Source organism: Clostridium sp. Marseille-P299 (assembly GCF_900078195.1).
Taxonomy (GTDB): Bacteria; Bacillota; Clostridia; order Lachnospirales; family Lachnospiraceae; genus Lachnoclostridium.
In genome coordinates this window covers 2191513-2422198 of the sequence record NZ_FJVE01000007.1, presented here as the reverse complement: position 1 = coordinate 2422198, position 230686 = coordinate 2191513, and the positions used below count along the sequence as shown (strand labels likewise).

Sequence of the window (230686 nt, the reverse complement as noted above, 5' to 3'; positions counted from 1 at the left end):
AGGAGTTTTATACATTTCCAACACCAGAAGCATTAAAGAATGTGTCAGAGGATGAGTTAAGAGAATGTAATTTAGGCTATCGAAGTAAATACATTCTAAAAACTGCAACTGCAATTGCAGATGATGAGACGTATCTAAATGGATTAGTGCAGCTAGATTATGAAGCCGCGAAAAAAGAGTTGATGAAATTGTATGGAGTGGGAATTAAAGTAGCTGAATGCATTTGTTTATATGCTTTACATCATATGGATGCATTTCCAGTGGATACACATATTCAGAACGTTTTAGCAAAATATTATCCAAAGGGATTTCCATTTGAAAAGTATAAAGGATATGCAGGGCCTTTGCAGCAGTATGCATTTTATTATGATTTATTTAATGAGTAACAGGGTGTGTTAGCCTCCCGTGAGGGAGGTGGTGCCGATGCAATATGTTACTTATAGTGTATTATTTACTTTTGTAATTTTGATCATTGCGCTGCTTACCTATTTAAACAATAGGGATAATAAGCAAAAAAATAACTGCCCCTGACTTAGCCGGTCTTGCGGGCAGTTTATATGCAAATAGGAGGCTAATCACTTTGAGAGTGATTACTCCTTTTATATATTTAGCTAACTATATAATGAAACACGATATAATGAAATTGTAAAGTTAAGATAGAATAATATTCTCTTTAATTAGGATTCTCTTTATCGTATAGCAAATATCATTCGGATTATTCAACATCAAGGAATATAAACATTTCCAATAAAATCGTTGAGGAATTCGAATTTATTAACTTTAATATATTCAGAAAGATCGTTGAATTTAATTGTTACATTACCCACGGCATCATAGGCTACAATGGTTATCTCTGATATACCTTGTGGTATAGTTATTACATTACTTTCACCATTTTTCAGTTCATAAACAGTACCATCAGGTAAAATTAATAATGTTTTTAAGCTAGTATCTGCTGCAGTAGTAGTATAATCAATATCAATAGAACTTTCTTCAGAAGCAGTAATTGATAACCAATAACATATACCTTCTAATTTTTGAAAGCTTTTAGAAAAACCATCATTAACTAAGCTGTCATTCTCATTCCAAACAGATTTCCCAAAATATCTATTAATTATCATATCATTGGTAAAATCAGATAAACTTTCAATTGGACCATCTGGCGTTATAAATTTTTCTCCATTAAAATAATATCCATTGGCATTTCCTTGCGATTTTATTCCGTCAAGCAATTTAGACAGCTCTTTATTTGAAGGGTCAGAAGTAAAAAACTTTTCGTACATATTTGGAGTTTCATCAGAATTGGTATTTTCATCCATCCTAGGAGTTTCATCAGAATTAGCATTTTCATCTATCCTTGAAGATTCATCTACATTAGAATTTTCATCTTCTAGTAAAAGCGTATTTAAGTTATCATTACTTGATTTTCTATAAGATTCTTGACTTGGTGCAGTGGTAAATGTGATTATAATTATAGTACTTAATATAACAAAGATACTTACAAATGTAGCTGTCATCATTTTAGGTTTCTTAAGAATTCGTGTTATTCTTTCTTTCATTCCAGACCGGTTTTCTAACATTCCAGTTGCAACATTAAATATATGGCCAAAATGATTTTGAGTTGTAACTAACTCCAAAATAGTCCTTCCATACGCTATACGTTCTGTTTCACCTAAGATATTAAGAGCGGCAACATCACATGATAGTTCGCAATCTCTTTTGGATAATATTGCAGCAAGCCATACAAACGGGTTAAACCAGTAAATAACTAATAAAGTACAACGAATGAATGACCATAGATAATCGAGATGTTTATAATGACATAGCTCATGAGTCAATGCATGTTTTCGTATTACTTCGTTTTCTTCACATGCAGGAGTTACATAGATACCGAACTTACCATGAACCATTAAGAGTAGAGGGGTATCAATTTTGCTAGAAACATAGACAGGTAACTTACATTCCACATCATTGAGCAATCTTCGGTCTTTTTTTATGGTCCTTTGAAAGCGAATGTTAACATAAGTAAACCATAAAGCGCTAAGGATCATACCAATATACCAAATTACTGTTGCTATATTTTTCAAATGTATTATATTTAATTTAGTATTTGCTAATAACGAGGTATTTTGCTTTAGTGATTCTTCATCACTTATAGATGTGCTATCTGTATTTGTGGAATTTGTATTCAAATTAGGATCAATCTCAGTATTTTGACTTGGGAGTATATTAGATAAGTGCTCAAATGAATTCATAATGCTTATAGGACTTTCTACGCTAGGAATATCTGCTTCAATAAAAAGACCTAATGGAAATAATCGAATTACTACAAGCAACCATAAAGCATATTGAAAGTGTAAATTAATTTTTCCTTTCCATAAAACTCTTATACCACATATAACAAGGATTAAAACAGTAGAGCTAATTAGTATTTCCAGCATCGTTTTTCGCCTCAGCTTCCTTTAAAATATCGTATAACTCTTCTAGTTCTTTTTTGCTTACAGATTGGCTTTTAACCATAGTGTTAACCAATAAACTGATGCTTCCGTTATATACCTTATCTAAAAATCCCTTTGTTTCTTCTATGGTAACTTCAGACTCTTTAACATTAGGATAGAATAGCTTGGCCTTTCCTCCGTCCTCATATTTAATAGCGCCTTTTTTTTCTAATCTACCAAGCATAGTTATAACCGTGTGTTTACTCCAATTCGTTTCATCTTTAAGTAAGGCTACGAGTTTGGTAATAGTAGAAGGCGTATTTTCCCATAACTGTTTCATTAGTTTCCATTCTCCATCCGATAAGAAAATATTATTCATGAGTTGACCTCCTTGTATTTGTTTTACATATATTACCACTTAGGTATACAAGTGTCAACCTAAATTTACAAAAATTGAAAAATAGTCAAGGGTATAGTTTTAGACATTAGTTTTACAATACAGACGCTTTTTAGTAAAGGGAGTATAATTGATGAAAGACAATCATTTTATGTTATTAAAAAATGAAGGTTAAAAATAAAGAATAATAAAAGTTTAAGTGAGAAAATAAGCGATTTGTGAGAAAGAATGAATATTGAGAAAAAATGAATATGAGAGAAAATGAATATTGAGAGAAAATGAATGTTGAAAAAAATGAATATTGAGAAGAAATTAATAGTAGATGTGAGAATTAATATAGTTTCCTTTAAATGTTCATGAAGATAAGTTGTCGTTTGAACTCTTAAACATAGTATTTAATATCTTAATTTCTATAATTATTATAGCATAAATTCACTGGATTTACAAGACTTGTAAATCGGCGAGTGCGGAAGTATAATGAGCTACTACATTTCAAAGGAGTGGTTCTATGGAAGATAATATTTTTGAATTATTACAACTAAAAAAGCATCAAAACGAGTTGGCTACATTGATTCTTAGTAATGAAAAAACAGAGAAATATGGTTTAAGTCTAACAGAAGAAGATGCAAAAGAGCTTATTGTATGTAGAGATGAAAGTCTTAAAAAGTATCAAAGAGTAGAATTAGGAACTAGTATTCTTGATAAGTTAATATATACATTTTGTGATTCATCTTATATCACTCAAGATAATTATATTGAGTCGTTAGAGCGATTACAAGAAATATTTTATGAATACAAAAATGAATCGGAAGATAATTTAACCGATGAGGAATTATTATCCTATATGAGGGAACAGTTTGATGGTGTATGTACGGGAGATACTGAATATCTTGAAGGAACTTGTTTGGAAATATTCTCAAAGGCAATACGAGCTGGATATGAGGGATATAAAGAAACTGGTGGGTATGGAGAATATGGTCAATTTGATGAAGTGCCAAGATGGGATAAGGAAGTGTACCTTGATGTATTAAGTGAATTATTTTGGTAAAACGTTTAGAAGAAGGGAGACACTATGCAATACGAAATTGAAGATTTATTACCTTTAGTTGAAAAGCTTGCAGTGAAATATACTTCGGGTGATAGTAGTTCGGTGTCTTATGAAACTGCACGAATGCTGATGGAAGCAGTAATTTATTGTATTGATGAAAGTGTTAATCAAGAGAAGTTTGATCAGGAGACCAATGTCGTATTGGATTTGGAGAATAAACGAAATGCAGCAGATGCCTATAAAAAAGGATACGAAATTGTACTTAATAAGGTGCTGAGAGCAAAGAAAATATATGAGAGGCTGATTGAAAATTTCGATGATTATGGCTGTAGACATTATAAAGATACGATAATTAAAGGAATGCCGGAGTTTTTTATTTGGTATGATGCAAAATTTAAACCTCAAGACCACTTGCTTACATTAGATTATCCTACAATGTTAGGTAATTCAAATAAAAGTGGGGTAGACTTGATACTTGAATATCTAACTGAGATTGAAGCAGAGAAGAAGCTTCTAGATTTTTTTGACAGACAGCATGTGATAAAGTTACTTGAACGTGTTCAGATAGATTACCAATTATTATATTTAGATAACATATGTTATCTTGTTCTGTTAAATGTAGTTGGCTGTGTAATAGCAGATCAACCAGTCCATAAATTAGAATTAAATACAAGTGATTGCAAAGAAATTGAATTTTATTTTAAAGATGATGATATGGAACAAGCTCAAATTAAGGTTAAGAGTATTCTTACTATGGTTTGTCGTAAGCTAAACCTTGAAGTTTCTCAGTTTTTCTTAGAAAGTGTTAGTAATGAGTTTGCAGCGAGAATCTGGTATGGAATACAAAATAAAGCTTTAGAGGGAGTATTTCATATCAATTCACCTTCAGTTATATAATTGATAATCAGAATATACGGAGCTATTTAGTAGAGTATGCAATCTAGTGTTTCAATGAAATTTAAATCATATGAAACACTAGATTTTTTTTAAAATGATATGAAATAAAAGCATAAAAGCTTTGTCCTATTATTTAAAAATCGCTCCGCTTAGGATGCCCACTCGCTTGAAATGAATTCCATTACTTAGATTAAACTGCTGCAAACTTGTGAGAGATTCACCGATTCAAATTTACAAGTTTGACAATTTTATACAATGAATATACAATGATAATGTTAAATATTAACAATCAAGCTAGGGATTTTACAACTAGTTAAAAAATAAAGCGAGGTGATATTAATACGTTACATAGTACTAATAATTGAACTTGTCTGTATCATGATTTTATCAATTTTCATACCTGAAATCGCTTGGATGTTTGCTATAACAGTTTTTATTGCATTTGTTGTTATTCTGATTGTTTTTTATATTAAAGGCAGAGTACAAAGTAACATGTTAAACATTAAGTGTGATCCAGAAAAGTATCTAGAATTAATTGATAAGCAAGAAAAACGATATCAAAAAAACAAAAGTGGTATGAATTATTTAGCTATAAACCGCTCTGTTGGGCACCTGTTACTAGGAGATATTTTTACAGCAAAAGAGTATTTAATGGAGGTAGATACTTCATGTTTATCGGAGAGAAATATGTCCTACTTGATATATACAATCGATCTTATTCTATGTCATTATATGCTTGGAGAAATTGAACAAGCTGAAAGGTTGTATGAAACTAATATGGTACGCTTATCACCTTTGGGCAAAAGGTATAGAATCATAGTTGATCTTTTAATTGGAGAAAGATATTATTTTTTAGGCAAATACAGCTTAAGTTATGAATACTTAAGTAAAATACCAAAATACGATTTAAACAAAAGACAATACTTAAGTGTGCTTTATACATTAGCAAAAATAGATGTTATGAATGGTGATATTGAGCAGGCAGTAATAAAATTACAAAAGGTTGTAAAACATGGTAATAAGCTGTATATAGTAAATGAATCTCAGGAAATGTTAGAAAACTTAATAACAGAATAAAGTCAATAGCAGAATATTAATATCACTCTTACATTGTAAGAATTCATAGTAGGTTTAATTAGTTTTAAGATAAATATTATTATAATAGATTAATATAAAAGCAAGCGTTTGGTTTCTGATTGAAATAGATACCAAACGCTTATTTTAATTTACAAATTTTAGTAGACATTTAACTGTATCACCAGTATAATACAATTAAAGTGTATTATACTGGTGATACAGTTAGGAAAAAGAGTAATTTGATTAGGGAGGTTATACAAATTTGATTGTCGATTTTTCGAGTCTAAAATTGAATGATTTGACACCGATATATACACAGATCATTCGATTTGTAAAAATGGGTATTGTATCAAAACAAGTAAGTACAGGGGATGTATTACCATCAAGAAGGTTACTCTCATCGATGCTAAATGTGAATCCAAATACAATCCAAAAAGCGTATCGAGAAATGGAAGAAGAAGGACTAATTATCTCTTACCCAGGATCAAAAAGTTTATTGACGTTTGATGATAAAAAAGCGAAATCTATAAAAGAGGAGTTAATAAACTTAGAAACGACACATTATATTGAAGCCGTAAAGGGGATGGGAATAGAGCTTTTAGAAGCGATAAAGCTTTTAGAAGGATTATGGTAGTTATGAGGAATGAATAAAGGAGAAGATTGCATGACATATCGAAGGTACGTATCAATTCTACATTTACAATGGAAGTATACATGGAAAGCATTTGCTGGAATCATTTTATTATTATGCGCAGGCGAAGGATATTTTTTTTATCAACGGCTGATTCATACAGATTATCAAATAGAAGCTAATGAAAGTATAAATAATTGGGATGCTACATTAAAACCATGGGCTCCAAGATTTGAAGAGTTTTTGGCACAAAGTCATTTTAAGGCTTTGTTTTTGACTGCAATACTACTTACATTGATTCTTTTAATTAGTATACCAATAAGACAAAATATGTCGACTAAAACTGACTATATGTATTTACGTCTACCAATTCCTAGAATCGTAAGACCTATAACATCAGGAGTACATACCTTAAGTCATCTTGTCATTTTGTTAGGAGTACAATTCGGTATGATTCTCATTGGATATCAAATGTACCTTGAATTTGTTCCAAAAGAAGCTCAAATGACCCAAGCATTATTCTTGGCTTTTTTTCGGTGGGACTTTTTAAGAACAGTGTTTCCAATTTCTAATGTAATGCGATTCATATACAATCTATTTGTTTTAATAAGCATAGTAATCAGTGTTGTTTATGTACAAATATGCATTGAAACGAAACATAAAAATATTATCCCAATTGTTGTGAATGGTTATATTTATACAAAATTTTATGAGCTTTTATATCTGTCTACAATGATTAAATATTTAATTGTTTTAACAATATCAATACTTGTGATGATTTATTACGCCAAGGATTATTTAGAAGAAGAGAATGAGCGGAGGTGAATATGGTGAAGTCATCAATAAAACGTTGGTGGTTACCAATTACTATAAAGCCCTCTAAAATTTTTTCAATAAGTTTTAAGATTATTGTAAGTGTGACCTTGCTTGAGTTTATTGTTTTTGGTTTTCAATTAAGTGAAATGATACAAAGCTTATATAAGCTAGATCAAAAAACTGGGGAGAAAATATTAACTAACACAATGGCAACACCCTATCAGGATATTATATTATCTCATTTTTATCTCTATTTAATAGGTATTATGATAATTGGTTTAACGCTACTACCTTTAGGATTTTTCTATCAACATTACTTTGGTAGTAAAAGTATTTATACGATGCTTAGAATTAAGGAAAAGAAGATACGCATAAGTTTTTACCTTGAAAATGTTGCAGTTTCAGCTATTGGTATGTTCGTTATATATCTTTGGTAACTTTTACTTTTTATAGCTGGCTATCCAATGTATGAAACATTGGTTCCTAAAAATAATCAACCGTTGCAAGGATTTAAACTAATGTGGAATGACGATTTGATACAGAAAATCTATCCAATCAATGATCTATTATGTGTTATCCTGCCGATTTGTATCTTAATCTTATTGCCTACAATGGCTTTACTAGCAGGTTTTGCGGAACGAAGTAAAAGAAGTGGTGTCCTTGGAGGATTAGGGGCTATCTTTGGAGTATTTGCTATTTACTCATTTTTTGCAAATGTTCCTGGATATATGTTGATATTACCATTAGCTACTATTGTTGTTGTGCTTCTTGGTATTTTCTATGTTAATAAGATTCAAATTGTGTGACTAGTTTTAGTAAAGTAAATAAAACGTTAAATTATATTAGTTTTAAGGTAAAGATTGATAAACTAGTCATTTTATGAATTAATAAAAAAGGGGGAACGTATGTAGAACCTTGCATACCAAAAAATAATGTTAGAATTAAAGGAACTCTATAAAGTTTATTATACAAAAGTAGCATTAAATCGGGTATCATTAACATTTCAGCCGGGTGAAATTGTTGGGTTATTAGGAGAGAATGGTGCTGGAAAATCTACGTTAATGAAGTCAGTATTTAATTTTACTTCGCTAAACTATGGGCAGGTGCTTTTAGATGGCGAAAAAATAACACCGAAGAATATAGAACGTTTATCATTTGCAACTTGTGAACATTCTTTTTTTGGAGGTCTTACGGCAAAGGAACATAAGGAATTTTATCAGATGCAATTTCCAAGATTTCGTGAGAAACGATTTAATTCATTGATGGAATTCTTTCAATTACCAACGAAAGAGAAAATTCGTACTTTCTCAACGGGCCAAAAGAATCAATTTGAAGTGTGTCTTGCGCTATCGCAAGGAGCAGATTATATCTTTATGGATGAGCCGTTTGCTGGGAATGATATATTTAATCGAGAAGATTTTTATAAAGTTTTGTTGGGTATTTTAGAACCGGAAGAATGTTTGGTATTATCTACACATTTACTTGAAGAAATTAAACATTTTATTGGAAGAGCAATCCTTTTAAAAAAAGGAGATTGTATTGGAGATGTATTAATTAGTGATTTAGAAGAAGAGGGAATTGATTTAATTGATTATGTAAAACAACAGTATAGTTATCAGGCGAGTCGTGTTGCGGATACACTGTTTAAGAACTTAGAGTGAAGGGAGGAGTGAGATGAAACGCAAATTTTCTATTGGGTTAATTCTTAGTATTTGCTTTATCATCCTTATAATTATAGGTGGAATGTATGTTCATGAACAAGGAGATGACGTAAAGTTTGAAGAAATCACTTACTTGGGGGATATCAGTGCTTGTAATGGAGTTTCAATCGATATTACTAGTAAAGACCAGTATTTCAAAAATGAAATTCGAATAAGTTTTAATGAGGGATTAAACTATCAGGCGAAATATGAAAGCTTGTTCCATGAGGTTGACGTTAGTAACCCGTTTTTTTTTTTTAGGTTAAATTTCTCGTTATATAGAATTCAGGAAGAACATTCTAGATTTGAGAATAAAGAGGAGACATTTCATTATCCTGTATCTGATTATTATGATTATTTCCCAATTAGCTTTGAGCTGTGGAATTCAGAGCACTACTTAACAACTGAAAGTGAAATAAATAAATTACTACAAGTATCTGTACCGGAAGATGCAGAAGTAGTATATGAAAATGATAAAAATACTAGCTCAACTAATAATAAAAATATTCCTAGTATTGCAAATGATCTTCCTAAAGTAAAGATAGGAGATTATTATTATTTTACGATACCAAATTTAGAACTTGCAGATACAAAATACCGTGGTATTTCAGGAATTCTGGCATTTGATGTGAAACAAGATAGCTTATATGATAATAAGATTGATAAAACAATCAAGGTCCTTTATCCAATTGAGATTAGTAGTGATAAAAAAGTGCAAGTTTTAAATATTGCTAAAGTTACAAATGCTAATTATATCGCATTGGCTGTTTTAGAAGATAATAACCTATATCTATATTTGTATGATTTAGAGAAGCAGGAGTTAATTACGAAGAAAAAAGTTGGTGAAACACCTGAAAATGCAACTATTAAGAGCTTTGAATTTATTGAGCAAGGCGATATTTTACTTGCCAATTACTTATATAATATGAACCGTTTGAAGGAAGAAAGTACATTATTTGGCGTTGTTGCAGTATATGAATTTACAAAAGAAAATGAGATTAAAGTGCATATGGAAAGTGAATATTTAAGGAAACTTCCTAAGGAACTAAAAGACAGGTTCATATATTATAACAACGAATTCTTCTATCATGAGAATAAGGTGTTTTTATTATCTAGGAACTATGATTATGAAATAAATAATGGATTTAAATTAATTGCTTTCAATGATAAAGAAATTTTGTATGCAGGAATGATAAACGGCTCAATGAATGAAGAGTATACCATTGGTCAGCAAAATACGAAACATCAACATGTTCTCACAGATTACTCTAATCGAACTATGACGAGGATTGGGTTTGTAAAATAAGTAGCAGTTAAATTAATATGATTTATTTTATGGATAAGCATTTATAATATAAAAAGTAATCAAAAAATATTCTATTTGTAATTGACAGATAAAAAAAAGAAGAGTATATTTTTTTGTAATTGGTACTACCAATTTTATATTGGTAAAACGAAATAACAAAAGAGAATATTTTATCATAAGGAATTTAGGTTAAAAAAAGGTAAGACTTAATTCATGATGGAATAGAAGTGGAGGCATTCATGAAGTATATTCGACAATTTGGTATTATTCTGGCAGTTACGTTTATTGGTGAGATTTTAAAATATCTAATCCCACTACCGATACCTGCAAGTATTTATGGACTCGTTATAATGCTAGCACTTCTTATGACAAAGAGCATAAAGGTAAGTGCAGTAAAAGAGGCGAGTAGTTTTCTTATAGAGATTATGTCTCTTATGTTTATCCCTGCTGGGGTTGGGCTCATTGTATCTTGGAATGCAATAAAGGATATATGGGTTCAGCTTGTTATAATTATTATCATAACAACGATTGCAGTAATGGCTGTAACTGGTAGGATTACGCAAAGAGTCATTTATTATGATATAAGAAAAAACGAAAGAAAAAATAATACTTACATAAAGGAGTCTGAGAATAAATGAATGAGTTTTTTGGAAATTCCCTCTTTTTTGGTGTCGGAATTAGTTTATTAGGTTATGAAATTGGAATGTTATTAAAGAAGAAGTTAAAATTAGCAATATTTAACCCTCTTTTAATATCCATACTCTTTGTAATGTTGGTATTATCGGTTTTAAAAATTGACTATAGTTCTTACAATGAAGGTGCAAAATACCTTAGCTATTTGTTAACACCAGCTACGGTCTGTCTTGCAATACCTCTTTATGAGCAAATGGAACTTTTAAAACATAACATAAAAGCGATTCTTATTGGAATAGCATCTGGAGTTTTAACAAGCCTTGTAAGTGTATTGCTTTTATGTACCTTATTTAATTTTACCCATGAGCAATACGTGACGTTACTACCAAAGTCGATTACAACAGCGATAGGAATGGGTGTTTCAGAAGAACTTGGTGGAATCGTAACCATAACAGTTGCAGTTATCATCATAACTGGTGTGTTTGGAAACATGATGGCTGAGGCAATTTGTAAAATATTTCGCATCACACATCCAATCGCGAAAGGTCTTTCCATTGGTACTTCATCACATGCAGTAGGAACTGCCAAAGCATTAGAGATGGGTGAAATTGAAGGAGCTATGAGTAGTTTATCCATTGCTGTAGCTGGTTTATTAACCGTAATTGGAGCCTCTTTGTTTATGAATTTCATTTAATAAATGATTCGGGATATTAACCCACAATCATGAAATTAGCATAGCAAGTATGAATTGAAAGGTTATTATCGATGAAAGATGAAAAAACATATAGCAATGTGATACAATATATCAAAGACTTAGTGGAATCTGGTAAGTTAAAAGAAGGGGACAAGCTTCCAACGGAACGTGAAATGTCTCTTGATTTAAACTTAAGTAGAAATTCCATCCGTGAAGCATTACGAACCATGGAAACCCTTGGAATCATAGAGAGTAAACAAGGTTCTGGAAATTATCTTGTTGGCAATGTTGGTAAGACATTTAAGGAAACATTAATCATGATGTTACTGATGAGTAAAATCAATTACCAAGATATTAATCAAGTGCGTCGTGCAATTGAGTTGCAAGCATTTCAGATCGCATTAAATAATATTAATGATGAGCAATTGCAAACGATGAATGATAGATTAGTATCTCTTGAACATGCCAAGGATGATGAAATGATTAAAAGAGATAGAGAATTTCATCATGAACTAGTTGCAATTACCAAGAACTCGGTTATGATTGCTATTATGGAAGCGATGGCAGATGTTTTTGAAGATGGTATTTCACATAACTTGCAAGGAATGAGTGAAAAAGAACGACAAAAAGAAATGCTTTATCATAAAGAAATTGCAGAAAGCTTACAAAAGCAAGATCTGAAAGCAGGATTACGTGCTTTAACAAAACATTATGATTTAATCGACAAAAATTTAAATAAGTTATATGATAACAAGTAAAGTTATTATATAGTTGTAAAATAGAAAGGGAATTATTATGAAATTAGTTATAATAGAACCAATTGGAGTTCAAAAGGAAACATTATTAGAAATGGCAGAGAAGGCCCTAGGAAATCAGGTGGAAATCGTTGCTTATGATACAAAAACAACAGATACGCAAGAATTAATTAATCGAGGTAAAGATGCAGATATTATAGTAGTTTCTAATTTACCATTGAATAGAGAAGTAATTCTTGGATGTGAAAATTTAAAACTATTATCGGTTGCATTTACAGGTATTGATCATATAGCAATGGATGCCTGCAGAGAAAAAGGTGTAATGGTATGTAATTGTGCAGGATATTCCACAGTTGCTGTAGCGGATTTAGTATTTGGTATGTTAATTTCTCTTTACCGTAATATCATTCCTTGCGATAAGGTATGCAGAGAAGAAGGCACCAAAGATGGATTAATCGGTTTTGAATTAGAAGGTAAAAAATTTGGTATTGTAGGTTTTGGAGCGATCGGTTCTCGTGTTGCTAAAATAGCGATGGCATTTGGTTGCGAAGTTTATGCATATAGTAGAACAAAGAAAGAAATTCCAGGTGTTACATTTACTGATTTAGATACTTTATTAGAGAACTGTGACATTGTATCGTTACATACACCTTTAAACGAAAGTACAAAAGGTCTCATTAACAAAGATAGAATTGCTAAAATGAAATCAAATGCAATTTTAATTAACACAGCAAGAGGTCCAGTGGTAGATTCTAACGCCTTAGCGGATGCGTTAAAAGAAGGGAAAATTGCTGGAGCAGGTATCGATGTATTTGAAATTGAACCACCAATTAAGTCAGATCATCCATTATTTCACGCACCAAATACAATAGTAACTCCTCACATTGCATTTGCATCAAAAGAAGCGTTGGTAAAAAGAGCAGTAATTGTTTTTGAAAATGTTAGGAAATGGTTGGAAAATGAACCACAAAATGTAATGTAAACAAGTAAAAGGCTAGCCGATTGGCTAGTCTTTTTTTATTTTCTTTATATTTTTAAAGAGTTTTCAATACCAAAGTATAGTTATTATAAAAATACATACTATATTTGGGTAACTGTGGAACAAGAAAAAGGTGATGTCTAATGAATACGTTCGAATTGAAAACAAAAGTTGTATTTGGCCAGGAAGCTTTAAAATTTTTAGAGACGCTGGCGAATAAGAAAATTTTTATCGTAACTGATCCATTTATGGTAAAGTCTGGGATGATTGATTCGATCACAAAATATTTAACGAAAGGATCCTATCAGGTTTTTAGTGATATCGTTCCAGACCCGCCAATGGAATTAGTGGTAAAAGGAGTTGGCGAAGTTGTAGCATATAAGCCAGATGCAGTAGTAGCACTTGGTGGAGGTTCTGCAATTGATGCAGCAAAGGCGATAATGCATTTTTCTAGAGAAATTGGAAATTTAAATGATATGCATTTTATTGCAATTCCAACTACCAGTGGAACTGGTTCTGAGGTAACTTCCTTTGCGGTAATCACTGATACAGAAAAAGGAATAAAATACCCACTTGTATCGGATGCATTGATACCAGATATTGCAATCCTAGAACCAAATCTAGTGAAATCTGTACCACCGCCAATCGTTGCGGATACTGGTATGGATGTCTTAACCCATGCGCTTGAAGCGTATGTTTCTACAAAAGCAACAGATTTCTCAGATGCATTTGCTGAAAAAGCAATTGCACTTGTATTCCAGTATCTTTTACGATCCTTTGAAAGTAGTGAAGATATGGAAGCAAAAGAAAAGATGCATAATGCGTCTTTAATTGCAGGAATCTCGTTTAATCTTGCCTCACTTGGAATTAATCATGCCATTGCCCACAACATTGGAGGAAAACTTCATATTCCTCATGGTAGAACGAATGCAATATTACTTCCTCATGTCATTGAATTTAACAGTAATATTACTGGATTTACTCCAAAAGATTATACCAAGACCGCTGAGAAATATGCAAAGATTGCTAAGTTGATCGGGGTTTCTGGCACAACGGTACGGCTTAGTGTAAAAAATCTTATTAATGAGATTACAAAATTAATGAGTCGTATGAACATGCCAACGAAATTAACGCAATGTAAGGTATCTAGCGACGATATTCAAAAGGAAAAGAAAGCAATTGCAGAAGGTGCACTAAAAGATGCTTGTATTTTAACGAATCCAAGACAAGCTACAACATCAGATATTTTAGAACTCATTCATAAAATTTCGTAATGCATTAGAAACGGCGGTGAAGAGGTATCATACAAATTGATGAAAAACAAAGAATCATACAGGAATTTGTACCTGGAAAGCAAATCACACTTGCTCATATCATAGCAAATCCAACCGAGGAAATTTACCAAAAACTTGGGTTAATCACTGAAAATATTAATGCCATTGGTATCATGACAATTACCCCAAGTGAAGGTGCCATTATTGCAGCAGATGTTGCAACGAAAGCGTCTGATGTTCGACTTGGGTTTATTGACAGATTCAGTGGCGCATTAGTAGTTACTGGAGACGTAAGTTCGGTAGAGGCTGCAATAAAAGACGTTGTATCGGTACTCTCGAATCAGCTTAGATTCACACCTGCTGCGATTACCAGGACGTAATGGGAGGTAGTGATGGGTGCAGGTAAAATTATTTTTATGGGTAGGACTGGTAGTGGAAAGACTACACTCTGCCAAAAGCTAGATGAATTAGAGATAAAATATAAGAAAACACAAGCGGTTGAGTTATATGACCATGCCATTGATACACCAGGCGAATATATGGAGAATCGTAATTTTTATCGAGCACTTATTATGTCTGCAGTGGATGCAAAATTAATTGCAATCCTAGCGGATCCAACAGTAAAAGATAATTATATTCCACCTGCATTTGCTGGGACATTTGCAAAGGAGATTATCGGAATTGTTACGAAGGTAGCTTTGGCAGAATCAGAAGAGGAAATTGCGCGAGTTGAGAGAGAATTACGAGAAGCGGGAGCACAAAAGATATTTCATGTGGATACTATTAGCAACATAGGAATTGACGAATTATTTCATTATATCCACGAGCGAATCGACGAAAAATAATGAATTTTATAGAGACGAAAATAATAGAATCAAAAGAATTAGAAGCGAAAAAACAAGAATAAATGGCTTGACGGAGAACTAAGAACAATGTAACAAAAGACAACCATTCTTTTAGTATCATAAATTCGCTGTTAAGTTAAGAAAAATATAAGAAGTGTTAAAAACACAGATGGGAGGAATATGAGAGAAGAACTGCTTAGTGTAGGTATCGATATTGGAACTAGCACAACACAGCTAGTTTTCTCAAAATTAATCATAGAAAATATCGCCTCCAACTTTTCTGTTCCAAAAGTAGTAATCGTTGATAAAGAAATTATATATCGAAGTGAAATCTATTTTACACCACTTCGTTCTCCAACAGAAATTGATGGAATAAAAGTTCGAGAAATCATCGAGGGAGAGTATAAAAAAGCAGGAATAGATAAATCCAATATTGATACCGGAGCGGTTATCATAACCGGTGAAACTGCAAGAAAAGAAAATGCAAAAGAAGTACTTGATACTTTAAGTGGATTTGCAGGAGATTTTGTAGTTGCAACAGCTGGACCAGATCTTGAGAGCATTATCTCTGGAAAAGGTGCGGGTGCTCATATTTACTCCAAGGAAAGACGCACTGGCGTTGTAAATATTGATATTGGTGGTGGCACAAGTAATCTAGCGGTGTTTAAACATGGCGAGGTAGTAGATACAGGATGTTTGGATGTTGGAGGTCGTTTAATTAAAATTGATCAAACTACCAAACAAATTACCTATCTCTCTGAAAAAATGAAGGAGCTCATTGCACGAAGACATTTATCCATACAAATTGGAACGGTTGCTACGAGAGTAAATTTACAGCCCATATTAGATGCTATGGTTATGGCATTGATGCAAAGTGTGGGGCTTCGTAAGCTAGATGAGGATTTTTCCTTGTTTATCACCCATAAAGAAGGTGAAGATACTGCAAGATTTACTTGCCACGAAACCATAGAAAAAAAGTGTCCTATTAGTTGTATCTCATTTTCAGGAGGGGTTGCAGATTATATATATCGTGAGGAAAGCATTTCAGATGATTTTGCTTATGGGGATATAGGTATTTTATTAGGACAGGCAATCAAAAATTCACCATTATGCAAGGAACTTACGGTATTAAAAAGTGTAGAAACGATTCGTGCGACAGTAGTGGGTGCTGGAACACATACCATGGAGGTTAGTGGCAGTACTATCACTTACACTAAAGATACATTTCCAATCAAGAATTTACCAATTTTAAGACTTACAAAAGAAGAAGAGCAGTCAGCAACATCCATGGAAGAAGCAATTAAAACGAAACTGAATTGGTTTAAATTAGAAGGTGATTTACAGCGTGTAGCAATTGCCTTTGAAGGAGAAAAATCACCGTCATTTACAATGGTTTCTGACTATGCAAAAGGTTTACTTGGTGGGATGAGGGAACTTATTGACCGTGAGTTACCACTAATAATTTTAGTGGAACATGATATGGCAAAGGTTCTAGGACAAACTATGTATCGGCAGTTGGAATATAAAAAGGATGTCATCTGCATTGATAGTGTACATGTTGAAAATGGAGATTATATCGATATTGGTAAACCCGTTGCAGAAGGGAGCGTTTTACCAGTCGTAGTAAAAACTTTGGTTTTTAATAAATAGAATAGTACATTTTGGATACTATAAATGCAAGTACACATACAAAAGTAAAGTTAATATTGTGAACACGTTAAGAACACAATTAAAAACACGTAGATAGGATGAAAAGTAAAAGGATGAAACTTTTACTCTTATGAAAAATCACTTTTTCTCTAAAAAGAACCGCAATGTGGCTTCTTTCTTTAAAATTTGTGCCGCCGTGGGCGGAGGAATGAGAGGTAATTATGATTTTAAAGACACTATTGTTTGGACATACCTATGAGTTTAAATCTCTCATGGATGTTATGGCAAAAGCAAATGAGGAAAAATCGGGAGATACCCTAGCTGGGCTTGCAGCAGAATCGGCGGAAGAACGAGTAGCTGCTAAGGTTGTTCTAGCTAATATAACATTAGAACAGCTAAGAAATAATCCAGCAGTACCTTACGAAATTGACGAAGTAACTAGAATTATTCAAGATGATGTGAATGAGAAAATCTACAATGAGATTAAAAATTGGACCGTCGCAGAATTTCGTGAATGGATTCTCGATGAAAATACAACAGGCGCTGACATCCGTAGAATTAGCAGAGGAATTACCTCTGAAATGGTAGCCGCTGTTGCTAAGTTAATGTCAAATATGGACTTGATCTATGGTGCAAGTAAGATTCGTGTCACTGCTCATTGTAATACTACTATTGGTGAACCTGGTACTTTAAGTTGCCGTCTTCAACCAAACCATCCAACGGATGATCCTGACGGTATTATGGCATCTTTATTAGAAGGCTTAACCTTTGGTGCAGGCGATGCATTACTTGGTCTAAACCCAGTAGATGATTCAACAGAAAGTGTTGTTCGTGTCTTAAAACGTTTTGAAGACATAAAACAAAAATTTAAAATACCAACACAGACCTGTGTTCTTGCCCACGTAACGACTCAGATGGATGCAATTAGAAAAGGCGCTCCTTCTGATTTGATTTTCCAATCCATAGCTGGTTCACAAAAAGGAAATGAGGCCTTTGGTTTTAATGCAGCTATTATTGAAGAAGCAAGGCAACTTGCGTTATCGGAAGGTACTGCCGAGGGACCAAATGTTATGTATTTTGAAACAGGTCAAGGTTCTGAGTTATCTTCAGAAGCACATCATGGTTGTGATCAAGTAACGATGGAAGCACGTTGCTATGGATTTGCAAAACATTATAATCCATTCATTGTTAATACCGTTGTAGGATTTATTGGTCCAGAGTATTTATACGATGGTCGTCAGGTAAATCGTGCAGGGTTAGAAGATCATTTTATGGGTAAATTAACTGGAATCTCCATGGGATGCGATGCATGTTATACCAACCATATGAAAGCGGACCAAAATACAATCGAGGATCTTTCCGTACTCCTTACAACTGCTGGTTGTAATTATTTTATGGGTATTCCACATGGCGATGACGTAATGCTTAATTACCAGACCACTGGTTATCATGAAACAGCAGCACTTCGTGAAATGTTTGGATTAACCGCCATTAAACCATTCCATGAATGGATGCTTAAAATGGGATTTATTGACGAAAAAGGCAAGCTGACAAAATTAGCCGGTGACGCTTCCGTCTTATTCTAGTAAGTAGGAAAGTTGAAAGTATTATATTCTTTCAACTAGAGATTTGTGCTACACACAAAGTCTCAAGATTGTGAAAGGAGCTTGGTATATGGATGAACAAAATTTGAGAAAAATGGTAGAGCAAATGGTAGAGCAGATGGTAGGGCAGGCAGTAAGCAGTAATCATTCAACCAATACTGTCAATAAACCAACAACTACTTCATCAAATGCAAGTACAGTGGTATCTGGAGAATGCTTACCAGATATTACAAAGATTGATTTAAAATCATGGTTTTTACTAGACCATGCTAAGAATAAAGAAGAATACCTTCACATGAAGAGTAAAACACCAGCAAGACTTGGTGTTGGTAGAGCAGGTGCTCGATATAAAACAATGAGTATGTTACGTGTTAGAGCTGACCATGCCGCAGCACAAGATGCTGTTTTCTCGGATGTTTCAGAAGATTTTGTTAAGAAAAACAATTTTGTTTTTGTTAAAACACTTTGTAAAGATAAAGATGAATATTTAACAAGACCAGACCTTGGAAGAAGATTTGGCAAAGAAGAGCTAGAGGTAATTAAAAAGACTTGTGGTCAAAATCCAAAAGTATTAATTATCGTTGGTGATGGTTTATCCTCTTCTGCAATTGAAGCCAATGTAGAAGATATGATACCAGCTTTAAAACAAGGACTTAGCATGTATCAGATTAATGTACCTCCAATTCTTTTTATTAAATATGCCAGAGTTGGTGCAATGGATGATATTGGTCAAGCAACGGATGCAGATGTAATTTGTATGCTTGTTGGTGAACGTCCTGGTCTAGTTACCGCAGAATCAATGTCTGCTTATATTTGCTATAAACCAAAACATGGGGTTCCAGAATCTAAGAGAACTGTTATTTCCAATATTCATCGTGGAGGTACAACTCCGGTAGAAGCAGGAGCACATGCCGCAGAATTAATTAAAAAGATGCTAGATAAAAAGGCATCTGGTATCGAACTGAAATAAAAGTTTGATATAAGAAAAATATTTGATGCAAGGAGGTTTTTATGAAGAATGATAAATTACACCCTAATATTTTAGCAGTTCGAATTATTTCAAATGTTAGTCCAGATTTAGCAGCGAAACTTGAACTAGGTGAACGTCACAAAAGTCTTGGTATCATTACTGCTGACAGTGATGATGTAACCTACACAGGACTGGATGAAGCAACAAAAGCAGCAGATGTTGAAGTAGTTTATGCTAGATCATTTTATGGTGGTGCAGCAAATGCAAATACAAAACTTGCAGGTGAAGTGATTGGTATCTTAGCTGGTCCAAGTCCTGCAGAAGTTCGTAGTGGATTAAATGCTTGTATCACATTTATGGAAAATGATGCGTATTTCATTAGTGCAAATGATGATGATTCCATCGTTTATTATGCTCATACAGTTTCTAGAACAGGTTCCTATTTATCGAAAATAGCAGGAATCAACGAAGGGGAAGCAATTGCTTATGTAATAGCGCCTCCACTAGAAGCAATCTATGCGTTAGACGCAGCCATGAAAGCTGCGGATGTTAAGCTTTGTGAGTTTTATGGTCCACCAAGTGAAACAAACTTTGGCGGTGGTTTACTCACTGGTTCCCAGTCTGCGTGCTATGCTGCCTGCAATGCATTTGCAGAAGCGGTTCGAAGTGTAGCGGATCGACCAAAGGAATATCAATAAAATGCTAGCTTTAGGGTTAATCGAGGTTATTGGATTACCACCTGCGATGGAAGCAGCAGATGCGGCACTAAAGGCAGCCAATGTGAAATTGCTTGCCATTGCGAAAGCAGATGCTGGGATTTTAACCGTTGAGATTACAGGTGATGTCGGTGCAGTAACTGCAGCGGTAGACGCAGGCGCTGCTGCAGCTAGTCGAGTGGGAACACTAAGGGCAAAGCACATTATACCTCGTGTAGATGATAGTCTAGTTGGAAAAGTTATTATGCAGGGTACGAAATTATTTCAGCCGAAAGGTAAAGCTACAGGAAAAACAATCGGTTCTAATAAGGACATAGATTCTGCTAATGCTTATGCTGGAAGTGAATATACAATAGATAAAAACAGTGAAGTTGAGGGTAGCAAAAGGGATGATTCCAAAAGTTATGAAGATCGAACGAACGATGGGGTAATCACTGATCATCAAGAGGATACTGACCAAAGTAAAGTTACAGTAACAGGTAGTAATACAGAAAACACCCAAACAACGGATACTACAAAGGTCATTAACCAAACAGCAAACAACCAGATAAATAACGATCTAACAACGAATACCCAAACAACTAACAATCAATCAGAAGAAGATCAAAAAACTGATACCATAGAATATACAGAAGCTGAACTAAAAAGATTAAATAATGATGCATTAAGAGACATCTTACAAACGAAAGGTGTCAAATTAACCAATAAGCATATGAATGCAAAGAAACAAGATTTAATAGAGCTTATATTAACCATGCAAAATAACCGATAAGAAGGAGAGGTTGGATGGAACTAGTAGATAAAGACCTAAAATCAATACAGGAAGTCCGTTTGCTTTTAAAAACAGCAAAGGAAGCCCAAAAGATACTTTCAACATTTAGTCAAGAAAAAATTGATAGTATCGTAAAAGCAATGGCAGAAGCAGGAATGCGCCATGCAGAAAAACTTGCAAAGATGGCAAATGAAGAAACTGGATTTGGTATCTGGCAGGACAAAGTGATTAAAAATATTTTTGGTTCCATGGGTATTTATGATGAAATAAAGAATCAAAAAACAATTGGTATTTTAAAAGAAGATAAAGAAAATAAAATAATTGAAGTTGGTGTTCCAGTGGGTGTAGTTGCAGGTATTATTCCTTCAACAAACCCTACATCGACAGTTATGTATAAAGCTATCATTTCCATCAAGGCAGGAAACAGCATTGTATTTTCACCACATCCAGGAGCAAAAAGTTGTATCTTAGAGACCGTGAAGATTATAAGTGAAGCAGCAGAAGCCGCTGGTTGTCCAAAGGGAGCTATTTCTACGATTACAATACCAACATTACAAGCAACCAACGAATTAATGAAGAGTGATAACACCAACTTAATTCTTGCAACTGGTGGATATGCGATGGTAAAAGCAGCGTATTCATCAGGAACTCCAGCCATCGGTGTTGGTGCTGGTAATGGTCCAGCCTTTATTGATAAAACAGCAGATGTAAAAATGGCAGTAAAGCGAATTATGGATTCAAAAACTTTTGATAATGGTACGATTTGCGCATCGGAACAGTCTGTCATAGTAGAACGTTGCATGGAACAAGTAGTTGTAGAAGAATTTAAAGCACAGGGAGCTCATTTCTTAAATGGGGATGAGTCAGAAAAACTAGCGAAATTCATACTTCGTGCAAATGGAACAATGAATCCAGCAATCGTTGGTAAGTCAGTTGCTCATATTAGTAAATTAGCTGGATTATCGGTACCATCTAGTGCAAGAGTAATTATTGCTAGAGAAAATAGAGTTGGTGATGATGCACCATATTCAAGAGAAAAATTATGCCCAATCCTTGCTTTTTACGTTGAAAATTCAGTAGATGAAATTATGGATAAGGTAAGAGAAATCTTGTTTCACGAAGGAATGGGACATACGTTTACAATGCATAGTGCAAATGAAGAATTAGTAAAACGTTTCGCACTCCATGTTCCAGCATCTAGAATTCTTATTAACACCCCAGGTTCTTTAGGTGGTGTTGGTGCTACTACAAATCTTTTCCCTGCGCTAACCCTTGGTTGTGGTGCAGTCGGTGGAAGTTCCTCATCAAATAACATTGGCCCTATGGATTTACTTAATGTGAAAAGAGTAGCCTATGGAGTGAAAGAATTAGATGATATAAGAAAAGTTGCACAGAATCAAATTGGAGCAAATGGTAATTGTTGTTCTAGTGGAACAAGCTCAGATTTAGTAGATGAAATTGTAAAAAGAATTATGAAACAACTAATATAAACAAAAAAAAGTAGAATAATAGTTATTGAGCACGTAACTGTTCTATGAGTAATAGGAGGAAATGAATATGTCTAATACAAATGCACTTGGAATGATTGAAACAAAAGGATTAGTTGGTGCTATCGAAGCAGCAGATGCTATGGTAAAGGCAGCCAATGTAGCTTTAATAGGTAAGGAACAAGTTGGTGGCGGTTTGGTAACTGTAATGGTACGCGGTGATGTTGGTGCAGTAAAAGCTGCAACTGATGCAGGTGCAGCAGCAGCGGAGCGTGTCGGTGAATTAATTTCTGTGCATGTTATACCAAGACCACATTCTGAGGTGGATGTTATTTTACCTCATTCACATTCACAAGCATAACTATTATCTTAGAATACAAAAGTTTTAAGTTAAACTTTTTGGTAAAGTGCCGCAAGGATGGGTTGTTGTAAAATAGATTTTATGACACCCTTCCCTTTAACGGTAATAAAACTCCAAATAAAAAGGCGCATAAAGGAGTGGCTGAGGTAAGCATTCGGCTAAGAAACGGCTATAAGCATGCGTTAGAATGGAGGATAAATGGCATTAATCACAGAACAAGATATACGAAAGATGATGAATGATGGGCTCTTAAAAGAAAAAGGTGAATTCCATATGGGAAAAGATACAATCTTAACACCTTCTGCAAGAGCGTATCTGCTAGAAAAGAATATTTCACTAATTGGAAAGAATGCACATGGTCAGGATGCAGTTTCAAAAAATAAGACGACACATGCAAAAGAAGTGGGTGAAGCATTGAAAGATAAAGATTCGAACAATGAAGAGTATAAAACTTTATTTGGAGTAGAACTTGATCATAAACCAGAGCATATGACTCATTTAAGAGGGAATCTCTTAGTTTTTAAAGATCATAAACGAATCATTCTTCGTGGCGCGATTGATACACTAGAGTCAGAGATTATATTAGCTCAAATTGTTTCGGAACGACTAAATAAACCTAAGCTAACAGCAGAATTAGAAGAAGTTATCCGTTTTATTCGTAAATTGTTACGTTGTGAATTGACGGAAGAAGCTGTTGGAGAATTTACGCTAGGTGGTCTAAATGAACACGAGATTCATGAACAATCGTATCACCCAAGTCAATATTTTGGAATAAGACATTTTCTTCCAACCTATAAACATGGTGAGATGACCGCATATTTAAATAAATTAAGAACATTAGCTAGAAAAACAGAAATTATAGCCTTTAAGGCATTTAAGGCGGAAGATGGAACCGTAACAAGAGAAGATATCATTCGAGCATTTAACCGTCTATCTTCTATGTTTTGGGTAATGATGTTTAAATATCTTACAGGAAAATATGATGAATAGCGGTGGGAAAGAGGCAGTATGTTAACACAGTCAAACATTAATATAGATACAATCGTAAATGCTGTTTTAAAAGAACTTAAAGAAAAATTATTTATTACAATGGAAGCTTCCGGTCGTCATATTCACCTTTGTAGAGAAGATATCAATAAACTATTTGGCTATGGATATCAGCTAACACCAGTGAAAGAATTATCCCAGCCAGGACAATATGCCTGCGAAGAACGACTTACCATTACTGGACCAAAAAACTCAATTAAAAATGTTGTTGTTCTAGGGCCAGAACGAGGAAGAACTCAGGTAGAAATCTCATTGACCGACGGTTTAACACTAGGAGTTAAAGCTCCAGTTCGTTTAAGTGGTGATATTGATGGAACACCTGGAATTGTTATTTCAAATCCGAAAACAGGAGCTTCCATTGAAATCAAAGAAGGGCTTATTGTTGCAAAGCGGCATATTCACATTACACCTGAGGATGCAGCAAAATTTAATGTTAGCAATGGTGAAATCGTTAAGGTAAAAGTATTTGGAGAACGTCCTGTAATATTAGAAGATGTGGATGTTCGAGTAAATAAAAATTTTAGTACTGCAATGCATATTGATTATGATGAAGCAAATGCATGCGGATTTAATAAAAATACAAAAGGTTTGATACTGAAAGAAATTGTGTAATGTTTAGCAAATGAATCGCTAATGACTGGAAAGAGATGAGATTATGCATGAACAATTAATCGATGAAATTATGACTGAAGTTCTACGGCGCTTAAAGAATGAAAATCAGCTTTCCTTTGTTAAGAAAAAAAACCTTTTGGTATTATCGGAAAGTTCCTATCCTTTATCAGAAAAGATTGTAAATGAGTACAATGTTACTCAAAAAGATCTTACAAGTATTAAGGATGATGTAGAACTTAAGCCATTATTATCATACTCTGATTTAATTTTAGTAACCTCTCTTGATGTAGAACAGTTAGTGGATATTGCAATTGGTAACGGAGAGGGACAACTTGTAAAAGCAATTCGATATGCCTTACTGCTTGGAAAACCTATTTTTATTTTAGAGGATGGTTTGATATATCGGTTTTATAAAGCAACGGCTAGTAAAACCTTTTATCGTAGATTACTAGAATATGAAGAGTGTATTAAGGGATACGGAATACAATTTACGACGGAGGAGATGTTACTGCTATCAGAGAAAAGGGAAATAAATTCTGATAAGGACACGAAAGTTCTTGATAATGTGAAATCCATGGATATACAATACAAAGATACGGTAACGCTTAATAAGAAATTGATTCTAGAAAAGGATTTAATGGAACTTAATATTAAAATGCATACAGTAATCCACATTGGTAAAAATAGTATTGTAACTCCGAGTGCTCAAGATTATGCCAGAGCTCATCGGATCAGTTTTATAAAAGATTGACGGAGGCGCAAATAATTGGAGCTTGGTAAGGTAATCGGGAGCGTATGGGCTACCAAAAAGGATGAAAAATTAAATGGTCAAAAGCTATTGGTAGTACAACTTATTGATGCTTACGAAAAGCCAAGAAAAGAACTGGTTGTAGCAGTTGATATGGTAGGGGCTGGTTCAGGAGATCAGGTACTTATCGTACGAGGTGGACCTGCACGTTACTCATTATCACAACCAAGTGCACCAGTAGATGCAGCTATCGTTGGAATTGTAGATTCGGTGGTGGTGGAAAGAGATGAATAAAAGTATTGGAGCATTAGAATTTACCAGCATCAGTCGTGGAATGTATGTGGCAGATGCCATTGTTAAAAAAGCAGATGTGGAAATTATTTATTTTAAAACCATCTGTCCTGGAAAGTTTCTTATTATTGTTGCTGGAGATGAGGGAGAAATAGATACCGCTATTGATCATGGCGTAAATCTATCTGGAAAGACATTGTTTGACAGTTTTAAAGTACATGCAGTTTCTCCTTCAATCATTCAAGGAATACGAGCAAAGTATGATACCGTTGAAAGGTTGGATGCTGTTGGGATTGTAGAAACAAGAAAAGTTTGTACAGGAATAAAAGCATTAGATATCGTACTAAAATCCGCAGCGGTAACATTGATACGTGTCTACCTTGCATTTACCATTGGAGGTAAACTTGTATTTGTCGTTACTGGATCTGTTAGCAGTATAGAATATGGGATTTCAGAGGCTAAAAAAGTCTTAAGCGAAGGAGAAATTGAAAACCTAGCAATTATACCTTCTCCCAATAAAGATATTCTAGAGAATCTCTTAAAACGATAAGGAGGTGTTTTATGAGTTTAAATGAAATTATTGTATATATCATGGTTGTATTTGCAGTACTTGGTGCAATTGACCGAATTATAGGTAATAAATTTGGTCTCGGTGAAAAATTTGAAGAAGGTATTCTTGCTATTGGTTCTTTAGCAATTTCCATGGTTGGTATTATTGCTCTTGCGCCTGTTTTAGCAGATATTTTAAAACCTGTAATTGTACCACTCTTTGGTATTCTTGGTGCTGACCCTGCAATGTTTGCAGGAACAATACTTGCAAATGATATGGGTGGTGCACCACTTGCACAAGCTCTTGCACAAACAGAAGAGGCAGGTCTTTTTGGAGGTCTTATTGTTGGAGCGATGATGGGGCCTACCATTGTATTTACAATTCCAGTAGGTCTTGGAATTATTCGTGAGGAAGACAGAAAATACTTAGCAACTGGTGTTTTAGCAGGTGTTATCACGGTCCCTATTGGAGCATTTGTAGGTGGTTTGGTAGCAGGTTTTCCGATAATGATGGTACTAAGAAACTTAATACCAATTATTATCATCGCTATTTTAATTGCACTTGGATTAAAGTTTTTCCCAAATGGAATGATCAAGGGATTTACAATCTTTGGTAAAATAGTTGTGGCGGTTATCACAATTGGTTTAGCAGCTGGTATTGTGGAACAATTAACAGGAATTGTATTAATTCCGGGTATGGCTCCACTTCATGAAGGATTTCAAATCGTTGCAGATATAAGTATTGTATTAGCGGGAGCCTTTCCACTTGTTTACGTCATCACGAAGGTGTTTCGCAAACCATTACTTGGTCTTGGAAAAGTACTTGGAATGAATGATGTGGCAGCAGCAGGTATGGTTGCTTCTTTAGCAAACAGTATCCCAATGTTTGATATGATGAAGGATATGGACAATCGAGGTAAGATTTTAAACGTTGCTTTTGCTGTTTCCGCAGCCTTTGTATTTGGTGATCACCTTGGATTTACTGCTGGTTTTAATTCTACAATGATTGTTCCGATGATCATCGGTAAATTAGTTGGTGGTATAACAGCTTTATTTGTAGCAATATTTATTGCAAATAGAACATTAAGTCGAGCAGATGATTAGGATAAGAAATATAGTTGCGAAACTCTTATGCAAAATATGATGTCAGTTAAACATGAGTTAACTTAGGAGTTACTAGTTCTAAAAAAAGAGTTTCGCTGATTCAATACAAAAACTATACTTCAAATTGCGTATGAAAGGAACTATAAAATGGAAGTGAATCGTTCTACAATAGAGTCAATGATTCGTGAAATTCTTATGGAAAAACTAAGTAGCTGCGATAGCACAGATTTTAGTAGAAACAAACTAAAAGAAGGTGTAATCTCAGTCAAAGTTCCAACCATTCGAGTAACGGATAAAGATTTAATGAACACTGGAAAAGCTGGTGACATTGTTTATACAAAAGACTTATTTACGTTAGAAGAAAGCCCAAGACTTGGCTGCGGTATTATGGAAATGAAGGAGACAACCTTTGATTGGACACTTAATTATGATGAAATTGATTATGTAATTGAAGGAACCTTAAGCATTGTGATTAATGGTAAAAGTGTAACAGCCAATGCAGGTGAGTTAATTCTTATTCCAAAAGGTTCGTCAATTAAATTTTCGGTACCTAATTACGCTAGATTTATTTATGTTACTTATCCAGCGGATTGGGCGAATCAAGGGTAGTGTATTAAAGCTTATGTATCGTTTTTACATGGTATACAATTAGAGCCATCGTTTTTCTAAAGCGATGGCTCTAATTGTAGACAAACTTCTTTTTCATTTTTATCAGTTATGTTATGTTAAATAACAGTGTTAATAATATACCAATTTTTAAGGGAAGCCAAAATAGCCTCGCGTTATTCACATTTTATGATTATATTTTTTCTCAATTCAGATATTAAAAGAAATATTGATAAAAGACATAATACTCCCCATATAATCCAAACAAATGAAATTATATTATGTAGTTCTATATAGAATTGATTAAATAATTCATTTTGTTCAATCCATATTTCCATTCTCTTATACCTATACATTAAATTAGATATTTGAAATATGATAATCCCAAATATAGCATTGATAAATACATTAATTATTATAATTATTTTTATTTTACTTCCCATTTAGCATTCTCCTAACTTCGTAATTTATAACAATATCGAACCATTCAAATTTAAAATCCAATTTAACAAATCATAACATAAACTGGTATAAAAATACAGTAAGAATATTTTACTTAGCGATTCATTACAAATTCATAAGTTGTCCATTTATTTTACGAAAAACATTACGATGAAATTGTCAAATTCCAATCTTACTGGTATCATATAAATAGGAGAATCTACATGCAGGATAAACTGGCTGTGGTTTTTAAGAACAGACAAAAAGGAATTGATATAGATGATGAGAAATTTAGTGATTGGTATATTAGCACATGTAGATGCAGGTAAGACGACATTGTCAGAAAGCTTACTGTATTTAAGTGGTAAGATTGGAAAACTGGGAAGGGTAGATAAAAGGGATGCTTATTTAGATACCTATGAGTTAGAAAGAGAAAGAGGAATTACCATATTCTCTAAGCAAGCCATATTTGAATATAACGATACTAGGATTACCTTACTGGATACTCCCGGGCATGTGGATTTTTCTGCGGAAATGGAAAGAACACTGCAGGTACTTGATTACGCTATCTTAGTAATAAGTGGCGCAGATGGAGTGCAAGGACATACAAAAACACTATGGAGATTGCTTCATAAATATAATATACCTGTATTTCTATTTGTAAACAAAATGGATCAGTTTGGGACAGATAAAGAGAAATTAATGAATGAGCTGAAAAAGCAATTAGAGGATGCTTGTATTGACTTTGGACAGGATGCTACTGATGGATTTTATGATGAAATCGCCATGTGTGATGAAGAATTGATGGAAGTCTATCTTGAAAATGGACAAATTGATACGGAACAGATAAAGAATGCCATTAAAGGGCGTAAAGTATTTCCTTGCTATTTTGGTTCAGCTCTAAAATTAGAAGGCGTTGAACAATTCATGCAGGGAATTATTAATTATTCAATTACACCTACTTACCCAGGAGAATTTGGAGCTAAAATCTTTAAGATATCAAGGGATGAACAAGGAAATCGTCTCACGCACATGAAACTTACTGGTGGAAGTATTAAGGTGAGGGATACACTTACGAATGGGAATTGGGAAGAAAAAATAACTCAAATTCGTATCTACTCCGGTCAGAAATTCGAGGCAGTAAATGAGGTGAGCGCAGGATTTGTATGCGCAGTAACAGGACTTAGTAGTGCAAAACCAGGAGAAGGACTAGGAGTTGAGGAAGCTTCAGATACGCCAGTACTAGAACCAGTTTTATCCTATCAAGTAATTCTTCCGGATGGTTGTGACCCTAAAATGATGATTCCAAAACTGCGACAAATCGAAGAAGAGGAGCCAGAACTCCATATCGTATGGAATGAGGAATTACAAGAAATTCAAGCACAGATCATGGGAGAAGTTCAGATTGAGATATTGCAAAATCTGATTCAAACTCGTTTTGGTGTAGAAGTTACGTTTGATGCTGGTAAAATTGTTTATAAAGAAACCATTGGAAATGTAGTAGAAGGTGTAGGACACTTTGAACCACTGCGTCATTATGCAGAAGTACATTTATTATTAGAACCGGGAGAGCCTGGAAGTGGTCTTGAGTTCCGGGTAGATTGTAGTGAAGATGTCTTGGGGAAAAGCTGGCAAAGGCTTATTTTAACCCATCTAGAAGAGAAGGTTCATAAAGGAGTTCTAACCGGTGCACCGATTACAGATATGATTATAACATTGGTTTCAGGTAGAGCACATAATAAGCACACAGAGGGTGGAGACTTTCGAGAAGCAACCTACCGTGCAGTGCGCCAAGGATTGAAAGAAGCGAAGTCCATTTTATTGGAACCATATTATGCTTTTACGCTAGAACTTCCAGAGACTATGGTTGGAAGGGCTATGATTGATGTTGAAAAAATGTGTGGTACCTGTGAAATATCCCAAACCGATGGGAATACCGCAATCCTTGTTGGAAGTGCCCCTGTAATTACCATGAGAAATTATCAAAAAGAAGTTATTGCTTACACCAAAGGACTTGGAAGGCTATTTTGTAGCCTAAAAGGGTATGAGCCATGTCACAATGAAGAGGAAGTTGTAAGTAGTATTGGTTATGATTCTGAACGAGACATTGCAAATCCAACAGGCTCTGTATTTTGTTCCCATGGTGCAGGGTTTTTAGTAAACTGGGATGAAGTGAAGAACTACATGCATGTGGAAGGGTATTTTCAAACGAGAAGTGAAGAGTTTACGGATACAGGTCAGGTACGTAAGACTTATTCTGAAGAAAAATTCATTAGTGTAGATGAAATCGATCAAATCATCAATAGCACCTATTATTCGAATCAAGGGAAAAAGTCCGTATGGAAAAGAAGTAAATCAGCTCGTGAAAGCTACTATGAGACAACAACCTATGTAAGTAGTCCAAGGGAAAAGAAAGAAGAATATCTTTTAGTGGATGGTTATAATATTATCTTTGCATGGCCTGAACTAAAAGAGCTTGCCGATGAGAACATGGATGGTGCAAAATACAAATTGCTTGATATTCTTAGCAATTATAAAGGGATTAAAAATACGAAAGTTATCGTAGTGTTTGATGCTTATCGTGTGGTTGGGCATCCAGAAGAAATAATGGAGTATCATAACATTCATGTGGTGTATACAAGAGAAGCGCAAACCGCCGATCAGTACATTGAACGATTTGCCCATGACAATCAGAAAAAATATAATATAACCGTTGTAACTTCCGATGGTCTACAGCAGATAATTATTCGAGGAGCAGGATGTTCGTTGTTGTCTGCTAGAGATTTAAAAGATGAGATTGAAAGAGCCAATGAAATGATTAAGCAGACATATGAAGCAAAACAGGGTAGAGACCGTAATTATTTATTGGATGCGTTACCGCTAGAGACAAAACTGCAGATGGAAAACATTCTAAGTGAACAGGATGAAAATTACTAAGTCTAACTTGTGTATTATAGCTTTAGTAATCAAACCTTTTACCTATATATAATTAATCCTGAATTATTCATGCTGACCTTGTTAGCATGATACAATACCTTTTTAATACTGAGTTTCATACATTTATTACTTTCACCTAAAAAGTGAAATCTAGATATAGAAAAAAGGCCTCTTCTTTGTTAAAATTTAAGTGCGACCCAAAATCAAACAAAGGAGAAACCTTATATGTCTAGTTTACAGGATTTACACTTAGAATGCAATAACCGTATTAAAATAAATTTTAATGGAGGAGAACTTTCCTCCGATTCTGGATTACTTTTACTCTATGAATATATAAATAAACTAAAGATCCCCTCTATCATTGCTGAGAATTTTAGTACTGATACAAAACAGCGTATTCATTCTGATTCATCCATACTCATGCAACGTATCTTTCAAAACATCGCTGGGTACTTTCAAGATGATGATGCGGATGAATTGGCTTTTGATCCTATATTTACTCAAATTCTTTCGAAAGAAAGATTGGCATCTCAACCTACAATAAGCCGTTTTATGAATCGTCTTGATGACATCTGTATTGTGCAGATGGATGTTCTTCATCAACTATTACGTGAGAAGATTTATTCTTATGAACAACCACAACAGATCATTCTTGATGTCGACTCTACTTCATTTACTACGTATGGTTCGCAAGAAGGTAGTAGCTATAATACTCATTATCAAAACGTTGGATATCATCCATTATTAGTATTTGATGGGTTAACTAAGGATTTATTAAAGGCTGAGTTAAGACCAGGAAATACTTACACTTCAAAGGACGCACATAATTTTTTGTATCCTCTCCTATTGGAATATATGGATAATTATCCAGATACTCAACTATTCTTAAGAGGTGATAGTGGTTTCGCAGACGTTATGCTTTATGAAAAGTTAGAGACCAATGGTGTGAGTTTTGCTATTCGTATGAAGGAATCAGCACGCTTACGTAAGATGGTTGAAGGTGATGTTTATGATTTTATGGAATCATTAAACAATAATCTTGTTGATTACGCTTGCACTTATACTGAATTCATGTATGCTGCTGATAGCTGGGCATATCCTCGTAGAATTGTTTGCAAGATTGAAAAACCATATGGAGTAATGGTAGCTAATTATACATTCATCGTTACAAATATGGAGATTCCTGCCCAGGATATTTTACGTTTTTATTGTAATCGAGGGACTATGGAAAACATGATTAAAGAAGCAAAACTAGGCTTTCATATGAATGCTATGCCAAATCATGATTTCATAACTAATCAAAATCGACTCCAAATCAATATGTTAACATATAACATATTCAATTGGTTTCGTCGAATGGTTTTACCAAAGAAGATGAGACATCTTCAAGTTGATACAATTCGTTTAAAACTTATAAAAATAGCAGCAAGGCTAACGAAGAAATCACGCTATCTAATCTTTAAGTTATGCAGTAGTTGCCCTTATAAAAATGAATTTAATGAGGTTTTATCAAAAATACATTCACTAAGACCACTACAAAGGTTATTAGAGTAGATAGTGAGTTGCACATTGGCAGTTAAAAAAAGAGAGTAATAATACCTTAGTTAAATTCCTTTCTTTTTGACTGTTAAAAAAAGTAAAATCATAAAATCAAAGTAAAAAACAACGGGCTGATATAAAGATCAGTAAATTAACTTTGTTATTTACTTACATGAATAATTCAGGTTAATGTAGAATTGTATTGACAAATAATTCAAGTCTGATAAACTTAGCTTATTAATTGTAAAAAAAATACAATTGATAGGCTATTTATTTATATTGATACGAAACTAAAGGAAGGAGGGGAAATGAGATAGTATTATATTGTATTAATAAATAAAGACAATTAATTGTCTAAATTAAATGGAGGATTTATTAAGAAATTAAAGGTTACAATACTAAGTATGCTTATGATAACTTGTCTTTTTGGTATAACTGCGCTTGCTGCAGAAAAAAAAGAGCAGTCACAAATGAATATAGAAGAAAAAGAAGTTTATGATGGTGTTAAAAATTATGTATATGAAGTATACCCTAATCTTAATTTAGAGGAAAAGCTTATATTGATTGATGAACTTTATGAAGAAAAAAGTCCTTCAAGCACTTATAATAAAAGAAATGAAAAATTAGATACTAATGATGAAGTAGATGTAAATGAAGAAGTTGATGAAGCATATGCAAGAATGATGGAAGAAGAGATTTATATAGTAAATCTTATTAATGATTCAGGGCAAGAGGCTAGTATAGTAAGCTGGGAAGAAAATTTAAATTATTTAAAAAGTAATTATGAAAAAATAATGAACATCGATAATGTTAATATAAGAAATGTTGACTCTTATATTGAGGCATATGAATGGGTATTAAAATTAAAAGATATGCCAGAGGAGAAGATTAGCAATAAAAAGACTATTCAACCACGAGCAACATATGATTATGCAAGTGCAGTTAGTTATGCACAAAAATATTACAGCAGTTATAATTCTAATTATCCAGATTGGTCTTATTATGGAGATTGTGCGAATTTTATATCACAGTGTTTATATGCTGGAGGAAAAACTATGAAAGGTACACCAGGAACCCAAACTGCAGCAGAAAACTGGGCAAATTGGTTTTCTAAAGGTACTTCGTTAGACACTAAGAATGTATCATCTACATGGAGAGGGGCTGATGCATTTAGGGGATTTTGGCAGGAAAATGCTACTTCATATAAGAAATTTACTGCTGTGGATAGCACTTCATATTCATATGGATATAGGGGGGATGCAGTTTCATTGTTAAATAGTAATGGAAGAGCTTATCATACTCTTATAATTGTGGAGTATTCATATCCAGACTTCACTATAGGGGCACATACTGGAAATACTATAACTGCTAAATTGAGTTCAAAGGTAGATTCTAATGGTTTCTATATTTATAATATGAGATAATCAACAATTTAATAGGTTAGGTATATTTTAAAGACAAATAATAGGAGATTATATGAAGAGATTCTATTCAATTATTATTTCATGTGTAATTATAATAGCTTTATATGGATGCAATAATAAAAATGATTCAAAATCATTTGATTTACATGACAAAGTTAGTGATGTTTATAAAATAACACAAGCACCTAATACATCACAAGCACCGAATATAACACAAGAGGCAGATAAAGAGTTTCAGTTTTCAAAAGAAGAAATTGAAAATGCAGAAGCTGTTGCTAAAGAATATTATGAAAATACTTCATTTAAAGTTCAATCGATTCACTATGATTTAACAGTTAGTTTATATAATGAATATGTAGATGAATATGATAAACAAAATTTAATAACTTTTTTAGTTGAGATAATTGATTCTGATAATCCACCTAGAAATATTGTATTAGCAAGAAAGGATTTAGAAAGCGTCTGGGAGGTAATAGATGAAGGATATTAAAGTTTCAACATTAAAGTAATTAATTTGCTTAATAAGGATTGTACCATCCAAAATAGATATACGAAAAATGCAAAATGAAAATATTAAAGAGATATAGCAATTTAATATATTAATAAATTAAGGAAAAGGCTATGTACTATTTTTAATCTAGTATATAGCCTTTTTTATTAAGATTTAAATGTAATTATATGAAGGTTCTATTATCTAAATGGACAGTTTAATCTTTCAAAACTCTAATTGAAACCACAATCAGATACAACGTGGAGAATTTATGGCAGCATCTCCTCTAACGTATGCCACCCAAGAACCGCACATTTTACCCTAGCAGGCATATGCGCTATATCTTGCAAGGAAGTTGCATCTTCTAGTAATTCAAGATCATCCTCTTCCGTTAATTCATTTCGAATCATACGTTGGAACAAATCAATGAGCTTTTTCGCTTCATCGACTTTTTTTCCTAATATAACATCGATCATCATATCTGCAGATGCTTGTGAGATAGCACAGCCATAGCCAGTAAACGCAGCATCTACAATGGTATCATCTTTCATTTTTAGTTCCACGGTTATTTCATCACCACAACTTGGATTCACGCCATCCTTTGTATCCGTTGGATTCTCGAGGTGATGTTTATGGTAGCTATTGTTGTTATGTTCGTTAATGATCTGCGTATAGATTTGTCTAAGATCCATTGTGAAGCCACCTCCTTACCTGTTTTAATTTATTGATAAAATAATCTACTTCTTCTTTTGTATTATAAAATGATATACTAGCTCTACAAGTTGCGTGTACACCAAGGTATTGCATCAATGGATGCGCACAGTGATGACCAGCTCGAATTGCAATGCCATCTTCATTTAAAATAGTGGCAACATCGTGTGGATGTACATCTTTTATTTGGAATGATACTACTCCATGATGCTGTTTCGCATCTTTTGGTCCGAAAACAGTTACTTCTGGAATATCCTTTAATCCATCCATAAGATACTTCATTAATTCTTCTTCGGTCTTAATTATTTGTTCAAAGCCGATTTCGGATAAGTAAGAGAGTGCACTTGCTAAGCCAATGGCACCTGCAGCATTTTGTGTACCTGCTTCAAAACGTTCTGGAACGTCTGCAAAAGTTGCGCTTTGCTCTTGAACCGTCTCAATCATTTCACCACCAGTAAGAAATGGCGGCATATCTTTTAAAATCTCGTATTTACCATAGAGAACACCAATTCCCATAGGTCCATAAATTTTATGTCCAGAAAATACAGCAAAGTCCATATCCATTTCTTTTACATCAATCGGAGTATGAGCAATACTTTGTGCACAATCAAGAACAACAATTGCACCTACTTCATGAGCTTTAGCTATGATTTTTTTAGCAGGTGGCATTACACCTAGTACATTTGATACGTGTGTAAATGCAACTATTTTAGTTTTATCTGTAATTTTTTCCTCTATTTCTTCCTCAGAAATAATACCTTCTTTATCCGAATATAGATACTTAAGAGTTGCGCCAGTCATTTTTGCAGCTTGTTGCCAAGGAATTTGATTGCTATGATGTTCTAAGATAGAAATCACAATTTCATCACCAGGCTTTAGCACATTTAGTGCGTAACTATACATAATTAAATTTATTGATTCGGTTGTATTTCTAGTGAATACAATTTCCTTGTCCTTTGCATTGATGAAAGAAGCAACAGTATGTCTAGCATCTTCATAAGCTTTCGTGGCTTCAATTCCAAGGTTATAAAAACCTCGCAAAGGATTAGCGTTTTGTGTTTTATAATAATCTTCCTCAGCTTTTAACACTTGCAAAGGTTTTTGAGTAGTGGCCGCATTATCGAAATAAATAAGTGGCTTACCATTCACCTGATACGAGGTTAAAAGCGGGAAGTCATTTCGGTCAATCGTTTTCATAATAAGCTCCTTTTTAATTACCTTGGTATTCTATGTTCATCAAAGTCCATAGATACCGGAGGCTTATTGAGGGTGTTATAAGATAAAGTAACAATATCAACTTAATAATTTATAACACCCTCATTTCTTTTTGTTTTATATTATAAAATGTAATCCAAATCTTTACTTTGTACCAAGGATGATTTCAACTTCTCAGAAATATAAGATTCTATCTCAGCCTTTAAGCTATCATTTGGTACACGTTCATAAATACTTTGTAATCTTGAACGAATTAAAAGTTGTTTCGCTTCTTCCGCAGTTAAACCACGAGACATAAGGTAAAATAATTGACTATCTTTTAAATTACCAATGTTTGCAGCATGCACACCAGAAACATCCTCTTCTTCGCATAAAATCAATGGTACGGATTGGTTTTTAATGTTCGGGCTTAATAAAAGTGTTTCCTCAAGTTCTTCGCCAGTGGAAGCATTACAACCACGTTTAAAATCTATGGTTGCTCGGAATATTTTTTTGCTTTGATCATCCAAACAGCCCTTAGCAATCATTTTACTCTTACTATGTTTTCCGTAGTGTTTAGCAAGATAATTCATATCAATCGTCTGTTTCTCTGTTCCAAGATAAATCGTCTGATTCTCATAAGAAGCAGCGTCACTCGCTAAGATAACTTCACTACCAACAAAGTTTTTACTTGCGCCCAGTTCAATTTGGGTTACATTAATACTTGCACTATCTTCCACATATCCAAGAATCTGATCAAAATGAAGACTCTCATCATTAAGAAGCTGCACTTGTATTAAATTAATTTTCGAATTCTTTTTTGCATAAAGTTTTGTAATACCACCATGTACAAAAGAGCCTTCTGCTTTTGATTTATAATCAAGTAAGATAGTAATTTCACTACCTTCCTCAGCGATAATTATATTTTCATCCAAGAGATAACGATTTTTATCATCCAAGAGATAGCTAGCTGTAATTGGATTTTGAATCACTTCATTTTGTTTAGCATGAAGATACAACGTAGCATTTTTGGATTGATTCATAAACTCCTGAAGTTCTATTTCATTTTTATTAAAATGTTTCTCACTAATTTCTTTAAATTCCTGCAATTCCTTATCCTCTAAATGTAAGCTTTCTGGAAGCTTGAATAAATTAGAAGGCTGGAATGGTAGGAGAGTATTTGGCACATCAATTTCAAGAGTGCCTTGATTTACTTTTAAATGATTCCAGGTATTTACTGGAAGCTGATTTATATAATTCATAGTCTACCTCCATGCTGCCTATCGGCAGCTTATATCGTAGGTTGAAATGTCCTTTTTCAACCTTTCTAGCCGATGGTTCCTTCCATTTCAAGAGAAATAAGATTGTTCATTTCAACGGCATATTCTAATGGGAGTTCTTTCGCAATTGGATTTGCAAATCCATTAACAATTAACGCCCTTGCATCTGATTCTTTTAATCCACGGCTCATAAGATAAAAGATTGCTTGATCACTAATACGTCCAATTTTTGCTTCATGACCGATGTCAACATTATCGGTTTGAACATCAATCACAGGAATTGTATCAGAACGTGATTGATCATCTAACATAAGCGATTCACAAGAAACGGAGGATTTACAACCATTTGCATTAGGAGCTACTCGTACGGAACTACGGAATGTACTTGCACCACCGCTTTTTGAAATAGATTTCGAACTAATATTGGAATAGGTATTCGGTGCCTTGTGAAGTACTTTAACACCAGTGTCTAGGGATTGGCCTTCCCCAGCAAATGTAATACCAGTAAATTCACAACTTGCTTTTTCACCCGCTAAAATACTCATAGGATATAAGCAGGAGACATGGGAACCAAAGGAACCAGAAACCCATTCAATGTGACCACCACGTTTTACATGGGCACGTTTTGTATTTAAGTTATACATATTTTTTGACCAATTCTCAATGGTTGAGTAACGAAGTTTTGCATCTTCTTCAACAAATAATTCAACCGCACCAGCATGTAAATTCGCCACGTTATATTTTGGTGCAGAACACCCTTCAATGAAATGTAAGTCTGCGCCCTTATCAACAATAATTAATGTATGTTCAAACTGACCTGCGCCAGCTGCATTTAAACGGAAATACGATTGTAACGGAATCTCTACCTTAACTCCAGGTGGCACATATACGAAAGATCCACCAGACCATACAGCCCCATGAAGTGCGGCAAATTTATGATCTCTAGGTGTAATAAGTTTCATAAAATGATCTTTAATCATTTCACTATATGGACCATGTAGGGCACTTTCAATATCGGTATAGATAACACCTTGTGCTGCCACTTCTTCACGAACATTATGGTAAACTACTTCTGAGTCATATTGTGCTCCAACACCAGCAAGAGAAGTACGTTCTGCTTGTGGAATACCAAGCCGTTCAAATGTATTTTTAATTCCTTCCGGTACTTCCTCCCAAGAAGAATTCATCTTAGTTTTTGGTTTTACATAAGTTACAATGTCTTCAATATTAAGACCTTCAAGGGAAGGACCCCAGTTTGGAACTGCAATTTTATGATAAAGTTCAAGTGATTTTAAACGATGCTCTAGCATCCATTCAGGATCGTTTTTTTCCTTAGAAATCTGTGTTACGATTTCAGGAGTGAGACCTGCATTTACCATTAAATCTGGAGCTAGGTTTACAATCTCGTCATAGATACCACGGCTCACATCCTCGACATATGTTTTTTGTTTCATGACTACACCTCCTCAAAGGAACGGAAGCCTTCTGTATTAATCTTTTTAATTAACTCAGGGCCGCCTGTAGCAACAAGCTTACCTGCTACTAAGATATGAACATAATCAACAGGTAGTTCTTCTAAAATTTTAGTATTATGTGTAATAATAAGAAGGGAATTATCGTCACTTAAATAATTTTTAACCCCTTTGGAAACAGTTTTTACTGCATCAACATCTAATCCAGAATCTGTTTCATCTAAAATAGCTAGCTTAGGTTTTAACATAAGCATTTGTAAAATCTCTGATTTCTTTTTCTCACCACCAGAAAATCCAACATTTAACTCACGATTTGAATAAGCAGAGTCCATATTAAGAAGTTCCATATTCTCTTGCAATCTCTTTTGAAATGGAAGATAACGCTCAGGCTTTTCATTCACAGCATTTGTACTAGTACGTATAAAGCTTGTTAATTCAACACCTGGAACTTCCTCTGGTGCCTGAAATGATAAAAAGATACCTTTTCTTGCACGTGCATCTGGACTTAAGGAAACGATGTCCTCGTCTTCAAAAAGAACAGATCCTCCAGTTACTTCGTATTGAGGATTACCCATAATTGTATAACCAAGTGTGGATTTTCCAGCACCGTTAGGTCCTAATAAAACATGAACCTCTCCTTTATTAATAGTTAGATTTATATTGTGAAGTATTTCTTTTTCATCTATTGAAACTGTAATACCATTCATATTTAATAAATTGTTAGTCATAGTATTGACCTCCTATATTTGTAAAGTTAATTCCTATAGAACTACTATGAATTGATTATAAGCCCTAATCTAAAAAAAATCAATAGATTTATGATAATAATAATTAATATCAGGATGGAATATTATGGTATGCATTTTAGATTTTCTTTAAGTTTTTATTTCAAAGTATGTACATAAAAATGATGAGTGAAAAGAAGATTTCAGTTTTTATTTCAAAGGTATGTATATAAAAATGATGAGTAAAAGAAGATAAAAAGTATCTAAAATTATTATTTCAACTAAAAATATCAATTGACGGAATGATAAAAATGGATTACTATATTATCAAAGCTGTGACGAAAAGGAGTATATGTTTTCAAGAAGCAAAGAGAGGGAATGGCTGGTGTAAATTCTCGTGATGAAATCATAGAAGCAGTTTCTGAGCTATGGACCGAAATGCATAACGCATGTGTAGGCTTCATCGGTGATTCAACCGTTATCTTGAATACAGTATAAGTGTAGACTTTCATAAGATATACATAAGTACTGAGTGAGTGCAGAGAAATCTCTGAATTTAGGTGGTAACACGGATATTGTATATTCGCCCTAAACTAGCATTATTGATATGTTAGTTTAGGGCTTTTTTATTTTTAATTAAAGTATTTAAAAAAGTATATAAAAGTAATATAGGATTGACTGGAGGAGCATATGGATAAGTTTGAAAAATCATCAAAATTGGATCATGTATGTTATGACGTGAGAGGAGCTGTCGTTGATGAAGCTGACAGAATGTTAAGACAAGGAATCGATATTTTAAAGTTAAATATCGGAAACCCAGCACCATTTGGTTTTGACGCACCAAATGAAATTATTAAAGATTTGATTATGAACCTAAGAAATGCAGAAGGGTATTCTGATTCAAAAGGAATCTTTTCAGCAAGAAAAGCAATTATGCAGTATTGTCAGCAAAAAAAGATTCCAAACGTTTCAGTAGATGATATCTATACTGGAAACGGAGTTAGTGAATTAATTGTAATGGCAATGCAGGGACTTTTAAATGACGGTGATGAAATTTTAATCCCTTCACCAGATTATCCACTTTGGACAGCCGCAGCAACTTTAGCAGGTGGTAAAGTTGTGCACTATATCTGCGATGAGCAAGCAGATTGGAATCCGGACATTGATGATATTAAGAAGAAGATCACACCACGCACAAAAGGAATCGTAGTAATCAATCCAAATAACCCAACTGGAGCACTTTATCCAAAAGCTGTTTTAGAAGAAATTGTAGAGATTGCAAGACAAAATGGACTTATAATTTTTGCAGATGAAATTTATGATAGATTAGTTATGGATGGCGAGGAACATGTTGCCATTGGTTCCCTTGCTGAGGATTTGATGGTTGTTAACTTAAATGGCTTATCAAAATCTCATCGCATTGCAGGTTTTCGTGTTGGTTGGATGTGTTTAAGTGGAGATAAATCAAGAGCAAAAGGATATATTGAAGGTTTAAACATGCTTTCATCCATGCGCTTATGTTCCAATGTACCTGCGCAACATATTATTCAAACAGCATTAGGTGGATATCAAAGTGCAGATGAACTTCTTGTTCCAGGTGGAAGAATTTATGAGCAAAGAGAATATATAACAAATCGTTTAAATAATATTCCGGGTGTTACAGCAGTTAAGCCAAAAGCAGCCTTTTATATATTCCCTAAATTAGATGTTAAAAAGTTTAACATAACAAATGATGAGCAATTTGCACTGGATTTCTTGAAACAGCAACATGTACTAATTGTTCATGGTAGTGGATTCAACTGGAAGCAACCAGATCATTTCCGTATTGTGTACTTACCTAATTTAGACGAGCTAAAAATTGCGATGGATAAATTAGAAATGTTTTTAAGTACTTATCGCCAATAAGCCTTTATTTAACATTGCGAGAAACTCACGTTTTTATTTTTAATTAGCTATTAATTAATATTGGAAATGGCCGATATAATGAATAGTATTGTTCTGTTGAATAGATTATTAATAAATTAATTTAAGTACAAAGCGATGTTCATATAAAAATGCATCGTGTAGTATGTTACTTAAATAACACTTACGATAGAAAGAGGAATCCATATTGAAAGTAAATTCCATTTTAAATGAAGAGAAAATAAGTACAAGCAATGTTAAGAAAAATACAAATTCGAATAATAATGTGAAATTTTCATCTTATTTAGGAGAAACAAAAAGTTTGGATAGTATATTTCAAGAAGCTTCCGAAAAATTTAACGTTCCTGTAAATTTATTAAAAGCCATTGGGAAAGCAGAATCAAATTTTGATCCCAATGTAGTTTCTAGCGCAGGTGCATGCGGAGTTATGCAATTAATGCCTGGTACAGCAAAATATCTAGGAGTCACTGATTCGTTTGATCCAGAGCAAAACATTATGGGTGGAGCAAAGTATATATCTGAAATGCTGAATAAATACGACGGAGATGTTAAATTGGCTTTAGCTGCATACAATGCTGGAAGTGGTAATGTCGCAAAATATGGAGGGATACCTCCCTTTGAAGAGACACAAAATTATGTAGTTAAAGTTACAAAATATATGAATGAAGGCGTAAGCACTGGCAATTTAAAGGTGACGGTTCCTTCAACTAGTAATGCAGCAAGCTCTATAACAAATAATAAGAATATTGAATATACGATAAATACGAATACATCAAATTCTGAATTATTTGCCTCGAAAGCGGATTTGGACGACTTAGATGGAATATTTTCAAAAAATGATTACCTAGAATTTTTAGAAAAATATCTGTTAGATGATAGCGGAGAGAAAAAAGAAAAAGAAAAGGAAGAGAATCCGAACTATTTCGCATCAAAAAGCATTAATTACAGTGTTGCTGTAATGAATTTGTTGAAAAGTTAGGTTTAAAAATAATAAAAACGTAATTGAAAAAATAATCAGAAAAATATTCAGAAAGATAATTTCAATGATTATCTCAAAAATAACTAGTAAACTAAGTATTACAATTAATATAATAATGCATTTAGTCAGAGACTCGTTCCATAATGGAACGAGTTTTTTTACATTGGGATAGTATAAATTTTAAAATAATGCTAATAATGAAAATAATAATCATTTTCACTATTGCAATATCTGGAAGAGTGTGTTATGCTATAGAAAAGTTAGTTATGGCTAACCTAGAAACAAAAAGAACATATATTTAAAACCATAGCTGATGAACAAATTATTAATAACATAAATATAAGAAAGTTAACGAATAAATGATATTTTATTAAGGAGGAAATTATTATGAGAAATCAAAATTACCCATTTCAACTTGAGGCATTACCATATGCATATGACGCATTAGAACCTTACGTAGACGCACTTACTGTACAAATTCACCATGGCAAGCATGTTCAAACTTATGTAGATAATTTAAACAAAGCATTGGAAGGAAGCAAAGTACATCAATCTTGGTTATTGACTGATTTACTTAGCCGATTAGATGAATTGCCAGAGAACATAAGAACAGCTGTAAGAAACAATGGTGGTGGTGTATATAACCACGGTTTATACTTTGAAGGAATGAGCAGTAATGGTGGTGGAGAACCTGTTGGTGATCTTAAAGCTGCAATTGATAAGAAGTTTGGATCCTTAGATGAATTTAAAAAGAACTTTAAAGCAGCTGGTCTTGGACGATTTGGTTCAGGCTGGGCATGGCTGGCTCTAGATAAGAATAAGGATTTAGTGATCGTGTCTACTCCAAATCAAGATAGTGTCTTAGGAGATGACTTAAAACCAATTCTAGCGATGGATGTTTGGGAGCATGCTTACTACCTAAAATATCAAAATAGAAGAGCAGATTACATTGATAACTGGTTTGCAGTGGTTGATTGGAATCATGCGAATAATCTTTATAAAGAGGCACATGCTTAAATACGATTGCCTTATAAACTGAATAATTAAAACATGTCACCATTTGTATTTTGTATAATATATATTAAAAACAAATGGTGATTTTAATTCTTCTGGGCAACATGGTGCTTTAAGTTGAACCTAATACAGTATACTGTAAATATTTATCATAATATCAACATTTTATTGTAAATAAAACCAAATTCTGTATAATACATATATAGACATAAAGTAAACAAAAATACAGTAGAACGGAAAAGGTAGGAACGATGCTGGTTGATTATTTTAAAAGGGTTGGAAGTAGACGCTTTATAATCATGTTAATTGGGAATGTTTTTTTAGGTATTGGAGTAAGTATTTTTAAGCTATCCGGGTGGGGGAATGATCCTTTTAGTGGAATGATCATGGCATTATCAGATCAATTTGGCATTAGTTATGGTGATTTTTTGATTATGTTTAATATACCTTTGTTCATGATAGAGTTTATTTTCGGTAAGATGTTTATTGGGATTGGTACAATTGTAAATATGTTCTTTGTTGGATACTTGGCTACCTTTTTTTATAATATTTGGATGAATATGATTGGAAGCCCAGAAGTTACGTGGCAGAAACTAGTAGTTGTTTGTTTAGGTGTTATTGTATGTAGTTTTGGTGTTTCTCTTTATCAGACTCCAAACGTTGGAGTCGCTCCTTATGACAGTATTTCATTGATTTTGAAAAAGCGTTTTCCTAAGATTCCTTACTTTTGGCTAAGAATGTCTAATGATGGATTCTGTGCAGTAGTTTGCTATCTAACTGGTGGAATTATAGGGTTAGGAACGCTAATATCGGCGTTCGGTTTAGGACCGATTATTCATTTATTTAATGTTAATTTTACGGAAAAATTATTGAGAAAAACTAACGATACTAAAGTGAAATCGTAATCGTTGGAATTATAAAAGTAAATAAATACATACATACGCTAGAATCCATATGACCTATTTGGTTGTTAGGATTCTTTTTTCTGTGTCAAAGAAGCATAGTAAATAATTAAGTAATCCAATCGTGAAAGGTAGTTGTAGAAAATTATTTTCCATACTCATCTGTGCTAATTCTTATGCTTGAACTAATAAAAAGCGAAAATAATGTGAATACTGGAGAAAAGAGAAATATATCTTAAGTTGCTGGTACACCATGGATTGTATTGTTTATTTAAGGAGAAGTATGAATAAACCGAACCATATCTGTAAAAACCCTAATTGTAATTCAGAATATTATGCATGCGATGCTTGTGATAAATCAATGGGTTTAAATTGGCATACAGTTGCTTGTTCTGTTTCCTGTTTTAAAGAATATATGAAATTTTTAGAAAAAGAACAAGAGAGTGAAGACTGTTTAAAAGGTAATCTATAGGAATATTAAGAGTGTTCATTATTATACTAAAAGATTAGGTGGTGAATTGCCTTTTCACTACCTAATCTTTTTAAATAAAAGTTTTAAATAAAAGTTATTATAAAAGCTTATATTATGGTAAATAAAGCTGTTTATAATTAAACAAATTTTAAGTACATTTGGTTACATATTTAAGTGACATTATAGTGAATGTTCGAATTAAATAGTTTGTTTCACAACAATTGGTGTCACTTCAAGAACTCTTTTTAGAAATGGAAAGTTTTCTTTCATCATATCAAAATCTTTTCCCTCATCTAGGAAAGTCGCAGTACCTTCAATAAAGAATCCAGCACCCATACCAATGGTTCCCATAACTTCTTTTGATCCCATTGTAAGCTTTACTCTGTTGTTTACAGCAACATCGGCTTGTGTACTTGTCATACCAGCAGCAGGTATTAAAAGGGTTCCCCTATCTGAAATTCTTACATAGCTATTCCAAGTATTTGTAACATTTGCATTATTATTTGACCAAGAAGTGATAGATAGAGCACCCTCGTGATTAAGTACTTCTTTGAATTTTTCATTTAACATAATTTTATTCCTCCGTTTTATTTACATCTATTATAGATAACTGTTATCTGTAATAGATATTATCATGTATAAAATGTTACGTCAACATATTTTTTAATAAATATATTTGTAAAATATACCAGCATTTTTCTTTATTGATGGAAATAAATATAAGCCCTTGACGCATTACTATCCGTGAATTAAGATATTAAATATAAATATTATCTATAATTATGAAAGGAAAATATGTAATTGATAAAGTCATTTACATAGGTTAGATATATGCAATTTAGTGTTGGTGTAGAGTATGCATTGCATTCCCTCTTTTATATATTAGATTTACCAAATGGAAAAGTAATTGGAATAAAGGAGCTTTCATTATTACATCAGGTTTCTGAAACATACTTATCAAAAGTGTTCACGAAACTACGTAAGCAAGGAATTGTGCGTTCTGTTACAGGAGTGAATGGTGGATATGAATTAGCAAGAAAACCAGAAGATATCACTTTTTGGGATGTAGTAGAAGCAGTAGAAGGACCATCCTATCTCTTTCAGTGTGGCGAGATAAGACAAAAAAATCGATTATTTGAAAATGATAATGAAGAAAATACAGGAACCGAATGCCCTTGCCTAATTAAAGTTGTAATGTGGGAAGCAGAAGAGCAAATGAGAAATTATTTAAGAGATAAAAATTTACGTTGGCTACAAAAAGAAGTTTATAAAGATTTTTCTGAGGAGAAAAAAGAGAAGATAAAACAGTGGTTAGAGGACCCTTCCAATTCTATAAATTAAAAGAACTAGCCACAAACTTATTAGATTAAGTTTGTGACTAGTTCTTTTTATATATTAATAATTCATTTTCAAGTTCTTCATAAGGTAAAGAAAAGTGACCAAAAAATATTAACGGAATAAAATATTGTTTACGATAGATTCAAGAACTTCTTGACGACCGCTTTCCATTACTGGCTCTTTGTTTGTTAATACATATTGTTCAAGAGCTTCAAGGGAAGTAGTACCATCAACGATTTGTTTACCAATACCAGTCTTATAACTTGCATAACGATCAGCAACAAATTTATCAATTCTACCATCTTCAATGATTTCAGCAGCTTTGATTAAACCAAGTGCGAATGTATCCATACCTGCGATATAACCGTAAGCGATATCATCGAATTCGAAAGATCCACGTCTTACTTTTGCATCGAAGTTAAGTCCGCCGTTAGTAAAACCACCAGCTCTTAAAACTTCAAGCATAGCAAGTGTAGCGCTGTGTACATCTGTAGGGAATTGGTCTGTATCCCATCCAAGATTTGGATCACCCTGGTTAGCGTCTACGGAACCAAATACTCCATTTACTCTAGCCATAGCAAGTTCATGTTCAAAAGTATGACCAGCAAGAGTAGCATGATTTGCTTCGATGTTCATTTTGAAATCTTTTTCTAAGCCATATTTACGAAGAAATCCAAGTACAGTAGCAGTATCAAAATCATACTGATGTTTTGTTGGTTCCTTTGGCTTTGGCTCGATATAGAAGTCACCATCAAAGCCATTTGCACGGCCATATTCAACAGCCATCTTCATAAGTCTAGCCATATTATCAAGTTCTAAGCCTAAGTCTGTATTAAGAAGTGTTTCATATCCTTCACGTCCACCCCAGAATACATAACCTTTTCCGCCTAATTTAATAGTTGCATCAAGTGCATTTTTAATCTTTGCAGCTGCGTAAGCAAATACATCTGCATTACAAGATGTTCCAGCACCATGCATAAATCTTGGATGACCAAAGTTATTAGCAGTACCCCATAATAACTTAATTCCTGTTTCATCCATTTTTTCTTTAATATAATCTACAACTTCAAAAAGATTTTTCTTTGTTTCTTCATATGTATCACCCTCTGGAGCGATATCTGCATCATGGAAACAGAAGTATTCAATACCAAGTTTTGTCATTAATTCAAAACCAGCATCAACTTTAGCTTTTGCAAGTTCCATAGGATCTGTAATATTACCATATGTTCTATCCATAGTTGGAACACCAAATGGATCTGCTCCGCCAGCACATAAAGTGTGCCACCAAGATAGAGCAAAACGTAAGTGTTCTTTCATTGTTTTACCCGCAACAACCTTGTCTGCATCATAATATTTATACGCAAAAGGATTTGTTGAATTTGGGCCTTCGTATTTTACAACAGGGACATTAGAAAAGTAATTTGTCATACGATTACCTCTTTCACTAATATATTTGTTTATTAACTGAACTAATTACAATTACATGTTAACACTAGTTGGTAAAATAGTCAAGCAAGCATTTATTAAATTTATGAAATTTACTTCCTTGATAGTTTATTTCCAAGCAACTAAACAGTAAGCTGAGTCCTTTTTTAACTCAATTAACTCTACTTTCGAAAAGCCCATTTTCTTAATTTCGTTTAGAAGTTCATTTTGGGAGTATTTCGTAAAATCATATTTGGTGTAGGAGAGCTTATCAAGCCATGCCTTTGTATAGAAAACATTTGCGAATGCGCCACCTGCCTTTAATGTTCGGTAAACTTCTGAATAACCTTTTTTTAAATCTGACCAGAAATATACAGTGTTAACGGTATAAATAAAATCAAACATGGAATCTTTAAATTCCATATTAACAATATCTGAAAGGTTTAGAAACATCTTTTTATTCTTAATCATTTCAAGATTTCTTTTCGTTGCGGCCTCAAGCATTGATTCTGACATATCAATGCCGTAAAAAATAGAATTATTTTTTTTAGATAGCTCCTTTAGAAGATAGCCATTTCCAAAACCAACATCTAATACATACTCTGGTTTTAATTCTCGAAACAATTTCATAACACTTTTGTACTGCTTTTTATTTAATTGATTCATAAAATAACTTGAGATCTTACCCCAAAATCCTCTTGGGTTTGAGAATTGTGATCCAATAAATTTTACAAAGTTCATATAATAATACTCCTTATTATTTCGGATTTTCTCCATTATAACATTACTGTAAAATATATCAAATAAATTACAAGTTAATGTATAGGTAAAATCTCATAAAATACAAGTTTATTTTTCTACAAAAAAAATATGGAAAAAAACACAAAATAAGTTTGACAAATAATGGTTTATCAAGTAATATATTTCTAATCATTTAAAACATATCAAAACAGTAGGAATACAATGAATTAAATTTAAGAGGTGAAATTCCTAAAAGTTTGCTTCAGAATTATTACTCGTTTGGAACATGGAGGGCTAGAATTGACACATATTAAGTGGGTTGTTTTGCATAGTTATAGTGGTCGATGTCGCTGAGATACAAAAATTAAGAGTGGGTGGAAGTTAGAAAATTTGTATCATAAGAAAGGCGGATCGAGGATAAGATGAAAAATAAAAAATATATCATAATCACTTTAGTATTTGTATTAATAACAGCTATGTCTATAGGTTGCGGTAAGAAAGAAAATAAGCAAGTCGAATTAATTAATGTTTCGTATGACCCAACGAGAGAATTGTATGAGGCGTTTAACCAGGAGTTTATAAGTTATTGGAAAGAAGAAAAAGGTCAAGATATTAGCATTGTACAGTCACATGGTGGTTCTGGTTCACAAGCTCGTTCCGTAATTGAGGGAAATGAAGCGGACGTTGTTACATTAGCTCTTGCATATGACATTACGGCAATTGAAGAAGCAGGACTTATTAAAGAGGGATGGCAATCTGAATTTGAATCCAATAGTGCACCTTATACTTCAACGATTGTATTTTTAGTTCGTAAAGGAAATCCAAAGGGGATAAAGGATTGGGATGACTTAATAAAAGATGGAATTGGTATTATTACACCAAATCCGAAAACCTCAGGTGGTGCCAGATGGAATTATCTTGCAGCATGGACATATGCGAATAATCTTTATAATGGAGATGAGGAACAAGTAAAAGAATTTGTAAAAAAACTATATCAGAATGTTTTAGTACTTGATTCTGGCGCAAGAGGTGCAACAACTACATTTGTTGAGAATGCTCAAGGAGATGTTTTACTTGCATGGGAAAATGAAGCCTATTTATCTCTAAAAGAGCACCCAGGAGAATATGAGATTATTAGTCCTAGTATTAGTATGTTAGCAGAACCGCCAGTAGCTATTGTAGATGAGGTAGCTGACAAAAAAGATACTCAAGAAATCGCAAAAGCATATTTAGAGTATTTATATACTGATGTAGGTCAAAAAATTGCAGCTGACAATTATTATAGACCGATTAATGAAGATATTTTAAATCAGTACGCTAATGTTTTTGATTTAAATATGCATTTGATTTCGATTGATGATCCTATATTTGAAGGATGGAGTAAAGCTCAAAGTAAGCATTTTTCAGACGGTGGTATTTTTGATCAAATATATGAGGAATAAGTAGTGAGGGGTGTGGCACTAGTATGATTATATTAATAGCCACACCCCCTACATACACGTATGGTTCAAGATAATAAAATTATTGATGACTTGTTCTAAGAAAACAGTCATATAAATATACTATTAAACTTTAATGATACACAGCGTTAAATTGAATTAAAATATTAAGAAACTAATAGAATGAAAAGGAAGAAGAATTAAAGGGAAGAAGAAATAAAACGATGTAAAAAGTATTAAAACGAAGCAATGAGGGAGAGGTCAGATGAATATTGTAAGGAAAAAGCGAGTAATACCTGGTTTTGGATTATCTTTAGGGGTAACCTTAACGTTTTTAAGTTTAATTGTAATAATACCTATGGCATCCGTCGTACTATCTGCTTCAAAGTTAGGGGTAAGAGAGTTCTTTGAAGTGGTTACTAGTAAGCGCGTACTCGCTGGATATCAAGTTAGTTTTACTTGCGCATTAATTGCAACATTAATCAATAGTGTATTTGGAGTTATTTTGGCATGGGTAATTGTTCGTTATGACTTTCCCTTTAAGCGTATTTTAGATGGATTAATAGAGCTTCCTTTTGCACTTCCTACTGCAGTAGCGGGAATTACACTTACCAATCTTTACTCCACAAAAGGGTGGTTTGGTAGTTTTTTTAATAAGTTCGGAATTCAAATCTCTTATACGAAAATTGGTATCACAATTGCGATGATTTTTATAGGAATACCATTCATTGTACGAACGATTCAACCAGTCCTTGAATCTTTAGATGGTACTTATGAGGAGGCCGCAACAATACTAGGTGCCAGCAGGTGTAGGATTTTCTTTCAAGTAATTTTTCCTGAAATTCGACCTGCATTATTGACAGGGTTTGGTTTAGCATTTGCAAGAGCTTTGGGTGAGTATGGGAGTGTTGTATTTATTGCAGGAAATTCTCCCTATGAAACGGAAATTGTTCCGCTTTTAATCCTTAGTAAATTACAGCAATTTGATTATGAAGGTGCAACAGCTATTGCATTAGTAATGTTGATTGTAGCCTTTGTTCTGTTATTTATTATAAATGCAATCCAAGTACATGCGAACAAGTTCTCAAAAGAGTAGTTTATAAACGTGGTATGTTTGAAATTACTCTTATATACGTGTTATTGCTAAACAAAAAGCAGTGAATGGTAACAGGGAGGTTATTATGAAAGAAAAAAGAAGTGAGGGGAATTCCTTTGTTCGTATATTACTAATTTTAATCAGTGTATTTTTTATATTTTCCATGTTAATAATGCCATTAATTGTTGTAATTCGTGAAGCGCTAAAAAGTGGATGGCTTATATATAAGGATGCAATTACGGATTTTTATACACAAAGAGCGTTAATGCTTACCATACTTGCAACAATAAGTGCGGTTATTATAAACACAATTTTTGGATTATTTGCTGCATGGCTTTTGACAAAGTTCTCATTTAGAGGGAAAAAATTACTTACTACAATGATTGACATACCATTTGCAGTTTCACCGATTATTGCAGGACTTATCTTTGTTCTTACATTTGGTAGAGTTAGTTTTGCGAAACCTCTAATTGATGCAATTAACCTAAAAATTGTATTTGCTGTGCCAGGAATTATTTTAGCAACGATATTTGTAACCTTTCCATTTATCTCTAGGGAGATTATTCCTGTACTAAATGCAACTGGAAATGAAGAAGAAGAGGCGGCGACACTTATGGGAGCAGGGGGCTTTTACATATTTAGAAGAATTACCCTCCCACGTATAAAATGGGCACTTCTTTATGGAATTATTTTATGTACCGCCAGAGCAATGGGAGAGTTTGGTGCAGTTTCGGTATTATCTGGTCATCTTAGAGGAATCACAAATACACTGCCGTTACATGTAGAAATTTTATATAACGAATTTAAATATACACAGGCATTTGCAGTATCTTCAATTCTAGTTATATTGGCAGTCATTATATTAATTTTAAGAAACATAGTGGAATATATGGGAAAGAAGGGAAGATAGTCATGTATGTGGAATTAAAAAATATCAACAAAAACTTCGGAGATTTTCTAGCATCCGATGAGGTTAGCTTTGGCATTGAGAAAGGGAAACTCATTGGATTACTGGGTCCAAGTGGAAGTGGTAAAACAACAATCCTTCGTATGATTGCAGGACTTGAAACCCCTGATTCAGGAGATATTTTTATTGATGGAAAAAGAGTCAATGACATAGCGCCAAGCAAACGTGGCATTGGATTTGTATTTCAAAGTTATGCGTTGTTTCGTTATATGACGGTTTATGAAAATATCGCATTTGGATTAAAGATAAGAAAGGTTTCTAAAAAGGAAATCAAAGAAAGAGTATTAGATTTATTACAGTTAGTCGGTCTTAAGGGACTGGAAGACCGTTATCCACATCAACTGTCTGGAGGGCAAAGACAAAGGGTAGCATTTGTCAGAGCAATAGCTCCCAATCCTTCTCTTTTATTACTGGATGAACCATTTGCTGCAATCGATGCCAAAGTAAGACAAGAGCTTCGCATCTGGCTTAAGGAAATGATTGAAAAGCTTGGGATCACAAGTATCTTCGTAACACATGATCAAGATGAAGCCATTGAAGTTGCAGATGAAATTATCATTGTAAATGGAGGGCGTATTGAACAAAAGGGTTCCCCATTTAATATCTATAAAAATCCATCCACAGCTTTTGTGGCACAGTTTATTGGTCAATCAACGGTGCTAGAAGAGGTTGGACGTTTCCAAGGGTTTTCCACGCATCGGAATGCAAATAAAGCAATTATACGTCCTGAATTTATTAAAATAGCAAAAGTAAATGAAGTATATGAAAATATGAGCGCTTACGAAGAGGGAGTTGTGGAAGAAATTATTTTTAAAGGAAGTTACATAGAGATTAAAGTTAGAGTAAAGGATAGTTTACTAACTGGAAAACGCCAAAATACCGATGATATTGTAACAATTGGTGAGAATGTACGAGTACTGATTTACCGAATGCATGGATTTCATGAAAAGGAAACGTATCTATTAACCAATACCTTGTTAACGGATACAAATTCAGTATTTATCTAACAATGAATGATTTAATAAAAGGGGGTATTTCCAGTGCAGGTCGTAAAAGAGTACTGTGATATTTTAATCCTTGGAGGAGGAACTGCTGGGTGCTATGCGGCACTTACAATAGCAAAACAATCTAATGTAAAGACTATAGTTGTAGAAAAGGCAAATATCAAAAGAAGTGGTTGCCTAGCAGCCGGTGTAAATGCCATCAATGCCTATATTGTAAAAGGAAGAACGCCAGAAGATTACGTTGACTATGCAAAACAAGATGCCCATGGAATTGTAAGAGAAGATTTACTTCTAACCATGGCAAGAGGGGTAAATGATGCGACGAAGGAACTTGAAAAGCTTGGACTTGTTATATTAAAAGATTCGGATGGAGAGTATGTCTCTAGGGGGAATCGTAATATTAAAATTAATGGCGAAAATATAAAGCCTATTTTAGCAAAAGCGGTAAATCAGTGTAAAAATGTTACCGTATTTAATCATGTAACAATTATTGATTATATCGTTGTGAAAAATGAAATAAAAGGAGCAATTGGTTTTTCCATTGATGAAGAAATCATGTATGTATTTGAATCGAGTGCAGTTATTTGTGCCACAGGTGGTGCAGCTGGACTTTATCGTCCGAACAACCCAGGAGGTTCTAGACATAAAATGTGGTACCCACCATTTAACACAGGAGCAGGATACGCTATGGGAATTAAAGCAGGTGCAGAAATGACCTCCTTTGAAATGCGTTTTATCGCTCTTCGTTTAAAAGATACCATTGCACCGACAGGGACAATTGCACAGGGAGTATTTGCAAAACAAATCAATTCTTGCGGGGAAGAATATGAAAGAATATATGGGAATACAACGAGTGATCGTGTGTATGCAACAGTAAAAGAAACGATGGAGGGCAGAGGACCTAGTTATCTAAAGACGAAAGGTATAACGAAGGAGCAAGAACAGGAATTACTAAAAGCATACTTAAATATGGCTCCAAGTCAAACCTTGGCATGGTTAGAAAGCGGCAGAGTGCCAAGTGAATATAATGCTGAAATTGAAGGAACTGAACCATACATTGTTGGTGGGCATACGGCGAGTGGTTATTGGGTGGACACGAATCGAGCTACAACAATTAAAGGCCTATATGCTGCAGGTGATGTAGCAGGCGGTTGTCCTCAAAAATACGTTACAGGTGCACTTGTGGAAGGAAAAATTGCTGCAATCGCTTCCTTAGAATACATAATGAATATGATAGGTAACAATTCAAATGAGAAGAATGAGACTTTTAATAATGAGAGCTTAAATAATGAAAACTTAGATAATGGGATCTTAAATAACGAAACCACAAATAATGAACCCACAAATAATAAACACACAAATAATGAGATCATAAATAGCGAGAACTTAAATAATGTGAGCTCAAGTGATAAGAACTTAAATAATGAATATTATGAAAAAAGAGATTTAAATAAAGAGTCTATGGATGCTTTTATATTACAAAAAAAGAATGAACTAGAGTCCCATTTAAATTCGAAAAAAAACACAACTACATTTTCCTATGAAGAGCTTGAAGAAGCGATGCAAAAGATTATGGATACCTATGCAGGGGGAATCGGTGCCAATTATCAATATAACGAAAGTACATTAACAATTGCGGAAGACAGAATCAATCAAGTACTAGAATTAAGCAGAACTTTACATGCAAATGATATGCAAGAACTCATGTATATTTATGAACTAAAGGAAAGATTAATCGTTTCACTAAGCGTAATTGCTCATCTAAAATCAAGGAAGGAAACAAGGTGGCATTCCTTTGCAGAGCACATGGATTATCCAGAAAAAGATGATAATCATTGGTTAAAATATGTGAACTCAAAAGTAATCGACGGAGAACTTAAAGTAATATATAGAGACTTAGTTGAGCGAGGAGAATTCTATGAGCATAGTAATTAATAAAGAAAATTGCATCCGTTGTGGCAAATGTCTTGAAGTATGCCCAGGTAGCTTAATTAAAAAAGATGAAAATGGTTTTGCTTTTATAAAATATAAAAATGATTGTTGGGGCTGCGCTTCGTGCGTAAAGGAATGTCATAAGGGTGCAATTCATTTTTATCTTGGGGCAGATATTGGGGGAATGGGTAGCTATATGTACACAAAATGTGAAGGGGATATCACACAGTGGATTATAAATAAACCAGACGGAACAAAAATGAGTATTTCTATAAATAAAAAAGAATCAAATAACTATTAGGAAACTTTATTATTAGGCATCAATAAATATCAAATCAATAAATATCAGGAATCAATAATTATTAGGAATTCACAATTATTAGGATTCAATAACTATCAGAATTGAATATCTGATATTAATTAAAAACTTATAAAAATTAATAATGATTAGGAATCAATTAACTATTAAAGAAGAATCAAATAAAGAAATTAAAATAGGTTGCAAGAAAGGTATGGTGTTCTCCATGAATCATTTAGACGAATTAGAAGCGCAAAGTATTTATATTATTAGAGAAGCCTATAAAAAATTAGGGAAATTAGGAATGTTATGGTCCATTGGAAAGGATTCTACGGTATTGTTATGGCTAGCGAAGAAGGCATTTTTTGGACACTGTCCATTTCCTTTTATTCATGTGGATACGACATTTAAAATACCTGAAATGATCGCATATAGGGATCAAGTAGCAAAGGAATTAAATTTAGATCTTATTGTGCATACAAATAAAGAAGCAATTGAAGCGGGAATGGGTCCAGATAAAGGTAGATTAGTTTGTTGTAAGGCATTAAAGACAGAGGGATTACAGCAAGTAACTAAATTATATGAGTTTGAAGGGCTAATCGTTGGTGTAAGAAGAGATGAAGAGGGCTCAAGATCAAAAGAAAGAGTATTTTCAGAACGAAATAAGCAAGATGAATGGGACTACTCCAATCAACCTCCAGAATTATGGAATCAATTTAAAACGGATTTTCCAAAAGGAAATCACATTCGTGTTCATCCTTTGCTTGCATGGAATGAACTTGACATATGGGAATATATAAAAAGAGAAGAAATTAAGGTCATTGATTTATACTTCTCAAAGAATGGTGAAAGATATCGTAGTTTAGGATGTGCTCCATGTACGAATAAAGTGAAGTCAGAGGCTAAGACCGTAGATGATATTATCGAAGAATTAAAACACACAACTGTTTCTGAAAGAGCAGGTCGTGCCCAAGATCAAGAAGACTCCTACGCAATGCAAAAACTAAGAAAAGACGGGTATATGTAGTTGATGTTGATGAATCAAAACTATAGGTAAGATTTTGAAAGAATAATGGGAGAAAAATATTCATTCGGACATTAGATTCCGAAATCAAGTATATCTAAGTCAAATGGAAAGTGTATATCATAAGCCCGTGACCGATGGCAATTCGCCATCCTGGCTCAGTGCCATCTTGATTCGCCGTCCATGGCGAATCATCACTCCATATTAACATTTGACTAAGATATACTAAGATTTCTCCATATAATTTCTCATGAATATTTCTCCCCCATTATTCTTAGGCACAGTTAACGATGTTGTTTTGACAATGATTGCTGTAGGTATTATTAAAGAAGAAATCTAATAAATTTAAGATATTTAGAAATTTAAGAAATTTAAGAGACTTAAGAGACTTAAGAGATTTATGAAATCTAAGATAGAAGAGTAAGATTAAAATATCATTTATTTTGTAGAAAGAGTAAGGTGATAAAAAAGAATGGAAAATATTAATCGTGAAATTTTAAAAATAGTAGTAGTCGGACACGTTGACCATGGTAAATCAACAGTCATTGGAAGATTACTTTATGATACAAATTCTCTTCCGGAAGGAACTGTGAATAAGGTTAAAAAGATTGCGAAAGAAACAGGAAAACCTTTTGAATATGCTTATCTTTTAGATGCATTTGAGGAAGAACAAAAGCAAGGGATTACAATTGATACTACCCAGATTCAATTCGCAACTGAATTACGTGATTATGTAATTATAGATGCACCGGGACATAAAGAATTTTTGAAAAATATGATTTCTGGGGCTGCGAATGCAGAGGCAGCATTACTTATAATAGATGCAAAAGAAGGAGTAAAAGAGCAGTCAAAACGTCATGCTTACATGTTATCTTTGCTTGGTATACAAAAGGTTTACATAGTATTAAATAAAATGGATTTAGTAAACTACTCAGAGGAAGTTTATGAAAACATAAAAGAAGAAATGACGGAGTTTTTAGAAACACTTCAGGTTTATCCACTGGATTTTATCCCAGTTTCAGCATATTATGGTGAAAATATTTTAGAAAAATCAGAGAAACTTCCTTGGTTTCATGGGGAGTCTATCATTGGAGCAATTGATAGTATTGAAAAAGAAAAAGGATTGGAAGAAAAAGCACTCAGATTCCCAATACAAGACGTTTATAAATTTGATGATCGAAGAATTATCGCTGGTAAAATAGAAAGTGGTAGCTTACAAGTTGGCGATAAAGTCACAATTTATCCAGAAGGTAAACAAACAATTGTAAAAACAATTGAATATTGGGCTGAACGAGATAAAAAGAGCATAGTATCTGCGGGAGAATCGGTAGGAATTACATTTGAAGATGAGTTTTTTAATAAAAGAGGTGAACTTATTGCGTTTGAAAAAGATGCACCTTATATTTCAAATTCTTTCCGTGCAAATGTTTTTTGGATGGGAAAACAACCATTACTAATTGGTAAGAAATATAAGATTAAGCTTGCTACTAGCGAATTTGAGGGAGAAATAGTTAAAATTCTTAAAGTAATTGATGCATCTACTTTAGATAGTAGTGATAAAGAATTAACTGCCGTTGCATTAAATGATGTAGCAGAAGTGATTGTTAAAACGAAAGATATTGTAGCCTTTGATCGCTTTTTTGACTGCAATGCAACTGGAAGATTCGTTCTTGTAGATGGCTATGATGTTGCAGGTGGTGGAATTATTGTAAATCGTGAAGAAGTAATAAAAGAGGAACCTAATGCAACGTTTGCCTATGGTGATTTAAAGGCAAGAGGAGATATCTTCGAAGAGTTTTATTATAATACAGAGCAACTTAGTATTAATAAGATTCAAGCCAAAGGTATTACCTATACGGTAGGAGATGAACTTCCACTGGTTGGAGATAGCTATCAGTATCCAAACTATTTTGATATTTTAGTTCTTAGAGATTTGGTTGCAGTTAAAGTAAGAGATGGATCTGTGGAAGAAATTATACCATTGTCAGAATATCAATATGGAGGTCTACCCCTTACAAATAGTAGAGGGTTTGAAATTATAGTAAATTCTAGAGCGGAGTATAAGAAGTTTATAGAAGATTATGAAAATAAAAAAGATAAGGAAGAACATGATTTCTTAAATCAGTGGATGAGATTTGAGACGTTTCGTAAGGTAAGCTTCCAAAACTACGATTGGGTTATTTAAAATAATATTAAAAATATATTGGAGTTGTTAAACACTGCGTTTCCTAAGGATTCTTCGAAATGCGCTTTAACAACTCTTTATTTTTATTAGAGAAAGCTTAAGATTAACTTAAAATAAGAAAATTTCTACAAATAAAGTAAAAAATGTAGTATAATGGATATTGTAAACGGGCGTATACATAAATGTTAGGCGCAACATGTTAGAAAAACAGATGGAGGTTTCATATGGATAGAGTTTATACGATATGTGTTGCAATTGGCTTTGGAATACCACTTCTATCTTTAGTACTTGGCAAGGTTTTTGATTTTTTGGATGGTATATTTGATGGTATTTTTGATTTGCTAAATTTTGATTTTAGCTTTGATATTGGGGATACTAGTGTTTGTTTCTTGCCTTTTTCAATACAAAGCATTTGTGGTGGATTATTGATATACGGAACCGTTGGTAAATTATTTTACAATGGACATAATGCAGTTATTGTAAATATCATTGCTGTGGGCTTAGGATATCTAATTGCAGTAATTTTGCAGACAATGATTCATAAATTAAAGAAAGTGGAGAACACAACGATTTCAATGGAGCAACTACTATTATATGATGCAAAAGTAATCAATACCATCGTTGCCAATGGATATGGATCCATCAGTGTAACTACTCTTGATGGTATTACAAGTTCTTATCCTGCAAAGGCAGAAGAAAAAGATGTAAGCATTAAACAAGATTCCATTGTTTCTATCGTTCGCTTTGAAAAAAATATAGCCATTGTAAGGGAAAAAGATTTAATAAAGAAATATGAATAATATTAGATTGAAGTTTAATTTTTAAAGGTCTTGGTAAACCCATTTCGTTCATTAAATGTATGAAATTGAAAACACCTTATCTTTATAACGATTCATTTTTTAGGTACGGAATTGATTATATCCTTGTTATTTTCTCATTTTATATAACAAAAAGAGAATTAATAAGTAGATATAATTATATAGTAGATATAGGTCTTTTCATTCTCATAAATAGATTCGATTCAAAGAAAACCTTACAGTTATTTTTCGATGAATTTATCGAATCGATATTCTAAAAATAAAAGGTATAGGAGGAGTAAAATGCCAGATTCAAATTCAACAATGTACATTGTAATAGCAATCATTGGACTAATTGTTATCGTTAGTGTATTACTATCTATGTGGAAAAAGGTACCGCAGGATAAGGCAGCTGTAGTGACAGGTACCAAAAAGAAAATTATCACCGGTGGTGGTGGACTTGTTATTCCAATCTTACAACGTGTCGATTACATATCACTTGGAAATATTCAAATCGATGTTTCAACAGATGAGAGTATGTCCTCACAAGGTGTACCAATTGCGGTAGTAGGTACTGCAGTTATTAAAGTAAAGAATGAAACAAATTCAATCTTTAACGCAATTGAGCAGTTTACTGGTAGAAATGAAATGCAAATCGAGCAATCCATTCGTAGTACCGCAACCAACGTGTTGGAAGGTAAACTTCGAGAAATTGTATCAACAATGACGGTAGAAGATATTTACCGCGATAGAGAAACATTTTCCTCTAAAGTTCAAGAAGTAGTTGGAACAGAACTTGGTGAAATGGGTCTTGAAGTTAAGGTATTTACAATTAAAGATATCAACGATAGTAATGGATACATACAAGCACTTGGTGTAAAACAAATTGCTGAGAAGAAAAAAGATGCTGAAATTGCAAAAGCAGAAGCAAATCGTGAAACTCAGATTGAAACTTCAAAAGCAAAACGTTCTGGTGAGCAAGCAAGATTGCTAGCAGAAACAGAAATTGCAGAAGCAACGAAGTTAAAAGAAGTACAGGAAGCTGCTTATATGCAAGAGCAACAAGCCGCAAAAGCTAAGGCAGATGCTGCTTATGAGATTCAAAAGAATATTACCTTTAAAGAAGTAGTAACTGCACAATTAGATGCAGAATTATTAAAACAAGAGCGTCAAAAGGATATCGAGGCAGCACAAGTTCAAATTCAAATTATAAAAGAGCAGAAGAATATTGAACTTGCTCAAAAGCAAGCAGAACGTATTAAAGAAAGCTTACGTGCTGAAGTAGTTGAACCTGCAAGAGCGGATAGAGAAAAGCAACAAAATATTGCAGATGCTGAAAAATATCGTAAAATTGCAGAAGCGGAAGCACAAGCAGAAGCGCAGAAAAAATTTGCAGAGGCAGAAGCAGAAGCAAAGCGTTTACGTGCAATTGCTGAATCAGAGGCAATTCGAAAAACAGGTCAAGCGGAAGCAGATGTTATTAGCCAAAAAGGTAAAGCAGAAGCAGATGCGATTCGAGCAAAGGGTATTGCAGAAGCAGAGGCAATGGAGAAAAAGGCAGAAGCTTATCAAAAATACTCCAGTGCAGCAGTTGCTGAAATGCTTATTCAAGTTTTACCAGATGTTGCTGGAAAGATTGCTCAACCATTATCACAAATTGATAAGATTGTTATTATGGATGGCGGGAATGGAAGTAACGGTGTATCCAATGTTGCAGGGAATGTAACAGGGGTTATGACACAAGTATTTGAATCCTTAAAAGAAGTAACTGGTATTGATTTAGGTGACATTGTGAAAGCAAAAGGATATGATGCACAAGTAACAAAGAATATTAATATAAATGCAAATCCTGAATTAGTGGAAGCAATTGATAAAATAGTTCCAGTACAGAATAATAATGTAGAGGATACAACATTATAATAAGGAAGAACTAAAATAGATTTGTATAATCTTGTCCTGAAATGTATGTTTGTACCGATGTTTTAATAGCACCAGGGAAAACACCAATATATTATAAGTAAGTCTAGTTATATGCTTCATGATAGCAAACAATTTCTAAAATCTTGTTTGCTATCATGAAGCTTTTCTTCTATATTAATATTGTTTTTGATTTAGGGTTGTTTTAGATTAAAAGCATACAAGTATTATTGTATTATTTGATGATGAATCAATGAAAACTTACTTTACAAAACAGAATAACTTGTATATGATAATAATATATGTGTAAAGTCATGTTATTTAATTCAAGATGCATTATCTTGCAAATTAAAGTAGAAATTGTACACAAGATATGATACAATCGTTTGGGATGTATTTTCGTAATATATAAATCAAACGAAAGTACCAAAAGATAGGCTGAAAAAACTAAATTTTCAACCTAAACATATATGCCATATTCAATTTATCAACGACATAAATTTGAATTGACGCATGGAGGTTTATTATGAAAAAGTATAACAGAGTATTACTTAAGTTAAGTGGTGAGGCACTTGCAGGTGACAAAAAAACAGGATTTGATGAACAAACTTGTATCGGTGTTGCAAAACAAGTAAAAGAATTAGTTGATGATGGTGTTGAAGTAGCGATTGTCATTGGCGGAGGAAATTTCTGGCGTGGTAGAAGTAGCGAGACCATTGACCGAACAAAAGCAGATCAGATTGGTATGCTAGCTACAGTAATGAATTGTATTTATGTATCCGAAATCTTTCGCTATGTAGGTATGGATACAGCGATACTTACACCATTTTATTGTGGTAGCATGACTGAATTATTTTCAAAGGATAAAGCAAATGAATATCTAGGAGAAAAAAAGGTTATATTCTTAGCCGGAGGCACAGGACACCCTTATTTTTCAACAGATACAGCAACTGCTTTACGTGCAATCGAGCTTGAAACGGATGTTATTTTAATGGCACGCGCTGTTGACGGTGTGTATGACAGTGATCCAAAACAAAATCCAAATGCAAAGAAATACGAGACAGTAAGCTTTGAAGAGTTATTAGAAAAGAAATTGGCAATAATGGATTTAACAGCAACTGTTATGTGTATGGAAAATAACATGAGCATTTTAGTATTTTCTTTAAATGAAGAAAATAGTATTGTGAACAATGTAAAGAAAGCGTGTACAGGTACTGTAGTAACAAATTAGGAGGATAGAAACATGAATGAAAGAATTAAACCATTTGAAAGTAAAATGCAGAAATCATTAGATTCATTAAGAGAAGAGTATGTAGGAATCAGAGCAGGAAGAGCTAATCCACATGTTTTAGATAAGATTCGTGTAGATTACTACGGACAACCTTCTAACTTGCAATCTGTTGCTAACGTTTCCGTTCCAGAAGCAAGAGTGATTCAGATTCAACCTTGGGAAGCAAAGTTAATCAAAGATATTGAAAAAGCAATTTTAGCATCTGATATCGGTTTAACACCAAGCAATGATGGTAAAGTAATTCGTTTAGTATTCCCTGAACTTACAGAGGAAAGAAGAAAAGATTTAGTAAAAGACGTTAAGAAAAAAGCTGAAAATGCAAAGGTTGCAATCCGTAATATCCGTAGAGATGCAAATGATGCAATCAAAAAAGCAAGCAAAGCAAATGAAATTTCTGAAGATGAGCAAAAGCAAATCGAAGATGAAATTCAAAAAGTTACAGACAAATATATTGCTGAAATTGATAAGGCAATGGAAGATAAGTCTAAAGAAGTACTTACTGTATAATAATAGCATAATTATTATAGGATAAGTATACATTTAGATAGTATATCAATATAATATACGAATAAAGTATATATTAATATAGTACTAATTCATCCATAATGAAGTATACTATTGATAAATTTCGAAAGGAGCTGTTGCAAAATATATTTTCATTGTTATGAATATTTTGCAACGGCCCCTTTTATTGTAGAGAGGTTTATGTTATGGCGAAAGAACTAGATAAAGAATTAAATATCCCAACTCATGTTGGCATTATCATGGATGGGAACGGAAGATGGGCAAAAAAACGTTTGATGCCAAGAAATTATGGACATTCTCAAGGTAGTAAGATATTAGAAAAAATTTGTAAAGATGCTTGGGAACTTGGTATAAAATATGTTACTGTATACGCGTTTTCTACAGAAAATTGGTCAAGACCTGATTCAGAAGTGGAAGCATTAATGAAAATACTTCGTGACTTTTTAGATCAGAGTCTTGAAAAGTGTAAAAAGAATAATATGCGCGTTCGTATCATTGGAGATATTAAGCGTTTGGCACCTGACATGCAGGAAAAGATACGCATACTTGAGGAAGGTTCAAAGCATTATACAGGCCTTAATTTTCAAGTTGCATTAAACTATGGTGGTCGAGATGAAATTCTTCGTGCAACCAAAGCAATTGCAAAAGCATATAAGGATGGAGAATTGGATATTGATACTTTAACAGAAAGTGATTTTTCCAATGCTTTAGATACGAAAGATATTCCTGATCCTGACTTATTAATACGTACAAGTGGAGAGCAACGTTTATCTAATTTTATGTTGTGGCAATTAGCATATGCAGAATTTTATTTTCCAGATGTACTTTGGCCAGATTTCAATAAAAAGGAGCTTATTAAAGCGATTGAGTATTATAACGGTCGTGAGAGAAGATTTGGAGGATTGTAATGTCACAAAAGGATAATTCATTTTGGATTCGTTTTCGTAGTTCCTGTATATTAATGATCATCGCTGTGACTGCCTTGGTCTTAGGCGGTTACGTTTTATATGGTATCACTTTAGTGATTTCATTAATTGGATTGATGGAATTATATCGAATTTTAGATATGCATAAGAAACCGATTGCTTATGTAGGGTATATAAGTTGCATCATTTATTATTTGTTATTATTATTTAGTAGGGAAGATCTTATTTTTCCTATGGTAATTGGAAGCTTACTTTGCATTATGATTGTATATGTATTTAGCTTCCCAAAATATGAGTCATACCAAGTTACTTTAACTTTCTTTGGCTTATTTTATGTTGCAATTATGTTATCATTTATTTACCGCGTTAGAATTCTTGAAGGTGGACAATATCTTGTTTGGATGACCTTTATTGGTGCATGGGGTTCTGATACTTGTGCTTACCTTGTAGGTAGAAAGATTGGAAAACGTAAATTAGCACCTGTGTTAAGTCCACATAAATCAATAGAAGGTAGCATCGGCGGTATCCTTGGTGCTGCATTTCTTGGATTTTTATTTGCAACGGTATTTAAGAATAACATAAGCGGTGTTACATATCCGCAACTTGCGTTTGCTATCATTGGCGGATGTTCCTCTATTATATCTCAAATCGGAGATTTGGCAGCATCTGCTATTAAGAGAAACAATGATATTAAGGACTATGGAAAATTAATCCCTGGTCATGGCGGTATTTTAGATCGATTTGACAGTATTATATTTACAGCTCCGATTGTATTTTATTTAGCACAAATTTTATAAGAAATGATTTATTTTAATAAGGGTTAATACACATATTGTTGTCCTAGGATTTTGTGTATTGGCCCTTTTTACATACTGATTTAAGAGAAAATGAACTGTTTTTACATTTGACGATGTATTTTAGTATAACGAATGGGGGCTTAATGGAGGACTTAATGAATAATTATGAAGAGATACTTATTAAAGTAGACAAAGATTATGAAAAAATAAATCATCAGCTAAATGTAATATCAAATCTTAGATTATTGGTAAGTGTCATAGGAATTATCGGATTTGTAATTAGTGTCGTTGATAAAAAAAGCATATATTTTGTAGTCTTTTTATTATGTTGTATCTGCTTTATAGGCATGCTTTCTTGGTATGAAAAACTAAGTGAAAATAGGGATTATTTGAAAGCCAAACAAAAGGTATTAACTAGGCAGATAGCTCGCAATACCAATAATTGGTCCGTGTTTAAAGATACTGGAAAGGATTTTTTAGATGCTAATACTGAAATAGAACAGGACATTGATATTTTTGGTGAAAATTCTTTGTATCAGTATTTAAGTGTTTGTAATACCGAGGAAGGTAGGAAACGCTTATCCATATATTTAAAAGAAGGTCATAATAATGCACAGGATATAATTAAAAAACAACAAGCAGTTAAGGAATTCATGGAGAATGAAGAACTTGCTCTTGAGCTTGAAGCATTAAGTATGATGATCGGATTAAAGAATGGAGAGGATTCTAAAACGTGGTATGAAAGCTTTCTAGAATTTCTTCATATGGATAGAAAGTTATTATCCACAATTGTTAAAAAGTGCGCAATTATATTGCCGATTTCTGCTTTAGTAAGTTTACTACTGGTGTTAATGAAGATTGTTCATATTAATGTCTTATTCGTGCTTATTATACTTCAGCTAATTATTTCATATTATATTAGCTTTAAAAATAGTTATGTGACTAAAAAGGTTTATCAATTTTGTGATAAAATAAGTAGTTACTGCAAAATAATAAAATACATTGATATGGCAAAGTTTAATTCGAAATATTTAAAAGAATTACAAGGCAGATTGCAGGGAGATACTTCGTTAACAATAGGACTTGAAAAATTAAACCATTTAAACGAAGCTTTCTTATTGCAGAGAAATCCGTATATTCATATACCCTTACAAATGCTCACAATGTATGATTTGCATTGCATGAATCAACTTGATAAGTGGAAAAGTATTTATGGTAAGAGTATTACAGAACTCTTTTTTGTGGTTGGTGAAATAGAGGCTCTTTTAAGTTTATCAGTGTTAGCAAGAGATAAACTGGTTGTATTTCCGAAGATTGAAGATAGAAAAAGTGTATTATTTGAGGGTCAAGATATGGCACACCCACTTATTTCAAGTGACTTCGTTGTGAAAAATTCAATCTTGATGGAATGTGGAATAGATATAATTACAGGTTCAAATATGTCTGGTAAAACAACATTTTTAAGAACAATAGGAGTGAATGTTGTTTTAGCCTATGCTGGTGCTCCAGTTTGTGCGAAAAGTATGAGATTATCATGTATGAAGTTGTTTACTTCAATGCGAGTGCAAGATGATGTGTCAAAAGGTATTTCAAGCTTTTATGCTGAGGTACTTCGAATAAGAGAGATGGTAGAATATTCAAAGAGACAAAAGCCAATGTTAGTTTTAATTGATGAAATATTTAAAGGTACGAATTCTGCAGATCGAATCACTGGTGCGAAAGAAATTCTTAAAGGTTTGAATAAAGACTATATCATTGCGGTAGTATCGACACATGACTTTGAGTTGTGTAGCCTTGTTGAGGATAAAGAGATTAAAGGTAAAAATCATCATTTTGAAGAATATTATGAGAAAGATAATATTTTATAAAATAAAGGATGGTAGATGTCGTACAACGAATGCTAGACACATACTTAGGATGGCGGGATTGATTGAGTAGCTCTTAAAAGGGTATTTATGCTTGTTGAATGATCTTTTTATTTAGATCCTGTGGCAACATAAATAAAAAGATTATATAAAGGCTTGGATGTATAAACAACATTACAGATTTACATTTTTCAAAATGTTATGTATAATTGAGTAACGAAGTTATACAACATCTGTTAACGTAATTATATTCTTTAATTTATAGGTTACTAGTATTTACATTATAGAATGGAATAAATGTATTCATGCTTTGTAAGAAAAATAGAAATAATGAGATGATTTAATTTGACCAATACTTAAAACTTAAGTAAATTTTTTTTTATACATGTAAGTAAATTATACAACATTAATAATTATAATCTACAATAGAAAGGCAATTAATGATGAAAACAATTTCACTTTTGGGTTCTACTGGATCAATAGGAACTCAAACATTAGAAGTTATCCGATACAATAAAGACATTAAGGTATCTGCCTTAGCAGCAGGTAATAATATAGAACTTCTTGAAAAACAAATAAGAGAATTTAATCCAAAAATTGTGTGTGTATTTAATGAAGAAAAAGCAGTAGAATTAAAGAAAAACGTCTCAGATATCGATGTTGAAGTAGTTACAGGTATGGATGGATTAATCGCTTGTGCAACAGAAACGGATGCATCTATGGTAGTAACGGCTGTCGTAGGAATGATTGGTATCCTTCCTACAATTGAGGCAATTAAAGCTGGAAAAGATATTGCACTTGCCAATAAAGAGACTTTAGTTACTGCTGGACATATTATTATGCCTCTTGTCAAAGAATATGGTGTGAAATTACTACCTGTGGATAGTGAGCATTCTGCGATTTTCCAATCTTTACAAGGTTGTAATGATAAAAAAGAGGTATCTAAAATAATTTTAACCGCTTCTGGAGGTCCATTTCGTGGTCGTAAAAGAGAAGACCTTAAAAATATTCAGGTAGAAGATGCTCTAAAGCATCCAAATTGGGCAATGGGGCGTAAGATAACAATTGACTCATCTACCATGGTAAATAAAGGACTTGAGGTAATGGAAGCAAAATGGCTCTTTGATGTTTCACTTGATCAGATCGAAGTAGTGATTCAGCCACAAAGCGTGATTCATTCTGCCGTTGAATATAAAGATGGTGGTATCATAGCGCAGCTTGGAACACCAGATATGAAATTACCAATTCAATATGCACTTTATTATCCAGAGCGTAAATACTTACCTGGTGAGCGACTTGATTTATTTTCTCTTGCAAAACTTGATTTTTACAAGCCAGATTATGAAAACTTTCCAGGACTTGCGTTAGCATTTGAGGCAATGCGAATTGGTGATAGTATGCCTACAGTTTATAATGCAGCAAATGAACTTGCTGTCGCAAAGTTTTTAAATCGAGAGATTTCCTATTTAGCAATTACGGAAGTTATTGAAAAAGCAATGCAAAATCATAAAGTGATAAAAAATCCAGATGTTTCTCAAATTCTTTTTATAGAGCAAGAGACATATGATTTTATAGAGAGAGACCTAAAGAACTTGGCTCTTTAATTTGAAAGTGAGGTAGGTAAATGAAGATAATTATAGCTTTTTTAATATTTGGCTTAGTTATAACTTTTCATGAGTTAGGACACTTTTTATTAGCCAAAAGAGCAGGAATTACAGTAACAGAATTTTCCCTAGGCATGGGACCTAGACTTTTAAGTTTTGTAAGAGGTGGAACGAGATATTCCTTAAAATTACTGCCTATTGGTGGTTCTTGTATGATGCTAGGAGAAGATGAGCTTAGTGATGATCAAGGAGCATTTAATAATAAGAATGTATGGGCAAGAATTTCCACAATATTTGCAGGACCATTCTTTAATTTTATATTAGCATTTTTAATGGCCTTAATTATGATTTCAATTATTGGTTATGATCCTGCAAGAGTAACAAGTGTTGAAGAAAACAGTCCAGCTGCAGAAGCTGGGTTAATGCCTGGTGATATTATAACAAAATTCAATGGGGCAAACATAACACTTTCAAGGGATTTGTGGTCAAAAAATTATTTTGATCCAATTACAACAACTGAACCAATAGCAGTTCAGTATGAACGTGATGGAAAGAAAATTGAAACGACTATAACACCTGAATTAACTAAGAGTTATCTGCTTGGTTTTTATTACAATGCGGATACAACCAAAGCGGAAATCACACAAATATCAGAGGATTTTCCTCTTTATTTAGCTGGCCTTCAGGTTGGTGATATCATTACAGAGATTAATGGTGTTAAAATTAATTCAGGATTGGAATTAAATGAGTATATTGAAAATAATCCATTAACAGAAGAAAAAATATCATTAACATATGAACGAAATGGTGAGAATATAACAGTTGAAGTTACACCAAAAGCGCAAGAAAGCACTAAGCTTGGATTCGCGTATAACCAAGGGTATGAAAAAACAAGTGTACTAGGTGTATTTCGTTATAGCTTCTCTGAAGTACGTTATTGGATTACTTCTACTGTAAAGAGTCTTGGACAATTGTTTACTGGTAAGGTTGGAGCAGATGACCTTGGCGGACCAGTACGTATTGTAAGTGAAATTGGTAATGCAGTTGAAACATCAAAACAATATGGATTTGAAATGGTAGTTGTAAATCTGTTAAACTGGGCAATTTTATTAAGTGCAAACCTTGGTGTAATGAACTTATTACCAATTCCAGCACTGGATGGTGGTAGATTATTGTTCTTGATTATAGAGGCGTTTCGAGGTAAACCAATCAATCGTGACAAAGAAGGTTTTGTTCATATGATAGGTTTTGTCTTATTAATGATGCTAATGGTATTCGTGTTCTTTAATGATATTCGAAACATACTTTAGGTATATTAGCAGGGAAAAGACTTTAATCAAGGAAAAGACTCTAATCAAGGAAAAGACTCTAATCAAGGAAAAGACTCTAATCAAGGAAAAAACTCTAATCAAAGAAAAGAGTTTTATCGAGAAATGATAAATTTTTTGTCTACTTAATAAAGACTTAAACATATGGATACGAAGTAAAAAGCACAATTAGTGCTTTTTACTCATGTTTTGAGCTGCTAAAAGGCAGTGTGGAGGTTATTATGCATAGAATGCAAACAAAAGTAATAACGATTGGAAATAAAAAAATAGGTGGAGGAAATCCAGTATTAATCCAATCTATGACAAATACAAAAACTGAAGATGTTAATGCAACTGTTGCTCAAATTTTAGCATTAGAAGAAGTTGGTTGTGACATTATTCGCTGTGCTGTTCCAACAATGGAAGCTGCGCAGGCGTTATCAGAGATAAAAAAGCAGATTCATATTCCACTTGTAGCAGATATTCATTTTGACTATCGTTTGGCAATTGCTGCGATGGAACATGGAGCGGATAAAATTCGTATTAATCCTGGTAATATTGGTGATTTAGAACGAGTTCGTGCCGTTGTAAATGTTGCAAAAGAACGTAATATTCCAATTCGAGTTGGAGTTAATAGTGGTTCTTTAGAAAAGCATCTTATTGAAAAATATGGTCATGTAACCGCAGAAGGTATTGTTGAAAGTGCTCTTGATAAAGTTAAGATTATCGAAGACCTTGGATATGATAATTTAGTTATTAGTATAAAATCCTCCGATGTAATGATGTGTGTAAAAGCCCATGAATTAATAGCGAAACAAACGAACTATCCATTACATGTTGGTATTACAGAATCAGGATCAATTGTAGCCGGAAATATCAAATCGGCAATTGGTTTAGGTTTAATTTTAAATCAAGGAATCGGCGATACAATTCGAGTATCTTTAACGGATCAACCAATTGAAGAAATCCGTTCTGCCAAAATAATCTTAAAAACACTTGGTTTAAGAAAAGGTGGAGTTGAGGTTGTATCTTGTCCAACATGTGGACGTACAAGAATTGACTTAATTGGTCTTGCAAAACAAGTAGAAGACATGGTACAAGGATACGATTTAGATATTAAAGTAGCAGTTATGGGCTGTGCTGTAAATGGACCTGGAGAAGCAAAAGAAGCAGATTTAGGAATTGCAGGCGGTAATGGAGTCGGCTTAATCATAAAAAAGGGTGAAGTCGTTCGAACTGTAAAAGAAGAAGACTTATTACAGGAGTTAAAAAAGGAACTTGATTCATTTACCTGCTAAAATAGGAGTTGAAAGACATGCGTTTTTTTGAGGTATTTGAAAACTTAATAGTGGAGCAAGCATTAGTAGAAATGTTTGAAGAAGTGGTCGTTCTAAGGGTTGCAGCCTCTAGAACGACCAATCGTATCTTAGTCTACATAAGTAGTAAAAGATTAATTAGTCGTAAAAATATAAAGAAAATGGAGGCTTTATTGCAAAAGCAATTGTTTTCTAAAACGATGAATTATGTAGAACTATTTGATACGTATGAATTGTCTGCACAGTATACCCCTTCGAATTTATGGGATATTTATCTGGATAGCTTTTATGAAGAAATTCAAGAGAAAAGTGTACTAGATTATAACATACTACGAAGTGGAGAAATACTATTTGATGATTTAAATATTAATATTCGTTTGGAAGATAGCTTCTTAAATCAAAAGAAGTCAGCAGATATCGGAAGCTATCTTGAAACGGTTTATTTAGAGCGCTTTTCTTTTCCTGTTAAGGTTAGGTTTGAATATTTAGTTCGCCAGGAAGAGGAAGAGAAGGAGCAAGAGGCGTATGAGTTTGTTAAAGTGGATGTTGTAAGAGCAAATGCCACCCAAGCAATGGAAAGTAATTGGGGAACAAAAAGTTCTTATGGCTCTGACGAATCTACAAGTGTAGATAGTGAGGGAACAAGCAGTGCAGCTAGAGGTGAAGTCAAAGCAACTGATTCGACTAATGTAGTAAAAGCGAATAAAATGCAAACCCAAAAGGCTTCAAGTAATGATGGTGAGAATAAGTTTGGACAAGGAAAAGGCACAAACGACTCTAGTTCAAATGAGAAAGGAAGATATGTCAAAAAGAAACTTCCTGATGATCCAGACATTATTTATGGTAGACCATTTGATGGAGAGACCATTCAAATTAGTGAAATTCAAGATGAAATTGGAGAAGTTGTAATCCGTGGTAAAATCATTTCTTATGAAGATAGAGAGCTTCGAAACGAAAAATTCTTAGTTATTTTTTCAGTAACCGATTTTACAGATACGATTGGAATTAAAATATTTGTGCGTGCAGAACAAATCGATGAGGTTCGTGCAAATATTAAAAAAGGTAAGTTTGTAAGACTAAAAGGTATGGCTCTTCTTGATAAGTATGACCGTGAAATTTCAATTTCATCTATTGTTGGTATTAAAAAGATTCCTGATTTTACAACAAAGCGAATGGACCATGCGGATGTAAAGCGAGTGGAACTACATGCTCATACAATGATGAGTGATATGGATGCAGTTATTGATCCAAAAGTATTAGTTAAAACAGCATTTGAATGGGGCCATAAAGCAGTTGCAATTACCGACCATGGTGTTGTTCAAGCATTCCCGGAAGCTTCTCATGCAATTAATCCAAAAGATTATAAAGATGATGAAGAAAAGATGCAACGTGCAAAAGATTTTAAAATTATCTATGGTATGGAGGCATACATTGTAGATGATTTAAAAGAAATTGTAGTTGGCGCGAAAAATCAAAGTCTTGATGTGCCAACTGTAGTTTTTGATATAGAGACAACAGGTTTTGGGCCAGTGAAAGATAAAATTATTGAAATTGGTGCAGTAAAAGTTGTCGGTGGTAAAATAACCGATAAATATTCTACATTCATCAATCCAGAAGTACCAATTCCATTTCATATTGAAAAGCTTACTGGAATTCGTGATGATATGGTAATGGATTACCCAACAATTGAAGTGATTTTACCAGAGTTTTTGGAGTTTTGTAAGGATTGTGTTTTAGTTGCACATAATGCTTCTTTTGATGTTGGATTTATAACAAAGAAAGCTGAATTTTTAGGGATTGAAACTGATTTTACCGTTGTAGATACGGTAGGTTTAGCGAGAGTACTTCTACCAGATCTTCATAATTTCAAACTTGATACCGTAGCAAAGGCACTTTCAATTTCCTTGGAAAATCATCATAGAGCAGTTGATGATGCAGGGTGTACCGCTGAAATTTATGTTAAATTCCTTGAAATGTTAAAAGAGCAAAATGTTAGCCAATTATCCGAAATTAATGCCATGGGTGAGATTTCAGCAGATGTTATTAAGAAGATGCCAACTTATCACTGCATAATTTTGTGTCAAAATGATATTGGCCGAGTAAATTTGTATCGTATGGTAAGTTATTCGCACATTGACTACTACGCAAGAAGACCTAGAATTCCTAAGAGTGTATTAACGCAGTATAGAGAGGGATTGTTGATTGGTTCCGCTTGTGAGGCGGGAGAGCTATATCAAGCATATTTACGAAATCAACCACAGGAAGAAATTACGAGACTTGCTAATTTTTATGACTATTATGAAATTCAACCTCTTGGCAATAATCAATTTATGATAGAGAGCGATAAATTTGATATTAGTTCCAATGATGACTTAATTGAGATTAATAAAAAGATTGTTGCTCTTGGGGAGGAATTTAACAAGCCTGTTGTTGCAACTTGTGACGTCCATTTCTTAAATCCAGAGGATGAGGTGTATCGTAGAATTATAATGTCAGCAAAAGGATTTTCAGATGCAGACAATCAAGCACCTTTATTTATGCGTACCACAGATGAAATGCTAGAAGAATTTATGTACCTTGGAAAAGAAAAAGCGGAAGAAGTAGTTATTACAAATCCTAATAAAATTGCGGACATGATTGAAAAAATTTCACCAGTTCGTCCAGATAAGTGCCCTCCAGTAATTGAAGATTCTGATAAAACCTTACGTCAGATTTGTTATGATAAAGCTCATTCCATGTATGGACCTAATTTGCCAAAGCAGGTAGAAGAAAGACTAGAGCATGAGCTTCATTCCATTATAACCAATGGGTTTGCCGTTATGTATATTATCGCACAAAAGCTTGTGTGGAAATCAAATGAAGATGGATACTTGGTTGGTTCCCGTGGATCAGTAGGATCCTCCTTTGTTGCGACAATGTCAGGTATTACAGAAGTTAATCCACTTCCTGCTCATTATTATTGTCCAAATTGCTTTTATTCAGATTTTGACTCGGAAGAAGTTCAATCATATTCTCAGATGTCTGGATGCGATATGCCAGATAAGGATTGTCCTGTTTGTGGAAAGCCATTATCTAAAGATGGTCACAATATACCATTTGAAACTTTCCTTGGTTTTAATGGTGATAAGGAACCGGATATCGACTTAAACTTCTCGGGAGAATATCAGAGTAAAGCACATGATTATACCGAAGTTATTTTTGGACAAGGTCATACATTCCGAGCTGGAACCATTGGTACACTTGCAGATAAGACAGCATATGGTTTTGTGAAAAAGTACAATGAGGAACATGGAATTCATAAAAGGCAAGCAGAAATCAACCGAATTGTTGAAGGCTGTGTAGGTGTTAGACGAACGACTGGACAGCATCCAGGTGGAATTATTGTTCTACCTCATGGGGAAGAGATTTATTCCTTTACACCGGTGCAACGACCAGCCAATGATATGTCAACGAAAACTGTTACAACTCACTTTGACTATCACTCCATCGATCATAACTTACTAAAACTTGATATTCTTGGACACGACGATCCGACGATGATTCGTATGCTAGAAGATTTGACAGGAATTGATGCAAAACAGATTCGAATGGATGATAAAAAAGTGATATCATTATTTGAGTCTACCGAAGCACTTGGTATTAAGCCAGAAGATATCGGCGGTTGTGATCTTGGCTCCCTTGGACTTCCTGAGCTTGGTACAGATTTCGTTATGCAGATGTTAAGAGATACAAAGCCGAAAAGTTTCTCGGACATGATTCGTATTTCAGGTCTTTCCCATGGTACCGACGTTTGGTTAAATAATACTCAAACATTGATTGCAGAAGGAAAGTGTACACTTGGTACTGCGATTTGTACCCGTGATGATATTATGGTTTACTTAATTCATCGTGGTCTTGAGAATGGTCTTGCGTTTAAAATCATGGAAAGTGTACGTAAGGGTAAAGGATTAACCCCTGAAATGGAAGAGGCAATGATTGAGAAGGGAATTCCAGATTGGTATATTTGGTCCTGTAAACGTATTAAATATATGTTCCCGAAGGCGCATGCCTGTGCTTATGTTATGATGGCATTTCGAATTGCTTATTTTAAAGTATATTATCCGCTAGCTTACTACTGTGCGTATTTTAGTATACGTGCAACTGCGTTTAACTATGAGTTGATGTGTCTTGGTAAAGAACGATTGGAATATCATATGAATGAGTATAAGAGAAGAGCAGCCTCGAATGACCCTGCTCAGAAACTCACGAAAAAAGAGGAAGACACATTAAAGGATATGAAGATTGTGCAAGAAATGTACGCAAGAGGTTTTGACTTTGTGCCAATTGATATTTACACTGCGAAAGCACATCATTTTCAAATCGTTGGAGATAAGTTGATGCCTTCCTTTAGTACAATTGATGGTTTGGGGGATAAAGCGGCTGATCAGGTGGTAGAAGCTGTGAAAGATGGTAAGTTCTTATCAAGAGATGATTTTAAATCCAGATGTAAGGTAAGTAGTACTGTGGTTGATTTGATGGCAGACTTAGGCCTTCTTGGCGATTTACCAATTTCAAATCAGATATCTTTGATGGATTTTTTGATGTAAACTAGAAGAAGCGCATCTTTAAATACGATAATTTACTATTTAGGTGGCAAAATGGAGAACCATAAGTTAATTGAGGTAGGGAAATATGAAAAGGAGTTCAATGAGATCATGGGGTTGAATTTACCCATTGTTAAAATATATCAATCAAATGGACTTCCTTCTCATATGAAGAAACACGGACATGCTCACTGCATTAAATATCTGGATAAAATCCCTGAGATATTGAAGAAACCTGATTATATTGGGAAAAATCCAAAAGAAGAAAACAGTGTTGAATTTATAAAAAAATATGATGGAAATATATTAGTTGCTATAAAACTTGATAAAACAGGAGATTATTTATATGTTGCTTCGATGTATGAATTAAAAGAATCAAAGCTAATGCGTAGGTTAAACAGTGGTCGTATGCACATATATGAGAAAACTTGACAAGTTCGATATTTTATAGTAATATAATTATAACAAAATGCATAAGGTAATATATAAGATTGTTGAGGTTCGGAAATGGTTCCCGACGCACTTTAATTGATTTAGAGTACCTGAGATGATGGATACACCGCCCATCCGATAATCTAATATCAGATATTTAAAGCACCTATTATTATAGGTGCTTTATTTTTTTGCTCTGTGTTAAGTTTTTGGGTCGGGGTTTTTTAGAATCCTATTCTTTACTGGATTCAGATCTAATTTTATGGAAAATATATTAACTATTAGGGTTCGGGTGTGTTATACTCGTAATAATATTGATTTTAGAGCCTTTTTTATATAAGTGAGAATATAATTACAAAAAATACAGTTATATGTGGTGTTACACTATGTTACATGAGTCAGTGTGAATACTTTGACTTAAAATCATAAATCATATGATTGAAAATATTCTGATATAGAAGCTTGATAATTGGTAAAATTTGTTGTAATTTATAATTGGAGATTGTATTTCTGGAGATGATATATAAGAAATTTCATGGAGGAAAGAAATGAAGGGGATAACAAATAGGCAATACAAAATACTTGCAGATCACATGGATATCTATCAATTTATGTTAGATATTTATGAGAAAGAAATGCTGAGAGTGGATATCACTTACTACAAGCACCTCATGCAACGCAAGAATACTCAGTCGCAATTCAAAATGAAGCAGGAGAGTATGTCTGCTGGGCAGGTATGTGGTGGACTCCACAAAATTATTTAGCATATATGGAGCCACTGTGCACGGTACCTGAATATCGTAAAAAGGGCTTGGCAGCTTCTGCGCTTTCAGAGCTTTATCGCAGTATGAAGCCCCTGGGTGCTACTCATATGACAGGTGGCACAAATAAGTTTTATTCTAAAATAGGATATGAGCCAAATGTAATGTGGACATTTTGGGAGAGGTAGAATTATATACAATGAACGTGGACATTTTGGGAAAGGTAGATCTATATATAATGAAACGATTAAGGAAATTCATGATTACATATGCACCTCAAAAAACTTATTTTTATAATCTTTGTTGTTTTATCTTTTTTATATCATTTATACAGAAAATAGGACCTACTTTTTGGAATTTAAATCATTACACTTATGAGTATGGTTTTGTTAATCCTTGGGTTATTATACATAATAATGAATCACTTGGAATGAAGAGGTTCATATATATGTTAATAAACTCAAATATGGGGGTTGAATGGAGTCCGCAATACATTTTTATTGATGCTACCTTGGTATACTTAGTTATGGTTATGCTCAACTTTATAAAAAGTAGGCTGTTGAAAGTGTAGGAGAACATTTTAATTTTGTTGTGAGAGAACAGATAAAATATTATGTTTTAGGCAATGAAAATCGCAATATTGGAGGAAGTATATGTCTAGTATATTTATGAGATTTCCAGAAGGAAAGAAAAAAGCAGTAACATTAAGTTATGATGATGGAGTTGAGCAAGACATTCGATTAATCTCTATTATGAAACAATATGGGCTAAAAGGTACCTTTAATTTAAATAGTGGGTCCTATGCAAAAGAAGGAACCGTTTATCCCCAAGGAACCATTCATCGCCGTTTGACGCAAAATCAAGCAATAGAGCTTTATGAGAATAGTGGAATGGAAATTGCAGTTCATGGATTAACTCATCCATTTTTAGAACAATTACCTTCGAACTTGTGCATTAGGGAAATTGTAGCAGATAGAGAGAATCTTGAGAAGCAGTTTCATAGGATAGTTAGAGGAATGGCATATCCGTTTGGTACTTATAATGATAAAGTAATTGAATGCCTGAAACAAGCAGATATTGTTTATGCTAGAACGGTAAATTCAACAGGTGATTTTAGGATTCCAGAAGACTGGCTTTTATTAGACCCTACTTGCCATCATGGCGATGAAAGATTAGAGGAGCTTACGCATATATTTGTTGAAGAATCACCAGATAGAACTCCTTGGCTTTTCTATTTATGGGGACATAGTTACGAATTTGAAACCGATGATAATTGGGATGTAATAGAGAAATTTGCAGAATATGCAGGTAACAGAAGTGATATCTGGTATGGGACCAATATTGAAATCTATGAATATGTGAATGCCTATAAAAAATTGATATTTAGTATGGATGGTTCCATCGTACATAATCCCACAGCAATTCCTCTTTATTTTGAAATAAATAAGACACTTTTTAGTATTGAACCTGGCAAGACGAAAGATTTAAATAATTAATTGTAGGTAATAAACCAAAGGAAGTCAAACGGACTTCCTTTGGTTTATTTAGCTTTATTTTGGGATAATTATTTTAATATAAGGTGATACCCATAATTCGGTGTATTGCATATTTTGATTCGGATGGAGTTGACTTGCGAAACAAGCGAGACATGAGACTACTACCAAGATTCCCAGAGCTAGGTGAGATTCACAAGAATGTAAAAGATAAGTGTATCTTAGATGGTGAATTATTTGTACTTAAGAATGGTATTACAGACTTCTATGCGGTCCAACGTAGAACAATGATGACGGATCAATTTAAGATACGTTTAGCAGCAAGTAAAAATCCAGCCAGTTTTGTTGCATATGACATTATTTATTACAAGAATAAGTTAGTAACTGATTTACCGCTTATAGAGCGAAAAGAATTGTTACAAAATGTAGTAGAAGAGAATGAACGGATTGCTGTATCTCGCTATATAGAGAATGATGGTGTACAGCTCTTCGAACTTGCGAAGGCACAGAAGTTAGAGGGAGTAGTTGCAAAGAAAAAGACAAGTAAATACTGGTTCGACAAGAGGTCGAAGGACTGGATCAAGTTCAAGGTATTGGATTCAGAAGACTTTGTTCTTTGTGGTTATATCTTAAAACCAAATAATAGGACTAGCTTTATTATAGGCCAATATGACGGTGATAAATTAATTTACAAAGGCCATGTGACATTAGGGGTTTATTTAAGGGTATTGAATCAACACAGGTATGTTATCCGTAACAGTTCGCCATTTGGCTATTATGCATAATAGAATCAATGCCAAATGACCGTGAAAATATGAGACAAGCAGTATTCAAGGGAATCAGAACAGATAAGTTACCTAAATTATGTCATGTCAAGGAGTAGAAATACTCCTACTCCTTGCAATTAGTTGAAAAGTAGGAATTAATTACTAATTATGTAAAAATAAGTTGGATTTTAAGATATTTTATATTAATATATAATTAATAAATAGTTTATTTCAGTATAGTTGACATGTTCATAATAATATTTTATTGAATGCAATTGAGATTAGGGTACTAAAATATAGGGATAATTAAATACTATAAAACTGTTTTTAAGTTTAAATTGTTTTTTAGTATAAAAAAAGTAAGGTAAAGGAGGGGATGCTTATGATATCGTAAGGAAATGTAGGATAATATAAATACTTTAAAATTAAAAGGAGATTGAGGTGGAAAGAATAATTAAAAAGGTGTTAGCAGCTTTATTAGCTATTAGTTTGTTAATTTCAACACAAGGAGTAGCGGTAAAAGCAAGTGAGAATTATGAAACATTGATTACTAAATATTATGATTTGATAAATGAAGGAAATCAAAATGAAGTTATCAACTTATATGGAGATTCATTAAAAAATTATGTAAATGATTTTTTTAATAATGAGAAAAATAAGGAATCTCATCAAGGAATATACAATGTTATAAATACAGAAGTTCTTTATGCCAATTATATAAGCCAAATGGATACATATGTATATGATGATTATACTTACTCTAATGTGCAATCTTATTTTGTTAAATGTAATATGAATGTATATACTTCGGATAAGTATTATACAGAAGGTGTTAATTACTTTATTTTTTACATTGGTGAGGATCTAACTGGGGATATAAGAATTATTAATATTGAGATTCCATATAATAGAACTATTACAGATAATGATTCTGACTCTGAAGATGTTAAACTATACGTTACAAAAAGAAATGCATATTTATATGGTGGTATATCAGAATACGTGACAGATGTCCCTGCATATATTGATGCTGTTAAAAACCCAAGTAAGATTCGAGTATTGTATAATGGTAGTGTAGTGGAAAGACCTTTTGCTGAATACCTAAAAGTAGTAGCATCTAATGAAATGAACACTATTTCTAATACTAATGGTGCACGTGCATGTGCAATGGCAATAAAAATGTTTGCTATGCACTTTGTAAATACAGCAGCGTCAGGAAGTAATTATGATATAAATGACAGTACGCAGGTATATAAAGAAGGAGTTACGATTTCAACTTCAGCCAAAAGCGCTGTTGAGTTTGTCACAAGTTATTTCTTATTGGATTCCTACGGGGCAAATTTTAAAACGTTTTACAGAACAAGAGAATCAAATAATGAATACTGCAAAAAAAATGGTGGTATACTAGCACAAATAGAATCAAACACCATGGGAACGGCAGGAACCTCTTGGCAAGATATATTACGTCATTATTATACAAGAAATGCAAGCGTATCTTATTATAATTCTCATATGAATTATGGAACGCTGATTATTGCTTCAGCGCATACTCACGATTGGGGGTCAGGAACTACATGAACAAATTGCGGAGCTATCGCAAAGTAATAACTATTCTTTGTATACCATTAGTTCTAACCTCGTGCTCATCAAAGACTACGGCAGAGGAAAGCAACTATAATACAAGGAGAAAAACTCCAATTGTAAATGAGATTTTAATGGATCAGATGAATTACTACAACCCAGAATCGGATATAGATGTGCTTCCGATTGGTATTTTAGAAACAATAAAAGATGAAGTTGAATCATTAAACATATTTTATTATGACAAAGATGATATTAATTTAATGTTTTATGTAAAAGATTCGCTTAACCCTGGTTCTATTTGGATTCAAGGAAAAGAATATCCATTTTCTTTTGGAGAATATTATTATCCCCAGTCAAGTGAAGCGCCAGAAGTCTGTTTTTATGACATTAACCAAGATGGCATATTGGATATTATGTTGCGAGGAGAAGCCTATAGAACTCTAATAAGACAAGAGGTGTATTTGTCAAATAAAGAGGGAAGTTACAGGGAAATGGGCGATATAACTTGGAAAAGTGATTCTCAAAATTCATTTTCATTTACAGCAACATATGAAGACAATTATCAAGTTCATGTAACAGCTCTAGAGTATGGTATTGATGAATGGATTGATATAGGAACTTCATTTCTTCCGATTGCAAAAGAACTTGGAATGTATGATCAAAACGGAAAGGTTAAGGAAAAAACAACAGTAGAAGATTTACAAAGTCAAGCGGTCCGTTATATATTACAAGACGATGGCTCTGTTATATTAAGATATGAAGCTCAAATATGGACAGGTTATAGTGAATATTGTTTAGGGCACTGCTTTGTGTTTGAGTATAAAATTACAAATGAAGGATACCAGCTATTGGGTGTTAGTTTGGATAAGTTTGATTATTGATATTCTTAGTTAACTTAAGACTGTCTAAACTATAGTAGCTATAAAGTCTCTGTTTTCTAATTTAGAAACTGAGACTTTATTTTAATCTATTTTATTATATTAACTTAATATAATTTAATTATATAACGGTCATAACAACTCACATTTAGCACCCAACTCAACACAGTTCAAACCTTGTGAATAATGCAATTCATGGCACTTTATCGCACTAAATATGACAGTCAAATCGCAGTCAAGTTAACAGTCAAAACAATAGGAAGATCAAGTATAGCAGTCAACCAACACATTCCAAATCCTTGATTTCACTGTATTACCATCCCATTCTAAATTATTTCATAGCAGTCAGATGACACCCTGAAGCAACACTAATAAAAGGAAAATCCATCATATAGTAATAAATTCAGGATTAAGAAAAACTTTGGATAAGAGAATAAGTTTCCTTTAGTTACTTTAAGACTTAGAGAAAATTAAGTCAAACGGAATGTATTAGTTATATAATAAAGTTTAATAATTAAGAAGTTGCATCTAGGAAACTAGGTGCCTTTTTTATGCGGAAAAAGATAAATATATTAACTCATACTAAAACTCTGTAAAATATTTTTATACTAAAACGAGTATTTTCTAAACACTAGGGATATATCTTAAATAGGAGGTTATAAATATGAAAAACAATATTAGGAACGAAATTAAATCATATATAGCTAAGAGTAGGATGGCATTAACAGAAATTGCAACAGAGTATAGTAAGACACATGAACCAACAAGTGTGCAAAATATATCTAATAAGCTTTCAAGAGGTACTATAAAATATAGTGAATGTTTAGAGATTGCAAGAATCGCAGGGTATGAGATCACGTGGCAGATATCGAACAAAGAGTAATTTCTATTACGAATGAGAGTGGGGTGGTGAATTGAGTGGCTAAAGAAGCTGTGATTTTAAGTATTCCTAAGTGGGCAGACGAAGCTCTAGGGCGTCAAAATGCAGAAATATTCAGTATAATTTATAATGCGACTAATGGAGGAAGAAAGTATTTTGATGGATCCATAAATTATATGATTCAGCAAACCGGAAAGAGTAAAAGTACCATTTTAAGACGATTGAAAGAACTTGAAGAAATTGGGGTTATAAAACGAGTCGGTTATAATCGATATAAGAATGTAAAGTATGTCTCTGCTGTAAATAAAGACACGATAGCAAAGTGTCAAAATGACACCATTAAAAGTACCAAAGTATCAAAGTGTCAAAGTGTCAAAATGAAACCTTGTCGGTATCAAAATGAAACTTTGCAAAGTGTCAAAATGAAACCACATAAGAATATTATAAATAATATAGACTTAAATAAGACAAATAAAGACTATATATTATCTAACGATAATATGTCGAGCACACTCGACGAGATGAGTAAATTGGAGGATAGAAAAATGATTTATAAAACACAAGAAGAGGATACGTATAACAAGACCATAAATGGATGGTGGAAACATTACACTTTCTTTACCGATGATGAGGAGTTAAATGACCTATTTATAAAGCTACTTGATAAGACAGCACCGGAAGAGAATGACTATATAGATGGATGCAGTACCGCATATGATATTGTTTCCTTAGCTAGGACGAAGATGAAATATTCAGATTCTGAAATTGATAACATGACGGATGAAGAATTCAACGCTATTCCACAAGAGGATTTACAACCTATAGATAAAACAAGTGAATTGAAAGACGTACTTAGAGACTTTGTATATAATGCAAATAAAGAAAGATTAAACGAATATCTTGGTCTAACTGAATAGAGAACATATGGAGCTGATTTAATTATCGGCTCTTTTTTATTGTAAAGCTTTTAAATGCCCTAGAATCTATTTTACTTCCCTAGCCTATAAAGATTACGTATTTCAATTTATAACTTAAATTTGACATGAAATTGAAAGCTACAGACATACATAAGAAGTAGATAAATACAACATATTGTATATTGGGTATATATAAATACTATATTTAGTACCTACTACTATTACAAATCTAAGTGTTAGAGTGTTTTTAAATTATTTAGATTGGATGTGAGATAGTGGCTAAAGATACGCAAGGTAAGAAACGTATACAACCTATAGATACAAATGAACCAGATGATTTTACTACATTTGCAGTAGAAGAAGTTAAGAAAGGACATGTACGGAATAGTAGACCTCTCAACATGTCACTGGATGAACCTAACAATGAACGTGCAAAAAAGAAAGCAGAGCTATTCAACCGTTTGTATAAATTGCAAAGTAGAAGAGGAGTAGCTAAGTTTAATAGTGTTGATGAAATGCAACTTCTTGTTGATGATTACTTTAGTGATTGTGCTGAACTAGGTCTTAGACCAACCATAAGAGGATTAGCATCTGCTTTAGGAACAGGATGGAACACATTAAATGACTGGGAAAATGGCAGTAGAGACGCACAGCTCGGCTCTGGCTGTTCGTTACTGGTTAAAAAAGCTAAGCAATTTATTGCGGAATATGATGAGTTAATGGCGTTAGAAGGACTCGATAATCCAGTGTTGTTTATGTTCAGATCTAAAAATTACTATGGACTTTCTGATAAGCAAGAAATCACAGTTACACCAAATCAGCAGCTACAGAGCAACTATACTCCGGATGAGATGCTTGAATCTATTGAGCAGGATATCCCTTTAGATAGTGACTAAATATACAAAATACAGTGTATATGAGTGAATATTATGTATATCTATGCATTGCGCTATATACAAACAACAATTTCGTGATATAAGAAAACGCTGAAAGTATTGATTTTACTGGATTTGATGGCAATTGTCGCTCGATACAAGGATTGCGTTAAATGTATTATTTAGCGCAAAACTAAATTTCACAGTGATAAAGTGTTTAAAATTGCAAATTATATAGGTAAGTTATGAACAACACCCCCTGGGGGTATTTTTGAACATGCCCCCGCCGGCTCTCTCAGCCCCTTCAGCAAATAAAAAATAAAAAAGGTCTCATTTTAAAAAATTTTAAAAAATAAAAAGGAGAAACAATGCTCGCCGTTATAAAAATCATAATCGGGGTAATTAATTTCGTTTTGTTTTTAATATTTTCAATTTCACTAAGAAAACAAAAAGAAGATTTAATTCAAAGTACTAAAGTAGTTAGTATATGGTGTTTAATTAATGGTTTGCTGCTTGTAATGTGATTAAGAAAGGGAAGAAAAATGGAACTGTTTATTATCATATTGCTAATCGTGAGTTCAATAGCGTTAGCAGGAATTCAAATTGTAGCAACTAAGATAAGTGCGAAGTCGCAAAGGATGCATACAGTTGCAGTATATAAGCTTTACAAAGAATTGAAACGATTTAATGATGAATCAGATGCTATGTTTAAAGATTATAGTCAAGAAATGGAGAATTAACCATATGAGAGAATTAAGCACAATTCAGAAAAGGGAAAACTTAAACAATGTTTATGCTGCTGATGAAAAGAGTAGCGGTGGGGCAAATCACGAATATGTAATAGATGGAGTTGACCCAAACGGTGCCTATGTTTCTTATCAAAGAATACACTTTCAAAAGGGTCCTAGAAAAGAAGAGGATGCGATACATGGTGTTTTAGATTCTGACTTATTAGAAATCGTAAGAGATAGGTTGAAAAGTTTTCAAGCAGGACCATTCGCAAGCAGAGAAAATGCATGTGCATTAACACATATCGAGGAAGCGCTTATGTGGATGAATCGCAGAGTCGAAGATAGAATCGAAAGAAATGTTTTAGGAACATATCAAAAATAAATATCTCTACTCATTATTGGTGTGGCTGGCTCAACTAAAATAGCAGATGCGTAGTGACGGAATAGGTAGACGCTTTAACAGGCATAAGGACAGATACTGGGTTAATAAACACTTTCAGTTTGAGTTGTAAAGCTGTCCATGCAAGGTGCAAATCCTTGCCTACGCATTACTTATAAAACATAAAGCAAAGGAGGATACATGGATTTCAAAGAAAAGATTATAGAACTACGACATAATGGACTCTCTTGGAATGAAATAGCAAACTCTCTAGCAGATGAATATCCAGAGTTAACATATCAGCAACGATACGATAAAGCACGTAATGCTTGGAGAAGTGGTAAAAGAGGTAAATCTGATATTGAGACAGATAAGACAGAAAGAGTGCAGCGTAAAGGTTTTGAATGTAAGGCTGACGGTAGCAGAATATTCGAAGATATCCTAACCATTATGGAACATGAGGAAGATATCAATCCAGAAGAAATTATTGAAGCACATAAACTTGATCCAAAACATTGGGATGTACTTAGTTATAAAACAAACTTCTGGCAAGCACAAGAAAAAGGCGGAAAGAAAATGCTGCTTTATCAAAGTAAACTTACTGTTAAGCCAAAGGAAAAGCCAGAGATTACTCTAGATGATATTGATAGATATTTTGAGAATAAAGATTATTCCAAAGATAAGCTGCCTATAGAATGTTTGAATTACGATCCGAATGGTGAAATATTGGAGATTGACCTAGCGGATCCACATATTGGTTTATTGTCATGGAGAAAAGAAACAGGTGACGATTACGATTTAAAAATTGTAAAGCAAAAATTCTTCATGTGCATCAATGACATAGTTGAACGGTGCAAGTACAAAAAACTAAAGAAAGTTGTTTTAGTTGGACTTGGAGATGTTTTGCACGTCGATAACAATAATCAAACAACAACGAATGGAACATTTCAGCAAACAGATGGCCGACTTGAAAAGATAACGGAATGTGCAGAGGACATGCTCATTGATGGTATAACTATCCTCGGAAAATTGGCGCCGGTTGAGTTTGTTCATCTTTGCGGAAATCATGATCGATTAACAGGATACATGCTAGCAAGAAGTGTTCGAAATGCGTTTAAGAATGATAAGAACGTAACGTTTGATATTGCACCGGATCCAATTAAACATAAAGTTTTTGGAGTAGCATTAGTAGTCCTTCATCACGGGGATTTGCCAAAGAAAAACACGAGCGACTTGCCTATTAATTTTGCAAGACATGCTATATCTGATACTAAGTTTACAGAAGTACATTGTGGTCATTACCATACCGAAGAAACAAAAGTAGTAGGCGGTGTTAGAGTTAGATATCTTCCTACGATTGCAGCATCATCCTACTGGGAACACCAGCAGGGATACAAATCAGATAAAGCAATTGTATGTTATCTGTGGAACGAAAAAACTGGATTACGTGATACATGGTACACAATGATTTAAGGGGGACTAATATATCAGAGATTAATCAAACAACAAAATCTATTTTATTAACTAGTGAAAACACATTAGATTTAATGAATATTTGCGAACATGAACCTAACAACATAAATCCAAATCATTACAAAAAGGGCAAAATTGAATGTATTCATGCAATAGAGAGTGCGACAGTTGGTAAGACAGGAATTGAAGCAGTATGCGTTGCAAATGTAATCAAGTATCTTTGGAGATACGAAGAAAAGAACGGACTTGAAGATGTGAAAAAGGCGCAATGGTATTTGAACAAGCTAATTGAAACATTGGAGGAAGAGCAATGTTAATCTATATTTCTCACCCATATGGTGGAATGGAAAGCAATAGAATAAGCGTTGAAAACATTATTACTGAGTTATCGGAAAAGCACCCTGAAAACACATATATTTCACCTATACATTGTTTTGGATTTATGTATGATACGGTTTCATATGAAAATGGCTTAGAAATGTGCTTAAACTTACTGGAAAGATGTGATAAGATGCTAGTTTTCGGTGATTGGAAGAAAAGCAGAGGATGCACCGCCGAAGTTTTATATGCTGAAAATTTGATGCTACCGTATGAGGTAGTTGGTAATTTCTAATTTTAATATAATTTTAGGAGGAAAAATGCTTGATTGCAATATTTGTATCAATATTAACTTAAAGGAAGAAGAACAAGTTAATAAGACAAACCCTCATATCTGTAAGCATTATGGAAAACGACTTTATCATAGAACTTCTAAAAAAGTTCATTCTAGTTATTTATACCCTTGTGTAGAGTGTGAAACAGAAGGATATATAAACTATAGAGAAGAATGTTAGAATAAATGTATTTTTTAGAGCGCCATAGAGCGCCATTCGCAAAGGAGAGTGGCGCAAGTGGTATCAGAAAAGAACCAAAAACTTATTAAGCTGTTGCATAAAAATGATGTATGGGATTATCAAAATCTTGATTATCTCATAAATACTGCAATTAATATAATAAATTGTAATGAAGATATAGATGTTGCAATAGAAGAAGCAAAGTTTGTACGAGATAAGGCAAGTAGACTTTCAAGAAAAGATTTTCGTGCAAAGGATTTATACTACAGAGCATTATTACTGTTAGCTCCATATGATTTTGAATCTTATTTAATCTACATGGAGAAAGATAGAGCACCGGAGAAAAGATTCTATCTGCCAAGAAGATATACATTAAAGGTTGTTGTGCAAGACTTGCAGGACCTTGAAGATGGGAAACTTGATTTTTATGGATTGTCTATGCCTCCACGAGTTGGTAAAAGTACGATATGTATTTTCTTTATATCTTGGATTATGGGGAAAAGACCAAATTGTCATAATGCAATGAGTGGTCACAGTGGTATTCTTGCAGATGGGTTTTATAGTGAGTGTTTAACCATTATAAATTCACAGGAATATCATTTTGCAGATATTTTTCCAGGGGTTAAACTTGAATCAAAATCCGCAGAAAAAAAAGAAATTAATCTTGATAAACCAGATAGATTCTCAACATTAACTTGTCGCGGTATTGATGGAACATGGACAGGTGCAGTTGATATAAGCAATGATGGGTATTTGTATGTCGATGACTTGGTAAGAGACAGAACTGAATCACTAAATCCTACAAGGCTAGAAGGAAGATATCAAGATTATCTAAACGTATTGGTTGACCGTAAGAATGATGGTTCAAGGGAATTGATGGTAGGTACAAGATGGAACGTATTGGATCCATTGGGTAAGGTTGAGAATCAATACAAAGATAATCCAAGATACAGATTTAGAAAAATTCCTGCACTTAATGAAAATGGAGAATCAAATTTTGATTATCTTTATGGCAAAGGATTCTCAACAGAGTATTTCTTAAACCTAAAGGAGCGTCTTGATAAGAATGAGTGGGAAGCAAAGTATCAACAAAAACCATTTGTTCGTGAAGGGTTATTATTCCCAGAGAGTGAACTTAATACTTATAATGGCATTCTTCCAGAATACGGGCTTGTCAGGATAATTGCTGTGGGTGACGTTGCTTGGGGTGGTGGAGATAGTTTCTCAATGCCTTTCGGTTATGTGTATAATGACGGTAAAGTTTTTATACACGATTGGATGTTCAATAAGGGTGACAAAGATATTACTTATCCAATTGTAGTTGGAAAGACACTCCATCATAAGCCACATCAAGAACACTTTGAGGCTAACAATGGTGGTGATGTGTACGCTGATGAAGTTGACAGAAGATTACGTGAGGCAGGATTTAAAACAAACATAACTAGCAAGAAAGCTGATAATCAAGTTAGCAAACTTGCAAAGATAATTCAGTATGCTCCAGACATAAAAAAGAATTTTTATTTCTTAGATGAGAAGCATAGGGATCAAGAATATCAAGATGCAATGGACGAACTTACTATGTTTGTGCAAATAGGTAAAAACGAACACGATGATGCCCCTGATAGCTTAGCACAATTACAAAAGTTTATAGATGGTGGTGTCATTGCTAAAATAGAGGTCATGAAAAGACCATGTTAGAAAAACTGGAGGGGATAAAATGATAACAAAAGAATACCTAGCAAATTATACGTATTTAAAAGAAATAATTGAACGTGATAAAAAGAAGCTAGAGAAACTAAAGACTAATCCACCAGTTAACGAGGTGGGCAAAGTGTATGGTTCGTCAAAAAGTTTTCCTTATTTGCCTAGAGGATTTTATGTTTCAGAACCAAATATAAGAGATAATAAAGAATGGAAAGCGAAGGTACGTGTACTAGAGGTACAGCTTCAATCTGAAATACAATTGCTTGAACAAATGAAATGTGAGATTGATATGCTTATTGCAAACATTACGAATCCAAGAGATAAACTTGTATTTGAATACTTATATCATGATGGCATGACTCAGCAACAAGTGGCAAAGAAAATGTACATGGATAGAAGTAATGTATCAAAAATAATAAATAAATATCCTGAATTATTCACCTAAGTGAATAGCAAAGTTAATTTACTAATTTTTATATCAGCCCATTGTATTTGCATTTGTTTTTATGAATTTACTTTTTTTAACAGTAAAAAAGAAAGGAATTTAACTAAGGTATTAATAATCTCTTTTTTTAACTGTCAATGTACAACTCACTATCTACTCTAATAACCTTTGTAATGGTCTTAGTGAATGGATTTTTGATAAAACTTCATTAAACTCATTTTTATAAGGGCAACTACTGCATAACTTAAAGATTAGATAACGTGATTTCTTCGTTAGCCTTGCTGCTATTTTTATAAGTTTTAAACGAATTGTATCAACTTGAAGATGTCTCATCTTCTTTGGTAAAACCATTCGACGAAACCAATTGAATATGTTATATGTTAACATATTGATTTGGAGTCGATTTTGATTAATTATGAAATCATGATTTGGCATAGCATTCATATGAAAGCCTAGTTTTGCTTCTTTAATCATGTTTTCCATAGTCCCTCGATTACAATAAAAACGTAAAATATCCTGGGCAGGAAGCTCCATATTTGTAACGATAAATGTATAATTAGCTACCATTACTCCATATGGTTTTTCAATCTTGCAAACAATTCTACGAGGATATGCCCAGCTATCAGCGGCATACATGAATTCAGTATAAGTGCAAGCGTAATCAACAAGATTATTGTTTAATGATTCCATAAAATCATAAACATCACCTTCCATCTTACGTAAGCGTGCTGATTCCTTCATACGAATAGCAAAACTCACACCATTGGTCTCTAACTTTTCATAAAGCATAACGTCTGCGAAACCACTATCACCTCTTAAGAATAGTTGAGTATCTGGATAATTATCCATATATTCCAATAGGAGAGGATACAAAAAATTATGTGCGTCCTTTGAAGTGTAAGTATTTCCTGGTCTTAACTCAGCCTTTAATAAATCCTTAGTTAACCCATCAAATACTAATAATGGATGATATCCAACGTTTTGATAATGAGTATTATAGCTACTACCTTCTTGCGAACCATAAGTAGTAAATGAAGTAGAGTCGACATCAAGAATGATCTGTTGTGGTTGTTCATAAGAATAAATTTTCTCACGTAATAGTTGATGAAGAACATCCATCTGCATAATACATGTGTCATCAAGACGATTCATAAATCGGCTTATTGTAGGTTGAGACGCCAATCTTTCTTTAGAAAGAATTTGAGTAAATATAGGATCAAAAGCTAATTCATCTGCATCATCATCTTGAAAATACCCAGCGATGTTTTGAAAGATACGTTGCATGAGGATGGATGAATCAGAATGAACACGCAGTTTTGTATCAGTACTAAAATTTTCAGCAATGATAGAAGGAATATTTAGTTTATTTATATACTCATAGAGTAAAAGTAATCCAGAATCGGAGGAAAGTTCTCCTCCATTAAAATTTATTTTAATACGGTTATTGCAATCTAAGTGTAAATCCTGTAAACTAGACATATGAGGTTTCTCCTTTGTTTGAGTTTTGGGTCGCACTTAAATTTTAACAAAGAAGAGACCTTTTTTCTATATCTAGGTTTCACTTTTTAAGTGAAAGTAATAAATGTATGAAACTCAGTAATTATAAGGTATTGCATCATGCTGACAAGGTCAGCATGAATAATTCAGGAATATATATCATCATAATCTAGGATATAGAAAAATAATAATAGAGGAACCCTATATTTAAAAACTAAGGTTCCTCTATTCATTAGTTATCTATTATATCTAAACTCTTAAAATAATATTTTTTTGATAACGGGAATACTGTATACTCAATGTTAATATAATCATCAGATACGTTAACTAAATCAAATGTCAGTTTATCACAATATAATCGAATATAATCCGGACTATTTCGTTCTTGAAAAATTATATAATAATTTTTATCGAATTTTTTATCAACTAGTTTAGCTGCAGGAATGCTACTAGTCTTAGTTAGCAATAAACAGATTAACAATGCGATAGCTACTGATGAATAAATGAATACTTTTTTTCTCGATTGTTTTTTGGAGTCATAAATAATTTTCAAAAAGTAGATTATAACAATAAATACAATTATGTACAATATGGCTATTAAATTGCTACTAAGAGTAACGTAACATTTTAATAGTAAAAGTTGGATTGTAATTAATAAGAAATATATTATATTATAAAAGTTTCTATTCATATTTATTCTTAACCCTAACTTTTTTAATTATTTAGTATAATATATAATTGTTGATGATTTAGTTGTTTTAGAAGAAATAAAGCTATCGTTAATAGAAATTGATACTGTTCCAACGTTAAAAGCTGTACCAAAAGGTAAATTACTGTATGCATACTCTGTATTAATTGTTGTTGCGTTTTGAGTATATGTACTGTTAACCTTTTTAGAATATATATTTGAAGTTCTTGGTAAAAGTTCATAAATAGCATGTCCATCTTCTAAGTAATGAAATTCTGGTCTTTTTGCCTTCCATCCCAAACCACCTTGAACTGATTCCGTTGGTGTTGAAATTTGTGAATTATTACTAGTAGTACCATTAGAATGCTTATAAGTATTCCAAGAAGTGAATGAGCCACTGTTATACGTAAAAACACTACTATCCCAGTTTGTAGCAACCAAATCAGTGTAGAGTGAAGAATGTGTGCCATTGTACCCTTCATTATGATAGTTTACATTTACATAGCACTTCGTAATTAATGAATTTGACGTACTAACTGTTTCTAAATAGGTTGCCTGAGTTAAATAGATAGTATCAGGTGTAATTACGCCATAAGAATCTGTTCCATCATCATTTATAACACTTCCATCATTTAAAACTATCATTGAGCCTGAGTAAACAATATTATTGTTTTTGGTATATAACCTATCATACAACATTCTAAGTGGTTCTATGTTTTCATAAGAATCGAGAATATAAGATGGTGTTCCTATATCACGTAAATACGCTTTCATTTCTTCCATTGACTTATTATTTGTATTAGCTTTTGCTACAAATGTACCTGGTATAAGCATTGTTACACATAATGCTAAAGTTACTATTGATTTTATTAGTTTTTTAAACTTCATAATTATCAAATCACCCTTTCATTAGTTTGCAACGTTGCAATTATATTATATCTTAAAGGGAAAAATATACAATAGGACATAATTACCATAAAGTTACAAAAAAGAACATTAAAATACAACACTTATAAATTAAAATTAAATATTTTTAAATATGAACTTTCACATGATTCACAAATATGTATGTTATAATTGTATCATAGGAAATAGTGTATAAACACTAGTATTAAAAAAGGCAGTTCGGAAGCTCGCCAGTTTCATAAACTGGAGGTCGCAGGTTCAAATCCTGTCCACGCAATGACTTTTCCCCCTTAAAAATAATATTGTAAGAAAGCATCGATAATTATTGTCGGTGCTTTTTTCGTGCAGAAAAAGGTGATTATATGGATTTTGAAAAAAATAGAATATCGTTTATAGATGTTTGCAGAGGAAACTTTGGTCGAAAAATTATCTATAGTTCTGCCGAGCAAATTAATGCTGACAATATAGTCGAAGAACTGGGGAAAGCACTGGCTATACATTGGCAGAATCGAAGAGAAATAAATTACTTGGACCGATATTACAGAGGTGATCAACCGATTCTGTATCGACAAAAAGTTGTAAGACCTGAGATTAACAACCGTACTGTGGAGAATCATGCTCTAGAAATAGTAAGATTCATGACAGCACAGAATTTCGGTGAGCCGGTGCAATATGTGAGCCGCAAAGACGATGAGAATATAACAAAGATGGTAGATGATTTAAATGATTTAATGTCGACCATTGATAAATCCGCATACGACATTGAATTAGGTGAGTGGCAATCTATTTGCGGTACCGCTTACCGATTTGTTTGGGTGGAAGGTGTGGATGATACTCCATTTGAAATTAACACACTAAATCCAAAGGATGTTTTCATTGTTTATTCTAGTCGCAATGGAAATAAACCTTTGATGTCAGTACAACAGATTCGAACAACTGAAGGTAGAAATCGATATATTTGTTACACAGATAAATGGTATTATGAAATTGAAAATTCTAAAATCGATATTACAAAAACAAAGGTAAATGGTTTCTTTAAAATTCCAGTAATTGAATATCCAAATAATTCGAGACGATTAAGTGATATTGAAATAGTGATTAGTATGCTAGATACACTCAATAAAATACAAGCTAATAGAATCGATGGTATAGAACAATTTGTTCAAGCATTTATGAAGTTTGTTAACTGTGATATTGATGAAAATAAGTTCTTGGAAATGTGCCAGCTAGGTGCTATTAAAGTCAAAGCTCAACAGGGAGTACAAGCTGATGTGAGTATGATAACTAGTGAACTTAAACAAGATCAAACGCAGATAGCCAAAGATGACGTGTATAAAAACATACTGATTATTGAGGGGATGCCAAATCGAGAGCAAAACACTGGTGGAGATACTGGTCAAGCCGTATATCTTCGTAATGGATGGGATTTTGCAGAGCAGAGGGCAAAATTGGATGAACCTATTTTTGTTCGTTCGGAAAAGCAATTCCTTCGTATTGCATTATATACATTAAACACGTTGGGAAGCTCATCCATTAAGCTTAAACTTCAAGATATTGATGTGAAAGTAACTCGAAACAAAACTGATAACATGCTAGTAAAAGCACAAGCGTTGATTTATCTACTTGAAAAAGGAATTCATCCAAAGATTGCTATTAAAACTTGTGACTTATGGGGCGATCCAGAAAAAGTATACGTACAGTCTAAGGAATATTTAGATGCAAAATATAAAACGGATGCAGAACTTAAAGCTGAAAGCGAAGAGCAATTCAATAGAGAACTACAAATGAGTAAAACAAATTCTACAACGGAAGGTGGTGGAAATATTGATTGACTTTCGTTGCAAAAAATGCGATAGAAAATTAGCTGAGACAGATGGTAATACATCAATCAAATGTCCAAGATGTGGAAACATAAACGTGCTAAACATTAAGACTAAAGAGATTAAAACAACACCATGTAAGAAAATTGAGCCAGAGCGAAAAACTAGTAGCGGAAAACGTTTTTATTGACGCTCTTTTATTATGCAGTCATGCGGTAAATGGCAAGCCAATGTTGAGCGAACAACGTAAAAAAGTGTGGGTAGAAAGGATATATTATGACACGTGAACAAGCCAAGAAAAATTTAATTGCTTTCGGAATAGAGGCACCTACAGAAGAACAAATCACAAACTATTTAAATCAGGTAAAAACTGAAGTGGATCCGTTTCGTGATAAAGCGAATAAAACAGATGAATTACAAACTGAACTTGACAAGTTAAATCAGCAAGGTATGACGGAGCTAGAGAAGGCGAATAAAGCTATCGAAGATTCAAATAAAATTATTGCAGAGTTAACAAAGCAGGTTAATAAATCAGAGGTAAAAGCTATTTTCGGTGGAGCAGGGCTTACCGAAGATGATTACAAGGATCTAATTGACGGAATTGTAAGTGACGATTTAGAAACATCAAAATCATTAGCTTCTAATTTTGTAACTATCCTCAATAAGCAGAAGGAAGTTACAGAATCAAAAGTTAAAGAAGGTTTATTAAAGGAAACTCCAGGTGGTAGCGGAAAAAGTGATGATGGAAACAGCGATTTAAAGACCGAAGCAGAAAAAATTGCTGAAACATTAGGAAAATCTATGGCTAACGCAGACGTACAAAAAGGAATTGAAAATTATCTATAGGAGGTATGAAAATGAAATATAAAAGTACAGCATATGATTCTCAACCTGAGATTTTAAAAAGAAGACTAGGTGGTGAACTATTTACACCAATCACTCTAGATGATACAGCATTTACAAATAATATCTGTAAAGCAGGCAACCCAATTACTGCAACCGGAACCATTGATAATGCAGGGGCTACAGCTATCGGGATTTTATTAAGTGATGTCACAAAGGACAACCCAAATGGAACACTCATCAGAGCATTTGCTTGTGTAAATACAGCTAATTGTAATAAAAATGCTGGAATTACGATTGCAGAAGAAGTAAAAGCAGCATTGCCACTCATTGTATTTGATTAATTATTTGGAAAGAGAGGTAATACAGAATGAATATTAGAGATGCGTATAGCGCAAAAGCAATTGCTATTAATCATAAAGAAGTTGCAAGTAATAAAATCCCTTACTTGGGAGCAACCCTTTTCCCAGCTAAAAAGAAAAATGGTTTGGATTTAAAATGGATTAAGACAAGTAAAGGGTTACCAGTATCGTTAGCTCCTTCTAATTTCGATGCAGTGTCTACAATTAGGAGTCGTTCTGGATTCAAGATGGAAGAAACAGAGATGGCATTCTTTCGTGAATCTATGATTGTAAAAGAAGCCGATGAGCAGGAAATTATGAGAGTACAAGACACATCTGATCCATACGCAACTGAAGTGTTGTCAAGAATTTACGATGATGCAAACACCTTAATTGAAGCAGCAGATGTTGTACCAGAGCGTATGAGAATGCAGTTACTTGCACCATTAGATGGGAGTCCTAAGATTTCTATTCAGGCAGATGGAGTAACGTATGCTTATAATTATGATCCAGATGGAATTTATAAGGCTAGCAACTTTTTAGAAATTTCAACGTCAGCCGATAAGTGGGATGCAGTAACTACATCTGATCCAATGAGAGACGTTTCAAGTGCTATTGATTCTGTAGAGGAATTAACAGGAACTCGCCCAGCATATATGCTTGTGTCAAAAAAGACAATGGGGTATTTAAAGCAAAATACTAAAATTAGAAATTATATTCTAGCTCAAAACACAACCGCAACAGTGATTGTGACAGATGCAAGGGTTAAAGAAATATTCCAATCTGAACTTGGAATCAGTATTATTGTTTACGCGAAACAATATAAGGATGAATCAGGAATTGCACAGAGATTTTACCCAGATGGATTTGCAACATTGCTTCCAGATGGTGCATTAGGAAATACATGGTATGGAACAACACCAGAAGAAAGAACTCTTGCAGGAAATGGAGAGGCAGACGTATCCATTGTTAATACTGGCGTAGCCATTGCTGTTACAACAACTAACGACCCTGTTCACACTAAGACTACAGCGTCTGAAATCACTTTGCCATCATATGAAAGAATGGATGAAACATTTGTAATTAAGTGTTATTAGGAGGTGTACCTTTATGAAATATGATCATGCTATTAAATACAATGGTGTTATCTATCCCACTGGTGCAGAGGTGCCGGTGGAAGAGATAAAAGAAGTTAATAATCAGGAAGAAGATCACCAAGTTGAAAAAACTGAATCTTCAGAGGGTGAAAAAGTAAAAGAACCTAAAAAGAAATAAGGTGATGGCGATGGCAGACAATGAAAAGCTAAGATTGTTAGTAGGTATGAAAGCAGACGATTCTAGTCAAGATAGTCTGCTTTCGCTATTTTGGAGTCAGGCTGAGCGAAAAGTGATTAAAGCAAGATATCCTTACGGGCACGATGAACAACAAAGAGAAAAAGCATTATCGCAGTATGCTGATAACATAGAGCAAATATACATTTATCTATTTAACAAGCAAGGAGCAGAGGGAGAAACATCTCATAACGAGAATGGAGTAAGCCGAACATATGAAAATGCAGGTATCCCGTCAAGCTATTTGGCGGATATTGTTCCGTGTGTAGGTGTGTTATAGAAAAGATGGAAACGTGACCTTGTGTCGCAAGGGTAATGTCATGAGAAAAACGTCAAGGGGTGGGGTGACATCATGAGAGATTTAAAGAGAAATCAAAAAAAAATTTACTATACATTATATCGAGAGTCCGTTCCTGGTTATGAGGTAGATGAAAACGGAGACATCATCTATGTAGAAATTGATGGAGTAAAGGTCCCTGTTGAAACAGGAGAAACGACATCAGGATATACAGAGGTAAGAGAATTTGATGTTAATGTATCTGCATCTAAAGGTGAAACTGAAAACAATGTCTTTGGTAAAAGCCTTGATTATGACAAGGTATTATTAACACATGATACAATGTGTGAAATTGATGAGTTTTCACGATTATGGATTGATACAAAACCGATTATAGGGGTTGGTGGAGAAACCAATTCTGAACCGGAATACACAGTTAAGCGAGTGGCTAAAAGTCTTAATCATATCATGTACGCTGTTAAGAAGGTGTAGTTATGTCGAAGAAGATTAGCTTTGGGTTATCAGTATTTGAAGTACGCAATGCAATAAAAGAAGTCAAGAAGTACAAAGAGGACTTAAATTATAAATGCAAGAAGTTTGCTGAAAGATTAGCTGAAGAAGGGGTTGCTCTTGCCCGTGTTAAAGTGTCTGAGAAAGATGCAATCTATACCGGTGAGCTATTATCTAGCATAAAGGCAGAGTATGGCGGTTCTTCCCCAGAAGGTGCAACTTGGTATATTTATACTGACTGTGATTGGGCTGTGTACGTAGAGTTTGGAACAGGAGTTATCGGAAGTCAGTCTCCACATCCAGATACTTCATTAGTTAATTGGAAATATGATGTTAATTCTCATGGAGAAAGTGGATGGTATTACTTTAAAGATGGTGAATGGTATTGGACTAAAGGAATGCCTAGTAGGCCTTTTATGTATGAAACAGGAAGAGATCTTGAACAAGTAATACAAAAGGTAGCAAAGGAGGTATTTAATTGATAGATAAAAGTTCTATTATTTTTACTAAAGTTAAATATGCAGTAGCTTCACTTTGCTCTAGTGCCAGTACTACGTATCAAGATACTCCGCCAAATTTTCCACATTTGTTTTTTAACCAGTTGGATAATCCTAGTACAGCAGAAGATATGGATAATAACGAGAATGCGGTTATACCGATGATTGAAATTACAACTTATACAAAAGGTGATTCGTCATTTAATGATGGTAAGAAAATTCATAATCTAAGTGATGCTAGTATGAGATCAATGGGGTTCAAAAGAACATTTGGACCTCAGCAAGTAACAAATATAAGTGATAAAACGATATGCCGAATAATTGCAAGATATACAAGGGTTATCGGCAATTCCGATACTTTTTAAGACAGAGCCAATTATGGCTCTATTTTTTATGTAAGGAGGTATTTATACATGGCAGAAAATACAATTGGAACAGTTCTTAAATGTGGTACAGCAGAAGCATCTTTAACAAAAATGTGTCCTATTAAAGACTTTCCGGATTTAGGTGGTCCACCAGAAATGATTGATACAACAACATTAGATGACCCAATGGAAACGAATATCCCAGGTGTGCAGAGCGCAGGCGCTATGGAGTTTACAGCAAATTATACTGATACAGATTATGATGCTGTTGCTGCAACTGCTGGGAAGGAACAGTTTTACGCCTTAGAATTTGCAAGTGGAACTAAGTTTGCATGGAAAGGCCAGCATACAGTTTATGCAACTGGTGCTGGTGTTAATGGTGTTAAAGAAATGAAGATTGTCATTGCTAGATCTACTGCGATTACAAGAACTAAAAAAACAGGAGCGTAAGAAAAGGAGAGAAGTTCTATGAAACTCAACGGAAATGAATACAAAGTGCCAGTTATAAAATCATTTATGGATGCGCAAAAGCTAGAAGATCAAGGAATTAAAATTTTAGCTTTAATAGAGCGCTCATTTTTTGACCCTGAAAAGTTGGCTACAAGCGTTGTTAAAGGGATTAGTTTTTACACAGGATTACCTTTTGATGAAGCATTAAATGAAATCGATGCTCACATTAATAACGGTGGTTCTATTTATGAACTACTCGATGCGTTAATTGAGGATATTAACAGTATGGAGAAGATAGGTGCCTTAGAGGGTTTTTCCAAGGGAGCGAAAGCTCCGAAAGTACCTCAAGATCGCAAGAAAGCAACCAAACAGTAATTGATCTGAATAAATATGAGGGTATGAGGGACTTAATCAATAAAGTATGGCTTCCACAAGCTCTTAGTATTGATATTGATTATACTGTTTTTTGGACGCTGAGTCCTAAGAAGTTAGAGCCCTTTTTAGAATCTCATAAAATGAAGCAAACTCAACAAAACAAACTAGCATGGTTAAATGGAATATATGTAAACCACGCTATTAGCGCAGCATTTTCTAAAAACCACAAATATCCAAGTGAACCACTAGAGATTTTTGGAAATGACAATAGCAAGCTATCTGATGAGGATAGATTTGCTATGTGGGCTAGTGTTGCAAATACGGAGTTTGAAAATAAATTGAACGGGGAACTTTAACCTCGTTCTTTACATATTAGAGCACCCAGAGTGCCATTTACAACTTTTAAATTAGAAAGATGGTGATGGACTTATGGGTAACGAAATTGATCGTTTAGAGATACAAATACAAGCGCAAGCAGAAAAAGCAAATAGTCAATTAGATAAAATGATTGATAGGTTGTCTAGGGTAGAAAATAGCCTTAGTGGAATAAATGCAGACGGGTTAAATAAGCTTGCAGGTGGAATAAACAGATTGTCAAGCTCAATGAGCAACATAAGTTCAACCAAGACATCCGACTTTACAAGGCTAGCTAAAAACATAGATAAGTTAGGGAATGTAGACACTGAATCTTTGTATAAAGCATCTAATTCCATCAGAAATTTTACTAATAGTATTAATGGTGCCAGTAATTTATCACAAGGAATAGATGGTATAAGTCGACTATCTAGCAGTATTTCTAAACTAGGAAATAAAAGTGTATCTAGTGCAATTAGCAATTTACCTGCATTGGCAACAGGGATTAATAATCTATTAACAACACTTTCAAAAGCCCCTACTGTATCTACTGATATTACAAGGCTCACAAACTCATTAGCTAGCTTAGTTGGGAAAGGGAACAGTTTAAGAAGTGTTTCGAAAGGGTTATCAAGTCCAGTAAAAGATGCTACAAATGCAATGAAGAAATATGCAGATGCAAATTATAGGGCAGAAAAATATTCAAGTGCTTTAATTTCAAAAGTAATGAAATTATCAGCTGTGCTGTATTCATTAAAAAGAGCGTTTGGACTTGTCAGTGGCTCAATTGAAAAAGCAATGAACTACGAGGAAACTGTTAACCTATTCCAAACATCTATGAAGAAAATAGGGCTAACGTCGGCAAAGAGTGCAGGATATGAAATAGGCTCGTCAATGGCAGAATCTTATGCAATATCATTCATGAACAAAGCTAATGATTTTGCAGAAGATATTTCAGATAATCTTTCACTTGATCCAAACATGGTTAAAAATTATCAAGCTATGTTTGCACAAATGGCTGATTCTATGGGATTAGTATCAGATACTGCTTACAATATTTCAACATCACTTACAATGTTGGGAAATGATATGGCATCGTTGTTTAACGTTGATACTAAGACGATGATGGAAAAGTTACAAAGCGGTTTATCTGGTGAAATTGAACCATTGCGTAGATTAGGTATCGATATATCTCAATCATCCCTAGCTATAACAGCTCAAAAATATGGCATTGAAGGTTCGATTGAACAAATGTCAGCAGCGGCTAAAGTTCAATTACGTTGGTTATCAATCATGGACCAAACAACTGTCGCTTGGGGAGATATGGCGAAAACTATTGAAAGTCCAGCCAATCAAATCAGAATATTACGCCAGCAATGGGATAATTTAACTCGCTCAATTGGTAATTTGTTTTTGCCTGTATTGCAAACTGTACTTCCTTATATAAATGGATTTTTAATTGCACTACGAAACATAACAGATGCATTTGCTACAATGCTTGGATATGAACTTCCAGACTATTCCGATACGGAGATATTTACAGGAGTTACAGGAGGAATAGATAGTGTAGGAGATAGTGCAGATGATGCAAATGAGTCTGTGAAGAAATTGACTAAATCTGTTTCAAAGTTTGATGAACTAAATATTTTAAATAAAAATAGTGGTAGTTCTAGTAGTAGTGGGGATGCTGGTAGCGGTATTCCAGGTCTTGATAATGAGATTTCGAATAAGACAACGAATTACCTTGAAAAGTTCAATTCTGAAATGGACAAAGTTAAGAATAAGGCTAAAGAACTTTCAGAAGAAATACAGCCTAAACTTGAATGGTTTATAGATAAACTAGGTGAATTAACACCACTATTCTTAGGGATTGCTACGGGAGTTGGCGCTTATAAATTAATGAACTGGTTCTTGGATTTTGGCAAATCTCTAAGCGCACTTAGTCTAGGTAAAACAGGTGCGATAGCATTAGTTATCGGCGCATTAGTTTTACTAGGTACTGCAATTTATAAAGCATGGGAAGATGCAAATAATGCACGTCTTGATACCATGTTTGGTAATATTAAATTATCAGCTGAGGAGTTAGAAACTGTAGCGAAACGTATCGCAGATAATGGTACTCTTGACTTTGTTTCTCATGCGAAACTTGAGTGGGAGGAACTAGCTGATATTGAAAAGTCACTTGATAAGAAAATTGAAACTATTAATAAATTAAATAGAAAAGATCAAGTAGGGTTGGAGTTAACAGAAGAAGAACAAGGATTATACAAGCAAACAATTGATGAATATATTTCAGAAGTAAATTCCTACGTTAATCAACTTGAAGAAGCAACACTTATTTCGATTTCTTTAGTTGTTAAAGATGAAACTACAGAGCAAGAGTTAATCAAATCATATTCTGGATATTTTGACAATATAAGAAAAGATGTTGAAGAAGCAGCAAAGAAACTTCAGAAAGCAACAAATGAAGCATGGGAAGATGGATTGTTAGAACTTGATGAAGTTAAAGAAATACAAGAATTACAAGCTCAATTAGCAAGTATCCAAAAGGGATTGACTGATGCACAGTATAGAGCAAGAGCGGAAGTTATAAAATCAGAATTATCAGGTGCTGATTTAACAAAAGAGGCCTATGCTTCGCTAACCAAAGAACTAGAAGAACTTCAAAAGCAATACGAGAAAGATTATAAAGAAAATGTTGCCATGGAGCTATTCACGCAAGCTAGTATAAAACTTGAGTATGAACTTGACAAATCAACAACGCAACAAGAAATTGATGCCGCTTATGCTGAATATGACAAAGAAGTGAAAGCATATTCAGAGGGAATGAAGGTTGATATTGATAGCTTTAATATGAACATAAATGGATTCAAGGTGTCAACGTCAATTGATGCATTAGCTAACGCAACAAAGCAAATAGATAAAGACCTTGCTTCCTTGTTAAAGTCAACTGAAAAAGGTGGTTCGAACGAAGGCGAATTTGTTCGATATATTTCCGAATATGCTAGTCAATTAGGAAAATACTCCAAATCATTAGGAAAAGAAGCAGCAGAGGGAATACAAGAATTCGTTGACGCTGCACAGCCTACAAAAGATCAGCTTGAGAAAATTGTTAAAGAGAATACGGCTCTTGGTGAAGCGGTTCCCGACAGTGTATCAAAAGGACTAGCGTCAATTTACTTGGCTGAAGCAGTAACAGGAAACGTTGAATCGCTATACAAGTTAATATCAACTCAGATAGAAAATACTAGCCAACTCGAAGAATTGGCAAAGATTGCACAAGAACAAGGTGTTGATATAGGAGACGAGTTGCTTTCTGGTATCAGACTGGGAAAAGTAGATTTGACAACTGGTTTTGGTGGATTTGTACAGAGTATTCTCGAAGGTGCTAAACCAGGGATAAAAACAAACTCAAAAACATTAGGCGAAGAGACAATATATAGTTTTAATTCTGGAATTACTGAAAAATCTCCATTGTCTGAAACAGGAATCCAAACATGGACAAATACAGTAATCAGAACTGCTAGAACAGGACTAGGAATAAAACAAGGGGCTACTAAATCTGACACATTTTCAAACTTTGCGAAATATGTAATGAGTGGATTCAATGATTACATTGCCGATAACGGAAAAACTACTGAAACAAAGATGGGTACATGGGCACAAACCTATATTATGAAACCATTTACTGAAAAGATGGGTATTCATTCACCTTCTGTAATATTTAAAGGATATGGACAAAACACAGTAGAAGGTTTTAACAATGGTATATCTAATAATCAGAGCAAGTCACAAGGGGTTATTGCAACGTGGGTAAGTAATATATCCGGATGGTTTAAAGACAAACTAGGAATACATTCTCCATCACGAATATTTGGTGAGTTTGGTGATTATACAGTTCAAGGATTTAACAACAGCATTGAAGATGGAATAAGTTCAACTACTGGAATCATGGACAAATGGACTACAGCTATTACTAAGAGTGCAAGTGGTATAAGAATTGATCCACTTACATTAGAGAGCAATTACAAGGTTAACACATCTGGGATTAGTGGTTTCGAAGATTTAACATCAAACAGAACACTTACCATAAACACTTTGAAGAGTAGTGCATCAAGTAACGGTAGTGGGCTAGATAAAGAAGGACTTGTAAATGCATTAGTTGAAGCTCTTAATCAAGCTGACATTATAGCGCATATTAGCGAAAGAGAGGTATTTAATTCTAATCGAAAAATGGCCAAAGAATACAGAAATATGACAGGTAGGCCAGCATTTTAAAAGGAGGGAGTTAATGGCTTTCCAAGGCTATTTAATTAAAATTGGAGGGAAGGCTCTCCCTCTTAGTTTTATTGCAATAGACAGTTATAAGGCAACACCAAATCAAAGACAAGATATAGATACTTATAGAGATTCCAATGGAGATTTGCAACGTAAAATTCTTCAAAATAAGCCAACAAAAATAGAATTTAATACTCCACCAATGACTTTAAGCGAATTAACTGTCTTTAAAACGTATGTACCTATTAGTAATAGGGATAAAATCAAAGTTGAATATTGGGACGATGAATCAGCCACTTACCAAGTGGCTGATTTTTATATGTCCGATCCCGAATATCATATATATCAGGTCAAAGGAAATGTAATAGTATATCGACCGATAAGAATTGCATTTATAGGGTATTAAAAAGGAGGACATAAGCAATGTTAGAAATAGCTGATGAATTAAAGTTAATATATAAAAATGATGCTATTCCGTTATCAGATTCAACAGCTGATAAGCAGATGTTCTTCTATTTTCCAGCACTTGATTTAACTATAACGAATAACCAAATTAAAGGTGAGAGTTTTCAATTAACAGAAAGTATTTGCTCTGAAGAAGATTTAACCTTTGGTGGCTGTGAATCAGCACAGATGAAAGTTATTGTTGCAGATATAGAACAAGAACTAAAAGGGCAACTTGTTATAGTCACTCAAGTTGTGAATGGAATTTATACAATGCCATTTGGTAGTTATGTTGTAGAATCTGCAAACAGGCAGAGTGACAGAAGATTTAAGGATGTAGTAGCTTACGATAGAATCAAGGATAAGTTAGGCGAGAGTGTAGACGTATCAGATTGGTACAAAAAATATTTTAGTTCTACAAATAGTGTGACATTAAAGAAGTTTAGAATAGATTTTTTTAGTTATGTTGGATTAGAAATTGAAGAGCAGGAACTCCCAAACGATAGTATGATAATCACAAAAACAATAGAACCAAGTGTTTTGAAAGCTCGTGATTTAGCTAGAGCAATCGGTGAAATAAACGGTCGTTTTGGTCACATGACAAGAGAAGATAATTTCAAATATATAGGTCTTGACGGTTTTGGATTATATCCTTCAGATACCTTATTCCCTAGTGAAGATTTATATCCTTCAGATACGGGAACCGTAATGGGCGTAGGTGGATACAAAAGTATTGTATATGAAGATTACAAAGTTAAACCAATAGATAAGTTGGTTATACGATCTGAAGAGGGAGATGTAGGACAATCAGTCGGGACAGGTACCAACGCATACATTCTACAAGGAAACTTTTTAGTTTACGGTAAGACATCTGATGAACTAAGTGTTATCGCAAACAACATATTTAAAGAAATAAAAGGCGTAGAGTATAGACCTCATACAACAGTTATGATGGGACTACCTTATCTTGAAGTGGGCGATACTATTTCAACTGTAACTACAGATGATGTAATTGAAACATTTGTATTTCATCGTGTTTTAACAGGTGTTCAAGCGCTAACAGATACAATTACAGCTACAGGAAGTGAGACACGGAGTCAAGAAATAAATCAAAATACACAAATTATTGAACTAGAAAACAAGGCTCTAAGAATCTCTAAATCAGTTGATGCATTAAGCGTTGAGTTGACTGATACTGCCGAAGGGCTACAATCGCAGATCACTCAAACAGCGAGTAGCTTAGAGACACAAATAACTGATACAAAAAAAGACTTAGAATCTAAAATTACTCAAACAGCAGATAGCTTACAGTCACAAATTACTGATAATAAGAAAGAACTTGAATCAACTATCACACAAACTTCAAGTAGTCTACAATCACAAATTACAGACAATAAAGAGAATCTGCAATCACAAATAACACAGACTTCAAGTAGCTTACAAACACAAATTACTGATAATAAAAATAACGCAGAAAGTAGCATGACTCAGCTATCTAATCAAATTAAGTTAAAGGTTAGTGTTGGAGACATTTCGAGTGAAATAAGCCTTGAAGATGGTGATATAAGGCTTATTGGTAACCGTCTTATAGTAGTTTCATCACAATTTACATTGGATGAGTTAGGAAAAGCATGGTTTGGTGGTCAAATTGGATGGGGAACAGGTAATTACATCAAGAATGATGATTATAAAAATACAATTATTAAAGCCGTAGAGGCACTTTTTTTACGTGCCCCAGTTGTTGGATTTGGTGATTTAAATAGGGTACAAATAAATGGAGATACAGGGTCAGTATCTGCGCAATCGATGTCGGTTAATAATTCAAGTGTTCTCACAACAGTGACAGGAGCATTGGCTAGCCACAATCACAATATAAATAATTTAACAGGCACGTTGTATACAAGCAATTTAGGAATGTCTGGTGGTAGTATATCTGGACAGATAGCCATTGGTAGCGGAAATGCCGTGGGTTGGGATTACGCAGAAAGAACCTATTCCAAATCATCTGATTTGCGTTTGAAGTACGACTTTCAAGTGCTAGGTGATATAGAGTCATTCTATATGGATTTAAAGCCCTATAACTTTAGGTTTAAGGATGGATTTGACGGTTATGTAATTAATTCTGGATTGTTAGCACAGCAAGTACTTGCGAATGCAGAGAAACATAATATTGAAACTGGTATGGTTTATGAATCAGGAAATGTATTGAATCAAGGCGAGTATTGCCCTGGTGGGAAGCATTACAATTTAAGATATGATGATTTACATGCATTTCACATTAAGATGATACAGAACTTAAAAGAAGAAAATTTGCAACAAGCAGAAGAATTACAAACAGTTAAAAATGAATTGTCTGAACTCAAAGTATCACTTAAAGAAAGTATTCAGCAAGTAGAAAAATTAAAAAACTCTCAAAACGAGCTAAATGAACTCAAAGTATTACTTAAAGAAAGGGGCGTGATTTAGTGGCCAACATGGAGACAGTATACGTAAGAATTAACTGGCAAAATCAGCCTAGTACTGCAACAGCGCTTGGAGCAAAAAACTTAAATAAAATAGATTTAGCATTATCTATCGTTGATGGTAGGGTTGTTTCATTGGATACAACAAAACTAGATAAGTCTACAGCTAATGGGTTGGTACAAGATATATCGGTTGATAATAATGGTGTTTTTACTATTAAAAAGCTTGATGGGACCACCACAAAATATGATACAAAGCTCGAAAAAATAGCTGTAAACTTCTCGTATGATAAAACGACACAACAAATAGTTATTACATTAGATGATGGGACTAAGCAATATATTGATTTATCTAGTCTAATCACTGAATATGAGTTTTCAGATAGCTCTACAATCGGATTTACTGTTACTAATGGCAAGGTATCAGCAAGTGTTAAAAACGGCTCAATTAAAGAATCGCACCTCCAACCGAACTATTTAGCAGATATTAAAGTACAAGCTCAAAATGCTCAAAATTCAGCCAATGCATCTGCTGATAGCGCTTCTACATCGAAAAGATATGCGGTAGGTATTGATGCTACAACAGAAAAAGATAGTGCTAAATACTTTATGGAACAAGCAAAACAGTATCGAGACGAAGCTAAGGATATAAGTAACATTGGAATAGCTAGTGGGTCAGCAATTGGTTTAGTTAAGGGGAATGGAAATGTAGAAGTACAAACAGACGGTGCGATGTGGGCAGATGCTTACAAAGACAAAGGTACATCAACAGGTGAGTTCATAAACTTTGCAAAATCCGACAACGCACTGGCGCAAGTTAATATTAAGGGTAAGAGTACACAAGCAAGAACAGAGAAAGGGAAAAATCTACTTCCAAGTACTACAAATAGTGCAACAACCTTAAATGGCATTAAATTCACCCCGAATGCAGATGGAACTATAACACTAAACGGAACTGCAACGACTGACTTCAATTATAATATTTTTCCTGATGAGGGTATTAGTAGAGTAACATTACAAGCTGGAACTTATACGTTAAAAAAGACTGGTCATAGCGGTGCTAGAATAAATGTAAGAAAACTTAAGGGAACAGACGCATACAGAGCTGATACGACAGACACAACATTTACAATAGCTGATACATTTCCGATTGCAGCTTGTTATATAACAATAACAAGTGGTGCAGTTTTCAGTAATAATAAAATTGAGCCACAGTTAGAGAGTGGAAGTACATCTACATCTTATGAAAAGTATAGTGTCAATTCACCATCACCTGAATATCCTAGTCCGATTGTAAGTGCAAGTAACTTTGACGTAGTGAGCTGTAAAAAAAATTTAATCAACGTACCAGAGGGTGTGATTGTTAAGGCAAATAGCGAGTATAAAGCGAATGGATGTGGAAAAAGAGACTTTACGGTAACGATATCTCAAACATTAAAAGAGATTGGCGTTACAAATAATGCACAGCATCAGATAATGTTTTATGGTAAAAGTGGAAATTTAATTCGTAAACAGTATGTGAGCACATTAGTCTTTTCTTCTGTGGGTGAAACAAAACAAGGAAGTCAAGCGTTTGTGCTAGACGAAGATGCTTATGAGATTAGAGTAGATATAGGTGCTTATTATGGAGCTAATTCTCCAACATTGATTACAAACTTTGTACAGTTAGAATTAGGCACGACTGCCACACCTTACACCCCATACGAAGAAGATAGAATTAACAATCCATACGAACTTGGCGAATGGAACGATATAAAAGACGGAAGTTATGTGAAAGGAGCAGAAGAATTCACATATGACGGAAGTGAAGATGAGGGTTGGAACCTAATTGTAGCAAGCAATGGTTATAAAAGGTTTGTAACTCTAAAAAGCAACATATTTATTGAAACAAATGGCGAATTACTTTGCAATAAAGCCAAAAATACAACGTGGGATGAAATGCAAAATGGGGTAGTTAAAAATGCTATAGCACAATATCAAAAATATATAGGTGTAAACTTTGAAGTCTGCCAAAGTATGGACATTTCCCAGTTTAAAACTTGGCTTGCCTCTAATCCTATAACAGTTAGATACAAACTTGCCACTCCTATAATTACTCCGCTAAATACTTATTTAAAGACGTTTAATGGTACCACAAATATCTTTACGACTGCTAATCCTCAACCAGAGATTACAGCAACTTTCAAATCTCAATTATGGGCTGATAGTTATTTGAAGGAAAAGGCAATAGAAAGTAAGATTGATGCAAATAAGAGAGTTAATAATCTACTTGCTACTGATCCAGAGACTGTTTTAGCGGGGCCGATGGGGAAACTGTTACAAGAGAATATAGATGCATTGAATAATAAAACGATAGTGCACAGAGGAACAATTAATAACCGATTAGAAATGACCAAAATAGGCACATATGACAGCAATGCAAGTGTAACAGCAGATATGCCAACGGCAGACCAGCCTTATAAGTTATTGTTCCTAGGTACTAAAGGAACTGACTGGAACATACCTATACTAGCATTCGGTAGTTATTCAAACAAAGATGTTTATCGGTCTAGAATGTTTACCTCAAATGGTACAACTTATCAATGTTCTTCGTGGGAAAAAGTAGGGGATATAAAAGTTCTGGATACAAGAGGAACGCAAAAGAAACCATCTGAGTATCCGATACAATCAGTAACGCATGAATTGAAGATTTATTCTGATATAGGATTATCTGGATTGACTAATCAAGCACTTTTCTTAGTTACAACAAAGAGACCATGGACAGATCTAACGGGTTCTATTGTACAAGTTGCCGAAGGTGTAGATCCTGCCTATGGCTATGAATCGTTTGTAAGAAGAAGTACAAGTTCGGATACTTGGACAGAATGGCAAAGAAATGATTCAAATACAGTAACCCCTATGACTATCAATTCTCCATATGGTAGCATTGAATCGGGAGGATATATTAAGAGTGGTAGAATAGTTACTGTTAATATACGAGTTAAAATTACAACTGAAATGCCAGGGTTCCAAGGGCATATCGGGTTTGTTCCGTTGGCAAGTACTGACTTAGTACCATTAACAGCTATGAGAGTTGATGGAGCATCGATAAGTGGGTTCTATGTTGGTGGTAGTAATATTGCGTGCAGTGCAAACGTTCCAGTAGGAGCTTATATCATAAGTGGCTCATATGTATCAGCTAGCTAAAATTGCATTTTAACAAAGTGGAAAAGTCCTTTATTGGGCTTTATTTTTATGTAGAAAGGATGATTAATATGTGGATTTCAAAAAAGAAGTATAGGAATTAGAGAAAAGAATTGCTGACCTTGAACAGAATCAAAGTTAGTAAAAAGCTGCAATAAATCAGTTTCATACATTTTATAAAATACTTTATGATTGCTTGGTATGCGTCTTGCTTGATATATGAATAATAGGTTGAAAAAACAAGATTATTAGCATATAATGGAATTAAGAATTCTTCTCATTATTTGAAAATTTTCTTGATTGGTAGAAATTTTACCAAAAAGGTAAAAAAATATTGCATATTAAGGGACGTATGGTATAATGATTATAAAGTACGATAACAATAATATAAGTAAGTTATGTAACGATTGTAAAACAGCGACACGCAAACTAGGAAAAGACGTTGCTATAAAACTTGGAATGACATTGGAATTTATTAATGCAGCAGAGACACTTAGAGATGTGAAAAATACTCCCATGTTTAGATTACATGACTTAAAAGGCGATAGAAAAGGTCAATTCGCGATAGATTTAGGCAAGAAAATAGGCTATCGATTAATATTGATTCCTTTGAAAAATGATGAGGAACGATGGGATAGTAGTGATATTAATGAAATATATAATTCTACTGATATCGTATTGTTACTGGAGGTGACAAATCATTATGAGTAAAACAGAATATAAAACATCTAAAGCCTTTCATCCTGGATTATATGTAAGGAACATTATTGATGAAATGGAAATCAGTCAAACCGAATTTGCAAAACGCATTGGGATAACTGATAAAACATTAAGTAAACTTATAAATGAACAAACACCTTTAACACCAAGTATAGCGCAAAAACTAGCAACTATATTAGGAACATCTACTTCAGTATGGATTAATTTACAGGCGAATTATGATACGTACTTAGCTGACAACATGATTATCAAGGATATGAAGGAAGATGAGGAAATCTTATCATTTATAGATTACTCATATTTTGTTAAGAATAAATTTGTTGAGGCAACAAAGGACAAAATCGAAAAGATTACTAATTTAAGAAAGTTTTTTGAGGTGTCTTCATTAGGACTATTGGCACAAAAAGAGTTTTTAGTAAATTACAGATCAACATCAAAAGTTGAAGAAAAGAACATAATAAATGCTAATATCTGGATGCAAACTGCATTAAATGTAGCGAAACAAATTGATACCGACGTGTTTAATAAAGAAAAACTCAAGACTTGTTTACCCGAGATAAGAAAAATGACAGTTCAAAGTCCAGATGAATTCTATCCTAAATTGCATGATATGTTGCAAAGCTGTGGAGTGGCATTGGTGTTATTGCCACATTTGAAAAACTCAGGAATAAATGGTGCTGTTAGATGGATTAATAAAGAAAAAGTATTGCTAGCAATGAATGACAGACAAAAGTATGCCGATATCTTTTGGTTTTCTTTTTGCCATGAATTAAGGCATGTTTTACAACAAAAAAATAAGTTAACATTGATTAACTACAGTAATAAGTACATTCAAAGCATAGATGAAGAATTAGAAAAAGATGCTGATGAATTTGCTCAAAAGTTTTTAATTCCCCAGGAGGAATACAGTGAATTTTTGAGAACAAGAAGCATTAACAGAACTAGTATTCTCGTATTTGCTAAAAAAATCAATATTCACCCAGGCATAGTTGTGGGAAGATTACAGCATGATAATAAGATACCTATCTATACGCATAATGATTTGAAGTCTCAATATGAAATTGTATAGAAGCAGTATAAGCATCCTTCGGGGTGCTTTTCTTATACCCAAAACCCAAGTCCTCTATGAGGGCTTTTTATTATGCCAAAAGAAAGGAAGAAACTATGGAAAAAATCAGAGTATTAGACAAAACAGAATTAAACATCTTACCAGGAGCGAGTGAAAACCGTATTACTGTGCTAAGAGGTGAACTATCGGTTGAGGAAGTATGCAGTAAAATGACAGAGGAGAATTTGAGTGAATACAGCATACTTTCAGAGAGTGGCGAATTAAGCGCAATTTACAGGGATAAAACAGTTGTGCTGCCTATCTTGCTTGATCCAGACAACGGCACCATTACTTTTAATCTTACAAATGTGGACATGGTTCAGAAGAGATTAAGAATGTTGGAAGCAAAGGCTACAGCTATTGAGGCAGAAAACACGGAACTTAAGGAACTCGTAGACACATTAGTTGTAAGCGCATTGGAGGGTTAGTTATGGAAAATAAGAGTGTTATGTATGGAACATTAGAAAGACTTTACAGCGAAGGGAGATTGACCGAGGTTGGATTAAATAATGCTGTGGGTAAGGGCTGGATTACCGAAGAAGAAAAGAACACTATTTTAGGAGCAGTAGAAACAGTAGAATAAAATCAAAGCATACATAGGGCACTCTTTGGGGTGTTTTTTTTGTATGCAGAAAGAGGGATTATGGAAAAAACAATATCAGTTTTACAGTATGTATTATCAGCAATTGGAGCCTTTTTGGGGTGGTTTCTAGGTGGGGTAGATGGCTTTATGACAGCAATAATTTGGTTTGTAGTAATTGATTACCTAACAGGTGTGATGGTTGCAATTGTTGAAAAGAAGTTATCTAGCAAAGTAGGATTTAGGGGGATATTTAAGAAGGTAATTATTTTCTGCTTGATTGGTATTAGTAACATCCTTGATGTTTATGTAATTCAGTCAGGGAGCGCTATAAGATTAGCAGTTATTATGTTTTATATCTATAACGAGGGTATAAGCATACTTGAAAACGTATCTGTTTTAGGATTGCCAGTACCTCAGAAACTCAAAGATGTATTAGAACAAGTTGGTAATCACGATAAAAGGGAGAGTGAACAGTAATGAGAATAGCGATTGATGCAGGGCACGGTTACAATACAGGGGGTAAACGTAGCCCTGAATTTGTAAAGACAGTAACACACAAATATGCAGGACATACCGTGACAGTGCTAAGGGGAGAGTGCCTTAGAGAGCATGTTGCTAATGCAGGAGTAGCTTATTACTTAGCAAGAGAGTTGGAACGATGTGGAGTAGATGTATTTAAGAGTGCATGGAGTGGGATAGATGGTACCAAGGACCTTACTGATCCAGCAATTAATATACGGCAACTTGCAATTAAGAGAGCTAAGTGTGATTTAGCTATCTCCTTACACTTTAATGCGAATGATGATAATAAGTTTGATAACGGAAAAGGCTGCGAAACATTTTATCATAGTATTACTAGTAAGGTTGGAGATGGTAAAGCGTTTGCTACAGCAATACAGGCTCAAGTTGCAAATACATTTAAAGATCAAACTAATCGAGGAGTAAAAAATAGCAGTAAATTTGGTATGTGTAATAGTGTGGGTATGGGAGTTAAAGCGGCTTGTTTAGTGGAACTTGCTTTTATGACAAATCAGTTTGAATGCGAAAACTATTTTGCTAATCCTCACGCATGGTATAAATATGCTGTATCTATTGCAAAGGGCGTTTGCTCCTATTCAGGTAATAAATATGTACCTTATGTGCCAACGGTTCCAATTACATCAAATTCGAGTGTAGAGGATATTGCATGGCTACAGCATGGGATAAATTGTTACGGTGCTGATCTAGTTCCTGATGGTGTATATGGTCCTAAAACAGCTCAGGCTGTAAAAGATTATTATCAACAGTATTTTAATGCCAAATCTGACGGATATAAGGTATGGGCTAAGGCAATCAATAAACTGAGTAAGTAATTTTATGCTTGTTATCACTCTTGTTAGATATTAGACTATCTATATGGGGTGAGAAATTGAAATGTAAGGATTGGGTTTGCGGAAAAGGAGATTGCATTGTAAGAAAAGGGAAAAGCAATAGATTTAAATATACATTATGTAAAGACTGCAAAGCTACAATAGAGTTAAGGCTCTGTGAAACGTGTAGTCTTGGACAGAAAATGAGTAATGGAATGTACTTATGTAAACGGGATAACACGTACGGACTTATGTGAAAAAAATCCCCTAGCCGACCCTCAACGACTAGGGGATAAATCAATTCCATTTATTATGTGTCTAAGTAGGATTTAATGTCAATTAGTTATTACTTGTTGTTATCAATATATTGAAGATTAGCGATAATATCATTCGCAATTCTTTGTGCATTAGAATACGTAGCAGAGCTTTTCTTAGTTTCGGTTGTAATAAGCTGTATATTTTCCCTAGTTTTGTTGTAGTTATTTAAATAAATATTGATACCCATTGAAATACAGGTAGGTTTGCTTTTTCTTTTACCGGAAGCTCCGACAAGTGCGCCAAATAAACCAAATGTAGCACCGCCAACTACTGTAGCAAGACCTTTTCCTTTGGTTATGCTAGAACCATCTTCGTACAATTCATAATCAATTAGGTCATCAAAATAATAAGTATCAGTTTTAAACATTCTTTTTATCCCAAATGTTTTATTCTTGCTATCAATTAAAAGTTTACCATTTCCAAAATTAATACTTTTGTCGGGTTCAAACTTGAAAGGTTTTGAAGTAAGTATCGATGATTGACTGTTTTGTAGTATCGAAGTTATCGGACATCCGCAGTTTGGACAGCTGGCAGCTTTGTCAGAAACTTGTTTACCGCACTCAGAACAAGAAATTAATGACATGTTTTACCCTCCTATGTACTAAATATTTACAAGGATATTATGTAACATATTGAAAATTATGTCAAGATTTAGATATTAAAAAACTGGTCACAAAGACCAATGTTTTAAAAAGTTTTAAGCAAAAAATTTCGGTAGAAATTTGGGTAGAAAAACAAAAAAAGTGGATTCACCAAAACTCCGTGAATCCACATAAACACTAGAACAGCCCGTAGGGGAATCGAACCCCTGTTTCCGCCGTGAGAGGGCGGCGTCTTAACCGCTTGACCAACGGGCCTTGCTACGTTTATTATAATACAACATGTGAAAACAAAATGCAAGTGTTTTTTTCAATTTTTTTTAATTTTTTTAATTGTATATAAAATATGTTAAATTTAGTAATTAATATCTAAAGTTTTCTATTGGAAGAGAAGCTATCTATAGATCTATATGATTGACTGCTTTTTTATATCCAGAAAAGAGTTTTCATGGCATTTTATAAGTAATAGCTTTTATTACAAATTTTAATATGATTTTTTCAAAGGACCGAATGATGGCTTCCTTTACAAATTAATATGTCTGTGATAAACTAGCTTAAGACATAAAATTCGTTACACTGAATTACAAACTAGCTTAAGACATAAATACGTTACACCGAATAATAAGATAATTTAAGCTCGTTTTATACATTGGTGTATTAAAAAACGGATCATAGATAATATAAAATAAAGGAAGTATTAGAATGTTAGACGGAAAAAAAATATTATTTAGCGGTATGCAGGCTACTGGTAACCTTACATTAGGTAATTACTTAGGAGCTTTAAAGAATTGGTTAACTTTGAATAACGAATACGAATGTTTTTTTAGCGTAGTTGATCTACATTCAATTACAGTAAGACAAGATCCAGCAGAGTTAAGAAAAAGAGCAAGAACACTGCTTACATTATATATTGCAGCGGGGCTTGATCCTGAAAAAAATTGCATCTATTATCAATCCCACGTTTCTGCTCATTCAGAATTAAGTTGGATTTTAAATTGCTTTACTTATATGGGTGAGCTTAACCGTATGACTCAGTATAAGGACAAGGCAGCAAAACATGCAGATAATATCAATGCAGGATTATTTACCTATCCAGTATTAATGGCATCAGACATCCTTTTATATCAAACAGACGTAGTGCCTGTAGGAGCAGATCAGATGCAGCATCTTGAAATAACAAGAGATATTGCAGAAAGATTCAATAATATTTATGGGGATGTATTTACAATTCCAGAAGCTTATGTTGGAAAAGTTGGAGCTAGAATTATGAGCTTACAAGATCCTACTAAGAAGATGTCAAAATCAGATGAGAATGTAAATGCAAGTATCTATCTATTAGATGATCCTGATACGATTATTCGTAAGTTTAAGAGAGCTGTAACGGATTCAGGAAGCGAAATCCTTTACTCGGATGAAAAACCTGGAATTAGAAATCTTATTGATATTTATAGTGTATGTACAGGTAAAACAGTAGATGAAGTTGTAAAAGAATTTGATGGAAAAGGTTATGGAGAATTTAAACTTGCAGTTGGTGAATCTGTTGTAGATGTACTAAAACCTATCCAGGATCGAATGAATGAACTTTCTAAAGATAAAGCATATCTTGATGGTATTATCAAGGCAAATGCGGAGAAAGCAAATTATTTTGCTAATAAAACACTTAGAAAAGTTCAAAAGAAAATTGGATTCCCTGAAAGAATTCGATAATTTAACCTCTTATAAAAATATAATATAAAATGTTGGAGTTTGTATCTCAACATGAATTATAAAACCGAAAGTCTTACTTCCGCCATTATAGACGGGGTAAGGCTTTTTTAGGTACATAAGAATTTATAGGATGTATTAGCTACTACTTAAAATAGTAAATGAAAACTAGTAAATTAAATATTTTTGTGGCTAGTATGTAAAAAGGATTATGTTATAATATCATAAGAATGATAAAAAGTAGAGGTAAAGATAATGAAAAGATACTGTAGCCTAAGTGAAATATCAGATGGCAATTTATATAATATCAATGATTTAGTACAAGTTAGTTGCAATGGTTGTGGAGGAAATGCGAATTGCTGTCATGGAATGGGAAATTCAATTGTATTAGATCCATATGACATCTATCGTTTAGTAACAAATTTAAATATGACATTTGAGCAATTGCTAATTGATAAGGTGGAATTAAATATTGTAGATGGCTTGATACTACCGAATCTTAAAATGAACGAAATATCAGAACAATGTGCTTTTTTAAATGAGAATGGAAGATGCAGTATACATAGTGTTCGACCTGGAATTTGCAGAATTTTTCCTTTAGGAAGATATTATGAGAATAATAGTTTTCAATATATATTACAAGTTAATGAATGTCCGAATGAGAGTAGAACAAAAGTAAAAGTGAGCAAGTGGATTGATACTCCTGATATAATGGAAAATCAACAATTTATAAACGATTGGCATTATTTCTTAAAGGACATTGAAACTATGATAAAAAATACGCAGGATGAGAAATTAATTAAAAATATAAATATGTATATTCTTAATAGTTTTTATCTAAAACAGTATGATACAAATATTGAGTTTTATGAGCAATTTTATGAAAGATTGAATGAAGCTAAGAAATTATTTTCCCAATTATAAATCGTCCTTTTTTATAAATTACACCTTTAAACACGTGCTGTTATAAAACGTTTTAAACGAATAATTATTATATTATTTTTAAACGAAAATTATAGCATATTTAAAACAAGCTAATATTGTTTAAAATAGAATAATTAAAAATTAACTCATTTTAGCATACGTGTTCTAAACTATATATTTTACATCGGACGAGTTTCATTGTGGAGAAAAGAGGTGACTATGTTATATTTAAATAACTTTACATTTCCAAATGCTGATCAAGAGTTTGATTTTTTTATGTCCATTAAAAGAAAATGCTACGACAGTTTTTATCCATTTCAAGTGTTATCTAAAAAAGAATTAACACAAATAGATTTTGATAGGATTACAATTTTATATGGTGGAAATGGGTCAGGCAAAACAACGGCACTCAATGTAATTGCAGAAAAACTAAATGCAACAAGAGAATCGATTTATAATAAATCGAATTTTTTTGCTCAGTATGTTGATATGTGTGGGTTTGAGTTAGGGACAGAATTGCCAGATGATAAAAGAATTATAACGAGTGACGATGTGTTTGATTACATGCTAAACATACGAACCTTAAATGAAGGGATTGATTCAAAACGGGAGGATCTATTTGAGGAGTATTTACACGCGAAATATTCTGATTTTAAGTATCGCTCCCTAGATGATTATGAAGATTTAAAAAAGGTGAACTTATCTCGTAGTAAAACCCAGTCGAAGTATGTTAGAAAAAATCTCATGAGTAATATCCGTGAAATATCCAATGGAGAAAGTGCCTTTTTATACTTTACTGAAAAAATAAAAGAAAACGGATTGTATATTCTAGATGAGCCAGAAAATAGTCTCTCAGCTAAGAAGCAATTAGAGTTAGTAAAATATTTAGAAGAATCGGCTAGGTTTTTTGGGTGTCAATTTATTATATCAACCCATTCACCATTTATCTTATCGATGAAGGGCGCCAAAATATATGATTTGGATAGCATTCCGGTGGAGACAAAACCTTGGACAGAGCTTGAAAATGTACGAATCTATCATGAATTTTTTAAGAAACATGAAAACGAATTTTATTAATAAAAAATATATAGAAATTTGAAATAAAGTAAAACAAAATATGAAAGTAATAATTATGTATGTTATTAAGAAAGGGGAGAGGAGCAGAAAATGACCAACGAAGAGATTTTAAAAATAGCCATGAACCAGTCTGCGATGGATGCCAATTGTGATGCTGAAGATTTTAGGAAAACTGATAATGTAATAGTAATATCTTCAACAAACGAACATGCACGTAAATATTTAGAACTACCCTTTGATTGCAATCTCGTTTCTTATGGAAATAATATTGTAGCTTCTGTGGACCCTGAAATAAGAGATATTGTAAGTGATTATATAAACAAATATTCCATTGAACATTGCTTTGAAACACCTAACATGCATGTTCTTAATGATGAATTGCAAAAGAAGGGCAAGAGAGTTTGTTTTATGGCAGAATATTTTTTACCAGATATGAATGTTATAAAAGAACTACCTTGTAATTATGAGATTAAAATATTGGAAGCAAGCCAGTTTCAAGATTTATATACTCCTAAGTGGAGCAATGCACTTTGTGAAAAGCGCAAACACCTAGATGTACTAGCAGTTGCTGCATATGATAAGAATCAAATTATAGGTCTAGCTGGATGTTCTGCGGATTGTGAAATTATGTGGCAAATAGGAATTGATGTTTTACCAGAGTATCGTAAGCAAGGCATTGCTTCAGCACTTACAAGTAGAATAGCAATAGAAACACTAAAACGTGGCAAAGTACCATTTTATTGTGCTGCATGGTCTAATATAAAATCAGTTCGTAATGCGATTAAAAGTGGTTTTAAACCAGCATGGGTTGAAATGACTGCGAAAAGTATGGAATTTGTTTCGGAGTTGAATAATTTATAGGCGAGTGAAACAGAGCTGTTTTATCAGTAAAATGAATACTACATGATGGATTTTCTAAACAGGAGCGTAGCTGCAAAATAGAATTGTTTCATAAGTGTGTTCCATGTTTTTTTGTTATACAATAAAATATAACTTCTTTTTACATAAAAAACACTGAGAATTACATTTGAAACTCTGGGAATAACATATGAAACTCTATTTTGCAGCAGTCCCTCTCTGTAATCATACAATCAAACTAATTGCTTACAAATGCAAGTAGTTGAACCAGTGAAATCGACCACATTAAAAAGTCTTTCGTTAACACAATCAATTCAATTTAAGCGCAAAGACGCTTAACATCGTCACCATTTAAAGATTCTTTTTCTAATAATTCATCTGTTATTTTCTTTAAGTGATCAATATTTTCGTGAATCAATTGTTTGGTCTCATCGTATAAATTGTTCATTAGGTCACGACATTTCTCAATAAATTGATGATCTGGAATTTCACCCAGTGCCTCTGTACTGAATAAGCCCATTTCAGAATCCATACCAAATTTACCAAGATAATCAGCGACTAGTGAAGAAGCTTTTTGAATATCATTACTTGCGCCAGTAGTAATTTCATCTGTACCAAAGATTAATTCCTCAGCAATTCTACCAGCAAGTAGTACCTGTATATTTGCTTTTATCTGACGCTTGCTTTGAAACATTGTATCTTTAGGAATGCTTAAATTAAAACCACCTGCACCGCGTACACTTGGAATAATCGTAACTTTGGATAAAAAATGCTCTGGCAATAGTAAGGTAGTTGCTAGTGCATGGCCAGCTTCATGGTATGCGGTAATCTTACGATCACGGTCGGTGATATAACTTCGATCTATTTTAGGAGCACCAGCAATTACTGTATAGAATGCTTTGTCAATATGCTCTTTATGAATTGCTGACTTGTCATCGTTGGTAGCATTAATAGCAGCTTCATTTAAAAGGTTTTCTAACATTGCACCGCTAAAATATACCGTCGACTTTGCTAAATTCTCTAAATTAACGTCATCCGATAATGCTTTTGATTTTGCATGAAGAGATAAAATTTGCATTCTAGCATTTACATCTGGTAGCCCTATTTCAATATGTCTGTCGAAACGGCCAGGACGTAGTAGGGCATCATCTAAAGTATCTAAGCGGTTTGTAGCACCTATTACTATAATTCCTTGATTCTCATGGAAACCAGACATTTCAGTTAACAATGCATTTAGTGTTTGATCTCGCTCATCATTACTAGAAGATGCATTTCTAGAACGTTTTTTACCAATGGCATCTATTTCATCGATGAATATTACAGCTTTTTCATTCTTTTTCGCCTTATTAAATAAATTACGAATTCTACTTGCACCAACTCCAACATACATTTGAACAAAGTCAGACCCACTCATTGCATAAAACGGCACATCTGCTTCACCAGCAATTGCTTTTGCTAGTAATGTTTTACCGGTTCCAGGAGGCCCGTAGAATAATAGACCTTTTGGCATCTTTGCACCTACAGATGCATATTTTTCAGGATTTTTAATAAAGGCAATAATGTCTTCCACCATATATTTCGCTTCTGCATTACCTGCGACGGAAGATAAAGTGATATTTTCTTTCTGTTGTTTCTTTTCCTTGTTGGAATCTTTGATTAAAACGTTACCTCCATTTGATTTACGTATATAAATATAGATACCACCAGCAATTATTGCTATAATTAAAATTTTTCCAGCGATGGATAAAGCACTTTCTTGCCTATAGCTTACACGAACGTCGTTTAATAATAGAAATTCAATAAAGGTATCTGTTTTTGGATTCGGAACAATGTAAACATGGTTGGGATCCTCTTTTAATTTTACCGATAAATCTGATTCATCGTTTGCTAAACTTACTTCCTCCACTTGATTTTGCTCAACTGCTTCCATAAATTTGGTATACGAAAGATCGGATTTATTTTTATTTATAAAATAATTTCCTAGAAGTATAACACTAAGCAGTGTTATACCGGAAAGAATAATCAATAGTTTCTTTTTCATTGCATAACCCCCTAAATTAAAACAAAATAATACAATTTGTTACATATTATTATAACAGATTGCTATTTCATATCTAGATAAAAATAATGGAAGTGTTTTGTGTAGGGGAATGGTGATATTTATTTGCATATGTTAAGATATAATAAATATGGATAAATTTGTATATCATAGTGTCATATTATTAAGTATTTTTATTAATGTAATTTGAATGTCGACAATCGTATCCTTAGAAGCGTATATGCTGATAAATACAAATTGGATATAGAGCTTACATAAGTAGATAAGATTAAAACGGATATAGAGCGTACATAAGTTTACAAGTATAAAATAGATAAAATTATATTTCTGATAATAAGAATAAAGCAGAGAAAAACAAGTTTTAAAAATAAATAGTAAGAAATTTGAAATTAGAAATCAAAACACCATACTTGTGCATCTAATATGTAAAGCTGCATTAGTGGGCGTTAAAAAAGGATGGAAGAGAAATGAATGATCACGAATTCACCATGCGAATAGAAGACTTAAAAACTCGCCTCTACCGAACTGCATTTCTTTACTTAGGAAGTGAAAGTATGGCAATTGATGCGGTAGATGAAGCAGTATATAAGGGCTTAAAAGGTGTGAAAAAGCTAAGGGAACCAGAGTATTTTAATACTTGGATGACGCGTATTTTAATTAACGAATGTAAAATGGAATTAAGACGAAGGAAAAAAGAACAGCCGCTGAGTGAATACCAAGAAAATGTGGCCATCGAATACGATTCATTAGAGTTAAAAGAAGCAATAGGATGTTTACCACAAGAGTTAAAAGAAGTTGTAATTTTAAGATACTTTGCTGGCTACACTTTATCAGAAGCAGCAGAAAGTTTGCAAATTCCTCAAGGAACCGTGGTAACTAGACAAAGAAGGGCGCTACAATATTTGAGATTAGAACTATTAGAGGAGAAATCATGATGAATCGAATGGAAGAATATAAAGAATTAATGTCGGAATTCAATGATACGCCGATTGAACTCAATGATACACTGTTACGTGCAAAAGAAAGAATGATAAAATCACGTATATTCAAGAGTATAGTAGTACCTACTTGTAGTTTGATAGCAGTAACCCTCGTTTTTATCGTTATGGTAAATATATCGCCAACCTTTGCATATGCATGCGAGAAAATACCATTATTAAATGACCTTGCTTCCGCAGTAAAATTCTCACCTTCTTTAAGTGTAGCGGTAGAAAACGAGTATGTGCAATCCATTGATTTAGAGCAAACGAAAGATGATATTACAATGAGAATCGAATATGTTATTGTGGATCAAAAACAGTTAAATGTTTTTTATACCTTATCATCAAAGGAACACACTAATCTAGATGTGCAACCATCGATTAATAATGTTGATGGTACTCCACTGCATGGGTATACACTTAGCTCGAGTTTTTCTTTTGAGGAAAATGATGAAATACGACATTTTACCGTTGATTTTGTAGAGCAGGATATGCCAAGTAAAATGCAAATCGAATGCGAAGTATATGGAGTTAATCCAACATATGAAGCAAACATTTTTGAAGATACATCAAAAAAGGAACAAGAAGAGACAAAAGAGGAGACAAGAAACAGCCATTGGTTTATTTTTCAGTTAGAATTTGATCCATCTCACACAGCACAAGGAAAGACAATAGATTTAAATAAGACTTTTTCATTGGATGGTCAGACATTAACGGCGATTGATGTTGATGTATATCCAACACATATGCAATTAAATCTTGCAGATGATAAAAATAATACTGCGTGGCTTAAATCCTTAGTGTTTTATGTGACTGACGAAAATGGTAACCGTTTTGATACAATAAGTAATGGCATATCTGCAATAGGTTCCGCAGATTCGCCAATGATGGGGTCATACCGAATGGAAAGTAGTTTCTTTTATGAAAGCAAACAATTGAACATTCATATAACAGGAGTAGAATGGATAGAAAAAGATGCACAACGTGTAAAGGTAAATTTAAAAGAACAAACGGCTGATCATTTACCTCAGGGAGTAACCTTTGAGAGTGCTGTAAAAATAAAAAGTGGATGGAAACTAACTTTTTTAAGTAAGATGAGAAAAGAAAATTTCGTTCATCAGATTTTTAAAAGTGATTATTATGATGAAATAGGAAAAGAATATAGTATTAATGGCATTTCTAGTATGTCCGATGATTTAAAAGGCGAAGGTAGTGATGAACAGATCGAAGAACAAATTTTTAAAGTGCAGTTTATGATTGAAGATTATCCTTATGATATTGTATATCTATCACCATCCTATTCATATTTTGTAGAACTAGATAAAACGATTGTAATACAAGTGAATTAAATATAGATATCAAGCAGGAATATCTTCAATCCAAGGGTATTTCTGCTTTTTATTTTATAAGAAGGAGTAATATTTTCTATAGAGAAGACATCATAAAGAAGGCTATATTCGTTAAAAAGTTTAGATGAATTAAAAGAATCCAACATTAAATGTTTATTTTGTGTTGAGAAAAATAGAAGCGCTAAGATGTAGAGAAAGGTTACAGACTCATAAAATAAAGAAATTAAAAAAAATTATGAATTATATTGACATTCTAAATTAATTGATGTATTCTTAAAGCATAGATTAATTGTATACAATTAAATAGAAAGCAATTATAATGAAAATTTAAATAACAATCAGTTATATTTTAGGGGTTAAATATAATACCTCTCAATTATGATTGAATGATATAAATGAAACATAGAATTAACAAGGAATATGAACATAAAATTAAGATAAAGACAGAATTTAGTTGTGTGAAAGGAGTATATTATGAGTATATATGATTTTATAGTGAAAAGAGCAAATGGTGAGGAAGTATCTTTAGAAAAATATAGAGGTAAAGTTGTTTTAATTATGAATTCTGCAACAAGATGCGGATTTACAAAGCAATATAAGGAATTGGAAGATTTATATGAAAAATATGCGGATCAAGGATTTGAAATTTTAGATTTTCCATGTAATCAATTTAGGGAACAAGCACCAGAAAGTGCAGAAGACATCGTGAAATTCTGTGATATTAATTTCGGAATTAAATTCCCAATTCATGAAAAAATAGATGTAAATGGCGAAAATGCGCATCCTTTATTTAAATATCTAAAAGATCAAAAAGGATTTACTGGATCTCTTGAAGGAAACGACATATTAGTATCAATTGTAGAGAGCATGGACCCTGATTATAAAAACAACTCCTCAATTAAATGGAATTTTACAAAGTTCCTTATTGATAAAGAAGGCAATGTTGTTGAACGTTACGAGCCAGTAGATTCTATCGAAGATATTGATAAAAGAATTGAAGGCTTATTATAAAATAAGTAGGATATAGAAGGAAAGTAATATGAATAGATATGGTTTGGGTGTTTTAAAGATTGTAACATTCAAGCCATATCTATTTATTATAAATAACTAAACTTATAAATAACTAAACCAAACGTTAGGATAGTGAGACTAAACCGTATATCTTTTGATTAATAATAACAAATATCTTTTGCTTAATAATAACAAGGATTAATGAATAGAAGTGCCTGCAATAATTTAAATTGATAATATAAAACTATAACTTATGACAATATAGATGACTATTTGGATAATATGCTTTTTTATGAATATACTTCAAAGGATATACCAATTCATTGACAATAATGCGAAAAACATTATAATTGGATAAGATGATCTATAGTTAAAAAAATAATTTGTATCTATTGATAAATGCAGTATAATTATTATTGCATGAGTTGAAAAATTATATTTTAAATCTAAAACTTGAATATAAGCCTACGTGGCTCAGATAAATTAAGAAAATTAGAATTGAGGAATATTATGGAAGATCAAAGGGAAAAAGCTTTACGACTGGAAAATCAGTTATGTTTTGCACTATATGTTTGTTCAAAAGAGATTATTAGAAAATATAAGCCATTATTAGAACCAATTGGCTTAACTTATACAGGATATATTACAATGTTAGCGCTTTGGGAAAAAGATAATGTAACAGTGAAAGAATTAGGCGAACAATTATATTTAGACTCTGGAACATTAACTCCAATGCTTAAGAAATTAGAGCAACAGGGATTATTGAAACGAAAAAGAGGAATGGATGAGAGAACCGTTTTTATAAATCTTACCAAGGAAGGAAAAGAACTTAAAAAAGAGGCACTAGAATTTCCTGAAAAAATGGGTTGTAATTTAAACTTGTCTCTAACAGAATCACAGCAGATGCTTTCAAACTTACACAAGATAATGATTGAGTTAAGCGATAAATAAGTTGTGTAGCATAGTTTTTTCTAAAGGTAGGAAAAAGCTATGTTACACAACTTTTTTTTATATGAGTATGCACTTCCATAAGTGCATACGTTCTTTTGCGTTATGCAAATTTTATGACAGCGCATCAGCACGAGAGGTTACATAGTAGATTACTGGAATTACTTGATATTATTCGACAAATAAAGCTATAATTAGATTAACTATTATATTATTGCATTGTCTAGAATGAAGAAATGTATGCTAAGAGAAATGTTTTACTACTTGGAGGTTAAAAATGAAATTAAAGTTATGTTTAGTTACTCTATTCTTAAGTGCTACGTTAGTTGCATGTAGTTCGAAGAATGAATCGGTTGATTTATATGCACCTGTGGCTGGAACAGAGGAACTAGCATCCCAAGAGCAAGCTCAAGAAAAGATTGATGAAAATAATCAAGAAGAGACAAATCAAGAAGAAACGAATGAAACCTTAGATGAGGACAGTACGAATAATGAAACACAATTAGCAGAGTTTAATAGTGAAGAAGAAAAGTTAGCTCATGAGTTGATTCAGAATTCTATAGCCGATCATGGATATGCAAAAGAACAACAAGAAATACAATCACATTTGACAGAAGAGGGAATCGCACAAGAAGAGCAAGCAATAGTAACGAATATACCTACGATAACAGGTACACCAACGGTAACAAATGCACCTACATCAACGATGGAACCTACCCAAGTACCATCTGTTTCCATACATCCTTCAACTGCTCCAACTAGCGCACCAGATGCTACAATAAAACCAAGTAACACACCAGAGCCTACGAAAGCACCTAGTACTACAATAAAACCAACAATTACACCAGAGCCAACCAAAGCGCCTGGTGCTACAATAAAACCAAGCAATACACCAATACCTACAAAAGCACCTGTTGTTACGGTGAAACCAACTAGTACCCCAGTTCCTACGAAAACACCGGTAAAGCCAACGAGTACACCAACTCCAACAAAGGAACCAAGCCAAACATCAAGTGCAGTGCTTAATGTTCGTGGAACTACTATTAAAATGGGAGAAAGTAAAAGCTCTATTATAGATAAATTTGGTTCACCAAGTCGTATTGATGAGACAGAATATAACTATGAATTTTATGTTTATCCAGGAAATTATAAAAACTTTATGATGATTGGAATTGCAAATAATAAAGTAGTAGCTTGGTATACGGATTCAACTGATTTTTCCTATCAAGGGTTAACAACATCTTCTAAAGTATCAAGCATTAATTCTACCTTTGGTAAAAGTTTATCCTTAAAAAATACATTATCACTAACTGATGATGGAAATTCAATAACATTTTTTATGGATACCATAGGAGATAGTACGATAGATGGTGTATACGTTGCAGATTCCTCTGTAAGTAAAGGAAGTACAACAAAGAGTGTTTTAACTGCTTGGGAAAAAGAAGTTCTTGATTTAACAAATTCATTTCGTGTAAGGAATGGTCTAAGTAGTTTAACCTGGTCATCGGAAGCTTCTACATCAGCCAGACTTCATAGTGAAGACATGGCTAAAAACAATTATTTTTCACATACTGGACTAGATGGTTCAACTCCTTATGATCGTATGAAAGCACAAGGTATTTCATATAAAAGCGCTGGCGAAAATATTATTGGAGGCTATGGAAACGCTATGTTCTCCAATAATGGATGGGTAAATTCCAGTGGACATAGAAAAAATATGTTAAATAGTTCCTTCAATTATCTTGGTGTAGGTTTCGCCCTTGGTGGAACTTATGGTAATTATGGAACACAGAATTTTTTCGGAAAATAATTCATAACAAATAAACAGCATTAAATATTTGTCAAAATATAATAGAAGAAGGTCTGTTGGTTCTATCAACGGATCTTCTTCTAATTTATGCGCTTCTTAGACATTTTGTAGCATTTGAAAATGCTATTATTTTATTTTTAGTAGATATCAGCAGTATACAAAAATTACCAATTATGTTATACTATAATTCCACAGGAAAGGAGAGTAACAATGCTAAAAATATTTATTTGCCCAGAATGTTACAACATAAGGATGGTTTCAAAACGCCCGAATGCAATATGTTTACATTGTAATGAACCTTTGCTTGCATGTGATTTGGATTATAGTGACTATATTATGTTGTCTCCTGAAGAACGGGAGTTATATAAAGAGCTTTTTAAGGAAAAAGATAAAAAAAGTGAATCTACGACCCAAGAATCGTTATTAGCTTAAATGGTTCTTGGGCTTTTTTGTTGTATTAAGTAAATCACCAACTAAGTTGATGAACATGAATGGTAAGATAAGCTAAGGATAATAAATTTTAACAAAACATTTGTTTGGTTGTGAGTTGTATTTTTATATAAGAATACAGTATAATGATTATAGTTTATATTATAGTTGGGAGCAAAGATTATGAGTTTTGATTCTTTAAATGGACTGAATGATGAGCAGAAATTGGCGGTGACAACAACCGAAGGATATGTAAGAGTTATCGCAGGGGCAGGTAGTGGTAAGACTAGAGCATTGACCAATCGCTATGTGTATCTTGTTCAAGACCTAGGGATATCAACTGCAAATATCCTTTGTGTTACATTCACAAATAAAGCAGCCAATGAAATGAAAAAACGAATTCGTCATATGATTGGTGATTATGATACTGGACTTGTTTGTACGTTTCATGGATTCTGCGTAAAACTTTTAAGAGAAGATATTCATACAATGCACTACCCTGAAAATTTTCTTGTGATAGATTCGGAGGATACAGATACGATATTACGCAATGTATATCAGGAAGCGAAAATTGATTCCAAAAGATATACCTTTTCAATGGCAAAGGATATGATTGCTGCAAGAAAATATTTAGGGGAGTACATATCGTATATCCTTGAAACAGACATTCATATATTAAAAGATTATTACTTAAAATCAGCGAAAATTGAGGACAGGATCTTTTTTGGATATCTATATGAGCAAAGAAAGTGTTTTGGTCTTGATTATGATGATTTGATTTTATTTGCGCTATATGTCTTAGAAACCTTTGATGATAAGCGTGAAAAATGGCAAAAACGACTGGAATATATTATGGTAGACGAGTTTCAGGACGTAAGCAGCTCTCAGTATGCTCTAGTAACAATCCTAAGCAATTATCATAAGAATTTATTTGTAGTAGGAGATCCAGATCAAACGATATATACCTGGAGAGGTGCAAGGATTGAGTACATTCTTGATTTTGATAAGAAGTTTCCAAAGGCTACTACGATTATCATGGATCGAAATTATCGTTCTTCTGAAAATATTTTAAACGCTTCTAATTCATTGATTAAGAAAAATAAAAAGCGCTTAGACAAGGAATTAAAAGCAGTGAAGAGTTCAACAGTTCCTGTAATTTACCATCATGCTCGTACGACGAAAGAGGAAGCCGCTTTTATTGTGAAGCAAATTGATAAAATTGTCGCGGCAGGAAAAAGTTTAAACGATATTACGATTTTATACCGTTCACATTTTGTATCTCGAAGTATTGAGGAGGAATTTATAAAAGAAAAAATACCGTATGTATTATATAGTGGTATTGAATTTTATAAGAGGAAAGAAATTAAAGATATTTTAAGCTATTTTAGAATGCTTATTTTTGAAGACGATTTATCATTTTTACGTGTAGTGAATGTTCCAAGAAGAAATATTGGAGATAAACGCATTCAACTACTTAAGGATTATGCAGAGAAAAATGATTGTTCATTATATAAAGCACTAAAGGAAAATCTAGGACATGACTTAATAATAAAAAGTAATGCAGATGAGTTTGTCAAATTGATTGATAAATATCAAAAATTATATATAGATATGAAATTAACTGATTTATTATCAAGTATTTTAAATGATAGTGGATATGAATCCATGTTACGTACAAGTGGTGAAAATGAACGTCTAGATAATTTGGCTGAGCTGAAACAGGCGATATTTGAATATGAAAATAGTACAGGAGAGGAAACTTTCTTAGAAGACTATTTACAGATGATTTCTCTTTATTCAAACACAGATAAGGAAGATAAAAAAGATTCTGTTAAGATGATGACGATTCATAATGCGAAAGGTTTAGAATTCCCATATGTTTTTTTGTGTGGTTTAAATGAGGGAATATTTCCAAACAAACATGTAAATTCTCTCGACAAATTAGAGGAAGAAAGAAGACTAGCGTATGTAGCTTATACAAGAGCTGAAAATGCCTTATTCCTTAGTGATGCGGAAGGCATTAATTTTGATGGTTCTTATCGTTATCCCTCAAGGTTTATCTTTAATACAGACAAGGCATATCTTGAATATACAAAGGAGTTAGAACAAAGGCTAGTGGACGATGCCATAGGCTATATTAAAAGAAATGAGATGAAAATTGCACCAGAAAAATCCGATGGATTAAAAATTGGAGATTTCGTAGTTCATAAAGTTTTTGGCAGAGGTAAGATAACTGAAGTACATGAAGATACATCTTCTTATGGAATTCAGTTTGAAAAGTTAGAAACAATTCGAAATATTAGTTTTACAGTGCCATTAGAAAAAGTAGAATAATTGTTTGCAAATAGTATATTAAAATGCAATAAATTCTTCTATTTACTTGACAATTCAAAATATAAAGTGTTTTATAGATATATAATACATTTTCATTCAAGAAGTGATAAGGGATACAGTTTTTAAGAATGTAGCAAAATTATCAGTCGATTGAATGACTTAATATACTTTTTGATTTAAAGACCTGTTAGTATTAATGTAAGTTTAGATTTAATGTACATTTAGAATTAATAGGTTTTAAATTTAATGAATGTCTAGATTAATGTGATTTAGGTTTAATGTAACTTTTGAATTAAATATAAAGAATGATAGGAGTGTATATTATGATATCAAAGGATATTTTATCTGCGGTTTTAGCTAGAGCGATGTCAACTGGAGCTGACTTTGCGGAAATATTCGCAGAAAAAACATTGAATAAAACAATTGGAATGATTGATAGTAAAGTAAATGAAATTACGGATGGCGTTATTTCAGGTGTTGGTATACGTATTTTAAAGGGAACAAAGAGTATTTATGCTTCCACTACTTTAATGACAAAAGAAGGGTTAATGGAATGTGCTACTAAGGTTGCAGATGCACTTAATTTTGCAAAGCAAGACGTACAGATTAACTTAACGGAGAGAATTTTTGGTGATATCCATCCAATTAAGATTGTGCCAGCATCCGTAAGTAATCAAAGAAAGATTGATATATTAAAAGAAGGATATTTTGCAGCAAAGAATTATCATCAAGATATTGCACAGGTAGCAGGTACTCTTTTAGAGGTTGATCATAATATCATGATTGCAAATAGTGATGACTTATATACAGAAGATAGACAAATTCGTACAAGAATGGCAATCAATGCAATTGCAAGTAAAAACGGTGAAAACCAAACTGGTTCTGCCTCCCCTGGACGTAGAATGGGACTTGAATTATTTGAGATGATTGATCCAAAATCTGTTGGATTAGAAGCTGCAAGACAAGCGATTACAATGATTAATGCAAGCTATTGCCCAGCAGGCAAAATGACAGTTGCCATTGAAAATGGTTTTGGTGGAGTAATCTTCCATGAGGCATGTGGTCATTCACTAGAAGCATCCTGCGTATCCTTGGGCCAATCTCAATTTGCAAATAAATTAGGAAAACAAATTGCAAATACAAAAGTAACAGCAATTGATGATGGAACTATTCCAAATGCCTGGGGATCTATTAACATTGATGATGAAGGTACACCTGCGAAAAAGAATGTATTAATTGAGAATGGTATCTTAAAATCCTATATGGTTGATAAATTAAATGGTCGCAGAATGGGCATGGAATCCACAGGTAGTTCAAGAAGACAAAGTTATATGTTTGAGCCAACTTCTCGTATGACGAATACATACATTGACAATGGTCCAGATAAGAATGAGGATATTATTAAGTCAATTGAATACGGTCTTTATGCAAAATCTATGGGTGGCGGTTCTGTTAACCCAATCACAGGTGATTTTAACTTTTCTGTTAGAGAAGGTTACATTGTACGTAATGGTGAAATTAAGGAAGCAGTTCGTGGAGCAAGCTTAATTGGAAAAGGTTCTGATATCCTAATGGATATTGATATGGTTGGTCAGAATTTAGATCGTGGTCAAGGAATGTGCGGAGCAGCAAGTGGAAGTATTCCAACTGATGTAGGTCAACCATTGGTTCGTGTATCTTCCATCACAGTTGGTGGTAGATAGGCTTTTTAAATATAAATATGATCTTTAAATATATACGGATATGTGAGCCTGTATTTTACGAAATAGAATTAAAGAAAGGAAGAAAGATAACCCAGGGAAACTTGTGTTATTAAAGGTGAATCTATGAATTATAATGAATTTAAACAACAAGTGAATGCATTTGCAGAAAAAGCTTCACTTTTGGAATATGAATTATATTTTAAAGAGAACAGTGAAATTAACGTAGAAACATATAAAGACGAAGTAAAAGCCTTCTCAAGTGCAACAAGAGGGGGAGTAGGATTTCGTTGTATTGTTAATGGAAAATTAGGTTATGCTTCTACAGAGTTATTTTCAGTAGAAGAAGCAGAAAGCTTGGTAAAAAGAGCGATTGAGAATGCGAAATCCATTGAATCCGAAGATGAAGTGTATATATATGAAGGCGGAGAAAAATATCAGGAAGTTTCAGTAAAAACATTTCCACTTCCATCCGCAGATACAATGATTCAAACAGCGCTAGAACTTCAAAAAAATCTATATGCAGAAGATGAGAGAATTATTGATGGAACGCAAACAATGGCAGCAGCCGAAATAACTAAGGTAAATATCAGCAATTCCAAAGGCCTTAATGTGGAATATGAAAATAGTAGTGTTGTAGTATATGCACAGCCAATTGCATCCGATGGGGACGAAATGTATACAGAAGAAGCGTATGTTATGAAGGCTATTGAAGAAGTCGACTTAAATGAATTGGCAAAAGAGGCAGTGTCAGAAACCGTTTCTGTTATTGGAGCTGGTAAAGTGGACTCAGGTAAATATAAAGCAGTGTTTTCAGCGAAAACAATGGCTAAGTTACTTCGAACATTTTCATCAATATTCTCCGCGGAACAAGTACAACATGGTCTTTCCTTACTGAAGGGAAAAGAAAATGAGAGCATTGCATCACCAATCGTAACTATTGTTGATGATCCGTTTTATGAAACTTCTTTCTATCAAGTACCTTTTGATGCGGAAGGAGTACCAACCTTTAAAAAGAATGTAATTGAGGAAGGTAAACTTAATACATTTCTTCATAATTTAAAGACAGCAAAAAAAGCAAATGTAAAAAATACTGCAAATGCGTATAAACAGGGCTATGCTGGAGATATTCAAATTATGCCTTATAATTTTTATATAAATCCAATCAAAGGGAAAAAAGAGGATTTATTTAAGCAAGTAGTGGATGGTATTTACATTACGAGTCTTGAAGGAATGCATGCTGGTGCTAATCCAACAACAGGTGATTTTTCACTTGCTGCAAGTGGATTTTTAATTAAAGGTGGAGAAAAGACAAATGCAGTAAAAGGCTTTACTGTGTCTGGTAATTTCTACGAATTGTTAAAGAAAATTGAGTTAATTGGTGATGATTTAGAATTTGTATTGCCTTATGGTTCTAGTGCTATGTATGGTTCACCAAGTGTTATGGTTGCGGATATGTCTATTGCAGGACAGTAATTGACAAAAAGCAATGGAGTCTTTATAATTAAAAACTAGATTCACGAGTTAATGAAAATAATATTTACAAAATATTCGCGGATAAAAAGATACGTAGGAGGCAATCTCAAGTGAAAGCATATGGTGTTAATGAATTAAGAAGAATGTACCTTGAATTTTTTGAAAGCAAGGATCATCTTAAGATGAAGAGTTTTTCTTTAGTTCCACATAATGATAAAAGTTTATTATTAATAAATTCTGGTATGGCTCCATTAAAGCCATATTTTACAGGACAAGAAATCCCACCAAGAAAACGTGTTACAACTTGCCAAAAGTGTATTCGTACTGGTGATATTGATAACGTTGGTAAGACAGCTAGACATCTTACTTTCTTTGAAATGCTTGGAAACTTCTCCTTTGGAGATTATTTTAAGCACGAAGCAATTGCTTGGTCATGGGAATTTTTAACTAAGGTTGTAGGCTTAGAAGAAGATCGTTTATATCCATCCATCTTTAATGAAGATGATGAAGCATTTGATATTTGGACACAGGAAGTTGGAGTACCTGCTGAGAAAATTACTCGTTTCTACCGTGATGAAAATGGGGATTGCGATAACTTCTGGGAGCATGGTGCAGGTCCTTGTGGTCCTTGTTCCGAAATCTATTATGATAGAGGCTTAAAATATGGTTGCGGAAAGCCTGACTGTAAAGTAGGTTGTGAATGTGATCGTTTTATCGAAGTTTGGAACAACGTATTTACTCAATTTGAAAGTGATGGAAATCACAATTATACAGAGTTAAAGCAAAAGAATATCGATACTGGTATGGGACTTGAAAGACTTGCAGTAGTAGTGCAAGATGTAGATTCTGTATTCGATATTGATACAATGAAAGCAATCCGTGATAGAATTTGCGAATTAGCTGGCGTTACTTATCAAACCGATAGTAAAAAGGATGTATCTATACGTTTAATTACAGATCATATTCGTTCCGTTACATTTATGACTTCTGATGGTATCATCCCATCCAATGAAGGTAGAGGATATGTTCTTAGAAGACTTTTAAGAAGAGCTGCTAGACATGGTAGATTACTTGGTATTGGTGATAAATTCTTAGCTGAACTTTGCAAAACAGTAATTGAAGAATCTAAAGATGGATATCCTGAATTAGAAGAGAAAAAAGAATATATCTTAAAAGTATTAACAATAGAAGAAGAAAAATTTAATAAAACAATCGATCAAGGTTTAAGTATCTTAAATGAAATGCAAGAAAATTTAGTTGCTACTGGTGCAAATACATTAAGTGGAGACGATGCATTTAAATTATATGATACTTATGGTTTCCCTCTTGATTTAACTAAGGAAATCTTAGAAGAAAAAGGCTTTGTTGTAGATGAAGAAGGCTTTAACAAAGCAATGCAAGCTCAAAGAGAAGCAGCTAGAAATGCTCGTGCAACAACAAACTACATGGGGGCAGATGCAACTGTTTACGATGAAATTGATCCATCCATTACTTCTAATTTCGTTGGTTATGACAGAGCAACTCATACATCTAAGATTAGCGTATTAACTACAGATACTGACGTTGTAAATGAAATCAACGCTGGTGATAGCGCTACTATTATCGTTGATGAAACTCCATTTTATGCTACAATGGGTGGTCAGTCTGCAGATACTGGTGTTATCACGAATGGAGATTCAAAATTTGCAGTTGAAGATACCATCAAATTAAAAGGTGGAAAGATTGGTCATGTTGGAACTGTAGTAGAAGGATCTTTTAACGTTGGTGATACAGTTACATTAACAATTGATGAAGATAAGAGAAGTGCTACAGGTAAAAACCACAGTGCAACTCACCTTTTACAAAAAGCATTAAGAGTAGTTCTTGGTTCTCATGTAGAACAGGCTGGTTCTTTTGTTTCCGCAGATCGTTTACGTTTTGACTTTACACATTTCTCCGCAATGACAAAAGAAGAAATTGAAAAAGTAGAAGCACTTGTTAACGCTGAAATCGCTAAGAATGAACCTGTAGTTACTGAAGTAATGAGCGCAGAAGACGCGAAAAAGAGCGGCGCAATGGCATTATTCGGTGAGAAATATGGTGAAAGCGTACGTGTAGTTTCTATGGGTGAGTTCTCAAAAGAACTTTGCGGTGGTACACACGTATCAAATACCGGTGTTATTACAGCATTTAAGATTTTATCCGAAGCTGGTATTGCAGCAGGTGTAAGAAGAATTGAAGCAATTACTTCAAATGCAGTATTTGATTATTATAAAAACATCGAAGAAGAACTTCATGATGTAGCAAAAGCAGCAAAAACAGAACCTGCTAGTTTATTAAAGAAGATTGAAAGCATGCAAGAAGAATTAAAAGCATTACAAGCTGAAAATGAAAAATTAAAAGCGAAACTTGCAAATAACTCTCTTGGAGATGTTATGGATCAAGTTGTTGATGTTAAAGGTGTTAAAGTTCTTGCAGCAAAAGTTCCAGATGTAGATATGAACGGACTTCGTAACCTTGGAGATCAGTTAAAAGAAAAACTTGGTGAAGGTGTTGTATTATTAGCATCTGCAATGGGCGATAAAGTAAACCTTATCGCAATGGCAACCGATGAAGCTATGGCTAAGGGTGCTCATGCTGGTAACTTAATTAAAGAAATCGCTAGTCTTGTAGGCGGTGGCGGCGGTGGTCGTCCAAACATGGCTCAAGCTGGTGGTAAAAACCCAGCAGGTATTGATGCAGCAGTTGCAAAAGTAACTGAAGTAATCGGTACACAAATTAAATAAGCAAAATTATTAATATAAATAATAATATACAAACGATATAAGTAAAATTTGCGATTTTAATAAATAATAATATACAAACTACAATTTATTTTTAGAGATAATTGTAAAAAAGAATTTATATGTGGGCTATCTTGGAATTAGAGCTTAAGCCCACATTTAAATTATAGATTAGTGACCTATACTATTTGACTCTTTGATTTAATTTGAAATAATTTCATAATTTTATGGTAAATAGCAAAAAAGAGGTTGACGAAATCTGAATTTATGTTATAATCTTTTTAGTGCTATTCAAGAAATACCCAAACAGTTGTATAGGCACAATACACAACTGGAGGGAGGTTAGGTGTGAGTCTATGTCGAATGTTATCGTAAAAGAGAATGAGTCTTTAGACAGCGCTCTCCGCAGATTCAAGAGAAACTGTGCGAAGGCAGGTATCCAACAGGAGATCCGTAAGAGAGAACATTACGAAAAGCCAAGCGTAAAGCGTAAGAAAAAGTCTGAAGCTGCTCGTAAACGTAAGTTTAAATAATATGTGCAGAAACCCTCAATGGTTACATTGAGGGTTTTTTTACTATAGTGTGCCCAGCATGGGCGCAATCTAATGGGTTAAAGTCCCTAACACAGCCTAGTAGTGGCAAGTGTATAGCCCAAGACAAGGGTGTCGTTCGTGAGGGCGAATCTGAAGGAAGTCCGTGGGCAAATCTCTGGTCTGACGAACAGAAATCACATACAAGGCATTAATTAAGGATAAGATTGCTATACAAATCGAAGTCCAATAACTACTCGAAATTAATTAATGTAAATGTGGCAGATAGATGGAGAGGAAGATTGCGTTCTTACCTGGGGAGGTCTTAGTGATACGTCATGGAAGTGAACTCTGAAATGACAACCCATGCAGTGATGTATGGCTGAACACTAAGAAGTCAGCAGAGGTCATAGTACCGGAGGTAGTCGACGACCTTTGGGAAGGACTGAACAATAGGAGGTTTTGAAAGTTTGAAAGAAACAAAGAAATGTGATGACAGCAGACAACTGAATACAGAATCAGGTCATTTGCAAAAGGATAGAGTGGAACTCGAAAGCTATGCAAAGGCGCCGAGCATTTCTATGACGTCGGATAACAGACAGAACGCCCGAAGAGAATATCACTATGGATTGCTAGAGAAAATCATTAGTAATGAAAATCTAAATGAAGCCTTTAAACGTGTAAAGAAGAATAAAGGAAGTCATGGAATCGACAAGATGGGAGTAGATGAACTTCTACCATATCTAAGAAGTCATGGCGAAGAGCTTAAGCAATCCATAGCAGATGGAAGTTATAAACCGAATCCCGTAAGAAGGGTAGAGATACCAAAGGATAACGGGAAAACAAGACCATTAGGGATACCAACTGTAGTAGACCGAGTGATACAACAGGCAGTATCACAAGTACTAACGCCAATCTTTGAGAAGAAATTTTCAGAGAATAGTTATGGATTTAGACCAAATCGAAACGCGCATCAAGCAATTCTAAAATGTAAAGAATACATGGATGAAGGCTATAAATGGGCGGTAGATATAGATTTAGAAAAGTACTTTGATACTGTCAACCACGATAGGTTAATTGGGCTGATTTATAAAGAAGTCAAGGATATACGAGTAATCGGACTGATAAGGAAGTATCTAAATGCAGGAGTGATGGAAAAGGGATTAGTAAGTGCTACTGTAGAAGGGGTGCCTCAAGGTGGGAACTTATCTCCACTATTAAGTAATATCATGTTGCATGAACTAGATATGGAATTAGAACGAAGAGGACTTAAGTTCTGCCGTTATGCAGATGATTGCAATGTATACGTGAAATCAAAGAAATCAGCAGAACGAGTTATGAAAAGTATCACGGAGTTTATAGAAAAGGACTTGAAGCTTAAAGTTAACAAAGAGAAAAGTAAGGTAGACCGACCATGGAAACTAAAATATTTAGGATATACCTTTTACAATAAGAAAGGTGAAATGGGAATAAGAGTACATCAAGTTTCTGTTAAGAAGTTAAAAGGAAAACTTAAGAGTATCACTGGAAGAAGTAATGCAATGAGTATGGAACTCAGAGCTATTAAACTAAAACAATTAATTGTTGGCTGGATAAGTTACTTCAAACTAGCAGATATGAAAGGTACCTTACGAGAACTTGATGAGTGGCTAAGAAGACGTTTACGTCTTTGTTACTGGAAACAGTGGAAAAAGATTAAAACGAAACATGATAACTTAGTTAAACTAGGGGTAGAGAATTGGAAAGCATGGGAACATGCGAATACAAGGAAAGGCTACTGGAGAATCTCCAATAGCCCAATCTTAAATTCAACTCTTACCAATAAATATCTTAGAGAACAAGGTTTTATAACACTTAGTGAAAGATATTCGCAAATAAGGTAATCTTATTGAACCGCCGTATACCGAACGGTACGTACGGTGGTGTGAGAGGACGGAAATTCAATTAATGAATTTCCTCCTACTCGATTAGTTGAACTTCATGATATCATTTAATAAAAGATGTTAAATGGAGGATATCGTTTTAAATAATAAATGAATATAATTTTTTGTATGCTTTGTATACATTTGATGGCTTCCTTAATAGATAGGAAGTTTTTTAATTTTTTAAAGCATTTTTTTAATATAAAAAAACCTAGGAACGAATATGTCTATTCCGCATAAACTTATCATATAGTATAGTTAGCACATGAATCTGTTCGGAGGGAACTTCATGTTTTTTAGACCAAAAGTGGTGAAATCAGAACATCGGAAGCATAAAGAAAAGACGAATAAAGAGTTCTATGATGAGATAAAGCGCAAGGACAAGGAAAGAAAGGCAGAACGGATTTCATACCTTGAGATTATATCAGATAATTTAATGTTACCACCTGACATGATAGCAGGTGCACCTATTATAACAATCAATGGAAGAAATTCAGTCTGCATCGAAAACCATAAGCGTATCCTTGAATATACAGAAACTAAAATACGTGTTCAAACAAAATTAAGTGGCCTTTGTGTGGAAGGTAAAAACTTAAAAATCGCCTACTGTACGCAAGATGAAATAAAGATTACAGGTATGATTATAAGTGTTTATTACATACAAAGTTCAAAGTCTTAGAGTACATAAAATGAGTGAATAAGAGACAATATGAGATGCTCAACTTGATACAAAGAGATAAAGGAGAAGATATATTAATAATGCTAAAATATATCGGCATTAAGAGTCTATAACAAATGATAATGAGCTAAGGATAATGAATAGATACACAGTAAGATAAAAATAAACAATATTACCATTCATTTTATTTGGAAGGTGTGATCTAGACTGTGCTTAAAAAGATTTATCGGTGGTTAAGAGGCTATTTATATGTAAATCTTATGGGAATTGAGATAGAGCGCTTTTTAAATCTTTGTAATAGCAAAGAAATTAAATTATGGGGACTTGTTAATGTCAATAGAACGTATCATTGTTATATGATGCTTTCGGATTATAAGAAAATTCAACCAGTCGCTAGGAAATCTAAGGTGATTCCTTATATAAAAGGGCGTTTTGGTTTTCCCTTTGCGTTTCAAAAAGCTAAGAAAAGAAAAGGCTATATTCTTGGATTTGCAATGTTTTGTACAATTATCTACATATTATCCCTTTATATCTGGGATATTAAAATTGAAGGTGGCTTTAAACATACAGAAGAAGAGCTACTTGGTTATTTAAAGACCATAGAAGTGTTTTCCGGCTCTAAAATTAACGATATTGATTGTCCTTTGATTGAAGAGTCGTTAAGAAAGGAATACACTGATATTGGATGGGTATCTGCTGAAATTTTAGGGACACAATTGATCGTTCGAATTGTAGAAACTTCTGTGCCAAGCTTGCAGGAAGACAAACTTGGGACGGAATTTAAAAGTGCAAATATAGTGGCGGATAAAGCATCAATGATTGTTGGAATTGTCACTAGGAAAGGTATGCCAAAAGTCAGCATTGGAAGTATTGTGAAACCAGGGGATGTATTGATTTCAGGCATTGTACCCGTGATCGGTGACAATGATACTTTAATTGAGAACAAATTAGTAGTTGCAGAAGGAGATATAACTTGCCGGACGTATTACGAATACAAAGATGAATTTTTATTAAAATATAATGATTCAACATATACAGGAAGAACTAAGGAAGGGCTTTCATTGCATTTGTTTGGACGGAAAATATTTTCATATAGTCCTAGTAATTCTTATGAACATTGTGATATAATATCAGAAGTAAAGACCTTAAAATTAATTCGTAATTTTTATTTACCAATCCAGTTTACGAAGTCAAAGGTTTCCGAGTATAGTGTATCTGAAACACAGTATACGGATGCTCAAGCAATAGAAATTGCAAATAAGAAATTATTACGATTTATGGAAGACTTGAAAAAGAGCGGCACTACAATCATTGAAAATCAAGTTAAGGTAACAATTGAAAAAGGAAAATGTATTTCCACTGGTAAGATAATTGTAGAAGAAGCTGCTTGGAAGTATCAAGAAATAAATGAAGACGAGTGGAGGAGTACAGAGACGGATGAGTATAACGGAGACAATCATTAATATTCCAGTTGAACATGAACGAAATGTTTTTGGGCAATGCGATGCGTATGCAAAAATAATTGAACGTGCATTAAATGTAACAATTATTTCAAGAGACGGTGAAATCAAAGTTATTGGTGATAATGATAACGTCACGAAGGCAAAAAGTGTTTTTATCCAGTTGTTAGAATTAAGTAAACGTGGTAATACGATAACAGAACAAAATGTAAATTATGCTCTTTCTTTAGGGTTTGAAAATAAAGAAGAATCCTTAGTGGAGATTGATAAAGATTTAATTTGTCATACAATTAATGGTAAACCAATAAAGCCAAAGACACTTGGACAAAAGGCATATGTAGATCAGATTCGTAAGAAAATGATTGTGTTTGGTATTGGGCCTGCTGGTACTGGTAAGACATATCTTGCAATGGCAATGGGAATTAATGCCTTTAAAAATGACGAGGTTGGAAGAATTATTTTGACAAGACCGGCGATTGAAGCTGGTGAGAAATTAGGATTTTTACCTGGAGATTTACAAAGTAAGGTAGATCCTTATTTAAGACCACTTTATGATGCTTTGTATCAGATCATGGGTCCTGAAAGTTATCTAAAAAACACAGAGAAAGGTTTGATTGAGGTAGCTCCACTTGCATATATGCGTGGTCGTACCTTAGACAATGCTTTTATTATTTTAGATGAAGCACAGAATACAACTCCTGCGCAAATGAAGATGTTTTTAACTCGTATTGGTTTTGGATCAAAGGTTATTATTACGGGTGACTTAACGCAAAAGGATTTACCTACAGGTCAAGTATCTGGACTTGATGTAGCAATGAAAGTTTTAAGTAAGATTGATGATATAGGATTTTCATATTTAACAAGTCAAGACGTTGTTCGTCATCCATTGGTACAAAAAATTGTACGTGCATACGATGAATATGAAAAACGCTCGACAAAAGATCAAAGACATGAAAAGCAAGATACGGTAAAAGCATATAGCAAGAAAAAACGTAACTTAAAGGATAAGAAATAACAAGTTTTTACTAGACGTAACAGGTGAATATTTGTTGTGGGAGATATACAATGGATAAAGAGTTAGTAGGGGGAGACAGGCAACAAATAAGTCCTAACAAAAAAGCAAGTATTATCATTGGTGTATTTTCTTGCTTTTTTGTTATTTTATTCGGTAATTGGGAGTTTCCTTTTACGTTACCGATTATTAAATCGATTGCCTATACTGCAATCGTTGAATTTGTTATTTTATTTTATATGAATGTGCATCGAAAGAGGATTTTTGTAAAGGCATATGCATGGTGGGTAGTTGATATTGGATTTCTAATCTCATTTTGTTTGCTTTTAAATAAGTCAAGCATTTCTGACTACCCATTATGGATGCTAGGCGGTATTCTTATCGCAAGTTTGATAGATATGTATTTAGGGATATTGATTACGTACAGTTTATTGTTCCTTTCTATCATAATAAATTTATTATCTTTTGAAATTGCTATTATGCATTTAATTGTAGGAAGCATTTTATTTTTTTGCATAAAATATTTGAATAAAATATCGAATACTATCTATATTTGTGTGATTCTTTTATCGATAAGTCTAACACTAATTTTAATAAAAGATAATTTTGTACTTTGGAATATAAAATCAGTACATACGGTATTTTTTATTAGTAGCAGTATGATCGTTGCAATTGTAATATTCCTTATAAGAGTTTTGTTTGCCAGAGCTTTTTGGAAAGAAAAAAACGTGGCGCATGATTTTAAGGAAAAGCATAATCAGCAAACATTGTCTTATGATATAATTTTAGAAATAACAGATGAAAGCTTTCCATTGTTAGTACGTCTACAAAATGAGGCACCGAAGCTTTATCAGCATAGTATGCTTGCTGCTAAACTCTCAAAAAAAGCAGCAATGTCTATAAAAGCAAATGAACATTTAGCATTTACAGGCGCTTTATATCATGAGATTGGACGTTTGGAGGGAAATGATTATATAACCTTAGGTTTGAATCTTTTAAATCAATATAGAATCCCAAATGAAATAAAAGAGATAGTTCAACAACATAGTTATAAAAGTGAATTACCAACAACGAAAGAGGCAGCAATTGTGTTGCTTACAGATAATATAATTACAACAGTTGAATATTTAAGAAATACTGGACATACCAATATTTCTTATGATAAATTAATTGATACGATTTTTTTAATGTGTTTTAAAAATAAAACCTTAGATCGTTCTGGAATATCCCTACAGGAGTTTAACACGCTGAAGGAATTTTATATTTCAGAGTTTGCTTTAAGTTAGTATAAAAGAGAACGTTAAAAGCTGAGGGAATGGACAAGGTAAAGAAAAGGAAATCACTTTCCAAGGAAATATCTTTGGAAATATCTTTCCTTGGAACTTACTTTCCTTAGTATTATGCAACAGCATACACAAGAATGGAGGATAACATGACATTACACATAGAATATGAAACGGATATTAAACTTGATTTGGATTATCGCCCTTTGATTGAAAAAGTGGTTAATGCAGCACTTGATTATGTTAATTGCCCTTATGAAATCGAATTAAATGTGATATTAAGCGATAATGCAGCAATCCAAGAAATCAATAAGGAGTATCGAAATATTGATGCCCCTACGGATGTGCTATCCTTTCCATTTATAGAATATGCTGAGCCAGGTGATTTTTCTAATGTAGAAGATTATGACGATAATTTTCATCCAGAGACTGGAGAATTATTGTTTGGAGATATCATTGTTAGTGTAGAAAAGGTTATGAGTCAAGCAAAAGAGTATGGCCATACCATAGAAAGAGAGCTCGCTTTTTTAATTGCTCATAGTATGTTACATCTAAGTGGCTATGATCATATGGAAGATGAGGAACGTGTGATTATGGAACAAAAACAAAGTGAAATCTTAGAAACTTTAGGTATTACTAGATAACGATAGAATCATTAGGGACTACTAGATAGCGATAGAAACTTTAGGTATTACTAGATAACAATAGAATCATTAGGGACTACTAGATAGCGATAAAATCATTAGGAATTACTAGATAGTGATAGAATCATTAGAAATTACAAGATAACGAAAGGACATGTTTGCGTATGGATTTTTATAGGAAGTATGGAAAATATGTAGTACTAGTATCTTTTATAATTTTAGGTATTTTTGTTGTGATTTACGCAACAAAAAAGGACAGTGGAAGTGAAAATGACATCCCTGAAGTAACTGCAACTCCTATGCCTACAGCAACCGCTACACCGACTCCTTTACCAGTAGAGGATCATACAGGTGAAGCTAAGAGCAAGCTTACTGGAATATGGATTCCAGAAGAAGAAGCGATGAAGCGTCCATTTGCAATAATGTTTAACAATATAAAAATTGCAAATCCCCAAAGTGGAATTTCGGATGCGTCAATTTTATATGAGGCGCTAACAGAAGGTGGAATCACAAGACTCATGGGTATCTTTGAAAACATAGATAAAGAGTCTCTAACTGCAAAACGTATTGGTTCGGTTCGAAGTGCTAGACATTATTATGTAAGTTTTGCTGATGAGTATGATGCTATTTTTATTCATTTTGGAAAGACTACTTATGCAAATAAAAAAATGCAAAAACTTGGAATTGATCATTTGGATGGAAATATGGGAATTGGTGCAAATGCTTTTTATCGCGATAAGACGATTAAAGCTCCCCACAATGCTTTTACTTCATTGGAAGGGTTAGAAGCAATGATAGAAAAAGCTGGTTTTAGAACAACCTATGAGGATGGATATGAAGGGCATTTTTCATTTTATGAAAAAGATACAAAATTAGCGTCAGATACTGCAGTGGACAAAGTGACATTGAAGTTTTCAACGTATGCAAAGCCTTATTTCATCTACAACAAAGAGAAGGGGTTATATGAAAGGTATCAATTTGAGAAAGAACATATTGATGCGAATACAAACGAAATATTAACATATAAAAATATAATTGTTCAATTTGTTAAGGAATGGGATATTGATAAAAATGGTTATCAAACTATGGACATTGAAAATGCAGAAGGTGAAGGTTTCTATATAACGAATGGGGCCGCTATTCCTATTACATGGACAAAGAATGAAAGCACAGGCTTTATGCGTTATTATAATTTGGATAAGAGTGAATTAACTATAAATCCAGGTAAGACTTACATTGCCGTGTTTCCAAATTCAAAGACAGAGGATGTTGTCTTTGAATAGTTGAAAAAGAAATTTCAACCGGTAAAAAGCAATGAATGCTTTTCGCTCGATTTGAGCTGCCGGTAGCAGTACGGAGGATATTATGAGTAACAATAAGAATAAATATTTAGTTCAAGGTACGATTCTGGCGGTATCTTCAATTATCGTTCGTTTTATCGGTCTACTCTACCGAATACCACTAACAAGAATCGTTGGTGATACGGGAATGGGATATTATACATCTGCATTTGAGATTTATAATCTTGCATTGATTTTATCATCCTATAGTATTCCAGTAGCAGTATCTAAACTTGTTTCTGCAAGAGAAATTAGAAAAGAATATAGGAATTCAAAACGTGTATTTATTACCGCTATCTACATTGCAGCAGTAGTAGGTGGATTAATGAGTTTAATTATCTACTTCGGTGCAAATGTATGGGCATCCTTAGTTAAGGCACCAAATATAGCGATTCCCCTTAAAGTACTGGCACCAACTATTTTTGTATTTGCAATTATGGGTGTGCTTCGTGGTCTATTTCAAGGAAAAAACACAATGCTACCAACTGCAATTTCTCAAGTGCTAGAGCAGATTGTAAATGCAGTAGTTAGTATTGTAGCAGCTTATCTGCTTATGAAAGAGCATAATGCATCACCTGAGATTTCAGCTTATGGCGCAGCTGGTGGTACCCTTGGTACTTTTATTGGAGCGGTTTGTGGACTTGCATTTTTACTATTTATTTATTCCTTATATCGACCAGTTTTAAATAAGAGATTACTGAAAGATAAAGCATTGCATCAAGAAAGTTACAAGGAAGTTGCAGTAGCTTTTGCTTATACAGTATTTCCAATTATACTAAGTCAAACTGTATACCAACTAAGTGGTACTTTGGATAATGTTATATTTGGACAAATCATGAGTACGAAGAATTATGCAACAGAAGAAGTAGTTACTATGTGGGGTATCTATGGCAATAAATATAAAATGTTAACAACAGTTCCAGTAGCCATTGCTTCTGCATTTGGTACATCAATTGTTCCTGCATTGGCAGCATCTTATGCTAAAAATGATTACGATGGACTACGACATAAAACAGCTACTTCTGTAAAGCTTAATATGTTAATTGCCTTTCCAGCAGCAGTTGGATTAACAGTTTTAGCAAAACCAATTATATTAGTTATATTTAATAACACCAACCTAGATCTTAGTGTGAAATTATTGCAAATCGGTTCCATTGCAGTTGTTTTCTTTGCATTATCAACGTTAACAAACGGTGTTCTTCAGGGAATTGACAAATTACATCTTCCAGTAATACATGCTGCAATTTCACTTGGTGTGCATGTTGTCATACTTTTTGTTTTACTTAAAGTTTTTGATTTAGGTGCGAATGGTTTGGTAATTGGTAATATAACCTTTGCATTGTTAGTTTGTATTCTTAACTGGATTTCCATTGGAAAGCATATGCAGTACAAGCAAGAAGTTATAAAAACATTTGTAATTCCAGCAATTGCTGCTATTATTATGGGCGGAATTACTTTCTTCGCTTATAAAATTATTTATAAAATTCTACCATCCACTGTTATTAGTTTAGCATTATCTATTGTAATTGCAGTAGCAGTTTATGGTGTATTAATTATAATTATGAAAGCAGTTGAAGAAGAAGAAATTCTTGAAATGCCAATGGGAGCAAGAATCGTAAGGTTATGTAAAAAAATTCATTTACTGTAAATTCGTATAATTATTGGTAATCAGTCAATACTTCATAGATGAAGGAGAGTGACAATCTATGAAGCGTTTTGCTGGTTATTTCTTGTGTTTATTTGGCTTATGTATAATGTTCAGTGCATGTTTTTATTGGAGTTATCAAAGTGCATTACGCAAGTTTAATAAGAATTCGGTTGAGAGAAATGAAGAATTATTAAGAAATTTAAAAGAATATCAACGGCAAGAAGAGTTATTATTAAAGAATAATGAAAAAGATAATACGGAGTCTGATACGAATCTAGGTACAGATGAATCATACAATACAGGAAATGAGTCTGTGGATAACTCTGTTACAGTAGATAGTAATAATAAAGACACAGTATTACCTAGTACAAAGTATTTTTTACTTACGTATAATTTAAAAACAGACGAGCTACTTACAGAGCAGTTAACTCCACCGGCGGATATGGTTGGATTAACACGTGCGGAATTGATAAATCAATTAGCAAATTATATGAAGAATGTTCCACTAGTAGACTATGAAAAAGGTTTATATGCTTACGAATTACTTGCTTTTTCAAAAGATGAAATTATAATAAGAAAGAGTTATAATAGCAATTTAATATCTTATCGATATTTTATGGTTGTAGAAGATGGGAAGATAGTTGTGTACTATAGTGATCTAGAAACAGTATATGAATATACAAATATTGAAGCTCTTTATTTACCTGAGAATACAAGAAATGATTTAATGAAAGGCATTTATATCAAAGATGAAGATGAGTTATTTACCTTGCTAGAGAGTTTTTCAAGTTAGCTTTATAATTGGAGGTGCAATTTTTGAAAATAGATGTGCTTGTTGTAGGAGGTGGAGCCTCTGGTTTGGTTGCTGCAATTTTTGCTGCTAGGGCTGGAGCGCGCACCACTATAATAGAACATAAAGATAAAATAGGAAAAAAGATATTGGCAACGGGCAATGGAAAGTGTAATTATACGAATTTAGTACAAACACCAGAATGCTATCGGGGAACGAATCCTGCATTTGCAACTTTTGTATTAAATGAATTTAATGAAACGGATGCAATTGCTTTTTTTCGCGAGCTCGGAATTATGCCAAAATATAAGAATGGATACGTTTATCCGTATTCAGAACAGGCAACATCCATTGTAAACGTTTTAGCAATGGAACTGAAACGATTAAATGTAAATATAGTTTACAATGAGCATGTTTCTTCTATGAAGAAACAAAAAGATGGAAGTTTCTTTGTGCAAACAAATGAAAACACATATCAGGCGAAGAAGGTTATTTTAGCAACAGGTGGATGCGCTTCCAAGGCACATGGATCGGATGGAAGTGGATATGCTCTTGCAGAGTCCTTTGGACATCATATTATTAAGCCATTACCAGCTTTGACCCAATTGCTTGCAAGTAATAAGTTCTTTAAAACGATTTCTGGAGTTCGTCTTGAAGCGAAAGCTAGACTTTTCTCAAATCAAAAAGAAATTGCAATGGAAGAAGGAGAAGTTTTATTTACCAATTATGGAATCTCTGGTATTCCTATATTTCAATTAAGTAGATTTGCTGCAAAGTCAATTGATGAGAATAAGAATACAAGTCTTACCCTTGATTTTTACCCAGAAATGAGTGAATTTGAATTACAATCACATATGATAGAACGCTTTGAAAATGGGCAACATAAGACTACTGAAGAGGTTCTAACTGGACTAATAAATCAAAAATTAGCCTATGTACTATTACAAGAAGCAAAATTAAAACCAGAGGCACCATCAGAGAGAGTAAACAAAGATGGTATTTTAAGAATAACAAAATTATTAAAACAATTTACACTAACTATTACCGGATGTAATACCTTTGAAAATGCACAAGTAAGTGCAGGTGGAGTCGATACAAGTGAGATAGATGCAAAAACTCTGGAATCGAAATTAGTAGAGAATTTGTACATTACGGGAGAATTGTTAGATATAGACGGAACTTGCGGAGGCTATAATTTGCAGTGGGCGTGGAGTACCGGAGTAATTGCAGGAAGGAATGTAGTGTTACCATGATACGTATTAATTTATTAAAATTACCGATTGAACATTCAGAAGCTGATATAAAAGAGGCAATTAACAAAGTTTTAAAGATTAAAAATGATCAACTGCTTAGCTATGAAATTGTAAAACGTTCCTTAGATGCAAGAAAAAAAAGTGAAATCAAATACATATATTCGATTGACGCTCTTGTAAAAGAGGAAGCAAGGATACTAAAACTATGCAAGAACCCAAATGTTTCATTATCACCTAGCATAGAATATCAATTTTCTATTACAGGTAGTGAAGTAATGAAACATCGACCAGTTGTTGTAGGAAGTGGCCCTGCTGGACTTTTTTGCACTTATTTTCTTGCTCTTAGTGGCTATAAGCCAATCTTAATTGAACGAGGACAGGCAATTGAACATAGAGTTAAAACAGTCAATAGCTTTTGGGCGGGCGAGAAATTAAACACAGAATCCAATGTTCAATTTGGAGAGGGTGGCGCAGGAACCTTTTCTGATGGAAAATTAAATACGATGGTAAAAGACCCAAGTGGAAGAATTAAGAAAGTACTAGAAATTTTTGCGCAGTTTGGTGCTCCTTCTGAAATCTGTTATGTTAATAAACCACACATTGGTACAGATCTTTTACGTAATGTTGTAAGGAATATTAGAGAAGAGATTATCCGTCTTGGTGGAGAAGTCCTTTTTGAAACAAAATTAACAGATTTTAAAATTGAAAATAATAAACTTACGTCTATTTTAGTAGAACAAACAATGAGTCATGAAAATGATTATAATAACGAAGCTAGTTCTATGGGTTCTAAGAATGTAGTTACAAGAGAGATTCCATGTGAAAATCTTGTTTTAGCGGTAGGACATAGTGCTAGAGATACCTTTGAATTATTATTAAAACGAGGATTAGATTTAGAAAAGAAATCTTTTGCAATTGGTGTTCGTATGGAACATAAGCAGGACATGATTGGTAAAAGACAATATGGAAGTATGTATGACAAATTACCACCAGCAGATTATAAAGTAACCCATCAATGCGAGAACGGTCGCGGTGTGTACTCTTTTTGTATGTGTCCTGGGGGCTTTGTTGTTGATGCATCTTCTGAAGAAAATCGTCTGGTAGTTAATGGTATGAGTAATCATGACCGAGGCGAAGAGAATGCAAATAGTGCGCTAATCGTAACTGTAAATCCACAAGATTTCTTAGCAACTCCTGGAGTGAAAGATACTCCACTGGCGGGTATGGAATTTCAGCGTTACTACGAAGAGTTGGCTTATAAAGCTGGGCGCGGTAAAGTTCCTGTACAGTTATTTGGGGACTTGTTAAGAAATAAGGAGAGTGTTACAATAGGTCATATTAAACCAAATATCAAAGGGGCATATACATTAAGCAATTTAAGAACTTGCTTACCGAACTATGTCATAGATTCCATAGTTGAGGGTGTCAAAGCTTTTGATCAGATTATTCCTGGATTTGCACATGAAGAAGCAATTTTATCTGGTGTTGAAACTAGAACCTCATCCCCGATTCGTATCACCCGTGATAGTAGTTATATGAGTAATATTGAAGGTATTTATCCATGTGGAGAAGGTGCTGGATATGCAGGTGGTATTGTGTCAGCAGCGGTTGATGGAATTAAGGTATTTGAAGGTCTTATTCAAAGATTTCAACCATAAAATAGGAGCGAGGGTACAATGGATATAAGAGAGCGATTAAAGGACAAAAAAAGAATTGTAATTAAAATTGGTTCTTCTTCATTGACACACGAAGCAACTGGAGATGTGAACCTTGAAAAAATGGAAAAGTTAGTACGAGTTTTAACGGACTTAATAAACCAAGGAAAAGAGGTCGTACTGGTTTCTTCAGGAGCGATTGCGGTTGGTAGAAAGACCATTGGATTAAAAGAAAAACCAAAAGAAAAAGCTATTAAACAGGCATGTGCGGCGGTTGGACAAGCTAGACTTATGATGGTGTATCAGAAGTTATTTTCTGAGTACAACCAAATAACTGCACAGGTGTTGATGACGAAATATACGATGATCAATGATATTAGTAGAGAAAATGCCCAAAATACATTCCATGAATTATTACAGCTTGGGATTATTCCTATTGTAAATGAAAACGATACTGTTTCAACGGATGAAATAGAGTTTGGAGATAATGATACTTTATCTGCACTTGTATGTGCATTAATTGAAGCGGATTTATTGATTTTATTATCAGATATTGATGGACTATATACGGATAATCCAAAAGATAATAAAGATGCTAAATTAATTCGAACTGTTTCAGTGATTGATGATACAATTTTAAATATGGCAAAAGGTGCAGGTTCTGATGTGGGAACTGGTGGAATGGCAACTAAGATTTCAGCAGCCAGAATTGCTACTGATTCTGGTGCTGATATGGTCATTGCAAATGCCAAAGATATTAACGTGATTCGTGATATCTTAGATGGGGAAGATGTTGGAACTGTATTTTTAGCACATAAAAATAAGAATTTTAGTTTGTTAGAACATATTACTACAAAACAATATCCAGCAAATTTGTGTACATAAGAAATATGAACATGAATATTATATGAAGTTACGTAGTAGGTGTCTTTGTATATGACAAAATATTGTGTTAACCTTTGGTTAATGCGGTTGAAGTTTTGGATAAATTGGTAATTTGCGTAATACAAATTTTATTGCGTGATGTAGTATTGATATGTTAGGATTATGTATAGCAAAACTTACGATATGGATTATGTATAAATCGATTGTGTAAAACTAATGTGTATATACGAATATATATAACACGATTATATGTAAATCTAATATGCGTATATGAATATATATATAACACGATTATGCGTAAATCTAATATGTATATATGAATATATAACTAGTATTATAGAATTTTGTTAATCGATAGATATGGAGGATATTTTAGTGGACGAAAAAACAATTGCACGAATTAATGAACTTTATCATAAATCGCAAAATGAAGGATTGACAGAGGAAGAAAAAAAGGAACAAAGAAAGCTTCGTGCGGATTATATAGCGGCAATTCGCGCAAATATGCGTGGTACCTTAAATAATATTTCTATTTTAAATGAAGATGGATCAATTACCGAGTTAGCTAAAAAAGATAAAACTCAACAATAGATTAAATATCTAAGTATTTTATACAGACGTAATAGATAAAGTTGTATAAATAGAGTTTGATAAGGCTTTATGTCAGAAAAGAGGTACTATGGATAAGAGTGGATTTCGTTCAGAGGTAATGGAAAAGAGAGCAGCACTTTCAAGTAGTGAAATGGAAGTATTTAATAAGCAAATATTAGATAAACTTTTACAACAGCCAGAGTATCTGAATGCGCAAGTTATTCTTTGTTATGTTTCTTTTGAACATGAAGTTGATACCCATGAAGTGATTAATCTTGCATTACAAAATTTAAAACGGGTGGCTGTACCAAAAGTTCATGAAAAGAGACGTATGGAGTTTTACGAAATTAAATCCCTTAATGAACTTAAGCCAAGTAAATTAGGTATCTTAGAACCAGTTTCTGAGGTACCTATTACATATGAGAAAACTATGAACTATACGATGATTATGCCAGGAGTTGCGTTTGATAAACAGTTACATCGTATTGGGTATGGCGGTGGATATTACGATAGGTATTTGGAACGGTTTGAAAAAGATAATATAACTAAGATAGCTCTTGCTTATGATTTTCAAGTATATGATGAAGTCCCTAGTGAGGCTTTTGATTATCAACCAGATATATTAATAACACCTAGTCAGATATTAAGAAAATCTAAGTAGGTTTAAACAAAACTTTATTCAATAAAAAAGATAATTGAAAGGGAGTGTAAGTGATGGAGTATTTAAATTCTATTGGTAAAAAGGCGAAAGTAGCTTCAACAAAATTGAATTTACTTGGACAAAAGGAGAAGAATAATGCCTTATTAGCTGCGGCAAAGGCACTTATCAGTGAACAAGATAAGATTTTAGAAGCGAATGCAATGGATATTGAAAATGCTGAGAAAAACGGCATGATGGAGTCCTTGATTGATCGTCTTCGATTAACAAAAGACAGAATTGCTGGTATGGCAGATGGATTAACTCAAATCGCATCTTTAAAAGATCCAATTGGCGAAATGGTTTCTATGGAAAATCGTCCAAATGGCCTTCAAATCATTCAAAAACGTGTTCCTATGGGCGTCATTGGAATGATTTATGAATCCAGACCAAATGTTACAGCAGATGCGTTTGGGCTTTGTTTTAAGACTGGTAATGCTGTTATTTTAAGGGGCGGAAGCGATGCCATTCATTCAAATAAGGCAATTACTTTAGTATTACAACAAGCCTTAGAGTCTGTTTCTATTACAAAAGATGCTGTCCAGCTGCTTGAAGATACAAGTAGAGAGACAGCTACTGAATTTATGCGATTAAATGAATATCTGGATTTATTAATACCAAGAGGTGGTGCTGGACTTATACAGTCTGTAATTAAAAATAGTACGGTTCCAGTTATTGAAACTGGTACTGGAAATTGTCACATCTACGTAGATGAATTTGCAGATTTTAAAATGGCACTTGATATTATAGACAATGCAAAAACGCAAAGATTAGGCGTATGTAATACTTGTGAGTCACTTGTTGTTCATAGTAGTATTGCCAATGAATTTTTACCTTTAGTTTTTAAAAGATTAACAGAAAAAAAGGTTGTATTTCGTGCAGATGAAAGAGCAAAAGCTATTTGCAATGAAATGGAAGCAGCAACAGAGGAAGATTTTTATAAGGAATACTTAGATCTTTTTATCTCAGTTAAAGTGGTTGATAGTATTGATGAGGCTATCGCTCATATCAATCATTATAATACAGGACATTCCGAAGCGATTATAACAAATGATTATAACAATGCTCTTAAATTTCAAAATGAAATTGATGCTGCAGCGGTATATGTAAATGCCTCTACAAGATTTACAGATGGTAATGAGTTTGGCTTTGGAGCTGAAATAGGAATTAGCACGCAAAAACTTCACGCAAGAGGTCCAATGGGATTATTAGCGTTAACTAGTACAAAATTCGTTATTTTTGGAAATGGGCAGGTTCGTCCATAGGAATATCCATAAATATGATTGTATTTGTCTAGATTTACAAATTAAATATTTAGAAAAAGAATTGAACTGTTATAAAATAATCGGAGGTAGGTTTCGAATTTAATTTATAACAGTTCTTTTATATTAAACTACGAAATTTATAATATAACACTAAGTGGTTGTCTTTAATGAAAGAGAATCGCTTCATCCATTGGTGGATAAAGTATCTCGTGTACTGAATATACCAGACCATGTTATTCCAGTAGAGATTGCTTATGTTGGCTATTCTGATGCGGTGAAAGAACCACGAACACAATATAATGAAAAAAGATGCTACTTAGAGGTATATGATCAAACGAGAAAGCATCGAGCGAGACCAAAAAAATTAAAGCATGCGAAATAGTTTTAAAATTACTCCTGACAAGTAATTCATAAATCGCATAAAATCCTTATAAGAAAAGAGGTTTGTTAAATGAATAATTTTAAATTTAGTGATTTAACCTATGAACGTCCTAATTTTTTAGAAGTACAAAAGAAAATTGATGATTTTACAAATCGAGTAAAGGAAGCATGTGCTTATATTGATGTTAAGAATGTAATATTGGAAAATGATAATTTAACCTCAGAATATCTACTTTCCTATGGAATTGCAATAATAAGAAATTATCAAGATTGTACGAATGAATTTTATGCTAGTGAAGTTAAGAAGTAGCACAAGGAATTATTCTTCTTGAGATGACAGAGTTATATAACGCGATTCTTAATTCGAATTATATAAACGATATAGAGAATGATTTTGGTACGGAATACATAGAAATAATGCGTAGTAAACTTAAGATAGAAAGTAATGGTAAAGATCTTAAGGTTACAGAGCAAGAGCTTGTTTTAAAATATCAGCAATTAAAAGCAGGTTTAAAGATTGAATATGATGGAAAGATTTTAAGTGAAGCTGAAATAAATAAATATCATGAAAGTAATGATAAAGAAACTCGAAAAAACTCAAGAATAGCTAAATATAAGGCTATCCTTTCAAAAAAGGAAGAGTTTGAAGAAATTTTAAATAAATTGATACATATACGTATAGAAATAGCGAAGTCCAATGGTTATGATAGCTATTTAGATTATATGAATGAGGAAAAAGGTAGAAGAGGCTATGGTGAAGTAGAGTTGGATGCTTTTTGTGAGCAGGTAAAAAAGGATTTAGTTCCATTTACCTCAAAATTAAGAAAAGCACAAGCAAAACGTCTTGGCCTTGAGAAGTTAGCATTATCGGATTACAATTATATCTTTCCAGATGGTAACCCTGAGACAATTGGTGATGACTTATATTTATTAGAAGCTGCGAAAGATATGTACGAAAAACTTTCGGAGGATACTGGTGAACTTTTTAATCGTATGATAAAGCGTGAGCTTATTGATGTGAAATCTTCACCGAATAAAATAGCAAATATGGGATTTTGTATTAATTTAGAGAAATTAAAAATGCCTTATGTATTTGGCAATTGCAATGGTACAATCTATGATGTCATGGTATTAACCCATGAATTTGGTCATGCTTATCAGGGATATCTTTCGATGAAAAATCAAAAAATTATTGACTATTATTCAGCTGCCAATGATATTGCTGAAATCCCATCAAAAACAATGGAGCAGTTTGCCTATCCATATGCAGAAAAGTTCTTTGGTAACGATGCAGATAAATTTAAATTTATACATTTACAACAAGCATTATTTGAGATATGTGATTATTGTGAAGTAAATGAGTTTGAAAACTGGAATTATAATCATCCAGAAGCTACATTACATGAGAGAGCCATGAAATATGAAGAATTCGAAAAAATGTATAACCCTGATTATGATAATAGCGAACTTATTGAATATATAGAGGCTGGCTGCAAAGTATTAAACAACCCGGCACTTTATATGTTTCCAAAATACGTAATAAGTTATGCATTATCAGCTATGTGTGCCCTACAATTTAATAAGAGATTCGTTGAGGAGAGAGATGCAGCGTGGAGTGATTATATAAGACTATGTTCTGCTGGTGGTAGTAAGAGTTATCCTGAACTTTTAAAACTTGCTAATTTAAGTCTTGCTTATGAAGAGGGAGCAGTAGCTAGTGCAACTGAATATGCAATAGGAATTTTAAATGATTACATTGAAGAAGAATCTCTAAGTTCAGCTAACAAGTAATATTTTTTGTTTTTTTTATTAGAGCTCTATTTTATATTAAGATGAATATGACATGCTATGTCATATATAATGGTGTATTATATTTATTAGTTGAACTTCAAGTAAACTAAAATCAATATGAAACTTAATAAAGAGGATAAAATAATGCACTATAAAGAAGTAAAAGCAATACTTTCACCTAAAAATGGAATGAATCTATATCGTGGTTGTAGTCATGGCTGTATTTATTGCGATGCTAGAAGTACTTGTTATAATATGCAACATGAATTTGAAGATATTGAGATAAAGTCCAATGCAATCACGCTGTTAGAACAAACTTTACGACGAAAGCGTAATAAATGTATGATTGGTACTGGTGCCATGAGCGATCCTTATTTGCATATTGAGGAAAAGTTATGTCATACAAGAAAATGTTTAGAATTAATTGATCACTATGGCTTTGGTTTAGCAATTCAAACAAAGTCAGATATGATTTTAAGAGATCTAGATTTACTTAAGAGTATTAATTCCAAAACAAAATGTGTGGTACAAATAACGCTTACCACATACGATGAAAATCTATGTAAAATAATCGAACCAAATGTCTGTACAACAAAGAGGAGAGCGGAAGTACTTAATATATAACGTGATAATGGGATTCCTACAATTGTTTGGTTCTCACCTATATTGCCGTTTATTAATGACACAGAAGAGAATATACGTGGTATTTTAAGATATTGCATCGAAGCAAAGGTATATGGAATTCTACTTTTTGGTATGGGCGTTACTTTGCGGGATGGTGATAGGCAGTATTTTTATAAAAAATTAGATGAGCATTTTCCAGGTATGAAAGAAAAATATATTACAACATATGAAAATCAGTATGAAGTACAAAGCGAGAACAGTAAGGAATTATTACGTATTTTTGAGTCTGAATGTAAAAGTCATGGAATTGTTACTGGAGTAGATAATATATTTAGCTATTTGCATAAGTTTGAAGAAAAAGAGATTGGGAAACAATTGAGTTTGTTTGATTATATGAAATGATGAATGAGAGAAGTTAGTTACAAATGAAAATAAGTAATTTGTTAAGTATTAAAAAATAAAAAGGGTTGGGTTATCACAAAGTTCTATGACTTGTAAGTTAAAAGCATAGTCTATGTGATAACGCCAACCTTTTATGTTTTATGGATCTAAAGTAAGTGTTGGTGAGGTGTTATATATTTCGTATCTCAACACTAAATCAGAACATGTATATTATTCTTCTGTTACTTTTGAAATTCCGCTAAACATATAGCTACTTTTACTTAGGCTAAAAACAGTACTTGGCTCAGTAGTTGTATCTGCACCATTATTTATATTGTCAGGGTTTTGCATAGTTCCATTTTGGCTACCATCTGCTGGTTGGTTTTTATCATCTGGTTTTTCCATTCCATCAGGAGCTTGGCCATCAGGAGCTTGGCCATCAGGAGCTTGACTATCAGGAGCTTGCCCGTCCGAAGTTTGACCATTTGTAGCTTCACCATTAGGAGCTTGCCCATCTGGACGTGCGCCATTTTCAGGCTTCTCACCATTAGGAAGTTCTGGTCTTTCACCATTGTTAGGTCTCATCATTCCACCACCATGACCCATCATACTTGTTGATGTATATTGAAGTTGAACAGGGTCTGTATAATCTGTAATATTTGTATAGATGCTTCCATTTAAATCACCAATAACAGAGGAAATTTGATATAGAGTATAATCGCCATCTGTTAATTCAGGACTACTATAAACAAGCATTGAATAATCATTTACCGCATTAAATGCAGCAACTGGATTATCATTACTATCCTTAATTAAAATTAAATCTTGTTGTGATTTTGTCTCATTAAATCCTAATACTATAAAGTTCTGAGCAGAATCACTAGAGACTTCATCATACATATTACCTGTAGCTAGCAATGTTCCTCCGTTGATATAGATACCTAAGTCTGAATCAACACCGCTGTCTTGACTTTGTGCATTTGCACTAGCAATTGTGTAGCCACCATTGATTACGATATAACCGTTAGAGTCGATACCATCACCTTCATCACCGCTACCTGAATCACATGTAATTACACCGCCATTAATGGTAAGTACAGAAACATTATCTTCATTTGTATTAATTGAATCATCAGCTGAATTAATTGTAATATGACCGCCATTTATTGTTAGATGAAGACCACTTTCAATACCTTCATTCGTAGCGTTTACAGTGAGTTTTCCATTTCCTTGTGTTTCGCCATTGATATTAAAGGAAACTTTGGATTCAATTGCTGCATCATATTTATGAAGTTTATCCGTGGTACCTTCCTTGTAAATTTTAGCAACATAAGCACCATTAACTTCGTTTGTACTATCATCAGCTAGAACAATATTAAAACCAGCGTTGGTTGTATCAACATCTTTAGTTGCATTTTCTTCACTATCATCACCACATTCATACGCATTGTAAACTACAATACCTGGGGCAACAGTACAGTTAATATTAGCGTTATCAAGAACTAATGTAACAACATCTTCAGGATTTTCTTTTGCATCGTCTCCTAAATCAATTGCGATTTGTCCAAATGATAAATTACCAGTTATTTTATAAGTTCCAGGCTGAGTAATTGTAACTACGGTATGTTTTGCAGCTTCTTCAGCAGAATGGCTATCTTCAGCAGAACCTGCACCATAAGTATCGTCATGACCTGCTTCGTAATATACAATGTCAGCTCCAACATAAACAGGGCTACTTGCATCTGTAGATGCATCTTCTCCATTTACTTGGATACCAGTATCAGATAAAGAGATGACAGTTCCGTCAAAAACATCTGATACACTATCTGTAGGCGTCGTTGTTACTGTAGGTTCGGTTGTAGAGGAATTCGTGTTATTCGTTGAACTACATCCGTATGTAAAAGTTGCAATAACAGTTAAAGATGTTAATAAGTAGATATGTTTTTTAATATTTTTTCTCATAATCTTACACTTCCTATATTAATAATTTCTTGATACAAATAAGTGGATCGGATACATTTCCTTTCACTAAATTCATGTATATTCTTCTAACATAATATCAGTAGTTCGTGAAGAAAGATTGAAGAAAATGTGACCATTTTGTGTTTTTGTGAAAAATCAAAGATAAGTCGAACTTGCATTCTTTTCTGATTCAATTTATAATAAGAAACGGTGTATTATTTTATAAGGTACTGCACCATTTTACTGTATATAAAAGTAATAGGCTAAAAGATGTGATTCCGTCTTTTAGTAAATGGATAATGTTTAACAATAGAAAGGTTTAGATGTAATGATAAAATATGATGAATACGATAAACAAATAGATTTAGATGCACAAGTACCTGAAAAGGAGCCAGAAAGACAGTATTATTTTATGGAAGTCTTAAAGGGATGGGCTCAATCAGAAAAAGAACGTCTTGGTAGAGATTTAACTTATAATGTACAGACATTTGGTTGTCAGATGAATAGTAAAGATTCCGAGAAACTTGCGGGAATCTTAGAAACCATTGGTTATGTAGCAACTGAAAGTGAAGAAGCAGATTTTGTTATTTACAACACTTGTACAGTAAGAGAAAATGCCAATACAAGAGTATATGGTAGAATTGGTTATCTTGGTAACTTAAAAAAGAAAAATCCAGATATGAAGATCGCTTTATGTGGTTGTATGATGCAAGAAGAGCACGTGGTTGAAAAAATTAAGAAAAGCTATCGTTTTGTAGATATCATTTTTGGTACTCACAATATCTTTAAAATGGCAGAGCTTCTTAACCAAAGACTTCATACAAACAAAATGGTTGTTGATATTTGGAAAGATACAAAAGAAATCGTTGAAGAACTTCCTAGCGAACAAAAGTATAGCTTTAAAGCTGGTGTAAATATCATGTATGGATGTAATAACTTCTGTAGTTATTGTATCGTTCCTTACGTTCGTGGTAGAGAAAGAAGTAGAAATCCAGAAGATATTATTAACGAGATTAAGAAACTTGTTTCCAAGGGAATCGTGGAAGTTATGTTACTTGGTCAAAATGTTAATTCCTATGGTAAAACCTTAAAAAACCCAATCACTTTTGCAGAATTATTAAGAAGAGTGGAAGAAGTAGAAGGATTAAAGAGAATTCGTTTTATGACTCCTCATCCAAAGGATTTATCAGATGAAGTTATTGAAGTAATGAAAAACTCAAAGAAAATCTGTAATCACTTGCATTTACCTGTACAATCAGGAAGTACAAAATTATTAAAAGAAATGAATCGTAAATATACGAAAGAAGACTATTTAGCACTTGTATCTAAAATTAAAGAAGCAATGCCAAATATTTCACTTACTACAGATATTATTATAGGTTTCCCAGGAGAAACAGAAGAAGACTTCTTAGATACACTAGATGTTGTAAAACAAGTACGTTACGCAAGTGCTTATACATTCTTATACTCAAAAAGAAGTGGAACACCTGCAGCAAATATGGAAAATCAAGTACCAGATGATGTGGCAAAAGAACGTTTCAATCGCTTGTTAAAAGAAGTTCAAACAATTTCGGCTGAACTTACTAAGAAAGACGAAGGAAGCATTCAAGAAGTATTGGTAGAAGAGATCAATGAGCAGGACAATACCCTAGTAACAGGTAGACTTAGCAACAACTTGTTAGTACATTTTAAAGGGGATAAGAGCTTAGTAGGTCAACTACTTAATGTTAAATTAACGGAATGTAAAGGATTTTATTACATTGGAGAATTGGTATAAATCAAAGAATAATATAGTGAATACTTTAAAATTGATTCATTTAAGTATTGCGATATATCAGTAGATTACGTTATTAATGTATGGTAAATATATATGAATTGTGTTAATTTATTTACACATAATCACTAATTATCCTGAAAATTTGATTTATTTCAACAAAATGCATAAAATTTTCCAATGAATACTTGACATACCTATAAAAACAGTATAAAATTTATATGTTGTATACATGTACAATGAAAATTGAATAAAGGAGGTGCTCATGTGCTGAAATATGTTATTATCGGATTAATCGTTATCGCAGCATTGGTTGTTACTGCGTATGTTGCTTGGAAAGCAGCTATCTCATATCAAATCAAAGTGACTGAAGCTAAGATTGGTAGTGCTGATGAAAAAGCAAGAGAGATTATAGATGAAGCTATAAAAACTGCTGAAACTAAGAAAAGAGAAGCGCTTCTTGAAGCGAAGGAAGAATCCTTACGCACAAAGAACGAACTCGAAAGAGAAGCAAAAGAACGTAGAGCAGAAGTACAGCGATACGAAAAACGTGTGTTAGTGAAAGAAGAAACACTTGATAGAAAAACAGAAGCACTTGAAAAGAAAGAGTCTAAACTTGCATCAAAAGAGCAAGAACTGGACAAACTCAGAGCTGAAGTGGAAGAATCCCACCAAAAGCAAGTAGAAGAGTTGGAAAAAATTTCTGGGTTGACCTCCGATCAAGCAAAGGAATATCTTATAAAAACTGTTGAAGATGAAGTTAAACATGAAACTGCAGTTATGGTAAAAGAATTGGAGAGCAGAGCTAAGGAAGAGGCTGACAAAAAGGCCAAAGAATTAGTGGTGAATGCAATTCAAAAATGTGCCGCAGATCATGTTGCTGAAACAACGATTTCTGTCGTTCAGCTTCCGAATGATGAAATGAAAGGAAGAATTATAGGTAGAGAAGGTCGAAACATTCGTACTCTTGAAACCTTAACTGGTGTTGATTTAATTATTGATGATACTCCAGAAGCAGTTATTCTTTCTGGATTTGATCCAATACGTAGAGAAGTTGCCAGAATCGCACTTGAAAAACTGATTGTTGACGGGCGTATCCATCCTGCAAGAATTGAAGAGATGGTAGAAAAGGCCCAAAAAGAAGTTGAAACAATGATTCGTGAGGAAGGTGAAGCAGCCACATTAGAAGTGGGCGTTCATGGAATTCATCCAGAGCTTGTTCGCTTATTAGGTAAGATGAAATTTAGAACAAGTTATGGTCAGAATACGTTAAAGCATTCTATTGAAGTGGCTATTTTATCCGGTTTATTAGCTGGGGAGATTGGTGTAGATGTTAGAACTGCAAAACGTGCAGGTTTGTTACACGATATTGGTAAATCAGTAGACCACGAAATGGAAGGAACTCATGTACAAATTGGTGTGGATTTATGTAGAAAGTATAAAGAATCTCCAATCATTATTAATGCCGTAGAATCTCATCATGGTGATGTAGAACCTCAGTCATTGATTGCGTGTATAGTTCAAGCTGCTGATACAATTTCTGCCGCTAGACCTGGTGCTCGTCGAGAGACATTAGAAACTTATACAAACAGGTTGAAACAGTTGGAAGATATAACCAACAGCTTTAAAGGGGTCGATAAGTCCTTTGCAATTCAAGCAGGTAGAGAAGTTAGAGTTATGGTTGTACCAGATCAGGTTAACGATGACGAAATGATTTTACTTGCGCGTGACTTATCAAAGAAGATCGAGTCTGAATTAGAATATCCAGGCCAGATTAAAGTTAATGTTATAAGAGAATCCAGAGTAACCGATTATGCGAAGTAACAAGATGTAATCGGATATATAAAATGTGAAGTTGTAAAAATACTTTAAATGTTATATTTAAGGTATTGATACAGCTTCACATTTTTTTTGTTACAACGAATCAGCACGAGAATGTGTGAAGGATTGTTAAGATCTTGTGTAGGAGATTTTAGGATCTTGTGCAGGAAGTAACACCTTAATTAATAATGAATTATTATCCTTACTGGATGCTTGAATTCTGCCTTTATGAGTTTCGACAATAGCCTTGGCTATGGAAAGCCCCAAGCCATATCCTTTCGTCTCAGAGTTTCTTGATTTATCTCCTCGGTAGAAGCGATCGAATAAATGATCTAAATTCATCATAGAAATGGATTCTACTGTATTTTCCACCGTGAGGTGTATATATCTTGCTTCTTTATATAATTTTAAGGAAATTAAAGCGTTAGCAGGAGAATATTTTAAGGCATTATCTAGTAGGATAGATACCAATTGTCGCAATGTTTTTTCATCACCATAAATAGAAAGCATAGGTTGAATGTCCATTGTAAATGTTTTGTTTTGTGCCTTCGCTAATGATTGAAAAGAGTGTGAAGTCTCAAAGACAAGGTCGGAAAAGGGAAATTCTATCATCGTTAATTGAGGTTTTTCCTCCTCCATTCTTGAAAGTAGTATTAAATCGTTTGTCAACAAAGCGAGCCGTTTTGTTTGAATCTGAATATCCTTTAACCATTCGTTTTCTCCAAATTCCATTTCCAGCACTTCTGTATCGGCATTGATAATCGTTATTGGAGTTTTAAGTTCATGCCCAGCATCAGTAATAAATTGTTTCTGTTTTTCCTGGCTTTCATAGATTGGTTGGATGATTCTTCTTGAAAAAAGAATGATCAATCCAAGAACGGCTAGCAGACCCAGAATGGAAATGCCACAACTAGTAAGTAAAAACGTGCGAAAGGTAGATAGGCTTCTACCGCAGTCTAAAAAGATAATTCTTACATTATCGTCATTCGAATGAACGATATATCTGTAATCATCAATAAATCCATGTGTATTTTTGCTGTCCCAGACATTTTGGGCATATTCCATTGCTGATAAGGTATCCACAGCAGCGATTTTACCAGTGTCTACGGAAATAACCTCACCCGTAGCTGATAGTAAAACAGAAAAATAACGAGATTCATACGGCAATTCTGGAGAGGTAGCTTTTCGTCCTGATCCTATAGATTGGTGTGAATCTCGTCCTTTTTTAGGAAAAGAACCATCATTTTCTTTTAATATGGAGAGTGTATTATCAGCGTCAACTACAATATCAATATAATTTAAAACATTGACTGTGCCCATTATTATGAGCAACACGAAAAATAAAGATAGCATGGATACTGCAATAAGTTTAATTCTAAGTTTTTTTATCATTTTATTTCCTCCAAAGAATAGCCTATATTGCGTGTGACTCTAATTTGGATGTCTGCGTGAAGGGCTTCTAATTTTTTTCTCAAATAAGAAATATACACCCATACAACTTTAATTTCTGTCTCGCTGTCAAACCCCCAAATTCGTTCCATGAAATGCTCCGTGGATATCATATTTTTTGGATTTCGCATTAGTAGCTCCATCATCTGATATTCTTTATTTGCCAACCGAAAGCTACCACTTGGTGAAGAAAGTTCAAAGGAAACGCTATCTAAAGTGATATTTCCAACATGTAATTGAGAATCTGAATGTATCGTTTGATTTCGAGTCATGGCGCGAATACGGGCTAGAAGTTCTTTGGCAGCAAAAGGTTTTGTTAGATAATCATTGGCGCCACTGTCTAAACCAAGAACCTTGTCATCAACTTCAGACTTTGCAGTTAGTATGAGAACGGGTGTTTTAATTCCTTGTTCTCGTATTCTTTTTAATACGGTGATCCCATCCATTTTAGGCATCATAATATCAAGAATGACACCATCATAATTGCTAGATTGCAAATAATTGTATGCTTCTGCGCCATCAAAAACTACATCAACCGAGTAATGATTTTTTTCTAAAATCGTTTGCACGGCTCTAGACAAAGATTTTTCATCTTCTGCAAGTAAAATTCTCATAAGATTCCTCCATATTCTATTGTTGATTTAATTGAACATGTTATTACATCTTTTATATTTTCTATAATTATATCTTTTACTTTTTCTTTTTTTATACCATGTGAACATTAATTGAAATTTAAATTTGCTAAAGTATAAGTGGTTTATTTCTATAATTTTTAATTATATCACTACAAAAAGTTAAAGTCATCTCACAGTAAGCTAAACCCTTCAATTCTTTTTGAAATACACAAAAAATTCACATCTATTTTTAAGTTGAGTTAGAGTTGCCTTTTTATACTTTGGATAAAAGGAGCTGAGATATTATGAGTTATCAAATGATTTTTAAGCGGTATGAGATGAAATACTTGCTGACACAAAAACAAAAAGCATCCATTTTAAAAGTTATGGATGAATATATGAAATTAGATAAATATGGTAGAGTATCCATTCGAAATATCTATTTTGATACTGATACTTACCGGTTAGTTCGACGTTCGATTGAGCGACCTACGTACAAAGAAAAATTGCGGTTGCGTAGTTATCAACAGTCGACGGCAGAAGATCCCGTTTTCGTAGAACTTAAAAAAAAGTATCAGTCGGTGGTATACAAACGTAGGCTAGTTCTACCGCAAGCACAAGCAATTGAATGCCTTTGTAGTGGTACAAAACTGCCACTTCAATCTCAGATTGCTGAGGAAATTAATTATTTTTGTGCTTATTATCATAAACTGTCTCCCTCCGTATTCCTTTCCTATGATAGAGAGGCTTTTTATTCACTGGATGGCAGTGATTTCCGTGTTACTTTTGACGAAAATATTCTTTCTAGACAGAAAGATATGTCTTTTGAGAGTGGTATTTATGGAACCCCCTTAATAGACGAAGGAATGTCTTTGATGGAAATAAAAACTTCAGGAGGAATCCCTTTGTGGATGTCGAATTATTTGTCAAAAAATAATATTTTTAAAATTTCTTTTTCAAAATACGGAACCGCCTACCAAAAAACAATTCAATATAACTTCCAAGGAGGTCTTTTACATGCTTGATTCTTTATTTAAAGGTATTTTTGATACGGATATGACCAGAGTAATTTCTGTATCTGATTTTCTACTTTGCATCGGTTGCTCTCTGGTAATTGGCTTGATATTAGCTGCTATGTATATGTACCGTACGCGGTATACGAAAAGTTTTGTAATCACATTGGCCATTCTTCCTACTGTTGTCTGTGTAGTCATCATGATGGTGAATGGGAATGTGGGCACTGGCGTGGCTGTTGCTGGTGCATTTAGTTTGGTGCGATTTCGATCAGTTCCAGGAACTGCAAAAGAGATTGGAGTACTTTTCCTTGCTATGGGTACCGGTTTGATTACTGGTATGGGGTATCTAGGATATGCGTTCTTATTTGCAATCATACTCAGTGGAATTAGCGTACTTTATAGTTATTTTGATTTTGGCGTTAGGGAAAATGGAAACTTATATAAGACCTTACGCATCACTATTCCAGAGGATCTAGATTATAGTGGAGTGTTTGAGGAACTGCTACAATCCTATGCTTCCTCATGGGAACTTGTACAAGTAAAAACTACAAACATGGGGAGTCTTTTTCGACTAACCTATAATTTGACTCTAAACAATGCAAATTCGGAAAAAGAACTAATTGATAAACTCCGTTGTAGGAATGGTAACCTAGAAATTTCTGTTTCTAAACAAGAAACTACAGTATCTGAATTGTAAAGGAGGAAAACTATGCACAAACATAAATTATCAGTCCTTTTTTTGGTGCTAATGCTAGCTGTGTCTGGATGTAGCACGAAAGAGGGTGACAGTTCAACTAAGGGTAGCACTGCTGAGATTAATAGTTCAGAGAATGGTTCGTCAGAGAATGGAACATCAGGGAATAGTACATCGGGGAATAGTACTACTGAGAATAGTACTGCGAACAGCAGTACTTCGGATTCCGATTCTAATATCACACAGACATCCATAGACACATCTGAAATGTTTTCAAATCGAGATTTTGAAATTGGCTATGAGGAAAATGAAAGTGCCTTAATCAACTTAAATGGGGACAGCGCTCAGTGTGATTCCAATGCTGTAGAGATTTCAGACAATATCATCACGATTATGGACGAAGGTACCTATATTCTTTCTGGTAATTTGGACAACGGTATGGTGGTTATAGAGGCAGATGATACTGATAAAGTTCAGATTGTATTAGATGGAGTTAAGATCTCCAACGAGACTTCAGCGGCCATCTATGTGAAAGAGGCTGACAAAGTATTTGTAACAACTACCGCAAACTCAAGCAACATTCTAACGAATGGCGGTAACTATGTGGCAATTGATGATAACAATATTGATTCTGTAATTTTTTCAAAGTCTGATATTACTTTAAACGGAGCTGGTTCACTAGTGATTCAAGCAGCTGCAGGACATGGGATAGTATCAAAAGACGATCTAGTGATTACAAGTGGAGCTTATGATATTACGGCAGCAAGCCATGGGATTTCAGGAAAGGACAGCGTAAGAATTGCCAATGGATCTTTTACAATCAATTCTGACAAAGATGGGATTCACGCAGAAAATAGTGACGATGCTTCTCTTGGTTTTCTTTATGTTGCCAATGGAATTTTTAATATTACTGCAAAAGGTGACGGACTGAGTGCCGAAAATTATCTCCTAGTAGAAGATGGGGAGTACAATATTGTGACTGGTGGAGGAAGTGCTAATAGTACTACAGAGAAGAATGAATTTACTAGTAGCACAACATCTACAGATAGTACCAGTATGAAAGGAATTAAGGCAGCTGGGAACCTATTTATTGATGGGGGAACCTTTACTATTGATTCTGCCGATGATGGCCTTCATTCCAATGCCAACCTCTATGTAAATAACGGAAGCTTCTATATTTCCACTTTGGATGATGGAGCTCATGCTGATTCAAAATTGGTGATATCTGCTGGTAATATACAAATTACTGAAAGTTATGAAGGTTTAGAAGGGCAGAGTGTGGATATTCTTGGTGGTGAAATTAATCTGGTAGCAAGTGATGATGGAATCAATGCAGCGGGTGGAAATGATGAGAGTGGAGTACAAGGCACTGGTGGACGTGGGGCAGACCGTTTTTCATCTGATGCCAATGCTTATATTAATATTTCAGGTGGTAAAATATATGTAAATGCCTCAGGGGATGGTATTGACGCCAACGGTAGTGTAACAATATCTGGCGGAGAAACCTATGTTTCTGGTCCAGACAGTAGTGGAAACGCTGCACTAGACTATGATTCAGAAGCAAACATTACTGGCGGTATCTTTGTGGCAACTGGAGTATCTCAAATGGCGCAGAATTTTAGTTCTACCTCTACCCAAGGGGCTATGCTGGTATCCGTTAACACACAACAGGCTGGAAGCATAATAAAACTTACCGATAGTAGTGGGAAAGAGTTAGTTTCATGGACAGCAGATAAGGCATTTGATTCTGTTATCATTAGTTGTCCGGAGATTACAGAGGGGTCTGTATACTCGTTGACTGCTGGTTCTTTTGAAACTGAAATTACAATGGATACACTAATTTATGGTTCTGGTGGTATGGGTGGTCAACCTGGAAATAAGGGAAGTCGAAAACAGGGGGGCAGGAAATAGCAAATGGATTTAATAAGAGAAGGGAAACCAAAGGAAGAAAAATGGATTGCACTGATTCCGGCATTTAAACCGGATGAGGAACTGCCGGATTTGATTTATGAAGTCCGGCAGGCTGGATTTGAAGTCGTAATTGTAGACGACGGCAGTGGAAAAAACTATGCAGATGTGTTTCGGCAATGTTCTAAGTATGCTGTTGTTCTAACACATCCTGATAATAAGGGGAAAGGTAGAGCTTTAAAAACTGGTTTTGCATATATAAAGGAGCACTTTAGTGAAGGGTATATCGTTACTACGATGGACTCAGACGGTCAACACATGGTGAATGATGCAAAGAAAATTTGCCAGATGGCACATAATTATCCAGACTCTTTAGTGCTGGGAAGTCGAAGGTTAAAAGAGCATGTACCTATGAGAAGTCGGTTTGGTAATGGAGTCACTCGTTTGGTATATCGGTTATCTACTGGTGTGAAAGTACATGATACTCAAACAGGGTTAAGAGCCTTTCATAGCAACTTACTTCCAAAATTTCTGAACATTTCTGGGGAGCGTTATGAATATGAAATGAATGTCCTATTGGAATGCTCACGTGGGCGAATCCCTATCCGTGAAGTAGAGATTGAGACCATCTATATCGATAAAAACTCGGCATCCCATTTTAATACGATACAAGATTCTTATCGCATATACCGGGAGATTTTGAAATTTTCTGCGTCATCTTTTATAAGTTTTTTGGTGGACTATGCTCTTTATAGTGTTTTGCTTCTCTTAACATCAGGATGGGGGATTTATAGTTTATGGCTATCAAATATTATCGCTCGGATCGTAAGTGCAAGTGTGAACTATACGATTAATCGGAAACTGGTATTTAAGAATAAGAATAATATTACAAAATCTGTCTTGCAATACTTCGCACTGGCAGTGTTAATCCTGATTGGGAACACATTTTTGCTGAGTCTTTTTGTAGAGCAATTTGGAATAAATCGATATGTGGCAAAGATTTGTACAGAAATTTTCTTCTTTGGTATTAGCTGGATTATTCAACGAGGTATCATTTTCCGTAGAAAGTAAAAGTTCCAGTAAGAAAAAATATCTATACAATTAATGCATGCTCTGAAATTTAGGAACTCAATAGGAGAAATGATTATGACACGATTGTTTAAGAAAAAATATGCGTGGGCTATTTTTTACTCTATTTTTATAACTATTTTTACAGTGTATCTTGCACTGGATACCTTTGTGATTACTAAGGTTTACTCAAGAATCCCTTTGGAGCAAGAACAGTCGGGAGAAGATTATAATTCTACTGATTCTGCAGGTAATGAATCGACTGACTCTATGGTTAATGAATCAAAAGATGCTTCAGCGAATGAAATGAATGATTTTACAGCGAATAGTAGCACAGATAACAAGGTTATTTCAGAAAACTCATACATTGATGAAAATATTAGCATTACATTAACAGAATACAGAGAATATGATACCTCAATTTATGTAGCCGATGTGCTCGTATCTTCTCCGGAATATCTAAAGACAGCGCTTGCGCAAAACGCCTATGGACGAAATGTAACAGAAAAAACTTCTGTAATGGCAGAGAACAATAATGCCATCTTGGCGATTAACGGGGACTATTACGGTTCGCAAGAGAGTGGTTATGTGATCCGCAATGGTATTCTTTATAGAAATACTGCATCAAAAAATCAGGAGGATTTAGTGATTTATAAAGATGGTACCCTTGGTATTATTACTGAAGGAGATATTACTGCCGAACAGTTATTGGAAGACGGTGTCAAACAAGTACTTTCCTTTGGCCCAGGATTAATAACAGATGGAGCGATTGCTGTATCAGAAAATGAAGAGGTTGGAAAGGCCAAGGCTAGCAATCCTCGTACAGCCATTGGTATTGTGGGAGATTTGCACTATCTTTTTGTTGTTTCTGATGGGCGTACCGACGAAAGCAAGGGACTAAGCCTATATCAACTTGCTGAATTTATGCAAAGTTTAGGTGCAGAAACTGCATATAATCTAGATGGAGGAGGCTCATCTACCATGTACTTTAATGGAGAGGTTGTAAATAACCCTACCACAAACGGGCGAAGTATCAAGGAAAGGAGTGTGAGTGACATTGTTTATATCGGATACTAATAATCCACATTTGAATATGGGAAAGAAAGGTTTTATATATCTTCTAGCATCCTTATTCTGTGTTATATTCGGCTTTGTTTATGAATGCTTTAGCCATGAGGTATACTCCTTTTATATGATTTATGCCTTTATATTTCCTCTGGTTGGAGGCGTGCTACCTTTCTATGGAATGGCAATATTTAGACTTCGAAGGATTCCAGGAAGACTTTCTATTAATTTATATAACACTGGGATTGGCACCCTTACGGTGGGAAGTATATTTAAAGGAGTTTTAGAGATATACGGGACTAGTAATCGATTGGTTGTGCTTTATTGGTATGTTGGAATAGGATTTGTATGTGCGGGAGTCTTATGTTATCTAATTGCCTTGTGTCAAAAGGAGGTTAGAGTATAGAGTACAAACTGTGAATGTGTCTGCACTCGTCACTCATAAATAACCAAGAGAATGTGCTTGCACATTCTTTTTTCAGTTACGAGGAAATAAAAATAGAAATGCATATTTTTACAGAAAGAAGGAGCAATTATATAGCATTCTCTTTATTTACAAAAGAACGATTAAAAAACTATTATAATATAAGGGATTCCAGACTTTACCTATTTAACTTCTACCAATAGTATGTTAATATCATCTTGTAACATATTTGTAACATTTTTAATAATTTTGTAACATAAGATGCAACAAGAAGGAGGATTCTGATGAAATTAACAAGAATTGTTTTGGCAACAATGGCTACAATGGCAACAGTTTCGATGCTAGGTACACCAAGTGTAGTACAGGCTGCGTCAATTGATGATTTTAGCACTCAACTAAATGGCAAGGTGATAACAATAAGCGGCAACAGTCAGGATGAAATAAAAGATAAATTAAAAGAATATGGAATAAATCTTGATAATATTGATTTGCAAAAATGCCCTGGATTCTCTAGCGTTGTAATTCCGGGAACAGAAATAGAAGTACCCGAAGTAGAAAAACCTGAGGTAGAAGTACCTGAAGTAGAAGCACCAGAAGTGGAAAAACCTGAAGTAGAAGTACCTGATGTGGAAAAACCGGGTCAATCAGAAGAAGAAAACGGTAATTCTGGAACAGAAACTGAATTATCTTACGCGGAACAAGTTGTGAAATTAGTAAATGAAGAAAGAGCAAAATATGGTCTTTCTCCACTCACAATTGATAAGTCTGTAGAATCGGCCGCACTTGTGAGATCCAAGGAAATCGAAAAATCATTTTCACACACTAGACCAAATGGCAGCAGCTTCAGTACTGTATTAAAAGAGCAAGGTGTAAACTTTATGGGAGCTGGTGAAAACATTGCATGGGGCCAGAAATCACCTGAAGAAGTTATGCAGGGATGGATGAACAGTGAAGGCCATAGAGCGAATATTTTAAATGCAAAATTCACAAAAATTGGTGTTGGTTATTATCAAAATTCTAATGGAACAAATTACTGGACGCAGTTATTTACTTACTAAAGTAGAATTAATATTTTAAAATAATTTTGAAATTCAACTTGAAAAATAGCAGAAATTTAATGGGATTTCTGCTGTTTTCAAGTTAAATAGTTTTGAAGACACAGATACATCTTCTAAAAAGATGAAGTCTGTGTCTGCTTTTTTATTTTAATCTAAGTCATTAGCAATGGCTCTTTCTTTAGTATTCTTTAAAATAAATAAATGTTTGAGTTGATAACTTATAAAGACACATGATATAATCTGCTTGCCTGTAGGTATATTAGAGTTTGATTAGATATTTAAATGATATAAAATTTTATTTTTGAGGTCTTGAAAGACTTGTAAATCAAGGGGAAATAGCGAAATCTATTAATTAGAATTTGCAGGGAGACAAGTATGAATTTTAAAGAAAGAGCTAAAAAGCTAAAGTCAGATATTCCAACAATTTTTTTGTCTTTAAAGGATAAGGATACACCAATAATTGCAAGGATTTTAGCGGGTATAACGGTTGGATATGCTTTATCTCCAATTGACCTAATTCCTGATTTTATACCAGTTTTAGGATACGTAGACGATGTGATTTTATTACCTGTATTAGTGGCATTTACTATTAAACTTATTCCTAAAGAAGTATGGTAAAAAAATCGTAAACAAGCAGAGCATCTGTGGCTAAAAGGAAGTACTAAGACATGGTACTATGCACTTCCTATCGTTCTGATTTGGATATTGATTTTATGGCTAATTATCAAAGTTATTTGACACTCCTATAATTGCCTATAAAATTACTTTAGAGAAATACTTTGAAAAAATAAATGAAGTTACTCTTTTTTATCCATACCATAATAATCGCTAAAGGATTCTTGAAAATAAGCTTTATCAAGACCACTATCTTGTATTTCTTCCGATACACGAATTGTAGTTAGCTTATTCGTTATAAAGAAGACAAGATATGTGACTATAATGGAGTAGATAGCAATGATTACAGAACCAAATAATTGAATACCAAATTGTCGAATTCCTCGCTCTACATTGTTTACTAATGGATTTGCAAGGATACCAACCATAAGAGTACCTAAAAAGCCGCCTACACCGTGAACACCCCAAACATCTAATGTATCATCACAAAATTTCCGTTCTAATTGAACACAAGTATAACATAACAAAGCGGCAATGATACCAATGAAAACTGATGCTAAGGGCGTTACATAGCCAGAACAGGGTGTAATAGTCGCAAGTCCAGCAATAGCACCAATAATTAGCTCAAGGAATGAGAGACGCTTATGAATAATTAAATGGATTATTAACCATGTAATCATTGCAGTGGCGGTAGCAACACCAGTATTAGTAAAAACAATGGTAGCAATACCCGCTGCTGTTAAGGAGCCACCAGTATTAAATCCGAACCAACCAAAGAATAGTAGAGCTCCTCCGATGGCGACAAATCCAACGTTAAATGGTGCAACAGCATTCTTCTTCGCCCGCCTACCAAGGAAGTGTACGCCACCAAGACAGCCAAATCCTGCAGTAATATGAATGACAGCACCACCTGCGTAATCTACGAATCCCATCTTAGCAAGGAATCCACCGCCCCATACCCAGTGAGCAACTGGGAAGTAGATAAGAATCATCCATAAGACAAGGACCCCAATCCAACCACCTGGGGTTAGTCTGTTTACAAAAGCTCCAGTCATTAGAGGTGCAGTTATAATAGCAAACATCATTTGGTACATAAAAAACAGCATGAATGGTATGGTTGAAGAATAATTTGTATTAATTAATGGAGTAAAATTATTAAAGCAAAAGTACTGCAGTGGATTACCAATTACACCTCCAATGTCATTACCAAAAACTAAGCTAAAGCCACCAAAAATCCATAAGATTGGTACAATACCCATGGCAATAAAAGAATAGAACATCATGGTTAATGAATTTTTTCGTTCTACTAAACCACCGTAAAAGAACGCAAGCCCAGGTGTCATAATAGACACTAGTACAGTAGAGATAATCATAAATGCGACGTCACCATGAATAATCATTACATCACTCCTTTTGTGTGTTTTACTAGTATTAGTTTTTCAAAAATAATGATTTACATTCGTTCACAAAAAATAATTTTATTTGACTAATAGGGAACAAAAGAAGCTAAGTTAGCCAACAGTCTACTTGGATAAACAAAGTTATATAAACAGATATTAATAATATTATAGATATTAACAGTGACTAATTAATTTGTAAGTTAATATTGATAGTTTGTAAAAAATCTTGTATTCTGTTAATAGGAAATCTTAATCTTTAGGGTATGGATTAAAGCATAATTTTATGAAGGGATTCGTATATAAATGAATAAATTATTAATTAAATCGATTTATCTGTTGCCTGAACCTTTAATTACTAAGTTTGTTAAATTTTATGTTGATTTACAGATAAAAAAACATGTAAGTTTAGAAGTAAAAGGTCTTGAAAACTTAGAGTGTGAATTTAATAGACCTTATTTATTTGTATGTAATCATTTAAGCAATTCGGATGGTTTAATATTGAACAAAGTACTGGAAAAAGAGAATGTAATCTTTGTAGCAGGAAAAAAATTAAAGTCTAATTCTCTCACTAATTTGGGATTTAGAACGGTTAGATCAATATCAATATTACCAAACTCACCGGATAAAGAAGCAATTAAAAAGGTCATTAGCGCAGTAAAAGAAGGTAACAGCGTTTTAATATTTCCTGAAGGAACACGTAGTAGAACAGCTAAGATGATAGAAGGGAAAAAAGGTATTTTACTTTTTGCAAAGCTCACGAATGCTCCAATCGTACCAATCGGTATTTGGGGTACGGAAAAATTTATGCCGATCGAGAAAGATATGGGGAAAGAAGCATTTTATGATGCTGATATAAATATTAACATTGGTGAAGTTTTCAAGCTTCCTAAAAAAAGTGAGGATGAAACCAAGGAAGACTGGGAAGCTAATAGTTTAAATCATATTATGATGAGAATTGCTGAACTTCTGCCAAAAGAATATAGAGGATTTTATGATAACGAAAATAAATAAAAAAACCAAATTATAAGCTATCATTATTGATTATTGTTAAGATGTTTTTAATACTAGATTCCGGATTTAATAAGAAAATGCAGGGAACTACTAACTATGGAATTTTAAGTTAGTAGTTTTTTTGTACGGAAATTTACTCCTAAAACTAAAATTTATACTAGCATTATAACTAAAAACACCAATAAAATTAAAGCTAAAATAGAGGAAAAGAAAAGATTAATATATGCAATGATTTTTATAACTTTAGGATTGTTATGAGATGCTTTTATTATTATATACACTCCTATTCCGATAAATAGACCAACTAGTGCAGGAAAAAAATACATTAAAATTCACCGCCTTTTATTTTGCAGAACATTGGTAATTGAATATTGATAATTTGTTAATAGAAAATATATTTTATTGTATGGTTTAAGTATATCTTAACGGTTAACGTAAAAACAGTCTACTATTTTTTTACAATAAGTTTTACACTTTTGATAACCTATAGTTAGGAGATGGTGGATATGTTGAAAATTGTACGTGCTAATATAGAAGATGCTGGTATCATTACAAGAATTAAAATTTCTGCATATAACAAAGAAATTAATACATATTTAGGGAGGAACGGAGGTCCACCTGGTTATGCTAAGATGGAATCTCAAATCAATATTATTAAAAAATATATTGCCTATAAAATTACTTTAGATAATCAAATTATAGGAGCATTTTTTCTTATTCCTATTAGCAGTACAATTATGCGTTTTGAAGATTTTGTAATAGAACCATTTTACCAAAACAAGGGATTTGGATATCGTGTACTGGAATTAGTCGAGAGAGAATATTCAGATATTTTAGTATGGAAACTTTCAACGCCTATTTTTAGTATAGGAAATCAGTATTTATATAAAAAGTTTGGTTTTGTGGAAGTTTCGAGAGATGAAGAAGAAATAGAATATGTTAAAATGATAATTTAAAACTGTAAGAAAGGAATATAAAAATTTACTACCAACTATAATAGTAGTTGGTAGTTTTTTATGCGGTAATTTAATATTTAGTTAAATAGGTACATTGAATACTGAATATTTATTGTTAACAGGATTGGGATAAAAAGGTAGAAACTATCTACTTATGATGGTATAATATGATTATTGATGCGCTGTAGCGTACAATTGCGAACTAAGACTATATTTCTAAAAGAATGATAATTAGAATTTGTAGGGAGGAAAGATATGAAGAAGATTAGTCCAATTATAAATATAATAATTCCAACAATCGCATTTTGGATTTGTTATAGATTGTTTGGATTATTGCCAGCGATGATTATTTCTGTCTTAATTAGTTTGGTAGCAGTTCTACAGGCTTATACCAAGAAAAAGCAAGTATCAAATACTCAGATAATTGGACTTGTTGGTTTGATTTTATCGAGTACTTCGATTGTTTTGTCTGGAAATGAAAAGCTCTACTATATTCCAGCATTGATTTCAAATATAGTCTTGCTGAGTTTTATGGTAGTGCTAACAATTAAAAGAAAAAGTGTTTTTTTATATCTTGCAAAAGACTTTCAAATAAAATCACTACAGCATATTTCGGAACAAGATGTGCTTAGTTTAAATTATTTATGGATGTGTTTTTTCTTTTTGAAATGTATATCTAAAATAGCTGGATTAATTTATCTTGATTTTGAAAAAATATATTGGGTTGTCTTTTTTCTCGGTGACCCAGCTATGTTAATTGTAGTTGGAATTTCGGTAATACATATAAAGAGAAACGTTATTAATGTAGAATGATTTATATGCTCTACTTATTAAATTCAAATCTATTTTGTAATAATTATATGAATAGGTAGGTGACTGGAGAAACTACTGCTTATGATTTAAATATTAGAATGTTCCAAGAAAGTCGCTCAGGGGGCTCATTTAAACAATGTAATTTAACAACGAACGAAAGTAAAACTATTGAATTATTTTATTTTGACTCTTCAATGAATGAGCATGGAGGTTGGAGTGGAGATTTTAGAACAAAGTTTTATTTAGTAAATGAAAAAAAGTATAATATGAAAGACTGTTTTGCATCTCTTACAAAGATTTATATGGGAAGAAAGATGATATTTATTGCTGTGCATGTGTAGGAGAACAATCAAGTATAATAAAGCGTAATTAAGAAAAATTAAACTACCAACTATCAATATTTAGTTGGTAGTTTTTTTGTACGTTAAACCTTGCTAATAAAAGTCAAGTATAAATTGAAATAATTTTTAGCTTAAAAAAGGGTAACTTTAATAAACCTCATAGATATGAGAAAAAAATATTATCTATAGATTTCTGTTACACGAGCATAGTAGATATGTAAAAATTTATTTACCCCTGCCATTTTGGCTACATTTTTTGGCTTACCTTCACCTTCTTTTTTAATCATAAAGAGATAAACAGCATCATTTTCGGGTTTATGTAACTTTAGGGATTGCATGACCTCATAACCCGCTTTTCGTAGGCTTGCTGAACCTCTTTTAGATATGTGCCGGTTAAGGCTTTCATATTGACCAGATTGAAACGGTGGAGCATCATTCCCCGCATAGGCATTGAGAGCACGTGCATTTTTAAATCGGCGAACATCCCCGATTTCAGCAATCAAGCGTGGAGCTAGTTTATCACCTACTCCATTCATAGCCCTTACAACTGGGTATTCTGGCAATGTAGAGGCTATTGATTGCATTTGACTTAGTATAGCATTAGATGAAGTTTCTGTTTGCTTTAGTAAGAGTAAAGCATTTTTAACAGCAACTAAAGTACTTGTATTAACGCCTCTAGTAGTAATGCTTTTGGTGGCAGTTTCATAAATTTTAAGGGCTTTCATTTGAGGGTTTCTTGCTCCGCTTTTGTAAGCGAATTTGACATAAGATGAAATAAAGCGCTTCTCAGTCATTGCTTTTATAGTATCAAAGCTTTCGTATTTTTCTATAAAACGATAAAGAAGATTGTCGTCTGGATCGTACGTGTTTGATGTGAGAATCGATTGAATACCTGGCATTATTTCATCGAGTAAATTAGAAAGTTGAACTCTTGCTTTTACTTTCATTGAAACGTTTTGGTTATACTGCCGAGAAAGAAATTTTAAGTCATTATATTTCTCATCGATTCCAGTATAAGGAGTAAGGAAATAAGCTTTTTCTAAAGCATATTTTGCGATTCGCATAGCATCTTTTTTATCAGTTTTACCTTTGCGAATCTCATTATCTCCATACTTTTTCATGAGATAAGGATTAACTAGAGAAACAAATAAATTGGCAGCAAGAAGCTGTTTGAGAATGGGATAGTGATAATGACCTGTTGCTTCCATCACTATACGAATCTCATCATTATGACTTTTCAGCATAGCAATGAATTGACCTAGATCATATTCATTATGGTGAATTTCGGACGGTTTAAGAATAATTTCTCCTGTGGAACTTAGAACTGCAATAGTACTTTTAGATTTTGATACATCAATACCCACTGCAATCATGGTAATCCTCCTTTGTCTTTGTTATGATTGGTTCCAACTTCTCAAATATCTAAACAGGTTTGTTAGTTACACGGGAGCTACGTCCCAACTTGCTGAATCGAATGAATGATAATGAGAGCTGGCTGACAGGTTTAACGTCGGGCGTGGTGTCCCATCTAGAATTACGTCAGCCAATCAATCTCATCATAACAAAAAATAAGAATAGAGACAAAATCTCTACTCTTATATAGTACAAACTAGAATTTACCATGATAACTTAATATTTAAAGAAGTAAGAGTACATTGATAACTTAATATTGATAGTTGGTAAAGTATATGATATTGTAAGGTAAAGATTATTTATATTAGCTGTGTATTAGAGTTGGAAGGGATGGGGTTATGGAACATAAGCAGATCAAATCACAAAATGGGAATACGCACTATTGGATTGCACACAACAAAAATGCTACGGCAAAATGTATTGTTTTTACGCACGGCTTAACTGCGAACCATACCATGTTTGAAAAACAAGTCGAAAGATTTTCTTCGGAGTACACTGTTCTCACATGGGACGTCCCCCTACATGGGCTTTCAAGACCATATCATGATTTTTCGTATGAGAAGACCGCAATAGAACTTCACAGCATCTTAAAAAACGAAGGTATTTCTAAGGTTATTTTGCTTGGAATGTCAATGGGCGGTTATCCAAGCCAGATGTTTGCAAGTATGTTTCCTGAAATGGTGGAGGGCTTTATTGCACTGGACACAACGCCGTTTGGCATGAAATACTATTCTAAAACAGACTTATGGTGGCTAAAGCAAGTTGAGTCAATGGCAAAATGGTTTCCGGACGGTATGCTGAGAAAAAGCATGGCAAAGTCTGTTTCCAAATCGTCATATTCCTACAACAAAATGTTAGAGATGCTGCAACCACTGACGAAAGCAGAAATTATTGAACAAATGGGAATTGCGTACGGGAAATTTGCGGCAGAGAATAAAGAAGTTACGTTTTCTTTTCCTGTTCTTATTCTGCTCGGAGATAGTGATAAAACAGGTAAAGTAAGAAAATACTGCGAGGACTGGTCTAAACGCACAAGCTATCCGCTACATATTATTAAGAACGCCGCTCACTTTTCTAATGGTGACAATTCCGAACAAGTTAATTTTGAAATTGAAGCCTTTATACAGGGATTATGAGTATAACCCAAATCAAGCAAATTACATATATATATCTTGACTACCAACTATCAATATTTAGTTGGTAGTTTTTTATTGAGGTAAACTAGAATCATAAATGTAATTGAAGATTGACAACTTAATATTGCTAGTTGGAAAATAATACATTACAATATAGTAATAACAATGATTTACAAAAGGAGAAGTAGATATGAATAGAGCAATCATAACATTCATTGTAACTATAATTGTAGGTTATTTGGGGTGTTTTTTACTACCAGAACTAGGTATTATTTTTTCGATTGCTACAGCGGGAGCTTTTATTGTTCATGCAATTGAGAACAAAAAGTCAAAATGATTATTAATCTAAAACATTATAGTTCTAGACTACTAACTATCAATATTTTGTTGGTAGTTTTTTTATTGCAAGGATATAATAAGTTAATTGAGTAAACGGTGATTCAAGAAGGGAAAGATGGGTAGAAAAATAAAGTATATGACGGCTAGCGAAGTAATACAAAAGCTAACAGACTTTCATGATGGATTTGTAATGGGATTTTAACATAATAATACTATTAATATTGAAAATTGGAAGATTATGTATTAATCTATAAAGAGATGATAAATGATACAGACTAATTTGAATTTTGAAAGGATTACACAATGCATGGTCTTAAAATGATACTATTAGGTATCGCAATCATTCTAGTTGGTGGATTTTTTATGATTGATCCACAAAGCCATTTGGGTGGATTCGGTGAATTGTTTTGTTTTATTATTGGTATTTATTATTGTATGAAAGGGCTGCAGTGTGAGTATTAATGATTGAAACATCTTAACGAAAATGAATAACAAAGTTCTATAATTAGGTTCTATAGCAAAGTATAAAACATTGTTTATTACTTATCAATTATTTAGGAACTCATTATATTATGGAGGGAAGAATGTTTAAGGGCATAATCACTCAACCAGAGAAAAAATATCTTGGTTTTGGAAAAATGGTACCTTGGGAAAATAGTATGCAAATGCAGTTTGAAATGTGGTATGAGGGGGTTGCAGATGGTAGAATATCGAAGCTGAAAAAGTTATGTCAGTCAGATAAGATTTTGGGGATTTTCTGTTATAAGTGTGATAATGACACACATACGTTTTCATATCATATTGGATGTGAGAATATTTCAAACGCAGTTAGCGATGAGTTTGATGAATTAACACTACTTCCATTAACATTTGCACGATTTACAGGAATATGCAGTGATTTAAATCAAAGAGTTTTTACGTATAACAGGTTATGTGATGAAATTTGGAAGCATTGGCTGCCCGAAAATGAATATATATCACTAATTGAATTAGAAACCAATGGAGGGATAGAAGGATATGCATCGTTAGAAATATTTAATCCAGAAAATCCATCCAATGTTCCGTATAATTTTGAGATATGGTTACCTGTTAAAAACAAATAATAAAGAAGTGAATGATATAAAACAAGTTATATTTTAATGAAATAATATTATGTTCAGGAGGTGAGTGATTATGAAAAATAATATTGAAATAAATTATGCTACTATGGAAAATCTCGATTCGTGGCTGAACTTAATAGATATTGTTAGTAACAATTTTCCCGGATTAGAGACTAAGGAAAAAATAGATAATTATAGAAACACCGTTATAAAAAATATAAACAGAAGAAGTGCTATTTGTGCAGTAAGTGAGAATAAGGTAGTGGGGTTTTTGTTGTTTTCAACTAGGTATAACATGCTTTGCCACTTGGCAGTGCATCCGGATTACAGACGTAAAAGAATTGCTACTAGCATGATAGAACTAATGTTAAAAAATCTTGACCGTAGTCGTGATATTGTTGTACTAACTTTTCGAGAGGATGATGAAAAAGGGGTTGCTCCTAGGATTCTTTACAAACAACTAGGATTTGAAGAGGCTGAATTATGTTATGATCAAGATTATCCAGAACAGAAATTTATTCTACGTGGAAAATTAACATAATTATAATTTATGTTAATTCTACTATTACACAGGAGATGAAAGTCATGTTTTTTCATGCATCACAAGTACCAAATATAAATATTTTAAAGCCACACATATCTAATCATGGTAAGCCATTGATTTACATGTCTAAAAAGAGAGAAAATATTTTAGTTTACTTAAGTAATGCGGTAGAACTTTATTGTAAGAGTATAGAGTATGATTATAGTGGTATATACCATAAGTGGGCTAGTTATGGGTTTACTCAAAATGGTATAGTGCGGATAGAAGAATATTATCCGAATGCAACTATTGAAACATACAAAGGGGTGTCTGGTTTTAAGAAAATTCAGGCAATCTTGGTCTGAATGATTGGTCAGTATGAGGAGGAGTATTTTGATTAATAAGATTTTTAAAAAGCATATTAAAAATGGTGAGCCTCTTGCTTCAAGAGAGGAAAACTCTGGATATAGAATAAGAAATCTATTACGTCACAAAAACCATACAGTGCTGTTTTTTGTTGTTGCAACTTTAGTATGTATTATCCTTGCAGTAGTATTTACTACTATTCGGGAGGGAGAATTACGGGCGGCCAATTCACAAGAAACTACCGTAAAAAACAATGGTATACTAACGATGGAAGAAGTCATCTTATTGTTCCAAGAGGACAGAATAGAGAAAGCAGATTTTTTAAACTACACCAATGGGGTAATGGATAGAGATACTAATGAGGGGATATTAAATTACTATGTTAAATTTAAGCTGAATTATCAGGAGAGAAATTTTATCTTAGGTGTAAGTTATATGAAGAAGAATGACAAATTAGATGCGATTTATCTTACTCAGGAGGAAACGAATGACAGTGTGCTTTTAAATACGGATGAACCTTGGCGTTATACTCCTATTACAGATATAGAGCAGTTCCTTGCTATGGAAACCAGCATTAGTGATTGGCTTACGATTACCCTTCCTAAAGGATACACACTTACCGATTATAATGCCAACATTGGTATCGATGGCGGAGCAGTGATTGAACCAAGAGCCTATGAGGTAGCTGGAGAGTGGGTAGAATCTGGTTTACCAGAATGGACAGCTGCAGGTGTTATTTCCAGGATAAAGAATGCACAGGATTTTATTATTTTTGAAAATGGCCAAATAAAAGGAAAATATGCATATTGGAATCACACAACGGAAGAAAAAATAGAAAATGTAGAAGGATTGGATATGCCAGCTATTTTATATCATGGGAATCATGATCTGTATACAGGTGCAGAACTTGGAAAGTTGGAGGAGCAAGGAATATACATCGATGCAGCAGATACGACTTCGGATTACTGGTACATCTATTTTGCAAAAGAGGATAGTGATGTGGCTTATTATCTTTCCTTGGCAACAAATATTTTTACAAAAGAGCAAGCAATCGAAATTGCAAAGACAGTCCACTTTTTAGAATAATGAAAATAAAAGTTTAACAGCATTTAATATTTCATGTGGGAACACGTAGAAGAACCGCAAAGTAATGTGTAAGAAGCATGAATTGATAAAAGATAAATTGTATTTGACGGAAGAAACAATAATGAAAATTAAGAAAATAATTGCATTAACAATAATAACAGTAATGGCAGTTGGCTTAACTGCTTGTGCTGTCTCAAAAACTGAGAATAAAAAAATATCACTTTTAGATAAAGGTCTTAATTTAATAGAGAAAGTTGAAACACTCTGTGAAAGTAAAGAATATATTTCTCTATATAGTGCAAGCGAAGAAATTACAAATATAATAAACGATATCGGCTCAAAGGATTATAAAGAGCCAAAAGCAGTATTTACGCTAAACAATTTAGCTGAAATATATTTTGATAGTATAGTGGGTGATGTGGCTTTATCTGATGAAATAAAAGATATGGTTAAGGATAGATTTCCAAGTGTACTGCCTACTCAATTAAATTCTAAAAAAGGTGCAATGACAGTAGCTGCAACCTCAATTATTACATATAGTGACAGCTTTATTGATAGCACACTGCAAACAACTACAACCTATCTTTATGTTTTCGATAATGAATATAGCTTTATGGTAACCTTTGTACCCTATGATGAAAATATCGTTAATGCAACGGTGAATGTTGTCGTTAACGAAGATTTAGGAAAATGCAGCACCATAAACGAAGTTGCTGATTTTCTCAAAGCTGCAGTGGGCTTTGAAGAAGTATCTGTATCTATCATTGAGAATGCAAAGTGATTACTTTGCATTGATCCATTGAAAACTTGATTTACATAAATAAACTAAAGATTGACAGTTAGAAAAATATGTAATATTCTATTGGATAAAATCATTTATATCTAGTAGGAGGGGCTGTTTGATGAAATTATTGTTTTTAATTGGGAATGCTGCTGTGGGAAAAATGACAGTTGGACAGGAATTAATGAAAATAACTAATCTTCGCTTGTTTCATAATCATATGACCATTGAGCCTGTGATTGAAATTTTTGGACAGTATAATGGGAAAGTAATTTCACGTTTAAGAGAGGTTATTTTTGAAGAATTTGCAGCCTCTAATAATTATGGAATGATATTTACATATATGTGGGCATTTGATCAACAAGCCGATTGGGATTATATTGAGCATGTGAAAGAGATTTTCAAGCCTTATGATACTGAATTTTATTATGTGGAATTAGTCGCAAGTAGGGAGGTTCGTTTGGAACGTAATGTTACAGAGAATCGCCTAAAAAACAAAGCATCGAAACGGGAGATTGAAGTTTCGAATCAGAGATTAATCAATGATGATTTAAGGTATCGCTGTGTTAGCAATGAAGGTGAAATCAAATTTCATAATTACATAAAAATTGATAATTCTAACTTAGATCCAAGTGCAGTTGCTAAACAAATAAAGGAGCATTTTAATCTTTAAGGAAATTCACACTTAGAGGATATTAGCATTGTGATTTTCTATTGAAAAGGGACTGTCATACGACAGTCCCTTTGATATGTTGATTTACAGTATTTTTTCCATACAGATATGTTCGATAGGAGCTGCTTTCATTAAAAAGATGTCACCATATTCGTTAAATCCTAACTTTTTGTAAAAGTCAAGAGCGGTTAAACGTGCATTTAGTGTTATTTTTTTAATTCCTTGCTGTTTTGCTCTCTTTTCAATTTCTTCTAATAAGGTACGTCCTATTCCCTTTTTTTGAAGATTAAAATCAACGCATAAAAAATTAACACGCATTGTGGATTCATCAATCATTTCATATATTCCAGTTCCAAGAAGAGTATCTGAGTCATATACAACTAAAGTAGTAGCTCGTTGCTCATAAGATAAATCTTCATTTTTGATGGACAACCCAAGTGGTTGACGCATAACTTTGTCTCGTAATAAAATAGTTTCTTCATACTGTGTGGAGCCATATTCCACTTCGATTACTTCATATTGATTCATATTCTTCCTCTTTTCGTAAAAACATTCATTATATATTACCATAACCACACAAAATATACAATTTATAAAAATGAGTATATGAAACATAAAAATGGTTATAATTTTTTTATCAAATTAAGATTTTTTTCTCCATTTTATTGCAGTAAGAGAAAATTTCTGTTAAAATCGTACATGGTTATTTACTAACTAGAAAGACACCAAAGGAGAGATGTATATGTCAATTAAAGTAGGTATTATTGGATATGGTAATTTAGGACGTGGTGTTGAATGTGCGATTAAACAGAATCCAGATATGGAGTTAGTTGCTGTATTTACTCGTCGTTCACCTGAACAAGTAAATATTCTTACAAATACTGCAACAGTATATCATGTAGATGATGTTGTTAAAATGAAAGATAGTTTAGATGTTGTTATTTTATGTGGTGGAAGTGCTACAGATTTACCAAAGCAGACACCTGAATTTTCAAAATATTTTAACGTTGTTGATAGTTTTGATACACACGCAAACATTCCAGTACATTTTGATGAAGTAGATAAAGTTGCAAAAGAAAGTGGACATGTTGCAATTATCTCTGTTGGTTGGGATCCAGGAATGTTTTCTTTAAATCGTTTGTATGCAAATGCTATTTTACCAGTTGGTTCAGATTATACATTCTGGGGCAAAGGTGTAAGTCAAGGACATTCAGATGCAGTTAGACGTGTAGAAGGCGTAAAAGATGCAAAACAGTATACAATTCCTGTAGAAGCTGCGTTAGAGTCAGTTAGAAATGGTGAAAATCCAAGCCTTACAACTAGACAAAAGCATACGAGAGAATGCTTTGTTGTAGCAGAAGAAGGAGCTGATTTAGCTAAGATCGAACAGGAAATTAAAAATATGCCGAACTATTTCTCTGATTATGACACAACAGTTCATTTTATCAGCGAGGAAGAATTAAAGAAGAACCATAGTGGAATTCCACACGGTGGTTTTGTTTTTAGAACTGGTAAAACTGGTTGGGAAGAAGAAAATTCTCATATCATTGAATATAGCTTAAAATTAGACTCCAATCCAGAGTTTACTTCTTCTGTATTAGTAGCATATGCAAGAGCAGCATATCGTCTAAGCAAAGAAGGACAAAAGGGTTGCAAAACCGTATTTGATATTGCACCAGTATATCTTAGTGCAAAAAGCCCAGAAGAATTACGTAAAGAATTGTTATAATTAGTGGCTTAATGCCTGTATTATATTGGATAATTGAAAATCCCAGCTTATAGAGGAAGATAAACTAGCCTCTATAAGCTGGGATTTATTTTGTCAATTATAGTAAAGTAAACGATGTAAAATATTGATTTCATATACCAATTAAAGTATAATCGAGTTAAGTATTGGGAATGGACGTCTGCAAAGAAGGGGGATTTGTAGCATGAATAATCGTATGGTTTTAAACTATAACAAGGCAGCTACCAAATGGGAAGAAACACTTCCAATTGGAAATGGCAGCTTAGGTGCTATGATTTTTGGTAATGTTTCGGATGAAGTACTGGGGTTAAACGAAGAAAGCTTATGGTCTGGCTATTATAAGGACAAGAATAATAAAGAGGCTTATGCTCACTTAAATAAAGTAAGAGAGCTTGTATTTGATAAGAAGAATAAAGAAGCGGAAGATTTGATCAGACATACAATGTTAGGGGAATACAATGAATCTTATTTACCCCTAGGCAAATTACATATTAAATTTCATCATGGAAAAAAAGTCAAGGGATATTCAAGAGAATTGGATATCGATCACTCGATTGCTAAAGTATCTTATATGGTAGGTGATGTGGAATATAATAGAGAATATTTTGCAAGTTATCCACATAAGGCTATTTTTATTAGATTAACAGCGAGTGAACCCTTGCTTAATGTTAGTATTTCTCTAAGCTCTGAGCTAAAGCATACACTAAACTATAGTAAGGCAGGTATTCTTATGAAAGGCCAATGCCCAGAACATGTGGATCCTTCCTATATTGGTAGGGATATTCCACCGGTAATCTGGGGAGAGAAGGGAATTTCGTTTACAAGTAAAATTACAGTCCTTTCATTTGATGGTGATATTGCTATTGATGAAAATGTGGATACATCAGAGAAATGTATTAAAATGAAGCATGCGAGTGAAATTGTTCTTATGATTCAATCGGTAAAAGAGGCTTGTAATTATAAAGGCCTTTCCTATGAAGAAATCAAACAAGAACACTGTAAGGATTACAAGGAGATTTATGATAAAGTTGAGTTGTATCTAGGGGAACAGCAAGATATCCCTACAGATGAACGCTTGAAAAACTTAAAAGAAGGGAAAAGTGATCCAGCCCTTTATGCCCTATATTTTCAATATGGAAGATACCTTTTAATATCTTCTTCTAGAGAGGGAAGTTTGCCAGCAAACCTACAAGGCATTTGGAGTTGGGAATTACGAGCTCCATGGAGCAGTAACTGGACAACGAATATCAATGCTGAAATGAATTATTGGCCTGCGCAAAGTTGTAATCTTACCGAATGCTTGCCTCCTTATATTGAGCTTGTGAAACGTTTGTGTGAGGAAGGTAAAAAGACGGCGAAGCTTCATTACAATTGTAGAGGGTTTGTTCATCACCACAATGCGGATGTCTGGTGCAATACAAATCCAGTAGGATTAGCTCATGGCGAAAAAATTGGATATGAAGGCAGTGTTACATGGTCGTTTTGGCCAATGGGTGGTGCTTGGATGGTTTCAGAATTATATAAACATTACGAATACCATGAAGATAAGGAATTTTTAAAGGAAACCGCATATCCAATATTAAAGGAAGCAGCACTCTTTTTCATTGATTGGCTTGTAGAATATCAAGGGGAATATGTAACTTGTCCTTCCACATCTCCTGAAAATCGTTTTATCACGAAGGAAGGGGAAACAAGTTGTGTAGCAATGAAATGTACAATGGATTTAACCTTAATTAGGGAAGTGTTTGATAGTTTTATTAAGACATGTACAGAGTTAGAGATTCAGGATGAAATCTTGCCAGAAATAAACGAACGCATATCTAAGTTAGCTCCTTATAAAATCGGAAGTCTTGGGCAGCTCTTGGAGTGGAACGAAGAGTTTGAAGAAAGTGAGCCTGGTCATAGACATATATCACATTTGTATGGATTATTTCCATCAGAACTTTTTGGTACAGATGAAAAACTTATTGAAGCTTGTCGTGTTTCCTTAGAGAGGCGTTTAGCTCATGGTGGAGGGCATACTGGCTGGAGCTGTGCTTGGATCCTTAATATGTACGCAATCCTTGGAGATAAAGAAAATGCCTATAAATATTTAAATACATTATTGACGAAATCAACCTATGATAATCTTTGGGATGCACATCCACCGTTCCAAATTGACGGAAATTTTGGAGGAATCGCTGGGATTGCTAATATGTTAGTGCAAGACAGGTACGGAGTTCTTAAAATTCTTCCAGCATTATCAGATGAATTTAAAACAGGTTATGTAAAAGGATTACGCATAAAACATAAGAGAACAATTGACATTTACTGGGAAAATGGGAAAGAAACAAAACATACGATTTATAGTGAATAGATTTATAGAGAATAGTTTTATAGTGAATAGATTTAGAGAACTAATATAAAGGTTTTAAAGAATTTCGACTAGAAAAATGAAATGCAATTATTTAAATAGCTTACAGGTGCTTATTTTAAGGGAGCTTTCATCTGTAGGCAGCACATGTGATGAAATACTATGCTATATGAATATACCTATTAGTTGTACTATATTTCTAGGTACTTTTATAAAGGAAGGAATACTATGCACAAGGATATTATAGATGCACTATCTGTCATAACAGAGGAAGAGCAGGCAATATTAGATGGACAAGTTGGCATTAACAGAACTCTATATACAGAAAAAAGAGAAATGATTGTAGATAGCAATAAACTTCTAGCTCACGGGAAATTAATTGAAATCAGGCCACATACTAGATTTGTTCATTTTCCAAAACATAAACATAATTATGTGGAAGTCATCTATATGTGCTCTGGATCAACTAAGCATAAGATAAATGACAAAGAAGTAGTATTAAAAGCAGGAGAATTATTGTTTTTAAATCAAAATGCCACACAGGAGATATTTCCTGCAGGGGAGCAGGATATTGCTGTTAACTTCATCATTCAGCCAGAATTTTTTGACACAACATTTATGATGTTAGGTGAAGAAAATAACCTGCTACGAGATTTTTTGATTGGATGCTTATGTAATGATTCAAGATATACAAATTATTTGTTATTCCGTGTTGCTGATGTGTTACCTATTCAAAACTTAGTTGAGAATATGATTTGGACAATCATGAATAATCAAACGAACAAACGAAGTATCAATCAAACAACAATGGGGTTGCTTTTTTTACAATTACTTAATTACACGGATAAGTTAAATTCCGAGGGCAATTCCTTTGAACAAGATTTAATGTTTCGTGTGTTAAGTTATATTGAAGAAAACTATAAAGATGCTACACTTACAGAGCTTTCTAATCTTTTAAAATATGATATCTACTGGCTTAGTAGAGCAATTAAAAAGCAAACAAATGAGACATTTAAGGACCTTTTAAAAACAAAGCGATTAAATCAGTCCGCTTATCTATTATCTCATACAAAGTTATCGGTAGCAGAAATTATTGCTGCAGTAGGGTATGATAATACAAGTTATTTCCATCGTATTTTTAAAGAACGCTTTCAAATGTCACCAAAAGAGTATCGCTTAGATAATTTAAAATAGTTGCAAATAAGGACGTTATTTTTTATAAATAGCGTCCTTTTTTTATCATGATATTCATAATACAATGATGTTAGTGATAAGTCATTATTACAATAAAGGTTTGTTAATTTATAAAAAGGCCTGATAAATAAGTTTTATAAAAAGGTCTGTTAAATAAGTTTTTATAAAAAGGTTTATTGAATAAGTTTGTTAAAAGGGTTTTATAAAAAGTTTTGTTTAGATTAGGAGGGTGTATGCAAAACTACTATTTAGCAATTGATATTGGGGCGTCCAGTGGAAGGCATATTCTAGGGTTTGTAGAGAATGGCCAGATAAAATATGAAGAAATCTATCGTTTTTCCAATGGACTAGTGAAAAAACAAGGTGAACTTTGTTGGGAACTTGATAAGCTTTTTTATGAGATTTTAGAGGGCTTAAAAAAGTGCAAAGAGCTAGGGAAGATTCCCGTTAGTGTAAGCATTGACACATGGGGTGTTGATTTTGTTTTACTAGATCATGAGGATAGGATTCTTGGAAATACCGTTGGATATCGTGATGCCAGAACTGCGAATATGGATGAAGGTGTGTATCAAATCATTAATGAAGAAGATTTGTATAAAAGAACTGGGATTCAAAAGCAAATATTTAATACGATTTATCAATTGATGGCGATTAAGAAGAAAAAACCAGAGATTTTAGAAAATGCAAAATCAATGTTGATGATTCCAGATTATTTTCACTTTTTATTAACAGGTAACAAGGTGATGGAATACACAAATGCCACAACGACGCAACTGGTTAGTCCAATCACTAAGGAATGGGATTATGAGTTAATTGAAATGTTAGGGTATAAAAAAGAATTATTTATACCGCTTTCACAACCTGGAACTGTGGTTGGTAAATTAAAAAAGGAATTAGTAGAAGCGATAGGATTTGACTGCGAAGTGATTCTTCCTGCAACACACGACACGGGTTCCGCGGTAATGGCGGTTCCAAGTACGAAAAAAGATGTGATTTACATAAGTTCTGGAACCTGGTCCTTAATGGGAATTGAGAGAATGGAGGCAGATTGCTCTCTTAAAAGTATGAATGCCAACTTTACCAATGAAGGTGGATATAATTACCGTTTCCGTTATCTTAAAAACATTATGGGATTATGGATGATACAGTCACTAAAGAAAGAGCTGCATGATGTTTATTCGTTTCAAGAACTATGCAATATGGCAGAAGATGCAAAAATCAACTCACTTGTTGACTGTAATGACGATAGTTTTTTAAATCCAGAAAGCATGATTGATGCAGTACAGGATTATTGTAGAAAAGCCGGTGGAAGAGTTCCAGATAAACCAGATGAGTTAGCAGCAGTAATCTATAACAGTTTAGCAATGTGCTATGGAGAAACTATTTTAGAAATAGAAGCAATTACAGGTAAAAAATATGACTGTATTCATATCGTAGGTGGCGGCGCGAATGCAGAATATTTAAATAAATTAACGGCAAAAGCCACGAAAAAAGAAGTTATTGCTGGGCCAACAGAAGCAACCGCAATTGGAAATTTACTTGCTCAAATGATTCAAAAAGGTGAATTTGAGAATCTAGACAAGGCAAGAGAATGTGTCGCTGACTCATTTCCATTGATTCATTATTACGAAGAAGTATAAACTATAAAATAAGGAGGATTTATTATGACAACGAAAGAAAGATACGCATCCGCAAAAGAGATATATGGTAGATTTGGTGTTGATACAGATGCAGCACTTGAAACATTAAAAAACATTTCAATTTCTATGCATTGCTGGCAGGGAGATGATGTTTCAGGTTTTGAAGGAAGTACAGAATTATCTGGTGGTATCCAGGCAACCGGTGATTATCCTGGTAAAGCAAGAAATGCTGAAGAATTAATGAATGATATCGACAAAGCACTTAGTTTAATACCAGGTTTACATAGAATTAATTTACATGCAAGTTATGCATTTTTGGAAGAAGGATTTGTAGATAGAGACAAGTTAGAACCAAAACATTTTAAGAAATGGGTAGAATTTGCAAAAGAAAGAGGACTTGGACTTGATTTTAATCCAACGTATTTCTCTCATCCATTGGCAGAGAAGGCAACTTTATCAAGTGAAGACGAGACAATCCGTAAATTCTGGATTGATCATGGGAAAGCAAGTATTCGAATTGCTGAGTATTTCGCAACAGAGTTAGGAACCCCATGCTTAGTAAACATTTGGATTCCAGACGGTTTTAAAGATATACCAGCAGATCGTATGTCCCCAAGAGCTCGTTTAAAAGATTCCTTGGATCAGATTTTATCCATTCCTTATGATAAGAGTAAGGTATATGTTGCAGTAGAATCAAAGGTATTTGGAGTAGGCCTAGAGAGTTATACCGTTGGTTCTCATGAATTTTACATGAACTATGCTGCTAAAAATAATATTTTATGTTTACTGGATAACGGACATTATCATCCAACAGAAATGGTTTCAGATAAAATTTCCTCCATGTTATTATTCTCAGATAAACTTGCGCTTCATGTAACAAGACCAGTTCGTTGGGATAGCGATCATGTTGTTTTATACGATGATGAAACAAAAGAGATTGCAAAAGAAATTATTAAAAATGGTGTTGATAAAGTTCTAATCGGCCTTGATTTCTTTGATGCATCCATCAATCGTATTGCAGCTTGGGTAGTAGGTATGCGTAATATGCAAAAAGCGTTATTACAAGCATTATTACTTCCAAATGCAAAGTTAGCCAAACTTCAGGAAGAAAGACGTCTGACTGAAATTATGGTGTTCCAAGAAGAATTTAAATTATATCCAATCGGTGATGTTTGGAATTATTTCTGTGAAATAAATGGCGTACCAGAAAAAGAAGACTGGTTTGATGTAGTAAAACAATACGAAGAAGAAGTATTAGTGAAGCGTGTATAAATTTAGTTGAAAAAACTATGAACTATGAAGAGAAAACGTACTAGGGAAAGCCATAAATTGGCGTAATAATGGAGGTAATTATGAAAGTTATAGATGCAAAATTTGTTCAAGGTTTTATTCGCATGGCGAATGATGGTTTTTTACAAGGCTGGCATGAAAGAAATGGTGGAAATCTTTCTTACCGTATTAAGCAAGAAGAGATTGATTCCGTAAAAGAAGAATTACAATTCGATAAGGCATTTGCACCAATTGGAACAAAAGTGCCTGAACTTTCTGGTGAATTCTTTTTAGTAACTGGAAGTGGAAAATATTTTCGTAATGTCATTTTAGATCCAGCTGCAAATATTTGTATTATTGAAATTGATGAGACTGGTGAGAACTATCGTATTGTTTGGGGGCTAGTGGAAGGTGGAAGGCCAACAAGCGAACTACCAAGTCATTTAATGAATCATGAAGTTAAAAAGTTAGCAAGTGGTGGAACTCACCGTGTTATTTATCATGCACATACAACGAATATTATAGCATTAACATTTGTGCTACCATTAGAAGATAAGGTATTTACTCGTGAATTATGGGAAATGGCTACGGAATGCCCAGTTGTTTTTCCATCTGGTGTAGGTGTTGTAGGTTGGATGGTACCTGGTGGTAGAGACATCGCAGTTGCTACAAGCGAGCTTATGAAAAAATATGATGTTGCAATTTGGGCACATCATGGAATGTTCTGCTCTGGAGAGGATTTTGATATAACATTTGGTCTTATGCATACAGTTGAAAAATCAGCAGAGATACTAGTAAAAATGTTATCCATGCGTCCGGATAAATTACAGACGATTACAGTACAGAATTTTAAGGACTTAGCGGTAGATTTTAAAGTGACTTTACCGGATGAATTTCTTTATGAAAAATAATGAATTGGTAGGAAATAGCTTTAAACTATATGATGTTGCAAGTATAGCATAACTTTAAATGGCATAGCATGGAACGATATAACGTTAGATGATATAACATTAACAGAATTTGAAATATAAAACACAAAGAAGGAGGAAAGATATCCTCCTTCTTTGCACGTGGAAGATTTATTCATGACAATAGAAAGTACGCAAAATTTATTTTCTTTATTTACAATTTCGACGCATTTCCATAAGTCTAAAAGCATCATTTAGAACGTTTTCATCTTGAATTTCTATCATTAACCATTTTGAATTTTTCCTAGGATTTGTTATATGATAAATATTTTTAACATAATCCGTAAAGGTAGGTAATGAGAAGAGTAAAAAAGAAATATTAAAATTCTTGGAACCTTTTTCATTTTATTTCGTCTAATTTATCGAAGAACAACCAAAAGAAAAATCAAAAGAAAAACAAAGGGAGATATGATTAAGAATGAGAAAACAACTACATAAGAAAATAATTACAGGTGCAGCTATTTTATCAATGTCTGCCGTGTTATTTGCATGTCAATCAAAGAATGAGGATTCAGACAAAGCTATAGGCACTGAGATTACAAAAGAACCAGAGGTTTCAATTGCTCCAAGCGCGACTGGAGAACCAAGTATAACAGAAGTTCCAAGCGGTGAACCTACAGTTACTGTTGATCCAAATAATAATGGAGAAGCTTTAGTTACTGATGGAGCAGAACCTTCAGAGCAGCCTGAAATTACAGAACAACCAGGAGCTTCCGATATAACGAATACACCAGAAGTCACAAAAGCACCAGAAGTAACAAAGACTCCTGAAGCTACAAAGGCGCCTGAGGCAACGAAAGCTCCAGCTCCAACGAAAAAGCCAGAGCCAACGAAAACTCCTACAAAGGCACCAGAGGCGACTAAGGCTCCAACTCCAACTAAGAAACCAAAGCCAAGCGTAGCACCAACGAAAGCTCCAAAACCAACTAGTACTCCAACTCCAACAGAAGAAGCAAGTAAGGAAGATATTTTATCAGGATCATTAGAAGATATCATGGAAGAAATCTATAGCAATGTTACTTCTGAATTACCTATGAGATTTAACACAGAAATTACAAAAGATTCAACTTCTTATTATTTTGGTGTAGAAAATATGGACATTGAAGAAGCTTTAGCTTCAGAATCAATGATATCCGTGGCACATTCTGTATGCTTAGCACGTGTAAAGGACGGTACAGACATTGAAGCTCTTAAAAAAGAAATTAAAGAAAAAGTAAATCCAAGAAAGTGGATTTGTGTTGGTGTAGAGCCAGAAAATGTTTTAGTTGATAATATCGGAAATCTAGTTATCTTAGTTATGACTAATAGTAGCCCAAATGAAATTATGGATAGTTTCTTATCATTGGCAGAGTAGAGTTATGAAAAAGAAAAGATTAATTTTTGGGATACTTGTAGGGATTATAATAATTTGCTTAGCAATTATGTTTATAAATAAAGCAAATAATAGCACAAAAACGAATGAAGTAACGTTAAATTCAAGTGAACCTGATGAGAATGGGCTTTATTTTGCGAAAGATTATGTCTTTTCGAAAATGGAACCATTTGAAGAGAGCTATATACATAGCATGAGTGAAAAGTTGAATCGTGCTTATGATACTTTACTAAATTCAAATATGAATGTGTACTATTCTGTAATTCCTGATAAAGGTTATTTTATTGAAAATCCAAGTTTTACGAAAGAAAATTATGAAAGTATGCTTGATATTCTTACAAATGAAGTGAAACACATGGAATATATTCCGATTATGGATAAACTATCCATTACTGATTATTATAAAACGGATCACCATTGGCGTCAGGAAAAATTATTTCCAGTTGTGAACCAATTAGGAAAATTCATGGATTTTAAAATTGATAAGTCTGATTTTACTGAGAATGTTGTTGAAAATTTCAAAGGGGTCCACAGTGAGTATATGGATGAGGTACCAGAGGAATCTTTGATTTATATGACAAATAAAGTAACGGATGAAGCAACGGTTGACATTTATGGTGTTGGTGAGTATCAAGGAGTATATTTTCTTGATGAGTTGAATACAGATGTTGCATATAATGTATTTCTTAAAGGTTTAGCACCGATTGTAACAATTACAAATCCATATGCAACAGACGATCGAGAATTAATACTATTTGGAGATTCCTATGCAAGTAGTATTGCCCCATTGTTACTTCAAGCGTATTCAAAGATTACAGTGATAGATATGCGATTTGCTCCGATGCCTTATTTAACTGAAGTTATGGAATTTACTACACAAGATGTTTTATTTCTATACAATACAGCGGTAATCAATCGAAGTGCAATGTTAAAATTCCAGTGATCTTAATTTAAAATATTGAAAAGTCTTCTTTCAAAACGAAGTATAGAACTGATATTTGTCAGTTTATTATTTTGGGAGGAGACTTTTTTGATTTACTTATTATTGATTGGGAGAGGACTTTGTTTTTGTTCGCTTACTGTGTATTGGAGAGAATTTTATACTTGGTGAGATATTGCGTATTATCTGTATGTTTCTTAATGCACGAGCTAGGGTATTAATCATTAAGGTTATTTAGATATATTATTGACTAGAATTATGATGATATATCATCTATAATTAAGTGATAGGTATATATTAACAGAAAAGGATTACGGAGATGTTTAAGATGAATATTAAATTTAAAGAAACAAAAGAAAATGATTTTGAAAGAATTAAGGAAATTTATGCATCAGAAAACTGGAGAGCTTATCTACAGGATGATGAAAAGTTAAAGAGAGCCTTTAATAATTCTCTTTTGTGTTTAGGTGCATACGAAGAAGATAAACTATTTGGATTTGTTCGATGTGTAGGAGATGGAGAACATATAATCGTTGTTCAGGACCTAATAGTTCATCATGATTATCAAAAATTAGGAATTGGAACGCAACTTTTTCAGTACGTACTCGATAAGTATAAAAATGTAAGAATGTTCTTGGTAATTACAGATTTATACGATGAAGTAGACAATAAATTTTATCAAAAAAATGGATTAGTTAAGATAGAACAAAAAGAAATGGTGGCGTATGTCCGCTAGTAAGTGAGAATGAATTACAAGCCGCTTACCATTATAGTAAGCGGCTTGCATAGTTTTAATATTCATATTTTTATGATTGACAGTTAGTCATTATTTTTGAAGCATTTCAATAATATTCCATGCTTCTTTTGAACTTTTTGTATATACTCGAATAAAATAATCATTCCACAGGAATGCAAAATTACTTTCGTTTTTCAACACTTCTTGTATTGTTTGTTCTGTGAGATCCTCTAGTTCACCAAGGCTGTCTTTTATATCATAATAGTTAGGTTCTGTATCAATGCACCAGTGAATGTTAGTCCAACCATCAATTTCTGAATATGTTCCTTCTTTTATTGATTTTTCATCTGCATGAGCAATATAGTTCCCTTCAAAGGAATATGGTTCTCCATTTTTCAGCACTAAGGTAGTAAATTCATTCACATATCCAAATGCTTCGAAATTCGGTATATAATTAGCAAAGGCATCAGGATACTCTGTTAATTCGATATAGGTAAATTCATCGCCGGCTTCAATTGGAAATTTTGTAAAATCAACAGGATGTTCCCAAATCCAATCTAATAATTCAACGACGGATGCAAAATTATCATTCCAAGAGCCTTCAATTTGATACCATCCACTATCATTTTGGAAGGTGATTGTCTTATTCCAATTTTCTTTTCCTTCGGCTATTATTTGTATACCATCTCGCTCGGTGACAGTCACTGCAGGGGGAATAATATTACCATTATCATCTACCTCTATGACAATGTAATCCTGAATTTGTTCCACTTCCTGAAAACCGGCCGTGATGCTTAAATCACTGTATGCATCTCCTCGACTGTGCCATACAAATTTAATGCAGTAAATGCTACCATCTTCATTGTAATCAACTTCGCAGTCAAACAGAGGATGATTTACCATAACGGGGATAACTCCTTCCGATTCCAACTGATGTCGCTCCTCAGAAAAGAAGCGTGCTTCTGTATATGGAGGAATACTATCTGATAGTTTAGTACTAGTTGATATATTTCCTCTTTCTTCATTGCTGTACTTAAAGTAATCTTCCGCAGCAAAGTGTTTTGACCACCTTTGAATATTTTTTTTCGGGGATTCATGATTAAATATTTGAAAAGCACTAACTGTAACAAAACATACACATGCTGCTATAGCTCCCCATTTTAGCCAACCAAAAGATGAATGTTTTTTCTTATTACGTACCACAGCGGTTTCTATAATTATATCATCATCTAATAGATCTAAAGCATCACTGATAAATTCATTTTTCATAAATCAAATCCCCCCTGTTCTAAATAAGTTCTCAAGCCGATTCTTGTTCTGTGTAGCATGCTTTTTACTTTAGATTGACTCATTCCATAATAAGCCGAAATATCACGAATAGAGTCCATAAAATAATATCTTCCAATGAATGTGTTTCTTGCTTCTTCTGACAATGTGCGGAGATAGATATTGATTTCTTTTGCCAGGATATTCAAATCTACACTCTGCGCGGTAGTATCACCTTTAGAAACACAGTCATCTAATTCAGAAAGTGAAATAGCATATTCAGAAGCCTTTCGTTTATCTCGATTTCGCTTTCGGTAGATGTCAATGGATGCCCGACGGGTTAGTTTTACTAGGTAAGTAGAAAGAATATTTGGCTTATGCGGTGGTATGGAATTCCATACATTTAGATAGGTATCATTTACACTTTCCTTGCTATCTTCAATGTTTGAAAGAATGTTGTAAGCAATCGCTCGAAGATAATTGCCATATGATTTTTCTGTTTCTTGAATCGCTGATTCGTCTCGCTGCAAGTAGAGTTCGACAATCATTTGATCTTGCATAGGTGAACCTCCTTTCTCCCTGTTATACGTATTCACTCTATATCTCGTTAAAAATTGATTTTGGTTGCGTGAGAACATGATTTTTCTTAAATTATTGAATTAGAGAAAGAAGTGTTTATTGCTAGAAACGAATAAACACTTCTTTTTCAGTCTTTTTAAATCTACTCAAATCCTTTTTGCTTAATAATTTTATAGTTCTTTTGATTTAGCATAGTATTTAAGAATAATAAATTGGCCGACTACCATGGATACTATTATCAACCGATTCGTTGATCCATTGAAGAGCTTTCTCAGTATCACCATTACTTATAAGGGAGATTAATGTAGCGGTGTTATTATAAAGTGCGTCAATGCCATACAAGGTGCAAAAACGTTCCCAAAGAGTAAGAACGGCAACTTTAAAAGAATGAAAGATAAGTGGGAGAAGAGTATTCCCTGATAAAAAAGCTAACTCATGTTGAAAATCAAAGGCTGCCTCGGATGCCTTGGTTATTGAATCGGCATTTTTAATTTGTTCTGCTTTTTCATAAAGTAAATGAATATCTTCGGGAGTAATTTTTGGCATAAGTAATTTTACTGCAAGTGTTTCAAGTGCAATCCGAACTTCAAGGATTGATCGAATTTCTTCATCTCGCAATCGACCTCCATTATAATTCATTATTGAAATTAAGGTATCTAAAGTTCCATTACGTCTATAGTCTGCTATGAAAGTGCCGACTCTTGGTTTAATAATTAAGAAACCTTTCTTCTCTAATTCAGAGATACCTCCATTTACAACCGCACGACTAACTTGCATAACTTCTGCTAATTGTCGTTCTGGAGGAAGTTTTTCTCCAATTTTTAATTTACCTGATAAGATCATGTGTTCAAGTTGTGTTACAAATAGTTCTTTTAAGGATGGTGCACTTAATTTTGAAAATTCCATAGAAACCTCCATCTTGCCTTTTATAGCTTCAATTAATTGAGATATATGTTAGTTTTAGTTCATGGATTTGGTATGACCACATACCACAAATATTATAATTAGATTGTACTGGTAAAATTAGATAAAAACAAGGGAAAATTATTAAAATATGTAAATTATTGCACTATTAAGATTGACTATCATAGCACAGAATGTTAATATTATAACAAAGTATAACACTATTTTCCAACTGGTATGACCACAGCTGAGAAAGTGGAAGATAAAAAGGAGAGCATGATATGTTTCGATTTAATTACGATGCAGGTGCAACAGCAATTCAAGTTTGGCTAGTTTGGATACTAGTTTTTGTAGCTTTATTTCTACTCAATGAGTTTTCAAGAAGAAATAAGTATGGTAGTTTTGTTTGTTTTATTGTCCTCCCGATTTTTTTATCCGTCCTATGGTTTACAGCATTAAAAGACACGACTTATACGGATTGGTTTCACCTTGCTAAAGTATATTCAGCAACCGCAGGGTGCATCGGATTTTGGTGTATTCGCTATGTTCATGGGAAGGATAAAAAGACGGGGAAAGAATGGAGATTGTCAGATAAAAAGTGGGCCTTATGCTTTCCACCATTAATTCTTGCAATCAACATATGCGAAGCTGTTGCTAGAGACATACAAATTGGTACGCAATATAAAAGTGGCGGTATTTTATCGGATGGAACGATGTATGTACTTGGTGGTAGTTGGAACTTTATGAATGCAATTGCAGGAATTTTAAATATCATTACGATTACAGGTTGGTTAGGAATTTGTATCCGTAAGAAAACGAAAAATGATAACAGTCAAGATATGCTTTGGCCCGATATGCTGTGGTTTTGGATAATTGCTTATGATCTATGGAACTTTGCTTATACATACAATTGCTTGCCAGGGCATGCTTGGTACTGCGGATTTGCGTTATTGTTAGTACCAACACTTTGTGCATTTACACTAGGCAAAGGGGCGTGGTTACAGCACCGTGCACATACCTTAGCGCTGTGGTGTATGTTTGCTCAGACGTTCCCAGCGTTTATAGATGAAGGTAAATTCGCAGTAGCATCTTCTTATAATGAAACACCATTGTTTATTTTTAGTTTTCTAGCACTTTTAGCGAACATTGGAGTATTCGTTTATATGATTTATAAGGTTAAGAAAACAAAACGAAATCCATATAAAGGAGAACTATATACAGATCTTGCGAAATATAAGGAAGTCAAGGTATTAGCTAGATAATTCAAGATTATAGTTTCATATGTTTTAAAGGCATATGCTAAATACACTTATATTTCATATGTATTTAAGGCATACGCTAAATAATTAACATTATATTTCATATGTGTTTAAGGCATACGTTAAATAAATAACATTATATTCATATGTAATCAAGTATTCGCTAAATAATTAACATTTATATTTAATATGTATCCAAGGCATTTACCAAATAATTAAAGCTTATTTATATATGTTTTTGTCACAGACATTGTCACTCTTCGTATACACATAATTTTAAATGAAAAGGGGATCTAGTAATGAGCGAGTTTAAAATTCTTGAAATTAAGCAAAACGTATTTGATAATAATAACAAACAAGCAGATCTATTACGGAATGAATTGAAAGAAAAAAAGATGTTTCTTCTAAATCTAATGTCCTCGCCAGGAGCAGGAAAAACAACAACTTTAACAAAAACCATTGAAGCTTTAAAAGAGGAATTAAAAATTGGTGTTATGGAGGCAGATATTGACTCGGATGTAGATGCTCACACAATTTCTAAAACAGGAGTAAAGGTGATACAGCTTCACACGGGTGGAATGTGTCATTTGGATGCAGATATGACAAAGCAAGGGCTAAACGGCTTAGGCACTGAGAATTTGGATCTTGTTATTTTAGAGAATGTAGGTAATTTAGTATGTCCAGCAGAATTTGATACAGGTTCTTCTAAAAATGCAATGATACTTAGTGTACCAGAAGGTGATGATAAGCCATTAAAATATCCTTTGATGTTTTCTGTTGTTGATGTGTTATTAATTAACAAAATAGATACTCTTCCTTATTTTGACTTTGATTTAGAGGAGTGTATTAAGAGAGTAAAAGAAAGAAACCCAAAGGTTAAAATCATACCAATATCCGCTAGAACAGGAGAAGGAATCGATTTATTTGCAGATTGGATTCGTGATGAAGTTAAACAGTGGAAAGAGTAAGATGTGAAAAAGTTAAGAAGTTAAGAAGTTAAGAAGTTAAGAAGTTAAGAAGTGGAAGTAGTCCAAATAGAGTCCTAAAAGAGTCATGGTATTGTAAGGAATAATTAATATTTCGTAGATGGAGAGGGTAACCATGGTAAAGGAAAAGGTATTAGATCTTGCGAATCATATTAGTAATAAAAAGCGTGGGGCAAAAAATGAGATAAAATCTACGGATCCAGAATATATAATACTTGAGCCTGTTGTATCAGAGGAGATGGCCGAGGTAGCACTATGTATGGAAATGCGAAAGAAGGCTAGCGCAAAGGAACTTGCAAAAAAGTGTAACAAAACAGAAGAAGAAACTTATAAGCTGCTTATGGAGCTTGCATATGCTGGTGTTTGCTTTGTCAATGAAATCGATGGAGTAGACATGTTTTGGTATGATACTTGGGTTCCAGGCATAATGGAAATGATGGTTAACAATAAGGAGAATGTTGCAAAGTATCCCCAGATAGCAGAAGCCTTTGAGGCATATGGTAGGGTAAGAGGACCAAAGACTGCAGGAAGTTTTCCAGTTGGCGTTGGATTAATGCGGGTTATTCCCATTGAGCAAGCCATTTCAGGTGAAACAAGAAGAGCAACATATGAAGAAGTATCAAAATATCTCAATGAAAATGATGTATTTACGGTTTCTGATTGTTCCTGTCGTACCGCTAGAGAGGCAATGGGCGAAGGCTGTGGTCATCTAAAAGAAGATATGTGCATTCAAATGGGGCATGCAGCAGAATACTACATACGTACTGGCAGAGGAAAGCAAATAACAAGGGAAGAAGCATTTGAAATTATAAAAAGAGCGGAAGATAATGGTCTTATGCATCAAATACCTAACTTAGATGGTTCGGGAAAGACACATGCAATTTGCAATTGTTGTGGATGTTCTTGTTTATCACTACGAACTGCAAGTATGTTCATTAATGCAGATATGGTGCGCTCTAACTATGTTTCACAGGTAGATAAAGATAAATGTGTTGCCTGTGGGGAATGTGTGCAAAATTGCCCAGTCAATGCATTACAGTTAGGACAAAAATTATGTTCTACTACACCTGTGGTAAGTGAAATAAATAGAAAAGATACACCAAGAGACACCGAATGGGGACCTGACAAATGGAACCCCGACTATAGAACCAATCGAAAAGACGTGGTGGATACAGGAACAAGTCCTTGTAAAACAGCATGTCCAGCCCATATTTCTGTGCAAGGATATATAAAATTAGCCTCTATGGGTAAGTACAATGAAGCATTGGAACTTATCAAGCAAGAGAACCCGTTTCCAGCAGTATGTGGTCGTATCTGCCCTAGAAAATGTGAGTCTGCTTGTACAAGAGGAGATATTGATGAACCAGTTGCTATTGATGAAATTAAAAAGTTTATCGCTGAGCAAGATTTAAATAAAGAGCATAGATTTGTACCAAAACAAAGACATCAATACGGGAAAAAAATAGCAGTGATTGGTGCAGGACCATCGGGTCTGTCTTGTGCTTATTATTTAGCCATCGAAGGTTATAAAGTAACGGTATTTGAAAAAGAAGATGTGTTAGGTGGTATGCTAACTCTTGGCATTCCTTCATTTCGTTTGGAGAAGGATGTAATAAATGCTGAAATTGATATTTTAAAGGAATTAGGCGTTACTTTTAAAACAGGGATTAAAGTTGGTGAAGATGTAACTCTAAATGAGCTAAGAAAGCAGGGATATGAAGCATTCTATCTTGCTATTGGGGCACAAGGTGGTAGAAAATTAGGAATTGAAGGTGAAGATGCTAAGGGCGTAATAGCAGGCGTAGAATTTTTACGTGATGTAAACCTTAAAAAAGCAGTGGAATTAGCTGGAGATATTGTCGTAATTGGTGGTGGTAATGTGGCAATTGATGTTGCAAGAACGGCAGCGAGAGTAAGTGTAAGCTCTGGAGCTAAAGTAACTCAAAGCTCAGCTACTACAGTAAATGTAAGCTCTGCAACTACATTAACTTTAGGTTCAACGACTTCAGTAACTTCAAGTTCAACGGCTACAGCCACTCCAAACTCAGTAAAAATGTTTTGTTTAGAAAGTCGTGAATCCATGCCAGCCTTGGAAGAAGAAGTGGAAGAGGCACTTTTAGAATCCATTGAAATTCATAACTCTTGGGGTCCAAAACGGATTCTTTCAGAAAATGGTAAAGTTATAGGTGTAGAATTTATAAAATGTACTTCTGTTTTTGATGAAGCAGGAAAATTTCATCCAAGATATGATGAGACTGTTACAAAGATTGTGAAAGCTAATTATGTACTTACTTCTGTTGGGCAAACCATTGAATGGGGAAATATTTTAGATGAGAGTAAAATGGCTTTAAATTCAAATAAAACAATGCTGGCCGATGGTTTTACTTTACAAACTTCTGTGCCAGATGTATTTGTAGGTGGTGATGCATTTACTGGACCAAGATTCGCAATTGATGCAATTGCATTAGGAAAAGAGGCTGCAATCTCTATTCATCGCTATGTTCAACCAGGGCAATCTTTAGTTATTGGTCGTGATAAGAGAGAATATCATTCCATGGATAAAGATAGCTTAGAGTTAGGAGGATATGATTCAATACCAAGGGAAAAGGCAGCTCATAGTAATTCTATGAAAGGAAAAGAGCATTTTAGAGATATAAGAACTACATTTACAGAAGAACAGATTAAGAATGAAACGAAACGTTGTCTTGGTTGTGGCGCTACTGTAGTTGACAAATTCTTATGTGTTGGCTGTGGTCAATGTACGACAAAATGTAAGTTTGATGCGATTACTCTTGTAAGAACCTATGATGGAGAAGGAGTAGCATATGAAGATATAAAACCAGTAGTTATTAAGCAAGTATTAAAGCGTAAAGGTAAAATTGCTGTGAAAAAAGTAAAAAATGCTCTTACCAAAGGTAGGTGATCCAATGCATGAGGTTGGTGTTGTTATGCAAGTAATCCAAACGGTAGAAGAATTTGCCAGAGAACATAAAGTCGAGCAAATAGATTCCCTTGTCTTACAAATTGATGAACTTTCCTCTATGATCCCTAGATATATTGAAGCTGTTTACCCTGCGGCAGCAGATGGTACGATGTTAGAAAATACTGCATTAAAAATTGAGATTTTACCTGCAAATGCCATATGTCAAACGTGTAATAAAGTATTTGAAGTTATTAAGTATAATGGGGTATGTCCGAAATGTAACGGTAAGAATATTGAACTGCTTGGTGGGAAAGAGTTCTTTATTAAGGAAATAGTGTGTTATTAGTATCGCAGTATTCATTTTTCATTAGTGGATGATATAAGTATAGTGATAGGTCCGGCATAGAACGAATGGCGTAGAAAAGTAATTAAATAAATGATATAAAAATGATTATCTTATTACTCTTTGGTAGGATAATCATTTTTTATTGATGGATGTGAAATAAGGAATTGTATCCGCTAAGTTTTATATTCAGTAAATATAATGTCCAGTAAAGTTTGATATACTATTAGAATACGATGAACGAGATGGATGAAAATATATAAGTTTTGAGGTTATAGAAGATAAATCAAAGTGAAAAATATTTAAGATTTGATAGGGGCTTGACAAAAAAGAAAAATGCACTTATAATAGTTTTAAACAATTCAATTGAACACAATTTAATAGAATCCAAAATACTATGAATAAGATTTTAATAAACTTGTATATGCTAGATATATTTAAATAGTTAAATAAATCATCAATAATACAGTGTATACATATATGAGAAAGTGAGGAATTACTATGGTAAAAGTTTTAAAAGACAGCGTTTTTAATGAAGAAGTATTAAATAAAAAAGGTATTGTATTAGTCGATGTATTTGCAACTTGGTGTGGACCATGTAAGATGTTATCTCCAATTGTTGAGAACATTGCTGAAGAAGTAAATGACATTGAAGTTGCTAAGATCGATGTAGATGAGAATAATGAAGTAGCTCAAAAATATCAAGTAATGTCTATTCCAACTTTACTTCTTTTCAAAGATGGAGAGTTAATGGATAAATCCGTTGGCTTCCAATCCAAAGAACAGATTCTTGATATGATTGGTAAAGTTAGATAAAGTATAATAAAGATAAATTTAATATAGTTTCTTAAATTAATTTCATTTTCGCACATAAATATAAAAAAGAAAACAGGTTATTACTTTAATAGAGGTAACCTGTTTTCTTTTTTGTTTGATCAAAGTATCGATTTAGTAAAGAGACACTAAAAAGTAGTTCTTATTTAAAAATCATAGTGTAATTATTACATTATAGAGTTATACTTTGTACTTAAGGATGTGTTTATTATCTTTTTCATCCTACTACATAGGTTGGATCATTAAAAGATTTTGTAAGATATAAATTTGAATAAAGAGATTTGAATAAGCACATGTAATTACCGTTATGCTGTTGAGGACCTCTAAGGGTAAAAAGATGCATAAAAAGATAAATGAGTTCAGAATAAGATAAAAGGATTCAGAAAGATTAGGAGGATAAGAGTATGACTTTGAGACAAATAAAATATGCGATTACAATCGCTAATACATGTTCTATGAATGAGGCTGCAAAAAAATTATTTATTTCACAACCAAGCCTTACTAGTGCAATTAAGGAATTGGAAGAAGAAATACATATGTCTATATTTACAAGGACCACAAAGGGCGTTATTGTAACCTCAGAAGGTGAAGAATTTTTAGGATACGCTAGACAGATATTAGGTCAGGTGGAATTATTAGAGGCAAAGTATTTAAATAAAAATAGAAAGCAGAAATTTGGAGTTTCTACTCAGCACTATTCTTTTGCCGTTAAAGCATTCGTGGAAATGGCAAAAGGCTTTGATATGAATGATTATGAATTTGCAATTCGAGAAACGAGAACCTTTGATGTTTTAAATGATGTACAATCTGGCAGAAGTGAAATAGGCATTTTATTTATTAATGATTTTAATGGAAAGATTATAATGAAATTGTTAAAAGATAAGAATTTAAAATTTCAAAAGCTGATAACCTGCAGTGCTTATGTATATTTGTGGAAAGGACATCCGTTGGCAGAAAAAGATATTATATCCTTGGAGGATTTGCAGGCATTCCCATGTATGTCTTTTGAACAAGGAGATAATAACTCATTTTATTTCGCGGAAGAAATTCTAAGCACTTATGAATATAAAAAGACCATTAAGGTTAATGATAGAGCAACGATGTTAAATCTTATGGTTGGTCTGAATGGATATACCTTATGTTCGGGAATCATCTGTGAAGAGTTAAATGGAGGAGATTATAAAGCAATACCACTTGATACAGAAGAGGTAATGGATATTGGTTATGTGACCTTAAAAGATACGATATTAAGTGAGATTGGAATGAAATATATTGAAGAGTTAGGCAAATATATGCGCTCTTTGTAATAGATTTTATCTATAACTGATAATAGATTTTGAGTATTTTACATATAAGCAAGTAATGAGTATACTAAAAAACATATTAAATTGATATGAAAAGTTTTTTAAGGCTATGTGTTATTCATCGCTGATAGAGAAAACAGAGAACTATTGATTTTCTCATTAATTATTTTACTTACTTGCTGTATATTATGGACTGGAAATAGAACCAGATAAAAATTAATAGTAACGAGTATAAGTGAGTACATAATTAGATGTACTCATTTTTTGTTTATTAGTGATAAAAGCATAGATGCTTCTTTCGATATAAGAACGTATATGGATGGAACAAAAGTAATAAGAATTATATTAAATTTTAGAGTTAAATGAAATAAAGGAGAATGTTTATGATTGAATTAAGGAATGTCAACAAAACATTTCAATCAGAAGGTGTAACCGTTGAGGCGGTACGTGATGTAAATCTAAGTATTAATGAGGGTGAAATATTTGGAATCATCGGATACAGTGGAGCTGGAAAGAGTACCTTAGTGCGATGCATCAATTTATTAGAGCGTCCTACCTCTGGGCAGGTGTTTGTTGATAAGGTAGAACTTACATCCCTAAGTGATAAAGAACTTAGAAAAGCAAGAATTGGTATAGGAATGATTTTTCAGCAGTTTAATCTTTTTTCTTCAAGGACTGTTTTTGAGAATATAGAATATCCATTAAAACATAGCAAACTCACTAAGGCAGAAAAAAAGAAGCGAGTTGAGGAATTGTTAGCACTGGTTGAATTAGAAAGCAAGGCAAATGTCTATCCGTCTCAGCTAAGTGGTGGTCAAAAGCAAAGGGTAGCAATAGCAAGGGCACTTGCAAATAACCCTAAAATCTTATTGTGTGATGAAGCGACAAGTGCTTTAGACCCTCAGACAACGCTATCAATTTTAAAGCTTTTAAAACAATTGAACACAAAACTTGGAATAACAATAATTATGATTACCCATGAAATGCAGGTAATTAAGGAGATTTGCGATAAAGTTGCTGTAATGGAAAATGGTAAGGTTGTAGAAAGTGGTGATGTTTTTTCTATCTTCGCTTCACCAAAGGAAACAATAACGAAGGACTTTATTGATACTACTTCTAATTTATCAAAAATATTCAATCTTATTGATGAGAAGGCTGAGATTACAAATATTAAGACTGGTCAATGTATTGTGAAGTTAAAATATTTGGTTAGAAGTTCTTCTGAGCCTTTGGTTTCGGCAATTTCAAGGCAATTCAATATTGATGCAAATATTATTTTTAGTAATTTAGAATTATTAGACTCTGAACCATTGGGTGGTTTGGTAGCTATTTTAAGCGGTGAAGCAAAAGATATTGAAGCAGCACTGGAATATTTAAAAAGTAAGGACGTAGGAGTGGAGGTGATCCTAGATGCAAGAATTGCTTAATCAATATTTTCCCAATGTAATGTCAAAACTTCCAGATTTTTATTTAAGCATCCAGGAGACCATTGTAATGGTTCTTTGGTCAGGTGTGATTGCACTCATTATTGGAGCTATTTTAGGTATTTTATTAGTTGTAACCAAAGAAGGCGGATTGATGGAAAAGAAAGCAGTGTTCCATATCTTTGATAAAGTTATTAATCTATTTCGTTCGATTCCGTTCATTATTTTACTTACAGGTGTTATGCCAGTTTCAAGATTAATCATGGGTACAGCCATCGGAGTGGAAGGTGCAATCGTTCCGTTAATCTTTGGAACAGTGCCATTTTTTGCAAGACAAATGGAAAGTGCACTATCTGAGGTTTCACCGGGACTTGTAGAGGCTGCACAATCAATCGGGAATAGTAAATTTGAAATTATTATAAATGTTTACTTAAAGGAAAGTATACCTCAGATTTCTAGAGCTGTTTCTATAACAATGATCAGTTTGATTGGTCTTACTGCTATGGCAGGGGTTGTAGGAGCCGGTGGCCTAGGAGACTTCGCTGTTCGTTATGGTCATGACAGAAATCAGACAGATGTTACATATGCAACAATCATCGTATTGGTAATCATGGTTAGTTTAATTCAATTAATTGGTAATTATATATCCAGAAAAAATACACATTAACAAATGACAAAAGGAGGACGATCAAATGAGTTTAGATACTAGAAAAGTTATTATTATTGGAGCTGGACATGTGGGTTCACACGCTGGATACGCATTAGCTTCACAAGGAATTGTAGATGAAATTGTTTATATTGATACAGATGTGAAAAAAGCACAAGCACAAGCCCTTGATATCTACGATGCAACCCTTTATTTACAAAGACATGTATTGGTAAAGGCTGGAGATTATTCAGATGCTAAAGATGCAGATTTAATCGTTGTTGCTGCCGGACCATTACCTGATATAAGTAAAGGTCAGACACGAATGGACACATTGAAACAAACAATCACAATTATTAAAGATGTAGTAAAAGGTATAAAGGAGTCCGGATTTTCTGGGATTATATTAAATATATCAAATCCAGCAGATGTGGTGACTCATTACATACAACATGAATTAAATTATCCACCAGAAAGAATTATTTCAACTAGTACAACGCTTGATTCAGCAAGACTTCGACGTGCAATCGCAGATGAAATTAACATAGACCAGAAATCAATTTATGCTTATGCATTAGGAGAGCATGGTGAAAGCCAGATGGTTCCATGGTCTAACGTTACAATTGCTGGAAAGCCTATTTATGAATTAATGAAAGAAAATCCAGAAACTTACGGAAAACTTGATTTGGCAGCAATCGCTGCTGAAGGAAAAGCGGGAGGATGGCATATCTTAGGCGGTAAAGGTTCGACCGAATTCGGAATTGGTGCAGCAATTGCGGAAGTTTCAAGAGCAATCCTTGGAAATGAAAAAAGGGTACTTCCAGTCTCTGTTCTTTTAAATGGTGAATACGGTCAGCATGATGTTTATGCAAGTGTTCCAGCGGTTCTTGGTATTCAAGGGGTGGAGGATATTATTGAATTGCATTTAACAAAAGAAGAAGAAAAACTATTTAACGATTCTTGTAAGACAATGAAGGAAAACTATGAGCTAGCATTAACTTTATAATAGTAATGGGCTTTAGACATAGTACTATCATGGTGAGCATGACATAAGTACATAATTTTATAGTTTTTGGTAAATCGCCAATAAGACTAAAAAAATCTTATGTAAGGCAAATCATAAAACTATAATATAAAATTTGGAGGAGAAATTTATGAAATTAAAAAAATCTATCGCAACTGTTCTTTCACTATCATTACTTATTACTAGTTTAACTGCATGTGGAAAAAAAGCAGATAATACTGCAGCAGATAATGCTACTGGAAAAGACAATGTAACGGTTACTTTAGGAGTTGTTGGCTCCGTGTATGAAGAAATTTGGGCACCTGCTAAGGAACAATTAGCAAAGGAAGGTATTGATCTTAAAATACAGCAGTTTTCTGATTATGTAACACCAAATAATGCACTTGCCAATGGTGAGATTGACTTAAATGCATTCCAACATCAAATTTATCTTGATACAGAAATTGAAAATAATGATTACAAAATTCAGTCCATTGGTTATTCCTTTATTATTCCTTTAAATCTTTATTCTAACAAGGTGAAGTCATTAAGTGAAATTAAAGATGGTGATACAATCGCAATTCCTAACGACTTAACCAATGGTGGTCGTGCTTTAAAAGTTTTAGAGGCAGCTAATTTAATTAAATTAAAAGACGATGCGGCGTTTAGCCCAACTATTGATGACATCGAAACTTATAATGTAAAGATTGAAATCAAAGAACTTGCAGCGAATACAATTCCATCAACCCTTCAGGATGTAACGGCAGGAATTGTTAATGGAAATTATGCACTTGATTTCGGGCTTAAGACAGAAGAAGCTATCTTTGCAGATACAAGTCTTACAGAAGAAAAATATTGGAATTTAATTGCAGCAAGAAGTGCTGATCTTGAGGATGCGTCCAAGGTAGAGTTATATAAAAAAGTTATTAAAGCATTTCAATCAGAGGAAACAGAAAAAGTATTTAATGAGCAATTCGGAGGATACTTCATTAAAGTGGGTTGGGATCAAGATTTACTCGCAAAATAAATAGAAGAGCTTAAATTTGTAGAGCTTTAATTAAAATAGCTTAATTCAAATTTGAAAAGCTTAAGTTGGAAATAACAATCCAAATGATTTTAGTTTAAATAACTAAATCTATATTGTTTTAAAAGTGTGGAGGAATGGAAGATGGAGAATATATATGAACTTTTTGATATTATACAAGACAAAAACCGTATAATAACAGAGCATATTGATGAAAAATATCTCAGTGATTCATTAGGTAGGTTAAAAGGAACTGCATCTGCGGTAGTTTTTCCAATCTCCACAGAAGAAGTAAGCGAAATTATGAAATGGGCTTATGAAAGAGAAGTTCCTGTTACCCCAAGGGGTGCAGGAACCAATTTGGTCGGTTCTACTGTACCTGATCATGGTGGAATTGTTCTTGATTTGACCCGTATGAATCGCATACTTGAACTTGATTACGAAACGTTTACTGTAACGGTGGAGGCTGGTGTTATTTTACAGGATTTTCAGCGATATATTGAAGAAAAAGGATTATTTTATCCTCCAGATCCAGGTGAAAAGTTGGCAACAATCGGTGGAAACATTAGTACAAATGCTGGAGGAATGAGAGCAGTTAAGTACGGTGTAACCAGAGATTATGTTATGGGAGTTGAAGCAGTTCTTCCAGATGGTAGTATTATTACAGTTGGAAGTAAGAATATCAAAGATAGTTCCGGGCTTTCTCTTAAAAATTTAATTATAGGCTCCGAGGGAACGCTTGCTGTTATAACAAAGTGTATACTAAAGTTAATTCCAAAACCTGAAACATCCGTGAGTGCAGTAGTTCCTTTTAGTAGCTTAAATTCAGGAATTGAATGTGTACTTGAAATTATTAAAGAAAGCGCTAATCCAACTGCAATTGAATTTGTAGAGAAAAAGGTAATTAAGTTGGGAGAGGATTTTCTACAGATTCAATTTCCTTATCCTGAGGCAAAGGCGTACATAATTCTTACTTTTGATGGTAGAAAAGAAGAGGTTGAATCAAACCTACAACGGGTAAAAGAAGTTGTACTTAAGAAACAGGCTCTAGATTTTATTATTCTAAATGATAGAAAATTGCTGGAAGATGTATGGAAGTTAAGAGGTGTGCTTGTAAAAGCAGTGGAGGCAGAATCGGAGCAGGAGCCTGTCGATATCGTTGTACCGATAAATAAAACTGCTGAATTTATTGAATTTGTAAATGAGCTAGAAAAAGATTCTGGAATGCAGATGGTAAGTTTTGGACATGCAGGTGATGGAAATGTTCATCTTTGTGTAATACGTGGTAATCGTACACAGGAAGAATGGGAAGAAGAGAAAAATAGAAATCTTAGTGTGATTTACCATAAAGCGTATAGCTTAGGTGGACTTACTTCTGGAGAACATGGAATAGGATTATCGAAAAAGAAATATTTTTTAGAAGAGACAGATGCTTTGAATGTACAGCTTATGCGAGGTATAAAAGAAGTATTTGATCAGAAGAAGATTTTAAATAGTCATAAAAGCTATAATTTATAAGAATTTTAATGTATGGAAGCTTAACAAACGAAAGAAAATCAAGTTATTGATATTTACGAAAGGGGTTAAAATGAAAGCTTTAAGCAATAGAACAGCCAATTTTACAGACTCTGTAATTAGAAGAATGACACGCATATCTAATGAATATGGCGCAATCAATTTATCTCAAGGATTTCCAGATTTTGATCCACCAAAAGCTATCACGGATAGATTAGCTGAAATCGCAGCTCAGGGTCCTCATCAATATGCAATTACTTGGGGAGCTCAAAATTTTAGAGAAGCATTAGCAAAGAAACATGAGCATTTTTCAAAAATGAGTGTGGATCCTAATTCTGAAATCGTGGTTACCTGTGGTAGCACGGAAGCGATGATGGCGGCTATGATGTCTGTTACAAACCCTGGGGATAAAGTTATAGTATTTTCACCATTTTATGAAAATTATGGTGCGGATACGATTCTTTCAGGTGCAGAACCAATTTATGTTCCGCTTAATCCACCTGATTTTAGCTTTGATGCAAATGTTTTAGAGGATGCATTTAAACAAGACGTAAAAGCCTTGGTTCTTTGTAATCCATCCAATCCATGCGGAAAGGTATTTACAAGAGAAGAACTACAAATTATTGCAGATCTGGCAATAAAGTATGATACTTATGTGATTACCGATGAAGTATATGAACATATTATTTATGAACCATATAAACATACCTACATGGCTTCTCTTCCTGGAATGAGGGAACGTACCATTGTATGTAGTTCATTGTCTAAGACATATTCGATCACTGGTTGGAGACTTGGATATGTAATTGCATCCCCTGAAATTATTGAAAGAGTGAAAAAGGTTCACGATTTCCTTACAGTTGGGGCAGCGGCACCACTTATGGAGGCAGCAGTAGTTGGACTTTTGTTTGAGGATGACTACTATGAGGAGTTAAAGAATCACTATACACATATGAAAAATGTATTCATTCATGGATTGAAGGATATAGGGCTTCGTTTTACAGAACCTCAGGGTGCCTATTACGTATTAGTGGACATCAGTGATTTCGGATATAAAAGTGATATAACATTCTGCGAGGATTTGGCAAAGAAAGTTGGGGTTGGAGCAGTACCTGGATCTAGCTTTTTTAAAGAAGATGTAAACCATCTCATTCGTTTTCATTTTGCAAAAAAGGATGAGACACTTTTGAAAGCTCTGGATAATTTGTCCGATATTAAGAGAATAATGAAGTAAGATTTTAATTAATGAAGCAGATTAAAAATTAATGAAGTAATTTTATCTGAAGAATAAAATGAACCGTTTCTGTCTAATTGACAGGTAACGGTTCATTTTTTATTTATTTTGCCTTATTTTCTATTAATGCATTATAAAAAGCACAAAAGCCACCAAAAATTATACCAGTGATAGGAAAGATAATCCAATTAATATGCCAAAGATCCTTCACAATGCCAGTATATAAAAAGATTGCAGCAACAAGAGGCCAGACGATACTAGCAACAGCTCCAATTAATTTACCTTGCTTTTGTGCTTGTGGTGTATATCCCTCGAGCTTTAAAAGCATTTCATAGTTTTCATAAGGACTTTGAGCAATAATTAGAATGCCCACACCAAGAGCAACTTGAAGTAACAATAAACAGACTCCGTAAGTTGATCCACTATCACTTATCATAGAACCTATAAAGATATAAAGAGGAGAGAGGATGAACAAACCAACACTAAGGATGATGCTAATTGCTTTTTTCGGAAGAATATCTTCGTATTCTGTTTTAAGCATAATATTGCTCGTATGATCCAATTGAAAATCTCCATCTGCTATAAATTTGTATCTTTCTTCTTTCATACCTGCATAAATGAACAAACTGACAGCAATTATAATTAGTATGAATAAAGGTAAGATAGGGATGATATTTTTCACTTCGTTTTTAGCACCAAGTAGGAGATGCCCTGAATCTATGAACTCATACATAAATAATAGTAGCGATACTCCAAATAAAATCAATGCTACTCCAGTTGCTATAAATTTAGCTACATATTTTTTTACACTAATATAGTCATGCGCTTCATCTAAAGTAAGTATTCTACTAGATTCACCCGTAGAATTTTTTGAAATACCCATCTCTAGCAATAATTCATCAATGTTACCAAACTCTGCGATAACAACACCAACTGCTTCATTTTCTGATTTGCCATTTGCTTTTAACTCAAGATATTTATCTTCCATATTTACAAGTAAATCGGACTTAAGACGTTTTAGTTCTTCTGTGTTTGGAAGAGAACGAAACAAATTGTCTAAATAAATTTTAATTGTATCCACTCTATATATCCTCCTTAATAAAATGATTAATAACTTCTTTTGTAATTTTCCATTCTTCACATTTGTCTTTATAATAGGAAACTCCTAAATCGGTGATTTGATAATATGTTCTTCGTTTACCTTGTGTTTCATCTCCGTAGTATGACTTTATATAACCATTCTTTTCTAACCTCGTAAATGCTGAATATAGTGTTGTTTCTTTCATTACATATTGCTCATTAGTTATACTGCGAATGTTTTTTGAGATTTCATATCCATACGAATCTTTTTCTAATAGTAAATATAATATTATCGTATCATTATATCCACGTATAATATCGCTGCTTATCAAAATATCTTTTTCCTTTCTGTAAAATTTACTACGATAATCGTACTTCATCTGTCGTAGTAATAATATAACACAATTACTACGACAGGTAAAGTACTTTTTTATAAATTAGATTAGAATATTATTAGAGGCTATTTATTAAAACATGTAAAAGAAGATAAATCGCATATGGATTTTAATGGAAACTAAAAGTTGATAATTGGTAAAAAATGTATTATGATGAATCTATGTTATTTATGAGGCTTTTTAATTCTGATATGGAGGTGCAGCTTTGGAAGTTATGTATGCTTTTACTAACGATTCGGGTAATTATGGATTCAAATTTGATCAAGATGAAATCTCTACACATTTTATCGTTACAGCTCTTCTAGTAAATGAAACTAAGTTAGAGCTACTAAACGATGAGATAGACGCAGTGCGTAGTATCTATATTCAAACAGATGAAATAAAATCTCCATCAATAATTAAAAATCATAAAGAGAGACTTGAAATACTAAATGAGTTAATAAAGTGTGATTTTCAAATATTTTCTGTTGTAGTGGATAAGCAAATGTTACTTAAGGATAGCGGGCTTATGGCGAAAGAGTCATTTTATAAATTTATAAATAATTTGGTACATAAAGAATTGCGAAATGCCTTTAAAAAATTAGTTGTATGTGCGGATGAAACTGACGGAAGTGACTATATAAAATGCTTTTGTGATTATGTAAGAGATAACGAGGACATACCAAATTTATTCGGTGAAAGGGAGTTCTATTTTGAAAACACAAAGAGCAAATCGCTTATTTGGTTCACAGAATTTATAAGTGAGACATTATCTTTTATATATGGAGAGAAGAAAAAAACAGACGCACCCAATTATTTGAAAATACTAGATAGAAAAATTATTCGGATAGAACATTTCCCTAAAGTTATAACGAAATATGTAATAGAACATAGTGATATTTTAGAGAAAAAGAGTAATGAAATTTTAACTGTATGTTTGCGACATGTACAAGTATTTTTAAATAAATATGAGAAGTCAACAGAGGAGGAGCGTGTACATCAAGTTATTGTATTAAAATATCTATGCTTTCGTTTTTTACATCATGAAACTAGAAAATATATACCTACAAGAGAACTCATTAATATTCTCAAGTATCGAACTGGAAAAGTTGTAAGTATGCATTATTTTCGTACTCGTATTATTGCAAAGTTAAGAGATGAAGGTGTTATTATAGCAAGTTCCTCAAAGGGTTATAAAATACCATCAAAGGTAGACGAGTTATATGACTTCATCAATCATGGTACAACGATTATTATGCCTTTGTTGGACCGATTAAAGAAGTGTCGAGATAATATTAAAATTGGAACGGATGGAAAACTAGATTTATTTGATCATTCGGAATATAAAACCCTTAAGGAATTCTTTGATATTTAAGAGGCGCTATTTAAGTAATATATGTATTCGATAATTATTATCTATATAAACATAGGGGAAGGTAAATGAAAACTATATTAGAGGAAAAACGATTTGATATTGTATCAGAGAAGAACAAAGAATTTATTTTAGCTTTTAATAATGAGATAACAAAACTTGGTTACGATTTTGGTGGCAACATAGGAAGTGGATTTTGTTGGGGAGAGTATATGGTTATCTATTCAAAAACAGGTGTTAAGAACAAGCAGGTTGCAGCAAGAATATATATTAGGCAAAACAGTATTGTACTTCGACTTTTCTTAAATAAAATTGATAAACATCGTGAATATATCGAAAAATCGAAAGATTTTATTAAAGGAGTTTTTATGAATGATTACGGTAAATGTAAGCATTGCCGTGATGATGAAGAAGGGGGGTGTAAATTTAGAAAGTCGTATAGTTTAGAAGAGGAGTTGATTGAAAAATGCAACGGCTTCACCTTTGAATTTTGGGAACCTAATATGGATAAATTACCAGATTATATTAATTTATTGGAAGAGTTTTATCGGCTAAGGAGAAAACGTGCAATGGAATAATGCAGACAAATGTGGTTAGCAGTGCAAGTTGTTTGCTAAGTAATGTGCTTCATAGAAGAACAGATGTAAAGAGAATTGCCGTTGTCGTTGCTTGAATGTGATAAAGCGCATAAATAATACTTTTAAGTATGTTAAAAAGAGTAAATGTAACTATGAGTTTTACATTGATTAGGAGGAGAATTATGGAATCGAAAATTATAGAGGTTTACAAAGAGCACTTACCTTCACTTCGTTTTATAGGAAAATGCTACACAACAGCTGACAGAATTGGTGGGTTTGGTCACAAATGGGGTGAGTGGTTTGAAAATGGATGGTTTTCCATACTTGAAAAGATAGGTGAGCTTAAAGATGTTGAAAATGGCTATCTTGGTTTTATGCGTTGCAATGGTTCTGATCCTGAAAACACTTTCGAGTATTGGATAGGTATGTTCTTTCCTGTTAACACTCCAGTACCAGAGGGATTTGCCTATATAGATCTTGCAGAAAGTGATATCGCTGTTTGCTGGATTAAGGGCAGAGAAGATGGTGGTATTTATGATATGCATCATGCCTGTATTTCTAAATTTCAAGAAAATGGATTTGATAATTTTAAATCTGATGATAATAACAGAACTTATTTTTTTGAAAGATACAATTGTCCACGCTTTACGGTACCAGATGAAACAGGTAATATAATTTTAGATTATGGAATTTATTTAGCAGAATAGAAGAATTAGCGTTCTATGGAAAATGGAAAGGGCATATAGTGGATGAATTAACATTAGTAAAGCCAACTAAAACTTTGGAACAAGAGATAAAACAATACTGCAAAGAATATTACGATTATGGAGAAACACGCATTAACGGTAGCTGCGGAATCACACATTACAAAGAATTTGATGAGTGGTTAAAATTAGTACATTCCATTGAAAGTGAAACACTATCAAGAGAAGATGTTCATGCATCTACATATTTATCTATTAGAAAAAGTGATAAGAAAATTATAGGAACAATACAACTACGACATTCTTTATCAGATAAACTTATACCATATGGTGGCCATATTGGATATGGAATCCGTCCCTTAGAAAGAGGTAAAGGATATGCGACAATACAACTAAGATTAGTATTAGAAGAAGCTAAGAAACTTAATATTCCTAAAGTTATGATAACTTGTGATAAGAGTAATATAGGTTCTGCAAAAGCAATACTGAAAAATGGTGGAATCTTAGAATGGGATGGGTTTTATGATCTAGCTGGAGTCGATATTGAAGTCTATTGGATACTTCTCCAGGATAACCTTTCATAAATTAAGTTCGGTTATGGAAAAAGCAATCAAGTGCATATGACTAAGTGTCGGTCCCTTAAAGGGAGATATTTGTGGATGCCGATGAGAAGCATAGTATAAAGAAAGATTATTTTTTATATATAAAGAGGTGACTATGGATAGAGATAGAATTGGAACTCTTGAGAATATTTTTAATAAAACTGTAGCGTCAAAGCAAATACATGAGTGTGTTTTATATGTGGAAAACACAAAAGGTGATTTTTCCTACAGTAACGAATTTGGAGATAAAAATTTAAATACTCCGTTATTAATGGCAAGTATTACAAAGTTATTTACTACTACTTGCATATTAATTTTACTAGAGCAAAAAAGATTATCTCTCGATGATAAAGTTTCTAAATATTTTGATGATTCTATTATGCATGGTCTCCATATCTATGGAGGGCAAGAATATTCATATCAACTGACCATATCAGATTTATTGTTTCAAATAAGTGGGTTACCGGATGAGTCTGAAGCAAGTAGAAATGGTGTAAATGAAATTTGTCTTGGTGAAGACTCCTATATTACCTTTCCAGAATATGTTGCGAAAGTAAAAAGGCAAAAACCACGTTTTGCACCTCGTACAGCTCACAGAGCCTTTTATGCTAACATTAATTTTGATATGCTAGGGAAGATTATTGAAGAAGTAACTAATTTGCCATTAGAACATGTGTATAAACAAATGATATTTGAACCATTAGGGTTGAGTAATACATATCTCCCTGTGTGTGAAAAGGATTTTGTACCTAATACATATTATAAGGATAAGGCGATACATCGTCCTAAAATTGTAATGAGTAGTCGTGCAAGCGGTGGGGGTATTACCACAGCATATGAGTTAATGATATTTATAAAGTCGTTCTTCACAGGAAAATTGTTTAATAGGACCAATTTTGACAAACTAGCAATATACAATAAACTTCAGATTTCCAAGGGACCTATTTACTATGGTGGTGGTTATATGAAAATACCCTTGGATGGACTAACAACACTATTTATGGGGAAGGGTGAGTTGATTGGGCATTCTGGTTCAACAGGTTCATTTGCATTTTACTATCCCTATAAAGATTTATTTATTGTTGGAGATGTGAATCAAATGTCAAATCCAGCGCTTCCTATAAGATTAGTAATTAAACTTGCAATGGCAATAAAGTAACTTTATCTTACCAATGAACAGTAATTGTAGAAATTAAGAAAATACTGAAGAATTAATAAATTCCACTGTATAGAGAAGAATTTGAAAAGGAGATTCAAATATGAACATACCTACAAAAAGACTACTATTGGTACCATTAGGACCTCAATATCTGATATCTACACATAATTATGCGTGTGATCTTGATAACACGAAATATATGGTTCATTTACCTAATACCGATATCAGTGAGACTGAGAACTTTTTAGCTAGGGTTCAGGCAGAGTGGCAAAAAAGTAGCCCTCAATTTTATGAATTTGCTATTTTATTGAATAATGAGCATATCGGTGCAGTCAGTATTTATATTAACAATGATAAAACAGAAGGTGAGCTTGGTTGGATAATAAGTAAGAAATACTGGGGGAATGGATATGCGGTAGAAGCAGCAAGAGAAATTATCAACTTTGCAGTTCAAGAATTTAATATTAGAAAATTTATTGCACACTGTGATAGTGAAAATATTAGTTCATATAAAGTTATGGAGAAGATAGGAATGAAATTATCGGGTAGAACAAAGGGGCGCAGGAATAAATATTCCAATGAAGATAGAGAAGATTTAATGTATTCGCTTGAAATAGGAAAAAAATAAGTAATTGAGGTATTGATATGGAAAGAATAGGAGGATATAAAGTCAATAAAATAAATCCCAGCCAGGTGGAGATATGATTTATATCGCAGATTCGACTTGGTATCCAACGGATAAAAATCCTTTCACATTAGATGGTACATATGGTGAAAAATGGTCAGCTTTTATTTATGATTTAAATATCACGTATTTTACTAATGTCTATTCTAATTCAAAATTACATGTTCTAAGATTTTCTCCTGATGCTGACAAAGAATTTTTACGTTTCTTTGATTTTCTTAATTATGAATTATCTTATCAACGAAATGTGATATTAAAGGTATGTGAAGGAATGGATGCAAAAAGCTTAGTCCTACAGTTTAGCAAAGCATCCCATGAAATTATATATCGCAATTCAGAAGAAAGATTTATGGTACATAGTACACATTGTCTGCGTGGCAGTCGATAAAAGAAGAGGGAGCACTGCTTTCTCCAAATTTATTAAAAAAAGTCCAAAAAGCTGTAAACGAAATAGGATTAAAATCAATGTTGGAACCAGCAGACTATTCTGATTACATTATGTTGGATGTTCTAAAAGGTTGTGGAGAGCTTGTTGTGAATTCACGTAACCTTGGATATGTTTGTACGAATCCACATGTGATATATACTCCTGGTGTGAGACCGTATTTTGATGTAGGGAAAATGTTTTCAGATAGGATAGTAACTCGAGATGGTCTACACCTTGTTAAAATAAAGGATAGGCTACCATTAAAAGAATATCTGCTTGCAGCAGTTACCTCAAATGATTTCTCTACGAATATTCAATGGACTCCAACTTTGTTTACCGAAAAGGCAAATGAATTATTTTATGCAAGTTATGCAAAATGAATGCAAGTTTACATAAGAAACATCAATAAAACGTGCTCTAAAGTAAGGAACTTAAAGATTAACCAACCATAATAATTTTTAGGAATGTGGAGTGAATTATGAATGAGATTATATTAATAAAGCCTACAATGGAATACGCAGACGATATTCTAAATTTTCGTCAAGATATCTTTGATTCAAATGATACAGATAGTTTTGCAGGATGTGGTAATTTGAAAGAATATCTATCAGCAAGTGAGTGGATTAAATACATAAATATGATGGAATCTGAAGAAACTTGCCCAAAAGATAGAGTTACATCAAATGTCTATATTGCAGTTCGATTATCTGATCATAGAATTGTAGGAGCGATTGATTTTAGACATCACATAAATCATCCGATTTTAAGTGAATGGGGAGGGCACATCGGATATTCTGTCCGCCCTGATGAAAGAAGTAAGGGATATTCAAAGGAAATGCTTAGACAAAACCTGAAGAATTGTAAGGATTATGGTTTGGAAAAAGTAATGATTACTTGTGATTGGGATAATATAGGCAGTGAAAAAACTATTATCTCCAATGGTGGAATCTTTGAAAAGGACATTTATGTAGATGGAATTAAAATGAAGAGGTACTGGATATACCTATAATTTATATAAAAGGAGGAAATACATTACATAAAAGATATGATCATGAAATGAATATAGATAAGCCTAAAAATAACTGAAACACACATTTAATATATTTAAGTTTTCCCATATACACTAACGACAAAATGTGAATTCGTACAGTGTGAGTTGGTACGAAAATTAGATTTTAAGAGATAACCATAGGAGATAGTATTTATGATAAAAGAGATAATAATAAGACCTGAAAAAGAAATAGAATTTGAGATAATTGATGAAATGGTAAAACGATCTTTTCGTGAGGGAATAAAAAGTGACGGAATAGATGAAATGGAATTAGTGCATGAAATACGTGCTTCAAAATATTATATACCTGAGCTTTCATTTGTTGCTATGAAAGGAGATGTAATTGTAGGGCATTTTATGTTTTCGTATTTTCCTCTATCAAAAGAAAAAAACTTAGGCAATTATGATAAGGAAATAATTGTTACGCCTACTGTATTGCTTGCTCCTGTTGCAGTGAATGCAGATTATTTTAGGCAAGGCATTGGTAGTATTATGTTGAACTTGGGAATTGAGCAAGTAAAGAAGAGAGGATATATTGGCATTCAAGTTGAGGGAAATCCTAAATTTTATAACAAATTAGGTTTTATTACTTCATCTAATTATGGAATTTATCCTACTACAGGTTATCCTATGCAACACCCAGAATGTCTAATGGTTCAAGAAACCTATGAGGGTTCATTAAAAGATATTCATGGATATGTTGATTATAGTATGTATGAACACGCATAATGTATTAGAAACTATAGCAAAATTTTTGGAGTGAAATTAGATGAAGAAGGAAAATTCTATATATAAATCAGAGAAGGGTAAGTTAGAAGTTTTAAATTTATATGATAGACAGCTAAATCGGTTACCTATAAAATATTCAGATTTGTGGGTAAATACGACTTTTGGAAAAACTCACCTGATTGTTACGGGAAACACATCAGGAATACCGCTACTTATTTTTCATGGCGGGAATTCAACAACAGCATACAATTTACTTGCTTGTGAATTCTTATTTAAGAACTTTTATATCTATGCGGTTGATACAATCGGACACCCAGGGAAAAGTGACGAGGTATGTTTATCTGCCTCGAATTACGATTATGGAGAATGGGCCAGCGAAGTTATTTCCGAAATAGGTTATGAGAGTATATTTTGTTTTGGCGGATCTTATGGTGCAGGAATAATAGCAAAAACTATGTGCGTTGCGCCAGAAAAGATAAAAAGGGCAGTATTATATGTCCCTTCAGGAATAAGGAATGCACCAGCAATAAACAGTGTCGGAATGATGTTTCCAATGATTTTATATTGGATAACTCATCAGGAAAGATGGCTGAGAAAATGCATGCTACCAATGGCCGTTACCAAAGAGAATATTACAAAGGATATATACGATACTGCAAAATGCAGCATCGATTTTTCTAAAATTAAAGCTGGAATGCCTAGTAATGTAAAAGCTTCAGATATGAAAAAATGTTCAGCTCCAACATTAGTTATGGCAGGTGAAAAGGATTGCTTATTTCCTGCCAAAAGAGTAATTCCACAGGCAAAGAAGATTATACCGAATTGTACTACATATCTGCTTAGAAACAGAGGGCATATGAGCGCTTTGACGGAGAAAGAAAAACGAATGATAATTAAATTTTTAATTAATGAAAAAAGGTAGTATATTGAAATGGATACTTCTTAAGTATGCTTATCCAAATCCTTCACCTAAATTGAGGGAATTTCATTTATTTGGAACAGAAGTATCATCGGATACTGGTTATTGTGCAAGTGACCATTATGGTGTATTTGCTGAGCTTGATTTTGAAAATATATAATAAAATTATAAGAATTTTATTCTTACTAATTTGCAGTGAGTAGGAGTAAAAATCTGAAAGTATACGTTTACAGGTTTTAGCATCAGTAGATGATAATGAATACCGTAATTTAGGTTAAATGCGAAATGACAACGCAATTTTAAATGTGAAAGGTTTAAAATAAGAAGAAAGCTTTACTAGTAATTGATGTACAGAAAAATTATATGGAAAAGTATGATAATAACCTGCTATTTGAAATAAATAAACGTATACGACAAGTAGATGAAAATAATGATTTTGTAATATATGTTAAAAATGTTAAGCGACTAAGAAGTGGTGAAGTGGTTTATGATTTTGCGGACAACCTCAATATATGTTCTTCTCATATTATTTACAAAGAAAAAGCAAGCGTTTTTTCAAATGATATTTTAACAGAAATGTTTCTGCAGAACAATATTTCTGAAATCGAAATGATTGGAATTGACGGAAATAGCTGCATCGAAAGTAGTGCTATAGACGCTTGCAAGCTTGGGTATACAGTAGTTCTGCGATGTAAATATATTGGTGTACAGAACATAGGACGGTTTGAACAGAAAAAAGAATCTCTGATCAAGCAAGGTGTTACTATTTATAAATAATAAAACGTGTATTGTAGTTCACAGCAACCCACGGGCGTTATTATAGCAATTTCAAATCAGAAGATTTTGATGTATAATTATGTTGCATACGAAGAAATACGTTATTTGTAAACAAATATGAGATTTTATTTTTTAGAAATAATGAACTAGAAAAATTTAAGAGAGTGCGGAGATATGATTAGAGAATTTGAAATAAAAGATTTAGACGTAATTATGAAAATATGGTTAGATTCAAATATGGAGGTTCATGACTTTATCAAAGGCAGTTACTGGACTGATAATTATGAAATGGTAAAAAATATGTTACCAGATGCAACTATTTTTGTTTATGAAGATAATAATATAATTCAAGGATTTATCGGGTTAATGAATAATTATATTGCAGGAATTTTCATTAATGCAAATAGCCGATCTCAAGGGATAGGTAAATCTTTAATTGATTATGTCAAGAAGGGATATCCTGAATTGTCATTGCAAGTTTATAAGAAGAATATACGTGGGGTTAAATTTTACTTAAGAGAAAATTTTATAATTACAAAAGAGCAAGTGGATGAGAGTACTGGTGAAGTAGAGCTTGTTATGAAGTGGACAAAATAAGAGTCTAATTATTCATAATAAGTGAAACATTGAACTAAGGATTTGCTATGGAGCATATATGAATAAAAGCTAAGTTTATTATGCATTAACCATAAAAATCAACATGAAAGCGGAGAAAGTATATGGGAAAATCACTATCTGAAATGAGTTTAGAGGAGTTGTGGCAGCTATTTCCTATTTTTTTAATGGAACATCAAGAAATATGGGAAACATGGTATGACGAAGAGGCTGCAATACTGAAGGAAGTACTGAATGATAAACAAATAATTCGTATCAGTCATATAGGTAGTACTGCAATCAAAGGAATCTGGGCAAAACCTATTATTGATATACTTATTGAAGTTCCAAAAGTTTGTAATATGAATGTGATGAAAGAAGTGTTAATTCAAAATGGATACGTATGCATGTCAGAAAATGAGAAACGTATTTCATTTAATAAAGGTTATACTGAAAATGGTTTCGCAATGAAAGTGTATCATCTGCATTTAAGGTATGTTGACGATAATGATGAACTGTATTTTAGAGATTACTTGAATGAAAATCCACTATTGGCAAAGCAATATGAGGAACTGAAACTATCATTATGGAAGAAATATGAACATAATCGTGATGGATATACAGAAAGTAAAACAGAATTTATTTCTGATTGTTCCAAGAAAGCAAAAAAAGAATATGGAAATAGATATCGGTATTAAGGAAAATAGCTTGTTTTTGCATAATAGATTTCAAGTGAAATAACTATTTGGGTTAATATAAGAGTTATTATAATATAGCTTAGGAGAAGCACATGATAAAGTTAGAAGAAGGCGAAACATTACAATTTAAGCCGGATAAGAAAAAATGGCATATACTAGCAATAGCTCTTTTTTGTCCTGGATGGTTATTTATATCGTTAATATTTATAGTACCATGTTTTAGCAATATGTTTTTAGGCTCAATATCTTTTGATTCCGGTTCAGAATATATTGGTAGTATTATTATTTTGGTTATATTTGTTCCCGGTGTTCTTTTCTATCTGATGAGTTACTTTGGAAATCAATTCATAATAACAGATAAACGGATTATCATTAGAAAAAGTATTTCTGGTACTGTACATAAAATTAATTTCAGTGATATTTATGCTTATAGGCATTATTCTTATGCAACAAAAGGAATTACGAATGATAACATATGGATATATTTAAAATCAGGTAAACTAATTCAATCAGGAAATCTCTATATAAAGAAAAACAACTTATCATACTTAATTAATACGTTAAATAGTAAATTAAATCATACTTTAATGACGAAAGTCGAATACAAAGAATATAAAAACCAGTGTAAATCGAATTGTGATATAAAAACAAGTAGAAATATAGTCATTCAAGGGATATCTTTATTTCCATTTATAGCAGCATTTATTATGTTAGTATTATATGTATGTGGCTTTAATGAAAAGGGGAAACAAACTTATATTCAAGTTTCTGGATCTGTTGTGAAAAAATCAGTGAATTATAGTAAAGATAATGAAGAACCTAGTTATGATTTTATAGTGATTAAAGATATAACAGAAGAGAAATATAAAATCAGTGTCGACAAAGAGATTTATTATAGGTTTAATGAAAAGGATAAAGTTTTTATTGAAGCAAAAAAAGGATCACTAGGAATAGTATACGACGAATGGTTTTATGGAGAATAGAAAGCCTTTAGAGATTATCAATACCCTATAGACAAATTTAAAGAGGTTAACAAATGGTACATTTAGTTGATATTAATCACAATAATTGGCGAGAAAGTTTAATGGTCAGTGAGGAGCAAACGTCTTTTGTTTCTGATACATATAGAATAATGGCAAGAGCATATGCATTTAAAGAACATAGAAGTCAAGCTAAATTTATTTATAAGGATGAAACACCGATTGGAATGCTTATGTTTTATGATTGTGAGGAATTAGAAGGATATGATCTTAGTCAGCTTTTCATTGATAGGAGATATCAGCGAAAAGGTTATGGATCTAAAGCAACTGAATTAGTTCTTCAGTGGATGAGACAGGATAGAAAATATGACAAGGTGTATCTGTGCTATATAGAAGGAAATGAAGCTGCAAAAGCAATGTATTTAGAATTAGGATTTCGTCATACAGATGAAATTGATGGAGATGAAATTATAATGGTTTTAGACTTATAATCTTGTAGATTTATTTATATAGATATATCTAAAATCATTTTAAAATGGGTAAAACTCTATGTAGTTAAAAGACTATATTGATAGATAAGGAGGAAAAGACAGATGGACGGTTTTATGTGGTATGCATTGGGATTATCCTGTGGTATAGCTATCGGTTATGATGAAATACGAAAAAAGATTAAAAAGAGATTGAGCGATTTATATATAAAAAAATTTAGATTTGTAGACGAATATGGTAATGAAATATCATATCAAAATATAATCAAATTATTGCATATTAAAAAATAGGTAGTCTTAATATGTTAACAAAAGACATTCGACATAGAATGCTGACGCTTAGAAGAATATAAAACATCCCTGGACCCGTAAAAGCCAGGAATGTTTTTTTTGTGTAATTATTCTCAAAATGTCTTTGACATAAAGACATATGAACGTGTGTGGAAATAATTTTATAAAAATAAGCTTGCATTCCAAAATAAAGCATATTATAATGTATGAGAGAATTCGTGTATACAATAATAACAAATGAAAATCTCAATGTGAACTAGAATTTTATGAGAGCAGGAGAAAAGTCTTATGTCATTATCATTATCAAATAAAGCAAAGGCAGTTAAGCCATCATCAACATTAGCAATTACAGCAAAAGCGAAGGAATTAAAGGCAAAAGGCATTGATGTTGTAGGATTCGGAGCAGGAGAACCGGATTTTAATACTCCTGATAATATAAATCAAGCAGCGATTAAAGCGATAAATGAAGGGTTTACGAAATATACAGATGCTTCTGGTATTTTAGAATTAAAGCAAGCAGTTTGCAATAAATTTAAAACCTTTAATAACATAGATTATAAACCAGAGCAGATTGTTATTAGTAATGGTGGAAAGCATTCTCTTACAAATATTTTTCAGGCGATACTAAATCCTGGAGATGAAGTAATTATACCAGCACCTTATTGGTTAAGCTATCCAGAAATCGTTCGTTTAGCAGACGGGGTTCCTGTATTTATCCGTGGAGAAAAAGAAAATGGATATAAGGTTACTGCGAAGCAGATTGCTGATGTTTGTACAGAAAAAACGAAAGCATTTGTATTAAACTCTCCAAGCAATCCTAGTGGTATGATTTATTCCAAGGAAGAACTTGAAGAAATTGCAAAAGTAGCTATAGAAAAAGATTTTTATGTTATTTCAGATGAAATGTATGAATATCTTGTCTATGGTGATAATGAAGTCGTAAGTATTGCATCCCTAAATGATGAAATATATAAAAGAACCATTACATGTAGTGGTGTTGCAAAAAGTTATGCAATGACTGGTTGGAGAATTGGTTTTACAGCATCTAGTCCAGAAATCGCGAAGCTTATGAGTAGCATACAATCACATCAAACTTCAAATCCGAATTCAATCGCACAAAAGGCAGCGCTTGAAGCTCTTAACGGACCACAAGAAGAGTTGAAATTAATGGTAGAGGAATTTGATAGACGTAGAAAATGTATGTGTAATTTAGTAAGTGAGATACCATATATTTCAGCCCTTGAGCCACAAGGAGCTTTCTACTTGTTTATTGATGTTAGTAAATTGTTTGAAATGAGCTATAAAGGTCAAAAGATAAATGATGTCGGAAGACTTGCAAGTATATTAATTGAGGATTATAATGTAGCTGTTATACCTTGTGCGGACTTCGGTTTTGATGATCATATTCGTTTGTCTTATGCTATTTCAACGGAACAAATTGAAAAAGGAATTGGCAGAATTAAAAAATTCGTGTCTGATTTATCATAAGATCATATAAGAACTGTTGCGTTGCATTAAAAAGAATGTGAAGTAGCAGTTCTTTTTTATTATTTTATGTTTTTATGAAGAATTTGCAATGTACATTCTTTATTTATAAGTTTAGGTATTTAAAAAAATAGAGATATATTAAAGAAGTTATTATAAGACAATGATTAAAAAAAAATTAGAGTCGTAAAAAGCGGTTTAATAAATTAAAGAATAAATATTCTACATAGAAAGGAAATTGATATTTTATGGATAAAATAGGTTTTATTGGTGTTGGAAATATGGGTTATCCAATGTTTCTTGGAGCAATCAAAGCATTTGGAAAAGAGAGAGTAACATTTACTTCTGCTACAAGTAAAAAAAGTGATTGGGTAAAAGAGCAAACTGGAATTACATGTGCAATAAATAATAGTGAGTTAGTTAAAGAATGTAAATATGTTGTGTTAGCAGTAAAACCACAATATTTTAATGATATTTATAAAGAGCTTGTAGGAAAAATTACGAACGAACATATTTTAATTTCACTAGCAGCAGGTATTTCAATCGAAGATATGAAACATGGATTTGGTGCTGATACAAGAGTCGTTCGTTCTATGCCAAATACGCCAGCACTTGTTGGAGAAGGAATGACCTGCATTAGTTTTTCAGAAGATGAATTTCAAGATGTGGAAGTATCAGAAATAAAAGAGTTTTTTGCTTCTGTAGGTAAATATGAAATCATAAATGAGAACTTAATGAATGCTGCTGTGTGTGCCAATGGTAGTTCACCTGCCTTTGTTTATATGTTTGTGGAAGCACTGGCAGACAGTGTTGTGAAATATGGGATACCAAGAGATAAAGCATATACTTTAGTTGCACAAACGGTGCTTGGTGCAACGAAAATGGTACTTGAAACAGGAGAACATCCTGGAAAATTAAAAGATAATGTATGTTCACCAGGAGGGACAACAATCGCAGGTGTTGCAGCACTTGAAGAGTATGGATTCCGTAATGCTATTATAAAAGCTGCCGATGCTTGCTATGAAAAAGCAACATCACTTAAGAAATAAAAATAGAGGAGGGAATACAATGGAAGGTTATAAAAGACTTAGCAGAAAGCTTGAACACAAAGGAAAAGTTGTAGACTTTTATACAGATACGATGCAGTTACCAGACGGTAGAACAGCAGAATGGGATTACATTCATCACAAAGGAGCCTCAGCGATTGTTCCGGTTGCTGAAAATGGTGATATCAT

224 protein-coding genes, 2 tRNA genes, 1 pseudogene and 1 other annotated feature (2 of these 228 running past the window's edge) are annotated in these 230686 nt (G+C 33.4%); of the genes and pseudogenes, 201 read left to right on the top strand and 26 right to left on the bottom strand.

Annotation, left to right across the window (positions count from 1 at the left end):
- Nucleotides 1-386 carry the end of a DNA-3-methyladenine glycosylase family protein gene (locus tag BN4220_RS18615; RefSeq protein WP_066720183.1) on the top strand. 421 nt of this gene lie to the left of the window's left edge, so the window shows 386 of its 807 coding nt (coding positions 422-807); the start codon falls outside the window, past its left edge; the stop codon is at nucleotides 384-386.
- A 339-nt stretch (nucleotides 387-725) separates the two neighbouring features.
- On the opposite strand, the gene BN4220_RS18610 is transcribed toward BN4220_RS18615, so the two are convergent.
- Both BN4220_RS18610 and BN4220_RS18605 read right to left on the bottom strand, forming a co-directional pair.
- Nucleotides 726-2441 carry a M56 family metallopeptidase gene (locus BN4220_RS18610; RefSeq protein ID WP_066720181.1) on the bottom strand — a complete coding sequence of 572 codons (1716 nt, stop codon included), beginning with the start codon at nucleotides 2439-2441 and terminating at the stop codon, nucleotides 726-728.
- The gene (locus tag BN4220_RS18605) at nucleotides 2422-2817 is read right to left on the bottom strand and encodes a BlaI/MecI/CopY family transcriptional regulator (protein WP_066720178.1); all 396 of its coding nucleotides are present in this window, start codon (nucleotides 2815-2817) and stop codon (nucleotides 2422-2424) included. The genes BN4220_RS18610 and BN4220_RS18605 overlap by 20 nt, the downstream gene beginning before the upstream one ends.
- Before the next feature lie 526 nt (nucleotides 2818-3343).
- On the opposite strand from BN4220_RS18605, the gene BN4220_RS18600 reads away from it, so the two are divergent.
- The 34 genes from BN4220_RS18600 (at nucleotide 3344) to BN4220_RS18430 (ending at nucleotide 34838) form a co-directional block, all read left to right on the top strand.
- Complete coding sequence (locus BN4220_RS18600; protein ID WP_066720176.1) at nucleotides 3344-3883, top strand: DUF6323 family protein; 540 nt, start codon at nucleotides 3344-3346, stop codon at nucleotides 3881-3883.
- 24 nt (nucleotides 3884-3907) lie between these two features.
- Nucleotides 3908-4780, top strand: a complete 873-nt coding sequence (locus BN4220_RS18595) for a DUF6179 domain-containing protein (protein WP_066720172.1) — start codon at nucleotides 3908-3910, stop codon at nucleotides 4778-4780.
- Between the two features lie 492 nt (nucleotides 4781-5272).
- On the top strand, nucleotides 5273-5857 hold the full coding sequence (locus BN4220_RS18590; RefSeq protein ID WP_066720169.1) for a tetratricopeptide repeat protein: 585 nt from the start codon (nucleotides 5273-5275) through the stop codon (nucleotides 5855-5857).
- A gap of 262 nt (nucleotides 5858-6119) precedes the next feature.
- Nucleotides 6120-6491 (top strand): GntR family transcriptional regulator, encoded by a 372-nt coding sequence (locus BN4220_RS18585; RefSeq protein WP_066720166.1) that lies wholly within the window; start codon nucleotides 6120-6122, stop codon nucleotides 6489-6491.
- A gap of 30 nt (nucleotides 6492-6521) precedes the next feature.
- Nucleotides 6522-7313, top strand: coding sequence for a hypothetical protein (locus tag BN4220_RS18580; RefSeq protein WP_066720163.1), 792 nt, complete (start codon nucleotides 6522-6524; stop codon nucleotides 7311-7313).
- A gap of 2 nt (nucleotides 7314-7315) precedes the next feature.
- Entirely contained in the window at nucleotides 7316-7741 is a 426-nt protein-coding gene (locus BN4220_RS18575) for a hypothetical protein (protein WP_066720160.1), read from the top strand.
- A 27-nt stretch (nucleotides 7742-7768) separates the two neighbouring features.
- The gene (locus BN4220_RS18570) at nucleotides 7769-8110 is read left to right on the top strand and encodes a hypothetical protein (protein ID WP_066720157.1); all 342 of its coding nucleotides are present in this window, start codon (nucleotides 7769-7771) and stop codon (nucleotides 8108-8110) included.
- A 126-nt stretch (nucleotides 8111-8236) separates the two neighbouring features.
- Nucleotides 8237-8965, top strand: coding sequence for an ATP-binding cassette domain-containing protein (locus tag BN4220_RS18565; protein WP_066720154.1), 729 nt, complete (start codon nucleotides 8237-8239; stop codon nucleotides 8963-8965).
- Nucleotides 8966-8978: 13 nt separating this feature from the next.
- Complete coding sequence (locus BN4220_RS18560; RefSeq protein ID WP_066720151.1) at nucleotides 8979-10310, top strand: hypothetical protein; 1332 nt, start codon at nucleotides 8979-8981, stop codon at nucleotides 10308-10310.
- A 239-nt stretch (nucleotides 10311-10549) separates the two neighbouring features.
- The gene (locus BN4220_RS18555; RefSeq protein WP_066720142.1) at nucleotides 10550-10948 is read left to right on the top strand and encodes a CidA/LrgA family protein; all 399 of its coding nucleotides are present in this window, start codon (nucleotides 10550-10552) and stop codon (nucleotides 10946-10948) included.
- Nucleotides 10945-11637: an LrgB family protein gene (locus BN4220_RS18550; RefSeq protein ID WP_066720140.1), complete on the top strand. Its 693-nt coding sequence runs from the start codon at nucleotides 10945-10947 to the stop codon at nucleotides 11635-11637. Before BN4220_RS18555 ends, BN4220_RS18550 begins: the two co-directional genes overlap by 4 nt.
- A gap of 71 nt (nucleotides 11638-11708) precedes the next feature.
- Complete coding sequence (locus BN4220_RS18545; protein ID WP_066720138.1) at nucleotides 11709-12395, top strand: FadR/GntR family transcriptional regulator; 687 nt, start codon at nucleotides 11709-11711, stop codon at nucleotides 12393-12395.
- 37 nt (nucleotides 12396-12432) lie between these two features.
- Entirely contained in the window at nucleotides 12433-13374 is a 942-nt protein-coding gene (locus BN4220_RS18540; protein WP_066720136.1) for a 2-hydroxyacid dehydrogenase, read from the top strand.
- A 140-nt stretch (nucleotides 13375-13514) separates the two neighbouring features.
- A complete protein-coding gene (locus BN4220_RS18535) occupies nucleotides 13515-14645 on the top strand; it encodes a 1-propanol dehydrogenase PduQ (RefSeq protein WP_066720131.1) in 1131 nt (376 codons plus the stop codon).
- Between the two features lie 29 nt (nucleotides 14646-14674).
- On the top strand, nucleotides 14675-15025 hold the full coding sequence (locus BN4220_RS18530; RefSeq protein ID WP_148401772.1) for an ethanolamine utilization microcompartment protein EutS: 351 nt from the start codon (nucleotides 14675-14677) through the stop codon (nucleotides 15023-15025).
- 12 nt (nucleotides 15026-15037) lie between these two features.
- On the top strand, nucleotides 15038-15490 hold the full coding sequence (locus tag BN4220_RS18525) for a EutP/PduV family microcompartment system protein (protein ID WP_066720126.1): 453 nt from the start codon (nucleotides 15038-15040) through the stop codon (nucleotides 15488-15490).
- A gap of 180 nt (nucleotides 15491-15670) precedes the next feature.
- Entirely contained in the window at nucleotides 15671-17140 is a 1470-nt protein-coding gene (eutA, locus tag BN4220_RS18520; protein ID WP_066720123.1) for an ethanolamine ammonia-lyase reactivating factor EutA, read from the top strand.
- Nucleotides 17141-17361: 221 nt separating this feature from the next.
- The gene (locus tag BN4220_RS18515; RefSeq protein WP_066720120.1) at nucleotides 17362-18726 is read left to right on the top strand and encodes an ethanolamine ammonia-lyase subunit EutB; all 1365 of its coding nucleotides are present in this window, start codon (nucleotides 17362-17364) and stop codon (nucleotides 18724-18726) included.
- 88 nt (nucleotides 18727-18814) lie between these two features.
- Complete coding sequence (eutC, locus tag BN4220_RS18510) at nucleotides 18815-19714, top strand: ethanolamine ammonia-lyase subunit EutC (protein WP_066720117.1); 900 nt, start codon at nucleotides 18815-18817, stop codon at nucleotides 19712-19714.
- Between the two features lie 41 nt (nucleotides 19715-19755).
- On the top strand, nucleotides 19756-20412 hold the full coding sequence (gene eutL, locus BN4220_RS18505; RefSeq protein WP_066720114.1) for an ethanolamine utilization microcompartment protein EutL: 657 nt from the start codon (nucleotides 19756-19758) through the stop codon (nucleotides 20410-20412).
- A 1-nt stretch (nucleotide 20413) separates the two neighbouring features.
- Nucleotides 20414-21202 carry a BMC domain-containing protein gene (locus tag BN4220_RS20650; RefSeq protein ID WP_082812389.1) on the top strand — a complete coding sequence of 263 codons (789 nt, stop codon included), beginning with the start codon at nucleotides 20414-20416 and terminating at the stop codon, nucleotides 21200-21202.
- Nucleotides 21203-21216: 14 nt separating this feature from the next.
- Nucleotides 21217-22692 (top strand): acetaldehyde dehydrogenase (acetylating), encoded by a 1476-nt coding sequence (locus BN4220_RS18495; RefSeq protein ID WP_066720112.1) that lies wholly within the window; start codon nucleotides 21217-21219, stop codon nucleotides 22690-22692.
- 67 nt (nucleotides 22693-22759) lie between these two features.
- A complete protein-coding gene (gene eutM, locus BN4220_RS18490) occupies nucleotides 22760-23050 on the top strand; it encodes an ethanolamine utilization microcompartment protein EutM (protein ID WP_066720109.1) in 291 nt (96 codons plus the stop codon).
- Nucleotides 23051-23248: 198 nt separating this feature from the next.
- Entirely contained in the window at nucleotides 23249-24040 is a 792-nt protein-coding gene (locus tag BN4220_RS18485; RefSeq protein WP_066720107.1) for a cobalamin adenosyltransferase, read from the top strand.
- 18 nt (nucleotides 24041-24058) lie between these two features.
- Nucleotides 24059-24709 carry an ethanolamine utilization phosphate acetyltransferase EutD gene (eutD, locus tag BN4220_RS18480; RefSeq protein ID WP_066720105.1) on the top strand — a complete coding sequence of 217 codons (651 nt, stop codon included), beginning with the start codon at nucleotides 24059-24061 and terminating at the stop codon, nucleotides 24707-24709.
- 43 nt (nucleotides 24710-24752) lie between these two features.
- Nucleotides 24753-25460, top strand: coding sequence for a hypothetical protein (locus BN4220_RS18475; protein ID WP_066720102.1), 708 nt, complete (start codon nucleotides 24753-24755; stop codon nucleotides 25458-25460).
- A 15-nt stretch (nucleotides 25461-25475) separates the two neighbouring features.
- Nucleotides 25476-25751, top strand: coding sequence for a EutN/CcmL family microcompartment protein (locus BN4220_RS18470; protein WP_066720099.1), 276 nt, complete (start codon nucleotides 25476-25478; stop codon nucleotides 25749-25751).
- Nucleotides 25744-26298: a BMC domain-containing protein gene (locus BN4220_RS18465; protein ID WP_066720096.1), complete on the top strand. Its 555-nt coding sequence runs from the start codon at nucleotides 25744-25746 to the stop codon at nucleotides 26296-26298. Before BN4220_RS18470 ends, BN4220_RS18465 begins: the two co-directional genes overlap by 8 nt.
- Nucleotides 26299-26309: 11 nt before the next feature.
- Complete coding sequence (gene eutH, locus BN4220_RS18460) at nucleotides 26310-27401, top strand: ethanolamine utilization protein EutH (protein ID WP_066720092.1); 1092 nt, start codon at nucleotides 26310-26312, stop codon at nucleotides 27399-27401.
- A gap of 147 nt (nucleotides 27402-27548) precedes the next feature.
- On the top strand, nucleotides 27549-28010 hold the full coding sequence (locus tag BN4220_RS18455; RefSeq protein WP_066720090.1) for a cupin domain-containing protein: 462 nt from the start codon (nucleotides 27549-27551) through the stop codon (nucleotides 28008-28010).
- A gap of 720 nt (nucleotides 28011-28730) precedes the next feature.
- Entirely contained in the window at nucleotides 28731-31385 is a 2655-nt protein-coding gene (locus BN4220_RS18445; RefSeq protein WP_066721154.1) for a translation factor GTPase family protein, read from the top strand.
- A gap of 225 nt (nucleotides 31386-31610) precedes the next feature.
- Nucleotides 31611-32939 (top strand): IS1380 family transposase, encoded by a 1329-nt coding sequence (locus BN4220_RS18440; protein ID WP_066712939.1) that lies wholly within the window; start codon nucleotides 31611-31613, stop codon nucleotides 32937-32939.
- Nucleotides 32940-33394: 455 nt separating this feature from the next.
- Complete coding sequence (locus tag BN4220_RS18435) at nucleotides 33395-34348, top strand: amidase domain-containing protein (protein ID WP_197467957.1); 954 nt, start codon at nucleotides 33395-33397, stop codon at nucleotides 34346-34348.
- A gap of 52 nt (nucleotides 34349-34400) precedes the next feature.
- A complete protein-coding gene (locus tag BN4220_RS18430; protein WP_066720084.1) occupies nucleotides 34401-34838 on the top strand; it encodes a hypothetical protein in 438 nt (145 codons plus the stop codon).
- Nucleotides 34839-35107: 269 nt separating this feature from the next.
- On the opposite strand, the gene sufU is transcribed toward BN4220_RS18430, so the two are convergent.
- From sufU to sufC, 5 genes are all read right to left on the bottom strand, one after another.
- Entirely contained in the window at nucleotides 35108-35530 is a 423-nt protein-coding gene (gene sufU, locus BN4220_RS18425) for a Fe-S cluster assembly sulfur transfer protein SufU (protein ID WP_066720081.1), read from the bottom strand.
- The gene (locus tag BN4220_RS18420) at nucleotides 35520-36746 is read right to left on the bottom strand and encodes an aminotransferase class V-fold PLP-dependent enzyme (protein ID WP_066720079.1); all 1227 of its coding nucleotides are present in this window, start codon (nucleotides 36744-36746) and stop codon (nucleotides 35520-35522) included. The genes sufU and BN4220_RS18420 overlap by 11 nt, the downstream gene beginning before the upstream one ends.
- Nucleotides 36747-36886: 140 nt before the next feature.
- Complete coding sequence (locus BN4220_RS18415; RefSeq protein WP_066720077.1) at nucleotides 36887-38005, bottom strand: SufB/SufD family protein; 1119 nt, start codon at nucleotides 38003-38005, stop codon at nucleotides 36887-36889.
- A 65-nt stretch (nucleotides 38006-38070) separates the two neighbouring features.
- Complete coding sequence (gene sufB, locus BN4220_RS18410; RefSeq protein ID WP_066720074.1) at nucleotides 38071-39477, bottom strand: Fe-S cluster assembly protein SufB; 1407 nt, start codon at nucleotides 39475-39477, stop codon at nucleotides 38071-38073.
- Nucleotides 39478-39479: 2 nt separating this feature from the next.
- Nucleotides 39480-40223 (bottom strand): Fe-S cluster assembly ATPase SufC, encoded by a 744-nt coding sequence (sufC, locus tag BN4220_RS18405; protein ID WP_066720070.1) that lies wholly within the window; start codon nucleotides 40221-40223, stop codon nucleotides 39480-39482.
- A 323-nt stretch (nucleotides 40224-40546) separates the two neighbouring features.
- Nucleotides 40547-40814 (top strand) — a binding site (T-box leader).
- A 96-nt stretch (nucleotides 40815-40910) separates the two neighbouring features.
- Here sufC and BN4220_RS18400 point away from each other — a divergent pair.
- From BN4220_RS18400 to BN4220_RS18380, 5 genes are all read left to right on the top strand, one after another.
- Nucleotides 40911-42125, top strand: a complete 1215-nt coding sequence (locus tag BN4220_RS18400) for a pyridoxal phosphate-dependent aminotransferase (RefSeq protein WP_066720068.1) — start codon at nucleotides 40911-40913, stop codon at nucleotides 42123-42125.
- 205 nt (nucleotides 42126-42330) lie between these two features.
- The gene (locus BN4220_RS18395) at nucleotides 42331-43122 is read left to right on the top strand and encodes a lytic transglycosylase domain-containing protein (protein ID WP_066720065.1); all 792 of its coding nucleotides are present in this window, start codon (nucleotides 42331-42333) and stop codon (nucleotides 43120-43122) included.
- 387 nt (nucleotides 43123-43509) lie between these two features.
- On the top strand, nucleotides 43510-44139 hold the full coding sequence (locus BN4220_RS18390) for a superoxide dismutase (RefSeq protein WP_066720060.1): 630 nt from the start codon (nucleotides 43510-43512) through the stop codon (nucleotides 44137-44139).
- A 248-nt stretch (nucleotides 44140-44387) separates the two neighbouring features.
- Nucleotides 44388-45041: a YczE/YyaS/YitT family protein gene (locus tag BN4220_RS18385; protein ID WP_066720057.1), complete on the top strand. Its 654-nt coding sequence runs from the start codon at nucleotides 44388-44390 to the stop codon at nucleotides 45039-45041.
- 280 nt (nucleotides 45042-45321) lie between these two features.
- On the top strand, nucleotides 45322-45510 hold the full coding sequence (locus BN4220_RS18380) for a hypothetical protein (RefSeq protein WP_066720054.1): 189 nt from the start codon (nucleotides 45322-45324) through the stop codon (nucleotides 45508-45510).
- A gap of 198 nt (nucleotides 45511-45708) precedes the next feature.
- Here BN4220_RS18380 and BN4220_RS18375 read toward each other — a convergent pair whose 3' ends face one another.
- Nucleotides 45709-46080 (bottom strand): pyridoxamine 5'-phosphate oxidase family protein, encoded by a 372-nt coding sequence (locus BN4220_RS18375; protein ID WP_066720051.1) that lies wholly within the window; start codon nucleotides 46078-46080, stop codon nucleotides 45709-45711.
- Nucleotides 46081-46341: 261 nt separating this feature from the next.
- Here BN4220_RS18375 and BN4220_RS18370 point away from each other — a divergent pair, with 261 nt between their 5' ends.
- Nucleotides 46342-46851 (top strand): RrF2 family transcriptional regulator, encoded by a 510-nt coding sequence (locus BN4220_RS18370; RefSeq protein ID WP_066720049.1) that lies wholly within the window; start codon nucleotides 46342-46344, stop codon nucleotides 46849-46851.
- 108 nt (nucleotides 46852-46959) lie between these two features.
- Here the strand turns inward: BN4220_RS18370 and xylA are convergent, their stop codons facing one another.
- Nucleotides 46960-48276, bottom strand: coding sequence for a xylose isomerase (gene xylA, locus BN4220_RS18365; RefSeq protein ID WP_066720047.1), 1317 nt, complete (start codon nucleotides 48274-48276; stop codon nucleotides 46960-46962).
- A 126-nt stretch (nucleotides 48277-48402) separates the two neighbouring features.
- Complete coding sequence (locus tag BN4220_RS18360) at nucleotides 48403-49014, bottom strand: class I SAM-dependent methyltransferase (RefSeq protein ID WP_066720044.1); 612 nt, start codon at nucleotides 49012-49014, stop codon at nucleotides 48403-48405.
- 422 nt (nucleotides 49015-49436) lie between these two features.
- On the opposite strand from BN4220_RS18360, the gene BN4220_RS18355 reads away from it, so the two are divergent.
- The 37 genes from BN4220_RS18355 (at nucleotide 49437) to BN4220_RS18170 (ending at nucleotide 90039) form a co-directional block, all read left to right on the top strand.
- Nucleotides 49437-50456, top strand: a complete 1020-nt coding sequence (locus BN4220_RS18355) for a sulfate ABC transporter substrate-binding protein (protein WP_066720040.1) — start codon at nucleotides 49437-49439, stop codon at nucleotides 50454-50456.
- A gap of 268 nt (nucleotides 50457-50724) precedes the next feature.
- The gene (gene cysT, locus BN4220_RS18350; RefSeq protein ID WP_066721152.1) at nucleotides 50725-51549 is read left to right on the top strand and encodes a sulfate ABC transporter permease subunit CysT; all 825 of its coding nucleotides are present in this window, start codon (nucleotides 50725-50727) and stop codon (nucleotides 51547-51549) included.
- An 85-nt stretch (nucleotides 51550-51634) separates the two neighbouring features.
- Complete coding sequence (gene cysW / locus BN4220_RS18345; RefSeq protein ID WP_066720037.1) at nucleotides 51635-52459, top strand: sulfate ABC transporter permease subunit CysW; 825 nt, start codon at nucleotides 51635-51637, stop codon at nucleotides 52457-52459.
- A gap of 2 nt (nucleotides 52460-52461) precedes the next feature.
- Complete coding sequence (locus tag BN4220_RS18340; protein WP_066720033.1) at nucleotides 52462-53523, top strand: ABC transporter ATP-binding protein; 1062 nt, start codon at nucleotides 52462-52464, stop codon at nucleotides 53521-53523.
- A gap of 33 nt (nucleotides 53524-53556) precedes the next feature.
- A complete protein-coding gene (locus BN4220_RS18335) occupies nucleotides 53557-55455 on the top strand; it encodes an adenylyl-sulfate reductase subunit alpha (protein ID WP_066720031.1) in 1899 nt (632 codons plus the stop codon).
- Complete coding sequence (locus tag BN4220_RS18330) at nucleotides 55439-55753, top strand: 4Fe-4S dicluster domain-containing protein (protein WP_066720028.1); 315 nt, start codon at nucleotides 55439-55441, stop codon at nucleotides 55751-55753. The genes BN4220_RS18335 and BN4220_RS18330 overlap by 17 nt, the downstream gene beginning before the upstream one ends.
- Before the next feature lie 223 nt (nucleotides 55754-55976).
- On the top strand, nucleotides 55977-56777 hold the full coding sequence (cysD, locus tag BN4220_RS18325) for a sulfate adenylyltransferase subunit CysD (RefSeq protein ID WP_066720026.1): 801 nt from the start codon (nucleotides 55977-55979) through the stop codon (nucleotides 56775-56777).
- A gap of 469 nt (nucleotides 56778-57246) precedes the next feature.
- Nucleotides 57247-58959 carry a sulfate adenylyltransferase subunit 1 gene (locus BN4220_RS18320; RefSeq protein WP_066720023.1) on the top strand — a complete coding sequence of 571 codons (1713 nt, stop codon included), beginning with the start codon at nucleotides 57247-57249 and terminating at the stop codon, nucleotides 58957-58959.
- Nucleotides 58960-59183: 224 nt separating this feature from the next.
- Nucleotides 59184-59759 carry a hypothetical protein gene (locus tag BN4220_RS18315; RefSeq protein WP_066720020.1) on the top strand — a complete coding sequence of 192 codons (576 nt, stop codon included), beginning with the start codon at nucleotides 59184-59186 and terminating at the stop codon, nucleotides 59757-59759.
- 300 nt (nucleotides 59760-60059) lie between these two features.
- Nucleotides 60060-61676, top strand: a complete 1617-nt coding sequence (locus BN4220_RS18310; protein ID WP_066720011.1) for a flotillin family protein — start codon at nucleotides 60060-60062, stop codon at nucleotides 61674-61676.
- A gap of 523 nt (nucleotides 61677-62199) precedes the next feature.
- Nucleotides 62200-62904: a UMP kinase gene (pyrH, locus tag BN4220_RS18305; protein WP_066720008.1), complete on the top strand. Its 705-nt coding sequence runs from the start codon at nucleotides 62200-62202 to the stop codon at nucleotides 62902-62904.
- A gap of 12 nt (nucleotides 62905-62916) precedes the next feature.
- Nucleotides 62917-63471 carry a ribosome recycling factor gene (gene frr / locus BN4220_RS18300; RefSeq protein ID WP_066720005.1) on the top strand — a complete coding sequence of 185 codons (555 nt, stop codon included), beginning with the start codon at nucleotides 62917-62919 and terminating at the stop codon, nucleotides 63469-63471.
- A 203-nt stretch (nucleotides 63472-63674) separates the two neighbouring features.
- Nucleotides 63675-64397 (top strand): isoprenyl transferase, encoded by a 723-nt coding sequence (locus BN4220_RS18295; protein WP_066720002.1) that lies wholly within the window; start codon nucleotides 63675-63677, stop codon nucleotides 64395-64397.
- Entirely contained in the window at nucleotides 64397-65212 is an 816-nt protein-coding gene (locus BN4220_RS18290; protein WP_066720000.1) for a phosphatidate cytidylyltransferase, read from the top strand. Before BN4220_RS18295 ends, BN4220_RS18290 begins: the two co-directional genes overlap by 1 nt.
- Before the next feature lie 155 nt (nucleotides 65213-65367).
- Nucleotides 65368-67080: a MutS-related protein gene (locus BN4220_RS18285; protein WP_066719998.1), complete on the top strand. Its 1713-nt coding sequence runs from the start codon at nucleotides 65368-65370 to the stop codon at nucleotides 67078-67080.
- Between the two features lie 440 nt (nucleotides 67081-67520).
- A complete protein-coding gene (gene dxr, locus BN4220_RS18280; protein WP_066721147.1) occupies nucleotides 67521-68681 on the top strand; it encodes a 1-deoxy-D-xylulose-5-phosphate reductoisomerase in 1161 nt (386 codons plus the stop codon).
- Nucleotides 68682-68701: 20 nt separating this feature from the next.
- Nucleotides 68702-69991 carry an RIP metalloprotease RseP gene (gene rseP, locus BN4220_RS18275; RefSeq protein ID WP_066719996.1) on the top strand — a complete coding sequence of 430 codons (1290 nt, stop codon included), beginning with the start codon at nucleotides 68702-68704 and terminating at the stop codon, nucleotides 69989-69991.
- Between the two features lie 239 nt (nucleotides 69992-70230).
- On the top strand, nucleotides 70231-71286 hold the full coding sequence (ispG, locus tag BN4220_RS18270) for a flavodoxin-dependent (E)-4-hydroxy-3-methylbut-2-enyl-diphosphate synthase (RefSeq protein WP_066719993.1): 1056 nt from the start codon (nucleotides 70231-70233) through the stop codon (nucleotides 71284-71286).
- A gap of 17 nt (nucleotides 71287-71303) precedes the next feature.
- Entirely contained in the window at nucleotides 71304-75890 is a 4587-nt protein-coding gene (locus BN4220_RS18265; protein WP_066719990.1) for a PolC-type DNA polymerase III, read from the top strand.
- Between the two features lie 51 nt (nucleotides 75891-75941).
- Nucleotides 75942-76319: a PBECR3 domain-containing polyvalent protein gene (locus BN4220_RS18260; RefSeq protein ID WP_066719988.1), complete on the top strand. Its 378-nt coding sequence runs from the start codon at nucleotides 75942-75944 to the stop codon at nucleotides 76317-76319.
- Nucleotides 76320-76867: 548 nt separating this feature from the next.
- Nucleotides 76868-77083 (top strand): hypothetical protein, encoded by a 216-nt coding sequence (locus BN4220_RS18255; protein WP_066719986.1) that lies wholly within the window; start codon nucleotides 76868-76870, stop codon nucleotides 77081-77083.
- Nucleotides 77056-77268, top strand: coding sequence for a GNAT family N-acetyltransferase (locus BN4220_RS18250; protein ID WP_066719983.1), 213 nt, complete (start codon nucleotides 77056-77058; stop codon nucleotides 77266-77268). The genes BN4220_RS18255 and BN4220_RS18250 overlap by 28 nt, the downstream gene beginning before the upstream one ends.
- A gap of 465 nt (nucleotides 77269-77733) precedes the next feature.
- Complete coding sequence (locus BN4220_RS18240) at nucleotides 77734-78576, top strand: polysaccharide deacetylase family protein (protein ID WP_066719977.1); 843 nt, start codon at nucleotides 77734-77736, stop codon at nucleotides 78574-78576.
- An 83-nt stretch (nucleotides 78577-78659) separates the two neighbouring features.
- Entirely contained in the window at nucleotides 78660-79358 is a 699-nt protein-coding gene (locus BN4220_RS18235; RefSeq protein WP_347477131.1) for an ATP-dependent DNA ligase, read from the top strand.
- 423 nt (nucleotides 79359-79781) lie between these two features.
- Complete coding sequence (locus BN4220_RS18230) at nucleotides 79782-80918, top strand: hypothetical protein (protein ID WP_066719965.1); 1137 nt, start codon at nucleotides 79782-79784, stop codon at nucleotides 80916-80918.
- Nucleotides 80915-81805 carry a hypothetical protein gene (locus tag BN4220_RS18225; protein WP_066719962.1) on the top strand — a complete coding sequence of 297 codons (891 nt, stop codon included), beginning with the start codon at nucleotides 80915-80917 and terminating at the stop codon, nucleotides 81803-81805. Before BN4220_RS18230 ends, BN4220_RS18225 begins: the two co-directional genes overlap by 4 nt.
- 661 nt (nucleotides 81806-82466) lie before the next feature.
- The gene (locus BN4220_RS18220; RefSeq protein ID WP_066719953.1) at nucleotides 82467-82685 is read left to right on the top strand and encodes a hypothetical protein; all 219 of its coding nucleotides are present in this window, start codon (nucleotides 82467-82469) and stop codon (nucleotides 82683-82685) included.
- 35 nt (nucleotides 82686-82720) lie between these two features.
- Entirely contained in the window at nucleotides 82721-83599 is an 879-nt protein-coding gene (locus tag BN4220_RS18215; RefSeq protein ID WP_066719951.1) for a hypothetical protein, read from the top strand.
- Nucleotides 83600-83874: 275 nt separating this feature from the next.
- Nucleotides 83875-84495, top strand: a complete 621-nt coding sequence (locus tag BN4220_RS18210) for a terminase small subunit (RefSeq protein ID WP_066719949.1) — start codon at nucleotides 83875-83877, stop codon at nucleotides 84493-84495.
- A gap of 521 nt (nucleotides 84496-85016) precedes the next feature.
- Nucleotides 85017-85214, top strand: a complete 198-nt coding sequence (locus BN4220_RS18205) for a hypothetical protein (protein ID WP_066719946.1) — start codon at nucleotides 85017-85019, stop codon at nucleotides 85212-85214.
- 4 nt (nucleotides 85215-85218) lie between these two features.
- Nucleotides 85219-85587 (top strand): Acb2/Tad1 domain-containing protein, encoded by a 369-nt coding sequence (locus tag BN4220_RS18200; RefSeq protein ID WP_066719943.1) that lies wholly within the window; start codon nucleotides 85219-85221, stop codon nucleotides 85585-85587.
- A gap of 198 nt (nucleotides 85588-85785) precedes the next feature.
- Entirely contained in the window at nucleotides 85786-87057 is a 1272-nt protein-coding gene (locus BN4220_RS18195; protein ID WP_066719940.1) for a hypothetical protein, read from the top strand.
- The gene (locus BN4220_RS18190; RefSeq protein WP_197467956.1) at nucleotides 87039-87374 is read left to right on the top strand and encodes a DUF3310 domain-containing protein; all 336 of its coding nucleotides are present in this window, start codon (nucleotides 87039-87041) and stop codon (nucleotides 87372-87374) included. Before BN4220_RS18195 ends, BN4220_RS18190 begins: the two co-directional genes overlap by 19 nt.
- Nucleotides 87368-87670, top strand: coding sequence for a DUF4406 domain-containing protein (locus tag BN4220_RS18185; RefSeq protein ID WP_066719937.1), 303 nt, complete (start codon nucleotides 87368-87370; stop codon nucleotides 87668-87670). The genes BN4220_RS18190 and BN4220_RS18185 overlap by 7 nt, the downstream gene beginning before the upstream one ends.
- Before the next feature lie 25 nt (nucleotides 87671-87695).
- On the top strand, nucleotides 87696-87890 hold the full coding sequence (locus tag BN4220_RS18180) for a hypothetical protein (RefSeq protein WP_066719935.1): 195 nt from the start codon (nucleotides 87696-87698) through the stop codon (nucleotides 87888-87890).
- Between the two features lie 57 nt (nucleotides 87891-87947).
- Nucleotides 87948-89588, top strand: coding sequence for a hypothetical protein (locus BN4220_RS18175; RefSeq protein ID WP_066719932.1), 1641 nt, complete (start codon nucleotides 87948-87950; stop codon nucleotides 89586-89588).
- 19 nt (nucleotides 89589-89607) lie between these two features.
- Nucleotides 89608-90039, top strand: a complete 432-nt coding sequence (locus tag BN4220_RS18170) for a MarR family transcriptional regulator (RefSeq protein ID WP_066719930.1) — start codon at nucleotides 89608-89610, stop codon at nucleotides 90037-90039.
- 153 nt (nucleotides 90040-90192) lie between these two features.
- Here BN4220_RS18170 and BN4220_RS18165 read toward each other — a convergent pair whose 3' ends face one another.
- Together BN4220_RS18165 and BN4220_RS18160 are read right to left on the bottom strand one after the other, a co-directional pair.
- Entirely contained in the window at nucleotides 90193-91518 is a 1326-nt protein-coding gene (locus BN4220_RS18165; protein WP_066719928.1) for an IS1380 family transposase, read from the bottom strand.
- Between the two features lie 736 nt (nucleotides 91519-92254).
- Nucleotides 92255-93112: a hypothetical protein gene (locus BN4220_RS18160; RefSeq protein ID WP_066719926.1), complete on the bottom strand. Its 858-nt coding sequence runs from the start codon at nucleotides 93110-93112 to the stop codon at nucleotides 92255-92257.
- 229 nt (nucleotides 93113-93341) lie between these two features.
- Here BN4220_RS18160 and BN4220_RS20190 point away from each other — a divergent pair.
- The 24 genes from BN4220_RS20190 to BN4220_RS18055 all read left to right on the top strand — a co-directional run bounded on the left by BN4220_RS20190 (nucleotide 93342) and on the right by BN4220_RS18055 (nucleotide 114424).
- A tRNA-Met gene (locus BN4220_RS20190) sits at nucleotides 93342-93400 on the top strand.
- Nucleotides 93401-93492: 92 nt separating this feature from the next.
- Nucleotides 93493-94962, top strand: coding sequence for a phage portal protein (locus BN4220_RS18155; protein ID WP_066719924.1), 1470 nt, complete (start codon nucleotides 93493-93495; stop codon nucleotides 94960-94962).
- Nucleotides 94955-95140 (top strand): Com family DNA-binding transcriptional regulator, encoded by a 186-nt coding sequence (locus BN4220_RS18150; RefSeq protein ID WP_066719922.1) that lies wholly within the window; start codon nucleotides 94955-94957, stop codon nucleotides 95138-95140. The genes BN4220_RS18155 and BN4220_RS18150 overlap by 8 nt, the downstream gene beginning before the upstream one ends.
- Before the next feature lie 86 nt (nucleotides 95141-95226).
- The gene (locus BN4220_RS18145; protein ID WP_066719920.1) at nucleotides 95227-95796 is read left to right on the top strand and encodes a hypothetical protein; all 570 of its coding nucleotides are present in this window, start codon (nucleotides 95227-95229) and stop codon (nucleotides 95794-95796) included.
- 11 nt (nucleotides 95797-95807) lie between these two features.
- Nucleotides 95808-96137, top strand: coding sequence for a hypothetical protein (locus BN4220_RS18140; RefSeq protein WP_066719918.1), 330 nt, complete (start codon nucleotides 95808-95810; stop codon nucleotides 96135-96137).
- A gap of 26 nt (nucleotides 96138-96163) precedes the next feature.
- Nucleotides 96164-97231, top strand: a complete 1068-nt coding sequence (locus BN4220_RS18135) for a major capsid protein (RefSeq protein ID WP_066719916.1) — start codon at nucleotides 96164-96166, stop codon at nucleotides 97229-97231.
- 13 nt (nucleotides 97232-97244) lie between these two features.
- Nucleotides 97245-97409 (top strand): hypothetical protein, encoded by a 165-nt coding sequence (locus BN4220_RS20185; RefSeq protein WP_156476430.1) that lies wholly within the window; start codon nucleotides 97245-97247, stop codon nucleotides 97407-97409.
- Nucleotides 97410-97419: 10 nt separating this feature from the next.
- The gene (locus tag BN4220_RS18130; protein WP_066719914.1) at nucleotides 97420-97746 is read left to right on the top strand and encodes a phage head-tail connector protein; all 327 of its coding nucleotides are present in this window, start codon (nucleotides 97420-97422) and stop codon (nucleotides 97744-97746) included.
- Between the two features lie 72 nt (nucleotides 97747-97818).
- Nucleotides 97819-98235 carry a hypothetical protein gene (locus BN4220_RS18125; RefSeq protein WP_066719912.1) on the top strand — a complete coding sequence of 139 codons (417 nt, stop codon included), beginning with the start codon at nucleotides 97819-97821 and terminating at the stop codon, nucleotides 98233-98235.
- A gap of 2 nt (nucleotides 98236-98237) precedes the next feature.
- A complete protein-coding gene (locus BN4220_RS18120) occupies nucleotides 98238-98735 on the top strand; it encodes a hypothetical protein (RefSeq protein ID WP_066719910.1) in 498 nt (165 codons plus the stop codon).
- Nucleotides 98732-99115, top strand: a complete 384-nt coding sequence (locus tag BN4220_RS18115; RefSeq protein WP_066719906.1) for a hypothetical protein — start codon at nucleotides 98732-98734, stop codon at nucleotides 99113-99115. The genes BN4220_RS18120 and BN4220_RS18115 overlap by 4 nt, the downstream gene beginning before the upstream one ends.
- Nucleotides 99116-99163: 48 nt before the next feature.
- Nucleotides 99164-99565 carry a phage tail tube protein gene (locus BN4220_RS18110; protein WP_066719903.1) on the top strand — a complete coding sequence of 134 codons (402 nt, stop codon included), beginning with the start codon at nucleotides 99164-99166 and terminating at the stop codon, nucleotides 99563-99565.
- A gap of 18 nt (nucleotides 99566-99583) precedes the next feature.
- A complete protein-coding gene (locus BN4220_RS18105; protein WP_066719900.1) occupies nucleotides 99584-99940 on the top strand; it encodes a hypothetical protein in 357 nt (118 codons plus the stop codon).
- Between the two features lie 23 nt (nucleotides 99941-99963).
- Nucleotides 99964-100296 (top strand): hypothetical protein, encoded by a 333-nt coding sequence (locus BN4220_RS18100; RefSeq protein WP_066719897.1) that lies wholly within the window; start codon nucleotides 99964-99966, stop codon nucleotides 100294-100296.
- Between the two features lie 73 nt (nucleotides 100297-100369).
- A complete protein-coding gene (locus BN4220_RS18095) occupies nucleotides 100370-104572 on the top strand; it encodes a hypothetical protein (RefSeq protein WP_066719895.1) in 4203 nt (1400 codons plus the stop codon).
- A 13-nt stretch (nucleotides 104573-104585) separates the two neighbouring features.
- Entirely contained in the window at nucleotides 104586-104978 is a 393-nt protein-coding gene (locus tag BN4220_RS18090) for a DUF6711 family protein (protein WP_066719893.1), read from the top strand.
- A gap of 17 nt (nucleotides 104979-104995) precedes the next feature.
- Nucleotides 104996-107482, top strand: coding sequence for a tail fiber domain-containing protein (locus tag BN4220_RS18085; protein ID WP_066719890.1), 2487 nt, complete (start codon nucleotides 104996-104998; stop codon nucleotides 107480-107482).
- Between the two features lie 8 nt (nucleotides 107483-107490).
- A complete protein-coding gene (locus BN4220_RS18080; protein WP_148401767.1) occupies nucleotides 107491-110664 on the top strand; it encodes a hypothetical protein in 3174 nt (1057 codons plus the stop codon).
- 357 nt (nucleotides 110665-111021) lie between these two features.
- Nucleotides 111022-111372 (top strand): type II toxin-antitoxin system RelE/ParE family toxin, encoded by a 351-nt coding sequence (locus tag BN4220_RS18075; protein WP_066719884.1) that lies wholly within the window; start codon nucleotides 111022-111024, stop codon nucleotides 111370-111372.
- Nucleotides 111365-112450, top strand: coding sequence for a HigA family addiction module antitoxin (locus BN4220_RS18070; RefSeq protein WP_066719881.1), 1086 nt, complete (start codon nucleotides 111365-111367; stop codon nucleotides 112448-112450). The genes BN4220_RS18075 and BN4220_RS18070 overlap by 8 nt, the downstream gene beginning before the upstream one ends.
- Nucleotides 112451-112545: 95 nt before the next feature.
- A complete protein-coding gene (locus BN4220_RS18065; protein WP_066719879.1) occupies nucleotides 112546-112917 on the top strand; it encodes a hypothetical protein in 372 nt (123 codons plus the stop codon).
- Between the two features lie 2 nt (nucleotides 112918-112919).
- Nucleotides 112920-113072, top strand: a complete 153-nt coding sequence (locus BN4220_RS20180; protein WP_347477130.1) for an XkdX family protein — start codon at nucleotides 112920-112922, stop codon at nucleotides 113070-113072.
- Between the two features lie 60 nt (nucleotides 113073-113132).
- The gene (locus BN4220_RS18060) at nucleotides 113133-113549 is read left to right on the top strand and encodes a phage holin family protein (RefSeq protein WP_066719877.1); all 417 of its coding nucleotides are present in this window, start codon (nucleotides 113133-113135) and stop codon (nucleotides 113547-113549) included.
- Entirely contained in the window at nucleotides 113549-114424 is an 876-nt protein-coding gene (locus tag BN4220_RS18055) for an N-acetylmuramoyl-L-alanine amidase (RefSeq protein ID WP_066719875.1), read from the top strand. The genes BN4220_RS18060 and BN4220_RS18055 overlap by 1 nt, the downstream gene beginning before the upstream one ends.
- A gap of 343 nt (nucleotides 114425-114767) precedes the next feature.
- Here BN4220_RS18055 and BN4220_RS20590 read toward each other — a convergent pair whose 3' ends face one another.
- Both BN4220_RS20590 and BN4220_RS18045 read right to left on the bottom strand, forming a co-directional pair.
- Nucleotides 114768-115322, bottom strand: coding sequence for a zinc ribbon domain-containing protein (locus BN4220_RS20590; protein WP_066719873.1), 555 nt, complete (start codon nucleotides 115320-115322; stop codon nucleotides 114768-114770).
- A gap of 202 nt (nucleotides 115323-115524) precedes the next feature.
- Nucleotides 115525-115596, bottom strand: a tRNA-Glu gene (locus tag BN4220_RS18045).
- A gap of 444 nt (nucleotides 115597-116040) precedes the next feature.
- Between BN4220_RS18045 and trpS the strand changes: the two genes are divergently transcribed.
- The 4 genes from trpS to BN4220_RS18025 all read left to right on the top strand — a co-directional run bounded on the left by trpS (nucleotide 116041) and on the right by BN4220_RS18025 (nucleotide 119904).
- On the top strand, nucleotides 116041-117045 hold the full coding sequence (gene trpS, locus BN4220_RS18040; protein ID WP_066719870.1) for a tryptophan--tRNA ligase: 1005 nt from the start codon (nucleotides 116041-116043) through the stop codon (nucleotides 117043-117045).
- Between the two features lie 252 nt (nucleotides 117046-117297).
- Complete coding sequence (locus tag BN4220_RS18035; RefSeq protein ID WP_066719867.1) at nucleotides 117298-117966, top strand: YkgJ family cysteine cluster protein; 669 nt, start codon at nucleotides 117298-117300, stop codon at nucleotides 117964-117966.
- Between the two features lie 219 nt (nucleotides 117967-118185).
- Nucleotides 118186-119043, top strand: coding sequence for an AAA family ATPase (locus BN4220_RS18030; RefSeq protein ID WP_066719863.1), 858 nt, complete (start codon nucleotides 118186-118188; stop codon nucleotides 119041-119043).
- A gap of 90 nt (nucleotides 119044-119133) precedes the next feature.
- Nucleotides 119134-119904 (top strand): GNAT family N-acetyltransferase, encoded by a 771-nt coding sequence (locus BN4220_RS18025; RefSeq protein WP_066719860.1) that lies wholly within the window; start codon nucleotides 119134-119136, stop codon nucleotides 119902-119904.
- A 316-nt stretch (nucleotides 119905-120220) separates the two neighbouring features.
- Here the strand turns inward: BN4220_RS18025 and BN4220_RS18020 are convergent, their stop codons facing one another.
- A complete protein-coding gene (locus tag BN4220_RS18020; protein ID WP_066719857.1) occupies nucleotides 120221-121942 on the bottom strand; it encodes an ATP-dependent metallopeptidase FtsH/Yme1/Tma family protein in 1722 nt (573 codons plus the stop codon).
- A 485-nt stretch (nucleotides 121943-122427) separates the two neighbouring features.
- On the opposite strand from BN4220_RS18020, the gene BN4220_RS18015 reads away from it, so the two are divergent.
- From BN4220_RS18015 to BN4220_RS17870, 30 genes and pseudogenes are all read left to right on the top strand, one after another.
- Entirely contained in the window at nucleotides 122428-122895 is a 468-nt protein-coding gene (locus BN4220_RS18015) for a sigma-70 family RNA polymerase sigma factor (protein ID WP_066719855.1), read from the top strand.
- Nucleotides 122892-124289, top strand: coding sequence for a DUF4179 domain-containing protein (locus BN4220_RS18010; protein ID WP_066719845.1), 1398 nt, complete (start codon nucleotides 122892-122894; stop codon nucleotides 124287-124289). The genes BN4220_RS18015 and BN4220_RS18010 overlap by 4 nt, the downstream gene beginning before the upstream one ends.
- A gap of 474 nt (nucleotides 124290-124763) precedes the next feature.
- On the top strand, nucleotides 124764-125300 hold the full coding sequence (locus tag BN4220_RS18005; protein ID WP_066719843.1) for a glutathione peroxidase: 537 nt from the start codon (nucleotides 124764-124766) through the stop codon (nucleotides 125298-125300).
- 510 nt (nucleotides 125301-125810) lie between these two features.
- Nucleotides 125811-126251 (top strand): MarR family winged helix-turn-helix transcriptional regulator, encoded by a 441-nt coding sequence (locus BN4220_RS18000; protein WP_066719841.1) that lies wholly within the window; start codon nucleotides 125811-125813, stop codon nucleotides 126249-126251.
- A 274-nt stretch (nucleotides 126252-126525) separates the two neighbouring features.
- Complete coding sequence (locus tag BN4220_RS17995; protein WP_066719835.1) at nucleotides 126526-128058, top strand: CAP domain-containing protein; 1533 nt, start codon at nucleotides 126526-126528, stop codon at nucleotides 128056-128058.
- A 210-nt stretch (nucleotides 128059-128268) separates the two neighbouring features.
- Nucleotides 128269-128490: a hypothetical protein gene (locus BN4220_RS17990; RefSeq protein WP_066719832.1), complete on the top strand. Its 222-nt coding sequence runs from the start codon at nucleotides 128269-128271 to the stop codon at nucleotides 128488-128490.
- Nucleotides 128491-128670: 180 nt separating this feature from the next.
- Nucleotides 128671-130821 (top strand): ATP-dependent helicase, encoded by a 2151-nt coding sequence (locus BN4220_RS17985; protein WP_066719830.1) that lies wholly within the window; start codon nucleotides 128671-128673, stop codon nucleotides 130819-130821.
- A gap of 323 nt (nucleotides 130822-131144) precedes the next feature.
- Nucleotides 131145-132524, top strand: coding sequence for a TldD/PmbA family protein (locus tag BN4220_RS17980; protein WP_066719828.1), 1380 nt, complete (start codon nucleotides 131145-131147; stop codon nucleotides 132522-132524).
- A 123-nt stretch (nucleotides 132525-132647) separates the two neighbouring features.
- Complete coding sequence (locus tag BN4220_RS17975; protein ID WP_066719825.1) at nucleotides 132648-133997, top strand: TldD/PmbA family protein; 1350 nt, start codon at nucleotides 132648-132650, stop codon at nucleotides 133995-133997.
- A 143-nt stretch (nucleotides 133998-134140) separates the two neighbouring features.
- Nucleotides 134141-136762, top strand: a complete 2622-nt coding sequence (alaS, locus tag BN4220_RS17970) for an alanine--tRNA ligase (RefSeq protein WP_347477146.1) — start codon at nucleotides 134141-134143, stop codon at nucleotides 136760-136762.
- A 353-nt stretch (nucleotides 136763-137115) separates the two neighbouring features.
- On the top strand, nucleotides 137116-137292 hold the full coding sequence (rpsU, locus tag BN4220_RS17965; protein ID WP_012200629.1) for a 30S ribosomal protein S21: 177 nt from the start codon (nucleotides 137116-137118) through the stop codon (nucleotides 137290-137292).
- A gap of 467 nt (nucleotides 137293-137759) precedes the next feature.
- Nucleotides 137760-139172: a group II intron reverse transcriptase/maturase gene (gene ltrA, locus BN4220_RS17960; RefSeq protein ID WP_066713335.1), complete on the top strand. Its 1413-nt coding sequence runs from the start codon at nucleotides 137760-137762 to the stop codon at nucleotides 139170-139172.
- Nucleotides 139173-139500: 328 nt separating this feature from the next.
- The gene (locus BN4220_RS20585) at nucleotides 139501-139890 is read left to right on the top strand and encodes a YabP/YqfC family sporulation protein (protein WP_242867819.1); all 390 of its coding nucleotides are present in this window, start codon (nucleotides 139501-139503) and stop codon (nucleotides 139888-139890) included.
- Between the two features lie 209 nt (nucleotides 139891-140099).
- Complete coding sequence (locus BN4220_RS17950; protein WP_066719821.1) at nucleotides 140100-141353, top strand: sporulation protein YqfD; 1254 nt, start codon at nucleotides 140100-140102, stop codon at nucleotides 141351-141353.
- Nucleotides 141328-142365 carry a PhoH family protein gene (locus tag BN4220_RS17945; RefSeq protein ID WP_066719819.1) on the top strand — a complete coding sequence of 346 codons (1038 nt, stop codon included), beginning with the start codon at nucleotides 141328-141330 and terminating at the stop codon, nucleotides 142363-142365. Before BN4220_RS17950 ends, BN4220_RS17945 begins: the two co-directional genes overlap by 26 nt.
- 50 nt (nucleotides 142366-142415) lie before the next feature.
- Nucleotides 142416-143648 (top strand): HDIG domain-containing metalloprotein, encoded by a 1233-nt coding sequence (locus BN4220_RS17940; protein WP_066719817.1) that lies wholly within the window; start codon nucleotides 142416-142418, stop codon nucleotides 143646-143648.
- 146 nt (nucleotides 143649-143794) lie between these two features.
- Complete coding sequence (gene ybeY / locus BN4220_RS17935; protein ID WP_066719814.1) at nucleotides 143795-144289, top strand: rRNA maturation RNase YbeY; 495 nt, start codon at nucleotides 143795-143797, stop codon at nucleotides 144287-144289.
- 164 nt (nucleotides 144290-144453) lie between these two features.
- Nucleotides 144454-145572, top strand: coding sequence for a DUF3048 domain-containing protein (locus BN4220_RS17930; RefSeq protein WP_066719811.1), 1119 nt, complete (start codon nucleotides 144454-144456; stop codon nucleotides 145570-145572).
- Between the two features lie 82 nt (nucleotides 145573-145654).
- The gene (locus BN4220_RS17925) at nucleotides 145655-147277 is read left to right on the top strand and encodes a putative polysaccharide biosynthesis protein (protein WP_066719808.1); all 1623 of its coding nucleotides are present in this window, start codon (nucleotides 145655-145657) and stop codon (nucleotides 147275-147277) included.
- Between the two features lie 58 nt (nucleotides 147278-147335).
- Nucleotides 147336-148070 carry a BofC C-terminal domain-containing protein gene (locus BN4220_RS17920; protein ID WP_066719806.1) on the top strand — a complete coding sequence of 245 codons (735 nt, stop codon included), beginning with the start codon at nucleotides 147336-147338 and terminating at the stop codon, nucleotides 148068-148070.
- Nucleotides 148071-148093: 23 nt separating this feature from the next.
- Nucleotides 148094-149320, top strand: coding sequence for an NAD(P)/FAD-dependent oxidoreductase (locus BN4220_RS17915; protein ID WP_066719803.1), 1227 nt, complete (start codon nucleotides 148094-148096; stop codon nucleotides 149318-149320).
- Entirely contained in the window at nucleotides 149317-150978 is a 1662-nt protein-coding gene (locus tag BN4220_RS17910) for an NAD(P)/FAD-dependent oxidoreductase (RefSeq protein ID WP_066719800.1), read from the top strand. The genes BN4220_RS17915 and BN4220_RS17910 overlap by 4 nt, the downstream gene beginning before the upstream one ends.
- An 18-nt stretch (nucleotides 150979-150996) precedes the next feature.
- A complete protein-coding gene (gene proB / locus BN4220_RS17905; RefSeq protein WP_066719797.1) occupies nucleotides 150997-151860 on the top strand; it encodes a glutamate 5-kinase in 864 nt (287 codons plus the stop codon).
- A gap of 375 nt (nucleotides 151861-152235) precedes the next feature.
- Nucleotides 152236-152451 carry a DUF896 domain-containing protein gene (locus BN4220_RS17900; RefSeq protein WP_066719794.1) on the top strand — a complete coding sequence of 72 codons (216 nt, stop codon included), beginning with the start codon at nucleotides 152236-152238 and terminating at the stop codon, nucleotides 152449-152451.
- A gap of 88 nt (nucleotides 152452-152539) precedes the next feature.
- Nucleotides 152540-153112, top strand: a complete 573-nt coding sequence (locus tag BN4220_RS17895) for a 5-formyltetrahydrofolate cyclo-ligase (RefSeq protein WP_066719790.1) — start codon at nucleotides 152540-152542, stop codon at nucleotides 153110-153112.
- A 53-nt stretch (nucleotides 153113-153165) separates the two neighbouring features.
- Nucleotides 153166-154413: a glutamate-5-semialdehyde dehydrogenase gene (locus tag BN4220_RS17890; protein ID WP_066719787.1), complete on the top strand. Its 1248-nt coding sequence runs from the start codon at nucleotides 153166-153168 to the stop codon at nucleotides 154411-154413.
- Nucleotides 154414-154603: 190 nt separating this feature from the next.
- Nucleotides 154604-154795 (top strand): hypothetical protein, encoded by a 192-nt coding sequence (locus BN4220_RS17885; protein WP_066719784.1) that lies wholly within the window; start codon nucleotides 154604-154606, stop codon nucleotides 154793-154795.
- Nucleotides 154796-154864: 69 nt separating this feature from the next.
- Nucleotides 154865-155104, top strand: coding sequence for a hypothetical protein (locus BN4220_RS17880; RefSeq protein ID WP_066719781.1), 240 nt, complete (start codon nucleotides 154865-154867; stop codon nucleotides 155102-155104).
- A gap of 23 nt (nucleotides 155105-155127) precedes the next feature.
- Nucleotides 155128-156585: a M3 family metallopeptidase gene (locus BN4220_RS17875; RefSeq protein ID WP_066719779.1), complete on the top strand. Its 1458-nt coding sequence runs from the start codon at nucleotides 155128-155130 to the stop codon at nucleotides 156583-156585.
- Between the two features lie 144 nt (nucleotides 156586-156729).
- A pseudogene (locus tag BN4220_RS17870) lies at nucleotides 156730-157611 on the top strand (radical SAM protein).
- Between the two features lie 210 nt (nucleotides 157612-157821).
- Here BN4220_RS17870 and BN4220_RS17865 read toward each other — a convergent pair.
- Entirely contained in the window at nucleotides 157822-159552 is a 1731-nt protein-coding gene (locus BN4220_RS17865) for a carbohydrate-binding domain-containing protein (protein ID WP_066719778.1), read from the bottom strand.
- A gap of 328 nt (nucleotides 159553-159880) precedes the next feature.
- Between BN4220_RS17865 and miaB the strand changes: the two genes are divergently transcribed.
- Both miaB and rny read left to right on the top strand, forming a co-directional pair.
- Nucleotides 159881-161329 carry a tRNA (N6-isopentenyl adenosine(37)-C2)-methylthiotransferase MiaB gene (gene miaB / locus BN4220_RS17860; protein WP_066719768.1) on the top strand — a complete coding sequence of 483 codons (1449 nt, stop codon included), beginning with the start codon at nucleotides 159881-159883 and terminating at the stop codon, nucleotides 161327-161329.
- A 306-nt stretch (nucleotides 161330-161635) separates the two neighbouring features.
- Entirely contained in the window at nucleotides 161636-163150 is a 1515-nt protein-coding gene (rny, locus tag BN4220_RS17855) for a ribonuclease Y (protein WP_347477145.1), read from the top strand.
- Nucleotides 163151-163276: 126 nt separating this feature from the next.
- Here rny and BN4220_RS17850 read toward each other — a convergent pair whose 3' ends face one another.
- Together BN4220_RS17850 and BN4220_RS17845 are read right to left on the bottom strand one after the other, a co-directional pair.
- Nucleotides 163277-164539, bottom strand: a complete 1263-nt coding sequence (locus BN4220_RS17850) for a sensor histidine kinase (protein WP_066719762.1) — start codon at nucleotides 164537-164539, stop codon at nucleotides 163277-163279.
- On the bottom strand, nucleotides 164536-165210 hold the full coding sequence (locus BN4220_RS17845) for a response regulator transcription factor (protein ID WP_066719759.1): 675 nt from the start codon (nucleotides 165208-165210) through the stop codon (nucleotides 164536-164538). Before BN4220_RS17845 ends, BN4220_RS17850 begins: the two co-directional genes overlap by 4 nt.
- A 305-nt stretch (nucleotides 165211-165515) precedes the next feature.
- On the opposite strand from BN4220_RS17845, the gene BN4220_RS17840 reads away from it, so the two are divergent.
- The 8 genes from BN4220_RS17840 (at nucleotide 165516) to BN4220_RS17805 (ending at nucleotide 173061) form a co-directional block, all read left to right on the top strand.
- Entirely contained in the window at nucleotides 165516-166235 is a 720-nt protein-coding gene (locus BN4220_RS17840) for a polyphosphate polymerase domain-containing protein (RefSeq protein WP_066719756.1), read from the top strand.
- On the top strand, nucleotides 166228-166923 hold the full coding sequence (locus BN4220_RS17835) for a DUF4956 domain-containing protein (protein ID WP_066719753.1): 696 nt from the start codon (nucleotides 166228-166230) through the stop codon (nucleotides 166921-166923). Before BN4220_RS17840 ends, BN4220_RS17835 begins: the two co-directional genes overlap by 8 nt.
- 12 nt (nucleotides 166924-166935) lie before the next feature.
- Nucleotides 166936-168831 carry a carbohydrate-binding domain-containing protein gene (locus BN4220_RS17830; RefSeq protein ID WP_066719751.1) on the top strand — a complete coding sequence of 632 codons (1896 nt, stop codon included), beginning with the start codon at nucleotides 166936-166938 and terminating at the stop codon, nucleotides 168829-168831.
- Nucleotides 168832-168834: 3 nt separating this feature from the next.
- Nucleotides 168835-169899, top strand: a complete 1065-nt coding sequence (locus BN4220_RS17825) for a bifunctional glycosyltransferase family 2/GtrA family protein (protein WP_066719749.1) — start codon at nucleotides 168835-168837, stop codon at nucleotides 169897-169899.
- Nucleotides 169900-169974: 75 nt separating this feature from the next.
- The gene (locus BN4220_RS17820; protein WP_066719747.1) at nucleotides 169975-170973 is read left to right on the top strand and encodes a phosphodiester glycosidase family protein; all 999 of its coding nucleotides are present in this window, start codon (nucleotides 169975-169977) and stop codon (nucleotides 170971-170973) included.
- The gene (locus BN4220_RS17815; RefSeq protein WP_242867818.1) at nucleotides 170948-171367 is read left to right on the top strand and encodes a hypothetical protein; all 420 of its coding nucleotides are present in this window, start codon (nucleotides 170948-170950) and stop codon (nucleotides 171365-171367) included. Before BN4220_RS17820 ends, BN4220_RS17815 begins: the two co-directional genes overlap by 26 nt.
- Before the next feature lie 302 nt (nucleotides 171368-171669).
- Nucleotides 171670-172443 carry a CAP domain-containing protein gene (locus tag BN4220_RS17810; RefSeq protein WP_242867817.1) on the top strand — a complete coding sequence of 258 codons (774 nt, stop codon included), beginning with the start codon at nucleotides 171670-171672 and terminating at the stop codon, nucleotides 172441-172443.
- Between the two features lie 375 nt (nucleotides 172444-172818).
- Nucleotides 172819-173061, top strand: coding sequence for a YkvA family protein (locus tag BN4220_RS17805; protein ID WP_347477129.1), 243 nt, complete (start codon nucleotides 172819-172821; stop codon nucleotides 173059-173061).
- A gap of 179 nt (nucleotides 173062-173240) precedes the next feature.
- Here the strand turns inward: BN4220_RS17805 and BN4220_RS17800 are convergent, their stop codons facing one another.
- The gene (locus tag BN4220_RS17800) at nucleotides 173241-174458 is read right to left on the bottom strand and encodes an ammonium transporter (RefSeq protein WP_066719740.1); all 1218 of its coding nucleotides are present in this window, start codon (nucleotides 174456-174458) and stop codon (nucleotides 173241-173243) included.
- 303 nt (nucleotides 174459-174761) lie between these two features.
- Between BN4220_RS17800 and BN4220_RS17795 the strand changes: the two genes are divergently transcribed.
- From BN4220_RS17795 to BN4220_RS17780, 4 genes are all read left to right on the top strand, one after another.
- Nucleotides 174762-175469: a lysophospholipid acyltransferase family protein gene (locus BN4220_RS17795; protein WP_066719738.1), complete on the top strand. Its 708-nt coding sequence runs from the start codon at nucleotides 174762-174764 to the stop codon at nucleotides 175467-175469.
- Nucleotides 175470-175975: 506 nt separating this feature from the next.
- Entirely contained in the window at nucleotides 175976-176425 is a 450-nt protein-coding gene (locus tag BN4220_RS17790; protein ID WP_066719736.1) for a GNAT family N-acetyltransferase, read from the top strand.
- Nucleotides 176426-176680: 255 nt separating this feature from the next.
- On the top strand, nucleotides 176681-177238 hold the full coding sequence (locus BN4220_RS17785; RefSeq protein ID WP_066719730.1) for a septation protein IspZ: 558 nt from the start codon (nucleotides 176681-176683) through the stop codon (nucleotides 177236-177238).
- Nucleotides 177239-177297: 59 nt separating this feature from the next.
- Nucleotides 177298-177579, top strand: coding sequence for a hypothetical protein (locus BN4220_RS17780; protein WP_066719728.1), 282 nt, complete (start codon nucleotides 177298-177300; stop codon nucleotides 177577-177579).
- 179 nt (nucleotides 177580-177758) lie between these two features.
- Here BN4220_RS17780 and BN4220_RS17775 read toward each other — a convergent pair whose 3' ends face one another.
- Nucleotides 177759-178952 carry an IS110 family transposase gene (locus BN4220_RS17775; RefSeq protein ID WP_066718695.1) on the bottom strand — a complete coding sequence of 398 codons (1194 nt, stop codon included), beginning with the start codon at nucleotides 178950-178952 and terminating at the stop codon, nucleotides 177759-177761.
- A 378-nt stretch (nucleotides 178953-179330) separates the two neighbouring features.
- Here BN4220_RS17775 and BN4220_RS17770 point away from each other — a divergent pair, with 378 nt between their 5' ends.
- From BN4220_RS17770 to BN4220_RS17740, 9 genes are all read left to right on the top strand, one after another.
- Nucleotides 179331-180128: an alpha/beta fold hydrolase gene (locus BN4220_RS17770; protein WP_066719723.1), complete on the top strand. Its 798-nt coding sequence runs from the start codon at nucleotides 179331-179333 to the stop codon at nucleotides 180126-180128.
- Between the two features lie 190 nt (nucleotides 180129-180318).
- Entirely contained in the window at nucleotides 180319-180465 is a 147-nt protein-coding gene (locus BN4220_RS20170) for a hypothetical protein (RefSeq protein WP_156476428.1), read from the top strand.
- Between the two features lie 305 nt (nucleotides 180466-180770).
- Complete coding sequence (locus BN4220_RS20340) at nucleotides 180771-180929, top strand: hypothetical protein (protein ID WP_197467955.1); 159 nt, start codon at nucleotides 180771-180773, stop codon at nucleotides 180927-180929.
- A 122-nt stretch (nucleotides 180930-181051) separates the two neighbouring features.
- On the top strand, nucleotides 181052-181570 hold the full coding sequence (locus BN4220_RS17765; protein WP_066719720.1) for a GyrI-like domain-containing protein: 519 nt from the start codon (nucleotides 181052-181054) through the stop codon (nucleotides 181568-181570).
- A 70-nt stretch (nucleotides 181571-181640) separates the two neighbouring features.
- The gene (locus tag BN4220_RS17760) at nucleotides 181641-182108 is read left to right on the top strand and encodes a GNAT family N-acetyltransferase (protein WP_066719717.1); all 468 of its coding nucleotides are present in this window, start codon (nucleotides 181641-181643) and stop codon (nucleotides 182106-182108) included.
- A gap of 44 nt (nucleotides 182109-182152) precedes the next feature.
- Nucleotides 182153-182455 (top strand): hypothetical protein, encoded by a 303-nt coding sequence (locus BN4220_RS17755; RefSeq protein ID WP_066719711.1) that lies wholly within the window; start codon nucleotides 182153-182155, stop codon nucleotides 182453-182455.
- A 28-nt stretch (nucleotides 182456-182483) separates the two neighbouring features.
- On the top strand, nucleotides 182484-183542 hold the full coding sequence (locus tag BN4220_RS17750) for a hypothetical protein (RefSeq protein WP_066719709.1): 1059 nt from the start codon (nucleotides 182484-182486) through the stop codon (nucleotides 183540-183542).
- A 121-nt stretch (nucleotides 183543-183663) separates the two neighbouring features.
- Entirely contained in the window at nucleotides 183664-184323 is a 660-nt protein-coding gene (locus tag BN4220_RS17745; protein WP_148401766.1) for a hypothetical protein, read from the top strand.
- Between the two features lie 121 nt (nucleotides 184324-184444).
- Entirely contained in the window at nucleotides 184445-184996 is a 552-nt protein-coding gene (locus BN4220_RS17740; protein ID WP_066719703.1) for an AAA family ATPase, read from the top strand.
- 84 nt (nucleotides 184997-185080) lie between these two features.
- Here the strand turns inward: BN4220_RS17740 and BN4220_RS17735 are convergent, their stop codons facing one another.
- A complete protein-coding gene (locus tag BN4220_RS17735; protein WP_066719700.1) occupies nucleotides 185081-185524 on the bottom strand; it encodes a GNAT family N-acetyltransferase in 444 nt (147 codons plus the stop codon).
- A gap of 214 nt (nucleotides 185525-185738) precedes the next feature.
- Here BN4220_RS17735 and BN4220_RS17730 point away from each other — a divergent pair, with 214 nt between their 5' ends.
- The 9 genes from BN4220_RS17730 (at nucleotide 185739) to BN4220_RS17690 (ending at nucleotide 197215) form a co-directional block, all read left to right on the top strand.
- Nucleotides 185739-186725: a diaminopimelate dehydrogenase gene (locus BN4220_RS17730; RefSeq protein WP_066719697.1), complete on the top strand. Its 987-nt coding sequence runs from the start codon at nucleotides 185739-185741 to the stop codon at nucleotides 186723-186725.
- A 202-nt stretch (nucleotides 186726-186927) separates the two neighbouring features.
- Nucleotides 186928-189099, top strand: a complete 2172-nt coding sequence (locus BN4220_RS17725; protein ID WP_066719694.1) for a glycoside hydrolase family 95 protein — start codon at nucleotides 186928-186930, stop codon at nucleotides 189097-189099.
- Nucleotides 189100-189324: 225 nt separating this feature from the next.
- Nucleotides 189325-190290 carry an AraC family transcriptional regulator gene (locus BN4220_RS17720; RefSeq protein ID WP_066719691.1) on the top strand — a complete coding sequence of 322 codons (966 nt, stop codon included), beginning with the start codon at nucleotides 189325-189327 and terminating at the stop codon, nucleotides 190288-190290.
- A 233-nt stretch (nucleotides 190291-190523) separates the two neighbouring features.
- Nucleotides 190524-191930 (top strand): rhamnulokinase, encoded by a 1407-nt coding sequence (rhaB, locus tag BN4220_RS17715; RefSeq protein ID WP_066719687.1) that lies wholly within the window; start codon nucleotides 190524-190526, stop codon nucleotides 191928-191930.
- 24 nt (nucleotides 191931-191954) lie between these two features.
- The gene (locus BN4220_RS17710; RefSeq protein WP_066719683.1) at nucleotides 191955-193202 is read left to right on the top strand and encodes an L-rhamnose isomerase; all 1248 of its coding nucleotides are present in this window, start codon (nucleotides 191955-191957) and stop codon (nucleotides 193200-193202) included.
- Nucleotides 193203-193282: 80 nt separating this feature from the next.
- A complete protein-coding gene (gene rhaD, locus BN4220_RS17705; protein WP_066719680.1) occupies nucleotides 193283-194110 on the top strand; it encodes a rhamnulose-1-phosphate aldolase in 828 nt (275 codons plus the stop codon).
- Nucleotides 194111-194585: 475 nt separating this feature from the next.
- A complete protein-coding gene (locus BN4220_RS17700) occupies nucleotides 194586-195521 on the top strand; it encodes a hypothetical protein (RefSeq protein WP_066719677.1) in 936 nt (311 codons plus the stop codon).
- 4 nt (nucleotides 195522-195525) lie between these two features.
- Entirely contained in the window at nucleotides 195526-196482 is a 957-nt protein-coding gene (locus BN4220_RS17695; RefSeq protein WP_066719675.1) for a hypothetical protein, read from the top strand.
- 325 nt (nucleotides 196483-196807) lie between these two features.
- Nucleotides 196808-197215: a GNAT family N-acetyltransferase gene (locus tag BN4220_RS17690; protein WP_197467954.1), complete on the top strand. Its 408-nt coding sequence runs from the start codon at nucleotides 196808-196810 to the stop codon at nucleotides 197213-197215.
- Between the two features lie 90 nt (nucleotides 197216-197305).
- Here BN4220_RS17690 and BN4220_RS17685 read toward each other — a convergent pair whose 3' ends face one another.
- From BN4220_RS17685 to BN4220_RS17675, 3 genes are all read right to left on the bottom strand, one after another.
- Entirely contained in the window at nucleotides 197306-198484 is a 1179-nt protein-coding gene (locus BN4220_RS17685) for a hypothetical protein (protein ID WP_066719674.1), read from the bottom strand.
- Nucleotides 198481-199041: an RNA polymerase sigma factor gene (locus BN4220_RS17680; protein WP_066719671.1), complete on the bottom strand. Its 561-nt coding sequence runs from the start codon at nucleotides 199039-199041 to the stop codon at nucleotides 198481-198483. The genes BN4220_RS17685 and BN4220_RS17680 overlap by 4 nt, the downstream gene beginning before the upstream one ends.
- A 217-nt stretch (nucleotides 199042-199258) precedes the next feature.
- On the bottom strand, nucleotides 199259-199966 hold the full coding sequence (locus tag BN4220_RS17675; RefSeq protein ID WP_066719663.1) for a FadR/GntR family transcriptional regulator: 708 nt from the start codon (nucleotides 199964-199966) through the stop codon (nucleotides 199259-199261).
- A 278-nt stretch (nucleotides 199967-200244) separates the two neighbouring features.
- Between BN4220_RS17675 and BN4220_RS17670 the strand changes: the two genes are divergently transcribed.
- The 12 genes from BN4220_RS17670 (at nucleotide 200245) to BN4220_RS17615 (ending at nucleotide 214458) form a co-directional block, all read left to right on the top strand.
- Nucleotides 200245-201225: a DUF5692 family protein gene (locus tag BN4220_RS17670; RefSeq protein WP_066719660.1), complete on the top strand. Its 981-nt coding sequence runs from the start codon at nucleotides 200245-200247 to the stop codon at nucleotides 201223-201225.
- A 296-nt stretch (nucleotides 201226-201521) separates the two neighbouring features.
- Nucleotides 201522-202190 carry a hydrogenase nickel incorporation protein HypB gene (hypB, locus tag BN4220_RS17665; RefSeq protein WP_066719657.1) on the top strand — a complete coding sequence of 223 codons (669 nt, stop codon included), beginning with the start codon at nucleotides 201522-201524 and terminating at the stop codon, nucleotides 202188-202190.
- Between the two features lie 133 nt (nucleotides 202191-202323).
- Nucleotides 202324-205131: an FAD-dependent oxidoreductase gene (locus BN4220_RS20580; protein WP_066719654.1), complete on the top strand. Its 2808-nt coding sequence runs from the start codon at nucleotides 202324-202326 to the stop codon at nucleotides 205129-205131.
- A 4-nt stretch (nucleotides 205132-205135) separates the two neighbouring features.
- On the top strand, nucleotides 205136-205477 hold the full coding sequence (locus BN4220_RS17655; RefSeq protein ID WP_066721134.1) for a hydrogenase maturation nickel metallochaperone HypA/HybF: 342 nt from the start codon (nucleotides 205136-205138) through the stop codon (nucleotides 205475-205477).
- A 498-nt stretch (nucleotides 205478-205975) separates the two neighbouring features.
- Entirely contained in the window at nucleotides 205976-206290 is a 315-nt protein-coding gene (gene trxA / locus BN4220_RS17650; protein ID WP_066719650.1) for a thioredoxin, read from the top strand.
- Between the two features lie 422 nt (nucleotides 206291-206712).
- Entirely contained in the window at nucleotides 206713-207615 is a 903-nt protein-coding gene (locus BN4220_RS17645) for a LysR family transcriptional regulator (protein ID WP_066719648.1), read from the top strand.
- 380 nt (nucleotides 207616-207995) lie between these two features.
- Nucleotides 207996-209039, top strand: coding sequence for a methionine ABC transporter ATP-binding protein (locus BN4220_RS17640; RefSeq protein ID WP_066719646.1), 1044 nt, complete (start codon nucleotides 207996-207998; stop codon nucleotides 209037-209039).
- The gene (locus tag BN4220_RS17635) at nucleotides 209023-209703 is read left to right on the top strand and encodes a methionine ABC transporter permease (protein ID WP_066719644.1); all 681 of its coding nucleotides are present in this window, start codon (nucleotides 209023-209025) and stop codon (nucleotides 209701-209703) included. The genes BN4220_RS17640 and BN4220_RS17635 overlap by 17 nt, the downstream gene beginning before the upstream one ends.
- A gap of 25 nt (nucleotides 209704-209728) precedes the next feature.
- Nucleotides 209729-210688, top strand: a complete 960-nt coding sequence (locus BN4220_RS17630; RefSeq protein WP_066719642.1) for an L-lactate dehydrogenase — start codon at nucleotides 209729-209731, stop codon at nucleotides 210686-210688.
- Between the two features lie 148 nt (nucleotides 210689-210836).
- Entirely contained in the window at nucleotides 210837-211712 is an 876-nt protein-coding gene (locus BN4220_RS17625; RefSeq protein WP_066719634.1) for a MetQ/NlpA family ABC transporter substrate-binding protein, read from the top strand.
- Nucleotides 211713-211853: 141 nt separating this feature from the next.
- Nucleotides 211854-213227: an FAD-binding oxidoreductase gene (locus BN4220_RS17620; protein ID WP_066719632.1), complete on the top strand. Its 1374-nt coding sequence runs from the start codon at nucleotides 211854-211856 to the stop codon at nucleotides 213225-213227.
- Nucleotides 213228-213297: 70 nt separating this feature from the next.
- The gene (locus BN4220_RS17615) at nucleotides 213298-214458 is read left to right on the top strand and encodes a pyridoxal phosphate-dependent aminotransferase (RefSeq protein WP_066719630.1); all 1161 of its coding nucleotides are present in this window, start codon (nucleotides 213298-213300) and stop codon (nucleotides 214456-214458) included.
- Nucleotides 214459-214561: 103 nt separating this feature from the next.
- On the opposite strand, the gene BN4220_RS17610 is transcribed toward BN4220_RS17615, so the two are convergent.
- Both BN4220_RS17610 and BN4220_RS17605 read right to left on the bottom strand, forming a co-directional pair.
- Nucleotides 214562-215539 (bottom strand): permease prefix domain 1-containing protein, encoded by a 978-nt coding sequence (locus BN4220_RS17610; RefSeq protein ID WP_066719627.1) that lies wholly within the window; start codon nucleotides 215537-215539, stop codon nucleotides 214562-214564.
- Nucleotide 215540: 1 nt separating this feature from the next.
- Nucleotides 215541-215870 (bottom strand): PadR family transcriptional regulator, encoded by a 330-nt coding sequence (locus tag BN4220_RS17605; RefSeq protein WP_066719624.1) that lies wholly within the window; start codon nucleotides 215868-215870, stop codon nucleotides 215541-215543.
- Between the two features lie 268 nt (nucleotides 215871-216138).
- On the opposite strand from BN4220_RS17605, the gene BN4220_RS17600 reads away from it, so the two are divergent.
- From BN4220_RS17600 to BN4220_RS17510, 21 genes are all read left to right on the top strand, one after another.
- A complete protein-coding gene (locus BN4220_RS17600) occupies nucleotides 216139-217287 on the top strand; it encodes a DUF3800 domain-containing protein (protein ID WP_066719621.1) in 1149 nt (382 codons plus the stop codon).
- 65 nt (nucleotides 217288-217352) lie between these two features.
- Entirely contained in the window at nucleotides 217353-217862 is a 510-nt protein-coding gene (locus BN4220_RS17595; protein WP_066719618.1) for a hypothetical protein, read from the top strand.
- A 182-nt stretch (nucleotides 217863-218044) separates the two neighbouring features.
- Entirely contained in the window at nucleotides 218045-218569 is a 525-nt protein-coding gene (locus BN4220_RS17590; RefSeq protein ID WP_066719615.1) for a GyrI-like domain-containing protein, read from the top strand.
- A gap of 38 nt (nucleotides 218570-218607) precedes the next feature.
- Complete coding sequence (locus BN4220_RS17585; RefSeq protein ID WP_066719612.1) at nucleotides 218608-219150, top strand: GNAT family N-acetyltransferase; 543 nt, start codon at nucleotides 218608-218610, stop codon at nucleotides 219148-219150.
- A gap of 133 nt (nucleotides 219151-219283) precedes the next feature.
- Entirely contained in the window at nucleotides 219284-220327 is a 1044-nt protein-coding gene (locus BN4220_RS17580; protein WP_066719609.1) for a serine hydrolase domain-containing protein, read from the top strand.
- Nucleotides 220328-220427: 100 nt separating this feature from the next.
- Entirely contained in the window at nucleotides 220428-220955 is a 528-nt protein-coding gene (locus BN4220_RS17575) for a GNAT family N-acetyltransferase (protein ID WP_066719607.1), read from the top strand.
- A gap of 73 nt (nucleotides 220956-221028) precedes the next feature.
- Complete coding sequence (locus BN4220_RS20575) at nucleotides 221029-221400, top strand: hypothetical protein (RefSeq protein WP_242867816.1); 372 nt, start codon at nucleotides 221029-221031, stop codon at nucleotides 221398-221400.
- Nucleotides 221401-221477: 77 nt separating this feature from the next.
- Nucleotides 221478-221819 carry a hypothetical protein gene (locus BN4220_RS20570; protein ID WP_242867815.1) on the top strand — a complete coding sequence of 114 codons (342 nt, stop codon included), beginning with the start codon at nucleotides 221478-221480 and terminating at the stop codon, nucleotides 221817-221819.
- Between the two features lie 98 nt (nucleotides 221820-221917).
- Nucleotides 221918-222448: a GNAT family N-acetyltransferase gene (locus BN4220_RS17565; RefSeq protein WP_066719605.1), complete on the top strand. Its 531-nt coding sequence runs from the start codon at nucleotides 221918-221920 to the stop codon at nucleotides 222446-222448.
- Between the two features lie 195 nt (nucleotides 222449-222643).
- Nucleotides 222644-223219 (top strand): GNAT family N-acetyltransferase, encoded by a 576-nt coding sequence (locus BN4220_RS17560; RefSeq protein WP_066719603.1) that lies wholly within the window; start codon nucleotides 222644-222646, stop codon nucleotides 223217-223219.
- A gap of 40 nt (nucleotides 223220-223259) precedes the next feature.
- Complete coding sequence (locus BN4220_RS17555; RefSeq protein WP_066719601.1) at nucleotides 223260-224141, top strand: alpha/beta fold hydrolase; 882 nt, start codon at nucleotides 223260-223262, stop codon at nucleotides 224139-224141.
- Between the two features lie 4 nt (nucleotides 224142-224145).
- Nucleotides 224146-224298: a hypothetical protein gene (locus BN4220_RS20155; protein WP_156476427.1), complete on the top strand. Its 153-nt coding sequence runs from the start codon at nucleotides 224146-224148 to the stop codon at nucleotides 224296-224298.
- A gap of 182 nt (nucleotides 224299-224480) precedes the next feature.
- Nucleotides 224481-224915: an isochorismatase family protein gene (locus BN4220_RS17550; protein ID WP_278280766.1), complete on the top strand. Its 435-nt coding sequence runs from the start codon at nucleotides 224481-224483 to the stop codon at nucleotides 224913-224915.
- Between the two features lie 174 nt (nucleotides 224916-225089).
- On the top strand, nucleotides 225090-225512 hold the full coding sequence (locus tag BN4220_RS17545) for an N-acetyltransferase (protein ID WP_066719594.1): 423 nt from the start codon (nucleotides 225090-225092) through the stop codon (nucleotides 225510-225512).
- Between the two features lie 122 nt (nucleotides 225513-225634).
- Nucleotides 225635-226207 (top strand): GrpB family protein, encoded by a 573-nt coding sequence (locus tag BN4220_RS17540; RefSeq protein WP_066719591.1) that lies wholly within the window; start codon nucleotides 225635-225637, stop codon nucleotides 226205-226207.
- Between the two features lie 92 nt (nucleotides 226208-226299).
- Complete coding sequence (locus tag BN4220_RS17535; protein ID WP_066719588.1) at nucleotides 226300-227190, top strand: hypothetical protein; 891 nt, start codon at nucleotides 226300-226302, stop codon at nucleotides 227188-227190.
- A gap of 53 nt (nucleotides 227191-227243) precedes the next feature.
- Entirely contained in the window at nucleotides 227244-227678 is a 435-nt protein-coding gene (locus tag BN4220_RS17530) for a GNAT family N-acetyltransferase (protein ID WP_066719585.1), read from the top strand.
- Nucleotides 227679-227780: 102 nt separating this feature from the next.
- Entirely contained in the window at nucleotides 227781-227966 is a 186-nt protein-coding gene (locus BN4220_RS17525) for a hypothetical protein (protein ID WP_066719582.1), read from the top strand.
- 288 nt (nucleotides 227967-228254) lie between these two features.
- Nucleotides 228255-229454: a pyridoxal phosphate-dependent aminotransferase gene (locus BN4220_RS17520; protein ID WP_066719578.1), complete on the top strand. Its 1200-nt coding sequence runs from the start codon at nucleotides 228255-228257 to the stop codon at nucleotides 229452-229454.
- A 245-nt stretch (nucleotides 229455-229699) separates the two neighbouring features.
- The gene (gene proC / locus BN4220_RS17515; RefSeq protein WP_066719576.1) at nucleotides 229700-230500 is read left to right on the top strand and encodes a pyrroline-5-carboxylate reductase; all 801 of its coding nucleotides are present in this window, start codon (nucleotides 229700-229702) and stop codon (nucleotides 230498-230500) included.
- A 19-nt stretch (nucleotides 230501-230519) separates the two neighbouring features.
- Nucleotides 230520-230686, top strand: the beginning of a protein-coding gene (locus BN4220_RS17510) for an NUDIX hydrolase (RefSeq protein WP_066719574.1). 367 nt of this gene lie beyond the right edge of the window; 167 of the gene's 534 nt are visible here — the first part of the coding sequence; the start codon lies at nucleotides 230520-230522; the stop codon falls past the right edge of the window.

Excerpts from the sequence above, each read along its gene's own strand:
- BN4220_RS18610 (WP_066720181.1), bottom strand. The coding sequence starts at position 2,441 with ATGCTGGAAATACTAATTAGCTCTACTGTTTTAATCCTTGTTATATGT.
- BN4220_RS18605 (WP_066720178.1), bottom strand. The coding sequence starts at position 2,817 with ATGAATAATATTTTCTTATCGGATGGAGAATGGAAACTAATGAAACAG.
- BN4220_RS18600 (WP_066720176.1), top strand. The coding sequence starts at position 3,344 with ATGGAAGATAATATTTTTGAATTATTACAACTAAAAAAGCATCAAAAC.
- BN4220_RS18595 (WP_066720172.1), top strand. The coding sequence starts at position 3,908 with ATGCAATACGAAATTGAAGATTTATTACCTTTAGTTGAAAAGCTTGCA.
- BN4220_RS18590 (WP_066720169.1), top strand. The coding sequence starts at position 5,273 with ATGTTAAACATTAAGTGTGATCCAGAAAAGTATCTAGAATTAATTGAT.
- BN4220_RS18580 (WP_066720163.1), top strand. The coding sequence starts at position 6,522 with ATGACATATCGAAGGTACGTATCAATTCTACATTTACAATGGAAGTAT.
- BN4220_RS18575 (WP_066720160.1), top strand. The coding sequence starts at position 7,316 with ATGGTGAAGTCATCAATAAAACGTTGGTGGTTACCAATTACTATAAAG.
- BN4220_RS18570 (WP_066720157.1), top strand. The coding sequence starts at position 7,769 with ATGTATGAAACATTGGTTCCTAAAAATAATCAACCGTTGCAAGGATTT.
- BN4220_RS18565 (WP_066720154.1), top strand. The coding sequence starts at position 8,237 with ATGTTAGAATTAAAGGAACTCTATAAAGTTTATTATACAAAAGTAGCA.
- BN4220_RS18560 (WP_066720151.1), top strand. The coding sequence starts at position 8,979 with ATGAAACGCAAATTTTCTATTGGGTTAATTCTTAGTATTTGCTTTATC.
- BN4220_RS18555 (WP_066720142.1), top strand. The coding sequence starts at position 10,550 with ATGAAGTATATTCGACAATTTGGTATTATTCTGGCAGTTACGTTTATT.
- BN4220_RS18550 (WP_066720140.1), top strand. The coding sequence starts at position 10,945 with ATGAATGAGTTTTTTGGAAATTCCCTCTTTTTTGGTGTCGGAATTAGT.
- BN4220_RS18545 (WP_066720138.1), top strand. The coding sequence starts at position 11,709 with ATGAAAGATGAAAAAACATATAGCAATGTGATACAATATATCAAAGAC.
- BN4220_RS18540 (WP_066720136.1), top strand. The coding sequence starts at position 12,433 with ATGAAATTAGTTATAATAGAACCAATTGGAGTTCAAAAGGAAACATTA.
- BN4220_RS18535 (WP_066720131.1), top strand. The coding sequence starts at position 13,515 with ATGAATACGTTCGAATTGAAAACAAAAGTTGTATTTGGCCAGGAAGCT.
- BN4220_RS18525 (WP_066720126.1), top strand. The coding sequence starts at position 15,038 with ATGGGTGCAGGTAAAATTATTTTTATGGGTAGGACTGGTAGTGGAAAG.
- eutA (WP_066720123.1), top strand. The coding sequence starts at position 15,671 with ATGAGAGAAGAACTGCTTAGTGTAGGTATCGATATTGGAACTAGCACA.
- BN4220_RS18515 (WP_066720120.1), top strand. The coding sequence starts at position 17,362 with ATGATTTTAAAGACACTATTGTTTGGACATACCTATGAGTTTAAATCT.
- eutC (WP_066720117.1), top strand. The coding sequence starts at position 18,815 with ATGGATGAACAAAATTTGAGAAAAATGGTAGAGCAAATGGTAGAGCAG.
- eutL (WP_066720114.1), top strand. The coding sequence starts at position 19,756 with ATGAAGAATGATAAATTACACCCTAATATTTTAGCAGTTCGAATTATT.
- BN4220_RS20650 (WP_082812389.1), top strand. The coding sequence starts at position 20,414 with ATGCTAGCTTTAGGGTTAATCGAGGTTATTGGATTACCACCTGCGATG.
- BN4220_RS18495 (WP_066720112.1), top strand. The coding sequence starts at position 21,217 with ATGGAACTAGTAGATAAAGACCTAAAATCAATACAGGAAGTCCGTTTG.
- eutM (WP_066720109.1), top strand. The coding sequence starts at position 22,760 with ATGTCTAATACAAATGCACTTGGAATGATTGAAACAAAAGGATTAGTT.
- BN4220_RS18485 (WP_066720107.1), top strand. The coding sequence starts at position 23,249 with ATGGCATTAATCACAGAACAAGATATACGAAAGATGATGAATGATGGG.
- eutD (WP_066720105.1), top strand. The coding sequence starts at position 24,059 with ATGTTAACACAGTCAAACATTAATATAGATACAATCGTAAATGCTGTT.
- BN4220_RS18475 (WP_066720102.1), top strand. The coding sequence starts at position 24,753 with ATGCATGAACAATTAATCGATGAAATTATGACTGAAGTTCTACGGCGC.
- BN4220_RS18465 (WP_066720096.1), top strand. The coding sequence starts at position 25,744 with ATGAATAAAAGTATTGGAGCATTAGAATTTACCAGCATCAGTCGTGGA.
- eutH (WP_066720092.1), top strand. The coding sequence starts at position 26,310 with ATGAGTTTAAATGAAATTATTGTATATATCATGGTTGTATTTGCAGTA.
- BN4220_RS18455 (WP_066720090.1), top strand. The coding sequence starts at position 27,549 with ATGGAAGTGAATCGTTCTACAATAGAGTCAATGATTCGTGAAATTCTT.
- BN4220_RS18445 (WP_066721154.1), top strand. The coding sequence starts at position 28,731 with ATGAGAAATTTAGTGATTGGTATATTAGCACATGTAGATGCAGGTAAG.
- BN4220_RS18440 (WP_066712939.1), top strand. The coding sequence starts at position 31,611 with ATGTCTAGTTTACAGGATTTACACTTAGAATGCAATAACCGTATTAAA.
- BN4220_RS18435 (WP_197467957.1), top strand. The coding sequence starts at position 33,395 with ATGAATATAGAAGAAAAAGAAGTTTATGATGGTGTTAAAAATTATGTA.
- BN4220_RS18430 (WP_066720084.1), top strand. The coding sequence starts at position 34,401 with ATGAAGAGATTCTATTCAATTATTATTTCATGTGTAATTATAATAGCT.
- sufU (WP_066720081.1), bottom strand. The coding sequence starts at position 35,530 with ATGGATCTTAGACAAATCTATACGCAGATCATTAACGAACATAACAAC.
- BN4220_RS18420 (WP_066720079.1), bottom strand. The coding sequence starts at position 36,746 with ATGAAAACGATTGACCGAAATGACTTCCCGCTTTTAACCTCGTATCAG.
- BN4220_RS18415 (WP_066720077.1), bottom strand. The coding sequence starts at position 38,005 with ATGAATTATATAAATCAGCTTCCAGTAAATACCTGGAATCATTTAAAA.
- sufB (WP_066720074.1), bottom strand. The coding sequence starts at position 39,477 with ATGAAACAAAAAACATATGTCGAGGATGTGAGCCGTGGTATCTATGAC.
- sufC (WP_066720070.1), bottom strand. The coding sequence starts at position 40,223 with ATGACTAACAATTTATTAAATATGAATGGTATTACAGTTTCAATAGAT.
- BN4220_RS18400 (WP_066720068.1), top strand. The coding sequence starts at position 40,911 with ATGGATAAGTTTGAAAAATCATCAAAATTGGATCATGTATGTTATGAC.
- BN4220_RS18390 (WP_066720060.1), top strand. The coding sequence starts at position 43,510 with ATGAGAAATCAAAATTACCCATTTCAACTTGAGGCATTACCATATGCA.
- BN4220_RS18385 (WP_066720057.1), top strand. The coding sequence starts at position 44,388 with ATGCTGGTTGATTATTTTAAAAGGGTTGGAAGTAGACGCTTTATAATC.
- BN4220_RS18380 (WP_066720054.1), top strand. The coding sequence starts at position 45,322 with ATGAATAAACCGAACCATATCTGTAAAAACCCTAATTGTAATTCAGAA.
- BN4220_RS18375 (WP_066720051.1), bottom strand. The coding sequence starts at position 46,080 with ATGTTAAATGAAAAATTCAAAGAAGTACTTAATCACGAGGGTGCTCTA.
- BN4220_RS18370 (WP_066720049.1), top strand. The coding sequence starts at position 46,342 with ATGCAATTTAGTGTTGGTGTAGAGTATGCATTGCATTCCCTCTTTTAT.
- xylA (WP_066720047.1), bottom strand. The coding sequence starts at position 48,276 with ATGACAAATTACTTTTCTAATGTCCCTGTTGTAAAATACGAAGGCCCA.
- BN4220_RS18360 (WP_066720044.1), bottom strand. The coding sequence starts at position 49,014 with ATGAACTTTGTAAAATTTATTGGATCACAATTCTCAAACCCAAGAGGA.
- BN4220_RS18355 (WP_066720040.1), top strand. The coding sequence starts at position 49,437 with ATGAAAAATAAAAAATATATCATAATCACTTTAGTATTTGTATTAATA.
- cysW (WP_066720037.1), top strand. The coding sequence starts at position 51,635 with ATGAAAGAAAAAAGAAGTGAGGGGAATTCCTTTGTTCGTATATTACTA.
- BN4220_RS18340 (WP_066720033.1), top strand. The coding sequence starts at position 52,462 with ATGTATGTGGAATTAAAAAATATCAACAAAAACTTCGGAGATTTTCTA.
- BN4220_RS18330 (WP_066720028.1), top strand. The coding sequence starts at position 55,439 with ATGAGCATAGTAATTAATAAAGAAAATTGCATCCGTTGTGGCAAATGT.
- cysD (WP_066720026.1), top strand. The coding sequence starts at position 55,977 with ATGAATCATTTAGACGAATTAGAAGCGCAAAGTATTTATATTATTAGA.
- BN4220_RS18320 (WP_066720023.1), top strand. The coding sequence starts at position 57,247 with ATGGAAAATATTAATCGTGAAATTTTAAAAATAGTAGTAGTCGGACAC.
- BN4220_RS18315 (WP_066720020.1), top strand. The coding sequence starts at position 59,184 with ATGGATAGAGTTTATACGATATGTGTTGCAATTGGCTTTGGAATACCA.
- BN4220_RS18310 (WP_066720011.1), top strand. The coding sequence starts at position 60,060 with ATGCCAGATTCAAATTCAACAATGTACATTGTAATAGCAATCATTGGA.
- pyrH (WP_066720008.1), top strand. The coding sequence starts at position 62,200 with ATGAAAAAGTATAACAGAGTATTACTTAAGTTAAGTGGTGAGGCACTT.
- frr (WP_066720005.1), top strand. The coding sequence starts at position 62,917 with ATGAATGAAAGAATTAAACCATTTGAAAGTAAAATGCAGAAATCATTA.
- BN4220_RS18295 (WP_066720002.1), top strand. The coding sequence starts at position 63,675 with ATGGCGAAAGAACTAGATAAAGAATTAAATATCCCAACTCATGTTGGC.
- BN4220_RS18290 (WP_066720000.1), top strand. The coding sequence starts at position 64,397 with ATGTCACAAAAGGATAATTCATTTTGGATTCGTTTTCGTAGTTCCTGT.
- BN4220_RS18285 (WP_066719998.1), top strand. The coding sequence starts at position 65,368 with ATGAATAATTATGAAGAGATACTTATTAAAGTAGACAAAGATTATGAA.
- dxr (WP_066721147.1), top strand. The coding sequence starts at position 67,521 with ATGAAAACAATTTCACTTTTGGGTTCTACTGGATCAATAGGAACTCAA.
- rseP (WP_066719996.1), top strand. The coding sequence starts at position 68,702 with ATGAAGATAATTATAGCTTTTTTAATATTTGGCTTAGTTATAACTTTT.
- ispG (WP_066719993.1), top strand. The coding sequence starts at position 70,231 with ATGCATAGAATGCAAACAAAAGTAATAACGATTGGAAATAAAAAAATA.
- BN4220_RS18265 (WP_066719990.1), top strand. The coding sequence starts at position 71,304 with ATGCGTTTTTTTGAGGTATTTGAAAACTTAATAGTGGAGCAAGCATTA.
- BN4220_RS18260 (WP_066719988.1), top strand. The coding sequence starts at position 75,942 with ATGGAGAACCATAAGTTAATTGAGGTAGGGAAATATGAAAAGGAGTTC.
- BN4220_RS18255 (WP_066719986.1), top strand. The coding sequence starts at position 76,868 with ATGAAGGGGATAACAAATAGGCAATACAAAATACTTGCAGATCACATG.
- BN4220_RS18250 (WP_066719983.1), top strand. The coding sequence starts at position 77,056 with ATGTGGTGGACTCCACAAAATTATTTAGCATATATGGAGCCACTGTGC.
- BN4220_RS18240 (WP_066719977.1), top strand. The coding sequence starts at position 77,734 with ATGTCTAGTATATTTATGAGATTTCCAGAAGGAAAGAAAAAAGCAGTA.
- BN4220_RS18225 (WP_066719962.1), top strand. The coding sequence starts at position 80,915 with ATGAACAAATTGCGGAGCTATCGCAAAGTAATAACTATTCTTTGTATA.
- BN4220_RS18220 (WP_066719953.1), top strand. The coding sequence starts at position 82,467 with ATGAAAAACAATATTAGGAACGAAATTAAATCATATATAGCTAAGAGT.
- BN4220_RS18205 (WP_066719946.1), top strand. The coding sequence starts at position 85,017 with ATGGAACTGTTTATTATCATATTGCTAATCGTGAGTTCAATAGCGTTA.
- BN4220_RS18200 (WP_066719943.1), top strand. The coding sequence starts at position 85,219 with ATGAGAGAATTAAGCACAATTCAGAAAAGGGAAAACTTAAACAATGTT.
- BN4220_RS18195 (WP_066719940.1), top strand. The coding sequence starts at position 85,786 with ATGGATTTCAAAGAAAAGATTATAGAACTACGACATAATGGACTCTCT.
- BN4220_RS18190 (WP_197467956.1), top strand. The coding sequence starts at position 87,039 with ATGGTACACAATGATTTAAGGGGGACTAATATATCAGAGATTAATCAA.
- BN4220_RS18185 (WP_066719937.1), top strand. The coding sequence starts at position 87,368 with ATGTTAATCTATATTTCTCACCCATATGGTGGAATGGAAAGCAATAGA.
- BN4220_RS18180 (WP_066719935.1), top strand. The coding sequence starts at position 87,696 with ATGCTTGATTGCAATATTTGTATCAATATTAACTTAAAGGAAGAAGAA.
- BN4220_RS18170 (WP_066719930.1), top strand. The coding sequence starts at position 89,608 with ATGATAACAAAAGAATACCTAGCAAATTATACGTATTTAAAAGAAATA.
- BN4220_RS18165 (WP_066719928.1), bottom strand. The coding sequence starts at position 91,518 with ATGTCTAGTTTACAGGATTTACACTTAGATTGCAATAACCGTATTAAA.
- BN4220_RS18160 (WP_066719926.1), bottom strand. The coding sequence starts at position 93,112 with ATGAAGTTTAAAAAACTAATAAAATCAATAGTAACTTTAGCATTATGT.
- BN4220_RS18155 (WP_066719924.1), top strand. The coding sequence starts at position 93,493 with ATGGATTTTGAAAAAAATAGAATATCGTTTATAGATGTTTGCAGAGGA.
- BN4220_RS18145 (WP_066719920.1), top strand. The coding sequence starts at position 95,227 with ATGACACGTGAACAAGCCAAGAAAAATTTAATTGCTTTCGGAATAGAG.
- BN4220_RS18140 (WP_066719918.1), top strand. The coding sequence starts at position 95,808 with ATGAAATATAAAAGTACAGCATATGATTCTCAACCTGAGATTTTAAAA.
- BN4220_RS18135 (WP_066719916.1), top strand. The coding sequence starts at position 96,164 with ATGAATATTAGAGATGCGTATAGCGCAAAAGCAATTGCTATTAATCAT.
- BN4220_RS20185 (WP_156476430.1), top strand. The coding sequence starts at position 97,245 with ATGAAATATGATCATGCTATTAAATACAATGGTGTTATCTATCCCACT.
- BN4220_RS18130 (WP_066719914.1), top strand. The coding sequence starts at position 97,420 with ATGGCAGACAATGAAAAGCTAAGATTGTTAGTAGGTATGAAAGCAGAC.
- BN4220_RS18125 (WP_066719912.1), top strand. The coding sequence starts at position 97,819 with ATGAGAGATTTAAAGAGAAATCAAAAAAAAATTTACTATACATTATAT.
- BN4220_RS18120 (WP_066719910.1), top strand. The coding sequence starts at position 98,238 with ATGTCGAAGAAGATTAGCTTTGGGTTATCAGTATTTGAAGTACGCAAT.
- BN4220_RS18110 (WP_066719903.1), top strand. The coding sequence starts at position 99,164 with ATGGCAGAAAATACAATTGGAACAGTTCTTAAATGTGGTACAGCAGAA.
- BN4220_RS18105 (WP_066719900.1), top strand. The coding sequence starts at position 99,584 with ATGAAACTCAACGGAAATGAATACAAAGTGCCAGTTATAAAATCATTT.
- BN4220_RS18100 (WP_066719897.1), top strand. The coding sequence starts at position 99,964 with ATGAGGGACTTAATCAATAAAGTATGGCTTCCACAAGCTCTTAGTATT.
- BN4220_RS18095 (WP_066719895.1), top strand. The coding sequence starts at position 100,370 with ATGGGTAACGAAATTGATCGTTTAGAGATACAAATACAAGCGCAAGCA.
- BN4220_RS18090 (WP_066719893.1), top strand. The coding sequence starts at position 104,586 with ATGGCTTTCCAAGGCTATTTAATTAAAATTGGAGGGAAGGCTCTCCCT.
- BN4220_RS18085 (WP_066719890.1), top strand. The coding sequence starts at position 104,996 with ATGTTAGAAATAGCTGATGAATTAAAGTTAATATATAAAAATGATGCT.
- BN4220_RS18080 (WP_148401767.1), top strand. The coding sequence starts at position 107,491 with ATGGAGACAGTATACGTAAGAATTAACTGGCAAAATCAGCCTAGTACT.
- BN4220_RS18075 (WP_066719884.1), top strand. The coding sequence starts at position 111,022 with ATGATTATAAAGTACGATAACAATAATATAAGTAAGTTATGTAACGAT.
- BN4220_RS18070 (WP_066719881.1), top strand. The coding sequence starts at position 111,365 with ATGAGTAAAACAGAATATAAAACATCTAAAGCCTTTCATCCTGGATTA.
- BN4220_RS18065 (WP_066719879.1), top strand. The coding sequence starts at position 112,546 with ATGGAAAAAATCAGAGTATTAGACAAAACAGAATTAAACATCTTACCA.
- BN4220_RS20180 (WP_347477130.1), top strand. The coding sequence starts at position 112,920 with ATGGAAAATAAGAGTGTTATGTATGGAACATTAGAAAGACTTTACAGC.
- BN4220_RS18060 (WP_066719877.1), top strand. The coding sequence starts at position 113,133 with ATGGAAAAAACAATATCAGTTTTACAGTATGTATTATCAGCAATTGGA.
- BN4220_RS18055 (WP_066719875.1), top strand. The coding sequence starts at position 113,549 with ATGAGAATAGCGATTGATGCAGGGCACGGTTACAATACAGGGGGTAAA.
- BN4220_RS20590 (WP_066719873.1), bottom strand. The coding sequence starts at position 115,322 with ATGTCATTAATTTCTTGTTCTGAGTGCGGTAAACAAGTTTCTGACAAA.
- trpS (WP_066719870.1), top strand. The coding sequence starts at position 116,041 with ATGTTAGACGGAAAAAAAATATTATTTAGCGGTATGCAGGCTACTGGT.
- BN4220_RS18035 (WP_066719867.1), top strand. The coding sequence starts at position 117,298 with ATGAAAAGATACTGTAGCCTAAGTGAAATATCAGATGGCAATTTATAT.
- BN4220_RS18030 (WP_066719863.1), top strand. The coding sequence starts at position 118,186 with ATGTTATATTTAAATAACTTTACATTTCCAAATGCTGATCAAGAGTTT.
- BN4220_RS18025 (WP_066719860.1), top strand. The coding sequence starts at position 119,134 with ATGACCAACGAAGAGATTTTAAAAATAGCCATGAACCAGTCTGCGATG.
- BN4220_RS18020 (WP_066719857.1), bottom strand. The coding sequence starts at position 121,942 with ATGAAAAAGAAACTATTGATTATTCTTTCCGGTATAACACTGCTTAGT.
- BN4220_RS18015 (WP_066719855.1), top strand. The coding sequence starts at position 122,428 with ATGAATGATCACGAATTCACCATGCGAATAGAAGACTTAAAAACTCGC.
- BN4220_RS18010 (WP_066719845.1), top strand. The coding sequence starts at position 122,892 with ATGATGAATCGAATGGAAGAATATAAAGAATTAATGTCGGAATTCAAT.
- BN4220_RS18005 (WP_066719843.1), top strand. The coding sequence starts at position 124,764 with ATGAGTATATATGATTTTATAGTGAAAAGAGCAAATGGTGAGGAAGTA.
- BN4220_RS18000 (WP_066719841.1), top strand. The coding sequence starts at position 125,811 with ATGGAAGATCAAAGGGAAAAAGCTTTACGACTGGAAAATCAGTTATGT.
- BN4220_RS17995 (WP_066719835.1), top strand. The coding sequence starts at position 126,526 with ATGAAATTAAAGTTATGTTTAGTTACTCTATTCTTAAGTGCTACGTTA.
- BN4220_RS17990 (WP_066719832.1), top strand. The coding sequence starts at position 128,269 with ATGCTAAAAATATTTATTTGCCCAGAATGTTACAACATAAGGATGGTT.
- BN4220_RS17985 (WP_066719830.1), top strand. The coding sequence starts at position 128,671 with ATGAGTTTTGATTCTTTAAATGGACTGAATGATGAGCAGAAATTGGCG.
- BN4220_RS17980 (WP_066719828.1), top strand. The coding sequence starts at position 131,145 with ATGATATCAAAGGATATTTTATCTGCGGTTTTAGCTAGAGCGATGTCA.
- BN4220_RS17975 (WP_066719825.1), top strand. The coding sequence starts at position 132,648 with ATGAATTATAATGAATTTAAACAACAAGTGAATGCATTTGCAGAAAAA.
- alaS (WP_347477146.1), top strand. The coding sequence starts at position 134,141 with ATGTACCTTGAATTTTTTGAAAGCAAGGATCATCTTAAGATGAAGAGT.
- rpsU (WP_012200629.1), top strand. The coding sequence starts at position 137,116 with ATGTCGAATGTTATCGTAAAAGAGAATGAGTCTTTAGACAGCGCTCTC.
- BN4220_RS20585 (WP_242867819.1), top strand. The coding sequence starts at position 139,501 with ATGTTTTTTAGACCAAAAGTGGTGAAATCAGAACATCGGAAGCATAAA.
- BN4220_RS17945 (WP_066719819.1), top strand. The coding sequence starts at position 141,328 with ATGAGTATAACGGAGACAATCATTAATATTCCAGTTGAACATGAACGA.
- BN4220_RS17940 (WP_066719817.1), top strand. The coding sequence starts at position 142,416 with ATGGATAAAGAGTTAGTAGGGGGAGACAGGCAACAAATAAGTCCTAAC.
- ybeY (WP_066719814.1), top strand. The coding sequence starts at position 143,795 with ATGACATTACACATAGAATATGAAACGGATATTAAACTTGATTTGGAT.
- BN4220_RS17930 (WP_066719811.1), top strand. The coding sequence starts at position 144,454 with ATGGATTTTTATAGGAAGTATGGAAAATATGTAGTACTAGTATCTTTT.
- BN4220_RS17925 (WP_066719808.1), top strand. The coding sequence starts at position 145,655 with ATGAGTAACAATAAGAATAAATATTTAGTTCAAGGTACGATTCTGGCG.
- BN4220_RS17920 (WP_066719806.1), top strand. The coding sequence starts at position 147,336 with ATGAAGCGTTTTGCTGGTTATTTCTTGTGTTTATTTGGCTTATGTATA.
- BN4220_RS17910 (WP_066719800.1), top strand. The coding sequence starts at position 149,317 with ATGATACGTATTAATTTATTAAAATTACCGATTGAACATTCAGAAGCT.
- proB (WP_066719797.1), top strand. The coding sequence starts at position 150,997 with ATGGATATAAGAGAGCGATTAAAGGACAAAAAAAGAATTGTAATTAAA.
- BN4220_RS17895 (WP_066719790.1), top strand. The coding sequence starts at position 152,540 with ATGGATAAGAGTGGATTTCGTTCAGAGGTAATGGAAAAGAGAGCAGCA.
- BN4220_RS17890 (WP_066719787.1), top strand. The coding sequence starts at position 153,166 with ATGGAGTATTTAAATTCTATTGGTAAAAAGGCGAAAGTAGCTTCAACA.
- BN4220_RS17880 (WP_066719781.1), top strand. The coding sequence starts at position 154,865 with ATGAATAATTTTAAATTTAGTGATTTAACCTATGAACGTCCTAATTTT.
- BN4220_RS17875 (WP_066719779.1), top strand. The coding sequence starts at position 155,128 with ATGACAGAGTTATATAACGCGATTCTTAATTCGAATTATATAAACGAT.
- BN4220_RS17865 (WP_066719778.1), bottom strand. The coding sequence starts at position 159,552 with ATGAGAAAAAATATTAAAAAACATATCTACTTATTAACATCTTTAACT.
- miaB (WP_066719768.1), top strand. The coding sequence starts at position 159,881 with ATGATAAAATATGATGAATACGATAAACAAATAGATTTAGATGCACAA.
- BN4220_RS17850 (WP_066719762.1), bottom strand. The coding sequence starts at position 164,539 with ATGATAAAAAAACTTAGAATTAAACTTATTGCAGTATCCATGCTATCT.
- BN4220_RS17845 (WP_066719759.1), bottom strand. The coding sequence starts at position 165,210 with ATGAGAATTTTACTTGCAGAAGATGAAAAATCTTTGTCTAGAGCCGTG.
- BN4220_RS17840 (WP_066719756.1), top strand. The coding sequence starts at position 165,516 with ATGAGTTATCAAATGATTTTTAAGCGGTATGAGATGAAATACTTGCTG.
- BN4220_RS17835 (WP_066719753.1), top strand. The coding sequence starts at position 166,228 with ATGCTTGATTCTTTATTTAAAGGTATTTTTGATACGGATATGACCAGA.
- BN4220_RS17830 (WP_066719751.1), top strand. The coding sequence starts at position 166,936 with ATGCACAAACATAAATTATCAGTCCTTTTTTTGGTGCTAATGCTAGCT.
- BN4220_RS17825 (WP_066719749.1), top strand. The coding sequence starts at position 168,835 with ATGGATTTAATAAGAGAAGGGAAACCAAAGGAAGAAAAATGGATTGCA.
- BN4220_RS17820 (WP_066719747.1), top strand. The coding sequence starts at position 169,975 with ATGACACGATTGTTTAAGAAAAAATATGCGTGGGCTATTTTTTACTCT.
- BN4220_RS17810 (WP_242867817.1), top strand. The coding sequence starts at position 171,670 with ATGAAATTAACAAGAATTGTTTTGGCAACAATGGCTACAATGGCAACA.
- BN4220_RS17805 (WP_347477129.1), top strand. The coding sequence starts at position 172,819 with ATGAATTTTAAAGAAAGAGCTAAAAAGCTAAAGTCAGATATTCCAACA.
- BN4220_RS17800 (WP_066719740.1), bottom strand. The coding sequence starts at position 174,458 with ATGATTATTCATGGTGACGTCGCATTTATGATTATCTCTACTGTACTA.
- BN4220_RS17795 (WP_066719738.1), top strand. The coding sequence starts at position 174,762 with ATGAATAAATTATTAATTAAATCGATTTATCTGTTGCCTGAACCTTTA.
- BN4220_RS17790 (WP_066719736.1), top strand. The coding sequence starts at position 175,976 with ATGTTGAAAATTGTACGTGCTAATATAGAAGATGCTGGTATCATTACA.
- BN4220_RS17785 (WP_066719730.1), top strand. The coding sequence starts at position 176,681 with ATGAAGAAGATTAGTCCAATTATAAATATAATAATTCCAACAATCGCA.
- BN4220_RS17775 (WP_066718695.1), bottom strand. The coding sequence starts at position 178,952 with ATGATTGCAGTGGGTATTGATGTATCAAAATCTAAAAGTACTATTGCA.
- BN4220_RS17770 (WP_066719723.1), top strand. The coding sequence starts at position 179,331 with ATGGAACATAAGCAGATCAAATCACAAAATGGGAATACGCACTATTGG.
- BN4220_RS20170 (WP_156476428.1), top strand. The coding sequence starts at position 180,319 with ATGAATAGAGCAATCATAACATTCATTGTAACTATAATTGTAGGTTAT.
- BN4220_RS20340 (WP_197467955.1), top strand. The coding sequence starts at position 180,771 with ATGCATGGTCTTAAAATGATACTATTAGGTATCGCAATCATTCTAGTT.
- BN4220_RS17765 (WP_066719720.1), top strand. The coding sequence starts at position 181,052 with ATGTTTAAGGGCATAATCACTCAACCAGAGAAAAAATATCTTGGTTTT.
- BN4220_RS17760 (WP_066719717.1), top strand. The coding sequence starts at position 181,641 with ATGAAAAATAATATTGAAATAAATTATGCTACTATGGAAAATCTCGAT.
- BN4220_RS17755 (WP_066719711.1), top strand. The coding sequence starts at position 182,153 with ATGTTTTTTCATGCATCACAAGTACCAAATATAAATATTTTAAAGCCA.
- BN4220_RS17745 (WP_148401766.1), top strand. The coding sequence starts at position 183,664 with ATGAAAATTAAGAAAATAATTGCATTAACAATAATAACAGTAATGGCA.
- BN4220_RS17740 (WP_066719703.1), top strand. The coding sequence starts at position 184,445 with ATGAAATTATTGTTTTTAATTGGGAATGCTGCTGTGGGAAAAATGACA.
- BN4220_RS17735 (WP_066719700.1), bottom strand. The coding sequence starts at position 185,524 with ATGAATCAATATGAAGTAATCGAAGTGGAATATGGCTCCACACAGTAT.
- BN4220_RS17730 (WP_066719697.1), top strand. The coding sequence starts at position 185,739 with ATGTCAATTAAAGTAGGTATTATTGGATATGGTAATTTAGGACGTGGT.
- BN4220_RS17725 (WP_066719694.1), top strand. The coding sequence starts at position 186,928 with ATGAATAATCGTATGGTTTTAAACTATAACAAGGCAGCTACCAAATGG.
- BN4220_RS17720 (WP_066719691.1), top strand. The coding sequence starts at position 189,325 with ATGCACAAGGATATTATAGATGCACTATCTGTCATAACAGAGGAAGAG.
- rhaB (WP_066719687.1), top strand. The coding sequence starts at position 190,524 with ATGCAAAACTACTATTTAGCAATTGATATTGGGGCGTCCAGTGGAAGG.
- BN4220_RS17710 (WP_066719683.1), top strand. The coding sequence starts at position 191,955 with ATGACAACGAAAGAAAGATACGCATCCGCAAAAGAGATATATGGTAGA.
- rhaD (WP_066719680.1), top strand. The coding sequence starts at position 193,283 with ATGAAAGTTATAGATGCAAAATTTGTTCAAGGTTTTATTCGCATGGCG.
- BN4220_RS17700 (WP_066719677.1), top strand. The coding sequence starts at position 194,586 with ATGAGAAAACAACTACATAAGAAAATAATTACAGGTGCAGCTATTTTA.
- BN4220_RS17695 (WP_066719675.1), top strand. The coding sequence starts at position 195,526 with ATGAAAAAGAAAAGATTAATTTTTGGGATACTTGTAGGGATTATAATA.
- BN4220_RS17690 (WP_197467954.1), top strand. The coding sequence starts at position 196,808 with ATGAATATTAAATTTAAAGAAACAAAAGAAAATGATTTTGAAAGAATT.
- BN4220_RS17685 (WP_066719674.1), bottom strand. The coding sequence starts at position 198,484 with ATGAAAAATGAATTTATCAGTGATGCTTTAGATCTATTAGATGATGAT.
- BN4220_RS17680 (WP_066719671.1), bottom strand. The coding sequence starts at position 199,041 with ATGCAAGATCAAATGATTGTCGAACTCTACTTGCAGCGAGACGAATCA.
- BN4220_RS17675 (WP_066719663.1), bottom strand. The coding sequence starts at position 199,966 with ATGGAATTTTCAAAATTAAGTGCACCATCCTTAAAAGAACTATTTGTA.
- BN4220_RS17670 (WP_066719660.1), top strand. The coding sequence starts at position 200,245 with ATGTTTCGATTTAATTACGATGCAGGTGCAACAGCAATTCAAGTTTGG.
- hypB (WP_066719657.1), top strand. The coding sequence starts at position 201,522 with ATGAGCGAGTTTAAAATTCTTGAAATTAAGCAAAACGTATTTGATAAT.
- BN4220_RS20580 (WP_066719654.1), top strand. The coding sequence starts at position 202,324 with ATGGTAAAGGAAAAGGTATTAGATCTTGCGAATCATATTAGTAATAAA.
- BN4220_RS17655 (WP_066721134.1), top strand. The coding sequence starts at position 205,136 with ATGCATGAGGTTGGTGTTGTTATGCAAGTAATCCAAACGGTAGAAGAA.
- trxA (WP_066719650.1), top strand. The coding sequence starts at position 205,976 with ATGGTAAAAGTTTTAAAAGACAGCGTTTTTAATGAAGAAGTATTAAAT.
- BN4220_RS17645 (WP_066719648.1), top strand. The coding sequence starts at position 206,713 with ATGACTTTGAGACAAATAAAATATGCGATTACAATCGCTAATACATGT.
- BN4220_RS17640 (WP_066719646.1), top strand. The coding sequence starts at position 207,996 with ATGATTGAATTAAGGAATGTCAACAAAACATTTCAATCAGAAGGTGTA.
- BN4220_RS17635 (WP_066719644.1), top strand. The coding sequence starts at position 209,023 with ATGCAAGAATTGCTTAATCAATATTTTCCCAATGTAATGTCAAAACTT.
- BN4220_RS17630 (WP_066719642.1), top strand. The coding sequence starts at position 209,729 with ATGAGTTTAGATACTAGAAAAGTTATTATTATTGGAGCTGGACATGTG.
- BN4220_RS17625 (WP_066719634.1), top strand. The coding sequence starts at position 210,837 with ATGAAATTAAAAAAATCTATCGCAACTGTTCTTTCACTATCATTACTT.
- BN4220_RS17620 (WP_066719632.1), top strand. The coding sequence starts at position 211,854 with ATGGAGAATATATATGAACTTTTTGATATTATACAAGACAAAAACCGT.
- BN4220_RS17615 (WP_066719630.1), top strand. The coding sequence starts at position 213,298 with ATGAAAGCTTTAAGCAATAGAACAGCCAATTTTACAGACTCTGTAATT.
- BN4220_RS17595 (WP_066719618.1), top strand. The coding sequence starts at position 217,353 with ATGAAAACTATATTAGAGGAAAAACGATTTGATATTGTATCAGAGAAG.
- BN4220_RS17590 (WP_066719615.1), top strand. The coding sequence starts at position 218,045 with ATGGAATCGAAAATTATAGAGGTTTACAAAGAGCACTTACCTTCACTT.
- BN4220_RS17580 (WP_066719609.1), top strand. The coding sequence starts at position 219,284 with ATGGATAGAGATAGAATTGGAACTCTTGAGAATATTTTTAATAAAACT.
- BN4220_RS17575 (WP_066719607.1), top strand. The coding sequence starts at position 220,428 with ATGAACATACCTACAAAAAGACTACTATTGGTACCATTAGGACCTCAA.
- BN4220_RS20575 (WP_242867816.1), top strand. The coding sequence starts at position 221,029 with ATGATTTATATCGCAGATTCGACTTGGTATCCAACGGATAAAAATCCT.
- BN4220_RS20570 (WP_242867815.1), top strand. The coding sequence starts at position 221,478 with ATGTTGGAACCAGCAGACTATTCTGATTACATTATGTTGGATGTTCTA.
- BN4220_RS17565 (WP_066719605.1), top strand. The coding sequence starts at position 221,918 with ATGAATGAGATTATATTAATAAAGCCTACAATGGAATACGCAGACGAT.
- BN4220_RS17560 (WP_066719603.1), top strand. The coding sequence starts at position 222,644 with ATGATAAAAGAGATAATAATAAGACCTGAAAAAGAAATAGAATTTGAG.
- BN4220_RS17555 (WP_066719601.1), top strand. The coding sequence starts at position 223,260 with ATGAAGAAGGAAAATTCTATATATAAATCAGAGAAGGGTAAGTTAGAA.
- BN4220_RS17545 (WP_066719594.1), top strand. The coding sequence starts at position 225,090 with ATGATTAGAGAATTTGAAATAAAAGATTTAGACGTAATTATGAAAATA.
- BN4220_RS17540 (WP_066719591.1), top strand. The coding sequence starts at position 225,635 with ATGGGAAAATCACTATCTGAAATGAGTTTAGAGGAGTTGTGGCAGCTA.
- BN4220_RS17535 (WP_066719588.1), top strand. The coding sequence starts at position 226,300 with ATGATAAAGTTAGAAGAAGGCGAAACATTACAATTTAAGCCGGATAAG.
- BN4220_RS17530 (WP_066719585.1), top strand. The coding sequence starts at position 227,244 with ATGGTACATTTAGTTGATATTAATCACAATAATTGGCGAGAAAGTTTA.
- BN4220_RS17525 (WP_066719582.1), top strand. The coding sequence starts at position 227,781 with ATGGACGGTTTTATGTGGTATGCATTGGGATTATCCTGTGGTATAGCT.
- BN4220_RS17520 (WP_066719578.1), top strand. The coding sequence starts at position 228,255 with ATGTCATTATCATTATCAAATAAAGCAAAGGCAGTTAAGCCATCATCA.
- proC (WP_066719576.1), top strand. The coding sequence starts at position 229,700 with ATGGATAAAATAGGTTTTATTGGTGTTGGAAATATGGGTTATCCAATG.